Raw genomic sequence first — 230,686 nt, forward strand, 5'->3', positions numbered from 1 at the left:
CTTCGCTTCGGTGTCAAGCACCAGCTAAACAAGCTCCTCCTCTGGCCGTCAAACTAGCTTAACTTCGTGGTACGCAAGGATACAAGCTAATCAAATATCGAGAGCACGAAGTACTGCGAAGCAAATCGCCAATCGCCAATCAAAAACGTAGCAAACGAAGTTTGATGCGTTTGCCCTGGAGCTGCTCCACGGGTCAACCTCCAACCCCTCCTGAGTTGTTACCTTTGCCGGAAGAGCAAAGAAGGGCAGAACATTGCCCCTGAGCTTCCCTTTGCACCTGCGCGCTGTCGGCCCCTCTGCCTGAAAATACGGAGGCCGGTTTAAGTTTATCCCGAAACGGCGTAGTGGGGTGCCAACACCTTTTCAACGTAAATCAGATACAGCCAGCGATATGAGTTTTTTCAAGAAGTTTTTCAATAAAGAGAAAAAAGAAGACCTCGATAAGGGGATGGAAAAAACGAAAACCGGTTTTTTCAATAAATTGAACCGGGCAGTTGCCGGCAAAGACAAGGTAGACGAGGAGGTGCTCGATGAACTGGAGAGCGTACTGATATCCAGTGATGTTGGTCTTGACACCACCATTAAAATCATTGATAGAATTGAGGCCCGGGTCGCTGAGCAGAAGTACGTCAATACGAGTGAGTTGCACGAAATCCTGCGTGACGAAATCGTGCAGCTATTGGCTGAACAGAATGATCAGGACTTTGAAGACTACCAGCTGCCGCCGGTTGAAGGAGATGGCCCCGCCGTTATCCTCGTCGTGGGCGTCAACGGAGTGGGTAAGACGACCACTATCGGTAAAATCGCCAACCAGTACAAGAGACAAGGCCACAAAGTAGTACTTGGTGCAGCCGATACATTCCGTGCTGCAGCCGTTGATCAGCTTAAAATCTGGAGCGAACGGGTAGGTTGTGAGTTTTACTCGAAAGGGATGTATACCGATCCCGCCGCAGTAGCCTACGAAACGACGAAATTTGCCATTGACAACGACTGTGACGTAGCGATAATTGACACCGCAGGCCGTTTGCACACGAAATTTAACCTGATGAAGGAACTTTCTAAAATAAAAAGATCCATCACGAAGGCTTTGCCCTCCGCTCCTCATCAGGTCCTGCTGGTGCTGGACGCCACGACTGGGCAGAATGCTATTGAGCAAGCCAAGGCTTTTACCGAAGCAACTGACGTAAGTGCACTGGCACTCACTAAGTTAGATGGAACGGCGAAGGGTGGTGTGGCCATTGGAATTACCGATTCTTTCCAGGTTCCAATCCGATATATCGGCGTTGGAGAAGGCATTGAACACCTGCAAATCTTTAATAAAAGAGCCTTTGTGGATAGCCTGTTTGGGGACGAAATGAAAATTTCTTAGAAAAAATTTCGATTTCTCGTGCACATTTTGTAGTTAAAAGAGTTTAAGCCACCGAATCACGCAAACGAAAGGTGCCGAACACCTCCTTCAGGGAAAGTAAGGCATCAATTCGTAGCAGCGATTTCAGCTTCCAATGTCGACCGTAGTTGCGGTTGTTCTCGGGGAAGTTTGCCGTTTTATTCTCTCTAATTCAGCCAGCCGATTCAGTGAACGGAATGGGCTTGCTGTGACCATTTTAATTACACTTTTATGTACAAAGTAACACAGTTACTGGGGCTAGCGGTATGCCTGCTCGCCTTCGGAACAACCTCACTCTCAGCACAAAGTACAACCTACGAAGTAAATTTTGCCAGTATTAGATTTGTCAATCTTAACCTGGGCGATGACTGCAGCCGGGAAGTCATTTATAACAATATACTGAGCGGAGAACCTGATATTGACGGCGACGGAATGGTACCGCCTGAATCTGCTTTTACGATCTCTATTGACGATGATGACCCTTCAAATGGTAATATCCTGGATGGCTGTGGTTCTTTTCGCTACGAAATAATTCCCGCTGACGGCAGCGGTGTTCTTGGCTTCACTTTTGGCAGCGGTACGATCAACGCTTTTGACGTTACTCCCCCCACTCAATTTATGAATGCCGAAGCCTACGGCCCGTTTTACACTACTGAATTGGACGAGCTGACCATTAATACGCTCACGGCCAATATCTCCCGCTCTTTTATGGTAGACGGGCAGACAACGATGCCCATCATGGGAACCCTCTCTTCTGACCTCATGCTACGCCTGATCGCTGGCGGAGAAATCCCCCGCTTTTCGGATGGTTGTTCAGACGTTGACGTTACCGTATCTGATGTGATCAACCGCGACGGTGATTGCGGAGACATCGTAATTACCCGCTCCTTCACGGCTACGGACGCGAGCGCTGATTGTGTTGGAGACGGCCGCCTGAACGGGCAAACGGTTGTGTCCTACGATATTTTACTGGAGCGCCCCTCCGGAGAAGATGTACTGGCTCCTGCTTCCGTAGCCAACTTCGAATGTAATGACCCAACTATCATTGCGGGTGTCTTTCCTAAGCCTTCCGTTGAAGATTTTCCTTTCCTGAATGGCCCTGACGGTCCCATTTACCTCAACGAATCTTTTGGCAACCTGGGCTCTACCTATTCCGACAGCGAAGCCATCGTTACCTGTAACAGTACCTATAAGTTCATCCGCACTTTCACCATCATTGACTGGTGTGATACTGAAAACGTGCGCACTTTCACTCAGGTCGTGAAGGTAGGAGATACCGCTCCGCCAACCGTTATGATTCCCGCACAGGACCTGGATTTCGACGGAGTTGCAGATGACGGGCCATTGGTCTTTACAACCAACGCTCCTAACTGTGGCGCTTTCGTCCCAACCAACATGGGTGGACTGCAAATCACGGATGGCTGTAGTTCCATTTCCACAGTACAGGCCTTTGTACTGCTTGATCGGCAGGAAGACGATCTCCTCGGCCCCATCGATGTTAATGCTCCTAACCCCGTTAATCGTTTGACGCCTTTCCTGCCCGCCGGACCTCACACCCTGCGTTACATTGCCATTGACGACTGTGGCAACGAAGCCATTCAGGATGTCGACATCCTGATCGAAGATCGTTCCGGCCCCGTCATCATCGCTGAAGACGCCCTGAATATTTCCCTGAGCAACAGTGGTTTTGCCGAAGTAACGGCCCTGGACGTCGACCGTGGCTCTTACGACGATTGTTCCGACCTCATTCTGGAGATCGCATTTGCCAACCCTAACTCTTTGCTTCCAATCGGTGACTTTGGCACTTCCATTACCCTTACCTGTATCGACGTAGGCGTCGTCCCCGTCATCCTGCGCGGTACGGATGCCAATGGTAACCAGAACCAGCGAATGTCAATACTGAACGTAGTGGATAACTCCGCCCCACTCTGTATCGCTCCCGGAGCCATGAATATCACCTGCGACCAGGCAGACGATATGCTGCCCGAAGATCTCAATGCTTTTTATGATGCTGACCCCGTTGGAACCATCAGTATGCTCGACGAAATGTTCGGTGCACCCACCAGCCTCGATAACTGTGGAAATGAAGTGACCACCCAAACGGTGAACGCCAACATTAATGACTGTGGCACGGGCATTATCACCCGTAGCTTCAGTGTGACGGACGCCCGCGGATTTGTATCCGCTCCCGGCTGTCAACAGATTGTAACGGTCGGTGGTATGCGCGACTATACCCTTGAATTCCCCGGAGATGCGGAAACTACCTGTGGTAATATCCCCACTTTCGACGACCTGATGTACACCCCCTTTGGTTGTGACAATGTGGTGAGTAACACCCGTCTTGACACTTTCTTCGCCAGCGGCGAAGCCTGCTATAAACTCCGGCGCACCATCGAAGTCATCAACTGGTGTGAGTACGACGGTATCGGCGCCTATTACAACGTACCCCGCGATGCGGATCAGGACGGTAACTTCGAAGAATCCACCTTCCTGCACATCATCCCGAACGGGAACACGAACCCGCTGGATGATTCTGCTATCCTTGATCGGGACGGCAACCGCAATAACAACAACGATATCCGCAACCTGGATGGAGACGACAACTTCAGCGGCTCAACGCCGGTGGATGGAGACAATGACGGAGACACCGGTTACGCCAACTCCCGTAGCCGTGGTGCATTCCGCTACATCCAGTTTATCAAAGTATACGATGAAACAGCACCAACAATTACTAACGTCATTGCCGACGTTACGCCCGGTGCTGGCTGTGAAGGTGGAGACTTCGTGATGAGCTACACACTACAGGACGACTGTTCCCCCGAAGACCTGACGAGCATTGCTGAGATTGATTTTGACTACGTATCGGTCAACGGATTCACCACGAGCCGCATGGTAACGGCAGCGGAAATCAACGAAAGCTCTCCCGGTCGCTTTACGATCAACCTGACGGATGTTCGCCCGGGGGAACACGCTATCCGGGTCCGCGGACTGGATGGCTGTGGTAATACCGACGGCCGCATCGTACCCTTTACGGTCACGACTGGCGGAGATTTGTCTCCGATCTGTGTTGGCCGCCTGACCTTCGAACTTTTCAACGACGGTGACGGCGGTGGTATCGCCATCGTGGAAGCTGACGACTTTATTGTCGATGTAACCGGTAACTGTGGCAGCGAGGAGATTCGCTACTCTATCTACCGCGAAGAAGAGGAGGCCAGTTTGCCAGGTTTCGTACCGCAGCCGGGACGTCAAAGCTTCACGGTTACCTGTGATGACGAAGGTGATGTGATGGTCCGGGTCTACATCTTTGACGCCAACGGCAACGCTGCTCCCTGTAATGCTGTGGCATCGATTGAAGCCTTCGGCGAGAACGTTTGTGATGATGGCGGGTTAGGCTCCCTGGCGGGCTTCATTACATCGCCGGACAACGAGCTGCTCAGCGGTATCGAAGTCTACATCAGTGATCCGAACTCGATGGATGATATGATGTATACGGATAACAATGGTAGCTTCCTCTTCAACGGACTGGAGGTAGGCCACCAGTACATGATCCGTCCCAACATGCCCGATGAGGTAAACCTGACCCGCGTGAAAACCAGCGATATCTTTAAGATTACTAACCATATCCTTGGAGTTCAGGAAATAAACAACCCTTTCCGCCTGGTGGCCGCTGACGTAAACGCTGATGGCCGGGTAGACATCGGTGACATGGTTGCCATCCGCCGCGTAATTCTCGGCATGGATGATACTTTCCAGAACAGCCCGACCTGGAGATTTATTCGCCGGAACTTCAGCCTTGATGGCCTGGAAGAAGGCTGGAACCCCTCCATCTTCCCTTCTACCTTCACCGTTAGCCAGCTGGGTGGCCACAACCGGGAGGCAGATTTTGTCGCCATCGAAATTGGTGACGTTTTCACCGAGCCCACCCCCCGTTCCACGCTTGCACTATCCACGGCTGATCAGCAGCTGACGACCGGCGAAAGTACCGAGATCTTCTTCTCCGCTGAAGAACTGGCGGGCTTCCAGGGCACCATCGAAGCCACCGAAGGACTGACGATCGAAAGCTGGAATTCAGCCGTGCTGGGCGCAGGAAATATCAATGATGCCTTTATCGGTCAGGGCCTGCTTGCCCTTAGCTACAACGGTAGCGAGCCCCTGGCTGGCCAGGAAGTACTATCACTTACCGTCCGCGCTAACCGCGATCTCATGATTAGTGATTACCTTAGCATCACGGATCGCCTAAGCTACCCGGAAGCTATTCTGGTTGACGGTAGTACGGCTGCTTTGAGTTTACAATTCAGCGAGAATGCCGGGGGTGGAACTTTACTCCACCAAAACTTCCCCAACCCAGTAGCCGCTCAGACAACTATTGTGTTTGACCTCCCCGAGTCTGGTCCGGTAACCCTTACCGTGCACGATATCCAGGGACGACTGCTAACGGAGCGTGCCGTGGCTGGCCTGGCCGGTCGCAATACCATCACGCTGTCTCTTTCCGACGACCTTAAAAACACGACCGGTATTCTTACCTACACCCTCGAGGTGGGAGAGGAACGCCTGAGCAAACGTATGACGGTAGTGGCTCGATAGCCACCACCAATGGCATAAACATGCCGCCAAGAATTAGAGAGTAGCGCGACCCTGCCTTTCCTTCGGGATTGGTGGGGTTATGCTCTTTTAAAGGAGATTCTCGATTGCTTCGCAGTACTTTGTGCTCTTGAATCTTGATTGGCGATTTTTGATTTGTGAGAGAGCCTGATGCTTTTTAGCGCGGACGCAGGTGCAAGGTTTTTTCTGCTCGGCGCTCCGCGCCGGTAGGATAGCAGAAGGGACGATAATCAGCCGGTGGAAAGCTCGTCAGGTAAAGCGTTGCTGGTCGTCCGACCAATTCTTTCAGCCTGACGAAGTCGGATGAAAGTTGGTCTGACGACTAAGGTGCATCCTTGTTTCTGGCACACCGCCAAATTTTGACTGTATACTTGTGTGATCGGGATGACGTTTCACCAGTCAACACAATTTCCAATGCCCACCTCCGTCAAGCAGATAAAATTTGAGAACAAGACCAACCAGAAGTCATACTTTGAGCTTATCCGGATAGAGGAATTGTTGAGTAGAAGCCTGGATCACGATATCTGCCAGAACCACATCGTCAATTTCTACATCATATTTTTTGTGCTGGAAGGAAAGGGGAAGCATACTATTGACCTGGTGGATTACAACTATGCTAAAGGCGATGTATTACTGATTCGAAAGGATCAAATTCATAAGTTTTCCAGAAGTACAAAGGTTAAGGGCTATCTCTTAGCCTTTACGGAAGAGTTTATTCAAAGCCACTTGAGTAATCTGGAGGCCTTAAAAACACTAAAGATATTTAATGAGTTTTTGGGTAACCCTAAAGTTGAACTACGGGAGGTAAAATCCGAATTGTCAAGCTTTACGGAGCTGGTAAGTCAATTAGACCGGGAGACTATGTTTCAGGACGAATATTCTGAAGGGATTGCCCGGAGTTTGCTCCACGTTATCATTACCAAACTATTCCGGATCAAGGCCCGGGAGGGTAAGCTTTCCCAAAAAACGAAGTACCTGGAAGAATTCATCGCTTTCCAGTCGATGGTAGAACAGGACTGTTTCAAAAGCAAGAAGGTGGCTGACTATGCTTCAAGAATGGCCGTTTCGACCAAGACCCTCAACAAGATCGTGCAATCGATCGTCAATAAGTCGGCGAAGTTATTCATTGACGAAATAACCATTACGCAGATCAAGAGACTACTATTCGTTACCAATCTATCCATAAAGGAGATTGCTTTTGAAGCGGGATTTGAAGATCCGGCCAATTTTTCAAACTACTTCAAGAAGTTCGTTGGAGAGTCGCCCGAACTGTTTCGGCAGGCACATCAGTAAGATATTCCCATTTTGACAGGCCTTAGGAGGTTTTTTACAGGATGAAGCCTTTCATCCGGCTATAGTTTTGCTTCATCATCAAAAGATCTGAATATGAAGTACTTAACCTCGTTTTTTCTCGTACTGCTTGCCTTGTTTTTTAGCAATTGCACCGCCAGTACGGGCATCAATCAACCATCTGATAACGAAAAAACTATGCCAACAACAACGATAATGGAAGTGACTACTTTCAAGACCGGCGCGGACGTCAAAATGGATGCCTTTAGTCAGGCAGATAAGACAGTAGAAGATGCTTTCACCAGCAAGCAAGCTGGTTTCATTAAACGCCAGAGCGGCGTAAATGAAAAGGGGGAAGTGGTCGTGAACGTGTACTGGGAAAGCCTGGCTGAAGCAGAGGCGTCCATGAATAAGTTTATGACTGATCCTTCGGTGGCTTCCTATGCTGCCATGATCGACGGTCCAAGCATGAAAATGACAAGATTCACCGCCGGCGAAGCATTTGATGCTCCGGAAAGTGGGTTCGTAGAAACGATGACGTTCGACCTGAAACCCGGTACTGACCTCTCCGCTTTCAATACCCTTAACCAACAAGTCAAAACTGATTATACGGGTAAGCAGGCAGGCTTCTTACAGCGGTTGACGGGGGTAAACGAAGAAGGTAAGCAGGTCGTGGCTGTTTACTGGGCCAGCAAGGCAGACTCAGATGCGGCCATGAGTGGCTTCATGGCTCACCCAACAGCTAAGGCTTTCATGAGTAATATGGAGGAATCGTCCATATCCATGGGTCGTTACCTCTTTATGAATAAGGAATTATCCAAAAAAGATAAAGTTGTTGCTTTGCTGAACAGCTTCAATACAGGAGACCAGGCGCCCATTGCTTATATCAATCCTGAAAAATACGTTCAACACAACCTGGACGTCGGAGATGGGCTGGCTGGGTTTGGAGCCGTTATGCAGCACGCTCCCCCTCAGGGCTTCAAGGCTGATGTAGTCCGGGCATTTGAAGATGGCGAATATGTATTTACCCACACGGTCTATGATTTCTTTGGCCCTAAAGTTGGCTTTGACATCTTCCGTTTTGAAGATGGCCTGATCGTTGAGCACTGGGACAATCTGTTGCCCATTCAGCCCGCTAACCCGAGTGGAAGATCGCAGACGGATGGTCCCACCAGCATCGTGGACTCAGATAAGACCGAAGCCAATAAAAAAGTGATTGAAGGGTTCATTACGGACGTCATCATCAATCATGAGAACGATAAAATGACAACTTACATCAACCCCGCTAAATACCTGCAACACAATCCTTCCGTCGCTGATGGTCTGGATGGTTTTGGTGCGGCCATGAAGTATTTCGCTGAAAACGGGATGGTGATGGAATACGACAAGCTACACATGGTGCTGGGGGAAGGAAACTTTGTCCTTTCCGTTAGTGAGGGAAAGTTCGGCAAAGGAGAACACACTGCTTTTTATGATTTATTTCGCCTGGAAAATGGCCGGATCGTTGAGCATTGGGATGTGATTGCGCCTATCCCCGCTAAGTCTGAATGGAAAAATAAAAATGGCAAGTTTTAAGCCTGATCCATTAACTGGTCCTGTTTCCTAATTGGAAACATCGATAATAAAATTTATTTACCTTATCAGGAAGACCTCAGCCTTGGTCTGGGGGTCTTCCTGTTTAATCATAAATCAGGATGACTAACTTACCGCAAGTGCAAATTGCATCAACCTTAGAGCAACTATTAAAAGACGCTAAATACGATCTTTTGAAAATAATGAAAGTGGCAGCGAAGAGTATCGTCAGACCGATGCAGCCATCGGACTTTAAGGAGGCTTATCTTTCCATCTCCAGTAAACAGGGAGAAGATTTAAAGCAGCTTATTCAGGAAAAGAATCTGAAAAATATAGTTGAGTTTGGTACTTCATTTGGTATTTCCACGCTTTACTTAGCTTCCGGAGCAATTGAAACGGGAGGTCACATCATCACCACCGAGTTAATTGAATCCAAAGCCCGGAAAGCCATTGAAAATTTCGAAAAGGCAGGGGTTGCTGACCGTATCGAGGTGAGGGTAGGAGATGCTGTGGAGACCCTGCAGGGCTACTCGGATCCCATTGATTTACTACTTTTAGATGGCTGGAAAGATCTGTACCTGGCCGTGTTTCAACTTCTGGAACCAAATTTTCATTCAAATACAATTGTTTACGTTGACAACGCTGATATGAAGGAGTCTGAGGTATTTTTAAATACCCTGGCAAATGACCCGCAATATCAGTTTCAACCCCGACATCACGGGAAGGTGATTTTGATTACCAGCCAAGACTGGCCGCAACCTTAATGGAATTAAAAATAGTGATAATCTGACATCTTAAAATTTAGAGAAAATGAAGAACAAAGAAGTTATTCGGGAGGGAGAGGGCGAAAATTACAATTACTCACAGGACCACTGTTTTATTAAGCTGTCTTCCCACAGGACCAATGGAGAGTTGTCTTTTGTGGAAGACACACTAAAGCCTGGCTTTTATTTGGGTCGGCACCATCATAAAATCATGACGGAAGTCTTCTATATTCTCGAAGGAGAAGTGAAGTTGATTTTTGATGATGAGACCATCGTGGCGAAACCCGGTGATACGGTTACGGTGCCCCCGAATGTCTGGCATGCGGCCAGTTGTGAAAAAGGTGGGAAGATGCTTTCCATTTTCAAGGACGGTCAGTTTGACCTGTATCTGGAACGCTTGTCCGGAATGACCGACAGCGATTTTGCAGACGAGGCATTAATGCGCGCCGTTTCGGCCAAGTTTGATATTTACGGAGAATAGGAAAAGAAGGAGGCGCCTGGCTTCACCTTGCTTCTTACCGGAGAATCCTCTGCACCTGCGGCCGCGCCTGATGAGAACTGAGGCGCGGCCGCAGGTGCAGTGGGAAGAACCAGGGAGCAATGGAGGAGGGTAGGGGATGGTTCCCTTCCCTGCACCTGCGTACTGCGCCCAATCCACCGTCAGGATGAAGCGGGCATCCGAAACTTATGGCTCTGGAAGAGACCTTATATATAGGTCTTCCCGAAACAAGCCGTTGGTAGCGCTAATTGGCTGATTTGTAGCTGAAAATGCCTATTTCCTGGTTCTCGATTGGTCCTGGTGACATTATCTGAAAGGAAAATCTTCGTAAAGACATTTTGTGCTAGGAATTATCCGGATAAGTGCTTACCTTTGCGCTCGCTTTTCAAGGAGGTAGGCCTCTGGTAAACAAAAAAAAGCGCTACTAAAGTTAATAAACGTATGCCTACAATTAACCAACTTGTGCGTAAAGGGCGCAAGCAAATCAAGGAGACGAGTAACTCACGTGCACTGGACGCCTGTCCACAAAAGCGCGGTGTTTGTACACGTGTATACACCACTACTCCCAAGAAGCCGAACTCGGCGCTGCGTAAAGTAGCTAAGGTTCGTCTTACGAACGGAATTGAGGTAATCGCTTATATCCCGGGAGAGGGTCACAACCTGCAGGAACACAGTATCGTACTGATTCGCGGAGGTCGTGTAAAGGATCTTCCTGGTGTACGTTACACCATCGTTCGTGGTGCACTCGATACGGCCGGCGTTGCTGACCGTCGTCAGGCTCGCTCTAAGTACGGCGCCAAGCGTCCTAAGAAATAATTCAATTAGTAAGATGAGTACCCTTTAGTAGGGGCTTATTGGTGTTCGCTCTGCGGCCACCATCTGAAGCAAAAAGCTATGCGTAAAAGAAAACCAAAAGTCCGGGTCATTGCACCCGACCCCCGTTACGGTGATCCAATGGTGACCCAGTTCGTTAACATGCTGATGTTCTCCGGTAAGAAGAGCACGTCTTTCCGTATCTTCTATGATGCGATGGATATCATCAAGGAGCGTGTTGCCAGCGAAGAAATTGACGAGTATGAAGTGTGGAAACGCGCTTTGAACAACGCCATGCCACAAGTTGAGGTACGCTCTAAGCGTATTGGTGGTGCTACTTTCCAGATTCCTACGGAAATCCGCGCTAAGCGTAAGATGTCCATCGGAATGAAGTGGGTTATCAAATTCGCCCGTCAGCGTTCCGGTAAGGGCATGGCGGAGAAGCTGTCCTCTGAGTTGCTGGCCGCCAGCCGCAATGAAGGCCTTGCCGTTAAGCGGAAGGAAGACACCCACAAGATGGCGGAATCTAACCGTGCATTTGCCCATTACGGGAGATAGTCCTGATAGTATGGTAGTAACGGCAGCATAGTTCTGTTGCTACTACCATACGATCATTACTGTCAAACTATCATTTCTATTATACTTCAATACTAAATCCTCCTGCCATGGCAACGGATCTTAAATTCACCAGAAACATCGGTATTGCCGCGCACATTGACGCCGGTAAGACGACGACAACTGAGCGTATCCTTTACTACACCGGTATCAGCCACAAGATCGGCGAAGTACACGACGGTGCCGCTACCATGGACTGGATGGAGCAGGAGCAGGAACGTGGTATCACCATTACTTCTGCCGCTACCCACACGAACTGGAAGTGGAAGAATAAAGACTACGTTTTCAACATCATTGACACCCCCGGTCACGTGGACTTTACCGTAGAGGTAAACCGTTCCCTCCGTGTACTCGATGGTCTGGTATTCCTTTTCTGTGCCGTATCTGGTGTAGAGCCTCAGTCGGAGACCAACTGGCGTCTGGCTGACAACTATAAGGTACCCCGTATCGGATTTGTAAACAAGATGGACCGTTCCGGTGCAGACTTCCTCGCTGTTGTAAAAGACGTGGAGGAGAAGCTGGGCTCTAAGTCTATTCCACTGCAGATTCCAATCGGTGCCGAAGAGACTTTCAAAGGCGTGGTTGACCTTATCACGATGCAGGCCATCGTGTGGAACGAGCACGATCAGGGTATGACCTTTGAGGTTATCGACATGCCTGCCGACCTGGAAGACACCGTTAACGAATGGCGCGAGAAACTTCTCGAAGCCGTCGCTGAATACGATGAGTCTCTGTTGGAGAAGTACTTCGAAGATCCAGACTCTATCACCGTTGAGGAAGTACGCAAAGCCGTACGCGACGCCGTAACGGACGCCGCCTTCGTTCCTATGATGTGTGGTTCTGCCTTTAAGAACAAAGGTGTACAGGCAGTACTTGATGCTGTTTGTGCTTACCTCCCCAGCCCGCTGGACATTCCACCGGTTAAGGGTACCGATCCTGACGATGAGGAAAAGATCCTCGAACGTGCACCTTCTGTAGACGAGCCGTTTGCAGCCCTTGCCTTCAAGATTGCCACGGACCCATTCGTTGGCCGTCTGGCCTTCATGCGCGTTTACTCTGGTGTACTGGAAGCAGGTTCTTACGTAAAGAACACTCGCTCCGGCAACAAAGAGCGTATCTCTCGTCTCTACCAGATGCACGCTAACGAACAGCAGGCAATTGACAAGGTAGAAGCCGGTGACATTGCTGCAGCCGTTGGTTTCAAGGACATCCGTACGGGTGATACCCTTTGTGATGAAAAGCACCCAATCGTGCTGGAGTCTATGGTATTCCCTGATCCTGTAATCGCGGTAGCCGTTGAGCCTAAGACGCAAAAAGACCTCGACAAACTGGGTATGGCTCTGGCCAAGCTCTCTGAAGAGGATCCGACCTTTACGGTTCGCTACGACGAAGACACCAACCAGACCATTATTGCTGGTATGGGTGAGCTTCACCTGGAGATCATCGTTGACCGCCTCAAGCGTGAGTTTAAGGTTGAAGCCAACGTTGGTGCGCCGATGGTAAGCTACAAGGAAGCATTGTTCACAACCGTTGAGCACCGTGAGCGTCTCAAGAAGCAGTCCGGTGGTTCTGGTCTCTTCGCAGACATGAGCTTCACCCTCGGCCCAGCCGATGAGGAGTTCCTCGAAAGCGAAGACTTCAAGAACGGTAAGGAAAACCTGCAGTTCGAGTGGGCCATCGTTGGTGGTGCTATCGACAAGAACTACCAGAAGCCAGTGAAAGACGGCTTCAAGTCAATGATGAAGAACGGTATTCTTGCCGGCTACAACATTGACAGCATGAAGGTGAAAGTATTCGACGGTGGTATGCACTCCGTTGACTCGAAGCCACTGGCCTTTGAACTTTGTGCAAAGGAAGGTTTCAAAGCTGCCGCTAAGCAGTGTAACCCGAAGTTGCTCGAGCCAATCATGGAAGTAGTTATCGTAACTCCTGAAGAGTACACGGGTAACGTGATCGGTGACCTTAACCGTCGTCGTGGTCTGCCGAAAGGACAGGAAACCATGAACGGTGGCGCTATTCGCATTACCGCTGATGTACCCCTGGCAGAAATGTTCGGCTACGTAACTGACCTTCGTACCATCACCTCTGGCCGTGCGAACTCCAGCATGACCTTTGATCGCTTTGCCGAAGCCCCTAAGGGAATCGCTGAAGCAGTAATCAAGGAAGCCAAAGGCGAAGCATAATTGATCAATCGTTCTCCCACTCTTCCGGCTGCCCGCCGGAGAGTGGGAGTTCTTAACTCTAAACGACTCCCGGAAAGCCGGTACAGTCCATTTTTATTTGAAAATTCTAATCTGGCATGAATCAGAAAATTCGCATCAAACTGCGTTCTTACGATCATAACCTCGTAGACAAGTCTACCGAGAAGATCGTCAAGACCGTCAAGAACAGTGGGGCCATCGTAACCGGCCCGATTCCGCTGCCCACCGAAAAGGATATCTATACTGTCCTGCGCTCGCCGCACGTCAATAAGAAATCCCGGGAGCAGTTCCAATTGCGCACTCACAAGCGCCTGATCGAGATCTACACCCCCAACCAAAAAACGGTGGACGCGCTTTCAAAGCTCGAACTCCCCTCTGGTGTAGACATTCAGGTGAAGCTGACCTAATCAGTTTTATCTACCTCCGTCACGCTACCATTTGACACTTCAAATAGGTAGACTTTTTAATAACTGTTCCCATCTCACGGCCAGGCCGTGAAATCGGAATGTTTTGTTGCCCGCTACCGGAAAATCCCGGAATGGCGACGAATAAATCCAAGACCAATGAACGGAATTATTGGTAAGAAGATCGGAATGACTTCCATCTTCGACGAAGCAGGCCGCAACGTCGCCTGTACCGTTATCGAGGCCGGTCCCTGTGTAGTAACTCAGGTGAAGACCGACGATACGGACAATTATAATGCTATCCAGCTTGCCTATGGTGAGCGTCGTGAGAAAACGATGAGCCGCCAATTGAACGGCCACTTCAAAGCTGCCGGCACCACGCCGAAGGCCGAAGTCGTTGAGTTTCGCGATATGGTAGCTGACAAAGCTCTCGGTGATACCATCACCGTGGATGAAGTCTTCGCTGAAGGTGACATCTGTGTAGCCGTTGGAACTTCCAAGGGTAAGGGCTTTCAGGGTGTAGTTAAGCGTCACAACTTTAAGGGTGTGAACGATGCTACTCACGGTCAGCACAACCGCCAGCGTGCACCGGGTTCTATCGGTGCTGCCTCTTACCCCGCCAAAGTATTCAAAGGAATGCGTATGGGTGGTCGTGATGGCGGCGGACGGGTAAGCATCAAGAACCTGAAGGTTCTCAAGATGTTCCCAGAGCGTAACCTTATTCTGGTCAAAGGAGCCGTTCCCGGCCCCAAAGGCGGAACCGTAATCCTCCACAAATAAGCCCGTATTCGCCATCACAATACTTCTCCGCCGGAGTATTGACGCCTGCGAATAGCAAAATAAAATAAAATGAAACTTCAAGTTCATAGCGCACAAGGTTCTGGTACGGGTCGCGAAGTGGAACTGCCCGAAAACATTTTCGGTGTAGAGCCCAACGAGCACGCTGTTTACCTGGCCGTTAAGGCTTACCTGGCCGCTCAGCGTCAGGGTACGCACAAAGCCAAAGAACGCGGCGAAATTGCCGGTTCTACCAAGAAACTGCATAAGCAAAAAGGTACTGGTGGTAGCCGTAAGGGTGACATCAAGAACCCTCTCTTCCGTAGTGGTGGCCGGGTCTTCGGTCCTCGCCCCCGCACCTACGGTCTTAAGCTCAACAAGAAAGTTCGTCAGCTCGCCCGCGCTTCTGCTTTCTCCGCCAAGGCTACTGCTGGTAGCATCAAGGTGGTGGAAGACCTGAAGTTCGACGCTCCTAAGACGAAAGACTACGTTTCTTTCCTCAACGCCCTTGGTGCTAACGAAGGTAAAGTACTCCTCATCACTGCTGAGCACGACCAGTTCGTCTACCGCTCCGGCCGTAACCTGCCGAACAACGCTATTGTATCTGCCGGTGAGGTAAACACCTACGACGTAATGAAGGCCGGTACGGTCATCGTTGCCGAAGGTGCCATCGCAAAGCTTAAAGAGCAATTTGCTTAACAGTCAGCCGCCCCCAGGGGCATAAACTCTAATCATCATGGCTAAGACCATTCTCATCAAGCCCGTTGTGTCCGAGAAAGCTGAACTGCTCTCTGAGGTACGCGCCCAGTACACTTTCGTAGTGGAAAAGACGGCTAACAAAATTGAAATCCGTAATGCCGTCGAGGCACAGTACGGTGTATCCGTTGACCGCGTTAATACCGCGATCATGCCGGGTAAAACCAAAAATAGATCGACCAAGTCCGGACTTATCCGTGGCCGGGTACCTGCCTTCAAGAAGGCAATCGTTACTCTGGCGGACGGTGAGACCATCGACCTGTATAACGAACTATAGTCCTGGCAGTCTGGTAGTCCTGTAGACGGTCACGCAAGTGTAGCGGTCTGCAAAATTACCAGATTGCAAGACTATCATATTAATCAACGATGGGTGGGGAGCCACCGTTTACGGTCGATCGTAAACAAGTGCTTTTGCTCCGAGATTCATCGTACTAATTTGTGCAATAATGCCAATTAAGAAGTTTAAGCCGGTATCTCCCGGTTCCCGCTTTCACGTAGGGAACAAGTTCGAGGAGCTGACTGGTGACAAGCCAACCAAGAGCCTGCTGGCCCCCCTCAAAAAGAGTGGTGGTCGTAACGGTACTGGTAAAATGACCGTTCGCCAGAAAGGTGGGGGTCACAAGCGTCGTTACCGTATCATCGACTTCCGTCGTAATATGGATAACCTGACGGCAGAAGTGAAGACGATCGAGTATGATCCGAACCGCACTGCTTACATCGCACTCGTCAACTACTCTGACGGTACGAAAGCCTACATTCTGGCTCCACAGGGTCTGAAAGTAGGAGATGTATTGTCTTCTGGTGCAAATGCTGCGCCTACTGTAGGTAATACGCTCTTCCTGGGAGACGTACCACTGGGTTCTTCCATTCACGCCATTGAGCTGCAGCCCGGTAAGGGAGCCGCTCTTGCCCGCTCTGCCGGTACGAACGGTACGCTGATGGGTAAGGAAGGTCGTTTTGTATCCGTTAAGCTTCCCTCTGGTGAAGTTCGCCGGATCCTGAAAACCTGCCGTGCTACCATCGGTGCCACGTCCAACCCTGACCACGCCCTCCAGGTTGCTGGTAAGGCCGGTCGTAACCGCTGGCTCGGTAAGCGCCCACGCGTTCGTGGTGTAGCGATGAACCCGGTCGATCACCCCATGGGTGGTGGCGAAGGTCGCGCATCCGGAGGTCACCCGCGCTCACGTACGGGTATTATGGCCAAGGGACAGAAGACCCGCAACGTCAACAAGGCTAGCAACAAATTGATCATCACGCGTCGTAAGACGAAGAATAAGAAATAACCCATGGCACGTTCGCTAAAGAAAGGCCCCTACGTTTTCCACCGTCTCTACGACAAAATTGTAAAGGCACAAGAAGGTGGTGGCCGTAAGGGTATGATCAAAACCTGGTCACGCTCTTCCATGATCATTCCTGATATGGTAGGTCTGACCATCGCCGTTCACAATGGTAAAACCCACGTCCCCGTCTACGTTACGGAGAACATGGTAGGTCACAAACTCGGTGAGTTTGCTCCTACGCGTTCCTTCCGCGGCCACGGTGGCAAGAAGGGTAAGTAAGGTTACAAGTTGCAGGTTGCAGGTTCCGTTAGGGCTTGCAACCTGCAACCTGAAACCTGCAACCTGAAAAATCATTTGGCGCAGCCGCAGGTGCAGTGCATGAGTTGAAAAGCAAAGAAGGCTTGTCCGCATTGCTATTTAACCGTACCTTTGCACCCGCGTTCGCGCCCCCTTTAATTGAGTGAAGGTAGAGTACGTCCTCGCCGGAGTAAAGGGAAAAGGTCAAAGGAGGAAGGGGAGACCCTTATTCCTTTCCCTCTTCAACCCTTATTCGCGCCCGATTTACTAACCCGTTCCCTCGAAATAATCCAATAATGGTAGCAGTATCAAGTTTAAATAGCATTCCGATGTCGGTCCGCAAGATGCGGCTCGTCGTCGATCTGATCCGCGGTAAGCAGGTCGGAGAAGCGCTAAGCATCCTGGAATTCAGTAAGCAGGAAGCAGCGATCTGGCTGAAGAAGAATCTTCTCTCCGCCATCGCCAACTGGGAGTTCAAAACCGGTGGCACCGAAAGTGCTGACGAGTATGATCTCATCGTTTCTGAAGTATTCGCCGATGCAGGTGCTCAGATCAAGCGTTTCCGCCCCGCTCCTCACGGCCGTGCTCACCGTATCCGTAAGCACAGCTGTCACATCACCATCAAAGTATCTAACACCAAGCAACTCCCATCGGAGGCTGGTGTAGAAGCTGAAACCGAAACCGCAGAATAACATGGGACAGAAGACTAATCCAATTGGTAACCGTCTGGGTTACATTCGCGGCTGGGACAGTAACTGGTACGCTGACAAAGATTACGCCGCTAACGTCATCGAAGACGAGAAGCTGCGCGCTTACCTCGGTAAGCGTATTGAAAAGGGCGGTATCGCCCGCGTGATCATTGAGCGTACCCTCAAGCGGGTTACCCTCACGATTCATACCAGCCGTCCCGGTATCATTATCGGTAAAGGTGGTAAGGAGATCGATCAGCTGCGCGAAGAACTTCGCCGTCTGACCAAGAAAGATATCCAAATCAACATCATTGAGATCCGCAAGCCTGAGCTGGACGCCAACATCGTTGCCGAAAGCGTTGCTAAGCAGATCGAAGCCCGTATCAACTACCGCCGGGCGATCAAGACGAGCATCCAGGCCACCATGCGTGCCAGCGCTGAGGGCATCAAGATCCGCATCTCTGGTCGTTTGAACGGTTCTGATATGAGCCGTACGGAAGAGTTCAAGGAAGGGCGTACGCCACTCCACACTTTCCGTGCTGATATTGACTACGCACATAAGGAAGCACACACGGTCTACGGCCGTATTGGTATCAAAGTATGGCTCTGTAAGGGTGAAGTACTTGGTAAACGCGACCTGAACCCGAACGCTGGTCTGTCGACCAAAGGCAATGACCGCGGTGGACGTGGTGGCCGTGGCGGACGCGGTGGCCGTGGTGGCAATGACCGCCGTGGCGGTGGTGGCCGTCGGTAAAACCTGATTACAGGTTGCAGGTTACAGGATGCACTCCTTTTGTGCCGATGGTAAGTTGCTCTTTGAATCAGAATACTAGAATACAACTCTTTAGCGTAAGCTAAACTACTCAGCGGCAAGCCCGTAATTTGCAACCTGCAAACCTGCAACTTTCAACCTGCAATCTGCAACCTGCAACTTGTTCCTTGCCCACGACTCGACCGCCTCTGGCGAGAGAATAACCGAACAGAAATCATCAAACCCTGGTTTGCGCTGATTTCTACCCCTGGAAGCAGGGCCGTGCGCAACGAGAACTCGTTGACGCGGCCTTGCTTTCTACTTTTGACAACTAAATGGAAAGTTTGCCATGGCAAACTTCCCTATGTCGGAAGAAAATCTTACCTTTGCCCCGCTCTAACGAGGACCTCGGGGAAATTCGGGGCGTAAACGACCGGTTTTTGGGCGTTTATCCACTAAACTTTAAGCAATGTTACAGCCGAAAAGAACTAAATACCGGAAGCAGCAGAAGGGTCGTAATCGCGGCCTTGCGCAGCGTGGTAATAAGGTTGACTTCGGTTCCTTTGGCCTTAAAAGCCTTGGAACGGGACGTATCACCAACCGCCAGATCGAAGCAGCACGTATCGCTATGACTCGTCATATGAAACGTGAAGGTAAAGTCTGGATTCGCATTTTCCCTGATAAGCCTATCACCAGCAAGCCGTTGGAAGTACGTATGGGTAAGGGTAAGGGTGCCCTTGATCACTGGGTCGCTAATGTTCAGCCCGGACGAATTATGTTCGAGCTCGATGGTGTTACCCGGGAAGTAGCTGAAGAAGCTCTTCGCCTGGCAGCCCAGAAGTTACCCGTACTGACCAAGGTGGTTACCCGCCTGGATTACGTAGGCTAACAAGTATATAAACGCTTTTAATAGATGAGTCCGCCGGCTTGCTGCGCGGCATAACAATAAAATCTGATGGCGAGTAATAAATCAGTCGAGTTGGGTAACGCCTCTGACGCAGATCTGCAGGATCAGCTGAATGAGACGACCGTCAGCCTCGAAAAAATGAAATTCGATCATACCGTAAATGGTATCGAAAACCCGCTGCGACTGCGGGAGGTACGTCGAGACATCGCACGTATCAAAACCGAAATTCGTCGCCGTGAGCTGGCTGCTCTCTCTCCGGAGGCTGCCGCAAAGCGGGACCGTATCCTAATCCGTCGTCGTAAAAAGTAAGCGAACATGACCAACGAGGAAAATAAAGAGCAGGAAGGCGGCGTCGTCGAGAACGTGACCGCTGCTGCAGAAACCGTAGCTGAGGCTGCTGGTGAAGTTGTAGGTGCTGCCGTTGAGGCCACCGAAGCTGTTGTTGAAACAGTAACGAACTACTTCGCACCAGAACCGGAAGCTGAGGATACTGGCCGTAATGATCGCAAGACGCGTATCGGTATTGTTGCCAGCAATAAGATGGACAAGACAATCTCCGTTGAGATTCAGCGTCGTCTTCAGCACCCCATTTACGGTAAGTACGTAAAAAAATCAAAGAAGCTCATCGCCCATGATGAGAACAACGAATGCCAGATTGGTGATCTAGTTCGCATCATGGAAACTCGTCCACTGAGCCGCCGCAAGCGCTGGCGTCTGGTAGACGTGATCGAGAAAGCCAAGTAATCTTAATCGTTTAAATAGCTAGACATGATCCAGCAGGAATCACGGTTGCGCGTAGCCGACAACAGCGGTGCTAAAGAAGTACTCTGTATTCGCGTACTGGGCGGCTCGAAGCGCCGCTACGCCAGCATTGGCGACCAGATCGTCGTAACGGTTAAGGAAGCTTCCCCAGGCGGTAACGTCAAAAAAGGCTCTGTATCTCGCGCTGTTGTAGTGCGGACTCGTAAGGAAATCCGTCGTAAGGACGGTTCTTACATCCGTTTTGACGACAACGCCGTAGTTCTCCTCAACGCTAACGAGGAGCCCCGCGGTACGCGCATCTTCGGCCCCGTGGCCCGCGAACTTCGCGACCGCGACTACATGAAGATCGTTTCACTGGCCCCGGAAGTACTCTAGGGCACCAATAATAACTCCAATGGCTAACAAAACCTACAAGGATAAGCAGAAGCGCTTCGCGCCGAAGCTGAAAATCAAGAAGGGAGACATGGTCGTGGTCATCGCCGGTGCCGACAAAGACCGCTCCACGCCCCGTGAAGTCCTTCAGATCCTTCCCTCTGAAAACCGCGCTATCGTAGATGGCGTGAATATTCGCAAGAAGCACCAGAAACCAACGGAAACCGAAGCCGGTGGCATCGTTGAGAAAGCCGCTTCTATTCACATTAGCAACCTGATGCTGGTGGATTCTGATAACCAGCCGACCCGCGTTGGTCGTAAGGCCGGTGACAACGGAAAACTCCAGCGTTTCAGTAAGCGTAACGGAAATATCATCAACTAATGAGCTACACGCCAAGACTTAAGAAAAAGTACGACGAGGAAGTTCGCGACCAACTGAACGAACAGTTTGGCTACGCCAGCACCATGCAGGTACCTCGTTTGCTGAAGATCTGTATCAACCAGGGAGTGGGTAAAGCTACCCAGGACCGTAAGTTGGTAGAGAACGCTGCTAAAGAAATGACCCTCGTGGCTGGCCAGCAGGCTGTCATCACGAAGTCTAAGAAATCTGTCTCTAACTTCCGTCTTCGTGACGATATGGGGATCGGTGCTAAAGTTACCCTTCGCCGTGAGCGGATGTATGACTTCCTGGACCGTCTGATTTCTGCCGCTCTGCCACGTGTACGTGACTTCCGCGGTATCAACGACAAGAGCTTCGATGGCCGTGGTAACTACACCATGGGTATCACGGAGCAGATCATCTTTCCGGAGATCAGCCTCGATGATGTGGCTAACATCACCGGCTACGATGTCACTTTCGTAACCAGTGCTAAGACTGACGCAGAAGCGTTGGCATTGCTGAAGGCCCTCGGTCTTCCATTCAAGAACCAAAATAACACGAACGCGTAATGGCTCGTAAATCACTCATTGCCCGCGAACGCAAGCGGGAGCGCATGGTCGCTAAGTATGCTGAAAAGCGTGCACAGCTGAAGGCCGAAGGAAACTGGGACGAGCTGGATAAGCTTCCCCGTAACTCTAACCCAATCCGTCTCCACAACCGTTGTGGAATTACCGGTCGCCCAAAAGGCTACATGCGTAAGTTCGGTCTTTGCCGGGTAAAGTTCCGGGAAATGGCCCTTGATGGAAAGATTCCAGGAGTCCGTAAGGCAAGCTGGTAAAGAATTCAGGTTGCAGGTTTCATGTGGCAGGTTTCACTACCTCAATGTCTCTCTGCTTCCCAATAACCTGCAATTTGCAACCCGCAACTTGCAAACTGCAACTTGCAACTTGCAACTTGCAACCTTTTATAACAGCTCCGGTAGTTCCCGAAGGGAAAACCACGGAGCGCAATTAATAGCAAAATGGCCGTAACGGACCCAATCGCTGATTATCTGACCCGTATCCGCAATGCGCAGATCGCAGGTCACCGTGTCGTAATCATTCCAGCTTCCAAGACTAAGAAGCGGATGACAGAAATTCTGTACGATCAGGGATACATCCTGAAGTACAAGTTTGACGATGAAGCCGGTAAGGGCAAGCAGGGAGAAATCTCTATCGCTCTTAAGTATGAAAAGGACAGTAAGCGTCCCGTAATTCGTAAGCTCATTCGTGTTTCTAAGCCAGGGCTACGCCAGTACGTTGGAGCTGATGCACTTCCCCGCGTAATTAATGGCCTGGGTATTGCTATCGTTTCTACCTCTCACGGGTTGATGACGGACAAGCAGGCACGCAAAGACAATGTTGGAGGCGAAGTACTTTGCTACGTCTACTAATCAAATTATAACTAACAAAGAATCACGCCTGCAGAAAAGGTTAGACTATCTGGTCGTTTTTCGTAAGGCAATTAAATCAACAGGATATGTCCAGAATTGGCAAGAATCCCATCAGCGTTCCCTCCGGTGTCACTATTGACATCAGCAAGGGGAATCTGGTTACCGTGAAGGGCCCTAAGGGGGAGCTTTCGCAGCAGGTAAACCCCGATCTGGGTGTTAACCTTGAAGATGGAACCCTTACGGTTACCCGTCCTTCTAACAGCAAGCGTCACCGGTCTTTCCATGGCCTGTACCGCAGCCTGATCGCGAACATGATTGTAGGCGTAACCGACGGTTACGAGCTGCAGCTTGAAATCGTAGGTGTAGGTTACCGTGCGGAAAACAAGGGCAACCTGTTGATCCTTACGCTTGGTTTCTCTCACCCTATTTACTTCATGGTTCCCCAGGAAGTGCAGGTAGAAGCCATCAGTGCGAAAGGTAAAGCACCGATCGTTAAACTGACGAGCAACGATAAGCAGCTCATCGGTCAGATCGCCGCTAAGATTCGCGCTTTCCGTAAGCCTGAGCCTTACAAAGGAAAAGGTATCAAATTTGTTGGTGAAGAACTTCGTCGTAAAGCTGGTAAGACAGCTGCTAAGGGCTAGGATCTCTAATTCCCTGACGGGGTAAAAAAAAAGTAGCAATGCAACTCACAAAACTCAAGCGGAGGAAGCGGATTCACAGCCGTGTTCGTAAGAAGATCTCTGGCACGCCGGAGCAGCCACGACTGAACGTCTTCCGTTCTAATAAATATATCTACGCTCAATTGATCGATGACGTCAACGGCGTAACCCTTGCACAGGCCAGTAGCTTTGAAGCTGCCGTTGCTAATGAAGGCAATAAAGCGGAACAGGCGGTTGCGGTAGGCAAGCTCATCGCTGAGCGTGCTACTGCCAAGGGCATCGAAAACGTTCTCTTCGACCGGGGAGGATATTTGTTTCACGGACGTGTTAAGTCCCTCGCTGATGGCGCCCGGGAAGGCGGCCTCAAATTCTAAATAGCACAATAATGGCTGATAACAGAAATTCAGGCGGCGGTCGCAACCGACGCGATAACAATCGCCGAGGTGGTAAAAATGACCAAGGCAACAGTTCTGAACCGGAACTACGCGAAAAGATGGTTGCCCTTAACCGGGTCTCCAAAGTAACTAAAGGTGGACGGACGTTCACTTTCGCTGCCATCGTTGTTGTAGGTGACGGTAAAGGCAAAGTAGGACATGGCATGGGTAAGGCCCGTGACATTTCTGAAGCTATCCAGAAGGCAACGGACACGGCTCGTAAAAGCATGATTAAAGTTCCACTGCACAAGGGTACTATCCCACACGAGCAGCTCGGTAAGTATGGTGCAGGCAAAGTATTGCTCAAGCCCGCTTCTGAGGGTACCGGTGTAATTGCTGGTGGTGCTATGCGTGCTGTACTGGACATCGCAGGTGTTCACAACGTACTGGCCAAGTCACAGGGTTCTTCTAACCCACACAACGTGATCAAAGCCACCATCGATGCACTGAAAAAACTCCGTAGCCCGATGGACATCGCTAAGCAACGGGGTATTTCCATGGAAAAACTGTTTGAAGGGTAAAAGGCACTTCGCTCAGTTTAACTACTGACGTAGCCGATTTCTTCTAATCAGTGTAACAACAAATCAACATGGCTAAGATAAAAATTACCCAGATCAAAAGTGTGATCGACCGCCCGAAGAAACAGAAGGCAACGATCCTGGCCCTTGGTCTTAAGCGAATGCACCAAACCGTTGAACGGGAAAATACCCCCGTTATCATGGGTATGGTGAAGGCAGTAAGCCACCTTGTAAAAGTCGAGGAAGCATAATCCTGTCCGTTAATTATCAATCCCTTTTGGCATCGCGCCTGACAGGGTGACATTAATATGACAGAAAGGCTTGCCTGGTACGTAATTTGCATGGCGCTCCCTGAGCACCTCTTTGCATCCTGCGTCCGCGCCCTGAAAATGCTTCGTCTTTAAAAATAAATTCCATCATGGAACTTAATAATCTCAAACCAGCCGCCGGCGCTACTAAGTCCGGCAAGCGAATCGCTCGCGGACAAGGCTCCGGCCGTGGTGGTACTTCCACCCGTGGACACAAAGGTGCCAAATCCCGTAGTGGTTACAAGCGTAAGCGCGGTTTTGAAGGTGGTCAGATGCCCCTTCAGATGCGTCTTCCTAAGCGAGGTTTCAACAGCCCGAACCGGGTTGCCTACGTTGCTTTCAACCTTGATCGCCTTCAGGCCATCAGTGAGAAGCACGGCCTGACGGAAATCTCTCCGGAAGCACTCTATACTGCCGGCATCATCAAGAAGAACGACCTGGTAAAGGTCCTCGCTACTGGTGAATTGACCGCTAAGCTCACGCTGACCGCTCACGCTGCCTCTGCTTCTGCTAAGGAAGCTATTGAAAAAGCTGGTGGTACTCTTACCATCGCCTAAACTCACTATCCCATGATGAGGTTTTTTGAAACTTTAAAGAACATCTGGACGATCGACGAACTGCGTAAGCGGATTCTGTTCACGCTGCTTCTGATCGCCATTTACCGTTTGGGCTCGTACATCGTACTTCCCGGAGCGGATGTGGTTGCCCTTAAGGCATCCATGGAATCTTCCGGTAGCGCCAATGACCTCCTGGGACTGATCAACCTCTTTACCGGAGGGGCATTCAACAATGCTTCGATTATGGCCCTGGGTATCATGCCCTACATTACGGCCAGTATCATTGTACAGCTGTTGGGCTTTGCCGTTCCTTACTTCCAGAAGCTGCAGAGCAAAGAAGGGGAGTCCGGTCGTAAGCAACTCAGCCAGATCACCCGCGCGCTCACGGTCGCTATTACCCTGGTTCAGGGTGCTGGTTACCTGACTTACATCAAGAGTAACGGCGGTATGTCCTCTATGGTCGATCCTTCCGTTTTCTGGTTGTCTGGTATTGTGATCCTTTCTACGGGTACCATCTTCGCGATGTGGCTTGGTGAGCGGATCACGGACCGTGGTATTGGTAACGGTGTATCTCTCCTGATTACGGTAGGTATTATTGTCGGACTTCCCGCTGCACTCGGTTTCGAACTGCAGTCTAAGTTTGAAAGCGGTGCCCTGCTGGTATTCGTTATTGAAATGCTGGCCTTCTTCTTCGTTACCCTGGTAACGGTGATGGTCGTAACTGGTGTACGGAAAATTCCCCTGCAGTTCGCTAAGCGTTCCGTAGGCCGTGGAGCTTCCGCCGCACCAACAACAACTAACCGCGATTACATTCCACTGAAGGTTAACGCTTCTGGTGTAATGCCGATCATCTTCGCTCAGGCGCTGATGCTGCTGCCCGTAAGCCTTGCCGGCTTCGGTGGCCAGGAAGCACAGACGAGCTGGTTCGTTCAGCAGTTTAACGACTTTACTTCCCCGCTCTACAACATCGTTTACTTCGTAATGGTAGTGGTTTTCACTTATGTCTACACGGCATTGGTAGTGAACCCCGGCCAGTACACGGAGTACCTGCGCCGTCAGAATGCGTTTATCCCCGGTATCCGTGGTGGCGTTGAAACGGAAGAGTACATTGATGCGATCACCAGCCGGATAACCCTTCCGGGTTCTATCATCCTCGGTTTGATTGCCATTCTGCCCGCTATCGCTGCGCGCTTCGGTATCAACCAGGCTTTTGCCATCTTCTTTGGTGGTACTTCCCTGATCATTATGGTTGGTGTTGTATTGGACACCCTGCAGCAGATTGAAAGCTACCTGCTCATGCGTAAGTATGATGGTCTGGTAAAAGACGGTAAGATTGAAGGTCGCAGCGGCGGAAGCCGGATGCAAAGCCTTGGTGCTGACTTCTAATCAGTCTCTACTGACGGGTTTTACTTAAACCCAGATAAACGCCCTTTCCGATGTTTCGGGGAGGGCGTTTGTTATTCTGGGGCTGCTCGCAGCTAAGAGGTTTTCCCGCAGATGAGGAAGGAGGGAGGGGGAAGAGAAGGGCTCTGTTGCGCAGTTTTTTACCACAGATTACTACATATTTTCACAGATTTAGGCACGGATTCAGGTCGCTACGTGATGGTGCTGTTACCGGGAAGAGAAGCGGAAATAGCGAAGACCAAACTTATGAATCCTAAAAATTCTACAAAAATCCTATTAATCCTAATCTATTAGCCTTGGGCCGCTGCGCAGCTATTTAACTACAGATTACCACTGATTGATGCACAGATTACAATCGCTTCGCGACACGGCTGTTTTCGGAAGGAACGGAGGAGATGGATAAGTGTGAAGGGGTATTCTAATTCTATTAATTCTAATCACTATTTTGGAAGACGTAATTTCCTGACCTAATCCACTTATAACCCTTTCCTCATGCCCACCCGAAACCGAGGCCCACATCCCAACGACGCACGCCTCTTCGGCGAAAAGTACCACCCGGCGCTCCGCGCCGCCACGGATGATTTGTGCTGGCTGCTGGGAAGGGGGTACGGAGCGGACTCTGCTCTCCAGCTGGTGGGGAATCGTTACCGCTTGAATAAACGGCAACGAATGGCGGTTGGTCGGTCGTCAGCGTCAGCGGAAGCGGTGGCCAGGAGGAAGGGACGGCAGGTGTTGCTGTCGGAGCTCGCAGGCCGGAGGGTAGCCATCGACGGCTTTAACCTGCTCATCCTGCTGGAGAGTGCTTTCGGTGGCGGACTTGTTTTGCAGGGGCGGGATGGGACTTACCGGGATCTGGCGGGTGTCCACGGAACGTACAAGAACGTGCAGCATACTGTGCCTGCCCTAAAGTTGGTCGGCGAAGCGCTGCGCGAAGCCAGCGAAGTTGTCTGGTATTTCGACGCACCGGTGTCTAACTCCGGCCGGCTTAAAACGATGCTGCGGGAATTATCAGAAGCGGAGGGCTATGGCTGGGAGATATTGTTGGTCAACAATCCGGACAAAGAACTTATCGCCTTACCTGATGAGGTGGTCGTGGTTTCTTCCGACAGCTGGATTCTTGATGATGGGGGAAGCTGGTGTAACCTGGGACGGGAGTTGCTGGGGGAAGGGAAGGGGCTGGAGCTGTAGTTCCCGGTAGTTGTTTTCCGAAGGAGTGGAAGGAGAGGAGGAGTTGGAGGAGAGCATTGCCCCGGCGTTAAGTCTCGACGTATTGATGAAAAGTAACTTTGTAAGCACAAGAAAACAGGACTACAGAGGAATATTCCCATGCTTCCGCTTCGGTCCCTCCACGACCTTATCCTCTAGGATGGCGAAGCCACGGATGAGCTTACGACGCGTCTCCTTCGGCAGGATGACTTCATCGATGAAGCCGCGCTGCGCGGCCCGGTAGGGGTTGGCGAATTTGTCGGCGTATTCGGCTTCTTTCTCGGCGAGTTTGGCGGCGGGGTCGTCGGCGGATTTAATCTCGCGGCGGAAGATGATCTCACTGGCGCCTTTGGCGCCCATGACGGCGATCTCAGCGCCGGGCCAGGCGTAGTTAAGGTCAGCGCCGATGTGCTTGGAGTTCATCACGTCGTAGGCGCCACCGTAGGCCTTGCGAGTGATGACGGTGATGCGGGGCACGGTGGCTTCGCTCAATGCGTAGAGTAGCTTAGCGCCGTTGGTGATGATGCCGCTCCATTCCTGATCTGTGCCGGGCAGGAAGCCGGGAACATCGACGAGGACGAGCAGGGGAACGTTGAAGCAATCACAGGTACGGGTAAAGCGGGCGGCTTTTTTGCTGGATTCTACGTCCAGCACCCCGGCCAGACTCATCGGCTGATTAGCGACGATACCGATGCTCTTGCCCGCCAGGCTGGCGAAGCCGACGACGATGTTGTCGGCGTAGTTTTCGTGGATCTCGAAGAAGGTCTCGTCGTCGATGATACCCCGGATGACATCCCGCATGTCGTAGGGCTGGTTCGGACTTTCGGGCACGATGCCTTCGAGTTGCTCCCGGACCTCTTCGCCCAGCTCATAGGGCAGGGCAGGGGCTTTTTCGCGGTTATTCTGTGGCAGGTAGCTCAGCAGGGTTTTGATTTTGTTGAGGCAGATGACATCGTTAGCTGCCGTGAGGTGGGTGACGCCAGACTTCGTGGAGTGAGCGCTGGCGCCACCGAGTTCTTCGCTGGAGACTTCCTCGTTGGTCACGGTTTTGACTACGTTCGGGCCGGTGACAAACATATAGCTGCTGCCTTCGACCATGACGGTAAAATCGGTCATCGCCGGGCTGTAGACCGCGCCACCGGCGCAGGGCCCCATGATGGCCGAGAGCTGGGGGATGACGCCGCTGGCCTGCACGTTGCGGTAGAAAATGTCGGCGTAGCCGCCGAGCGAACGAACGCCCTCCTGAATGCGGGCCCCGCCGCTGTCGTTGAGGCCAATGAAGGGAGCACCGGTCTTGACGGCCATGTCCATCACCTTGCAGATCTTTTCGGCGTGGGTCTCCGAGAGGGCTCCGCCGAAGACGGTGAAGTCCTGGGCAAAGACGTACACCAGACGGCCACCGATGGTGCCGTAGCCGGTCACTACGCCATCTCCGTAGAAGAGTTGGTCCTGCATGCCGAAGTCGGTGGTTCGGTGGGTAACCAGCGCGCCAATTTCTTCAAAGCTACCGGGGTCAAGCAGTAGGTGGAGGCGCTCACGGGCCGTTAACTTGCCTTTAGCGTGTTGTTTATCAATGCGTTCCTGACCGCCGCCGAGGCGGGCGAGGGACAGCTTTTCTGCGAGATCTTTTTGGTTTTGCATGGTGGTCTTGGCTAGGAGGGTGAAGGTAGTAAAATTGTTGATCGGAATGGGGCTTTAAGGGTAGAGGAAAGTGTCCCTTGTCCATTGCTTTTCAGGAGACTTTCCTCTGCACCCGCGTTTGCGCCCGGAAAATAATCAGGCGCAAACGCAGGTGCGAGGAAGGGGTAAAAAGCAGTGCGGTAAGCCCCCTTACGACACTTCTTCTCAATTAAACGACCAGACACTCAACCTAAGGTGCCCACTTTACGTATCGCCAACAGCAATATCACTACTATGAAAGTTTTAACTACACTTCTTCCGTTTCTTCTCTTAATCCTGACGGCTTGCGGAGACACACCACCCGCTGCGGAGACCACGCCTGAAGCAGAAGCCCCTCCTGCGGCCAGCGAATACCCCGCCGCAATCAGCAAGGTCTTCGCCGCCCACGGCGGAATCGACGCCTGGAAAGAGTTCCGGTCTCTGTCTTACACCATGGGGAGCGGAGATAAAAAGGAAAGCCAGATGCTGGATTTGCACAACCGGCGTGAACTGATTAAGCAAAGCGGAACGACCATCGGCTACGACGGCGAAAAGAGTTGGGTCGTTGCCGAAGGCGAGTATAAAGGGGACCCCATCTTTTACCGTAATCTCATGTTCTACTTCTACGCGATGCCCTGGGTACTGGCGGATCCCGGAATCATTTATGAAGACACGGAGGCCCTGGTTTTTGATGGAGAAACCTTCCCCGGCATCAAGATCAGTTACAACGATGGTATCGGTATCAGCCCCAAAGACAATTACTTCCTGCATTATGAGGAGGCCACCGGTAAAATGCGCTGGCTGGGCTATACCGTTACAGGCCGTACGGGTAAAGCCTCGGATAAGGTGAAGTGGATTGAGTATCCAACCTGGAGTGATCACGGTGGCGTAGAATTACCTGATTCGCTGGTGTGGTATACGCTGGAGGACAATCTGCCGGTCGCTCCGCGTAGTACACGGGTATTTAGTGATGTGCAGATGGGGAAAGAGGCGCCTTCGGATGAGATGTTTTTGATGCCGGAGGGGGCGACGGTGTATGAAGCTGATATGCGATAAGCGATACTTGATAGGCGATATTTGATTGGGCTGCCGCTGTTGGAGGGCTGCTTTGCAGCTGGAGGTTTTCTCACGCAGAGGGACGCAGTGTAGCAGAGGACGCAGAAGGCTGCTTCGCAGCTCTTGGGGTTAACCACAGAGGTGCGCAGAGGTTGACACAGAGGTGCACGGAGAGGCTGCTTTGCAGCTGGAGGTTTTCTCACGCAGAGGGACGCAGAGGGCGCAGAAGGCTGCTTCGCAGCTTTAGGTCAACCACAGATCATCACAGATTTACACCGATTTTGTGCACAGATTATCTTCGCTGCGCGACCGATGTGTTGGGCCTGTCCCGGGAATCCTGTTGCAAGATTTTAAAGATCCAACTCTCCGGTAGGATTCTAAAATTTTCCCATTCTATAATTCTAATCTCTTTTTGGGAGGAGGGCTCAGTCTCTGAAAAAATTACCGCATAATCACCACCCGGCTACTACGTGGTGAAATGCCCGGGCTGTTGGCAATGAGGTAGTATATGCCTGGAGGAAGGTGGGGAGGTAAGTCCAGGGTTGCTTCAGCTGGTTGTCGGTTTGTTTGGAATACTACCCGCCCATTGCCATCCACCAGGCTGAGCTGACTGTTGGCGGCTAAACCGTAAAGCTGGAATTGACGTCCTCCACGGTTCACAACGCGCAGGCTGGTGGTGCCGCTGATCTCCGCCGTGACGACGGAGCTGAAGGTGGTGCTGCCGTCCTGATCGACGATGCGAAGACGATACATATTCGTGCCTTCGAGCGGATCGTCGTCAGTGAACTGGTAATCTGAGGGGTTACCTGCTGCAGGGACGCTGCCAATTTCGCTAAAGGCTGCACTTTCCACTTGCCGTTCAATGACAAAGCGGTCCGTGCCGTTTTCGGAGGCGGTGGCCCAGCTCAGGACGACCTTGTCCTGATCCGTCATCGCAGTGAAAGAGGACAGGCTGACGGGCATGGCGGCGTCCGAGAAGACGCGGCTTTCTCCTGCCGGAGTGTTGAAGGCCTGCAGCTCGGCCCAGATGAAGGCGGAAATGGCGACGTAGTTGTTACGGATGTCTTCGTGGACAATGTTGGGCACTACGAAAGTAGCCGGTGGTTCCTCCTGATAAAGCGCAGCGTAAGTAACCATTGCGGCCAGAAAATAAAGGGTGGCCCGGCCGTGCGGGTCGAGGTCTTCGTAGAGTTCGGTGTACGGTACCTGATTGGCCAGGTTGGTGCCGAAAAGTTTGGCCAGGGTAGGCCCGACGGGGATCATGCGGATATTGAGATCCGGCCGGGAAGCGAGAAGTTGATCGTGATAGTCGATCCACCAATCGTGAAAACCTGCTTGGGTGTAAGTGTTATAAATAGCGAAGTCTGCCGCACTAATGGGATAAGTGGGGGCGGTCATCGGCGGCGGAAATGCCAGGTTGGTCTCCGGCCAGTTTTCGTAAATGAACAACCGCGTGCCGGGTTCTTGTTGTTCTACCCAGTCGACTATGTCATGGGTTGCGCTGATGGGGCTTACTACTTCTGCTCCTTCACCGTAGAAGTAATCGTCTGTCGGGCTTAATTCGTTCTGGATGAAGTTGCCGGCGGTGATCATCACCGAAGTCATATCGGCTTCGGCGAAAGTCTCGTTGTCGATGTCCCAAACGCCGGGAACTATGTCATAGCCCCATTGCGGTTGTACCAGTCCGTTAATGATATTATTGCGGTGGGAGTGTAGAAAACCGTACTGCCCGCCAGCGGCGATGGTGTGGCCGGCTTCCTGAGCGAAGAGTTGGAGCCAGTGAGGGACGGTCGTTTCGTCACTCGGGGTAGCGATTGCAGGCGGACGATGATCAATCAGGCTGTGGCCAAATACGAAGAGACGCTCGTTTTGGCTTTGGGCGAAGAGTAGATGACTGACCAAAATAAGGGGTAGCAGTAAGAGGTGTTTCATGGCAGCACGATTCAATTGAAAGTTGCTGTACAAATATAGGAAATTGCCTCAGTGTCTGTTATTGTGGCCAATTGTCGTGGAACGACTGCACGACTTATTGTGGGGAACAGCAGCTGCGGTAATGCGTTTGAAGGGACATTAACTAACCTGATAAACGATTAACCATGTCATTGACAGATCAATTATTAACTACAAACCAAGCTAACCGGACAAAGATCGATAATGCTCGCTTGTCCATTATGGATAATGCCGTGCAGCAACTCACGGACTCTGGAATTGAGGCGAATACACCTGTAAAGGGAGACACGTTGCCTGCTTTTTCACTCCCGGGGGTTGACGGAAAAACGGTGAGTCTTCAAGAAGTTCTTAACGGCAGAGATTTTGCCGTTGTGTCTTTTTACCGCGGTGGCTGGTGTCCGTATTGCAACCTTGAGCTTCGGGCTTTGCAGCAGACCTTGCCCGAATTGAAAGAACTTAATGCTGCCCTGGTTGCGATCACTCCGGAAACACCTGACAACAGCCTTACGACTTCAGAGAAAAACGAGCTGGCATTCCCGGTACTTAGCGACCTTGGAAACGTCTATGCCAGAGAGTTGGGCCTGGTTTTCTCCTTACCGGCAGATTTGCGGGAGGTATACGACGGCTTCGGTATTGATCTGAAGAAGAATAACGGAGATGACCTTTATGAGCTCCCTTTACCGGCGACTTTCGTCATTGACGCGGACGCAAATATTCTGCTCGCGTTTGCGCCGGCGGATTATACGAAGCGGCTTGACCCCGCGGACATCCTTCAGGTGTTACGGGAGCATTCTGTTCCTGCATAGGTTGCAGATCAATCTCCGTTGAGAAAACTGATCGCCATAAACTCATTCCGGGTTTATGGCGATTTTTATTTGCCATTCCGTTGGAGTAAGTTCTATTCCGGTGGTAGCATAATCTCTAAAATGGCTACTGCTGCTTTAGCGATCACGGTTCCCGGGCCGAAGATGGCGGCTACGCCAGCCTCATAGAGGAAAGGATAGTCCTGTTCGGGAATGACACCTCCGGTGACGACCATGATGTCTTCTGCGCCGAATTCTTTCAGGGCAGCGATAGCTTTTGGGACGAGTGTTTTGTGCCCCGCAGCAAGGGAGGAGATACCCAGAATGTGAACGTCATTTTCCACGGCGGAGCGGGCAGCTTCTTCCGGGGTCTGGAAAAGCGGGCCAACGTCTACGTCGAAGCCAATGTCAGCAAAGCTGGAGGCAATAACCTTCGCGCCACGGTCGTGCCCATCCTGGCCGAGTTTGGCGACCATGATGCGGGGCTGGCGGCCGTATACTTCGGCGAAGCGGGCGGTGAGGTCACGGGCCGTCTGGAAGTCGTCGTTGCGTTTCATTTCGTTGGCGTAGGTTCCACTGATGAGTCGGTTGGTGGCCCGGTAGCGGCCGAAGGCACTCTCCAAAGCTTCAGAAATTTCCCCGAGGGTGGCCCGGGCGCGGGCAGCGTGGACGGCGGCCTGAAGGAGGTTTTTGCCGGGGGAGAGGTTTTTCGCACACTGCCGTAAAGCTTCCAATGCACCTGCGGCCGCGCCCTCATCCCGCTCCGCCTTCACTTGTTGAATGCGCGCAATCTGGGACTCCCGGACGGCTTTGTTATCAACTTCCAGCACTTCAATTTTCTCCTCTTCTTCCAGATTGGGAAACAGGTTGACGCCGATGATTTTGTCCGTGCCGCCATCAATACGGGCCTGTTTTCTGGCCGCAGCTTCCTCAATCTTCAGCTTCGGGAAACCCTGCTCAATGGCTTTGGCCATGCCTCCCATTTCTTCGATTTCCTCAATCAGGGTCCAGGCACGGTCGGCCAGGTCAGCAGTGAGTTTTTCGACGTAATAGCTGCCCGCCCAGGGGTCGACTACCCGGGTAATGCCGGTGTCTTGCTGTAAATATTTCTGGGTATCGCGTGCAATCTTCGCCGAAAAATCGGTGGGTAGGGCGATAGCCTCGTCCAGAGAATTGGTGTGCAGCGACTGCGTTCCACCAAAAACAGCCGCGATTGCTTCCACCGTTGTGCGGGCGATATTGTTGAAGGGGTCCTGAGCGGTGAGCGACCAGCCGGAGGTCTGGCAATGCGTCCGCAAAGCCATTGATTTGGGGTTCTGGGGCTCGAATTTTTTTACAATCCGGGCCCACAGCAGGCGCGCCGCCCGCAGTTTGGCGATCTCCATGAAGTGGTTCATCCCGATGCCCCAAAAGAAGCTCAGGCGGGGGGCAAAGTCATCAATTTTAAGCCCGGCTGCGATTCCGGTTCGGATGTATTCCAGGCCATCGGCCAGGGTGTAGGCCAGCTCGATGTCCGCACTCGCCCCAGCCTCATGCATGTGGTAACCGCTGATGCTGATGCTGTTGAATTTGGGCATGTGTTGAGAAGTATACTCGAAAATATCCCCAATAATACGCATCGACGCAGCTGGCGGATAGATGTAGGTATTCCGCACCATGAATTCTTTCAGGATGTCGTTTTGGATGGTGCCGGAGAGCAGCTTTTGGTCAACGCCCTGCTCCTCTGCCGCCACGATGAAGAAGGCCATGATGGGCAGCACCGCGCCGTTCATGGTCATGGAGACGGACATCTTATCCAGCGGAATCTGATCGAAGAGCATCTTCATATCCTCCACGGTGTCAATGGCTACGCCGGCCATGCCGACATCCCCCGGTACCCGGGGATGATCAGAGTCGTAGCCCCGGTGGGTAGCCAGGTCGAAAGCGACGGAAAGTCCCTTTTGCCCCTGGGCCAGGTTCCTCCGGTAAAAAGCATTGGATTCCTCCGCCGTGCTAAAGCCGGCGTATTGGCGGATCGTCCAGGGCCGTACGGCATACATACTCGAATAGGGACCGCGCAGATAGGGCGGGATGCCCGCTACGTAGCCGAGGTGATCAACGTCGGCCAGGTCGTCTGCCGTGTAAACGGGACGGATGGGGATGCCTTCGGGGGTGTCGATTCTCGATTCTTGATTCTCGATTTTCGATTCTCGATTTGCCTCGCTCACGCGCCGAAAAGGAATTTTGCCGAAATCAATCTCTTTCATGCTAATCAATTAAAAAATCTGTGCCCTAATCTGTGTGAATCCGTGATAATCTGTGGTTAAATTAAAGCTGCGCAGCAGCCTCTCCGTGCACCTCTGTGTCAACCTCTGCGCACCTCGGTGGTTAACCCCCAAGAGCTGCGCAGCAGCCTCCCTTTTAAACCGGCACACTCAAGGTCTTCAACGCCTCGGTAAACAGTCGCGCGCCCACCGCTGCCGCAATGGCTTCTTCCCGATGCTGATCCGCCAGAATAGCTTCCGGAGAATAGTGCTCCTTCACAAAGCCCGTATCAAAATGGCCGCTAATGAAGGCTTCATGATTAACCACAAAGCGACCAAAAGACAAGGTCGTTTCAATGCCCTTAATGTGGTAATCATCAATGGCCTGCCGCATGCGTTGCAGCGCCTCATCCCGGGTAGCACCGTAGGTGATGAGTTTGGCGATCATGGGATCATAATAGATGGGGACGTCCATCCCTTCTTCGAAGCCATCATCAACGCGGATGCCGTCGCCCGTGGGAATTTTGTAAGTCTCCAGATTACCAATACTCGGCAGGAAATTATTGAGCGGATCCTCGGCGTATACCCGCAGCTCAATGGCGTGGCCCTTGATCGTCAGGTCTTCCTGCCGGATGCTCAGGACTTCGTTTCTGGCCACACGAATCTGTTGTTCCACCAGGTCGACGCCTGTAATCAGTTCCGAGACAGGGTGCTCCACCTGCAGGCGGGTGTTCATTTCGAGGAAATAGAAATTCCCTTGTCCGTCGAGTAGAAATTCAACGGTGCCAGCGCCAGAGTAATCGCAGGCTTTAGCGACTTTCACGGCAGCTTCTCCCATGCGGTCCCGCAAATCCTGCGGGAAGGTGCCCCCACTTAGGGGGACGGCAGGGGCTTCCTCAACGACCTTCTGGTGTCTTCGCTGCACACTACATTCCCGCTCGAAGAGGTGAATGACGTTGCCGTGGTTGTCCGCCAGTACCTGAATTTCGATGTGGCGCGGCTGGGTGACGTACTTCTCAATGAAGACGGACCCATCGCCGAAGGCGGAGGTTGCTTCGCTGATGGCGCGTTCCATGCCTTCGCGCAGACCTTCGCGGTTTTCGACGATCCGCATGCCCTTACCGCCGCCGCCGGCGGCGGCTTTGATCAAAATCGGATAGCCGACTTCATCGCCGATCTTAGCGGCTAGCTCTACGTCGGTGATCGCTTCTTCGATACCCGGTACCATCGGAATGTCGTAGTCCGCTACCGCTTCTTTAGCCGCCAGTTTGTTCCCCATCACCTCGATGGCGTGCGGCTTTGGGCCGATGAAGGTGATGCCGACAGCTTCTACTTTTTGGGCAAATTCAGCGTTCTCGCTCAGGAAGCCGTAGCCGGGGTGGATGCCATCGGCGCCCGTGTCTTTGGCGGCCTGGATGACTTTGTCCATCACGAGGTAAGACTGGTTGGAAGGGGCGGGGCCGAGCAGTACGGCCTCGTCCGCAAAGCGTACGTGGGGTGCGCCCCGGTCTACTTCCGAAAATACGGCTACCGTCTTAATGCCCATCCGCTTAGCGGTACGCATTACTCTCAGGGCGATTTCGCCGCGGTTGGCGATGAGGATCTTTTTCATTTGGATACTAATTGCTGAAACTCGGCCCAGATCTTGCGGGCGAAAGTGTCGGTCAGGGCTTCGATGTAGTAGCTGCCGGCGGCGGGGTCGGCAACGCGGTGGAGGTAGGCTTCTTCGCGAAGAACGTTCTGGACGTTGCGGGCGACGCGGCGTTCAAAGCTACTGTCATCTTCTCCGATGCTGGGTTCAATGATCAGGATGTCGGCTCCGCCGATAATGGCGGCCATGGCCTGGCTGGTGTTCTTTATCTTTTGGTAGTCTGCGTTTTCGTCGGTGGCTTTGATCATCACGCCGATTTCGCAATCCGTTGGCAGACCGTGCTCGTGGTTAATCTGCTGCAGGCAGAGCCGGACGGCGCGGAGGAAGGCGATGGAGTTGAAATAGTCGTCAGTGATGGTGAGCCAGATGCGGGGATTGGGCCGAGGGGTTTCCGCCTGCACCTTCAGGTATTCCCGGACGTCCTCTCTGGAGTAGGCTCTATTTCCTTCTGCGTTCAAATCGAAGAAGGCATAGTCGATGATGTCAACCAGAATTCCCGTAAGAAGATCTTCTTGCTCTTTTGGTTCAATACTCCCAGGGTAATCAAACCGAAGGAAATTTGCTCCGCCCATCAGGGCTTCCAGTGCAAGGGAGTTGCTCTCTTTGATGGAAGAAAAGGGAATTCGGACGCCGATTTTCCAGTCGCGGGAAGAAGCAACTTCATTCCCGTTCGACGGGCGATCTTCATGGTGCCAAAAGGGCGTAAACGTTTCCCCTTCCACATCCCAGTTGAGGCTATCCAATGGTTTGCCCTTCAGGTCTTTTTCGACCTTGGCGAGCCATTCCGTTTTGGTGATGTTGGAAAATTCTTGCATGATGTTTTGATAGCGCGCCTGGAAGGCGCTTTGGCCGGTCGTTTACGGAGCAAGCGTGCGGCGGTTACTCAATCTCGATGAGGAGTTGCCGTTTTTCGACAGCTTCACCCTTCGTTACTTTGATGGATTTGACCGTCCCGTCTCCTTCGGATTTGAGGACATTTTCCATCTTCATCGCTTCGAGGATGAGTAGGGGTTTGCCGGCTTCGACGGTATCGCCTTCGGCGATCATGACGTCAAGTACAAGGCCGGGCATGGGGGCGATGGCGTCCTTGCTTTTGGTATTCTCGACGGTGGAGAAGCCAAGTTTTTGAACGAGGAGATCGACTTCGTCGCTGAGGGCAAGATCGTGCTCGCGGCCGTTGATCGTCAGGGCGACGGTTTTTGCGGCCAGATCGATGTCCCGAAGGGTGATGGCAAAGTTCTTGCCTTCGTGAAGCAGGTTCCACTGCCGGTGGCCGGTGGGCACGAGATCCAGTGCAGCGAGTTGATCGCTGGTCAGAGGGTAGTCGCGGCCGTTGGTGGTAATTTGGTAGTTGATCATGGTGGTGGTGGGCGAGGTTGGCAAAGTAAGGAAAATTTGGGGAGATGTTGGGCGATAAACGCAGGTGCGGAGAAGGTTAAGGGAGCAGTGTGCTGCTTGCGCGGGCTTTAGTCCGCAGAAGCAGGCTTATTTTTGCGGCCTAAACAAGCAATGACTTTTGAGCAAACGTAAAACATCGACGACCCTCGTCATCGGCGGCGGCGCCGCCGGTTTCTTCTCCGCTATCCGCCGGGCGGCGGTGCACCCGGAGGAGGACATCACCATTCTGGAGCGGGGGAAGAGCGTGCTGGAGAAAGTCCGGATCAGCGGCGGCGGCCGCTGCAACGTCACGCATGGCTGCTGGGAGCCACGCGAGCTGTCAAAGTTTTACCCCCGGGGGGAACGGGAATTGCTCGGGCCCTTTAACCAATTTGCCTGCGGAGACACCATGGGCTGGTTCGGTGACCGGGGTGTGGAGCTGAAGATTGAAGAGGACGGACGGGTATTCCCGGTTACGGATTCTTCCCAGACGATCATTGACTGTCTTTGGAACACAGCGAAGAGGAGTGGCGTGAAGGTGATGACGAAGTGTCGGGTGTCGGAAATCCTGGCTCCTTCAACGTCCCTTGCACCTGCGGCATCGCCCCAATGGACCGTCAAAGCTGGTGAGCATACCTTCCGCGCCGATCGCCTCATTGTTACTTCCGGCAGCAACCCCGCTGTCTGGAAAATACTGGAAGGGCTGGGCCATACCGTAGTGCCTCCCGTTCCGTCGCTGTTTGCATTTGATACCAAAGACACCCGCCTTCGGGGCCTTTCCGGAGTGAGTCTTCCCTGGGCGCAGTTGGCCATTAATGATGATAAACTGAAGGCGGAAGGTCCGCTGCTCATTACCCACCGGGGCCTCAGCGGACCGGCGGTTCTGCGCCTTTCCGCCTGGGGTGCCCGCCGGCTGGCACCGCGTAAGTACAACTTTACGCTAACCGTGAACTGGCTCGCTATGCGCCCCGTCGACGTGGAAAAACAGCTCGACGAGCTTAAGATGTCTGACGCAAAGCGCCAGATCACTACCCGGGCCAGCTTCGATTTGCCCATCCGACTCTGGAAATCACTGGTCTCCGCCGCCGGCATCCCTGACGATCAGCAATGGTCTCAACTCAGCAAAAAACAACGGGCTGCCCTTACGGAGCAGCTCACCAGCGCACGCTTCCACATTACGGGCAAGTCTACCAATAAAGATGAGTTTACTACCGCTGGTGGTGTTGACTTGCGCGAGGTTGACTTCAAATCTTTCCGGAGTAAAATACACCCGACGCTTTTCCTGGCCGGCGAAGTACTGGACATTGACGCCATCACCGGTGGCTTCAATTTTCAGGCTGCCTGGACGGGGGGCTGGCTGATTGGGGAAGGGGAGTGAGTAAGTTTGATAGTAATGGTAGTATGATAGTAGGTTATTTCCCCCGAATCACCTTGCCCATTTCTGTTACCAGTGCCTCGGGCCGGAAATTAGTGATGCCTCCGTTGGTCAATACACAGATGATGAGCGGATCCTGCGCGTCCCGATACAGGCGTACGTGCGTGCGGGAGCCCCGGGCAGAACCACTGTGTTCTGCAACCGGAACACCATCCATTTCTCCCAGCCGCCAGGAGATGCCGTAGGGTGATTCTGAATCGGGCGCGAGTCGTTTCCAAAGGCGATTCTCCCGGGTGTCCGCATCGACAATGCGACCGACGTTGATCAGGTGCGTAAAGCGGGCAATGTCAATGGCGTTGGCTTCAATACCTCCGCCGAATACCTTCCAGCTGTTCTCTTCGTAGTTGATCTCGTTTCCGGCATTACCGTAGATGGAGACGCGATGGGGGTTCGGGCGTAGTTCTTTTTCCCGATACATGACCCTCACGCTGGGGAGTTGGTAGGCGTCCGCAATTTCTTCTTCTACCAGCCGGGCAACAGGTCGTCGGGTTACCTTTTCCAAAACGGCCCCGAGGTAGGTGAAGGCGTGGGTGGAGTAGTTGTAGTTATGCCCAATGGTGCATCCTGAAAGCGTAGGGTCATTGTTGAGTTGCTTTGCGGCAGCGGCAGCCGTAGCGAAATGACCATCGGGTGTGGAGCTGCCGCCGTAGTGAGGTACGCAGCCCAGGTGAGCGGTTAATTGGGCAACCGTATGGGTATGGCCATTGGCGGGTAGATCGATGTAATCCCGGGTAGGCTTAGAAAGGTCGAGATTAACGATAGTCTCGTCTCTGAGCTGGCCTTCGGCTTCGAGCTTTGCCGCCAGGGTGCCACCGAAGAGTTTACTGATGGAGGCTAGCAGATATACAGATTCTCCGGTAGCGGGTTTTGCGGTCGCTACGTCCGCCATACCAAACCCACCACTATACACAAGCTTGCCTTTTCGCATGATGGCTACGGAGAGCGCGGGGATGCCGTTATTGGTGCGGTACTCTGCGGCAAGGGCCTCAATTTGTTCCTTTTGGGGGAACAAGGCGGTAGCGACCGGTACCTGATCAGCAGGCGCCTGGCTGAGCGCTGCCGGCCGGTTGCAGCCCGGCACAAAAATCAGAAGGAAAGCAAGTAGTAGGAGGTGGCGCATGGTAGTGTATTGTACCGCCGACTTCAGTCGGCGGATCTAATGCATCCGCCGGCTGAAGTCGGCGGTACAAACGGGACTAAATACCCAAAAGGCTACGGGCATTATCCGAAAGATAGTCTCTGGCGACGTCATAGGGCAACACAATTTCTATTTCTCCGTCTGCGTAGGACCCAATTTCATAAGGTGGATAGTTGAACACGAGACCTTCGGCGGTGAAGCCTACATTTTCCGTGGGGTAGATGTCTTCGGATTTGAATTCAGACCATTGACTGAGCACCTCGGTCAGTTGATCTTTAGCGTCGGGGCGGAAAAGATCGGTGAAGTGAATTTCTTTGCCCTCTTTCAGGTCGAAGCTCTGCAGAACGGTATAGTAGTTGCCATGGGCGCCGCCCGTAAAATAGTAGTGATTGGTGGCCAGGGTGAGAATTCGGTCGTTTTGGTGGGTAACGGCGGTAGTGAAGCGGTGGTCTTGCTCGTAGGCGGAGGGCATGTCTTTTACCAAATCTGGCTCTACTTCCTGCTGGCCATAAGCTTTGATGCGCGACTTTACAAAGGCCTGGATCGTCCGCCGTAGGTCCGTCACCCGCATAGGAGCGTCCTCACCCACGATGGCACGGCCCAGGGCAGTATTGATGATGGCATTGAGTTGGTCATTTTCAAAATTGGCTTCAAAACTGGAAACTTCATAAAAGGCCATGGGAGACTCTTCCTGGCCGGGCATCAAAGCAAGCGAATCAGCCATGAAAATGGCCGTGAGAAATTCATGCTGGGGAGGGGCTTGTTCATTCTCAGCGCGCATCTTTTCTTCCGGAAGGAGCGTAGGAATGGCCTTACTGTCTGTACTTTCGGATGATTGGCAGGCGAAGCAGCAGACAACAAGAAGCGTCAAATATTTCATGGGCGGGCTTTTGCCGAAGATCGACAAAATTTTGCACCTGCGCTTTGTCGCCCTAAACTTCCCCTCTGCCCGTCGACACCCGACTCACCAGGAGAATACTCCCCAGCCCACACAACATGGCTAGCGTGCGAAACGGGAAATCCACTGGGTAGGGGAGAAAAGCGGGTAGGCCTAGCGTAGCTTCTCCGCCACCAAACCGAAGGAAAGCGGCTACCAGAAATCCGGTAATGGCACCATATTTATTCGCTTTAGGATCGAATAGTGCACAAACCAGCGCAGGGAAAAGGAGGCAGTACACGAAATCGGAACACAGCACCCAAAGATCATAGACGCTTTCTACCTGCAGGGCGATGAGGGTAGCCGCCACACCCGTAATCCAGATGCAACGTTGGATGAGTTTTGCCAGCTTACTGTCGGGCAAACCCGGGTCTACCAGTGGTCGATAGACGTTCCAGATGCCCATGCTGGAGGCGGAGAGCACGCTGCTGTCCACGCTTGACATTACGGCCGCCGCTACGGCGCCCAACCCGATGAGGGAAACCCAGGGATTAGTCAGATAGCGTACCACCCAGGGTAGGGTAGCGCTGGCGTCTGGCGGAGCACCCGCTTCGATCATCGTCCAGTCTGCCGTTGCCGAAACCATGCCGATAATCACTGGTGCGATGGCGGCCATGAGGCAAATTCCTCCGGCAATGATACTGAGCCAGATGGCTGTCTTTTCGTCTCTTGCCGCCAGCACGCGCTGAAAGTACACCTGCCAGGGGATGCCGCCAAAAATCAACAGGAGGGCATAGTCCCACCACAGCCAATAGTCATTACCCAATGCTTCGCGGCTGGGGAGAAAACTGGCGGCAGCGCCGAATTTTTCGCCATAAGCGGTGTAGGTAGCAGACCAACCTCCGCCGTAGTCCAGCGCAAAAGGTACGATGATGGCCAGCCCGATGAGTAGGATAATCATCTGTAATACATCGGTCAGCGCAACGGCCCAAAGCCCGCCGAGAGCCGTGTAGGCTACGGCGATGGCGGCTGAGAGGATGATGGCTGTTTGCAGGTCAATGCCGAGTACCGTAGCGAAGGTGGCACCAAGAGCGGTGAGGATGGTGGCGGTCCAGAATAGCTCTCCGGTCAATGCGGGAAGAAAAAGTACAGCGGTTACTTTTTTACCGTACTTTTCTTCCAGCGGGTCGAGCATCGTGCGGTAACGCCGCCGGCGCATTGTCCGGGCAAAAAACAAACCGCCAATGACGAGCGATAGCGCATAACCCCAGGGAGCTTGTACCCAAACGAGTCCACTCTCCGCAGCGGCCTGAGCCGTTCCATTGATGAAGCCGCCTCCCACCCAGGTAGCGCTCATCGTGAAAATGGCGACCCAGATGGGAAGGTTTCTACCGGCCAACATCAGCCCGTCAGCGTCGTTTTCTTCTCCTTTTTTCTTTCTGGCGGCCCGGGCGCCAACGTAATATATCGCTGCATAAAAGACAGATACGGAGGCAAAAGCCGGCCAGTCGACGTCCTGTTCCGTAAAGAAAAAGAGGTAGCTGGCCGCCAGACCGAGCATCGTCAATAAAAGGAGGAGTGGACGCATGAGGTAGAGGGTTGAACGGCCGCTAGCACTTTTACGTGCTATTTTTAGGCCGAAAGCACAACCTACAACTACTGATCGGAATTATCCGAACTGACTAACACACCCACATGAAAATTTTTGCCTGGCTTGTCCATATTTTTACCGCTTCCGGCCTGCTGGCGGGGTTCATGGGGTTACTCTCCGCTATTGAGGGAGACTACCGAACGGCCATGTTCTGGATGTTAGCCACGCTGATTATCGACGGAATTGATGGCACTTTTGCCCGGATGGCCAAGGTGACGGAGGTACTTCCGCAGGTGAGTGGTAAGACGATTGACTACGTCATTGACTTTTTTACCTATGCCATCTTACCAGCTTATCTTTTTTACGTAGCCATTGATATGGATTACTGGCCTAGGCTTTTCTGCTGTTTCGCGATGCTGCTTTCAGCGGCTATTTATTACGGCCTGGAAGGAATGGTGAGTGAAGATGGAAAGCATTTCATCGGCTTTCCTGTCATGTGGAATATGGTGATGTATGTACTGATTTTCGTAACACCAGATTTGCCGGACTGGGCGCTCATAAGCACTATTGTACTGCTAGCTATCCTGCACTTTATTCCGGTACACTTCGCTTATCCCAGCCGGGGCGGACGCTGGTGGGGCGCGACGCTGACGGCAACGGTTCTGTTCATTGTGTCAGCAGCGATGAATGTCTGGTACTTCCCGGAGCCAAAACCTCTCTGGCGCTGTATTTGCCTGGGCACAACCGTTTATTATGGAATACTCGCGGTAGTAGATACACAGGAAGCCTGGCAACAATAGGGCGCGGCCGCAGGTGCGGTGAGACGGGCTTTTGAAAGCATTGTTCTGTTGGAAACAAAAAAGGGAGAGCACCAAATTGATGCTCTCCCCAGAATGCGAAGAAATAAATGAATCAGCTTATCTTCATCGTTTGATGAAGCGATGCGTCCAGGTTGTTCCGGCATTCTCTCCGCGGATCAGGTACGCCCCCGGCTTCAGGTCACTAACATTGAGCCTTAAGGCTTCGAGACTTCCCGTTTGCAGGGCCTTCGTCTGGAAGGTTTGCAGCGGTCTGCCATCAATGGTGAAAATTTGAAGGTTAGTGACCGTCGCTCCCTCTAACTGTCCGCTAATCTCAAGGAAAAGCTCGTCATCAGTAGGGTTAGGGTACGAGAATACTTCAAAAGTGGGGCGTGAAGAGACAGCTTCTCGTAAGTCGAGGCTACGATACCGGAAACTTTGGCATACCTCACCATTATCCGCTGTGCGGGTAACAATCATCTGGATTCGGTAGTCGAAGTTACCCGGGAAAGTATAAAGCTGGTTTTCTTGCGTGCCAACAACCTGCCATCCGGTAGACGGGTTAACCCGGCGTACTCTCCATCGGAATACGTCACACTCCCTAAAGTCAGCTTTGGGTAACAACTCGTAGTCGAAAGCGGAAGGCCCAACGAGGTTTACACTGAAGCCTTGGGCTACTAGGGCTTCAAAATCGTCATCATCGCAACTACAAGGCTGACTGATCTCACAGTCCGGCATCGTAATACAAACCTCGAAATGACAGCAGTTGAGGTGGTCATCTTCATCATTTAGCTCGTGTAGTGTGACGGTAAAGCATATCTCTTCACCAGGTGAAGCAGGAGCTCCAATGTTGATGTTGATGGACTCACTGTCTCCGGTATTGAGTACGGAACCAAATACAATGGTCGTATTGTAGGCTGCCAGTGCGGGATCGTCAAAGGAGATATAGGCCTGAGACATGGGGTGGTCGGAGGTATTGGTGATCAGACCACTCCAGACGTATTGATCTCCTTCACAGACTATGGTGTCTTCCGTAAGGTAGCCACAGGGAGGATCACATTCGGCCATTACGGTGTCGCGGCAGATCACCTCTCCGTCCTTCATCCACTTTATTTCAATAGTATGGTCTCTTACCGTATTGTCGTCAATACAGATTCGGGGTAGCTGGAAGAAACCGTCAGGAAGTAATCCGCCGCCAGCGGGAACGAAGGTAGCCGTAGTCCCCCCTGTATTTACGGAGCCAACAATCGGGTCGCCAAGATTGCCGAATACAGAGAGCGTACCATCTCCATCAATGATGCAGAGGTCAATGGCGTCAAAATCAGCGAAAGTAGCGTTGTCAACCAGGAAGATGTCAAAGCAGCAACCTTCATCGTCGGCCGTAGCAATGTCAACTGCAAGATCTTCACAGGGGTCACAGAATGGAATGTCCAGGCAGCGGGGCTCCTGATCAGAACAGCAAAGCGCTGAGGGGTCAATAGCGGGGTCTCCGGAATGACCAACCAGCTTGTAACAGAATTCTTCTCCCGGAACCAGTTCAGAAAGATTGATACTCAGGCTACGACATTCCCCCGGAATCATGGCCGGGGACAGCGGAATTCCAATGGGCAGGTCTACACCCGCTTCGGCGGAAGCATCCTGTAGCTGGATGTAACCAATGTTAAAGGTCAGGTCACTGGGTACACAGACGGTGAAGTCAAGAATCAAACCTCCGTCCGGGCTACAGTACAGCGTATCCGTGGTTACATAAATGCAGTCGGGCTCAGCCGGGCATTCTGTTATAATCTCCTCTTCACAAATAACCTGCAGGTCAGCATCCAGATACTGAATGAGGATCGTCTGAGGATTGTTAGTGGCGTTCGAAGGACAGAAAGCTAATGCACTTTGAACGTTCATATCCGTAGGCAATGGAGTCGATAGCCCTCCGTCGGATGCCAGCTGAATCGTTGATGCATCAGGCATACCCACGTAACCAAAGAATGGATTCTCTGAGCCAGGGATAGCCGTTAGATTCGCATCTGTACTGGTAATCTCAATGGCGTATACACCGTTAGGTAGCCCGGTATAAGAGAGCTCATAGCAACAGTCTCTCGTAGGGTTGTCCTGGGTGTATTCCTTGACGATTGTGACGAGGTCATCACAATCCGTGGAATCACAGTCAATAACTTCTAGGTAAAGGCTGTCGCTTACGCTGAAACAACCGGTTACATTGTCCGTGACCACTACACTGTAGGAAGCCGACATATTGACGATCAAATCCATATCGGTTCCCACCAGGCTGCCGTTCTTATACCAGGCATAGGTATAGTCTCCGGCAGGCCCGTGCAGGGTGTCCGGAGCACAGGTTTCGTAACAACCCGTGGGCACTATGCAAATGTCCGGAAGCGGGTAAATGGTTACGGCATCACTTCCCGTACAACCCGTGATGGTGTTCGTAGCCAAAACAGTGTATACACCCGCCTGGTAAGTGAAGATGGAAAGCCCGGTTTCCCCCGTGTTCCAGGTGTAGACTACATCCGTTTGAGGGTTAGTTACCTGAATCAGGCTGCCGTCTCCCTCACAAAGTCCACCAGTAACGGTAAGTACGGGCGTTGGGCTTATTACTTGCTCCACCTGTATTGTCGTTTCCGAAGTACAGAGATAAGCGTTAGTTACCTTCAGGATAATGTCGTGTACAGGGGCGGATGGATGATAATCAACCTGGAAAGTCATCCCTGATCCAGTCATTCCGGTGCTGGCATCTAACCAGGAGTAGGTGTGGCCACCGCCCGCGAGTGCTTTCAGCGTAGTACTGCCATTGTCACAGATGAAGGGGTTTCCGCTCCAGGAAATGTCCGGAAGAGGAACTACCTGTACTTCTACGGCATCAATTACTCGTTCACAGCCGTCACTGGTAGTGATGGTTACATCGTAGGTGCCAGCGGTGCTTACTGTGATAACGTTCGTTGTTGCACCAGTAGACCACTCGTAGGTAGCTCCTGCCTGGGGCAAGACGGACAAATCCGTATCATCTCCATCACAGATGATCAAACCATTAGAGGCCGCAATGACATCGTCGTTGGGGGAGGGGTTGACGGTGATCGTCTTAGTGATGGTTTGTGTACATCCGGCGCTGTTTTCAGTCGTTAAAGTAACCGTGTAATTAGCGGGCGCGGACGCGGGGAGCCAGGTATGTTGCGGGCCATTGCCGCTGAAGGTCGCGCCGTCGCCGAAGTCCCAGAACCAGCTGATGACGTTTGTGCCCGTACCCGTAAAGGTGGCCGGCTCTCCGTAACACACCATGGTTGGGTTGAAGGTGAAATCACTATCCGGCAGGTTGCTTACGGTAACCGTTTGCACGCTAACCGACTGGCAAGTACCGTCGGATACCGTCAGCGTTACGGTATAACTGCCGTTTGCAGCATAGGTATGCATCGGGTTTGGTCCTGAGCCAGCTGGGCTGCCGTCGCCAAAGTCCCAGGTATAGGTAACCGGGCCGGACGTGAGAGAGAAGTCTACCTGTCCCTCATCCGCGAAGTTTACTTTACCACAGTCTTCGGTGTAATCGAAGTCGGCCAGCAGTGGGTTGCAGATTTTAATCCGAAGCTCCCGGCCACACTTAATGGTGTCAATTGTAGTAACCTGTTGTGGGTTACCATTGGCATCAATAACAGTAGTTGTTTCCGTTTTGTAGCTGTAAACGAATATCTCACTGTCTACGTCATAACAGCCGACACCCGGTAAGCGGATCGTAAGTGAATCCCGGTCAGGGTCGTTATCACCGCCACTGCCTAGTATTTGAGTCTGGTAGGGTAAGTCCCATCCATGACAAACAACACTGTCGCCGGAGTAAACAGCTACCAGGTCATAAATGTCACAATCAGGCATGCGTTGTGTTGCGGTATACTCATGAATCTGAGAAATCGGATCACTCACATAGGGGTCTCCACAGCAGCGCTCGTGAATAATGAAAATAGGATCGGAGGTCTCCGTACAGCCTGCAGGGTCGGTGGCGACCGCTACGTAGGTGTATCCTGAAATGGTAGCATTAAAGGTGTGGCTGAAGGTCGTATTTCCCGTAGCTGCAGGCCCCTGAGATATGCCGTTGCAGAACCACTCGATCGTATTGGCGGGGTCAGTGCTTGCGGTCAGTACGGATGGTGGAGGCACGGGGGTGTCATCAACACAGTGTTGACGACGGTCAAAAGTGTTGATGCTGATGGGAGGCCCATCTACTTCGTTGACCCGGTAAGAAGCAACACCGGGGCAGCCATTCAGGTCAACGGTGTTCACCACATAGATGCCTTCCGTTGTTACGGTTATCGATGGGGTTGCCGCTCCGGTATTCCAGCTTTGGCTGCTGAATAAAGCGCCGTTAATGGACAGTGTCACGGAACCACCCGGACAAAGCGTGCCTGTTTGTGTAATCACCGGAACGGTGGGGGCCGTCAGGGTAATATTCTGGGTCAGGGTTCTGGTTTGCCCGCAGAGGGTCATCACCAGCGTAATGGTGGCTGAGCCAGGGTCGTTATTCCATTGAATAGTAGGGGTGGCAGTATCTCCGTCACTAACAACACTTCCCAACGTGGCCGGGCTAATACTCCACTCATAAGTCGTAGCCGGGTCTTGTGCTTCTGTGATTCCGTAGACAGCCAGGCTGTTCGTACAGGAAGGAATATTGTTGATCTGCGGGTTGGCAGTAAACTCCTTACTACTCAGGGTTACACTGGCTACTTCTGACTGACAGAAAGGAGCTACGTTCATCTGTCCGTAGGCCGTTACGGTTCCGCCAGTGGTAGAGGTGAACGCTGCCGTAATGGTAGGGCCACCGTTGCCGATCAGAACGTTGCCCGGTGAGACCGTCCAGAAATAGCTGTACCCCGGTGTCGGGCTGGCTATCGTAAAGACAACAGGTTCGTTTACACAGTAATCAGATGGCCCACTGATAGCAGGCGTTACCGCCTCGGATACAATGACAACGATGCTTTGTTTACTAACACAGTAATCTGCCGGACCAGGAGTGTCCGCCTCCGCTGTAATGACGTAAGCCCCGGGGCCAGGTAATAAAGACCAGTCAACGATATAGCTGGAACTGCCCGTCTGGTCAAAAGCCGGGAATCCGTCAATGTACCAGTTGAAAGTGGCACCGGCAAAGTCTCCGAAGGCCGAATAAGTAACCATGTTGTTGACGCAGATTTGCGTCGGTCCGGTTATATCAAAATCTCCTAAAACAGTAACGGTCAATTCTGCTCTGCCGTAGCAGTCGTCCCCCTCATGATTCGGAAGACCCGCCAGGAAGCTGCTACCATATTCCCCTACGAGGGTGTAGGTGCCGGGTACCGTAGGCCAGGTGACATTCACGATATGCCCGGTTGCCGGGCCGTTAAAGAAGCCACCATCCGGTAGTGCCCATTCATACTCCGTGGTCATCCATTTGGGAAGCTCGTAGCTGGCTGATGCGCCCTTACATACTTCCGTGGGGCCGCTAATGGTGCCAACCGAGGAAATGATCGGGACGGTCACTTCTGTAGGATAAGGACAGTAGGGAATATCACAACCCGTAACGGCCAGGGACAGAGTGCCGGCAGGACCAGCCCCCCACTGTACCATGATGGTGTCCGTTCCTTGCCCACTGGTAATGGTGCCGTTAGGAGAAATGCCCCAAACGAGTGAGCCACAATTGGTCGCATCGGTCCAGTACTTACTGACGTCGCCTTCACAAAGGGTGGAAATCCAGAAGATTCCCGGGCCGGGAAGTGGGTCAATGGTTATGTCGTAGGAAACAGAGTCCGTACAGCAGCAAGCCTGGCTACCGTCCGGGTTAGTGCCTTCAGAGGTCGCATAAAGGGTCACGGTATAGGTGCCTGGGTTGTCGTAGCTATGGGTAGGGTTAGTAACGTTCTGTACGGTGTTGCCGTCTCCGAAGTCCCAGTCAAAAGTAGCGGGAGCACCGGTGGAGGTATTGTTAAAACTCACGTCCTGCCCGAGGCAGGCGTCCGTAACGGCCGTAAAATCTGCAATGGGGGAGGGCGTAAGCTCTACGCACCAGGTGCGCGTCTGAATAATGTTCCCCGCACCGTCAAGGATGTCAACGGAAAGAGATGCGGGGGAAATGTCTTCCCACGCAACCTGCAATTGCCCCGGCAGGCCGGGGTTGTAGTTGACCGTGCCGGCGGCCGCCGGGCTAACGGACCATACGTAGGTCAGACCCATAGACTGATCAAACAGATAGGTCGCCGTACTGAACTCACAGGCACTGATACAGGTCGGTGGGTTCTGACCAGGCTCGCCGGTGGAGTTGTCTCCGGAGAATTCCTCAAGGTCAATCAGGCCACAGTCTGGCTTTGGACATTTTATGGTAAGGTCCACTAATTGAAAGCCCAGTAGTTCACCCCGGCCTCCGTCTTCGTTTCGAAAGTAGACCCCCACCTCAAAAGGCTCCTGCGGCCCACAACATCGCTCTTCACTACCGTCGGGATTAAGGATGAAGACGCCTTGTTCCGTCACTCGGTAACAAGGCGTTTCTATCCGGTCAGTAATGTAGCTGATCCCTGCGGGAACATCGTCTTTTACGAGGTCTATAACCAGGTCTGAACCTAAGTCGGCACAAATGGTATCAACGGGGAAATCAAATTGCTGTGCCTGCAGGCCCCAAAGGCCGCCGCAAAGCAGAAAAACCACGAGTAATAAACGGTAAGTGTGTTTCATGATCGGGATGATTTAGTGGTGAAGTTCTACGGGAAGATCGTGTCTGAACGTGAATCTTACCCTTCAGGCAAAAAAAATGCTGTTTCTTACCGGTAAAAGCCACTGGCAAAGCGGCAACGACTTGTTCTTGGCCATCCTGATATACTGGGCGCGGGACCGCAGGTGCAAAGGGATGTTTAAAAAAAAGCACAGTTGGCTGACATTCGGTCATTGCTCCTCAAAAACGTCTCTTTGCACCTGCGGCAGCGCCCGGTTCTTACTGTGCAGTGGCCAGCTGAATTCCGCTCTTTAACTATCCTCGCGAAATTCTTACCTTCCCGATATGATCGATCGACTTTACATTGCCGCTACTTCCCAGCACGTTGGAAAAACGACCTCTACTTTAGGCTTAATGGCCGCGATTCGGGCCCGGGGGCATAAGGTTAGTTACTGTAAACCGGTAGGGCAGGAGTTCGTGGAACTGGGAGATTTGCGGGTAGATAAGGATGCCCTGCTCTTCGCCAGAGGTATGGATTTTGAACTGAAAGCTGACCTTCACAGCCCCATAATTATCGGCAGGGGAGTTACTTCAAAATATCTGGATGACCCGACTAAATTTGACCTGGCCGGTCCCATAACTAAAGCCAGTCGCCGGCTTCAGGCCGAGAACGATATCGTAATTTATGAAGGTACCGGCCACCCAGGTGTTGGTTCCGTTTGCGACATGAGCAATGCGCAGGTGGCACAGTTGCTGGATTCTCCCGTTATTATGATCGTTGAAGGAGGTATCGGTAGTACCATCGATAAATTGAACATGAACCTGGCTTTGTTTCGCGAAAAGCGGGTGCCTGTTCGGGGGGTTATCGTTAATAAAACCCGGCCTGACAAGCTAGAGAAGGTGCGCAAATACCTGGATATCTACCTCAAAAAATTAGGGATTCCTCTTCTGGGCGTAGTCCCTTATGAGAAGACGTTGTCTAACCCGATTATGGCAACCGTCCGTCGGGCTTTGGAAGGGAAAACCTTGTTACACCGTAGTCAACTCAATAATCGGGTGGAAAATATTGCCAGTGGCAGCTTGCTGGCACAGGCAGAAATTGATCACCTCAAAAATCTGCTCATTCTGGTAAGTCGTCGCCGGTTGGAAGAAGCGCTGGCTGCTCTGCAGGTCATTCTGGAAGAGCGTAAGCTTCCGGGATCCACGATCTCAGGCATTATCGTGACCGGTGAAGACCATAAGGTGGCTGACCTGCCTCACCTCGATTTTCTGATCGAACACAAGATTCCGGTCATTTCCTGTGCGCTGGATACTTATGGTGCCGCAGTGAGGATTAATCAGATGGAGGTGAAAATCAACCTCAAAACACCCTGGAAAATCAGGCGTGCCGTAGAGCTGATCGAAGAACACGTAGATATGGACCTGTTGCTTTAAGCTCGGGCCGTCCCTTTGCCCTGTGGTCATTTAATTTTTGAAGAGGTCTCTTACCGTCAACAGATAATTGGGGCATATAAAAAGCGGTCAGCTGTCAGCAGTGAAGGCTATTTGCCTGACTACCGACCGCTGACCGCTCGTGCAAAACTTAGTCATCCCTGATGTAAGGTCAGAGACGATTCTCAGTTGCCATTTAAGAGAGGAGAGGGCTTAGGAATCTGCGCTGCGACCTTCGGGGAAAGGGATAACGAGCTCCTGGCCTGGGAAAATTTTGTTGGGGTCTTCCAGGGTGTCGGAGTTAGCGGCGAAGATGGCTTTGTAAGCCATCACGTCACCCAGGTAATCCTTGGCGATGAGCGAGAGGCTCTCTCCCTTGTCTACCGTATGGCGGGCGTAGATGGAGGTGTTACGAACTTTGATGTCTGCTTCAATGTCGAAAGGGTTTTCTCCGCCGATGCGCTTGATTTCATCCCACATCTGGTCTTTCTCGTGCAGGTATTCTACGGTTCCTCCAACGCGAAGCCGGCCGTCAGATTCTTCTACGTAACCGTCCTGGGCGTTGAATTTTTCACCGAGGGTGAGTACGCTGCGATATTTGTCCTGTAAGCTCATTGATGAGTTTTTTGATTGAGTAGTAAAAGGGTGTAGGTTACACCCATGAGGTCTAACAAGCCGTAAGGTAAATATGTTGGACGGCAAAACGGGAGTTTTGACATATTAAATAGAACGTCAACTACCGTAAGTCGATCGTTTCTTCTACTTCCCAGTTGGGCCTTAATGCTTCAATATCGAAGCGTTGGATGACCTCGGGCTGTCGGCCGAGCAAGAAGTCCCCCGGATCATACCGCCCGTTTCGGTTGGTATCGGAAATGATTTCCACCCGGTAAGTTGCGGGTTTCAGCGCTGGGTAGACGACGTCGAAAACAGCGGTGCCCGTGATACTGCGCTGGGTCCCGGCAACGGCGTCTTCCTTATCAAGGAGCTGTAGGAGGTAAGCAGCGCTGGAGTCCAGGCCCGTTACTTTGAGCGTCAGGCGTCCATACTTTTCCAGGGAGTTTCTGGTATACATATGGCGGAGGGTGTCAGCGTTCGGTACCTGGCCTGTATTCCGTATCGCTCCGGGCAAAAAGGTGATCGCAAAGCGTTCATTGGCCAGCCCGGAATGGTTAATGATCAGCTTGCCGGGGTAAACAGAATCCAGCGAATAGCTTATTGGTAAGCGATCAGGAAAGGTGTCTTTTAGCAGGGAAATCCGGCTGGTGTCTACCGTCAGGATGGGTTGGTTAAAGGTAAAGGTAAGCCCCTCGGCGGGGTTCATGTTTCCGGTAGGGCCTCTCTCCAGTTCGGGGGCTGGCGGCGGTGGGCTGGCGTTGGCGGTAAAGATAATGGTGTCTTCCATAATGGTGTTGCGGCCAGCGAGAATAGTATCTGTCTGCGGGTTGGTATAGAAAAGTTTGATGCTGTCATTATGGTCGCGGCGTAGGTAATCTCCGGCATACTCCAAGTCAATGCCGTCGGCTGCCTGGTTCATCGTCAGCTTGATCAGGCCGTAGGCGGAAGTGTCCGTATTGTTGATCCGGACGGGCTTCTGTAAAGTCGATAGCCGGATGGTGCCCACCTGGGTTGTTCCGTCAGCGACCGTGATGATGGTGTCAATGAAGCCAACGGCTTGTGGCTGTGAGTAGCCCTCCAGGTCATAGTAATAATTGGTGGCCGAAGGGTTCCGTAGCAGGGCTACGGCCCGATACCGCCCCGGGCGAATGTTGAAGACCGTGAACTTCCCTTCTTCGTCCGTCTGCGCAAAGTAGGTAGGGTTCTCCGTGGTTGTGGCGGTATCCGCCAGATTACTGAAAAGAGTGAAGGTGGCGCTCTCGATGGGCTCTCCGCTATAGTCTTCCACCAGGGTGCCGCTCACCATAGCAGAGTCAAGAATGGGGCCGGTAGCGAAGACGAAACGCAGGTTTTCCGTCGGGTTGCCTTCATTGAGGTCCTTGATGGCAGCGCCAACGTTAACAACGTAGGTGACGCTGTCGCGTAGCGTCAGCCCGGTAAGCGGGATGATGAGACTGCGGCGGCGAAGCTTTGGCACATTGTCTTCGCCCAGCTCCAGAGGTGGAGAAATAAGGATTTGCTGCTTGGGGTCCAGTTCGACCCATTCATCGAAGGTGAGGACGATTTCCTCCGGGCGGAAGTTGGTCTGGAAGTTCGCCGTTGTTTCCTCCGGGACGAGCACCGGCCCCAGCGTATCCCGCGGCCCACCCGTAGGGGAGGTGGGCGTGGCACAGTGCTGCAGGCTCAGCCACTGAGCCATAAAGAGCAGGAAAAAAAGCAGCAGGGAAGAAAGAGAAAGTTTCATTCGATGATTTTAGCAGCGGAGGGCAGAATAGTGATACGACAAGCGGAGCTGCCGTGGTACTCTGCGGAAGGGCAAAGGTTATGAATTTATGCGGAATGAACCCTCATGAGCGCCAGCGTCACAGTAGCCCAAACTGGAATTAATTTTGCTAAGCCATTATTCAATCGTAATATTGCAATGAATAAGTAAGCCTCCATATGGGTCTGACAAAAACTGAGCTCTTCTCGGACGAACAGAACGAGATTTCTCTCTTCGCCAAAGCCTTTGGCCATCCCGCCAGAGTGGCTATTCTTCAGTACCTCTTCAAGGCAGAGCAATGTATCTGCGGAGAATTGGTGGACGAAATCGGCCTTGCTCAACCAACGATATCACAGCATCTGAAAGAGTTGAAGAAACTGGGGCTGATCAAAGGAAACGTTGAGGGAACCAGCGTCTGCTATTGTATTGACAGCGATAAGTGGGCGGAAATGAAGGAAACAATGCTACAGTTCCTTGATCAGGATGCCCGGCATAAGGGCGCTTGTTGCTGATTTTTTTACCGTTATTAATCGTTTTATTGCAATAAACCAATATAGTGGGGCCAGGTGCTCTGGCTGATTTTCGCCTAACCGGGCTTTGGCTTTCTGAATTAGCCCCATAATTATAAAAAATGAAGATTATACTGTTCAGCGACGTTCATGCCAACCTGCCGGCACTTGAGGCATTTTTTACCGATGTAGATAACAGATCATACGACGCTATCTACTGTCTGGGAGACCTGGTGGGCTATAACATCTGGCCCAATGAGGTAATTGAAGAGATTCGTCGGCGCAAGATTCCCACCATCGCGGGTAACTATGATTTTGGCATCGGCCAAAGTAGCAATGACTGCGGATGTGCCTACAAAACGGATGAAGAGCGGGCCAACGGGGCAGTCTCTATTGCTCTGACCAATGAACTGATTAAGGAAGATAACCGGGCGTACCTGAGAACGCTCCCGGCCCACTTGCGACTTGAGTTTAAACTCAACGGAGAGCAACTGAACCTGCTGTTGGTTCACGGCAGTCCGCGAAAAATAAATGAATACCTATTTGAAGATCGGGCGGAGAAAAGCATGCTGCGAATCATGAAGCAGGCAGAAGCTGATATTCTTTGCTTCGGGCATACGCACAAACCTTATCACCGGATACTGAACGAGGGAGACGATTCTAACCCGCAGTACCGACACGCCATCAACCTGGGCTCCGTCGGAAAGCCAAAAGACAAGGATACGCGTGGAACCTACGTGATACTGGACATTAATCAGGATGCCTCTGTGTCACACAAGGACAGCATCTCGGTCGAATTTGTGAAGTTCACCTATGATATTGAAAGGGCCGCTAAAGCAGTGGAAAGCAGTACGCTGCCCAATGCCTATGCGGAGAACCTTCGGAGAGGCTACTGAAAACCATAGCAAAAAGGCCCTGTGGCCCACTTACTAAATAGAATCGTTCGGTAATATGAGTAATAAAAAACTAAGCTTTCTCGATAGCTACCTGACGCTGTGGATCTTTGTCGCCATGGCCATTGGGGTAGGGCTGGGATATTTTTTTCCGGGTATTCCTACTTTCATTAATTCCTTCAGCAGCGGTAGTACCAATGTGCCGATTGCAATTGGCCTGATTCTGATGATGTATCCTCCACTGGCTAAAGTGAACTATGCCCTGCTACCCAAAGTCTTCAGAAACACCAGGGTTTTGTCCGTTTCCCTATTGCTCAACTGGGTGGTTGGGCCGGTACTGATGTTTTTGCTGGCCATCACTTTCTTACGAGACTATCCTGAATATATGGTGGGGCTGATCCTTATCGGTCTGGCCCGTTGCATTGCCATGGTGCTGGTTTGGAATGACCTGGCTGACGGCAGCAGCGAGTACGGCGCCGGACTGGTTGCCCTGAACAGCATTTTTCAGGTGTTCGCTTACAGCTTTTACGCCTGGATTTTTATCACGGTACTGCCTCCTTACTTTGGTTTTGAGGGGGCGATTGTGGACATTTCCATTGCCACCATCGCCGAAAGTGTAGCCATCTATCTTGGCATTCCCTTCCTGGCGGGTATTCTGAGCCGGATCCTGCTGGTTAAGCTCAAAGGAGAGCAGTGGTATACTGAGCAGTTCATTCCCGCTATTTCTCCGATGACGCTGATCGCCCTCTTGTTCACCATCGTAGTTATGTTTTCGCTGAAGGGGGAGTTGATCGTAAAAATCCCGCTGGATGTGCTCATCATTGCCGTGCCACTACTGATCTACTTCACCCTGATGTTCATTATTGGCTTCTTTGTTACCCGGGCTGCCGGGGCAACTTATGACAAGACGGCTGCGGTAGCCTTCACCGCCGCGGGCAATAATTTTGAGCTGGCCATTGCGGTAGCCATCGCGGTCTTCGGGCTGAATTCCGGGCAGGCATTTGCCGGCGTTATCGGCCCCCTGGTGGAAGTGCCGGCACTGATCTTGTTAGTACGGGTTTCCTTCTGGCTGCGGGAGCGATATTACGGTAAGGCAAGCGCTTAGAACCGGAAAAGGATTTTGTGCCAAAGGGCTTGCCTTGCACCTGCGTACGCGGCTAAACCTGCAGAAGTCTCCGCGCCCAACACTTCCCTTTGAGCTGGTGACCGTCTTTTCTGTAGGGAAAACTTTTTCATCGCTTTAAACCGTTGTCCTCCTTGCGTACCTTCGCGGCTTATGAGTCAAATAGTCAGAGAGTCAAGCAGTCAGGCAGTAGCTACCGCGTTTGACTTTCTGACTGCTTGACTTTCTGACTGCTTGACTAATAGACTATGAAATCTCTCCTCACCTCCGCTCTCCCTTACGCCAATGGTCCGCTCCACCTGGGGCACCTGGCTGGCGCGTACTTACCCGCTGATATATACGCCCGTTACCTGCGGCTGATGGGCCGGGAAGTGCTGTGGGTTTGCGGGTCGGATGAGCACGGTGCGGCGATTACCCTTCGTGCCAAGAAAGAGGGCATCGACCCCCGGGATATTATCGATAAATACCATGCCCTGAATAAAGGCAGCTTCGAGGCCCTGGGGATCAGCTTCGATTATTACCACCGGACGAGCGCGCCACTGCATCACGAAACGAGTCAGGAGTTTTTCACGAAACTACTGAAGCGGGGCGATCAGTTTGAGATCAAAACCACCGAGCAGTACTACGATCCGGAGGCGAATCAGTTTCTGGCCGATCGCTACATCAAGGGAACCTGCCCGAATTGCGGTTCCGAAAATGCTTTTGGCGATCAGTGCGAAAACTGTGGCAAAGACCTTTCCCCCACGGAACTCATCAACCCGGTGTCCACCATCAGTGGCGCTAAGCCTGAACTGCGGGAGACCAAGCACTGGTTCTTCCGGCTGGATGAGCACGAAACCTGGCTGAAGGAATGGATACAGACAGGAAAGGTCGATGGCGTGCAACTGCACGACCCTAAAGACTGGAAAAAACACGTGGTGGGGCAATGTATGAGCTGGCTGGATGGAGGCCTGATGCCCCGGTCCATTACCCGCGATCTTGACTGGGGTATCCAGGTGCCTGACGCGCCAGGTAAGGTGTTATACGTTTGGTTCGATGCCCCGATCGGCTACATCTCCAGCACTAAGCAGTGGGCCATAGAAAACGGTGGTAACTGGGAAGACTGGTGGAAAGGCGACGACAGTGAACTGGTACACTTTATTGGTAAAGACAACATCGTTTTTCACTGCATCGTCTTCCCGGCCATGCTGAAGGCCCACGGCGAGTATAATCTGCCGGTTAATGTACCGGCCAACCAGTTCCTTAATTTTGAAGGAGACAAATTCTCCAAGTCGAGAGGGTGGGGCATTGAACTGCAGGAATACGTGGAAGAGTTTAAAGACTTCCCGAACAGCGAAGACGCCATCCGCTGGGCGCTGATCCGAAACCTGCCCGAACAGCAGGATGCAGACTTTACCTGGGACGGGTTTACTGAATACCACGATAAAGACCTGGCGGATAAGCTGGGCAACTTCATTAACCGCGTGACGGTGCTGACGCACAAGTATTTCGGTGGCCGGGTGCCGGAGGGGGCGCATACGCAGGTGCAAAGTGAGGTGACGGAAGCCGTGTACAAGATCGGACAGGACATCGAAGCCTTCCGCTTTAAGGATGCGGCTACCTCTTTCGTGGAGCTGGCTTCTTTCGGTAATACTTACCTGCAGGATGCCGCGCCCTGGAGCCTCTTCAAGGCTAACCCCGATGACCCCGCCATCGCCGAAACGATGTACCACTGCGCCCAGATCGCTGCCGCACTGGCGCTGACCTGTACGCCCTTTATTCCCTTCTCGGCTGACCGCCTGCGGGCGGTCCTTAACCAGATCCCGGCAACGAACGGAGACTGGCAGCTGGCGATGGATACCCTGGCCGCAGGCCGCCCACTCTTGCCCTCAGGGCACGAACTGGGCGAAGCCGGCGTCCTCTTCCCCAAGATCATCGACCGTAAAGACGACAGTCGCAACGCTATCATCCAGAAGCAACGGGATAAGATGGCTGCAGTGCTGGCCGCTAAAACCGAAACCGATGCAGCTCCTGAGCAGGAAGCCCGAGAAGCATTCAAGCCGGAAATGACCTTCGACGATTTCCTGAAGATGGACCTTCGCACCGCTACTATCCTTACCGCTGAAAAGGTAAAGAAGTCCAGCAAGCTGCTCCACCTGACCATTGATCTGGGCAGCGAGCAACGCTCGGTCGTCTCTGGTATCGCGAAGCACTTTACACCGGAGGAAGTGGTGGGCCGGCAGGTCGTATGCGTCACTAACCTCGCGCCCCGCAAAATGGCGGGAGTCTTAAGTGAAGCCATGATCCTGATGGCAGAAGACGGAGAGGGCAAATTGGTATTCGTGAGCCCGCCGACAGGGTTTGGGAACGGATGGACGGTTCGATAGGGTCGACCGGCTGACCACCCAAAGCAAGCATATTTGGTGCAGGACGTGGAAGCCTTCCGGGGTGACTGTTCCGGATAGGTAGGTGATTCCTTTTCAAAAGTCGGGGATTGGCTAAACAATCAGAAGAGACTTTCCGCTAGAGGAGTATGCCCTATCAACTTCGTCCGGTTCGGGAAGTAAGCCTGCTGCTGGCTGGCCTTAGTCTGATCGCTATTGCTGTATATGTGGATGGCAAAGACACCCGGCCGATTCGGGTGGGGAATCTCCGCAACCCCCATGCGGGGTCCCGCAACCCACTCGATGCGCTGGCCTTTAGGACGCCCGACCCGGCCGCAGCGGCACTGGCGGATATTGGCCTCTACGGTGGCCCAACCTTGCCCCTTCTACTTTCCCTGCACCCGCGTACGCGCCGCCAGTACCCCACAATTCTGCTGATCTGGCTGGAAACGATACTGCTCAATTTTGCGATTACGAGCCTGCTCAAAAACACCGTTAGTAGACCCCGCCCTTACGTGCTTAACCCTGATTTTGACGCCCGGCACGAGCTAAGCCGCAATGACCGGGCTGCGTTTCTGTCCGGCCATACTTCCCATGCGGCGGCGGGATCCCTGCTCTTCGCAGAACTGGTGACGAGCTATGCGGAAAAAGAACTGGTGTCAATTACTACTTACTCACTGAGTGGATTTCTGTCTGGCTTGACGGCCTACCTGCGCGTAAAGGCAGCCAAGCATTGGCCGACAGATGCACTGGCCGGATTAATATTGGGCGCAGTGGTAGGTTGGTTGGTGCCCCGCCTGCACCGAACCCCCTGATTTTTTTAGATCAGCCGCAACTAATCATTGCTGACAGACCATTTATCTCCCGCAGCCAATGGGCTGCAGATCTTCACGATAGTGAGAGTACGGGTTACTTCTCCTGGTTGATTGTCCCTCATGGGGGCATAGGTTCGATTCCTGAAGCGCTTCGGCGCATCCCGTCTCGTTTTCTTCGTGATTTTGCTCCTGTCGTCTAAACGGTTCAGGATCTCCGGCTTTCTACCGGAGGATACGGGTTCGAATCCCGTCGGGAGTACTTTGTGGTAGTGAGTGTTGGCGTTACTTCGAAATTTAATCCGGAAGTAGAAGGTTCGATTCCTTCCTGTGGCCTTGCGCTGTGGTAGCTCAATGGTGAGAGCGCCGGACTCCAAAAGCACGCCGCTCGTTTTTCTCCACAATACTATGGCCCTCATCCGATGTTATCGGGTGGGGGCTTTGTACTGTTTGGCGCGCCCGCAGGTGCAGGGTTTATCTCAGGGCAATGAATGGCCATGCCCAACCAAGTGGATGCGAGAGGGAGAAAATCGCTTGTTTCCAGATCCTTTTTTGTCCTAATCCCCACGGAGACCTGCCGGAGCAAGTCAAAATGCAATAAACAGAAGACAAAATGTCACTTGTTTTGGAAAAAGCAAGACAAAATGTCGTGCATTATTGTGTGGAACACCCTTTGCCTATTCCCCACCGTGCAGCATTGCACCCCAAACCATAAAAACCAATAAACGATGAAACTCATCAATTATAACCGCCCTTTCCCAACCAACTTCGCTCGTTTCTTTGATGATCACCGGACGATGGCTACTGACGCGTACCGCCCTGCAGTGAATATCACGGAGACTGATGAAGTCTTCGAACTGGAACTGTTAGCTCCAGGTCGTGAGAAAGATAATTTTAATATTGCCTTCAACGAAGGTGTACTAGAAATCACTTACACCACGCCAACTACTGACGAGGATAGTAAGCCACGTTTCCGCCTGAAGGAATTCCGCCTGGCGGATTTCACCCGCCGCTTTAAGCTCGACGCCAAAATGATTAAAGATGAGGCCATTGACGCCTCTTATATCAATGGTGTTTTGCGTCTGACCCTGCCTAAGCGGGAAGAGGCTTTACCCAAGCCACCCCGTCAGATTGCGGTTGGCTAAGAGCCATGACTTATATTGAATTGAATAGACAAATTTTCCGGCCCGAAGCACCCCTTCGGGCCTTTTTTAGGTCAAATCTCATCCGCCAGCGTACACCGGTTACTGATCTTCAATAACGAGCACGATGGTGTCAACTTCCAGCTCGACTTTCAGGAACTCCATCAGGCGTTCGCGGGTGGATCTTAGCTGGGAGGTGGTGGGGCGTCGTCCGGGCCAGCTTCGTTTGAGCGCGATGAGTGGAATGGCGGACACAGATGAAGAGTCCAGCGTTGGAAGCCGAGCCATATGGACAGCGTCTACCTCGGTGAAAGAGAGCCGGAGCTTTTTGGTCAGGTTTTTAGCAATAGCCGTGTCGGAGCGGGAGGCTATCATCTGATTGGTGAGTTGCTGTTGCTGCAAAACGAGCTGGCCAAGCCGTTGCTCAAGGTTGTTGATGCGGCCATCATGATTACTCATCGTTGATAGCTTGCCCTGAATGCCGGCCATTTCGGAAGCCGTGAAGCTGGTGTCCGTAACAATGCGGGCACCGGTCAATTCGTATGGCTTCTCCTGCAGAATGCGGGTGTAATACTGGATGCTGTCCCGGTCAAGCAGCCGGTCTTTAACCGGGTAAATCAATAGTGGCTGCTCATCGTTTTCCCGGTTCAGAAGGTAGGTCGAGCTGCTGCTGGGGAAATACTTTTCCGTAAACTGGCGGGCGGCTTTTTCCTGGCTCTGGTCCTCCAGTACGTCGGTCAGCACGTAGATGCCGGGTAAGATCATCAGTATACTGATGGCACCGATGATGAGTTGACTCTTTCGGGATTCCTGTTTGTTCACATATTTCCGATAGGGGAAGCGTAGCAGGCGGATGATCACGTAAGCCGTTACGGCGATGAAGAAGGAGTTAAGGAAGAAGAGGTAGAATGCTCTCCAGAAGACGGAAAAGCCCAGGTCTGGATCACTGAAGGCCAGGGTGATGCCGTAGCCAGCGACACATAGTGGTGGCATCAAGGCTGTGGCGATGGCTACGCCAGGTATGGCGTTTGTCTTATCCGCCCGGGTAACGGAGATGATCCCCGCCAGACCACCGAATACGGCGACCAGCGCGTCAAGGATGGTGGGTTCAGTACGGGCCTGCATTTCGTCCGTGAAAATATCGATGGGCGTAACGGCAAAGTAGAGCACGCTGGTCACCAGAGCAATGATGATGGCGATACCGAAGTTTTTGAGTGCTTGCCAGAGCAGGTCCCGGTCGTTAGTTCCTACCCCCAGCCCGACGCCCAAAATGGGGTTCATGAGCGGAGAGATCAACATGGCCCCGATAATGACGGCTCCGGAGTTGAGGTTGAGCCCAAGGCTGGCAATCATGATGGAACAGACCAACATCCAGGCGTTGGAACCCCTCATTAACTTACCGCTGATGATGGACTGCACGGCACCTTCCCGGTCGCTGCCTTCCCGCAGGTTCATGAAGTCTTTAAACCATTCCCGGATACTGTCTCCCGGGGTGACCTCAGTGCTCTCTGGTTTTGGAGTAGTTTCTTCTGCTAACATAAGTGGGCAAGATAGGTAAGGATTCTATTTTCCCCTTAACCTTTACTCCTTAATCCTTTTCTCCCTTACCCCTTAAGCACCCCGTCCACCATTTCCAGGCGGCGGTCACTCATACGGGCGAGCTCTTCGTTGTGGGTGACGATGATGAAAGACTGGCCAAAATCGTCCCGCAGTTTAAACAACAGGCTGTGCAACTCTTCGGAGCTGGCTGAGTCAAGGTTGCCGCTCGGCTCATCCGCAAAAACGATGGCCGGGTCATTGATCAGGGCCCGGGCAACAGCGATACGTTGTTGCTCTCCGCCACTCATCTGGTTGGGCTTATGCTCCGCCCGGTCTTCAAGGCCGAGGTAACGGAGCAGGCCAAGGGCCTTTTTTTCCGTAGCCTCAACGGGGGCTTTATTGATGTAGGCCGGAATACAAACATTCTCCAGAGCCGTAAACTCAGGAAGCAAATGGTGAAACTGGAAAACGAAGCCTACTTCTTTATTACGAAAAGCGGCCAGCTGCCGCTCTCCCAGACCAAATACATCCTGCCCGCCGATGGCGAGGGTCCCTCCGTCGGGCCGGTCGAGGGTGCCGAGAATGTGCAAGAGTGTACTTTTTCCCGCTCCTGATTTGCCAACGATGCTTACCACCTCTCCCTTTCCAATCTGCAGGTCTACACCTTTAAGAACCTGAAGGGTGCCGTAGCTTTTAGTAATGTTGTTTGCCTGGAGCATGAAAATTAAGTTAGGGTAGGGAAGTATTGAAGCCGCCAAGATAGCTGACGGCTAACTAATGCTCTCCCGGGGCAGCTTATTGCCGGTTAATTAAAAATCACCGTCCGGTTGCCAAAGGGTAATACCCGGTGCTGGAGCTGGAGATAGATGGCGCGGCTAAGGACCCGCTTCTCAACGTCTTTACCAATACGTTTTAGATCATTGATGCCGTGGCGATGGCTCACCCGTTCCACGTCCTGAGCAATGATGGGCCCCTCATCCAGGTCCGCCGTCACGTAATGGCTGGTCGCACCGATCAGCTTGACGCCGCGCTCAAAGGCGCTATGATAAGGCCGCGCACCTTTGAAGGCCGGAAGGAAGGAGTGGTGAATGTTGATAATGCGTGTCGCATAGTGGTCGCAGAAGTCGTCGGACAAAATCTGCATATAGCGGGCCAGAACGATAAAATCGGTCTGCAGTTCATCCAGTAAGACTTTTGTCTTTTGCTCTTGCTCCGGCTTGGTCTCCCTGGTGATCGGGATGTGGTGGAAAGGAATGTCAAACCGTTCGGCGATGTAAGCGAGCTTGGTGTGATTACTAACAATGGCCGTGATCTCACAGTCATATTCCCCCGTGCCGTAGCGCTGAAGAATATCGTAGAGGCAATGGCTTGCCTTGCTGACGAACAGAGCCATGCGCGGCTTCTGGTCCGTAAATTTCAGCTGCCACTCCATATTATAGGTACTGCCAATCAGGGTGGAAAAGTAGTCGCCGATCTTTTCTTTCGGAATCACGAAGTCCGTAAGATCCCACTCAATTCTCATAAAGAAATGGTTTAGATCCCGGTCTACGTGTTGGTCGAGGTTGGTGATATTTCCCCGGTTCTTATGGACAAACTCGGTCACTTGAGCAACGAGGCCCGGCTGATCGGGGCAATGAATAAGCAGGATGGCACTATTAGACAAGACTAAATAATTTGGGGCGAAGATAAGGTCATCTTTCGGAGCACCAGCCTAAAAAGAACAAGCCCCCGCCAGGATTAGTGACGGGGGCTTACAATTTCATTTCAGAAGAATACGCTTAGGCGGTCTCATAGGAGTTGGCCAGTTTGCGCATATCATTCAGTGAGCTGGTGATAGCGTCAAGTTGCTCCCGGAGCACGGCGCGGGCGGCTGCGGGAATCTTTTCATCGATGATCACGTCCTGATAGGTATTCAGGGCGCTTTCTTCACCGCGGATACACTCATTCAGAACGGCGACTTCGTCGTTGCCGGTAAAATTCGTTTTAAAGTCTATCCAACCACGGTGGACGGCGGCCGTTGGGCTGCCTCCTTCATTGACTTCGCCTCCGAGCTGCTTGATAAATGGCTTAATGGCATGGCCAAAGTCATAACGCTGCTGGCTGAGGGAGCGGAATTTTGTGGCCAGTGCTGCATTATCTACCGTATCGGCAGCTTGCTTAAAGCCGTTTTCACCGTCGTACAGGGTGGTAATAATGGTGTTCAGGGCGGAAATTTGATTACTAAAGCTACTCATAATTTAAATTGGTTTTTAGGGGCGTTTTACAGCCCTTTACATGTTGATAGTTAAAAGTCAGGGAGTTAGATGTGCGTTTGCTAATAATACGTGAAGGGCGGAGCCCATGTTCGGTGGTGGGAACTATTTTCTTGAGGAATAAGCTTGTGTCGGTACGGATACCTCAGCTGCTTTGGCGGCGCGCGCAGGTGCAAAGCGTGTGGATGGGGGCAAAGAGGGGACGCAGTTGCACGGGAGCTCCTTGCTCCTTGACGCTGCTTTGCACCTGCGTTTGCGCCCGAAAATTTTGCGTGGCTTAGTGCGCTTTTGACACAAAGCTTGAAATTCCAATGAATAAGCCGGCCAAAATCCTTTGTCACTTCCTTTAAAGGCCTTACTTTTGCGGCTCAATTAAGCAACCCCCCTCTACCACTAAGTACCCCTTCATGGCAAACATCGGTAAAGTAAAGCAGGTTATTGGTCCAGTAGTCGACGTAAGTTTCGCCGGCGAGAATACGGATCTCCCCGCTATCCTCAACGCCCTTGAGATCACCCGCCCAAATGGCGAGATCCTCGTTCTCGAAGTGCAGCAGCACCTCGGAGAAGATTCCGTTCGGACGATTGCCATGGAGGCCACCGACGGTCTTACCCGTGGCACAGTTGTAACGGATACAGGCCGCGCCATCGCGATGCCCGTTGGAGAAGCGATCAAAGGTCGTCTTTTCAACGTAGTTGGTGACCCGATTGACGGTATGCCTGCTGTACCTAAAGGAGCAGATGCCCGCCCCATTCACAACCAACCCCCTTCTTTCGAAGACCTGTCTACGGAAAAAGAACCTCTTTTCACCGGTATTAAGGTTATCGATCTGATCGAGCCTTACACTAAAGGTGGTAAGATTGGTCTTTTCGGTGGTGCTGGTGTAGGTAAGACGGTACTCATCCAGGAATTGATCAACAACATTGCTGTAGGTTACGAAGGTATCTCCGTATTTGCCGGTGTTGGTGAGCGTACCCGCGAGGGTAATGACCTCCTCCGTGAGATGTTGGAATCCAACATTATTAAGTACGGTGAGAAGTTCATGCACGACATGGAAGAAGGCGGCTGGGATCTTTCACTGGTTGACATGAAAGAACTCGAAGAATCGAAGGCTACCTTCGTATTCGGACAGATGAACGAGCCTCCCGGAGCCCGTGCACGGGTTGCACTCTCTGGTCTGACCATCGCAGAGTACTACCGCGACGGCGATCTGAGCGATCCTACCGGAGGCCGTGATATCCTTTTCTTCGTTGATAACATCTTCCGTTTCACTCAGGCCGGTTCTGAGGTATCTGCCCTTCTGGGTCGTATGCCTTCGGCGGTAGGTTACCAGCCAACGCTGGCTACTGAGATGGGTGTGATGCAGGAACGGATTACCTCCACCAAGCGTGGGTCCATTACTTCCGTACAGGCTGTTTACGTACCTGCGGATGACCTTACCGACCCCGCCCCCGCAACAACTTTTGCTCACCTGGACGCAACGACGGTACTGAACCGTAAGATTGCTTCCAAGGGTATCTACCCGGCCGTTGATCCGCTGGACTCTACGTCACGGATTCTCGACCCTGCCATCATTGGTGATGAGCACTACAACACTGCCCAGCGCGTGATTAACATCCTGGCCCGCTACAACGAGCTTCAGGACATCATCGCCATTCTTGGTCTGGACGAACTCAGCGAAGAAGACAAGCTGGTCGTTTCCCGCGCCCGCCGTGTGGAGCGTTTCCTTTCTCAGCCATTCCACGTGGCCGAGCAGTTCACTGGCCTGAAGGGCGTTTTCGTTGACATCAAGGATACGATCAAAGGCTTCAACATGATCATGGACGGAGAAGTGGATCAGTACTCTGAAAACGCTTTCAACCTGGTTGGTACCATTGAGGATGCCATCGCTAAGGGAGAAGCAGAAATGGCGAAAGCCTAGTAATGTTGTAGTCGTGTAGTTTTGTAGTAATGTAGTGCTGCCGCATTTTATAGTTATGGCAGATGTTATGATTACTACAGTCGCTACACTTCCAACGCCCGTCACACCTCCAATGACGGCACTACAAAACTACATTACTACAATACCACAATACTAATTATGAACATTTCTGTTCTAACTCCCGATCGCACCATTTTCACCGGCTCCATCAGTCAGGTGTCACTTCCCGGAGTGGAAGGCTCTTTCCAGCTGCTGGAAGGTCACGCTCCATTGGTATCTGCCCTTTCCGGGGGTAAGGTGACGCTTTCCACCGCGGGCGGTGAATATAAGTTCTACGACGAAGAAGCCAACACAATGGCTACGGGCAATGACGGTAATCGTACGATGACTTTTACCATTGAGCGCGGATTCGTTGAAGTTTTGAATAACGAAGTAAACCTGCTCGTGCAGGGCGCAAGAAACATGCGCTAATGTAAATGTTTAACGCTATAGAATACTCACGGAAACATTTTACTCCCCGGTTAGCTAAAGCTAATCGGGGATTTTTTTTGCGCAAAGAGCCGGGATGATTCCCTTCTGCAAAGCATCAGAACTCATAACTCCCAATTATACCTACGCGATAAAGGTTCAGCACAAACGTGTCATATACCCGCCGCGTAGCGGAGGCGCGGAGGGTGATGCGCCCCGGACCAATGATAACGCCCGCCCCGAAGGATAAAGAAAAGGCGTTGGTGTTGGCAAAATCGTAGGCCAGTCCGGTAGAGGTAATCATACCATTTTCAATTCGCTGGTTGAAGCGGCTTTCCCGGTAATCCAGAATCCGGTGGTAATGAGCGGCAGTTTCCAAAACGACGGGAAAACGACTACGGACCAGAATCGCTTCCGGGCCGAGTTGGAAGTGGATCGATCGTTCGTTGAAGAAGTACTCTTGTGAGCTTCTGATATTGGGGCTGCTGTCTTCGGTGAGTGGTACGCTTTTCGTTACCTCAAAGCTTTCATACCAGACGCCTAAGCGGACAGCGACGTCTCCGGACAGGCCACTAAAGCGATACGTCAGGTGGGCGCCAGCTGCGGGATCAGTAGAGGACAAACCGCTGAAGAAAATGGCGCCGGGTGCAATCTCTCCGTAATCGGGTGTACTGCGCACTACGCCAGCGTCTATGCCAAAGGACCAGCCTCCTTCGGTTCGGGGAAGCTCATAGGTAGCTCGTTCATTACTGCAGGCATAGTAGCGTTCAAAAAGCTTGATCAATGGTTCTTGCCGATATTTTACGCGGGATATTTCCAGTTCCAGCTTGGGGCAGTCGCGCAGGAGGTCAATTAGCTGATCCCGGAAAACATCCGGCTCGGTGTAGTAGGTTTTGCTGTATTCCTGATCCAGGAGGTAGCGGCCAAATTCGAGGTAAGTAATTTCTCCACCCCGTTTTTGGGCGAAAAAGTGAGTATTGCTTTGCTCGTCAACGTAGGAATAGAGAGAAACCGGCCCTTCCAAAAGCAGCATTATCGCTTTGGGGGATTGCTCAACGGATTTACGCTCGGGTTTCACGAGCTCCCTGGTGGCACGGGGGCTGGAGTTAACGGTGAGATCCTGCACGACGTACTGCCGGTTAGCTACGGTGAAGCTTTTCAGATCCGGGATGAAGAGCCGCTGAACTTCCTGGCTTCCGGCGGGTCTGAAGCGTAGCTGACGAATGCGAAAGCCCCAGCGGCGGTCATCGATTTTGCCCACCAGTTGCTCTCCGTCGGAGGTGGTAATTACGGCGGATTGCCAGTTGGATTGTGCCGCAAGACCAACCGTTAACAGTAGGAAAATGAGCGTGAAATAGTAACGGGGTAGCATGGTGAAAGATTAGCGGTGTAAGGCTAATCTAATGATAATCAGTGGAAGAGGAGTTGTAATGTGTCAAAATGCCTCCGTGAAGACAGACCCCGGGCGCGGGGCCGCAGGTGCAGGCAAAGGGTAAAAGCAGGGTGGGGTGTTGCCTCTTAACTCTCTTTTGCACCTGCGCTGCGGCGCCCTGAATATTCCTACCAGCCCCCCGTGCCGCCACCGCCGCCTACGGAACCACCACCACCGGAGAAGGAGCTGCCTCCGCCACCGCCGGCACTCGCTGCGTGATGGGCTGTGCCCGAGTACGCTGTCCCCATGCTCGTCCCGAAACCTGCAAATAGCCAGGGCATGTTCCGATTGGTCTCCCGTTGGGAAGAGTCGGCCCAATCGGCACTCAGGTCAGCGGCCCAGTTGTTCTCCCTGCCCAGGGCAATAGCGTAAGGGAGTAAGGCCTCAAAGTGTTCCTGATTCATCTCCGGAGCATTATACAGCTGCTTTCGCTTTTTCTCCGAAAGCCTGAGGTAATCATTGAGCCCCTTAATTTTAGCCCGAAGGGTAACCTTCTCCAGCGTAGGCAGGCGAATCAGCCAGGCAAAAAGGCCCGTACCGATGGTAAGCAGAAACATGGTTATGACGAATACGAGGACCCCCAACTTAGGGCTGTATGGCAGGAACAGGCCGCCCAAGACCGCCGTAGCGATGAATATGCCAAGTAAGGGTAGAATCTTCTTACCGTTGCTTTTCTCCTTCAGAAAGGCTCCGTGCTGGTCACTCAGACTTTCGTTATGGCTGGTCGTGGCAGCATTAAGCTCCTCGTTGTATTCACCGTTTAATTCAATATCTCCCCCAATGTCCAGCAACTGATCATAGAGTACCTGTTGCTCAGGAGGCAGGCTGCCCGGCCGGGGGACAAGGTCGGTAGGTCGGAGAATGAAAATCTCTTTACTGCTGAAAAATCCACTTCTTTCTTCTTCCACAATATCCAGATAGCCAGCAATGGCCAGTGCCGTGATGGAAGCCGTCAGCTGCGCCTGACCCGGGTAGCCGGAGTGCAAATAGGCCACACTGGCGGGCGAAAGCCCCTCCGGCGGAGCAAACTGCAGGCCGGGATCCTCCGCCACCGGATCAACGCCATATTTTTTCCAGGTAGTGTACCCGTAATACAGCGAGAGGAAAAGCCCGAAAATACTGGCCCAGAGGCTTCCCTTTTGCTGTAAGGGGCTTGGCGGGGGCGGGGGGACGGGACGCATGATGGTGCCTTTGGGGGCACCGGTGGAAACTAACATCCCCTCGCCGACAGCTAGTGATCGATCAGACTTAAATTCAACGGAGGACAGGCCCCGGCTAACCGTACAGTCAGATTCTCTGGAGCCGTCTCCGCCGGTGTAGCAGCTACTGTTGATGAGTTCCGTCCCGGAGGGGAAGTTAATCGTCATGGATGCTTCTTCCACGGGGAGCCGACCGTCAGTACCAATTAGCGGCCAGCGTATTTCATCAATGCCTTCGAGGAAATAGACCTGATGGTCACTGCGGTACCTCACGGTATAGGTATAGGTCCCCGGATCGAGAATGACATCTTTCTTGCCGACATAAATGACCCGGTATCCATTCTCTGATTTAGTATGGTAGCTTTCATCTGAACCATCGCGAGTAACAGAAAGGACCTCGTAATCGAAGCGGTTGGTCGCTGCATCCTCACCAATCGGTCTGCGATGCAAGGCACGGGTGATGCCGCGTTTGATCTCCTTGCCATCGGCGTAAACGGTGATGGTTTCGTCTACGAGTACGGACCCGTCAGTCTGCACGGTTAGTTCAGCAGAGAAACTTTTAATGGCCTCCTGTTGGGCATTGAGCTGAAAAAAAAGCAGACCTATGAGTAAGGAAAAATAATAGCGCATATTGACGGCTTGGTGGATAGCGAAGGTAGGGGCTAATGGCTATGGGGAAAACCCGTTCGACGGAAGTGGACTTTCCAACGACCAATTTTAGTTTAAACAAAAAGAACATTTTGTTTGCAAAAACAAACAATGTGTTTTACTTTTGTTTTGTCACCACATTTGGTGGCAGGTTGCAAGAAAAGTAAAACGGTTATGTCATCTTCAAATAACAGCCCTGCGCGTCGGCGGGGTAATGATAGAATTCTGACCATCGACTGGTCACTTCTTTGGCGTCGTGCCCGTAACCGGGCCGGTCAATTATTTACTTCCTTACGCCATCGGATGGGCCGCACGGAGTACATTCCCCCGGTCTGGATGCAACGATTCCGGCTTACCTGGTTCAGGGTGGGGCTGATGTGTCTTGCCGCTTTTGTCTTCACGCAAAAGCAGGTAGACTTTACCGTTAGCGTTGGCAAGGAAGGCTTTGCTGCCGGCCAGCCAATGGGCAGGCACATGGCTGCCAGGCAGGAGGGGAGTAGTCCTCGGGCTACCAATACCATGAGCCTGATGCCAGGGCTGGGCGGCTCAACATCTTCTCCTTCGGAAAGCTGGAGTGTTAATAAACTGGACGAGCGCGCGGTTCGTGGCTACATCAGCCGCTTTGAGCGGGTTGCTCAGGGCGAAGAGAAGAAATTCAGTATTCCTGCACCCGCTAAGATGGCCCTGGGGATATTACTGAGTAACGCCGGGCAGAGCCCGGCTGCGAAGAAAGACAATAACCATTTCGGGCTTTCCGCTGGTGCCCGCTATTTCGATAATGCCTGGATGAACTGGCGTGCGCATAGCGAATATGTCCAACAAAACTTTCCTGAACTGGCCAATGAAAGTGTCAACTATCAACAATGGCTGGCAGCTTTGGCAAAAACAAACTATAGCACCGACCGAGAACTGGTCAGTAAGCTGACCGATATCATTGAGCGCTACCAGTTAGACAGACTCTGATTCCCAATCCCATTGAACTTTCCCTAAGATTTCTCTAAGTGGTTTTTTTGATCCACCTTTTCCCCTTCGGGAAAGGGTGGATTTTTCTTTCGGGAGGGTAACACACAGATGAGCAGGGAATGGCACTACGAATGCACCTGTGAAAACCGGTAGAGTATATTAACGTGAGGTCTGTCCAGTCAACATCAGGCATTGGCGAATTAAGCAGGTTTTACTATGATTCTTGGCGTTAGTCTGTTGGTCTTTTGGTCTGTTACGACAAACTAAATGACTAACAGACTAACAGACTGCACCCAAAGTGTTACTTAAAGAACTGGAGAACAAAGGGTTGTAACAAGACAAATGCCAAACTTCACGTTATATTAGACCGCTTGAGGAAGGAAGTGGAAATCGTCACGGCGGCAGCCTAAAAGGTTTAACGGCCTATACTTAGAAGCAGCGAAGAGGTAGCCATATGGCTGCCCCTTCGAGGTCTTTGATGAAACACTATGCAATCAGTGTGTTTCAAGGTTGTTTTGTACTACATCTAAGTTTATCCTTATGTATTTATATTTTAGCCTAAGTCCAAAAATGGGGCACTAGAATTCGTGGTTTATACCTAGCGAAAATTGTACCATCTTTTTACGATAAAAAAAGTAATAGTTGGTGTCTTCAGTTGTTACATCATCAACTATGCTCCTGATCACTGGATGTAGATAGGATGCACGTAAAAATATAAATCTGAAGGTAAAATATGCTGATGGTTGTACGAAAAAAGCATTCTTAAACGGTACTGAAAGTATAGTGTTACTGACCTTTTCGATTCTAATTGCTTCGGGGCCAAGGTTTGTAAATGGTTCGCTATTATCAGGAGAATGTATCAACGTCCCTAGAGTTAGAGCGAAGCTACACCCTAGTTGTCTTTTACCAATTGATAAGTTGCTTTTGTAAGTAGTGTTTATGCCAAAGTCATATAACCTACCTCCAATACCAATTACCTTTTGTGCTGGTCCGAAAACGCTGGTCGAGTTGAAATCAGTAAGTTCATACGACAAAGAGTAACGTGAATGTAATGTCCCTACAATTCCGAGAGAGAGGTTATTCCAATTAAGGTCACGACTTACCCCTAATCTTAGGAAGTCACTAGTTGAGTTGCTAACATTATTTGACTCAATCGAAAAACTTTCAAGATTAGTCAATGCAAAGTTATCACTGATGATTTGCTCTAGTCCATATTCAAGGCTAATATTGAATTGAGCTGATAAATAACATGGAGCGAGCATAAGGAATATAGAGACCAATATTTTTTTAAAGTAGAAAAAAACCATGGTAACTATATATTGTAGAAGGTGCTTAAACTAAGACGTGTATCTTATCTAATAATTAGTTGTCCTGTAAGTTAACAGTAAACTTTACTGTACCTGTGTTGTACTCAGTTCCATCCCCATTAGCAGGGTCACAGTACTCTACTAATGAGCTACCCAGATTTGTGTCTTCAGAACTGAACGTATTCTCTACTGTTACTGTAGTTGATATAGTAGTATCTGGATTGGAAGGGTCTGGCAAAGTTACGGGTATTGGTGTTGTTACCATCTGTTCATTTCCATCCGCATCATCTTCAATCCACTGGTAGAGCATTGTTGGTTGATACAGATCAGGCTGCCATGTAATAATTTCTAAATCTACAGTGGCAGTTTCTAAATCAAAAGAGCCAAATAACACATTACTTCTCATATCGTTTCTATGAAATGTCATCGCTTTTTCGATTTGGATTGGTGTCCCATCAGTCGTGATCACATTTATCGTAGCGATAATTTCTATGTCAGTCCTGCGAAAAATGCCACGCTCTCCGAAAAAGGCTAAATCAAACGCATTTCTATCACTCAACATAAATGTTGCCAAATGATCTTTAAGTTCATTTGCGTCTCTATCGCTATCTTCGCAAGGGAAATCATCCCGAAAATCGACTACAACACCAGCGTTGTAGAAGTTCACACAAGTAACAGCTTTCGCATGTTCTTGATTCGTAAGGTAAATGAAATCAGAATGTTCATGATGTAAAACTAGATCATTAAGACAACCACTGTCTTGTAAATCACTATAAAAATCACTTGACTTCTCAATCACTTTAATTCTTTCCGACGGACCAACATAAATTGTACCGGTAGATGGTTTTGATTCTGAATCCATTAAAGATGATGATCCGTCTGCTTTTATAATGTTATACGTAGAGTTACTGTTGGGCTTACCACTAACTGAATATGCAATTGGAATTCTTGGAGTTATGTTAGCAACATCTTGTTTTGTCCATTCGTCAATAAGCTTAAGCTCAAACGACGGATAGTGCTCTATAAATGCATCAAAATCTACAACGCCAGATTTAGCGTATGGAGATTTGAACAGATCAGAAACATGACCTACTCCAGGATAGGTTGGAGTAGAAAGATCTAAATCAGCTAATTCTGCAAGTAGAATGTAGTGATCATTAAATTGACCTGTATGAAGCGAATTGAGGATAGATTTTCTTATGCTATTGTCTTTCGTAAGATTAGAAATCATTTCTACGAATTTTTCGACATCTGGTACTTTTGATCTAAGTTCAACCTGATCTAAAGTGACCTGATTAAGGCTAGAATCAGGAGTACAGCCAAAAAATAGAAATAAAACTAGAAAACTAGAAAACTAGTTACTGAAGCTCCGAAGAGTGACTTGAAAGAACGCATGGGTGATGGGTTGTAGGTAATGAATTAGATACGTAAGTTACGATATAAAACCAATAGTACCAAAATATATTGTATGACTTGGAATATTATTTTTATAGACTGGTGGTGTCATTATTATCATCCATAATCTGATGCCGTGTGAAAAGCTATATTTTCTCTCCCTCGAATTGACACTAGTGGTCTGTCAAACCTAAATATGGTAGTAGCCTGCGGCATCTTTTCGCGCCTGACAGCGTTACTCAAATCCTCATTTAGCTTGGGCTAAATTCCGGTTTGAGCGCTTTGCCAGGCCCAAAAATCTACCAGCACTCTACTACCAATTTAAGTGTTGACAGACCACAAGGACCAAAAGGAAATCTCTTTCTTTTAGACGGCTGGTCTCATTAAGTGTATTGCAGACTTTTTTAGGAGTTTTTCTTCAAAAACGATTCCGCTTTCTCCACCATGGCAACGCAGCCACCAAAGAAGGGCATCCGCTGGTGGATGTCGGTGGGTTTGATGTCCATAATCCGCTGAGCCCCGTTAGTGGCCCGTCCGCCGGCCTGTTCCAGAAGAAAGGCAAAGGGGTTACATTCATAAAGCAGCCGGAGCTTTCCTTCGGGCTTACCCGTACTCTGCGGGTAGATGTAGATGCCTCCCAGAAGTAAGGTTCGGTGAATATCGGCGACCATACTTCCGACGTAACGACCGGTGTAGGGGCGATCATCCTCTTCTGCCTGGCAATACTTGATGTATTTTTTAACCCCTTCAGGGAAATGTACATAGCCTCCCTGGTTGACGCTGTAAATGTTTCCCATGTCTGGAATGGTAATATTTGGATGGGAGAGGTAATAGGTGCCAATGGCAGGGTTGAGCGTAAAACCATGTACTCCGTTTCCGGTAGTGTAGACCATCATCGTGGAAGTTCCGTAAGCGATGTAGCCTGCGGCAACCTGCAGGTTGCCTGGCTGCAGAAAATCTTCGACGGTTACCGGAGTTCCCACCGGAGAGATTCTCCGGTAGATACCAAAAATGGTGCCTACCGTAATATTCACGTCGATATTTGAGCTGCCATCCAATGGGTCCATCACGACGACGTACTTGTTGCGGTTACGATTATTCGCGCCCGAGATGGTAATCATTTCCTCGTTTTCTTCGGAGACGATGCCGCAAACGATGTCACGATTGGTCAATGTATTGATGAAGGCCTCGTTAGCGAAAACATCGAGTTTTTTCTGTTCTTCGCCCTGGACGTTGGTTGAGCCTATTGTTCCGGTAATATCAACGAGTCCGGCTTTACGAATTTCGTGGCTTACTACCTTTCCGGCTAGACGGATGGCATTAATTAGTTGGCCAAGTTCCGCATTGTCGTATTCGAATTCTTCGGGTCTGCCGATCAGGAATTCGCCTAAGGTGGTATGGCGTTTGCTCATGGTATAGTGGTGTGATAAATGTTAAAAGTAGTTCCCCGGAATGAGGTAGTTTGTGACGTAGTCTTCGATGCCGTCCTCCAGAGACGTGAAGGGCGCATCGTAACCGACGCTGCGGAGCTTGCGCATGTCAGCTTCGGTAAAGTATTGATATTTATCCCGAATATCAGCCGGAGTGTCGATGAAACTGATGTTGGGTTCCTGGCCCATGGCCCTAAAGGTGTTGGCCGCCAGGTCCTGGAATGTCCGCCCCTTGCCCGTTCCCAGGTTGTACAGGCCGTTAGGGCTGGGCCGTTGGTGCATTAGCCAGTGATTGACCCGGCAAAGATCCTTCACGTAGATGAAGTCTCGGGTCTGCTGGCCATCGGCATAATCTTCCCGATGACTGCGGAACAGCTTCATGCCGCCCGTTGCTTTGACCTGCCGAAAGGTATGCCAGATTACGCTGGCCATCCGGCCTTTATGATATTCATTAGGGCCGTAGACATTAAAAAATTTAAGCCCGTACCAATTGGGTGGAGAGCTTTTCTGTGCCAGGGCCCAAACGTCAAAATCGTTCTTACTCCGGCCGTATTCATTGAGGGGCTCCAGGACGGAGGCCAACTCATCCCGGTCTTCATAACCGTGCTCGCCCAGTCCGTAGGTCGCTCCACTGCTGGCGTAGATCAATGGAATGGATAAATCCGTACATCGCTTCCAGACCTCTTTAGAAAAATGACGATTTAAACGGTCGAAAATTTCTTTGTCGGTCTCGGTCGTATCCGTTCGAGCACCCAAATGGTAAACGCCACGAAGGGGCCATTTTTCCTCATCCCAACGATCAAAGAGAATGTCTCTTTCCACTTTCCGGAGGTATTTTTTGCCCTCCAGATTGGGTGTCTTATTTTGGTAATGGAGAAAGTCGTCCGCCAAAATCAGGTCCGTAATTCCCTGTTGGTTAAGATAAGCGACGAGCGCACTCCCGATAAAGCCAGCCGCGCCGGTAACTAAATACATACAGGTTCTTTTGTTGAGTCGCCAAGAGTACGACTATCGCATTGGATAAGTTCAAAGGTAAGATTTGTTTTGAGGGCACTTCTGAAGCAGTTGGGGTTTATACCCTTGTAAGAGCAATGCCGCTTCATAAATGGACAAAAACGAGCAGCTATTCCCGCTTTCTAAATGGGGTCAACGGACGGGAGCCGGCCGCAACTCAATGCGCCGGCTCCCGAAAGAATAGGTCTGGTGATTTAAGGAGTGTCTCAGCAGGTTTTCGGCCTGATGGTACAAACGGGCTTCCCTTTTTCCCAGGCTTTGGGAGAATTAGGGCAGATGCTCACAGAAGTACCGTAATAGCGGTAGCTATTCTTATCGGTATTAATGCCGTCAGCCGGAAGCCGTCCTTTTTGAAAGAGCAGAATAATATCCGAGCCTCCGAATTCGAAATGGCCGAATTCTGTGCCTTTTTCTACGTGCTGACCTAAAATGGGTTGGTTCAGGAGGACGGAAGAAACCTGGCACATCCCTACCGGAATCGCTGCCACCAGCCCAACGTCTCCTGCGGGCGAGTTGCTGGTGTCGATAATGAGGTAGCCCCGAGCCTGGCTAAATTCATATCCGACTGGAGGCTTTCCTTTGATGGACTTATCCGGTGCGGAGAACTGACCGGGCGTATCCTCAAGGTTGACGTCCAGAAAAGTCTTGCCGTGTACCTTTGTCAGTTCCGCCACGAGGCCGCTGACCGGCGTATGAAAGCGGTGGTAGGAATAGGGGCCGAGGAAGTAATGGACGAAGGTGCCGCCGGCAAAAGCATCTGCGTAAGCACTTCCTTCCAGCAGATCTTTGATGTTCCCAAACCGGTGGGTTTGCTTCAGCACTACCTCAGATACCGAGGAATCTTCCGCAATCGGGTATTGATCCTTGTAGGTGCAGTCAGCAGGCAGAGCAACGGTCTTATTGGAAGCCGGATCGGCAATGGGCCGCAGGCCTGGATTGAGGCTGCGGGCGAAGAATTCGTTGAAAGTGTCCCAGCTTTGCTTCTCATTATTTGGCCTTCCGTCAATGATGGAATCACAGACACGAAACTCAGGGGAGTATTTCCAGTAGGACTCCATCATCTCCTCGGTGAAAGAGTCGGGCGTATTGAGGAAGTCCCCCCAGGCATCGGCGTAAGCAATGAGGAAGTCGGAGAAGTACTCATCATTCTGGATCAGAACATTGTCAGGGCCAACGGGCTGGTCGATCAGAAAGTAAAAGTGGCAAAGGCGGTCATAAACTTCCTGGCTGCCGTTACCGCCGTTCCAGGCGGGCAGGGGGCTTTGCTGCGGAATCCAGCGGAGGAAGGTTTTGAGGAACTCGTAGTAGCCAAGGATGTCCGTAGGCCAGTCGAGTGCCTCAAAAAGGTCATCGTTCAGGGTGCCATCGGCGGCATTCCGGGCCTTGTTCAAAGAGCTTTCCAGCAGTTGAACGAAGTCAGGATTGCCGTCGGCATAAGCCCGTAAATCCTGTATGGCTTCCTCCGTCGAGGGAGCAGTTGTTGTTGTACGCATAATGAATGGGTTTGTTTGCTGGCAACTTCAGGTCAATGGGAACAGGAAAGCAATTAAAGCTTGCGTGATCAAGTAGATATACCTGCGAAAACGAGTGTTTGTGGGAAGGCGGCCAATGAGCAGGCGCAGCCGCAGGTGCAAAGTCTGGCTTTTGGGAAGCAAGGGGAGTAGGTATGCTGCTGTCCACGGCTCCTCCTGACTTTTCCCTGCACCCGCGGTAGCGCCCTGAACGTTATTTTTACGCGAGACGTTCTCCTTTTACTAACGCAACAACCTATGATCCATCTTGGCATTATTGAAGACGAACCCATTATGCTCGCCAGTGTCGAGGAATGCTTTGAAGCTTCCCGCGACGTAAGCGTCGAATTGGCCACCACTAGTGTCGAAGATTTCCTGGCCGGCATTCCTAAAGACAGTCCGTTGAACACCCTGCTGCTAGACATTATGCTGCCCGGTATGAATGGCATCGTTGGCATTCCCCGGCTTCTGGAGCAATTTCCGGACCTGGACATTATCATGCTGACCAACTCAGACGACTCGGACAATATTTTCCGGGCGCTGCAGGCCGGTGCTTTCGGGTATATCAGTAAGAAGCGAATGAACCCTAATATCATTCGCGACGCCGTTTATACCGTGCACCGTGGCGGTTCGTACATGAGCCCGAGTATTGCCCGCCAGGTAGTGGCTTTTCACAATCAGCAACGACGAAAAAGTACGGGAGACCCCGCTTCCCAGCTTACCGCCCGGCAGCTGGACATCGTTCAGGGCCTTGTCGATAATCTGAGTTACCGGGAGATTGGGGAGCGCCTGGATATCAGTATTGAAACCGTTCGGGACCACATCAAGAACATTTACCGCAAACTGCGGGTCAACTCTAAGATGGAGGTGGTACATAAGAAGCTCAAGGGGGAGATTTAGTAACGCACTACCTTTGTATACGTGATACGAGCCTGGAATCTTGCCTTGCAGTTTTTGTTGTTGTGGTCTTTTACGGCCATAGCCCAGCCCCTCCGTATTGAGTATTTTACGGTCAATGACGGGCTGACGGCCAGAGAGATCAATGATCTCTACATCGGTAAAGATGGCTTTTTGTGGGTGTCTACGATGGACGGGCTTAACCGCTTCGACGGGCAGAGCTTTCGCCAGTTTGGCGGTTTGTCCGGAGAGGAGGCAAGTCTTAGCCGGGGTAGCATTGCCTCCGTTACGGTGGATAATGAGGAGAAATTCATCGTAACCTTCCGCGATTTTTTCGGCTACTTTGATCGCTTTGACCCCCGCGACTTCTCGGTGGAACAAATAAGGTTAGCGCCCAGTACGGGCGTTCTGGGGCACCCCCGTTCCATCACAACGGATCAATTTGGCAGAACCTTCATCGTGACGATTGGAACGGAAGGAACCTATATCTATGAATTTACCCCTGGTAAGGAGAATGACCGTACGGGCTTCACCTCCATTTACCACGAGCCTAATGATGCATGGACGACGGTTGCTCCGCGGGTGGAGCTTATGGTCTTAACCAACGGCCAGTTTCTACTTTATGATGAAGAGCATGGCTTCCGGCATTTAAGTGCCCGGGGGGAACTGATCAGCCGGCCCTTTGCAGAAACCAGCGGGCAACGACGATTCTACACCTTTAGCGAAGCGAAAAACGGGCAGGTTTACCTGAGCTTCCGGGACGGATATCCACTCTTTCGCTGGCGGCCGGAAACTGAGCCGGTGCCGGTAAGCGGCCTCGACGATGGGCTGCGTTACCCCCGGATTTTCCAGGATGAGCGTGGCCAGTTGATGCTACTGGCCACGGAGGATATCCTCGGCGAGCAGCTTCCTGATGAATATTATCTGGTGGACAGCACCGGGCGCTTGTCCCTATTTGAAGAAGCACTGCCAACCCAGCGGGCCGTCACCGCCATGGCAGCCATTGATTTTCAGGAGACCGTCTATCTGGGCCTTCGGGAGGGGCTGGGGGTAGTGGAACGCTACGTCAATCCCGTAAAAACCTATTTGGAAGTACCCGCGGGTAATGATCTCTTCCGGAATACCATGCGGGGGATGTGCGAGGATGATAATGGCAGGGTTTACATCATGGAGGAGGACGGAGTCATCTACACTATGGATGCTAACGCTGACCAGCTCGATACGCTACTCCTCAGAAATGCGGAGGATACTACGCAACTTATTGATTTTAGAAAAGGCGGAGACCTGTTGTTCGATCGGGAGAGAAACGGCATCTGGGGCTACGCTTTACAGCTGGGTTTAGCTAAGGGAGGGCTTCTGTTTTTCTACGATACCCATGCACAAAAGACCTACGTCCGGAAAACAAAATACCCCATCACGGCCATGAATTTTGGCCCGGATGGCCAGCTTTATTTTGGGGTGTCTGACCCGCGAAGGACGGGACTGTTACTGAAACTCGATGAAGACGGGCGATCCTTTACGGAAGTAATGGGTGGCGAAGGGGCTCCGCTTTTGGGGTTGAAAATTAATTACCTGTTGCCGGTAAAGAACGATAAACTCCTGATCGGTACGCAAAACCGGGGGGTGGTGGCCTATTCTCCTGAACAGGACAGTGTTTACTATCTTGATAATCCTACCCCCGATGGCAACATCCGGGAAGCCAGCGGAATGCCGGTGTATGCCATCCACGAAGCAGCAGATGGTCATTATTGGGTAGGAACGGATGGGGGACTGGTAGAGTACGACGACTCCGGAAATAAGCTGCGGCATTTCGGTCGTCAGGATGGCTTGAGTAGTAACATTGTTTACGGTATCCTGCCGGACACCAGCGGTGGATTCTGGCTGTCTACGCAAAATGGTCTGGTGCGCATGCCCGAAGACCCCGCCCCGGGCTCCATCCGGCGGTATTACCGGGAAGACGGCCTGAGTAACGATGAGTTTTCACCGACCTCTTTCCTGAGGGACGCCAGCGGGCGGTACTTCTTTGGTGGTACGAATGGGCTGACGGTCTTCCGCGAAGAGGATCTTTCTGCTAATGCTGCCGGTGCTGATGTGATGCTGACGGAGGTCAAAATCTCTGGCAGAGAGAGCGAGCGGGTGCTGTCTCGAAACCTCGATGAATTGCGGCAGGTGACGATCTTCCCTTCGGAGAAGAGTGTGGCGGTCTCCTTTGCCTTGCCGGCCGGCCAGCGGCCGAGTAGTAGTCAGTTCCGTTACCGCCTGGAAGGCTTCAACGATGATTGGGTATCCCTTACGAACGAACGAACGATCCGGTTTAACAACCTGGGGGCTGGTAGCTACAAGCTGCGCGTGCAGGGAGCCGGAGCTAACGGGAACTATGGCAACCAGGAACTCACCCTCTCCCTTAACGTACGGCAATATGTAGTGGAGCAGCTATGGTTTCAGGTGGCGCTGGTGGCGACTTTTGCTTTCTTGCTCCTCATCATTTTGCAGGCCAGACTACGCGAAAAGCTGCGCAACGAACAGCTGAGAACCCAACTAAGTAGTGATATTCATGATGAGGTCTCGGGCCTGCTGGCGGGTATTACCCTGCAGGCGGAACTACTGAAAAACAAAACCGACGACGAAAAGCTGAAGTCCCGTCTGCACACGGTGGGAGAGGCGGGCCGAAGTGCGATGTCTAAGATGAGTGATGTGATCTGGAGCATTGATTCCCGTCGGGATACCATCGGTAACCTTCTGCAGCGAATGCAGGAACACGCTGATGAAGTATTGCTGCCGCTGGACATTCGATACGATTTCAGAGTTTCGGGCTTTGATGAAAAGAGAGAGATTGCCGGGACGACCCGCCAGGATCTGTATTTTATCTACAAAGAGGCCATCAACAACATCGCCCGCCACAGTAATGCCACTAAAGTTGAGATAGAATTGGAGCAATTTGTGCAGCAGTTTGAACTCTTCATTCGCGACAATGGCACGCCGGCCGGGAACGAAAAGCCCGGCACCTCAACTTCCCCTGGCACCAGCGTCCGCGCCTCCAAAACCGGTCAGGGAAAGGATAATATGCACATGCGGGCCAAACGAATGAAAGCTGACCTGAGTATTGATGACCGGGCAGGCTATACACTGACGCTTCGGATGCGGCGGCTGGGGTAGGAGGGTGGTTAGTGTTGCAGACCGTAGGTGACGGAGCAGAAGGCGCGGGCGCAGGTGCAGAAAAAAGATTGGATGAGCAATAAAATTAGCTCGTATAATCATTCCGGTTAATCCCCAGCTTATTCATTTTGCTCATTAGCGTACGACCGTTGACGTCGAGTTTTTCGGCGGCTCCGCCGGGGCCGGTCACTTTGCCCTTTGTACGTTTAAGTGCTTCGATGATGTACTGGCGTTGCATTTCTTCGAAGGTGAGCAGCTTGTCCCCACTGAGGTTAAGGCTGCCGCCCTCGCTCCGCTCCGGGCGGCGCAGCACACGAAGGCTCCCCGCCAGGTTGAGCGTCGTCGTGCTGGAAGTAATCACGGCCCGTTCCACCAGGTTGATGAGTTCTCGTACGTTACCGGGAAAATCATAGTCCTGCAACTGCGCCAGATCCCGCTGATTAATATCACTGATGAGGCGCCCCATCTTATCGGCGTAGAGCCGGGCGAAGTGCTTCACCAGCACCGGGATGTCTTCCCGGCGTTCCCGCAAAGGGAGGTTGTGAATGGGAAAAACGTTGAGGCGATAGTAGAGGTCTTCCCGGAAGGTCCCCTCGGTAATCATCTGCTCCAGTTTTCGATTGGTCGCCGCTATTACCCGGACGTCCACCCGGATGATATCCGCAGAGCCGATCCGCTGAATTTCTCCTTCCTGCAATGCCCGGAGTAACTTGGCCTGCATGTCGAGCGGGAGTTCTCCGATCTCGTCCAGGAAAATAGTGCTTCCGTTGGCAAGCTCGAATTTGCCTTTCTTCTGAGCAAAAGCTCCCGTAAAGGCACCTCGTTCGTGGCCGAAGAGCTCGCTTTCAATCAGGTTTTCCGGTAATGCCGCGCAGTTGACGCTGATCATTTGCCGGGAACTGCGGTTGCTGAAATTATGGATGGAATGAGCCAGAAGCTCTTTACCCGTTCCCGTTTCACCCGTGACCAGAACGGTAGCGTCCGTGTCTGCCACCTGAGCAATTTGCCCCAGGACCTTTTGGTATTTTTTGGAGACGGTAATGATGGGACCCGCCGCATGTACCGTTTCGATCTGCTCCTTTAATACCTCATTCTCACTTTCCAGCTGCTGTCGTAGCTCATCTACCCGACGTTTTGCCTGTCGGAGGCGCTGCTTATTGTTGTATTCGGCCGTTACGTCCCGGCAAATGATACTCAGAAATAAACGGGTATCCGCTGCCACCTGAGCAAAACGAATCTGAAGAATCCGCTCCGCTCCACCGGGGTCCGAAAAGTGGTATTCTGTATCGGGCCGGACCCTGCCGTCCAGTTGCTCCTGTCGAATTTCCGACAGGGGGGGGATAACCAGGTCGGGCATCAGCTCTAAAATAGGAACCTGGCTGATGTCGCGGCTGGTCTTTCGGCCCAGTTTTCGGCGGGCGGCGGCGTTCATCAGAACGATCTTGTTTTCTGCGTCGAGCCAGATGACCCATTCCCGCAATGCATTGAGTGTCGTAATGTGAAGTTGTAAATGCTCATTGTCCTGTTGTTCCCGGCTGATATCGTGTGCCAGGATGATCAGGGAGGCATTGTCGTCACCGCTATTATGCAGATGACAGGCGAGCCGGGCCGGGTAGGGGGCACCGCTTTTTCTCAGGATATTGATGGTAAGCTCTTGATATTGTTTAGCCCTTACTTCCCGAAGAAGTTGGTCTAGCGTGCCGGGGCTTTCTTCAGCGAATAGATCCGTTAGTGTTTGACCAATGAGCTCCTGGCGACTAAAGCCACTGCGCTCACCGGCCCGGGCGTTGACAAAACTTATCTGTCCTTTCTGCAGGTCATACCAATATATGGCCTGCGGGCTATTGTCGAGGGTAAACCGATAGGTAGATTCGCTGCCCATCGGGGTGGATGGGGAAGATTGTTGTACTTCAGGAGAGAGGGTGCCGTAAATCTTATAAACTTCCAGCTCGTTTTCTACTGATTGTCCACGGAGAGAAAACGTCTCCTGCTTACCACCAGCGGTGGTCATGGAGAGGTCGGTTTCGAAAAGTTGCCCGGAGTGGAGCACTCGTTGAAGTAACTCCTTTAGCCGTCCGGCATCTCCTTCCGGTAAAGCGTCTCCGATTTTTTCCTGAAATTCCTGAATGGGGTAAAACTCTCTTTCGGGAGACCAGCCCAGCCACTTTCGCGCCGGAGCGCCGAGGAATACCTGGCCATTGGCGAGGTTATACTCCCAGCTGGCAATTTGCCCGTGTTGTTGTAAGGCTTCCAGCAAGTCGGCATCTCGCTTCCCGGCCTCCGTGCTGTTGAAGATAATCAGGCAAAGGTCTTCGCCCGCCGGGAATTGGTCAAGCGTGCACTTACCCCGAACGCTGAAAAGGCTTCCGCTGGCGTTAACGAACTCCGTATCCAGCCGGTCATTATCTACTTCTTTTAACCGGCTCCGGAACTTTCTCCACGCCATCAGGCTAAAGTGTGGGTTGATCTCGAAGTAGGAAAGATGGCCAAGCTCCCGACGGGGGTAGCCCAGTAGGCGTGCAGCAGCTTCGTTGCCATGAGTAACCCTGCCTGCTTTATCAATCCAGAGCACCCCCTCACTGATCAGGTCAAAGGAGACCTGATGGAGTTGAAGTTGCGGGTTTGAACGGGTGTTGGCCATGATGTGGGGAAGGGGACTTCGCGAAGATATGTCTATTGAGGAGAACGGAGGTGCAGTCGGTGCTTACTCTTTTCTTCCTGTTCTGCCGGCCTGTCTGCGGGAAAGTATCTCTCCTACCTGTGTATACAGGCTATCTACCCAGGCAGGCTCCTGGCGGACAATCCACAACAAACTATCGAATTCCGCACGGGAGATATCATTTTCCGCCAGTGTGCGATCATAATAAACCTCCCGCATGGAGTCCCGGACCAGAACGGGAATTTCGGCGGTAATGGCTTCGGCTAACTGAAGGTCAGCGACCACTGGAGCAAGCTCACGGATGTTTACCGGAGGTTCTCCGGCTCCGGGTTCCGCACAGGATGCCAGGATAATCAGGAAAAGGAGGAGAGTTGTCAATTTATTCATGGAATGGTAGGACAGGGCGGGCGATTAAAAAGTGGCTTGCAGGAGAGGAGCCGAAGCCTACTTTATCTGTTTGGGGTAGAGGTAGGCGCTCCGCCTTGCTGCGGAGAGTTGGAAATCTCCCCAGCTGTCAACGTCCATTGTTGCAACCGTTATTCCGCAGGTAGGAACGTTGCCGATGTAGCTGTCGTGTTGAAGTTGGTTAGCCACCTCCGTGAAGCCCGGATTGTGCCCAAAGACGAGTACGGTGCTCCAACTATTGGGCAGTAAGCGAACCTGCTGCTCAATCATGTTTGGCCAGGCATGGTATAATTCCTTGCGGACGATAAAGACTTCTTTGCTCAGGCCAAAGGCTTCCCGGAAGGCCTTAGCGGTTTGTTTTGCGCGTTTTGCGCTGGATGTAATGATCCCGTCAGCTTTGTTGTCCAGCTCCAGCAGGCGCAGAGCCATGCGCGGAGCGTCCCGTTTACCACGGGCATTGAGTGGACGATCATGGTCAGACAGTGTGGCGTCGTCCCAGCTGGATTTGGCGTGGCGGATGAAGTAAACGGTTTTCAACGATTTGGTTTTACAATGGTTTATTATAGAGTTAACGAAAGCCCACGTTTTATCACCTAAGTTTGCGCTTTCCTTATCTTAAAGTACTACCTGTCATGAACCCTTCTAAAATACTGCTGGTTGACGACGAGCCCGATATTCTCGAGATTCTCGAATATAACCTTCGTAAAGAGGGGTACGATGTCACTACGGCCAATAATGGCGAGGACGGGCTCCGGAAGGCTAAAGAGTTTGGCCCTGACCTCATCATCCTGGATATTATGATGCCGGTTATGGATGGAGTCGAAGTCTGTCGCCAGCTACGGTCAAATACCGATTTTGATGAAACGGTGATCACTTTTCTCACCGCCCGGGAAGAAGATTACAGCCAGATCGCTGCGTTGGACACAGGTGGGGATGACTACATCACCAAGCCCATTCGCCCGCGGGTTTTACTCAGCCGGGTTAAAGCCCTGCTGCGTCGTAAGGTCAGAAAGGAGAAAGAAGAGTCCGTTCACCTTATCTCCATTGGTGATTTGGTAATCGACCTGGAGCAGATCGTCGTTCTTCGGGGAGAAGAAAGGATTGAACTGGCCAAAAAAGAATTTGACCTGCTCACGCTGCTGGCCTCTAAACCGGGGAAGGTCTTTAGCCGGGATGAAATTTTCAACCGCGTCTGGGGTACCGACGTTATTGTAGGTAACCGTACCATCGACGTACACATCCGAAAACTCCGGGAAAAATTGGGTGATCATTACATCAAAACCATTAAGGGCATTGGTTATAAATTCGTTTTTTAGTGCTTAAGAATAGTACCCCAAGGCAGATTGCGGTTCGGGCAGCTGGTGTAATCAGCTTCGCTATGGTCGTGGCAATTTTCGTGCTGTGGTTGCTTTTTCCTCTTGCCTTCGAGTGGTGGGTAGCTCCCATCATCGTTCTCATTTCTTTCGGGGTCAGCTACGCTGTTGTACTGGCCTATCTTGATTTTTACATCTACCGGAAAATTAAGCTGATCTACAAAACGATCCACAACCAAAAGGTCAATTCAGATATCAAAAGAGATGGAGTCGACATTGATCAGCCCATTATCGAAGAGGTTGAGCAGGAAGTAGAAGAGTGGGCCGAGCAGCAGCAGCGTCAACTGCGGGATTACGAACGATTTGCCGAGTACCGGAGACGGTACGTAGGGGACATCAGCCATGAGTTGAAAACGCCGATTTTCAATATTCAGGGCTATCTGCATACGATTTTGGACGACGACAGTGTACTGGAGGATAAGAAGTTTACGCTCAAATTTTTGCGAAAGGCAGCCAAGAACGTAGAACGACTGCAAACAATCGTAGAAGACCTGGGGGCCATCAGCCGTTTGGAAAGTGGGGAGCTTATTCTTGACCTGGAGACATTCGACATCAAAGAACTCGCCACCGAGGTCATTGAAGAACTTGACCTAAAAAGCCGTGAAGCGGGCGTTACCCTAAGCTTTAAACCTGGTGCGGATACCGGGTTTCTGGTAAGGGCAGATCGCGAAAGTATTCGCCAGGTGTTGATTAACCTGGTAACCAACTCCGTGAAATACGGAAACTCCGGAGGAGAAACCCGGATTGGTTTTTACGATATGGACTCGTTCATCTTATGCGAAGTTGCCGATAATGGAATCGGGATTCCGGAAAAGCACCTCCCTCACGTTTTTGATCGCTTCTACCGGGTGGACAAAAGCCGGAGCCGGGAAAAAGGGGGCTCGGGCCTTGGCCTTTCGATCGTTAAGCACATCATGGAGGCGCACCAGCAAACCATTAACGTCCGCTCTTCTCCGGGCCTGGGCAGTACTTTCGGCATTACGCTGGGCAAGGCCTAGGTAAGTCGGCGCTCATCAAAGAACCATCATTAAGGGAAGTGTTTTGAAGGCCGGATGCAGGGCCGTGCGCCGGAGCGCAGGTGCAATAGAATGTTAATGGAGCAAAAAATGGCTCGTTAGCTTTCAAATAGCGCGGAAAACCCTATCTTTGCACTCCATTTTAAAATAGCTCCATTTAATGCTAATCATCAACGTCCGAGAAGGAGAAAACATTGACCGCGCACTCAAGCGGTACAAACGTAAGTCTATCAACACCCGCGTCATCCGTGAACTGCGTAACCGCCGGGAATTCACCAAGCCGAGCGTAAAGCGCCGGAAGGAGAAGCTGAAAGCGGCTTACCGTTTGGATAAGTACGGCGAACGCTAGTACGAATCATTAAAAAATCATAGCGGGCTTCAGGAGGAGTTCGCGCACCGCAGAAGCGGCTACGGGGATGGTTTATCCACTCGTAGCCGCTTTTGTATTTTGGGTAAGGGAAGCAAACAGGCTGCTTCGCAGCAGGGTGTTAACCATGGAAGTTCACGGAGGAAGAGACACTGCCGCTTGGCTTGTACCGTCGACTTCAGTCGACGCATTTTATGCAGAGCAGCCTCCGGGCTCCTCCTCTCTGCGTTCTCTATGCGAATAGTATCGAAGCGTTCAGTCAGCTCGTTCCCGTACCACCTCCGGCATCCCCTCCACACTAAGGCGAAAAATATCCGGCCGTGCATAATGCCCCGTCACGTCGAAGTCGAGTTGTGCCCGGGTGATGTCTTCCAGGTCCAGCTCCGCCACCAGGGCGCCTGCCTTACCGAAGAGTGGGCCGGCCAAAATTTCTCCCAGCGGAGAGATGATCACACTGCCACCCGGGCACATCTCCTCCGGCTCGTCCTCCACCAGCGGGCGGTATTTATCCGGTAGCATTGACTTTTTAAAATACTGGTTACAACCCAATACAAAGCAGCGTCCTTCCAACGAGATGTGCCGAAGCGTCGAGGTCCAGACTTCCCGGCTATCTGCCGTAGGCGCCAGGTAAATCTGTACCCCGGACTGGTACATGGCCATCCGGGCCATTGGCATGTAATTCTCCCAGCAGATGAGCCCGCCCAGGCGACCGATTTTTGTCTCGCAGCTCACGAGGGACTCTCCGCCGGCCTCCGCCCAGATCAATCGTTCCGTACCCGTAGGCTTGATTTTCCGATGAACGGCCAGCAGGCCGTCGGTAGGTGACAGGTAGAGCATGGAGCAATACAGACTGCCGCCGCGACGCTCCGTTGCGCCCATCACGATATACAGTCCGTTGTCGTGCGCTATGGCCTCCAGGCGGTCTTTGTCCGCTGTATCCAGGTCTATACTATTAGCGTGGTAGGTAGCGTACAGTTGCCGGCCCGCATCACTTCGGCTACCGATGACGGCCCCAAAGTCAAAACCTCTCGGATAGCCCGGAAGGAAAGACTCCGGGAATAATAAGAGCTTACAGCCCTCCGCAGCGTATTGTCTCGCCAGCTTCTCTGCCTTGCGTAAGCAGGCTTCCTTATCGAAAAAGACAGCACTTTGCTGGAGTACGGCGACCTTGACTTTCATGGGAGGAGAAGAAGAGTTTAGCCTGTGAGGTGCTCAGCGAATCTCAAAAAAACAACTGTTTTGACCAGGATAAAGCTATGGTTTTTCAGGATTAATTGTTTGTCGCCTACCGTCTACTTTACCAGTTCCCCCTCCGGTTCCTCTTCCCGATATTTAGAAAACATTTTCTCCAGCACCCGCATCTTGATCGGGCGGGGGAACAGCTTACCGAGGAAGGCCATCAGTTTAACCAGGAATCCGGGCCGGATGACCGATTTGCCCTTCAGCATCCCGCGGATGGCTTCCGGAGCCAGGTCTTCGGGCATGGTAACCGCAATTTTAGCGAGTGTGCCCATGGCTTTTACCCGTTTCAGGCCATCCTCATTAGTGATGGTTGGGCCGGGGCAAAGCACCGACACGGAGATGTCGTAGTACTTGAACTCCTCCCGCAAGGCCAGGGAATAATTGTAGACAAAGGCTTTCGTGCCAGTATAGACAGATTTGTAGGGTAGGGGAAGGGTTGCCTCCACGCTGCTCATGTTCAATACGCCTCCTTTCGTTCTTTTCAGGGCGGGGAGCAGGGCATAGGTGAGATCTACCATTACCTGATTGTTGATTTGCATCATGGTGCGGTATTCCGGCCATGGCGTGTGTTCGAACAGTCCGCCACGACCAAATCCCGCGTTATTGATCAGGTACTTAGGGCGAATGTTGCTGCGTTCGAGCCAGTCCACTACCCTGGCCACGGCCCTTTCCTCAACAAGGTTCATCCCCAGGGTGGCGAATACGGCACCCGGCAGGGCCCCGAGTTCTGTCTCCAGGTGCTTAAGGTCTGCGTTGGGAAGGGCAACAATGGCGACTGCTAGATTATTTTGCAGGCACTCCAGGGCAAGCGCTCGGCCAATACCGTGGCTGCCGCCAGTTACCAGTACCCATTCAGTTTGGGCACGGTCTGCTATTTTAGTCATTTGCTGGCTTGTTAAGAAGGCAAAGGTAGTGAGTACCCGATAATCTAAGCGTTCCCTGAGGTTTATCTTTTCTTTTGCTTGCTGTCCGGATGATGATCAACATGCTTGCCATCAAGGCATAAATGCAGCAGGATGCCGGGTCTTAATACCGTTGATCTACTGCCCCGAAGGATTGAAAACTGCTGGTGGAAAGCCTTCCAATCTGCGTAGGATTAAACGGATTTTCATCCTTCCCCTTTAGCAACAAAACTTTTAACTATTTTTGAGTGGTAATCTGTACTGTTTTTTTACCCCCTGTTTTTTGCCTTCGAAGCCTTTAATTGGGCAGGTCAGCAGGAGTTTTGTTCTGTGCTCTTCGTGCCCGCCAGGGCCGGAGCCCTTTTCTGCCGGATGCGTCCATGGAGCAGAACGAAGCTCTTCTCTTGCTCCTTTAGCGCCTACTCTGCACCTGCGGACCCGCGCCCCTGAATTATCCCCAAGAACCACCTGTTATGAAACCCATCATCCTTTTGCGAACCTTCGCTTTGCTCTTTTTCATTGTCCCGGCAGCATCAACCAGTCTCTGCGGGCAGGAGGACGTCACGTTCACATATCTGGATCAGGACGACTTCTTTTTCTGCCTCGAGGACACCACGCAGACAATCCAGATCACGCCCGATCCGGCCCGTACACTCACTGAGCTTACCATCATTTGGATACTGGGAGAGACGGAGCCTTTCGTTGTGTCGGATGTTTCTCAACTTACCCATACTTTTACTTATCCGGCCCGGGACATACTGGAAATGTGTAACTATGATGACCGTTTTGGCTGTACCGGCCTCTGCTTCACGACTCAGGTGCTGGCGACCTATGCCGATTCTGAAAACCCCGAAAACGTATCCCGTACGGTAACCTACCGGAAGCCACCAGAGCTTAGTATTACGGGAGGTGGGACCTATTGCCTTGGACAGACGGCCCGACTGACGGGGGGGATCTGCCCCAACAACGACCCCACGGCGGAAGATCTGATCTGGACATTACCCGACGGAACGGAGATACGTAATGAAGGGACAATCGAATTTCCCATCACCGTTCCCGGAACTTTCACCTTTCAGCTGGCAAACGCCAACGAATGCGGCAGCGGCAGCACTTCCACTACGATTACAGTCATCGAAGCCCCGGAAGTGGCGGCCGTTGCGGATTCTAACGTAACAGTTGTGGACTCTGTCAACTATCAGCTTTGCTTTGAGGAGTCTGCGGTGGTACGGATTAACAGCTCCGCTTCCGTTGGGCTAACGGGCCGCACCTGGTCCGTTAACCGAAGTGGTGCTACGATCTTTGACCGAAATGATGTCATTACCCGGGTAGAATTTGATCGTCCCGGCGACTATGTCTTTACCCTTCGCGGCAGCAACGAAAACTGCGACCTTACCGATGAGGCCAGCTTTACCATCCGGGTAATCCCTGCGGATGTTCTTGAAGAATTGCGCCCCCAGGCCGACGAGTGTATCAGCCTCTCCTACACCCCGGACCCCTTCAATCCTGCGGCGATTTACGAGGTTGACAATGTAGTGGTTGATAACGCTGATTTTCCAATTGATCTTGGAATAGGCCTTCACACGGTTTTTATTCAGCTACCAACGAGTGATTGTCCTGCTCCGCCCCAGCGGGATACTTTTTCTATTGTGGCAGAAGCTACGGCAACGATCTCCACGCCGGATACAACCCTCTGTGATCAGGCGATGCCCCTCACTTTCAGTGCTACCCCGGCAGAGGGAGGCATCTGGACCATTGACGGGATGCCCTTTGACGGCACTATTGATCCCTCCAGTCTGGATGGGGGGACTTACACCATTGCATACGGGAATGATCCTTGCTTAGTCAGTGACCAAAGTACTCTGACCATTTTAGAAACGAGCATCAGCGTTCCCGGGCTCAGGGAGCTTTGTATCGATCAGGCACCCGTTGATTTTTCCGGAGAGGTAACGCCCGCCGGAGGGGTGTTCTCAGGGACAGCCATTACGGCAGCCGGTGTGTTTGACCCGGATTTGTCTGGTTTGGGGACCTTTACAATAACCTATTCTTTCCGAAACCCCGCGGATACCACCTGCCAGAACAGTGAAACCTTCTCGGTCGAAGTGTCCGAGTTAACGGCCAGCTTTACGACCGGTGACTGTGACGGTAACGAGGTCTGTTTCAACCTGCCCGCCGGAGTGAATTATGATCGTGTTAGCTGGGACTTTGGTGGCCTGGGAACAAGTGATCGTCAGTCTCCTTGTTTTCGTTTCCCGGGTCAGGGGACTTACTCCGTTAGCCTGACCGCTTTTCGCGGCCCCTGCGAGGAGACGAGTGTGCGGGAAATAACCATTGCTGAGGCTCCGGATCCGGCGTTCAGACTGGATGCTGACCCAACGGGCTGTTCCGAGCTACTCGTCACGATTATGAACAACTCAAACGGTGGCGGAGACCTGAACTATGACTGGCAGCTAAACGGAGAAACATTTTCCACGGAGGTTAATCCCGGGGTTCTTACACTTGCCTCGGTCCTCCAGGATTCCGTCTTTTCAATTGGCCTTACCCTCAGTAATGCCTGTGAAGAAAACAGCACCCCGATTCAAACGATCACGACACGCCCGCAACCCGCAGCGCGTTTCGGAACTAACCGATCGATCTACTGCTCGGGCGATACCGTGCTGATTTCCAACAACAGCATTGGTCAGGCAGACACATACCGCTGGACGTTGGATGGTGTAATGATTGGTAATGATTCCGTTCCCCCTTTTCTGATGCCCGAATCTGATGAAGGGACGCAAATAGAGCTATGTCTTTTCACCACCAATGTTTGTGGAAACGATACCCTCTGTCAGGACATTCGAATTGTTCCATCCGACGTTAATGCGCTCTTTAATGTCAGCCCCAGTACCGTCTGCGCCGGAGACACGGTCAGATTCAGGAATCTGGCCACAAACGGAGTAGATGTGCTGTATGATTTTGGCAACGGACAAAGAAGTACCGCCACTGACCCAACAACGGTGTATGAAACTCCTGGTGTTTACCGGATCAGTCAGCGGGCTTTTGGCTGTGGATCTGATGAGTTTATTCAGGAAATTACGGTGCTTGAAGTTCCCGAGGCTAATTTCAATGCGGAAGTTGGTTGCCCCGGAATTCCCGTTCGGTTCAGCAATAACAGCGATCCGGACTTACGGTCAAGCTGGGACTTTGGTGATGGTAGCCCTGGCGTAGAGGCGTTTAGCCCCGACCATACTTTTCCTGCTCCCGGCAGTTATACGGTTTGTCTTACGGTCTCCCCGATATTACCGGAGGCCTGTGAGGCGCTCTTCTGCCAGGTAGTGCGAATTGCCGAGCGGCCGGTGGCCGGCTTTATGGCTACCGATAGTGTTTGCCTCGGAGAAGTAGTCACCGTCAGCACCCTGGCGACAGGAGACGGGCTAAGTTGTCGCTACGTTTTTGATGATGGAAATTTGTCCGATGATTGTAGCGCCGAAAACCGCTACCTTGAAGCAGGCAGTTATTCCGTTACCCAGATTGTACGCGATAGCCGTGGTTGTGAGGATTCCCTGACCCTGCCGGTATTCGTCCGCCCTCTACCAGAGCCAGACTTCTCCCCTCTGGTAATGAATGCCTGTGCTCCTGATACGCTCCGCTTTCAGAATAATACCCCGGCTGCCAGCAGTTATTTGTGGGACTTCGGTGATGGCAGCAGCTCAATGGCTACCAGCCCGATGCACACCTTTACTGATCCGGGTACTTATCAAACGGTGCTTACGGCTACCGGACCTGACGGACTTTGTACGGCATCAGTAGAACAGGAGATTGTCATCAACGAAATGCCCCGGGCAATCATCCAAACCGCCGCAACGGAACTTTGCCTTGGGGAAGGGATTAACCTGGCTAATATCTCCACGGGGACAGTCTCGGATGTACGCTGGGATTTGGGGGACGGAACGACCTCTTTCGAGAATAACCCGCAGGGGCATCAATTCCTTGCGGCCGGTGAATACACCGTCAGCCTTTTCATCAATAACAATGATCTATGTACGGACTCCACGAGTGTTCCCGTCACCGTCCATCCGCCGGTCGTGCTTGCTACCGCTGAGCGCAGGAATATCTTATGCCACGGAGATAATACGGGCTTACTTCGTGTGGACGTCTCTTCAGGGCTTACTCCCTACAGTTTCAGCTGGAGCAATCAGGCGAATGCAGCAACAAATACTGACTTGGTTGCCGGTGCTTATCGGGTCACGGTGACAGATGCTAACCAGTGCGAGGCAGTCCTCGTCGATAGTATTCTGCAGCCACCTCCGATTGTTGCCAGTCCGGAGATATCCACGGTTACTTGTGCTGGTGGCAACGACGGGGCGATCACCCTGGCGGCAGCCGGGGGCGTGGGGCCATACCGGATTGATTGGCCGGGGGGGACAGCTTCAGGTACGATCTTTAATCTCGCTGCCGGAGAGTACCCCGTGACCATTACGGACAATAATGATTGCACCGTAGAGCGGACCATTACCCTGCCCGAGAATCCGCCAATAGTGATTCTGGACAGCATCGTCAATGTCAGTTGTTTTGGAGAGCAGGACGGTGTCTTCGCGCTACGCGATCTCTCCGGGGGAGTAGGCGCTTACCAACTTTCCCTGACGGGCACGGATTATCAACAGAGTGGAACGACCATCACCCGCTTCGATGGCCTGGGGCCGGACGTATATACTTTCAAGCTCACCGATGCCCTTGGTTGCTTTGAGCAGTATGAAGTTATGATCACAGAGCCCGATGAGGTTCTGTTCAACATCTTTGCGGATACGGTTTTCCTGAGTTTAGGAGAATCTGTTCTGCTGGACAACCGATTCAACGCCAACGATCCGACTTTTTTGTGGACTCCGGGTTCGGGGCTGAGTTGTACGGACTGTGAGCGGCCAAGGGCGCAACCAACTGATCCGCTTACGACCTACGCTGCTTTACTGACGGATAGAAACGGCTGCACCGCAAGAGATAGTGTGACTGCCGTTGTCAGCATCGATCGGGAAGTCTACATCCCCAACACCTTTACGCCTAACCAGGATGGGCGTAACGATCTTTTTCGGATCAGAAGTGAGTTCCCCTTAGGTATCGATACCATTGAAAGTTTTCAGATTTTCGACCGCTGGGGGCAGGTTGTATTCGAGCAACGGGAATTCCCGCCGAATGACCCCGCTTATGGATGGGATGGCCGTAAAAACGGAGAAATGGTTCAGTTAGGTATTTACGTCTATCAGGTCGTGGTCCGGTATTTCGATCAGGAAAAAATAGTTTTGAGTGGTAAGGTAGAATTACTCCGGTGATCTCATTGTCCACGTTTCAGTAGCCCGTCATTATCCTCCATCCTGCCATTATTTTGATATGAAAAACACCAGAATAAGCATTTTTCTAGCCTTGTTTGCGAGCCTGTTGTCCCTGACGCTGGCCGCTCAGGATTATCATTTTTCTGACCCTACGCGGACGATCACGCTGTTTAACCCCGCCTTCACGGGGCTTATACCGGAGGGGAGTAAATACCGGTTTCAAACGTCTGCCCGCAGCCAATGGTCCAGTGTTTTGGATAGCGATCACTACCGGACTTTTGCCACTGCCTTTGAGTTCAAAATCTGTGGTGATAATGCAGGGGATTATTTTGCCCTGGGGGCAAACGCAGCGGTTGACTTTCAGGGAGACCCGGCGCTACAGCGTACGGACCTGTTCCTGACGGCAGCCTTCGTTCGGCGGATTGGAGGATCGCAGAACAAGCCCGTCCTGCTCGGAGGCGGTGCTGAGGTCGGGCGGGTGCAGTACAGCCAGGGCGGGCTGGCGGGCCGAACCTTTGATGATCAGTTTGACAACCCCTCACTCCCCGGTGAGCTGCTGGACCAGTATGCCGTCGATGCCTACGATCTGGGCGTTGGTGTCTTCCTCACGGCATCCGGCAATGAAAGAGGGCTTCATGATCTCAGCGCAGGGTTAGCCATCAAGCACCTGACCCAGCCTTCGCTCGGATTTTATGGTAATGATGGCAGTGGTCAGACTTCGTCCGACTCCACTGCCCGACTCAACCGGAGGCTTAACCTCAACCTTGGCTTCTCTGTCTTCAAGAAAAGAAAGGGCAATTTAAGTTTGTTTGCGGCCTACTCAAACCAGCGCCCCCACAATCAGTTCCTGTTCCGGGCCATGTACAACCTGCTGGGGCAAAGGGAGACCGTTAATCTGGGGGCAGGGAAAAGCAGCGTAAAGAGCCGACTCCTTTCCGGCGGGCTGGCCCTGCGCGTCAATGATGGAGCAGGCGGTTTTGGGGGAGATGCACTGATCGGTATTCTCCAACTACACCAAAAGGGCTATATTCTATCTGCTTCCTATGATATGAATATTTCCGGTCTGGCCCAGTCTACCGGCACGAACGGAGCCATTGAGCTGGGGGCTTCCTTTTTCTTTGGGAAAGCGAACTGTATTAATTGCCCGCAGTTTTAGTCCGCAAGATTAATTTCACAATCCGCTCCGCATCCCGGCCAACGCCCCCCACTAAGCTGGAGTTGGGCCGTAGCAGATTGGGAAGGCCCAGAAAGAATAAATCGTTGTAAACCGTTGATTGGCCGGATTGCTGCAAAGGGGTTCCTTGTTCATCCAAAGCATCCGCTGGCAGGAAAGGGTAGGTGTTTCGGAAACCGGTGCACCAGACGACGATTCCTTTTTTGCGTCCGGGCCAGGCTAATGGGGCGGGCATCGTCTTTTGGCAGTCGAACTGGAGATGACCATCATCATGGAGTGTAACCTTCGTTTTAATGCGGCGAACGCCATCGGGCAGGGGAGGTTCCGCCACGGTAAGGTCTCCCTTACCGGCATTCCCCATCCAGCTGCCGGGCGGGCGGTCGTTGCGCAGGGTCATCATCCCTGATTTATAGAGCCACCAGTAAATGTCTTTACCCAGGAAGTTACGGGGTAGATTAGGCAGCACAGGCCCGGTTAAAGTAACGTCGGCCCCCGTACCGTAAAAAAGGTGACTCAGTTGTTGGCCACTGGCCCCTGCTCCAATGATCAGTACACTGGTGTCCGCATCTGCATGATCGGCAACGGACTGAATTTCTGAGGAGTGCCATTGCCGGATAACTGAAGGGAAAGAGTTGGCCAGCGTTTCCGGAATGAAGGGGGTACGATAGGCTCCCGTGGCGAGGATGAGCTGGCGGGTAATCAGTGTATCCTGTTCAGTTTCAATCTTCCAGAGACCGTCTGTTTTTTTGGCGCTGACGCAGGTGCAGGCATTTTTTACGGGGAGCGCAAAGTGAGTGGCATAAGCCTCCAGGTAATCCGCCATTTCCCGGCGATCCGGCAGGGAGAGTGGATCGCCGGCAGGGGGCATGCCCGGCAGGGCATTGTATTGGTTGGGGCTGAAGAGCCTGAGCCCTTTCCAGCGTTGCCGCCAGTTGTCCCCGATACGCTCGTGGCCATCGAGCAGGAGAAAATGCTTTCCGGCTTGTTGCAGGTAATAACCGGCTGCAAGGCCGGCCTGGCCGGCACCGATGACGATGCAGTCGTAGGTAGAGTTGGTGTTCACGCCAGCGAAGGTAAGCCTGGTAACACTGCTTTTACAAGCTCCCCTTGCACCAGCGTCCGCGCCCGACAAACCCTTTCTAAAGCGAAAATTCGCCGTTTATTCGCCGGAATCATGGACGGACATCCATAAAAGCATACCTTAGCCCGCCGAAAAGCAGATCAACGCAAGAATATGCCTTACAGTACGATTACCGGAATCGGCCATTACGTGCCGAAAAATGTAGTGACTAACCAGGACCTCACCACCGTGATGGAGACCAGCGATGAGTGGATTCGCGAGAGGACTGGCATCGAAGAACGCCGCTACATTACCGCAGGAGAGGAGACCACCACTACGCTGGCGCTCGAAGCCAGCCGAAAAGCCATTGCCGATGCCGGCATTGAGGCTAATGATATTGACTTTATCGTCTTTGCTACCCTTAGCCCCGATTACTACTTCCCCGGAGCTGGTGTACTGCTGCAGCGTGAACTGGGTATTGCAAAAACAGAAATTGCTGCCCTCGACATTCGCGCCCAGTGTTCTGGCTTCGTGTATGGCCTGACGACGGCTGACCAGTACATTAAGTCGGGCATGTACAAAAAAATCCTCGTCGTTGGTGCCGAAGTACACTCCGTGGGGCTGGACTTCTCCACCCGTGGCCGCAACGTATCCGTCATCTTCGGTGACGGGGCCGGTGCCGTCATCCTGGAAGCAACCGAGGACAAAGACAAGGCCATCCTGGCCACCAGCATGCACTCCGACGGAACCTACGCCGAAAAGCTGAGTTACATGTACCCAGGTTCTCACGGTGGCTACTTCCTGGAAAAATATGCTATTGAAGGCTTTGACGTTGACTACTCGGTGAAGACCAATGACTTGGGTTACGGTCATTATTTCTTCAATCAGGATATGATCGATAATCACCGTATTTTTCCTCACATGGAAGGTCAGGCGGTATTTAAAATGGCGGTGCGGAAGTTCCCCGAAGTCATTATGGAATCATTGGCTAAAGCAGGTTTGGGCGTCGAAGACCTCGATATGCTTATTCCTCACCAGGCCAACCTGCGCATTAACCAGTTCGTGGCTAAAACCATGCGTTTGGGCCCGGATCAGGTGTACAACAACATCATGCGCTACGGTAACACCACGGCTGCTTCCATCCCGATCGCACTCTCTGAGGCGCGCGATGAAGGAAAGGTGAAAAAAGGAGACACTGTTGTCCTCGCCGCCTTTGGCGCCGGATTCACCTGGGGGTCGGTGGTGCTGAAGTGGGGGCGGGACTAAGGCTCCCTGTTTTTTAAAATTAATTAGAGAATTACGCTGAACTGCCTGCTCCATCCGGAAGGATGGAGCAGGCAGTTCAGTTTTTGGTAGTAGCGCTCCGGTTTTTAATTGCCGCTTTGAAGCCGATTCCCGGAATGTTAAACCTGACCTAAGTCTTCTTGGATAAGGAATTGGCGGTAAGTAGGCGGATAGCCGTTTAACCGGCGTCAACTTTACCATTCAGCACATCATGGCCTGAAAAAAAGCTTGTCAAGTGATTAATTTGTTTATTGAGCCTATGTTGCTCCCACAAAGTGCCAGATACCGTTGCTGCCAGAAGGTGATGGTCCCTTTCAACGACCTGACGTGGCGCCCACAATTGATTCATACATGAAGTACGCTCTAATCTTATGTTCTTTTTTTTGGTGTAGCTGGTCTTTTGCACAGCCTCCCGAGTTGGCAGTAGTAGGACTGGACAGCTCGCTTAGGTGGGTTAATGAGCACATAGGAGATGAAGGAGATGAAGCGCTTCTTTTCGCGCATACCGTTTTACGCCGGGCCCGGGCAGAGAATAAACCGGAAGTAGCCGGTAATGTCAGCCGGGATATTGCTTACTGGCATTATGCTCACGTTGAATCGGAGAATGCAGATACCATTCTGTACTACGACCATCTGGCTTATGAACTGTTCAGGCAGGCGGGAAATCCACTGGAAACAGCCCGTTCCGCAGGACATGTCGCTACTTCTTATTCCGAACAACGGCGATACAGCGAAGCTGAGACCCTTCTCTTTGAGGCTGCCGGAATACTGGACTCGCTGGAAAATCCCACAGAACTCGCAAACCTTTATGCCGAGCTCTGCTTTGTATACCGAAACGCCAAGGATTATGAATCGGCCATCAATTACGGTGAACGATCCCTGGCCATTTATTCATCGCTGCCTGGAGAAGATTCGCTGCAGGCGATAGTGCCGCTTTTTTACCTGGCGGGTGTTTATATCAAGGCTGATGAACCGGAAAAGGCCCTGGCCCAGGCGGAACGCTCGATGAAGATGGTCCAGATTGGTGGGGGAGATGAACTGGTGGGTGAAAGCCTGCGCGCCTACGGCTTCCGGGGGATGGCGCTGGCAAAACTGGGCCGCCTGGACGAAGCCATGGCCAATTACCAATATGCCTGGGAACTGGCCAAAAAGAACGTCCCGGAAGTCGCAATGGCCGATGGTTATAAGGAGGGCATCGGGACGGTCCTCTACCTTCAGGGGAAATACCGGGAAGCCATCCCGTATTTGAAAGATTATCTGGAGCATACCACGGGGCGTGGTGGTAGCGATCCCTCTCTGCCGCCGGCCTATAACAATCTTTCGGATGCCTACGCCAGGACCGGTCAGCTCGCTCAGGCGCTGACCTACAAAGATGCTGCCTATCTCCTTGAAACGGAAGAACTAACCAAGGAACTGGAGGCTACCCGCACGGAATTGCGGGTGCGCTACGCCACGGCAGAAAAAGATGAACTGATCGGAGAGCAGAAGGATACGATTAACCGGCAGGGGCGGATACAGCAGCTTACTTACGTCATCGTTGGCCTTTTGCTACTTGGTGCCCTGGGGCTCATTCTTGGTCTTCGCAACAATCGTCACAAAAACCAATTACTGGAAGAGCGAAATCAACAGAATGAATTGTTACTCAAGGAAATTCACCACCGGGTAAAGAATAATCTGGAGGTAATTTCCAGTCTGCTCGAGTTACAGTCTGATGGCCTCGAAGATGAAGGGGCTAAAGATGCCATGCTCACCAGCCAGAGCCGCGTCAGTAGCATGGGCATTCTGCACCAAACACTATATCAGGGCAGTAGCCTGAAAAGTATTGAGATGCGCACTTATTTTGAACAACTTGCGCAAAACCTGTTGGCCACTTACGAGACCGGAGATCGGATTCAAATAAAGGTTGCTGCACCAGAAATCGACATGGACGTGGACACCGCCATCCCGCTCGGTCTGATCGTAAATGAGCTACTTACCAATTCCATCAAGTACGCTTATCCGCCCGAAGGCGCAGATGCTGCGGCAGGCTTAGCGGGGTCCGCAGGTGCCATAAATGTTGTAATGAGCAGGGTAGGGAACAACTTTAAGCTCCGTGTCAGTGATGAAGGCGTCGGTATGCAATCTTCCGTAAAGGGCACCGGCTTTGGTAGCCGCCTGGTCAATCTGCTAACCCGACAGCTCAACGGAACGTTCCGACAGGAAACTTCGGATGGCTTTCTGACTGAGATTGACTTTCCTTATCCCGCCTAGCATATAGCACCCCATCCTTTCACACCCCATACATCAAGTTGTCAAATGAAAATCGCCTTCCTCGACAAAGCCGCTCATCCCTACCTGAAATCCGCCCTCACACTGGCGGGGCATGAGGTAGATGAACTGGACCATCTTACACGACCGGACGTGCTCAAATCCCTGCCGCTGTACGATGGACTGATGATTCGCTCACGGCTCAACATTGACCAAGAGTTATTGGAAGCAGTTGGGCCGGATTTCAAGTTCGTCGCCCGCTGGGGAGTGGGAACGGACCACATCGACCTCGACTTCGCCAAAGAGAAGGGCATCACCGTTTTTAACAGCCCGGAGGGCAGTAAGCACACCGTTGCCGAGCACACGGTGGGGATGATGCTCATGCTGCTTAACCACCTCGGCCGCGCCGACCGGCAGATCCGCGACGGCGGATGGATCCGCCGGGGAAACGTAGGAACAGAGCTGGGTAGCCTCACCGTCGGCCTCATCGGCTACGGAAACATGGGCCAAATGACGGCCCGCCGCCTGAGCGGCTTCGGCTGCCGGGTGATCACCCACGACAAATTCCGCAAGAACTACGGCGATGAATACGCCGAGGCCGTTTCTTTGGAAGAGTTGCAACGGGAGGCCGACGTCGTCTCCCTCCACATCTTCCTCGAAGGCAACCACTACTACGTCAACAACGACTGGATTGATGCCTTCGCCAAGCCTTTCTATCTGATTAATACGGCGCGCGGCCTGGCCGTTAACACGGAACATCTGGTGGCAGGGATGGAGTCAGGTAAGGTGCTTGGCGCAGCCCTGGACGTACATGAATACGAGGAAATGAGCTTCGTTCATCTCGATCCGACCCAACTGCCCGCTCCTTTTCAGTACCTCCGCGACAGCGAAAACACGGTCCTTACCCCTCACATCGCCGGCTGGAGCGCGGAGGCGGAGGAAGGCCACGCCAAAACGCTGTTTGGGAAGATTATGGGGGCGTTCGGGAGCGTGACGTAAGGATGGTGGATTAAGCGCATGGGAATTATTGTCCGGTAAAAACCGGTGCTGCGTTCCAAAGCTCTGCGAGCTATATCAAGAGGCTAATCCGGCTGTCCTGTAAATTCTATCGAAATCCTACTCAATCCTAATCTACTTTTGCCCCCTCTTTTAATCGCATGACCCCTGGCCACACTACCGGCTGCCATACCATCACTCTTGGAACTCTTCATCCTAACCATCGACTACTCAGGCACCTTCGTATTCGCCATCTCCGGCGCACTGGCGGGGATGAAACGAAGTTTTGACGTCTTTGGGGTTTTTATTCTTGGGCTGGTTACGGCCATTGGGGGTGGTACCCTTCGGGACCTTCTGATTGGCAGCACCCCCGTAGGATGGATGCAGAATACGGTGTACCTGTACATCGTCGTGGCAGCGGTGGCTTTTGCCTACCTGTTCCGACCCCACTTCAGAAAGCTGCGGCGAAGTATGTTCCTGTTTGATACCATCGGGATTGCGCTGTACACCATTCTGGGTTTACAAAAGGCGCTGAGCTTTGGTTTGTCGCCGGTGATCTGCGTATTGCTGGGGGTGGTGTCTGCCACCTTCGGTGGCGTGATTCGGGACGTGCTCTCGGGCGAAGTGCCGCTTATCTTCCGCAAGGAGATTTATGCGTCCGCCTGTCTGGCGGGCGGGGTACTGTTTCTGGTGACGGATCAGCTGATTGGCGAGCGGGCCGCCATGGGGGTGGCAATTGTCGTCGTCTTCGTCATCCGTACACTGGCGGTGCGCAACCACTGGACGCTGGCCTTTGGGACAGCTGACCAATCATAAGCCAGGCTACTTGATCCGGGCCAGCAGCGCTTTGCTCTCCGTTACTCCGTAGTCGCTGTTAATCTTCTCCGCCAGTTCCAGGGCGAAGCTGGCAGCCTTTGCCGCGTCCTGGAATCGGCCGAGTTTCTCCAGCGCCTGCGCGCGGAATAGATGCTCCCAGTAGCTGGGCTTATCGTCCAGCTCGATGGCCTTGTCGAACCAGGCAACGGACTGTTCGTAGTCCTTGCTGTCGCGCAGCGCATACAGTGCGGCATTGCTGTAATCATTTGAGTTGGGGCCGCTCAGGGTCTTGGAAATTTTTTGGCTCATGAGCTCTTTCGTCGTGAGCCGGAAGGGGATAAGCACGCGGCTGGTTTCCCATTCCAGCGCCAGGGTAAAGTGGTCGTTCGAGATTTCTTCAAAGGAATAGCGCAGGGTTTCCAGCGGGCGGGACAGGGTTTCTGGCTTTACTTTGACGGAGGCGAGAATTTTGTCCTCCTCCCAATTGGGCGGAACGCCGTATTGGTCGGTTTCGTCGTAGAGATAGACCGTCCATACTTCCGGATTGGGGCGGCTGAACAGGGTGTAGGAACCCGCTTTTACGCGGGTGTCTCCCAGGTAAAAGTCTTCACTCATCACCAGTCTGGGATTTCGGTTTGCGCCTCCGCGCCAAACGACATCCCAGGGTTCAAGTCCGCCAAATATCTTCCGCCCACGCATGCTCGGCCGCCCGTAAGACAGCTCAATTTTGGTGGTGGCAATGGTGATCTCCGTAGTAGTAAAGGGGCTGAGCGGCAGAAAGGGAATCTGGGCGCTGACGCAGGTGCAGAGGAAGCTCATAATGAGAGCAGTGAAGAGTAGACGCATGAGAGGGGCTTGTATTTGGGTAATCTTACGGATGGCCGCATTTTAGAGAGTAGTAGGCAGTTCAGGGCCAGGTCGTCCGACGAATTCTTTTTACGGACAAAGCCCGTAAAGCAATCGCAAGCTCGGAGAGCGCGGACGCTTGCAGGTCCCGCAGTATTGCGGGACCTGCAAGCCTCCCTGCGGAGTGGAATACTCAAGCTTTAAAACTACCGTTTCAGCGTAATCACCACCACACCGTCATGGTTAGGGTAGCCCATCTCAGCAGCTTTGTCAGCGCCTTTAAGCACGTCGATGTTTTCGACGTCCTCCATCGCGATTTTCTTCACCTTGCGGTAGCTCATCCGCTTACCGTTGACGAGGTAGACGGCGTTGAGCTGTTCATCCTCGAAGTCGAGGCGGGTAATGGTGGCGGGAGCTGGCTTGGGAGCCGCCATGGGTAAACCGTCCTTGGTGGTAATGTATACAGCACCCTCGTAGTTGGCAATGCCAGCCTGGGCTAACTGGTCTTCGTTTTTCACGACATTGATGGACTCAATATCATTGGGGTTTAGGTCATTGACGGGGCCGGGAGATACCTGAATACCATTAACGAAGTAGGCGATATTCTGATCAGTCAGGCTACTTGTCTTTGGGGAAGCAGGAGCCGTCAGTTTTGCGGCGGGCTTATTGGGCGTTTCCGGTTTGCTAATAACGTAGACAGCCGCATCAACGTCTGCATCACCATTAACTTTTAGTTCATCCGGGAACTCAGTGACCTTTATCTCCTGTACGGTTTTGGAGTCAATCTGGGGCATGCCGTGGACAATGCCAGGGACGCGCTCTCCGTTGATGAAAACAACAAAGGTGCGCAGCGGCTGCCCCTTTCCGGCATAACCATTCACCTTACGGTCTTCCTCCATTCTGGCGTAGTTCGGGCCACCGGTGGCAGGTACATTCCAGCTGTCGGGGTCGTCTGCTTTGATGGGGGAGGGGGCCGCTTCTTCGGCTGGGACACCATTGAGTTGGCCAAAGCCAATGGCGGTTTCAACGGTTTCCATAAAGTCCTTAGCTTCTACCGTCCCTTCCAGGTTTACCTCTCCGGGTTTAAGGAACTCGATCCGAACGTCGCTGCCGCTTGGGTTGATGGGGGTGTTAGTGGCCTTGTCCGCATTAGCTTTGGTTACGATGTAGACCACGCCGTTTTTACCAGCATCTCCGTGCTTAGCCATGGCGGCTTCGCCCTTCAGTACGTTGACACTTTTGATGTCGTCCGGGTCAAGGGTTTCCATGACGCCGGGCATCACCTGCTTGCCATCGAGGAAGATCAGGGGTTCGGGCTTATTGGAAGAGGGGCCTATCTTGATTTTATCGGCAGAGATTGTTGTATGGTCATCAAGAATGACTGCTCCGTCGTCCTTAATGGTGACTTTCGAGGCGGTGAATGGCGGCGGAGTATCGATGAGCATAGGAGCGAGATCCAGGCTGGCCTCCACCGGCGGGGCCGGTGTGGTGTCGGCCGTTCCTTGCTCTTCTAAGCAATCCACGGCACCTGCGTCCGCGCCCGTAAAACCGAAATGGAGACTCGTGAGCAGGGCTAAAAGGAGGACGGAGAAAGTTACTTGTCCGTCTTTATTACGCTTTTCACCCAGGAAAAGGCGCTGGATACGGTTGGAAAAGGGGGTTTTGGTGGCACTCATGGCGAGGGGGATTTGAGGGTTGTGGGAGGTACGGGCAACGGCTACTAAAGCGGTCGCATAGGTCCGGCGGTCATCGCAACGGCCAGCCACCCAGTCGTCACAGCGGTGCTCCCGCTCCTGATCGATGATGCGGCAAAGTGCGTAAACGGCCGGATGGTAAAAAAAGAAGGTTTTGATTATCTGCTGAGGGTAGTTCAGCCAGTGATCGTAGTGCCGCAGGTGCGCAATTTCGTGCAGCAGGATGGTGCGGGCCATATCTGGCGTTAGCTCGTTAACGAGTGCGACCGGAAACACGATGACGGGAGACCAGAAGCCCAGCGTCATTACTTCACCGGCGTGTTGGCTCAGAAAACAGCGAACCCGGCGGGTAGCGGGGTGGCGGGAGAGCTCATCGCCCAGCTGCTCCGCCCAGCCTGCGGGCAAGTCACTCAGCCCACGGCTGCTCAGCTGGTGAACGGTGTACTGCCCGGCAACCAGGCGAATCAACGCCGGCAAGAAGCCAAGTACGTAGAGTACCGACAACCAGGGCGCGAAGGCAGGAAGCTGCCCCGAAAACCAGTCAATCCAGCCAACTTCGGGTGTAGCTGCCGGCAGACTGATAATCGGTAAGGAGGTGCCCGTTACGAGCAGGTTCTCACAGACGGGCCTGGGGTCATACACCAGCGCGTAGGTAGCGACAAAGGAGCCACCCAGTAGTAATAAGGCACCGTAAGCCAGTTTGTAGCGAGCCGTCGGGCCTGACAAAAACGGAAGCAATGCCCGTACGGTGGTAAAGAGCAGGGCTCCAATCCAGAGACTATGCACAAGGGCCAGTCCAAAAGCCGTAGCGAAGGCCAGCAGGGTGGGGGAGTTCATCAATTCCATGGCCTACTTTTTTTGGCGATTGATCCAATCCTGCAGCTCGTCGAGTTCTTCAGGGGTGGGTTTATCCGTACCGAGAGCACGTAAAGCCAGATTAATGGTGCTGCCACCAAAGGCCGTGTCCGCCAGGCGGTTAAACAGGCGCTTCTCTACCTGCTCGCGCCGAACGGCAGCCACATAGGTATGCGTGCGTTGGTCCGTATTTCGATTAACGAAGCCAGATTTAGCCATCCGCTGTAGCTGGGTCAGCACGGTGTTGTAGCTGACTTGCCGGCGGGAAGCCAGCCGGTCATGAATGTCCTGAACGGTAGAAGGTTGCTGCTGCCAGAGGAGATCCAGTATTTCCAACTGGGCTTCGGAGGGCATGGGGTGATCTGCCATGTGGTAATGATTTGAAGCAAAGATAAACTACAATTGTAATACTACGCAAGTAGTAGTACTACATTTGTCATATTTATTTTTTGATCTACTGGTTCTATCGTAGATAAATCCTCCTGACCGGTACATGAATTAGCCGGTGGTTTTTTCCACCATCTTCCGTAGCTTTACGACCGTGACCCAAGCTGCTATCCTTTCGGCCGATTTTGATGTAATGTTTTCGCGCTTGTCGGTGCCCATTATGTTAGTGGATGACAAGAGTTCTCTGCTCAACATTAATTCCAGTGGTGCTGACTTGTTCCGGATGCAACCAGAGGAGCTTCGTGGTCAGTTCTGGGCCGGGTTGGACGCACAGCTTACGCTTATACAATGGAGGCAACGGCTACAGCAGCTAAGGTCTCAACCCTTTCTGCATTACGAGACGGACATTCTGACCGAAAACGAGTTTCTCCGTCCGGTTCACGTGGAGCTTTGCCGGATTGGAGAGAATCAAGTGCTGATTCGCCTGACGGATAAACTGCCGGACAGGCTCCGGGAGGGGCAAATTGAATTACTGAGTGAATCTACTCAAACGGGCTTTTGGTTCTACAACAGGGTAGACCGCCACTGGTATGTTTCGCCCGTTGCTGGGAAGTTGCTTGGTTTATCCGAAGGGTTTGTCAATGAGGAGATCATTGAAAGCTTCCAGCGCAACCTGAATCCTACGGACTGGAAGAAAGTTCAGGAGGTGGCCACCAAGACTTTGGAGAAGAACGAGACTTTTGATCACCTGTTGCGGATTGAGGGGGAGGAGGGCTCAGCAATGGTGAAAATCAGCGGTCGCTCCGTGAGGAATGCATTGCACGTTACGCTGGTCTACGGAATCGTTGAACTGGATAATAAGTATAAGGAACAGCCCGGTGAGCAGCAGCATATTTCCGGAGAGTTAGCCATGTTCAGCATTGATCAGGCCCGCGATATGATTTTCTGGACGGGCCCCGACGGATCTGTGTCCTACGTCAACCAGACGGTTTGTAACAAACTAAAGTACAGCCAGGAAGAGATGAAGGACATCCAGGTCTTTGACTTTGTTAGAGACTTTGGACCCGATGATATTGAGGCGCTGTACACCAACCTACGGGAGATTAAGTCTCTGGAATCAGAGTTTACCCTGATTTCCCGGGAAGGGAAGGAGATTGAAATTTCGGCAGTTGTCAATTATCTGCGGTTTGGAGACAAAGAGTATGCCTGTAGTTTTTGCCGGGATATCTCCAAGCGAAAGGCCAAAGACCAGCGCCGGAAACTTTCAGAATTTACCATCGACCGCTCAGTGGAAATGGTGGTCTGGTCCAATCCGGACGGCAGCGTACATTTCGTCAATAACACTTTTCTGGAGGTGACCGGCTATACCGCCAAAGAAGCAAAGGAGCTCAACCTCGAAGACGTCTTTACGCACATTACGGCAGAGAACATGCCCGAGATGTGGAAGACCCTTCGGGGAAGTGGCAGCCTTACAAAAGAGGTGGTCATGCGCCGTAAAGATGGCTCCTTGCTACCCGTCGGTGCGACCTTGAATCATCTGGTTTTTGAGGACAGAGAATTCAGCTGTTCTCTTTTTCGGGACTTGAGCATGAAAAAGCGACGGGACACCACCATTGAGTTGTCCCACATGGCGCTGGATTCTGCCGGCGACTGTATTTTATGGTTGGATGCGGAGTACCGGGTCAACTACCTCAATCAGACCTTACTCAACCTGTTGAACAACCCGAAGGAGGAGATGATAGGCCAGGAACTGTACCGTATTTTTCCATCGCTTAGCCCAAGTGACATTGTTCCGAATTCGGTACTGGATATTGCCTTTGACGCCGGTGCCGCCGGCACCCGCCACCTGAACCTGAACTGTACGGGCCTGGAGCATGACGGAGAACAGTACTACATGCTGGTTGGTCGGGACATAACGCGGATGAGCGAACGACAGGAGCAACTGGAGGAAGCGTATACCGAAATTCGGGGTCTTCAGGACCGCCTTCAGGAAGAAAATATCTCTTTGCGCGAAGAGGTCAATACGAAGTACAACATTAATAAGATCATTACCGTAAGCCCGAAATACCAGAAGGTACTGCGGCAAATAGGCAGGGTGGCTGATACCGACGCAACGGTCCTCATCACCGGAGAAACGGGAACGGGAAAAGAATTGCTGGCCCGTGCCGTCCATCAACTCAGTGACCGGGTGGATTACCCCATGATTAAGGTCAACTGTGCCGCGCTGCCGGAAAACCTGATTGAAAGCGAGTTGTTCGGCCACGAAAAGGGAGCCTTTACGGGGGCGCTGGCCCGTAAAAAAGGCCGCTTCGAAGTAGCGGATACCGGGACCTTGTTCCTCGATGAAGTAGGGGAGTGCCCGCTCGATTTACAGACCAAGCTCCTGCGCGTCCTGCAGGAAGGAGAGTTTGAACGGGTTGGAGGATCAGAAACCATTAAGGTTGACGTCCGGCTCGTGGCGGCTACTAACCGGGACCTGGAGGAAATGGTTGCTGACGGGCGGTTCCGGGCGGATTTGTACTACCGCCTGAACGTATTCCCCATTAGTAACCTGCCGCTTCGGGAACGGACGGAAGACATTCCGGTTTTAGTGGAGCATTTCGTGCAAAAGTTTAGCCTGAAACAGGGCAAAACGATTTCTAAAATCAGCAAAGGAGACATGGAGAAGCTCCGTAATTATCCCTTTCCGGGCAACGTGCGGGAGCTGGAAAACATGATTGAGCGTGCGGTGATTCTCACCGATTCGGAGACGCTCAATATCCGGATTGACCCCATCCGGCCGCAGGCAGCCGGAGGCAGCCAGCGATTACTAACCTTTGAAGAGATGCAGCGCAAGCACATTATTGATGCGCTCAAATTTACCGGAGGCCGGGTAACGGGGCCGGAAGGCGCCGGCGTATTGCTGGATATGAATGACCGCACTTTAGTCTCTAAAATGAGGAAGCTGGGCATTAAAAAACGGGAATACCTGGTGTAGTTTTTGGCTAATCTTCAGGGGGTAGGCTATTCTTTCTTTATTGAGCGTTTTTTGGGCGGGGACCGCAGGTGCAGTGGAAGGTTCAGAGAGCGGTGAAAGCTCGGCCGTATTGCTGCAAACCACCAAAATGAGTGGGGGATGCATCTATCGGGCAGAGCGTCCCCGGCCGGAGCGTCCTCATTACTTCACCAATACATTTTCGTATGTTACTCTATACTTTCAGTGGCACCGCCGTGCTGCTGGGGCTGGCGGGGCTATGTCTTGCCGTTGGCGGATCGATCCTGCTGCTGCGCGGCGTGCTCCGCCACCGCCCCCTCGACTCCTCCGGCAAACGCCTCAAAAATGCGGCCTTCAGCTTCACCGGCCCCGTTCATCGATTGTCTCTCTGTGTGGCCATTGCCGCCAGCTTCATCGCCATTAACTGGACGCAGTTCGAGCCCGAACAAATGGTCTATGGCGACGTCGAGGTCATCGAAGACCTCATTGATATTGATATCCCGCCAACGGGGACACCGCCCCCGCCACCGCCTCCTCCGCCGCCGCCCGTAATTGAGTCTGTCCCGGACGACGTGGAGGTAGAGCCTGAGCCCTTCATCGATCAATCCATTGACGATAGCGAGGCCGTCCTTCCCCCTGCTCCTCCAGCGATCGTTGCACCTGCGGCAGCGCCTCCTCCGCCACCGCCCCCTCCGCCGCCACCGGCTGACGAATACACCGAATTCGTCACCTTCGCTGAGCAAATGCCACTCTTCGGAGAAGATTGTTTTGACCTGCCATCGGCCGACCGTAAGTCATGTTCTGATCGTCAGCTACTGGGCTTCGTCCAGTCCCGGGTTCAATACCCCTCAATGGCGCGGGAAAACGGAGTGGAAGGCACCGTCGTCATCCAGTTCACCGTAGAGAAAGACGGTACCATCAGCGACGTCGTGCCCGCCCGCAAAGTTGGAGCAGGTTGCACCGAAGCGGCGCTGAAAGCCGTCAATGCCATCACAAAGGAAGGACGCCTCTTCCAGCCGGGAATGCAGGCCGGGCGGAAAGTCCGGGTGCGCTTTAACCTGCCGGTTAAGTTTCAGTTGCAGAAGTAAAAACAGGCGTCATCCCGAGCACGAAGTACAGCACAGCTAATTTTGACCCGTTCCGAGCGTTCGGACCGACATTTTTGGTCCGGACGCTCGTAGCGAACATGCTAGTCTCTGGTTTTAGAGGTGCCTATGCTTCACTGCAGGTCTTGCAACTGCCCGATAGAATAATATTGCTGTTGTCTACCCGGTAACCGTCGGGTAAACGATAATCCACTTCTCCGGGAACGCACTCCACCTGATCACAAACGACGCAGCGGAAGTGCAGGTGGCCGTGGGCGGTGTGGTCGTGGCTGCAATCGGCTTTACAGCTGGCAAAATATTGCCGTCCGTCGTCGGCTACGATGCGATGGGCCAGGCCATCTTCAACAAAACGGTTGAGGATGCGGTAGATGGTCACCCGGTCCATTCCCTCTTCCAGTTTGGCCGTAATACCGTCGTGACTTAAGGCATTAGGTTCTTTTTGTAAGAGGTCTAAAATAGCAGTTTGGGATTTTGTCTTCCGTCTGGCCATGGTATCGATTTGCGTATTTATAAAAAGCACCTAAACCGAAATAGTTTAGGTGCTCAGGTTGTACGCTGGACAGATTATGGAATCCTAAACAAGTTCACATTCCAATCGGTAAACTACGGGATGGATTCATTTAGAGGAAATTACTGACACTTAATGCCATTATCATTCTGGCAATTCCGGTAATTCACCAAATGGCCAATCACCAGGGCAATCGATCCGCTGTACATCAGCCAATGACCGTAAGGAAGGTGGAAGGCCTCGAATAGTATACCCACGGCAAATACGCCCCAGCTTGTCCACAGTGCCCATTTGAGGCCGCGATGATTGGTGTGGCGGGCGGAATAATAGACGGCTACGAAACTCAGCAGGAGGAAGATATAGTCGAAAGCAGACCATAAGGGACTGCCGTGGACGTGGCCATGCTCATCGGCAGCATGTTGCAGCATCGGCTTAGCGGCAAATAGTAATGGGGTTATGGCGCAATGAACGGCGCAAAGGCCGCTGGCAGCGGCTCCCAGGAAATCGGAATAGGTCAAATGAGGGTTAGCCTCCGTGAGGGGGATATTGTCCATGTTTTATGGCTTTTTCTTTTGCCCGCTTTGAATCAGTATAAGCATTGATTGTACTTAGTTGAGTGCATACGAGTACGCTTCGGCAGATTCAGCGGGGTCCGCAGGTGCAAAGTGAAGGACCAAAAGAGCAAAGGAAAGAGGCGCACCCGCTGAAAAGGGTGGCCTCCTTCATTTATCAATGTACTAAAAAAACTAAAATTTATAATTCGGTTTGAGGCATTCTATTTGACATAGAAAGTAGCGTAAGGCTGGTGCAAATATACGTGTATTTTTTATTATTGCAACATTGTTGCATGTCGTGGATAAAAAATACCACGGATAAGTAGCCTGTTCTGTCTCTGCCCGCTGAGTCAGGTTCAGTACTCGGTCAGGATAAGACTGAAGAACCAGCAGATCGCCGCTCATCAAAGCTGCTTTTGACCTGCTCTAACACCTATTCGGACTTCCCAAAAACCCTTTTCAACGTATCTTACCCATCCTAATCAATAAACCCATTCACGTGCTACGTACCACCACATTATTACTGTTGTTTGTACTGTCCTTCTCCCTTGTGGCCCAGGAGAAAGACAAAAAGGAAGACAAAGACGCTCGCTACGAAGCGGCCTGGAACAGCTTGTCGTTCCGCTCCATCGGGCCGGCCTTCACCTCGGGCCGTATTGCTGATTTTGCCGTCAATCCGGATAATCCCAGCGAGTTCTACGTCGCAACCGCCGCCGGCGGCGTCTGGAAAACGACCAACAAAGGCCTCAATTTCAAGCCTGTTTTTGACCGCCAGGGCTCTTATTCCATTGGCGTGGTGGAGATGGACCCGAACAACCACAACGTCGTCTGGGTCGGTACCGGAGAGAACAACAACCAGCGAAGCGTAGCCTACGGCGACGGCGTCTATAAATCCGTTGACGGCGGAAAGAGCTGGAAGCACATGGGGCTGAAAAACTCCGAGCACATCGGTATGATTGCCGTTGACCCACGGGACAGTGACGTGGTCTACGTTGCCGCCACCGGCCCGGTCTGGAGCGCCGGCGGCGACCGCGGCCTCTACAAAACCACCGACGGCGGAGAAAACTGGGAGAAGATCCTCGACATCAGCATCCATACGGGCATCCACGAGGTACACCTTGACCCGCGCGATCCGGATTTGATCTACGCCGTGGCTCACCAGCGTCGTCGGCACGTATTCACTTACATCAGTGGCGGACCGGAGTCGGCCGTCTATAAATCCACTGACGGTGGTGCCAACTTCCGTAAGGTCATGAAAGGTATGCCGGGAGGAGACATCGGCCGCATCGGACTGGATATTTCACCGGTAGACCCTGACGTCGTCTACGCCGTCGTTGAAGCTCAGACCGGTAAGGGCGGTTTTTACCGCTCCACTGACCGGGGAGAAAGCTGGGAGAAAAGGAGTAAGTACAGCTCCAGTGGTAACTACTACCAGGAGGTAATTGCCGATCCGGCAGACGTGGACCGCGTCTACGTGATGAACACCTTCGCGGCCGTCAGTACTGACGGTGGCGCGACCTTCGGTAACGTGGGGGAGAAGAACAAACACATTGATAACCACGCACTCTGGATCAACCCCCGTAACCCGAACTACCTGCTGAACGGTAATGACGGTGGGGTCTATGAATCCTGGGATCGGGGTAAGACCTGGCGCTTTTTCCCCAACTTGCCGGTGACACAGTTTTATAAAGTTGCCGTGGATAACGACTATCCTTTCTACAATGTCTACGGCGGTACGCAGGACAACTTCAGCTTCGGCGGGCCAAGCCGGACCACCGAAACGACCGGTATCTCCAATCGGAACTGGTTCGTCACCACCCTGGGCGATGGCTTCGAGCCCCACGTGGACCCCACGAACCCGAACATCGTTTACAGCCAGTCGCAGTACGGTAACCTGAATCGCTTCGACAAGGCTACGGGCGAAACGACCAACATCGTTCCCCAGCCACCGAAGGGGGACTATTCCTACAACTGGAACTGGGACTCTCCGCTGTTGGTGAGCAGCCATGATCCCAAGCGGGTCTACTATGCTTCCGACCGGGTCCACCGATCCAACGACCAGGGGCAAAGCTGGGAAGAGGCCAGCGGTGACCTCACCCGGGGTATCGACCGGAACAAGCTCAAGGTGATGGGCAAAGTCTGGCCCATGGACGCCGTAGCCAAGAACGTATCCACCACGCCATACGGCAACATTGTAGCCCTCGCCGAATCCCCCCTAAACGAAAACCTCCTCTACGCCGGAACGGACGACGGGCTGGTTCACGTATCCACCGACGGCGGCCAGAACTGGACGCGCTACGCCGAATTCCCCGGTGTGCCCGATACGACCTACGTCAACGAAATTATCGCTTCGGCCCACGACGAAAACGTTGTGTACGTCGCCTTTAACAACCATAAGCGGGGCGACTTCAAGCCTTACCTGCTCAAGAGTACTAACCAGGGCAAGAAATGGAAATCCATCGCCGCCAACCTGCCCGAACGTGGTAGTCTCTACGCAATCGCCGAAGACCCCAGGGTGGCTGATCTACTGTTCGTTGGCACGGAATTCAGCTGCTTTGCTACCGTCGACGGCGGTAAATACTGGCGCAAACTCAGTAGTGGCCTGCCAACCGTAGCGGTGCGGGATATCAACATTCAGGAACGGGAAAACGATCTGGTGCTGGCCACCTTTGGTCGTGGCTTTTACATTATGGATGACTACTCCGCCCTGCGGGAACTGAGCCCGGAAGTGCTGGAAGAAGAGGCCCACCTGTTCAGCGTCCGTGATGCGTTTCAGTACCTGCCTTACAGCCCGATTGCGGCCAGTAAGACAATCTCCTGGTTAGGCCCCAAGGGGTTTCAGGGGGAAACCTACTATCTGGGAGACAACCCTGAATTTGGCGCGGCATTCACTTATTTCCTGAAAGAAGGCTATAAGTCGCTCGAAGACATCCGGGAAGAAGAGGAAGGCGATCGCCGTAAGGATGGCGAAGACGTTTTCTATCCTACTTACGAAGAGCTCTCCGCCGAGGAAGAACAGAAAGCGGCCTTCCTGATTTTCACCGTGCGCGATGCGAACGGGGAGGTAGTGGATGAGGTCCGCTCCAGCCCGCGCAAAGGTATTAACCGTGTTTACTGGGACCTCAAGTACCCGGACATCGACAATGTCAATACCCGTAAAGGCGACCCGACGAGTAATCTGTCTTCCGGCATCATGGTGTTGCCCGGAGACTATACCGTGGAGCTGGCGAAGAGCGTCGATGGTACGATCACTAAATTAGCCGATCCGGTATCCTTCAAGGTCAAAGACCTAAATAACCGAACACTGCCGGCCACCGATCCGGCCGCCATGCTGGCTTACCACCGTGAGCTCAGTGAACTTTCGAAAAGCGCCAACGCCATGCGGGGCACTTTCAGCGAGTTGAGCGAGCGGCTGGAGTATTATCAGGCGGCTCTGCGGCTGGTGGACAAGCCTGACCTGAGCAAACAGGTCGATGCGCTGGCCGATAAGCTTAAGTCGCTCCGGCATCAGCTTTATGGCGACCCGATTAAGCGGAAGCTGGAGATCGACCAGGCTCCCGCACTTACCAGACGCATTAACACGGCCATCTACACGGGCATGTCTTCGCTCTCCGACCCAACGAAGACTTCGTCGATGGTAAAAGCGATTGCCGAAGAGCAGCTGGGGCCGGTGATGGCCACCCTGCGGGGCATCATGGAAAACGAAGTGCCCGCCATCGATAAGATGCTGGACGGCGCACGGGCACCGTGGACGCCGGGCCGGGTGATTGGGCCGGGGGGAAAGTAGGCCCTTGCTCTTTAATTCAACACATTGCACCTGCGGCCGCGCCTTCTTCTCTTGATTTGGGCGCGGACGCAGGATGCAGAGTGAAGGTGAAAAGCAGTGGATGACAGATCACCTTACCCCTTGACAAGCACCATGTAATGTTGCCAGGGAAGGTTTTCGATGTTCTCCCGCAAGCGAAGCCTGACGGGCTTCATCTCCAGTACCGCCTGCTTTTCTGACATTTTGTGCAGCAGTTTGATCGGCACCGCCGGATCTTCCATGCGGTATTCCTGTAAAATGAAGCGGCCGTCCGGTTTAAGGGCTTCGACGATTTTCTGCATCATCTCCCTTCGATGAGACAGTTAGTGATATACATCGACCATAATGTCCAGATCGAGGGCATTTTCTGGTAACGCTTTACCGATCCACCTCCCGGTAGCCTTCCTGCCTGAACCTCGGCGTACAAACACAAAGGAAAATCAGGTCCTCCGTTCCAGTATTTGCAATGCGTTGCGGGACGCCCTCGGGGATGGACACCGCCTGGCCGGGACTTACGTCTATCACTTCACCGTCAACTTCCGCTCTTCCCTTACCCGAGAGTATATAGTAGATTTCCCGGGCCTCCACCGTATGCCAGCGGGTGGTTACACCGGGAGCCACCCGCGCGGTGGCGAGGGAGACGTCGGGATGATCCTCTTGGTTGATTACCTCGGAGATATGGCATCCTTCGGTAGTGTAAAATTCTGGTTGAGGCTGAAAATGGACGGTAAGTTCTGGCATGGTATTCTGGTAATTTGTTTGGTCTGTAAGATACAATGTTCCGCCACGGTTGTACCTTTTGCCCCATGACCTACGAACTCACCGCTGGCTCTCTTTCTAAGCTCAAAATTGTCGACAAACCGCTACCGCCGCCCGCTCCGGGCGAGGTGTCGGTTGCCGTACGGGCCATCGGCCTCAACTTTGCGGATGTATTTGCCATCTGGGGCTTGTACAGTGCTACCCCGAAAGGCGTTTTTACCCCGGGGCTGGAATACGCTGGCCACATTACGGCGGTAGGGGAGGGGGTTACGGGTGTTTCGGTCGGTGATGCCGTGATGGGCGTCACCCGCTTCGGTGCCTACACCAGCGCGTTGAACATTGATCAACGCTACGTCTTACCCTTGCCGAAGGATTGGACGATGGCCGAAGGAGCCGCCTATCTCGTGCAGGCCCTGACCGCTTACTACGGTTTGGTAAACTTGGGGCAACTACGGGCCGGGCAGACGGTCCTCATTCATTCTGCAGCCGGTGGCGTCGGGACTTTTGCCGGTCGCATCGCCCGGCAACTGGGCGCGTACACCATCGGTACCATTGGCCATGCGGACAAAATTCCCTACCTGGAACGAGAGGGATACGACGGCTGGATAGTGCGTAACAAACGCACCTTCCGCTCAGATTTACTTCGCGCCCTCGGAGAGCGGGAGCTCCACCTGATCATGGAATGTATCGGGGGGGAGATTTTCTCCGTCGGCTTCGAGACGCTGGCCCCAATGGGCCGAAGCATCGTTTACGGGGCGGCTCGTTACGGCTCCGTTGGCAACCGCCCAAACTATCCCCGGCTGCTGTGGCAATACCTTCGCCGACCGAAGATCGACCCGCAGAACCTGCCGGAAATTAATAAGTCGGTTATGGGTTTTAACCTGATCTGGCTCTATGAACGGGCGGAATTGATGCACGAAATTCTTGGCGAGCTGGCCACTCTCGATGTCGGTAAACCCGTTGTCGGGCATCGCTTCGCTTTTGAGGATTTACCGGCGGCGGTTCGGACTTTTCAGGGTGGACGTACGGTGGGGAAGGTGGTGGTGGAGGTTAAAGGCAGGTGATGCAATCGGAGTAAAAAGCATCAAAACTATTCCGCCAGCCGTAACAAACAGGAGCCCGTTGCCATAAAGGAGCAATCATCAACTCCTTCTGCTCCATGCGCCTGCTGATTCAACTCCTGCTATTTTTCGTCACCCTCAGCACCATCAACGCTCAGATAACCTTCGGCGTAAAGGGTGGTGGTAGCATCGCTACGGTTAACGATACGCCCACGCTGGCCAACATTACGCAAACCGGTAACGTCAGTGCCCTGACGGGAGGCGTGTTCTTCGAGTTCGGAGAGGGCTTTGCTGCTTTACGCCCGGAAGTACTGCTCCAGCAGCGGGGTTATGATTACACCCTGGCGGACATCGACTCCTCCTTCCTGGAACAATTCAACTACCTCGATATTCCGTTGACCCTCCGGCTCCGGCTTGGCAAGCCAAAGTTTCGGTTATACCTGGAAGGCGGGGCCAGCCTCGGCATCGTGCTCGAGGGCGTCCGGCGTGCCAGCGCCGACGGCAACACCGTAGAAACCGACCTGCTGTCCAGCGGACTCTCGGGCCAAACGACAGGCGAAAGCCGTGGCTACGACCTGATGGGTGTCGTAGGTGGTGGCCTCGAACTCAAGCTCGGCCCCGGTCGCCTGAGCATCGGCGGTCGCTACAACGTAGACCTCAATGATCTGTACGATTTTAAAGACCAAAGCGCTCCGCCCAACTGGCAAGAGGTCAAGTGGCGCAGCTTTGACTTTACGGTGGGGTATGGGATTACGTTGAATTTTTTATAAAACCAGGACGATTTCAGGTTTTTTCAGAACGCTAAGAGGTCCGATAGAGAGTTTTTTAACGGTACTGGAGTGGAAGTTCCCTGATACATGAATAAAGACTCGAGCCTTTGTGCTGTAGCGCCGACTGAAGTCGGCGCTACAACTTCCCCCAACGCAAAAAGCCACCCCCGAAGGAGTGGCTCTAAGTCCCGCTATGCAGCGGGAGGACTCGAACCCGTCCCGCAGTATTGCGGGATGACAGGGCGGCATTCTAACTGACTTTGGTGCCGGTGCCGTTTTCTATTAGCCATTCAAGGTATGACCTCCGTTTTTTCTTTTTGATCTCTATTTCTCGTTTCCGCGCGTCCCTTTCATTTTTGAAAGTTTCGAAATAGGATAGCTGCCATGGCCCTTTTCCTCGAGTCCATCTTGCACCGGTAGGCGAGTTGTGCTCTTGAACTCGTTGCTCAAGATCAGAGGTGTAGCCAACATAATAGCGATCTGCTACCGAACTGTAAAGTAGATAAATGTAATACATAAGCATAAACGCAAAAAGCCACCCCCGAAGGAGTGGCTCTAAGCGGTCTGGACGGGACTCGAACCCGCGACCTCCGCCGTGACAGGGCGGCATTCTAACCAACTGAACTACCAGACCAGTAGTCTTAAACCTTTGAAAAGTCGCTGCATTTCAGTGACCGTGTTTCCAAATGCTGTGCAAATATAGAGGGTTCTGTAGCACCCTTGCAAGCCTTTGGGCTAAGAAAGAGTTTCTTTTTTTTGCTCGCCTGGCTTACTGTGCTGAAAATCAGTAAAAAAGGACGAGGAGAAATTTTTAAAAAAAATGGAGAGAAGAGTAGAAAGTATCCTTTCTAAGAGCCAATTGGCAGTAGAGACTTAAGCAAAATATTCTCTGGCTTTTCCCGGTCAGGGAATAGCTTGCTGGCGGTCTGATATTGTGCCAATCTCGAATTCATTAGTGGAAGGTCATACTTTTCGGTGTCGGGGTACTTGTACGCTCCGCGTGCAAGCGTTCGTTGCACATGGAATGTGCAACTACCCCTGCGATTCCTCCTTTTGTCCCGGACCTTTCTCCTCAATCGGGAACTACCAGAGTGGGCTACTAATTCCGGTAATCCAGCGGCGGCTTCCGATTTCCGAGCAGAGCCTCGTATTTAAAGCCGGGTCCGCGCCGGCGCTCCAGTTCTGCTTTTGCTTTAGCGAGCAATTCCGGGTTTTGGAAAAACTCTATACCGGAGAGCGTCATCGTCTTCGCGGCGACCATCATGCCCTTGACGCCGATGCTCATGCCGCCGGCCGCCACGGCCTGCCAGGAGTGGGGGGAAGTACCCGGCACCCAGGTTGCGGTACGCAGGGCGGTGGTGGGCACGGCCCAGCTTACGTCGCCGACATCGGTAGAGGCGGAATAGGGTTTCTCCGGCGCACGGAAGGGTTGAATCTCGTTCGCAGAGGCCAGTTTTTTCTGCCGGGCTTCCGGCAGGGTAGAGGAGACCTTCTCGGCGAAGGCCAGCTCTTCGGCATTGTAGGTGACGCCGCCGACCTGCTCCAGTTTGTCGTGGACGACCCGGGTGAGCGTCTCGTTCGGCAAGAGGTTAAAAGAACCGTGGATGACTTCGAAATCCATCGTCGTACCCGTGCCCAGTGCTGCTCCTTCTGCCGCCTGCACTACCCGGTTAAAGATGCTCTTGACTTCCTTCATTTCCGGATGACGGACGTAATAAAACACCTCCGCAAAGGCGGGCACGACGTTTGGCGCTTCGCCGCCGCTGGTGATGACGTAGTGAATCCGGGTGGTCTCCGGTACATGCTCGCGCATCAGGTTGACCATATGGTTCATCGCCTCCACGCCGTCGAGGGCGGAGCGGCCAAACTGCGGCGCAGCCGCAGCGTGGGAGGACACTCCGTGAAAGCGAAACTTTGCTGACTTATTGGATAGGGTAGAGCCGGCGTCGGCGGAGTTGCCATCACTCGGGTGCCAGTTCAATACCGCGTCTACGTCGTCAAACAAGCCTGCGCGGACCATGTAGACTTTCCCGGCACCACCTTCCTCTGCCGGCGTGCCGTAAACCCGAACGGTGCCGGAATTGCCCGTGGAGATCAACCACTCCTTCAGTGCAATCGCCGCCGCCGTGGAGGCCGTGCCGAAGAGGTGGTGACCGCAGGCGTGACCGGCTATCTGGCCATCGATTTCTTTCTTCTCCGGTACGGCCTCCTGAGCAACTCCGGGCAAGGCATCAAACTCAGCCAACAAACCGATAACGGGCTTCCCGCTTCCGAAGCTGGCTACAAATGCGGTAGGGATGTCGGCTACGCCTGCTTCTATGGTGAAGCCTGCTTGCTTCAGCTCCTGCTGCAACAGCATCGAGGATTTTTCTTCCTGATAGCCTACTTCGGCCAGGTCCCAGATCTGTTTAGCAAGGTCGCCGTAGTGGGCAGTTTTGGCGTCAAGGCTTTTCAGGGCGGTGGGGGACTGAGCGGAAACGGTAGCGAAGGCTAGCAGACAAATGAAGGTGGTGAGTAGTCTCATGGATTGATAATTAATCTGGGGACTAAGGTAGTAAGCGGACCTCGAAGCGTCGCGGTAGCGACCTTCGAGCGTCCGCTGGTTGCCCCCCCCGGACGCTCGAAGGTCCTTGCAGGACGCTTCGAGGTCTGGTCCTTGCAGGACGCTTCGAGGTCCGGTCCTTGCAGGACGCTTCGAGACCAAGTCCTTTCTGGACGCTTCAGCTGGTAAAAGGCTCCCAAACGTTTACCTTAGCCTCTATGCCTGCCAAAAAATCCATTCCTCTACACTACCAAATCGTCCTCGGCATTATCCTCGGTGCTGCCCTCGGCTTAGTCGCCGGAAAAATTGACGGTGGACCGGCCTTTATTGTCGACTGGGTGAAACCCATCGGGACGATCTTCATCCGGCTGCTGAAGCTGCTGGCCGTACCGCTCGTATTTGTCTCTCTGACCAAAGGCATCAGTGACCTGAAAGACTTTTCGACGCTCTCCCGCATGAGCTTCCGGACGATCGGTTTGTATATGCTCACGACTGTCTTTGCCGTTTTACTGGGCTTGTTTCTGGTCAATTTCTTTCAACCAGGGTCTTTTGTAAGCGAGGAAACGGTAACGGCATTGGGGGCATCAATCACGGAAACCACCAACGCAAAGGTGGGCGCTGGCGCGGCGGGAGCCGCGGCCGGGCCGTTGGATTTCTTTGTCAACATGGTCCCAGATAACCTCTTCGCCGCGCTCAGCGCCAACGGGCGGATGCTGCAGGTCATCTTTTTTACCATTCTTTTCAGCGTCTGTGTGTTGCTCGTTCCGGAGAAAAGCCGGACGCCGATTAAGGAATTGGTGGACGCCCTCAACGTCGTGATGCTCAAGATGGTGGACCTCATCATCCTGCTGTCACCCTACGCCGTGGTCGCCCTGATGGCCGCCTTATTTGCGGAAACCACCGACGTTGGCATCATCAAAGCACTATTGAGTTACGCTCTGGTAATGCTCTTCGGAATGGCGATCATGCTGACGATTTATCCCTCGCTGGCACGCGTATTTGGTGGTGTTCCGTTGATGACATTCGTACGGGGCATCCTACCCGCCCAGCTGGTGGCATTTTCCACCAGTTCGAGCATGGCTACCCTGCCCGTGACGATGGATTGCCTGGAAGAAAACCTTGGGGTAAAAAATGAGGTCGTCAGCTTCGTTTGCCCGGTTGGGGCTACGATCAATATGGATGCGACGAGCCTGATGCAGGCCATCGCGACAGTATTCGTATGCCAGGTGCTGGGCCATGATCTGGCGTGGAACGACCAGCTGGTTATCGTGCTTACGGCAACGCTGGCGAGCATTGGTGCGGCGGGTACGCCGAGTGCGGGCATTGTGATGTTGGTGATCGTGTTGGAGTCGGTTGGCTTTCCTTCGGAGAAACTGCCGCTGGCGCTAACGATGATATTGGCGGTGGACCGGCCGCTGGATATGGTCCGGACGGTGGTCAACATCACCGGAGACTGCTGTGTGGCGGTGTTGGTGGGGCGGAGATTGTAGCGTCGGCTTCCAGCCGACGGTCGCCGACTGAAGTCGGCGGTACAAGCCAAGCCTGCACCTGCGTCCGCGCCCAAAAACCAAACTGTCACCTGCGGACAATTATCCCCGGTAGTCTCAACTCCGCTGCCCCGCTGCTGGTTACGCTTATTATGAACCGCCCGTTTTTCACCGTCCTAATTCTATTCTTCATGACACCCCTCTCTGCCCAAAACCTCACCGCCCCCGAAGGCGCTTTCTGCGACCCCGAAACCGGTCTCTGTACTCCCGCGCCGCTGGCGCAGTCTGACGAGAAAGTCCCTTTCCGCGATGACGTTGAGATCATCTACATCGGTGATCCCATGTGCTCCTGGTGCTGGGGTATCTCTCCGGCGCTGAACCGCCTGGAACGTGCGGCGACCACCAACGGTATTCCATACCGGACGGTGCTCGGCGGCCTGCGCCCGGATAATTCTCAGGTGTGGGATGAGGCATTCCGGAATTTTCTTCGCCACCACTGGAAGGAGGTCAACGAACGGAGCGGTCAGCCCTTCGGCTATGATCTGTTCGATCAGGAAGCTTTTAGCTACAATACGGAGCCCAGCAGCCGCGCCGTTGTCACCGCCCGAACCATGAACCCGGAAGTAGAAAGCCGCTTTTTCGAGCTCACCCAGTACCACTTCTACGTGCTCAATAAGGATCCTAAACTGGCTACTTTCTACGAGCCGATTTGTAAAGAACTGGGTCTTGATTTTGTCCGTTTCAGCGAACTGTTCGCCAGCGAAGAAATGGTTACTGCGACCATGAAAGACTTCCAGCTTAACCGGCAATGGGGCGTGCGTGGCTACCCGACGGTTATCTTCCGCAAGGGCGATCAACTCTACGCCATTGCGCGGGGATTCTCGGAATTTGAACGGATGTGGGGCGCAGTGGAGGAATTGGTCAAATAGTCAGGGAGCCAAGTAGTCAAATAGTCAAGCAGTCAAATAGTCAAGCAGTGCTTAGTCAAGTTTTTTATTAACACTAAAGAGGCCTCTTTCCCTCGCGGCAGCTACTATTTGACTCCCTGACTGCTTGACTCCCTGACTAAATCTCTGTCATAGTTCCTACCTTGGTTCGCCATAACCAACCTGTGCCATGATGCGTCCGTTTTACTCGCTTTCTCTATTATTGCTATCCTTTATTTTCTTTAGCTGTAATACCTTGGTCATCGCTCAGGGGGCATCTTCCGCTGTGGTAAGTACTGAGTACGAGGACTTGCTTTCCCTTTTTAAGGAGTGGCGTACATTCGAGGAGCCACCACTACGTGATGGAGCGCCGGACTATACGGCCGAAACCTTCGCCCAGCGCCGCCCATCTTTCCGGAAACTGCAGGCGCGCTTACTGGCCTTTGATACCAGCGGATGGAGCATCCCGCAACGGGTAGACTGGCACCTCATCAGGGCAGAAATGAATGGCTACGATTTCAACGAGCGCATCCTGCAGCCCTGGGCCCGCGACCCGGCCTTCTACAAGTCGCTCTGGATGTCGCGTAGTGATGTACCTGCCCACGAAGGCCCCACTCACCACGGAGTTACGGAGTTATGGACCTATTCCTTCCCACTGAGCCCGGCAGAGAAGGAACGCCTGCTCGGAGACCTTGGAAAGATACCAGCCTTAAACGCTCAGGCAAAAATTAACCTGACGGGCAACGCCCGGGAACTGTGGGTGGCCGGTATCCGGGATATTGAGGCCCAGGGCAAGAACCTTCAGTCTGTCCTTGCTCGAAAAGGGGTAGCTGAAGACGCGGACCTCGTCCGGGCGATAACGCAGGCGGTGCAGTCGACGGAGGAGTTGGTCGCCTGGCTACAATCGGAGGCCGCATCTAAAACGGGACCTTCGGGCATTGGTAAGGAGAATTATACCTGGTACCTGCAAAACGTCCACCTGGTCCCTCTGAGCTGGGAGGATGAGGTGATGATCCTGAAACGGGAACTGGCGCGGGCGTGGTCCTCCCTTAAGCTGGAAGAGCACCGCAACCGCTCTCTTCCTCCACTCGTAGCTGCTGATACACCGGAAGCTTATGCACAAATGGCGGATGAATCGGCCAAAAGCCTGATGAGTTTTCTGGAAGATCAGGACATCGTGACCGTGAAAGACTATTTCGACCCGGCATTGCGGGAGCACCTCGGTGGCTTCGTTCCTGCCGACACCCGGAACTTCTTCTGGATCACGGCGCATTATGACCAGCGTCCGCTCTACTCTCATTTTTACCACTGGTTTGAGCTGGCCCGGATGGATACCGAGCCGCATGCGAGCCCGGTCCGGAGAACGCCCTTACTGTATAATATCTTCGACTCCCGCAACGAAGGCGTGGCCACGGCCGTCGAGGAAATGTTTATGCAGGCAGGGCTTTACGACGATAACCCACGGGTCCGTGAGATCGTATACATCATGATCGCCCAGCGTGCTGCCCGGGGGCTGGGCTCTCTGTACGCCCACGCCAACGAGATGAGCATGGAAGAAGCCGGCGGCATTCACTCCACCTTTACCCCGCGCGGGTGGATGAAGACCGAAAAGGAATTACTCCTTTTTGAGCAGCACTTATACCTCCGGCAACCGGGTTACGGGACCAGCTACATCACCGGTAAATACCTGGTGGAAAACGCGATGGCTGACTTAGCCGTCCTGCGGGAAGCTCAGGGAAAACCCTTTTCGCTTAAAGACTTCTTTGATCAGCTCAACACCATGGGCAACATTCCCATCTCACTCGGCCACTGGGAAATGACGGGTGTAGATAGAGATTTGCGCAAGATTAGTAAGAATCAGTAGGTGCCATTGGTTCAGGAAAGCGATTCTATCTTAAGTAATGCATCCCTCGCGGCAGCTAATTTCTCACTGCTTGACTCCTTGACTACTTGGCTGAAAAAGGCATCCGCCGTACCCGTTCTCCGGTAAGCCGGTACACAGCATTGGCGATGGCGGCACCGATTGGGCCCATTGGTGGTTCGCCTACGCCTCCGGGGACATCGTCATTTTCCAGCAAAATAACATCGATCTCCTTTGGGGCATCTTTCATTAATGCTATTTGGTAGGCGCCGTATAGTACCGGATACAGAGCTCCGTCTTCCACCTCCATTTTTTCGTAGAGGACGGCGCTGAGGCCCATAATGATACTACCCTCACATTGAGCGCGAACCTGATCCGGATTCACAACCAGGCCAGGGTCCATCACACAGGTAACCTTATGGACTTTAATCTTTCCGTCCGTGATGGATACTTCTGCGACATGTGCACAGGGGGTGTTAACGTCGGTGCTGCAGGCGAAGCCCATTGCCCGCCCGTCGGCAGGAGTATTGCGGTAGCTGGCAGCTTCTGCCGCTCGTTGAATCACCTTCGCCAAACGGACGTCAGCCTTGGTCTCCGTTAAATGATCCAGCCGGAAAGAAATCGGGTCTTTGCCTGCTTTTTCAGCCAGCTCATCCATAAAGCTTTCGATCGCAAAGGTGTTGGCTAACAGACCTAAACTTCGCCACCAGCTGGTAGCAAAGGGAAGCTTCACCCGCCAACTGACTGCCCGGTAATTCGGGATGCCGTGGTACTGGATCATTCCACCCCGCCAGGCCCCCAGGTCGGCACCAATGAGCTTTTGTAAAATACCCGGTAAGAGTGGGGAGCCGAACATAACGTCTCCGCTGCTGATATCATGCGATATTGCTTCGATCCTGCCGTCAGTGGTCAGCCGGGCTTTCAGAACATTGTGGGTGGGAGGGCGGAAAGTATCATTCTGGAACTCTTCCTTCCGGTTGAAGAAAGACTTGACGGGTTTGCCGACGGCTCTGGACATAAGGGCTGCCTGCATGGCGTTGGGCGTGTGCAGGCGGCGGCCAAAGCCGCCGCCGAGGAAGGTAGGCTGAATAATCACCTGCTCATTCTTGAAGCCCAATCGGTTCGCCACCTCCTTGCGGGTGATGGCTACTACTTGAGTGGACATAATGATGGTGGCTTTGTCTTCTTCCACATACGCCACGGCTCCGTTAGGCTCCATTTGAGCGTGTGCACCGATGGGGCTAAAGTATTCGGAGACGATCAGGCCTTCCTCCCCTTCGGCCAGAAGCTTCTTAGCGTTTCCTTCTTTTTGAATTTCGGTAGAATTACCCTTGCCCACCAGAATTGCTTCTTCAATATTAAAAGTGTCCCACTTCTTAGCGGCTTCCCAGACAACTTTGATCTTCTGCTTCGCAGCCTCGGCTTCCACGTAGGAGTTGGCGACTACGCCAACGAAATCATCTTCTTGCACAATCTTTACTACACCGGGCATCCCTTCCGCTTCACTTACGTCGACACTGACCATTTTCGTGTCAATGCCCGACGGGCGAACGACCGAGCCGTACAGCATATCCGGCAGGCTGGCGTCCATTCCGAAAATGGGGGCTCCGAGAACTTTATCCCGAAGGTCCACCCTGGGGGTGGGCTTACCGACGTATTTATACTCTTTCACGTCTTTCAACGGAGGTGTGTCGGGGACTTCCCACTCGCTGACTGCCTGAACGATTTCGCCGAAGGTGATGGATTTTCCTCCACCGGAAACGACTCCGTTTAGTGCAGAAAGGCTACTGGCTTCGAGGCCTAATTGCGCTGCGGCTGCGTTTATCAGCATCACGCGCATGGTGGCGGCCAGTTCCCGAAGCGGCATCCAGAGGCTGTTGATACTGGTGCTGCCACCAGTAGAGAACTGATCAATATTGCCCGTGCTGGTAGCTGCGTGAACCACCTGAATCTGCTCAATACCAACCTCTAACTCATCCGCCGCAATCTGTGCCAGGCCCGTGAAGGTGCCCTGGCCCATTTCCACTTTAGGGCAGTGGAAAAGGATGGAGTTGTCAGGTTTGACCTCAAACCATATCTGCGGTTCATCAGTACTACCCAAATAGGGGGATTCGGCCGTGTTTATGGTCTCTGCGATTTTCCGCCGGATGGGAAGGCAGTAAGTGGTGCCTACTAACAAGCCGACACCGATACCCGCCCGGACAAGGAACTTGCGCCGGGAAAAGCCCTGCTTTTCTTTTTTTGCTTCAGACATGATGGGGCGATTTAGGTAGTTTGACTTTTGATTTCGGCGGCACGGTGAATGGCTTTGCGCATCCGGTAGTAGGTGGCGCAACGGCAGACATTGACGATGTTGTTATCGATGTCTTCATCGGTTGGATTAGGGATAGTTTCCAACATCGCCGCAGTAGCCATGATGAACCCGGGTTGGCAGTAGCCGCACTGCGGTACGATTTCTTCCATCCAGGCCTGCTGGACGGGGTGGAGCTCATCTCCGGAACTGAGACCTTCAATGGTGGTAATCTCTTTGCCGGCAGCAAATTTGAGGGCGTAGGAACAGGACCGGACGGCTTTGCCGTTAACGTGAAGCGTGCAGGCTCCGCAGGCGGCTTTGCCGCAGCCGAACTTGGTACCCTTCAGGTTTAACTCATCCCGGATGGCCCAGAGTAGGGGGCTGTTTTCGTCAGCTTGAACGGTGACGGATTTCCCGTTGAGGGTGAAAGTAGTTGGCATGATCTGGAGGCTGGCTTTTGTTTGGTTAAATTGGCGGTCGGAGTATTCGGTAGATATACGCTGAAACGCCCCGGGTACATCTACAGTTATACCCGAAAATTAAGATTCACTCCTCCGGAATCTCTGCCCCGGCTGCCGCCCAGGCTTTAACCGCGGAGATGAATGCTTCTTTACTTACCGGAGGGAGCTCACGGGGAATACCTTCGTTGTCAACTCCCGGCTCAAAGGCCCAGAGGACGAGCTCGTCCTCGGTCATATGCTTTACGGTCTCTTCGAGTGTCTTCCCGCCGTTATTTTCCGGATTCAGCATGGAGCGGGCAATCTCCGTCCGGCTAAGCCCTTCCCAGGCCATACTTATTGGCGCCAGGTGCCAGTGAGGGGCACCGGGCACTCCGGCAAAGTCATTGTTTTCCGACTGGTGGCAGGTGGAACACTGCAGGGCGCCAATGCCATGGCCGTCCGCTCCGCGTTGAACGTTGAAGTTGTGGAGGTGACTGTCAGCTCCCTGCCGTGGCCGGTCTCCGGCCGGGTGGCAGTTCATGCATCGCTTATGGGTGACAACTTTCATCATGATCGAAAAGGGAGTCTCCGCCAGCTCCTCGTTCTGCGGGCTGCGGACTTCGGATTTCTGGTCATCTGCAAGGGAAACTCCTACTCCCGTAAGGGTTAAAAGCAGTAAGACGGTAAAGGCAAATCGTTTTCCCATAATGATCAGTGGTAAGAACTAAATGTAGCTAACATATGCGAAAAGCATAGTGTGAAACGGCAGGTACTCCTCCTCAGCTAATTGATCAAACCCGCTCATCAAGAAAGATATCCCTACTTTAGGAAGCCTAAAATGATGCTGAATGTTCATAAACAAGAATTTTACGGTCGGTCAGGTCTGGCGATTTTCCGGCCATCACCTATTCTGGATCGTTCCCTGGATGATTATCGTTGCGGTGCTGTATGATGCAGTTGGCCTCCACTGGTTGTCTATTCCCTGGCTTCCGCTTTCGGTCATTGGCACTGCCGTTGCCTTTTACGTTGGGTTTAAAAATAACAGTGCTTATGATCGGATGTGGGAGGCCCGCAAAATATGGGGTGCCATCATTAACAGCAGCCGGTCGTGGGGAGCGAGTACCAGAGGATTTATTGCGAATCCCCCGGCGGAATCCGGTCCTGTTCCGGAGGAACTCAATGCTATTATTAAGATTCTCCTCTACCGCCATATTGGTTGGCTTTACGCCTTGCGCAGCCAGCTTTTGATCCCCACTCCATGGGAGCACCTGAGCCAGGGAGGGTTGGTCGGTCAAAACGCCATGCGGTATCAGGAGCTTATTGGTGTTGGCTTATCCAACGATGGGGCTACACAGCGGGAACTAAAACGGTTCTTACCCGCTGATGAATATGAGCGATTAATAAACTACAAGAATACGGCGACTCAGATCATTGATCAACAAGCTCAACACCTGAAAGAACTTTACGAAAAGGGGTTTATTGACACCTTCAGGCACGTGGAATTGCAAAAACTGCTCAATACTTTCTACGATCATCAGGGGAAGTGTGAGCGGATCAAAAAATTCCCCCTGCCCCGGCAGTACGCTAATATGAGCTTCATCTTTATTGCCATTTTCGTCTTTTTGTTGCCCTTCGGTATGGTAGGAGAGTTCGCTAAAATCGGTGAGTTCGGTGTTTGGCTTTCTATCCCTTTTTCGGTCATCGTTGCCTGGGTGTATGTGGTGATGGAACTGGTAGGCGATTATTCTGAGAACCCCTTCGAGGGCCTGGGCAATGATATCCCGATGCTCTCTCTCTGCCGGGTAATTGAAATAGACTTGCGTGAAATGTTGGGGGAAACGGAGCTGCCACCACCAATAGAAGCAGTTAATGGCATATTGATGTAGCATCAGGGCGCGGCCGCAGGTGCAGGGGAGGTTGTAGAGTTCAAGTTGCAAGTTGCAGGTAACAGGTTGCAGGTTACAGGTTGCAAGGGGGCAATCCCCAACTTGCAACTTGCAACTTGCAACCTGTAACCCCTAACCCCCGCAAATTTGTCGTCAAAGGACAATTACCCTGCTTCTCTACCGCCCCTGCACCTGCGGCCGCGCCTCTTTACGCTTCGTTAACATACGCTCTTACGATTGTAGTATTTTTGCGGTCCTTACATAACTAAAATCACCCACGTGAAAACCAATCTCCTTCTTTTACTCTGTTTTGTCCTGCTGGGAACCTTGAACCTGGATGCCCAGGAAGTCAAGTTCGGCGGCATGGACAAAAGCCCCATGGACGCTGCGCACTACCCACGCCGCGCTGCTTTCAAAAACTACCTTGAAGCGGACGACCCCGACCGTACCCAAAAGATCAAGGTCCTCTACAGTCGCCCGATGAAGAAAGATCGCAACATCTTCGGCGAACTTATTCCCTTCGGCGAAGACTACCGCCTCGGCGCCAACGAAGCCACTGAGGTAACCTTCTACCAAACGGTAGAGATCGGTACCACCATCGTTCCCGCCGGCACCTATACCATTTTCGGCGAGCCGGGTAAGGCTTTCTGGACGATCAAGCTCTCCGAAGAGCGTTTCATCGGCGGTTCTCAAAACCGGGATGTTTCTAAAGACATCGTCTCCATCAAAGCCGCAGTTATTCCCGTAGACAATGTCCGGGAATCCTTCACCGTCGGCTTCCAGAAAGAAACGGAAGACCGCGTTTGGATGCTCTTCGAATGGGACCAAACCCGCGTTGGTTTCCCCATCAACCTCGCTCCGCCAACCTTTGCCGGTTCTGATGCCAGCCCGATGGACCTCGTGCAGTTTCCCGACATGTCCCGTCTGCGTAACTTCGTAGAAGAAAAAGATCTCGCCGCCAACGAACCACAGGTTCGCGTAGTCTACAGCCGCCCTCAAATGAAAGGGCGTAAGATCTTCGGCGAAATGCTCAAGTACGGTGAAATGTGGCGCGTTGGTGCTAACGAAACTACCGAAGTAACTTTCTTCAAAGACGTTATGGTGGGCGGAAAAGAGCTCAAAGCCGGTCGCTATGGTCTCTTCGCCGAAGTGAATGAAGGTAATTGGGAGTTCGTTCTGCACAAATCCGTCCAAAGCTGGGGCAACGCTAACTTCGACGAAAAAGACGTCGTCGTCAAAGTAAAGGCACCCACCGAAAAGACGCCGGAAACCCTCGAAGCGCTGTCCATGACTTTCGTCGATAAGGGCAACGGCCAGCTCCACCTCGTCGTGGGTTGGGAGAACACGATGGCTCGCTTGCCGATCTTAGTCAAATAGTCAGGCTGCCAAATAATCAAATAGTGCTGCCGCACGAGAATGCTTATGGCGTTCGTGCGGCAGCCTTGTTTTATGCTTTAGGGTTGAAGGATGACTAACTATCTTTTCTTACAGCTGCTCGTCAGCTACTATTTGACTACCTGACTGTCTGACTGTTTGACTATTTTTGACCACTCTCAATAAGTAAGGCCTTCAACTCATCCTCAATGTTACTTTTTGTCCGCGGTATCACGCTTCTGAATACAATGCTTAGCGTAGGTGTTTTTTTGGGGATATCGTTGACTGTTTTCTTGCTCGCCAAACAATCCCAAAAGAGTTACGCTAACATTTTTTTGGCGCTTGTGGTATTGTGTTATACTATCTTCATCCTTCCGGGCTATTTGTACGGCGCCCGTATTCTTCAGTATGTACCCCATATATCCAATACGGGAGCACTCATTTACCCGCTGCTGGGGCCATTAATTTATTTATATGCAAAGGCCAGTACCCAGCGTTCTTTTCGCTTGCAGCTGCGCGACTTTTTGCACGTAACTCCTTTTTTGTTTTTTCTGATCATTGATTGGGATTTCCTGGTTATCTCAGGCCCGGAAAAATATGCTCACTACGAAAACCTGATTATACGAGGTGTTTATCCAATGCCGGTATGGGAACGACTGGCGAAAGTATTAGTATCCTCCGTCTACTTTCTGTTGTCCATCAGGTTTATATTCCGCTACCAGAAGCATCTTTCGGCTACTTCTACTTCGATCGACCGTACTTACTCTCAGTGGCTGCTGCTTTTTAGCTCGGTTCTACTGGTGCCATTGGTTATTATTGCCCTAGTGGCCTTCACTCAATATGAGGTTGTTTCTGTCACCATTTTTGCCTTTTGCTTCGTTTTTTTCATCATCGTTGTTTACGCTGCGGCTTTACTTAAGCCGAGACTTTTTCATCGCTTCCCGAATCAAATGGAATCGGAAAGCGCGCAGGAAATTGCCCAGAAAAAGTACGAGAGTTCTAATTTACGAGAAAGCCAGAAGGAGCAAATGGTCAATAAACTGTTGACCTACGTAACCACCGAAAAGCCCTATCTGGAGCCAGAGCTAACCCTTGGTCAGCTGGCAGAGCAGGTTGATATTCCTTCCCATTATTTGTCGCAGATCATCAACGAAAAAATCCAGCAGTCCTTTGGTGATTTTATCAACAGCTACCGGGTGGAAAAGGCAAAAGCTATGCTCACGGACGATAACTACAGCCACTTCACCATCATTGCCACGGCCTACGAAGCCGGATTTAATTCTAAAACAGCTTTTTATGAAGCGTTTAAGAAGTTTACGGGGTCTACACCAAGTAAGTATCGTAAAAGCTTGATTAGTAGTTAGATAGATCAATTTTATTGACTGTCCAGATATCCTGATTTATAAATCCGGACAGTGGAAATTCCGCATTTATAAGGCCGGAAGTACGCTTTTACCTATCCGAACGCATCGGGGTGGGGGCTACTCTACATTTGTAACCATATCGAGGTCACCAACACTGAGGATATCACATATACCTGTATCCAATCACCCATTCAAAAGAATTAAATCATGAATACCTTAAAGCAAACGTCTTCCACTTTTTTCCTTGCCATCGCCCTTACCTTCTCCTTCCTGTTATCCATAGACACTCAGGCACAATCGACGCTTTCAACCGCCTCCATTGCTCCAGCCATCTTGCCATTGCAGGCCGCATCTGCAGAGGCAACTCCACTGCTGCATATTCCGGAAGACCGGGATAGTTACGAGGCCAACTACCCTGGCGGAGCAATTGAGGTGGAAAGCTTCCTGAAGGCCAACGTTAAGTACCCTGAGCTGGCGCAGGAGAATAACTTCGAAGGCACCACCATCGTCCGTTTTAAGGTGCAGCCTGACGGCAGCCTAAACGATTATATCGTAGAGCAATCCACCCACGCTATCTGTGATCGGGTAGTCATCGATGCCTTAAAGCAGATGGGGCAGTGGACTCCCGCTAAAATCGAAGGTAAAACCGTTGCCTCCTGGCGTGCAGTAGCCGTAGACTTCAAACTGGGACTCTAAGCCCCGAACCAAAAACGTGAATCAGTTGGCCGGATCGGGCACCCTTTTCTTTATTCCATTTAGCACACTCTATGAACAATAGCTTTGAGACTAACGCCCGTGAAGGCCAGCTGATTTTTCGCGCCTCTTCCCACTTGGGGAGGGGCGTTTTGGGCTCAAAAATCTAATAACCACTACCCAACTACCTACTCCCTTCCCTCCAGCTACGCAGCAGCGTGCCTTTCCCCTTGCGGTAGCTTCTACCACACTACCGACTACCGACTACCATACTCCCTTCCCTACAGCTGCGCAGCAGCGTGCCCTTTCCCTTGCGGTAGCTTCTACCACACTACCGACTACCGACTACCATACTCCCTTTCCTCCAGCTGCGCAGCAGCGTGCCCTTTCCCTTGCGGCAGCTACTACCACACTACCGACTACCGACTACCATACTACCTTCCCTCCAGCTGCGCAGCAGCGTGCCCTTTCCCTTGCGGTAGCTTCTACCACACTACCGACTACCATACTACCTTCTCTCCAGCTGCGCAGCAGCGTGCCCTTTCCCTTGCGGTAGCTACTACCACACTACCGACTACCGACTACCATACTCCCTACCCTCCAGCTGCGCAGCAGCGTGCCCTTTCCCTTGCGGTAGCTACTACCCGACTACCGACTACCAGACTACTTCTCCAACGTCAGCCCCACCGCCGTCCGCGGCTTAAAGCCTTCCCAGCCTTTCTCGGCGGCTACTTCCGGCAGGTTCAGGTATTTGCTGTATTCAGTCTTGCCCATCAGCTTGAGCCCCAGGAAGGCAGTGATGAAGTGTTGATTGACGTTGTTCATCCGGCGGGTATCCCAAACGGAATCCGCGTAGCGCAGAAATTCATCGATGTGCAGGCCGGGGGCGAGTGCTTCGGGTGGGGCGGGGTTAGGCGCAACGTTGTGGCGGGCCCCTTCGTAAGTGAGCAGGTAGCGCTCCGTGTTGACGGCTCCCTCGTAAATGGCCTTGATACCATTTTCGTAGCCGGAGATGTCATCCTGGCTACCGGCAATGAAGAAGGTCGGCTTTTTAAGGTTGGCCAGTCCTTCATCATTCCATACCTGAAAGGTCTTTCCCCAGGGCGCCAGCGCAACGACGGCTTTGATCCGGTCGTCCGTTCCGCCCTTATAGGCGGGGTCGCCCATGATGTGGCGGCTGATGGCGGTGTTGCCGCCGTTCTGAGCGGCGAAGAAGGCGGCGAACTGGGGGTTGTAGCCCGCTCCGCCAACGTTAAGTACGCCGTAGCCCCCCATGGAATAGCCAACGATGGCGGTATTGGAAGCGTCCGCCAGACCGGACAGAAAGCTGTCGGAACCCGCTTTACTCCGGGCGTCGATTTGATCAAGGGTGAAGACGATGTCAATGGGCCGGAAGTAGAGCGTTGCGGGGAAGGGACCGGCATCCGTAAAGGTGGACTCCTTATGCTCAATGGCGGCCACTACGTAACCTTTGGAGGCCAGGTTCTCCGTCAGGTAAGTCATCAGGTAGCGCGAGCCGGTATAGCCGTGGGAGATGATGACGAGCGGGTAGGGAGATGTCCCTTTTTTGGGTTTTGCATCCCGGGTGGCACGGCCCAAAAAGGTGAAAGGTATGATGGGGCGGGTGGTGTCTGGGCTCTGGCCCATTACCTCAGGGTATTCGATGGTGGCATTAAGGTCAGCATCGGCGGGGTACCAGATTTCCACTTTCAGATCACGATCGTAAGAAGTGAATGTTCCTTCTTTCGCACCAGCGGCTACGTTGGGCTGATCGGGATTGGTGATGGTAATGGTACGAACACCAACGGCGTGCTCTCCGCGTGCTGACAAGGCAGGAGCGTCAGGCAGCGGGTCACCATAAATGAATTGAGCGGAGAGGGTGGTGGATAGTCCGATCAAAAGGAAGAGGGTAATTTTTTTAAGCATGATTCGACTTTTATACACCAGCTAAGGGCAGCCTTTGGGGCGCCGGAGCGCAGGTGCTAGTTTGGTTTAGGAGGAGCAAGGAACAAAAAAAGACGGCTCCTCCGCAATGGAGAAGCCGTCTTCGGTACTTTTTGTTGCGGCTTTAGGCCACAGCAGGCAGTTTATTTTTTGAACATACCGCCGAGCTTACCGAGCAGTCCGCCACCGGCGTCCTTACCTGCATCGGTTGCGTCGCCGAGCATATCGGCAGCTTTGCCGAGTAGTCCTTCACCAGCGCCTTTACCAGCGTCAGCAGCACCACCGAGCATGCCGGCGGCTTTGCCAAGCAGGTCACCGGCAGCTCCGCCACCAGCCAGACCACTGAGGAGGCTGCCGGCATCAAGGCCAAGAGCACTCATAACGGAATCCTGATCGATGCCGTCCGTGTCACCAGCCGCTTGCGTAGCGCCACCGATTTTTTCCATAATCATGGGCAGTGCAACGCCGGAGAGCGTGCTGGCCATACCTTCGCCAACGCCGAGGGTAGAAGTGATTTTGCTGATGAAGTTGCCAGCAATGCCTTTATATACCATGTTCTCCACGAGACCACCGCCGCCACCGCCAACAGCGCTGGTGAGCATACCCAGAATACCGTCTACGTTACCACCGCTGATGGCACCCGTGATGCCTTCGGTGATGGATTCCTGAGCCAGCGGAAGCGCCTGCTCCGCCTGACCCATGTCGAGGCCGGTCTTTTCGGTGATGGTGGAAAGGAGTTGGCCCTTGGCCATGTCCATGATAGAATCTAACATAAGAGTTGCTTTTTTGAAAGTTTAAATTGGGTGGCTAACGGACCATAATGAGAGTTTAGAAGTCTTAATGGTAGGACTGGCTAAAACTCCACTCGGACGTTGCATCCATTCTTCTGACGTTAGAACAGTAAAATTGTCACGAATTATTCTCTAACTATTCGCTGCTTTTTTATTCGGTCCCTTTTGGGGCAGGAGCGGCGGCAGCTTTAGCCGCCCGAAGGTCATAGATGCCAACGATGAGATCTCCGGCCGGCCGGACTTCCACCACCGGAAAGGCAAAGTGTTCCTTCCGGTCCCGAACGTCGTAGCGGGTGTTGGGCCAGATGAAGTTCGTCGCCAGGTAATCCGCCTTATGCCAGGCGGTGGCAATGGTCAGTTTGGCCTTCGCTTCCGGAGGAAGGGATTTGTAGTTGTCTTTACAGGGCCAAACCTCACACTTGATGGCACGGGTTTCTCCTTCAGGAATCTGGTCAGCCAACTGAAGGAAAGCATCCCGGAAGCCAACACCCCAGTAATCCATGTCAAAGCGGACGTTAAGTGGCTCACCCTGAATGGCGGCATTGAAGTAAACGTACTGATGCGGGTGGTAACGCGCCATCTGTACGGCGGTTAAGACCAGCCCTGCTCCTAAAATCCAGCTTTGCACCTGCGGCCGCGCCCAATTCCGCTGACCGTAATCATACCCCACCATCAACAGAAAGACGAAGGAAGGGAAAACAAAATGCAGATGCCTCCAACCATTGTAGAGCGTTGAACCCAGCAGAATGACCACTAATATCGGTCCCACGGCCAGCCCCAGCTGTGAGAAGTCGAGCAATTCCTCTTTGCTGCTCCACCAGCGGAAGTCGCGGAGGCTGGACAGCATATGCTTCCCCGTCGCAAAGACCCCCGAAAAAATGAAGAGCAGAAAAATGATGGGTGTCGTGATGATAATCCAGGCGGGGATGTAATACCAGGGCACATCCAGCGCGCTGATGCGGTTTCCGAATAACCATACGGTACTGTCCCAGTCAAAAGCAGACATTTCGCTGAAGGCGCCGATCAAACGGCTAAAAGTATCCTCCCATAAATAAGGGAAGAAGGGCACCATAAAGGCAACGGAAAGGGGCAGGTAAACCGCGATCCATTTCAGGTTTGCACGGATTTCCGAACGATCCCGCAACATCTCCCAACCCAGAATCAGACAAGTCGTCAGTGGCACGATTAAGGCCGGAAGCCGGGTGTTGAGCGCCAGCCCCGTGGCAAAGGCGTGAAAGATCAGGTTGCGCCAGCTGCGTTCTTTCAGGAACCGTAGCATGGTGAAAGTGCTGATGACGTAAAACACCAGCAGAATATGATCTTTAGGGTTATAAAAGCCATTGGCGAATATGCGTGGACTGAGTACCAGGGCCAGCGTACCGATCAGGGGGTACCAGGCCTTATCCGGAAATCGTAGCCGCAGCGTTCGGTAAAAATAGAGGCAGGCCAGCCAGAAAAGACCAAAGGCGAGGTAGTGCCTTAGCTTGTAATAATGGTAAGGGTCGTCTTCATAGCCGAGTTTTTGCTCCAGTAAGTTGGCCGTGATCTGGTAAATCATGCCGTAGTTAGACCACTGGTAGTCTTCCAGATCCCACTCGGGCTCCAGCTTCTCATAGTCATCAATGCCGAGCTTTTCCGCCGCGTAATCAATCGACACACGGCCGTGTCTGCGCTGGATGGACTCATCCCAACTGATGCCGTAATCGTCAAGAACCCCTAACCCTAAGGCCATAAGCGCCAGGAAAAAAACGATGGGGTAGAGGGGGGAGAATTGAAGCTTGATAAGTGGAGTAAAGTTGAAAGGAAGAAAGGAGTAAGGGGTTGGCGTTCCTAACGAACCACGAAGGTATTCATCACGGAGCGTAGCGGAGAAATGAAGTCCATTGGGTGATCGGGTTGTTAAGGCAACAAGCCCAACGCCTCTACCAGCATTTCCCGGCTATCCCCCGCTGCAATATCGCCATTCTCCGTGAAGGATACGTCGTTTTGGTAAAGCGCTGCCTCGGCCACTACTCTTGTGTTCAGGGCTTCCAATGACCAGAGAAGGGATTGCCGCGCCCGCTCGCCTCTTGGTGAAGATGGTGTGAAGGTGAACACCAGCGCAGGTTTCTGGTCCAGCTCGCCAGAGGAAGCCAACCAGTCCAGCGCGTTTTTCAAAACGCCGGGCAGGTTGTGGAGGTAGGCGGGGGTGCTGAAGATGACGGCCTCGGCCGCCGCCAGTTCCTTCCGCCAGCGAAGGACGGTTGGCGGCCAGGGAGCTTTATCTCTGCCCGGCTGGAAGACGGGAAGGTCGGCCAGGTAGTCCGCTGCGCAAATAGTCCGCCCGGACATCTGGCCGATGGCACGCAGAAAGCGGGAGTTAGCGCTTTCGGCAGACGGGGAGCCGGAGATGAGTAGAAGCATTAGTCGTCGTCATCGTCCGCCAGCTCGTCAGGGTCAATGTCGGCAGCTTCAATATCGTCGTCGTCATCGTCGTACTTGTCCGCATATTCATCCCGGACGTCGTCCAGCAAGTTACCATCATCATCGTAGTCGTCGTCTTCATCGATGATTTGTATGGCTTCGGTCTTGGTCATCCGGATGAGGTAATATTTTTCCTCGGTCTCGAAGGGCAGGGCACTGGTTAGCCGCCCGTCAACATCGGTAAATCGAATGAGGTTGCCAGAGAAACCTTCGGGGTAGCTGAGTTTGATCTGCTCCAGAACTGCTTCATCGAGCTTCTCGTAGTTCTTAATAACGCGTGGCTTGGACATGGGAAAGGGAGAGGGTGCCTGCTGGCACGGTTGGTGGAAAAAATTATAGGGGGTAATGGTGAGTATGTCATCCAATACTACCGTACAATATTAGGGTAGTTTTGGGGAAATGGGAAGTTTTTTTTTCATCCGTTTCCACTTACGGTTATTCTCTTCCTCAGAACCCGTTTAAACTTTTTGCTGCGCAGTACTTCGTGCTCTGAACTGGCCGCTCTGAAGTCCTGATTTTTCCTGGCAAGGCGCGGAAATTGGAGAATAAGAAAAGCTACAGGACAATTTTTGGTTCTTAAATGAAAAAGCGATCAGCAGATAACACCTGCTGCCATATGGCGCAGATATTGTCCGCTGATCGCTGTTGAACCACTGGGTCGTGGTATTAAATAGCTTTTATAAGTAGGGTGTTATGTTTGTAAGGCTGGAGGCGCAACGCTTTTTAGCGGGCCAGCTCCCAGAGCTTTGTAGCACAGGCCTGGATTTCGCTTCGTGGCTACCTGCGGCGGTTAACCCAGATTAAGACCATCAAAAATGAGCGCGGCCTAAGCCCTTAAATACGGGACACACTACTTTTAAACACTTACTTATCCTTGTGCTGCCTTAGCGTGATCGGCCAGGAATTTAGCCAGTCCGTTGTCCGTCAGCGGGTGATTAAACAAGCTGTCGAAAGCTTTGAGGCCACAGGTAACTACATCTGCACCTGCTTTAGCTGCCTGGATGATGTGCTTACCTGAACGGATGGAGGCGGCGAGAATTTCAGTGTCGAAATCCTGAATCGCGTAGATCTCAGCAATGTCCTCAATGAGGGTCATGCCTTCCCAGCCAATATCATCAATGCGACCAATGAAGGGGCTAACGTAGGTAGCACCGGCTTTGGCGGCCAGGATGGCCTGTCCGGCACTGAATACGAGCGTACAGTTGGTCTTGATTCCCTGCGAACGGGCCCAGGCGAGTGCTTTTACACCATCACGGATCATTGGGATCTTAACGACGATATTGTCTGCAATCTTGACCAACTCACTGGCTTCCCGCTTCATTCCCTCAAAGTCGGTGCTGATTACTTCGGCGCTTACGTCACCATCCGTGATGTCACAGATTTTCTTGTAGTGGGCTAGTACAGCTTTATCTCCGCTGATTTTTTCCTTAGCCATCAGGCTAGGGTTCGTGGTTACGCCGTCAAGAATGCCAAGAGCTTCCGCTTCGGCGATGTCGTTTAGGTTGGCGGTATCGATGAAAAACTTCATGCTGGGTGGTTTTTTGTGATTGGAGGAAGTCGGTACTGACTTTCCTTACTTTGCAAACATACTAATTTACGGCTTGTTCGATGAAGACAATTCTTCTGCTAATTCCACTCCCGCACCAACTACTTAGACCCTTTTCAGTCGCACCGGATAGGTCCGTCCACTATACCACTGTGGCACGAAGAGGTTTCCATCCTCATCGGGGCACACGTCGTGTGGGTTAAGGAAGGTCTGGTTATCGTACACTACATCCTTAAAATTGCTTTGGTCCGTCGGGGCGGAGCCCCCGGGAAGAGAGACAACGTTAAAGTCTTTGTCCAACACGGCTACCATGCCATCATAATTCCACCAGCTTTTGGTAACGATGACCGCAAAATAGGTATAGAACCCGGAAATGACGGGACGGCAGATTTCCAGACCGGGCAGTTTTCGGGTAGACAAATGCTTGCCGTTCATTGACCAGCGTTGGAATTCTGCTGCGGAGCGGTTAGTGATCAACAACTCCGGCGTTCCCCGCCGGTCATCCACCACAATACCGTGGCAACAACCAAAGTGATCTTTACCGCCGAAGACATTCTTTAGCTGACCCTTGACGTCAAAATGGAAAATTTTATTGGTGCCATATCCGTCTGCTACATAAATGTCTCCATTAGACGCAACGGTCGTTTCCGTTGGCTTAAAGACCGAACCTTTCGGAATTTGATCAGCCGGAACACTGAGTTCCCGGATGAGCCTGCCGTCCAGATCAATGTTGACAACGCGACCGTCGGCGCTGTCCGTCAGCCAAAAGGTCTGGTCTTCTCCCTGGCCAGCTTTCGTGAATCCGTGCGGCTCGGTCAGGCCAAGCTTGAACGAGTCCAGCATTTTGCCGTCTTTGCTGTACACAATGACGTCGAATTTGTCACTTACCGTTGAGCAAACCAGCCGGCCTCTACTGTCCATAACCATCTCGTGACAATGCTGTACGGGCTGAGTGCGAGGGTCTAAATTGCCCCAGTTTTTGTCCACTTTATAACGAAAGTCTCCGTGCCCAACTATGTTTCTATCGTCAATGAGCTGTGTCTTTTTTGCACAGGCTGACAGAGCCGTTAGCGGGACTGAAGCAGTGGCCAGGCCCGCAAGACCGGCTTTTTTTAAAAATTGACGACGGTTGTCCGGCATGGTTATTTAGTATTTGTTTCGTTATCTCCTTTGGTAAAGGTGAAGCCAGTATCGATGGAAACGTCAGGGTGAGCCTCAGAAAATGCCCTGACGGCATCCGGGCTGACTTTTGTTTGCCACAGATAAAGGCGCTTGAGTGCCGGATAGCTGGCCAGGTGCTCGAAAATACGATCATCTACCTCCGTACCGTACAAATTGAGCGATTCCAGATGCCGAAGTCCCTTAAGGCGCTCTACCGTCTTAGGGCTTACAGCGGTGCCGTTGAGGCGAAGGCGGTTCAGGTTGGGGAAGCGGGCCAGTGGCTCCAGCTGAGCGTCGTCAAAGGGTAAGCGGTCCAGACTGAGATAGCTGATCTGTTCGGGGGCTATCTCCGCTAATTTCATCAGGGCTGAAGGTTCGAGTTGCTTGCCGGGCGTTGGCTTTGCCTCGAGGGCAGGGCCAGCAGGGTTAAGCGGGCTAACGGACCAGTGAAGTTCTCGCAGTTTGTCCAGGTTTTGGGCGCTCACCGCAGGTGCATGGAGGGTCTCTACGAAGAGCCGTGGACGCAAGTCGAGGCCGTAATCACGCAGTAATAGCTCTTTAATTTCTTCCGGTGTGTCTCTTGGGTCCAGTACAGCAAGTGTATCTGCTCCCTGCTCAATCCAGTATCGTAGTAGTGCTATCGTTGCATAATCAAAGCCATCTCCCTGCGGAGGCATGCTCTTCACGTTCTCTTTGGGCAGGGTTATTCGTTTCATCCAGCTACTGGCCATCGGACTTCCCGCTTTCACCGCCGGGCCACCGTCTCCGCCCCGAAAAATGAAGTGGGGCTCGTCCATCCGAAGATCACCGTTTTGCTTGCCAGCGTTGTGGCAGCGAACACAGGATTTATTGAGCGCTGGCTGAAGGAAACTGGCGTAAAGGTTTATGCTGTCAGTGTTAACCCGAGTCCAGTCTTTTACGGCAGAACTGTCCGGCGCATGACCGGCAATTTTTTGAATGGCCACCGGAGCATGCTCAAACAGGTAGGTCTCCCCGTGCGTAAGGTTCCCGCCCTGATGGCCGGCTAAGCCCAGAAGCCCTGCCACCAAAACGCCAAAATATTTGGCGGTCTTCCCTCCTTTCCGGGTCAGGAAAACACCACTCACCGCTAAGATGGCTACGCTGATACCCAGCCAACGGTGCCACCAGAGCGTGTCTCCGCCACCACTCTCATTAGCTAACAACCAGCCGCATCCGGCAGCCGCTACGGCTGCTGCTGCGCCTGCCACCCAGCTGATCCGGATGGCGGGCCGCAACTTATCTCCCGGCCAGAATTCCATTAAAACCGCTAACAGCAGAAAGCCAATGGGTAAGTGAACCAGAATGGGGTGGAAGCGACCAACAAAAAGGCCGAAATCAGATAGTAGAATGGTTGGCATGTCTAGGATATGGAAGGCAAAATAGTAAAAAAGAAGAAGAGTATCTGTCTTTTGATCTGAATGAAAGTAGCCAATCAAAACCGTCTTCGAGCAAAGAAACCGGCAAGGATATACTGATTTGACCAATAGTGGTATAAACTAGGTTATTCCCGTAGCCCGACCAATCAATAAGCCGCAAAACTGACCCCGTAGTGCCTGAAAGTGAGTTGTTGTTGCTGATGCTTTGGCCTGGATTAATTTTAAACAAATAGTAATTAGTTTGTCCTTTTTAACCATATTTGCGGCAACAGCAGTTGATACAAACTTTTATGACCCAGGAACTGGCAAAGTCTGCCCTGAAGAAATATTTTGGCTACGACGACTTCCGTCCGTTGCAGCTCAAGATCATCGAGGGAGTGTTTCGCGGGGAAGACGGCATCGTTCTGATGCCTACCGGTGGCGGCAAATCGATGTGCTTCCAGATTCCTGCCGTAACGATGACCGGAACGGTAGTGGTTGTCAGCCCCCTCATCTCTCTGATGAAAGATCAGGTAGACGGACTCCGGGCCGTTGGTATCCGGGCGGCCTACCTCAACTCCAGTCAGACAGGTACCGAAAGTCTTGCCGTGGAAACGGCCTATGAAAGCGGAGAGCTGCACCTGCTCTACGTTTCTCCCGAAAAACTGCTTTCTCAAGGCTTTTTTACCTTCCTGAAACGCCGGAAGATCTGCCTCTTCGCCATCGACGAAGCTCACTGTATCTCTGCCTGGGGCCATGACTTCCGTCCGGAATATACCCGCCTGAAGGGCCTGAAGACGGCCTTCCCCGAAACGCCCGTGCTGGCGCTTACGGCTACTGCTGACCGCCTCACGCGCAAGGATATGGCCGAACAATTAGGCATCCCTTCTGCTGAGCAGCACATCTCTTCCTTCAACCGGCCAAACCTCAGCCTCGCCGTCCGTCCCGGCCTGAAGCGCCGCGAGCAGATCATCAACTTCCTCCGTGAGCGCCCCAATGAAGCAGGCATCGTTTACTGCCTGAGCCGCAAACAGACCGAAAAAATGGCCGATAACCTGCGGGCAGCTGGTTACAATGCCGAAGCCTATCACGCTGGGCTGCCAGCAGCTCGCCGGGCGGAAGTGCAGTCAGATTTTATCAACGACAAGACCCTCATCGTCTGCGCTACCATCGCCTTTGGCATGGGTATCGATAAAAGCAACGTCCGCTGGGTCATCCACTACACTTTGCCTAAAAACCTGGAAAACTACTACCAGGAAATTGGTCGGGCCGGTCGCGATGGCGCCAAAGCCGATACGCTGCTCTTCTACTCCTACAATGATTACCTGACGCTGAAGGACATGATCAGTGGTAACCCCAACTCCGAGTTGCAGGTCGCCAAGCTCGACCGCATGAAGGAATACGCCGAAAGCATGGCCTGCCGCCGGCGGATTTTACTTAACTACTTCAGCGAAGACCACGCCGAAGACTGCGGGAACTGCGATGTATGTGCTAACCCTCCTGAACGATTTGACGGAACCATCCTGGCGCAAAAGGCGCTCAGCGCCGTTGCCCGCCTGAAGGAAAGTGTTGGTGCCGGTATGGCCATTGATGTGCTGCGCGGCTCCGCCCGCGCCGACCTCCGCAGTCGTGGCTACGATCAGGTGAAAACCTACGGCGCCGGACGAGACATCTCCGCCTTCGACTGGAACCAATACTTCAACCAACTCATCAGCCTGGGCTATCTCTACGTCGCTCACGAAGACTATAATAAGGTGAAGCTGACCCCCGCCGCCCGCCGGGTCCTCTTCGAGAAAGAAACCGTGGAGTTGGTGAAGATGACCACCATTAAAAAACGCCGCGAAGCGGCGGGCGCGAAGACCCGAAAGTTTGCCGAAACCAAACGGGAGAATATGAGCCTCTTCGATAAACTACGACAGGTCCGCAAAGATCTTGCCCGGGAGTTCGGCATCCCACCTTACCTCGTTTTCAATGATGCCACCCTCCACGAAATGGTGGATCAACGCCCGGTCACCGACGCTGAAATGGGCCGCATCAGCGGAGTAGGGGAGCGGAAGCTCCACCGCTTTGGGGATCGGTTTATAGCGGTGATTAAAGCAGAAGGTGCATGACCGGATAGGAGAGGAAAAACGTTGAGCAGGTTGGGCATTATCAAATATTGTCAGAGGCTGCACTCCCCAATTAGTGGACTTATTTCAGTGTTTTTCAGCTCTGATTATTTACTCCATTAGGTGATGTCAAAGAGTGAGACCGATACTTCTACCATGTTTTGGTTAAGTTTGCAACCCTGTTAACTTAAAGATATGAAATTGTTTAGATCCCTGATTTTCGTTACCTGCTTGTGTTTTGGGGCAATTGTTTGCGCTCAATCCTCTACTGGAGAGGTTCGATATGTTTCAAGTCCGGAAAAAGGAATTATCGTTCTTGAAGCTAATGGATACGGTAAAAAAAAGGCTGTCGCCTTTGAGGACGCTACCGTCAAATCTTTCAAAGTATTACTGAAGTCCGGAATTCCGGGATCAAGTCAATATTTGCCACTACTTGGTGCAAACGCTCATCAGGTTTACGCGGGAAAAACGGATTTTTTCGAGCAGTTTTTTGCTGACAAAACCTACCTCGAATTTTTAGTGGATCAACGTAGAGGAAATTTTAGCCGCCGGGCGAGAAAAACCGACCCTAACGTAAAGGTAAGGCTGGCCATCAACGTTCCCTCACTGCGGCGGTACCTGGAAGGTGCAGGAGCACTAAGAAAATTTGGCCTTTAAAATATTGATTATGAGATTGTTTTCTATCTTCCTGATAATGCTGTGGGGAGTAAGCCTTGCAGCACAGGAAAATACTCAAACGGTTCAGCCGACCATTATGGTAATACCGTTTGCTAAAGAAGATGAGCAGTTACGCACTGCTTTAGAAAAGAATGAAGCACTACGCATTGCTGTGTCTAAAGTAAAAGAGGGCTTTGACGACCGGGGGTATAGCACTATTGACTTTCGGTCAAAACTCAATCAATTGGGCAACGATCAGGTTATGGAATCTGACAACGTCACTTCTCTTAAGCAAATGGTGATCGAGCTTTCAGGTGCCGACATTTTCGTGGAAGTGGAAGTACAGAAAAACCGGAGCAGCTCCGGTAACTCTGTCGCAGTGGTCTTATCCGCTTATGACGCGTATTCCAGCGAATCACTGGCTAACAAAGTTGGTACATCTCCCAAGTTCTATTCGGAAGACTATGCAAAACTAACTACCCGAGCTCTCGGGGATAACGTCGAGGAACTGCTGAATACGATCCAACTCAAGTTTGACGATATTGTCGCTAATGGCCGTACGATAACGATGAATATCGGCTTCTCTCAAGCCTCCGAATACGATATGGATTCCGAGGTTGGGGTTGACGAAGACTTGCTTTCCGACGTCATCGAAGACTGGCTTTATGATAATTCTTTCGGCAACTACTATCACCTTCAGGGTATTACCGCTACCAAAATGATTGTAGATGCTTTTAAAGTCCCGCTCCGGGACGACAAAGGCCGCAATTTTCGGGTGTCACGGCTAGCCAGCCAGTTTCGTAAGGATTTCAGCGAATTAGGACTGGAGATAACCCGGGATGTTCAGGGTAATCGCATTTTTCTCACCATTAATTAAGACTCATGCGTTTTTTTTTACTATTGGGTTGCTTTATGCTGGGAGGCATTAGCCTGTTGGCACAATCTACCTCGGTAGTCGTGCTTAGCGCTACTAAGGATGCAACCGGCCTGGTCAACGATCTAAGGTTACGTAGCGAGTTGCAAGCGCAGATAGACCAGGTGCTTGCGGCAAATACGTATGGCTCTCTCGGTTGTCGGTTACAATTGTTTCCCGCGTCCAGCCAACGGATTAGCGGCATGGCTAAAGTGTCCATTACTAAGTATGAATTTTCATTGTCCTTTACAGATTATGTGCTCGACTTACCGGTTGGGGAATTAATTACGGGTACAGTGAGTGGCAATGGGGGAAATGATCAGGAAGCGACCACCAATGCACTGAAAAAAATCTGCAAGACCTATCTCTCCCGGGAAAAACTTCAGAGCGTAATCCGTAAGCATCAAGCGCTATTACCTGCGTGTGATGACTTAGTGTCTCGTCTAAAGAAACTCAATGATACAGGGCATCAAACGGAGGTACTGGCGGTGTATACCCAGCTTTCTGACGGTGATAAATGCTCCGTTGAAATGGAGAGCCTGGTGAGCAGCATATATACCCAGCAGCAGGCGGCTGATTGTCGCCAGATGATCATCCGCGCGAAAGCGGAGGTGGTGGCTGGGAACATGCGGCGCGCTGCACAACTGCTGGCAAGGGTAGATCCTACTTTAGAATGTGCTGATCAGGCCGAGGCTCTTTTGGACGAACTCATGACGAAGGAGGGCCCCCGCAGTAGCTTGGAATGGTATAATACTGCCCATCGAAGTCGTAACATTTCCCCGGCCGTACGCCGCAGGATCATTTCCAATTTAGTGCTTGAATATGCTTACAACAATTATTAGACTGGGGGGCGCACTATTGTGCCTGTTCTTCACTCAAACGCTCCATGCCCAACGTGTAAATGTTTCGGTGGAGCCCATTGAACATTTTGATCCTTATTTCGAAGATTTAGCCGAAGAGATTGAAGACTTTGTCTCTCGTCAGCTAACGAAAAACAAAGCGCTTCGCCTCGTGGAGCGGGCGAATTTTGCGGGTATTATAGATGAACAGGAGCGGCAAAAAAACGAAGGCTTTATTGATGGTGAGGTCGTTGAACAAGGCAAGATGGCAGGCGCAAGCCTGTTGGTACGTTTTAAGTATAATGAGTTAGACGCTGATCTTCGGTTACAGGTTGTTGATATCACTAATGGTGAAATTCTGTGTACGAGTAATTACCCGACGAAAACCAACTCCGATAACGATCTGCCTTTAGTAGTATGGGGAGAGCTTACCGCTAACCTGGAAAGCTGCTTTAAACAATACAAGGCACCTGCGTCCGCGCCGCTTCAAGTGATTGAGTTGCTACCATCAGATGGAAGAAAGGCTCACTTGCTGGTGTATTCAAAAGACACCCGTAGCGTTAAGCCAGGAACCCGGCTTTCCATTTATACCATTACGAAAAAACGGGTTGGGGATCAGGAGGTCGACTACCCAACGGTAATTGGAGAACTGGTGGTAAAAGAAATCGAGAATAAAAATTTTCTCAATGGCGAAGTGTTGAAAGGCAGCGATGCCATTCGATTGCAGTTAAAGGAAGAAAGTGAAATATATGCAAAGCTCTTTGAATAGATTTGGGGTGATTATATTCCTGGTAACGGGAGTTGCCTTTTCCTGCTTAGCTCAAAACCTGAATCTTGAGTTGGACATTCGGGGGCGACCATTTCAGGCTAATGTTGCCGTGATGCCATCAACGGGGGCTGAATCGGTGCCGTGGGAATTCGAAGAACAATTTAATGCTTTTATCAGTAACACAGTACGCGAAACACCTGGAGTAGGTAAAGTATTTACTCCAATGGAGATTGCCCGGTACAAATTTGGAGCAAGATCAACTCCGTGGATGCGCCGCTACCTTGAAAGCCGGCATTATATGATACGGAGTTACGTTGAAGGTGGCGTAATTGTCAAAAATTCACGTGGTAATGAAGTCCTGCGCTTCCTGAGTTTTCAAGTCTCCATTATAAATATTGCTACTTCGCAGGTGGAAAAAGTTATACGAATCCAGTGTGATTCTAAACGCTTTTTTGAGCATTCTAAAAAGCTTAAAGCGAGCAAATACCCGGGAATGGACCTCTACAAGTTTTCGATGGTGGAACACGGAAGGGAACTCCTGAAAAAGCAACTTGCGCGGTTTTTTTATAATATCGAACCGGTAGAAGAGTGGAGCCTGGAAGGAAAAGATAAAGGCTTCATTACGAAGTGGCGGGGAGCGGCAAACAAGGATTTGCAAAAACTTGTCGATGTAGTTGCCTTGCGCGGTACTATCAATACTCCAATTGGTCCGGTTTACGATTTCATCAATCTTGGAAGCGCGAGGTATTTCCCAGAGAAGGCAGCTTTGGGCAAACCCTACTATCGATTTATTTCCGGGCGTGCCCGAGCTGAAAAAGCCTTGGGTTTGGGGATGAAAATTTATATTTTTCCCGACCACACCTTATTGTGATTGCTATCTCACCATTTTTCCTCCAACGGATGAAATTCCCCCTCTGTATGTCAATTATGAGACCAGCCAATCTGCTGTTTATTGCTTTTCTGACATTATTCAACAGTTGTTTAGCTGCTCAGACTCTCGCACCAGTTAACGTCGTACTTGTACCGGATACCCGCGAGACCTACGGAGAGCGGGTCATTTTTGCTTCCATCCTTGCTACTATCAGTAATAGTAGTGCGCTTTATCATCAGGTAGAACGGGAAGAATATGATGCGATTCAGAAGGAAAGACAAGAAGCCTCCAGGCTAAAGGATGACCCATACATAGCTACGGTACTGAAAGGAGCTGCCGTAGCGGTGGAGTTTACCTTGATCGAGTACACAGAAATATGGGACTCTATTGCCGTTCCCGAAGTCGTATACAGCAGACCGTGGGATTATTCCCTGACCATTCAGACCGCCTTCGAACTAAAGGTGGTTGACATTGCTTCCTCAGAAATACTGGATAGTAAGCGCTTTATCGTAAAGGGAACCCCCTCCAAGATAAAAAAGCCATTTGTCGAGATGCAGAAACACTTCATGCGGATAAACTGCCTGGGGTATGTGCGGAGAGGCGTGAATAATGCAACAAAGCGATTTTTATTAAAAACGATTTCTCCCGCGATTCCTATGCTCCGGTTTTATAACAGTAAGGGAGCTAATCATGTCTGGATTGCCGGGGGCAAAGGAGCTGCTTACCCTGGGGGAACCAAATTGCGCCTTATCCGTGAATCGAACATTATGGTTAACGGAGAAGCTGTATTACGGCAGGAAACCGTAGGTGAAGCGGTGGTAAAGAAAAACAATTCTCAATATTCGTATTGCTTGGTGACAAAACTGAAAGCTGGTATAGATGAATCAGTACTCGCACCTTATGTAATCCCTTCTCCTCAAAATGAGGTTCCACTCGTTTGGCTTGAAAAGCCTGCCGTTCCTAAATAACGTTTATGCGTATTCTATTTTTATTTGTGCTCACGGCTATTTGCGTGCCTACCTCCGGTCAGGATGCTAGAACAACATCACTAATGGCGGATTACCTGGCACCAGACCTGAGAGCAGCACAATCTGTTGCTCACGATTCGATTGTACATTACCGACGCCTGGAAGAGGAAAGCATGGCAGCAGGACAGCAATTACTTGGTGGGGACGGGTTTTCCCGGTTTGCCTTAGGGTATAGTGTACCGGCAGTCTATGAGGCACAGTATGGTAGTGAGATGACGGCAAAGCTCGTGAGGCTTATGAAAAAATGGGAGTTATCCCGAAAGCGACATATGCGCTGGGAGAATCTATACGCTCGGATCAGGGAACTGTCGATTAAAATCGGGCAAAAAGAAATCTATTCGACCTACGGAAGCAAAACATTGAGCCTTCTCGAAAATGAAAAAAAACGGTCAGAATTAATTCACCGGGAACTTATACGAGGGGCTCTTTTCTTTCATATGTGGCAGGAAGGGGTTAGTGAGTACAGCCTGTCGCGCAGTGGTGGTGGCAGAATTTATAAATCCATAAACAAAGTTGAAGAAGCTATCCGGGATTTTAGTTTTCGGGGCCCAATGCCTGTTTATCAGGAATCCGTAACGGCGGGAGGGGCAATTCCGGCAAAGAACTTACTCTTCTCTTATCCCCAGAACCAACAAGCAAACTTTTATCCCGACGAAAATATCCGGGTCATGGGCGCTGTGGTGCTGCGCAACTACTATAACTCCGGACTTAGTGAGGCCTCCCGTACCGGTATGCTCTGGGCTCGATGGAAGAGCGCAGCGGGCAAGGTTCTGTATACCCGCGCCGTGTTCAGTGGCAAACAAATCAATTATCGTATTCCCCGCGACTTTCTCAACGCCCGTGAAGTTTACCAATTGGCCATCGTGAAGTCAAAGAACGATATTTATGATGAAGTACTGGATTTCTATGCGAAAAAAGAGATCAGCCAGTTAATTAACCAGGGGATATATCATCGGGAGAAAAAGGAGGTGGTTCCCGAAGAGACTTATTTCAAGGCTTACTTCAGAGTAAGTAGTTATGGTAGGTTTTTAGGCAAAACGATGCGGCAGAAGTTTACACCACTTGAAGGCCCGGGGATGGCCTACCGGTTCCGGGCAGAAGAACCTTTTGGCCCTGAGGAAGTAGCGGGCCTCCACGGAATGCCCACTCAGGCATATTTTTCTTATTACGGATGCCCAGAGCCAGAAAGTATTCTGGATAAAATTTATGGAGCAGCAGCCCGTACTTTTTATGCTCACCCGACTCAGGAATACGTAGACTACCTGAAGCGAAATAAAGAACAGTTAAATCTCGACAGCCTTATCGCCATCGAGTTTTTACCCTATAAGGAGCGGGTAAGTAAATATCGCCGGCTCACTTATACCGACGTAGATGGTAAAAGGCTCCGCGTAACCTCTAAAAAACTACCTCTGCCCGCAAAACCAAATCACAGGAGCCACATTTACGCCTCGGCGGAGGTCCAACCCATTACGGAGACCATCTTTAAAAACCCGACGCTGTACAAAATGACTGCCGGAGAATTGATTCTCAGAGATACTTTTCCGGAAGCCGTTCAGCGAATCGCACTGGATATTGCTCCGGTCTTTGAAGAACGCGCCGAAGAATACGCTGATCTGTTACGCGAGCTTAATGCTCTCTCGCCGCAAGTACCGGCAGGAACGGATTTCTCAACTCTTGTAAAGGAAATAAACGCTTCATACGTTACAGATCCTTACAACGAAAACATGGTGGGGCTGAAAACGTGCTTCCCTGAAAAAATCAACATTGGTTATAGTTTGCCCATGCGTGCCATGGCGACAACTTCAGGAACTATGGAACTTGAAAAGAAGAAGGAATAAAAAGAGAAAGGTCAAATAATGGTATAGTTCTTAGCTTGGGCGATTGAGGTCGCTTCTGGCCGCTCGCTGCTTCCGGATAAGGGTTGGTTGAAGTAAAGTAAGCCCAAACACTTCTGCGGCGAAGTCAATTCTTTTCCTGAAAAATTTCTCTTCCCATGCCCCCCTCCCGAATCATCCATCTCCCACCCAAAAAACTCCTAGGTCATTCCCGCCGGATGTCCTTGTCTGCCAACGAAACGATAGCTATGTTTCGGGGTTTTATGTCGAAGGTGAAAACAATCGAAAACCGAACCAACGAAAGCGTAATCGATCTCAGGATTTATGATGCCGGAACGGACCTGGCAACTTTCAGCCCCATGACTCCCTTCACGAAATGGGTCGCCGTTGAGGTAAACGAGTTCCCGGCTGACGGAAGAGACCTTGCCCGCTACAACTTTTCTGGCGGACTTTACGCCATGTTTCTCCATCGGGGTCCCGCATCCGCCTTCGGGAAGGTAATCGGTCAAATCTTCGGTCAGTGGCTTCCAGGCTCGGGCTATTTGCTCGATGATCGGCCTCACTTTGAAGTCTTACCCAAAGGCTACCGGATGGATGATCCTGACGCTGAAGAAGAAATCTGGATTCCCATAAAGCCAACCGAAAGGCCAGCGGAGTAGTTTCATTCATTCCCACCATTCCCTCATTCTCCCATTCCCTCATTCTCCCATTCCTTCATTCTCCCATTCCTTCATTCATTATGTATCTATTCGTCTACGGCACTTTGATGAGCAATATTCCCTCTTCTATGAGCAAGTTTTTGCGGCGAAGGGGCACCTTAATTGGAAAAGGAACGGTAGTCGGAACATTGTATGATCTGGGACAATACCCTGGCTTTGTCGCTGGTGGCGAAGGCAAAGTGAAAGGAGAATTGTATCGCCTGGAAGAAGCCCGGGCTGAACAAACGATGGAAATGCTGGACGCCTACGAATCCGTCACTGGTGCTCCGGAGGATGAATACCGCAAAATTGAGCTGAAGGTCACCGTCGGAGACGGAGGGACCTTTACGGCTGTTACCTACGAGTTCACGAAGTCAGTAGTGGATAAAAAGACTATTCCGCTAGGGAACTACTCCGCTTTTTACCCGACAAACACCGAGCACCAGCGCTTCGTGAATGGCGGCTGAGTGCATTTGCTAACAACAAGCGTACCTTTCCGCCTCCAAAATGCAGTAGCCCAAAGAACTAAAATACCAAAGAACCAAAATACCCCCCTTGCGCATCCTCCATACAGCAGACTGGCACCTTGGCCACCGCCTCTACGAGCGGGACCGCACCGAAGAACACCGGGCGGCGCTGGCGTGGTTACTCCAGACCATTGAGGAGGAAAGAGTAGACTTGCTGGTCATTGCCGGTGATATTTTTGACGTCACTAATCCGGCAAATCAGGCGAGGGAGCTATACTACGATTTTCTGGGTAAGCTGATCAAAACGCGCTGCGAAGCGGCGGTCATTATTGGAGGGAACCACGACTCTGCGACGATGCTGGATGCGCCCCGGGGACTGCTGCAATCGCTTCAGTTGCATGTGGTGGGGGCGGCGCGGGCGCAGGTGCAAAGCGAAGTTCTCCGAATAGCCATGCCCGGCAAAGACAGCCCCTCCGTGCTGGTGGCTGCGGTTCCTTACCTGCGGGAACGGGACTTGCGCAAGGGACAGTTCGGTGAAAAATCCGAAGACCGCCTGACGGCCATGCGCGCCGGCATTCGCCAGCACTACGAGGAAGTAGCTGCCGCCGCCGAGGCTATGCGCCAGGCCGGCGAACCCATCATAGCCACCGGCCACCTCTTCGCCAGCGGAGCAACGGACGCCGAGGATAAGAAGTCCCACATCTATCAGGCAGACGAGCATAACATCGACGCCGGTCACTTCCCGGACTGCTTCGACTACGTGGCCCTGGGCCACGTGCACCGGGCGCAGAGCGTGGGAGAGAAAGATCACGTTCGTTATTCCGGTAGCCTCATCCCCCTCACTTTCGTGGAAGGGCAGCGGCCCCGCTCGGTCCGAATCGTAGACCTGGGTAAGGCCGGAGAGAAAGTCAGCAGCCATAAGCTCGAGGTTCCCTACGCCCGCAACCTTCACCGGGTAAACGGCCCGCTGGAAAGCATCCTGCTGGAGCTGCAAACCCTGGCCACCCGCTACCTCGCCGAAAAGCCAGCGCTGCAACCCTGGGTCGAGGTGAAAATCCAAACCGATACGCGTATCCCGAATCTTCGCCGGACCCTGCTGGACGCCGTCCGCGCCGTGAGCGATGCTGAAGGGGACCGACTCCCACTAGAGATCGTCCGGATCTCTACGGAAAGGCAAAGCCCCGTCCCGCAGGATTGCGGGACGCCCCAAGACACCCGCCAGCTCAACGAGCTTGACCCCGAAGACGTCTTCACCCGCCTCCTCGCCACCGAAGGCGGCGATGCTGAAACCACCACCGCCCTGCTATCCGATTTCCGCACCCTGCGTAACTGGATGAACGATGAAATGACTGCCGAATGAGGATACTGCGCATCGGCATCACCAACCTCAATTCGCTGCGGGGAACGCAGACGATCGACTTCACCACGGACCCACTGGCGAGTAACCAACTCTATGCCATCGTGGGGCCCACCGGCGCTGGTAAGACGACCATCCTGGATGCCATCACCCTGGCGCTCTACGGCCAAACCGAGCGGAACAAAGATGAAAAAGACCGCAAAGACGGTAGCGGTAGCATCATGAGTTATGGCGAAGGTGAATGCCGTGCGGAGCTGGAATACGAAACCTCCGCTGGCCGCTTCCGCAACGTCTGGCACCGGCAGCGCGCCCACAAGAAACCCGAAAAAGACCTGACCGCCAGCCGCCGGGAAATCAATAAATGGAACCCTAAAACGGAAGAGTGGGACCTGCTGGCCACCAAGAAAAAAGAGGTTGATGAGCAGACGGTGAAAACTGTGGGCCTTGATTACGAACGCTTCGTCCGGAGCGTAATGCTTACGCAGGGTGACTTTGCCCGATTCCTGAAAAGTAAGCCGGGGGACAAGGCCGCCATCCTGGAAAAAATCACCGGAACGGAGATTTACAAGGACCTCAGCATCGCTGCCTTTGCCCGCGCCAAACTGGCCCGCGAAGCCCACGACCGGGCGACCCAGGAACTGGAATCCTCTCCGCCCCTGAATACGGAAGACCGGCAGCGGCTCAATGAACAGGCGATCCGGCAAAAAGCCGAGCTGGACAATTTGAAAAAAACAGTCGCTAAAGTAGTTGGTCAGCTGGCTTTGTACGAGCAGTTGGGAACGCTGCAAGCAAAAGAGACAACGGCCAAAACTGAGGTCGAGCGACTGGAAAAAGCCTGGTCCTCGGCCTCCGTGGATCGTGACCGGCTGGCTAAAAGCGATGCCCTGCAAGCCCTGCGCTCCGATCTGGAAGCCGAACTGCGTTTGGCTCAATCGTTGGCTAAACTAACGGAAGATCTGAGCGCCATTGCACTGGAGCATACCACACTGGACGGCGGGCTTAAGGTAGCAACGGAGGCCATTGCCTCCGCCCAGGAAAAACTCAATGACTACTATGAGAAGCTGCCCGCCCGGGAAAAAAAGTTTGCCAAAGTAGCCGAACTGGAGCGAGAAATTACCTCTCTGCAGAAGGACATGGAACTGGACCAGAAACGGCAAAAAAGCCTGGAGCAAAGTCTTGGCGAGCAGCGGGCCAAGGGAGCCGAACTGGAGCAATCCATCGTTGCCATCCGCAGGGAGTTGGCCGGGCTGGAACCAGAAAAAATCCGGGAGCGCCTGGAAGCTTTAGAGGGCTCCATTCCTCTTGCAGGTAAGGAGCGGGAGGCTTTGGAACTACGCCTGAATCGCCGCCGGACGGCGGATCGCCTGGCGGCAGAGGAGGCGCTGGCCATTAAGGCCAACGCTTCGTTAAAGGCGTCCATGTCGGCTTTGACCACTGCCGAGAAGGCCGTGGCGGAGGCGGAGCTTGCCCTCAAAGATCGCCAGCTGGTTGTTAATAACCTGCGCCTGAGTGCTTCCCTCAGCGAACACAAACACAACCTGAAGCCGGGCGAAGAATGTCCGGTTTGTGGTGCCATTGAACACCCGGGCCTTAAAAACTTTGAGCCGGTCACCGACTCCGCCCTTGAGCGGACGCAGGCCGACGAAAAACGTGCGCAGGCAGAATTGGCATCCCGCCGGGAGGCGCTGGACAAGGCTCGCCGGTCGGAGACGGACCTACGCCGGCAGGTGGATGGCCACCAGGCATTGATCAGTGAACTGAGCACCCAGCTTGGCACGGTAGAGACGGAAGCCGCATCGGTAGCCTCCTTAGCGGAGCAGCTCAAAACCCTGAACGAGCGAATACAGGCCGAGAGCGAAGAGCAAAGTAAGCTGCGGAGTCTGCAGGTAAAACTGCCTAAACTGCTTACACTGGAAACGGAATCAGCCTCAGTAAAAGCCAGGGTAGGGGAGCTGGAGACAGAGCTTAAGGCGGTAACCGGTACCCTGGAAGCAGCCCGAAAAGCGGCTGCCGGAAAACGGGAGAAAATCAGGGCGGAAGTAGGCGACCGCACCGCCGAAGAATGCCGGGAACTTACCCGGAAGAAAAAGGAGGAGTTGATGGCTGCACTGGCTTCCGCAGAAAAGCAGGCCAGTGAGCGGAAAACGGAATTGGCGGCTCTGGTATCCCGTCAGGCGGTCATCCGGGAACAGAGCGATAAGCAAACGGCCGAGCTGAAAGTGGTGCGCGAGCGGCTTGCAGCCGGACTCGCCGAAAAGGGCCTGTCCTCCGATCAGGCCCGTCAAACCCTGCTTCCCGAAAACGAAACCCTGCACCTGCGTGCGCGCCTGAACGAATTGACGACCGAACGGGCGACGGCCAAAAGTGCCTATGCTCTTCTCATTGCTGAACTGGCCGAGGCTGCCAAGCTAACCCATGATCTCCCTGACCGGGAGACACTGGATAAAGAAAAAGCGCAGCAGGAATTCGCCGTTAGTGAAGCCGACCGAATGATCGGTGCCATTGAGCTGCAAATCAAGCAGGATGATGCTCGTATTGCGGCGGTAGCCGAACAGCAGGCTCGTCTGGAGGGCATTCGTAAAGAGGCCGATCGGTGGGCGCGCCTGAACGACCTCATCGGCTCCGCCGACGGGAAAAAGTTTCGCAGCTACGCCCAGGCCATTACCCTGCAGCAACTCATTGAAGTAGGCAACGACCACCTGAGGCGCATCAACCCGCGCTATCGCATGGCTTACGAGCCGCCGGAAGCCGGCGGCCCCGAAAAGCTCGAAATGGTCATCATCGATCAGTACCAAAACGATAACCGGCGGACGATCTACACCCTCTCCGGCGGAGAATCTTTCCTTATCAGTCTGGCCCTCGCTCTGGGACTGTCTGATTTGGCCGGCGGCAGCTCCATGATGCAATCCCTGTTCATTGATGAAGGCTTCGGTACTCTCGACGGCAAAACCCTCGATCAGGCCATGACCACCCTGGAACAACTCCAGGCTCAGGGCAAAACCATCGGGCTCATCTCCCACGTTCCCCAACTCCGCGAACGCATCCACTGCCAGATTCGTCTGGAGCCGGTGGGCGACGGCTTTAGCCGCTTAGAGGTGGTGGATGGTTGAGCCGTCAGCTATGGGATAATCTTTTCTACCGGGGATTAGAATGATAGGGTGTAAGAATTATAGAATTACCTCCCTTTTCTGTGTACCTCTGTGAAAACCTCCGTGTCCCTCGGTGGTTAAAAACGGCCACACGAGCCTACTTTGATCTGAACTCCCCGTCGCGCAGTGACCAAAATCTGTGCAAATCCGTGCTAATCTGTGGTTAAAACTACGAAGCAGCCCCCTCCTTTGTGTACCTCTGTGAAAACCTCCGTGCCCCTCTGTGGTTAAAAACGGCCACACGAGCCTACTTTGATCTAATCTCCCCGTCGCGCAGCGATTAAAATCTGTGCTTCAAACCTGTGTAAATCCGTGCTAATCTGTGGTTAAAACTACGAAGCACCTCCCTCCTCTGTGTACCTCTGTGAAAACCTCCGTGTCCCTCGGTGGTTAAAAACGGCCACACGAGCCTACTTTGATCTAATCTCCCCGTCGCGCAGCGACCAAAATCTGTGCTTCAAATCTGTGTAAATCCGTGCTAATCTGTGGTCAAACCTGCGAAGCAGCCCTCTCCTCTGTGTACCTCTGTGAAAACCTCCGTGCCCCTCTGTGGTTAAAAATGGCCACACGAGCCTACTTTGATCTAAACACTCCGTCGCGCAGCGACCAAAATCTGTGCTTCAAATCTGTGTAAATCCGTGCTAATCTGTGGTCAAACCTGCGAAGCAGCCCTCTCCTCTGTGTACCTCTGTGAAAACCTCCGTGTCCCTCGGTGGTTAAAAACGGCCACACGAGCCTACTTTGATCTAATCTCCCCGTCGCGCAGCGATTAAAATCTGTGCTTCAAACCTGTGTAAATCCGTGCTAATCTGTGGTTAAAACTACGAAGCAGCCCCCTCCTCTGTGTACCTCTGTGAAAACCTCCGTGTACCTCCGTGGTTAGAAAACAGCCACACGAGACTCCCCCAATCAATTGGTTATCAGCCCCTCCGGAAATCCCGAACTTCAACGTTTGCATTTCCAATCCATAAACCCTAGCTTACCAGTACTCCCGGAGATTTCTTATCCATTGGTCGATGGTTTCCGGACTGCCGACGATGATATTTATCAACGGGCGAACGAATAGCCCCTCCACGGGGTTTTCATTTAAAATAAACCTGGAGCGCCATCAGTTATCTGAGCTCTGATTTCTTAACCAAAACCTGACATTATATGCAGATTACCATTCACAAGTCCGGAGAACTCCTGGACAGTACTAAGCAGGTCATCAATGATAAAGTAACCAAGCTGGAGACCTTCTACGACCGGATCGAGCGTGCCGACGTCTACATCAAAGACGACGACGGCACGGCCGCCAACGGTCATAAAGTGGAAGTTCGCCTGGCCATCCCGGGTAACGATCTCTTCGCCGAGTATACTGACCCCAGTATCAAGCGCGCCATTGCTGACGTTACGGAAGCACTGCGCCGCCAAATCAAAAAACATAAGGAAAAGGAACAAGCCCGGAATTCTGCCGGACCTTCCGTTATGCCCGTCCAGGATGAATTGGATGAGGATATTGCTGTCTCTGAGGAGCAGCTCTAAGAGATTCTCGATTAGCTTCGCTGAGCCCTTTGGGGTTCTCGATTTACGGCCTCTATTGCTAAGCAGTAGGGGCCGTATTCTTTGGAGGTAAATCAAAAATCATGAATCGGGAATCGGGAATAGAGAATCGTCTGCATATCTTTGGCCCAAACTTTTCCCCATGTCTCAGGCACTCCGCGAAACCAACCTCAAATTTGATCCTCCCGCTGAATTTTATCGCGGTAAAGTGCGGGACGTTTACCGCCGGGGAGACCAACTGTTGATGGTGGCCAGCGACCGGATTTCCAGCTTTGATCACGTGTTGCCCAAGGCCATCCCGCATAAGGGGCAAATACTGAACCAGACAGCGATTCATTTCCTGGAAGCCACGCGGGATATCTGCCCGAACTGGCTGGAGCTGTCGCCCGATCCTAACGTAGCCATTGGCAAAGCCTGTGAGGCGATTCCGATCGAGATGGTCATCCGGGGCTACGCCGTGGGGCATGCCTGGCGGACCTACAAAAAAGCAAAGGACGAGGCGCGGACGCCGGTGCTGTGTGGGGTTGAAATGCCGGGTGGGATGCGCGAAGCGGATGCCTTTCCAGAACCCATCATTACCCCGGCGACGAAAGCTGAGGAAGGCCACGATGAAGACATCAGCCGGGAGGATATCCTGGCCCGCGGCATCGTCTCCGAAGCCATCTACACCAAGCTCGAAGACTATACCCGTCGCCTCTTCAGCCGGGGCACCGCCATGGCCGCCGAGCGCGGCCTCATCCTGGTGGACACGAAGTATGAGTTCGGTCTCCTTGATGGAGAGATCTACCTCATCGACGAGATCCACACCCCCGACTCCAGCCGCTACTTCTACGCCGAGGGCTACGCCGAGCGGCAGGCGAAGGGTGAGCGCCAGAGACAACTCTCCAAGGAGTTCGTCCGCGAATGGCTCATGGACAATGGCTTCCAGGGCCTCGACGGACAGACCATGCCCGATATGCCGGACTCTTTCGTCGAGCTCGTCACTAAGCGCTACACCGAACTCTACGAAACCATCACCGGTAAAACCTTCGTTCCCGCGGAGACTTCGGATATTGAGGGGCGTATCGGGACGAACCTTGCCGCGACGGATTGGCGGGTAGCTTTGTAGCGCCGACTTCAGTCGGCGTAAGCCAGAACCTCCGCCGACTAAAGTCGGCGGTACAAAAAATAACGAATGAAAATCTTCTGCATCGGCCGCAACTACGCCGCCCACGCCGCCGAACTCGGCAACAAAGCTCCCGGAAAACCGATGGTTTTCATGAAGCCGCCCACGGCTATTCTACCGAACAATAAGCCGTTCTACTACCCGGATTACTCCGAGAACATTCACTTCGAGACGGAGCTGGTGATCAAGATCGCCAAGAACGGCCGCCACGTGCAGCCGCAGTTTGCGATGGACTATGTCGGTGCCATCGGGCTGGGCCTCGACCTTACCGCCCGGGATCTGCAAAACGAGCTCAAGGCTAAGGGCCACCCCTGGGAAATCGCCAAGGGCTTCGACAACTCAGCGCCGCTGGGCAAGGAATTCTTCGCCCCGGAGCAGTTCGCCGACCTCAACGACATTGAATTCCGGATGGAGAAAAACGGCGAAGAAGTTCAGCACGGCCACAGCCGGAACATGATCTTTGACCTGACGGCGCTGATCTGCTACGTAAGCCAGTACTTCCGCCTGCAGAAGGGGGACCTGCTCTTTACCGGTACGCCCGAAGGGGTTGGACCAATTGCTAAAGGGGATGAGCTGGTCGGTTTCCTCAGCCTCAAGGACGGAGAGCGGGAGATGTTCCGGACGCGGGTGAAGTAGTCAAGGAATCAGAGAGTCAAGCAGTCAAACAGTGCTCCCTGATTGTTGGACTATTTGACTGCTTGACTCTCTGACCCTCCCCTTGCACCTGCGTCCGCGCCCCAAAAGCCGACGGCCCGATCCTTTTCAGGAGCAGACCGCCGGACACCTTTCCGATTCGTACTATAATTTAATAGGAGCATTCCATCGTAGCGTATTCTGTGTCGAGAAAGGAACCCCAGATTTTGTAGCAGGCCTGGATGGAGTTGGAGTTAAAGGTCTTGTCGAAATTCAGTGGGTCGGTTACCAGAATGCCATCTACCTTCAAGCGCACGTTTCTAGCCTGCTTTGGTAACTGGTGCTCAAAGCTGAAGAAAGCACTGATTTTCTTTTCAAACTTCTTTGCTTGTCCGTTAAGCGTATAGGTCAGCGTGACATTGGCTACATACAATGCTTCGCTATAAACGGTGACGTAATTGGGCTCGGTGATCTCGAAGCCGTCCAGTCGGTCAGCATAAACAACGTAAGCTTCGAAGACTGCATTCTTGACGTGGTCGTAGCCGATCCATCCGTAGCCATCATCACCCCAGTTGGTGCCCCAGGAGTTTTGCAGTTTGAAGGCACGCTTACTGTCGTCGTAGCCCATAATGACCATGGCGTGGGCGGCGTGCGTGCCATTGACTCCTCCTACTCCTGTATCCCAAACGTATCCGCGACGTCCCTGCTTGAAAGCAGTTGTCAGGTTGGCTCCCACCAGAATGGGATAGCCGTCGTTGAGCAATGATTTGAGATTGCGCTCCGTAAGCTGGTCGTTTTCAATGAGCGCATACTGGTCGATCTTGTTCATGGCTGCCAGTGGGTTCTCAGGTTCTTTGTAGTTGTCGACCGTTCCACAACCATTCCGGTCAGAATAGGGGGCTGCGGCCAGGGGGGCGATGCCAGCGTATTTCAGATGGTCCAGTGCGCCACGGCGTTCAGGGGTGCCGACGAAATAACTACCGTTGCTACAATCCTTATTGTTGAGGTTAACCCGGTTGAAGAGGTACTCCGGGCTGCCGATTTGCATGGTGTTGAGGTTTTTAGTGCCGAGGTAGTAGTAGTCAAGACCACTTCTCTTTCTCATCTCATAGCTCATAATGCCATAGCCCAGGGCCCAGGCTACGCAACTGCCTTCACTCCCCTGGTTGCCGATGGGAGGCATATCGAGGTTGAAAACCCCTGTCTTAGGCGCGGTGTTGCTACCCCCAACGGCTACTTTTTTCACGTAGGCTTTAATGGCCGGTGGGGTAGGTGTAGCGCCGTAGGAAAGGTTCGAAATATCATGGGCAGGGCCCAGTTTGGGCTGGGGCTGGGGTTTGGGGTCTGGGTTCGGACCTGGCTGCGGAGCAACGGCTCCCTTATATCCTTTCAATACCCACTGTGCGCCCCACTGTCCGGGCTCCATCGGACCACATTCCAGGCCTGCATTGTGGATGTGCAGGTAGGTGCCTCTCCAGCGGTTTTTAATGCGGACAAAGTTGCCGCCGGCAGGTTCAATCGTCCACTGCGCAGACCACCAGCCGGGCTTAATGGCGCCAGCTTCCGTTGGCCCTACGTCTACATTTTGCAGCAGATAGGTACCCCGCCAGCGGTTTTTGAAGCGGACGTACCCGCCACCGGCGTCTTCGACGATCCAGTCTTTAGACCACCAGCCGGCTTCCGTCAGCCCAAAAGCAGGGCTGGGCTCCTGAAGGTGAACCTGAGGGTTAGCCCCGAAATTTTTCTGCCAGCGACTCTCAATTTGTACGAAGTTCTGTGCGGCCAGGAAGCCGGAAGCAAGCAGTAGGAATAGAAAAAGTGTAGCTCTCATAATTACTTGATTTTTACTTGTTTTGAAGTTAAAGGGATGCTATTCGTTCCTTTTGTCTGACACAAAGATTGGAGCGAAAAGAGAGCTACATCAGGCTTTGGTCATGAACGGGAGCCTTATGGGTATGAGCGGGCGGAATTTGCGCTTTGGCAGTTGGGCCCGGAACGCTTGTAGGTCGTTTCAATGTTCCTGCAGGAAGTCTGAGCTGACCTTCACGCGTCCCTGAAAGGACCTTGAAACGTCAGCGATCCCCGCCCTCAATTATTTGCAAACCGTACCTTTACGCTAAGAACCCGTTTAAACTTTTCGTTCGCGACCTTATCCGGGCCCTGATTTCCCCTGGCTTCGGAGCGGCCAGCTCAGAGTACGAAGTACTGCGCAGCAAAAAGTTTATACGGGTTCTAACCTGCTTTACCATATGACCATACTTATCGTTGAAGATGAGCCCCTTTACGCCACTCATTTAGAAATGCTGGCAGAGGACCTGGGACATGAAGTCCTGGGATGCGCAGTGGATGCTGACAGTGCGCTGGAAATGGTAAAAGACAGTTTTCCCGATTTACTCCTGATGGATATCAATATCCCCGGAGCCTATGATGGCGTAGAGACTGCTGAGCGTATACAGCAATTAGGGCCCTGTTCTGTCATTTTTATTACCGCAGAGAAAGACGACCGGACTTTTCAACGGGCCAGTAGAACTGGCCCCGTTAACTTCCTGCTCAAGCCTTTTGATGACTTGCAGGTTAGCCGGGCCATTCAACTGGCCTCCGGCTCCCCGACGACAGCCGCGAACGCGTCTGTTCCGAAAAAAACAACGGAAGAGGAAGAGAACCTTTACGTGAAAACGGGAAAAAACCTCCGCAAAATCCCCCTGTCGGAAATCACTTCCGTCAATGCTGACGGACGATACTGTGAAATTCACACAACCACTAACCGATACCTGATCCGGATGCCGCTCCAGGAACTGGAAGGGCGCCTGCCCGCTGACCGCTTTATGCGCACCCACCGAAGTCATCTGGTGAATGAACAGTTTGTTGAGTCTGTAGACTTGCAGGACAGCGAGATAGTGCTCATTGGCGGCCGGCGGGTGCCCCTGGCTAAACGAGAGCGGGAAGAATTCCTGCGCAGAATCGGAAAGCTGTAATCGGCTGATTTAGCCACGAGGCAACAAAACAGAAACCCGTGCCCCTTCGCCGGCTTTGCTGTCCAGTTCAATACGGCCCCCGTGTAGCTCAGCCAGATCCCGGCAAAGGATTAGCCCCAGCCCGGTTCCCGATTTTCTTCTTCCACTACCACTTCTGCCGCGGTGAAGACTAAACAGCTGCTGCTGATCTTCTTCAGAAACTCCTTTGCCCTGGTCACTCACCGTAATGATGTCCATTTTCCCTTCCTGGCGATGGCTTAGGGTGACAACACTTTGTTGCCCGGCCGGCGTAAACTTGACTGCATTGCCGAGCAGGTTTCGAAGTATGGTTTGCAGGGCATTATGATCGGCGTTGACGTAGGTGCCTTCGGGAACCTCATTGCGAAGATCAATGTCTTTTTCCCTGGCGGCCGGAGCGTATAAAGCCAGGTTGTTCTCCATTATTTTGGTTAAAGAAAGGCGTTCCTTTTTCAGGGTGATGGCGCCAGATTGGCTCAGGGCCCATTGCAGCAAATTGTCTAATAGCCCGTTTAACCGATCGGCCGTTCCGCTAATGTTGCCAACCACCCGCTTCACTGCATCGGTTTTGCCCCGGTCGAAGAGCCTGTTGACCTGATTTCCCGCAGTACTCAGTGCTACAATAGGGTTGCGCAGGTCATGGGCAATGATGCCGAAAAAGCGGTCTTTAGTGGCATTCAGCTCGTTGAGCTCATCATTTTGAGCCGCCAGCTTCTGGCGGGCTTTCCGGAGCCTGAGGAAGAAGAACAAACCCATAAGTAATAACAGGCCCAGAAGCCCGGCGGCGGTTTGAAACAAACGCCGGCTTGCGGTGGCTTGCTGCCGTTCAGCATCTAACCGAAGAATTTCGTTCTCTTTCTCTTTAGTCTCAAACTGATTGTAGTAAAGCAGCAAGGCGTTGTTTCGGTTAGCTCCCTGGATGCTATCCTTCAGCGTCATTAACGCTCGGGTATATTGCTCAGCGGCGCGGTAGTTACCTTGCTTTTTATATAAATCGGACAAGAACTCAGTATACATCAACTGCTCCGCCGGATCGTTCTTTTCGATGGCTTCCTGATAGAGTGCTTCCCCGGTGGCCTGCGCTTCGTTTAAGCGGTTGTTGGTAAGTTGGTACAGAAAAGTAGACTGACGGTAAAGAAAGCCGTTAGCTTCCCGGAGCTCAGGGTTTTCTTCTAACAAGCTCGTGTATTGCTGGTAATAGAGATTGAGAGAATCCTGATTCTTCATCCGGTAAAAGGCTTCTACCAGGCCATTGTAGGCATAGGTCAGGCTTATTCCTTGCGCACTCGGAGGAAGGTCGTAGGTGAGTACCTTCAGGTAGCGATCTCTTGCGGCAGGGTAGTTATTCGTCAGAAGCAGATTACGTCCGATATTGGTTTGTGTCCCTGCAATACCAATAACGGATTTTGAAGTGGCCGTCGTTTTATCAAGGTATTCCACAGCCTGATCATACAAACCTATCTGGCTGTAGACAATGCCCAGTTCCGTATACATCTCGTTCAAGACGTTCGGCGGGGTGGTTCTTGCCCGAATCAGATCGATCCCCTTAGTCAGCACCAGGGCTGCAGGCACAAACTGTCCACTCGCATTATAGGATTTGCCCAGAAAGTTATAGAGCTCCGCAGCCATCGAATCCCGAAAAGCCGGCGGACGGAGGCCTGAGACCAACTCTAAGGCAAGCGTATCGTAATGAATACCCTGATCGTAGATCTGGTTAAAGAAAGCAGACTTGGCTGCTTCATGATAGAGGTAAATCTTGTTGCGTAAACTTTCTACATCTTCTACGCGGGTAACGTAATGCAGCGAAAGAGAATCTGCAAGCGCAAATTGAGCGACGAAATTGGCTGATGTGATTAAATCAAGAGCATAAATTACTTCATCCTGAAAGGAGTTTAACTTCTTAGCCAAAGCAAGTTGTTCTTTGACCAACATAACCGGATCATCAAAATCCCTGAAGTTATTCGGAGCGACAACGTCGTCAAGAAAGTCCCTGCGATCCCCGTCCTCCTCAATAGTTTCAGCAATTGCTAAAACCGAGTCTACGTTTATCTGTCCGTAAGCGAGGGAGGACAGACCCGCAAAAATGAAGGAAAAGCAGAAGAGTCGAGCAATTGAAACAGTCATAGCAGGTACAATATCAGCAAAAGGTAGTGGAAAAAGTACAAGTAAGGCAACCTTGCGCTCCATTGGTATGTTTTACTCTACGAAGGTCCGCAATACCCACCGCGGAGCCCTAACGGGGGCGTACCGGAATCGACAGGGAAGTAAGCTTTGTAGTAAGCACGCCGGAGCATGATTGGTTACTCCGTAAAAAATAACGATTATACTTCTAGTTGGCACTCCCAGCTACGCTATGGCAGCCTAATCTCTGATTAGAACCATAGTATATAGGCCGCATGGTTGAGGTACCATACACATCACGCCGCCTTCACCCTCTTGGTACTAGTCGCCCATCCTGATCTGAGTGGGAGGCGAAATTAAAGGATCTACGGTTTGGGATTAGAGGGCAACCAATCTTCCCCCGGACCCGACAATCTAACTGGTTCGCTAAGCGTGTAGAAAGCTGCCTTGCGCTTTCGCTGGACGGGAGTTCAAATCTCCCCGCCTCCACTTCACATCCGCCGCGGCTCCTCTCGAGGGGCTGCGGCGGTCCTGTTTGTGGTCTGGTCATCGGTGAACGATCTCGGGCTCCCTACGTTCAACGAAAAAAACAAGTATGAAAAACCTCCTCTTTTTTACGGCGCTTTTCCTATTCGTCGGCTGTGGTCCAAAGAATAATACGAAAAACGATGTCTACGATATTCCCGCGCCTCCTGAAGAGAATAAGGTGATGGAAGTGACCATTCATCCGGTCTTTCACGGATCCCTTGCCCTGACGCACGAAGATAAAACGGTGTTGATTGACCCCTACAACGGAGCAGAACGATACACCAGATTTGGCGCTCCGGACCTACTGATGATTACCCACACGCACGGTGACCATATGGACATGGAAACCCTGAAAGGACTTGACCTGAGCAAAGCGACCCTGCTGGCTCCACAAGCCGTTGCCGATGCGCTGGCCGATCTGACCTTTGCCGGCGTACAAGTGCTCAGGAACGGAGAAACCGCCAGCGAGCATGGTATCAAGGTGGAGGCAGTACCTGCCTACAACCTGCCTTCGGCACCGAAAATGTTCCACCCCAAAGGTGATTTTAATGGCTATGTGCTCACCATCGGCAACGAGACCTACTACTTTTCCGGTGACACCCAGGACGTGCCGGAAATTCGTGCGCTGAAAGGCATCGACTACGCCTTCGTTTGCATGAACCAACCCTATACCATGACCGTGGAGGCTGCAGCGGATATGGTTGCGGAGATGCAGCCTACCGTCGTTTACCCTTACCACTACCGTAATGGAGATGGTACTTTTAGTGATCTGGACCAATTCGAATTACTGGTGAAAGAGTCCGCTCCAGAGGTGGAAGTACGGAAAATGGATTGGTACAAAGAGGCGAAATAGGGGGCGCTCCCCGCAGGTGCAGAGGGCGTTTTAATAAAGCAAAGTACCTTCACGCCATGGCACATCCTGGTACGGTTAAGGTTTCTTTTGGCGGTAGGGATTTTCTCCTGAATCCGCTCGCCACCGGCGGCTCCGCCGCCGAACCCAAACTCAAACCCCTCGACGAGCTCCTCCTCAACTGGGCCTACGGAGAAGAAGGCCCCCGACAGCTACCCACCGCTACGCTCCTGCACGATGAGTTTGGTGTTCTTACCACTTGTCTGAAAGCCCAAAACCACTGCTTCGTCTCCGATAACATCCTGCATCACGATCGAATGCACGAGTGCTTTCGGCTCAATCATGGAGCAGCGGCCACTCTGCCCGAACGGGAAGCCCCCACTGACCCTGGCACGGCTCACCTCATTAACCTGATGCGACTGCCCAAATCGCTTGACCTCTTCGAAGTGTACTTGCAGCGGGTGGCGACTTCCGCTACCCCTGAGACCCGCCTGGCCGTAGGCTTCATGACCCGCCACTTCAGCCCAAGACTTCTGGAAATTGCCGAAAAATATGCCGCTACGGTAAGCCAAAGCCGTGCCTTCAAAAAAGCGCGCCTGCTTGTGCTGGAAGACTTTCTCCCACAACAAACGTCAAAACTGCCACTACGGGAAATGTCGTATCGGGAGAAGATCTACCGCCAATACTATGGCGTCTTTTCCGCCAGCCACATCGACTACGCTACGCAGTTTCTGCTGGAGGAATGGAAGACAAACCCCTTTCTGCAAAAGATAACTGCTCCGGCTAATCTCCTGGACGTTGGCTGCGGCAACGGCGTCATTGGCGACCAGTTGAAAAGGCAACATTACCCCGGTACCCGGCTGGCAGGAACGGACGTCTCCTCCCTGGCTATCGCCTCGGCCGGGATCAACCTCGATGCAGAAGCGGATCTTCAGTGGCGTGCCGACCTTCACCACTGGCCACCCGCGTATTTTGATCTGATCGTCACTAATCCACCCTTTCACGACGGGCATCGGAATACCATCGACACCAGCCTGGAACTATTTGCCCAGGCGAAAGAAAAGCTCAAGCCACAAGGGAATTTCGTGGTGGTGGCCAACCGCCACCTGAACTATGCTACCCATCTTCGGAAACTGTTCGGGGAGGTGCTCTCGGTGGCGGAAAACAAGAAATTTGTGATTTACCGCTGCCGATAGGGGGAGTCTGTTCGCTGCTGGTCGAAACGCTATGCGTTGAGCGCGAGCGGGGCTGAAGGCTCCCGGAGCGTGTATGCGTGGCAGCCATCTGTTAAGGTGTTACACGGCCAAAGTCGCTTCGCTCCCTTGCCCGGCCCGACGCATAGCGTCTCGACCAACCCCTGCTTCTAAAGACTTTCCCCTGCACCTGCGGCTGCGCCCACTATCCTTTCGTTCGTCACGTCGTTCAGCAATTTATGCAGGTAGCGCTTCAGTAGCTTTGGCGTCCGGAAGATCAGGTCATGCTGTCCTTTATCGACCATATGGTGGACGAGTTCTTCCGCATTAATGAGCTGGTCGCAAGCGAAGTAGGCGTTGGGTGGGTAGATGAGCCAGTCGTCCGTGCCGTGTAAAATGACGGTACTGGCGTCGATATTGTCCCATTCGTCTACCATCTCTTCCAGTTGTTCTTCATGACTGAGTTTTTCATTGTTAGCCGTTGACAAAGAAGAGGGAATCAACTTACTCAAAGGCCAGTAACTCGTCGGGTGGGTAATCCAGTAAGTGTATTCTTCGCGGGGAGCCATACTGGCGGACTGCAGCAATAATCCATCGACTATTTCCGGGTAGTCCATTGCAATGCGTGCACTCACGGTTCCGCCATAGCTGCTGCCATGGACCACAACGGGCTGCTCGTCAGACATCCGTCGGGCGGCAATAACGGCCGCCACGTTTTCTGCTTGCTCCCGAACGGAGATCATCGGGATGCCCAGCCCACTACCGCCATAACCCGGCCGGTCGATGGCCAGTAAGTTAGCACGGGACCGCAGGCTACTGTCACGCATCATCGTCACCCAGAAGGAACTGCTGGAAGGCGAGCCATGGATGAAAACCAGTAAGGGTTTGCTGGAATCCTGACCAAGCTGTAAAAACCGAAGTTTACGACTACTGCCCCGTAAATAGCCAAGTTCGACCTGGCCGTATGCGCCGCTGGAAAAGGCGGCAGTCAGCTGTTGATCACTCCATTGGTTATCACTAAAGGGTTTTACGCGGTACACCACGTAAGCGATGAACAGCAGTAGCGGGATTAGCAGCAGAAAAAGGTAGTTTCGTTTTTTGGAGAACATATTGTTAATGTAACCCCGATGGAAGGCGAATCGTTCAGGGGACCTTGAAGCGTCCGGCAGGACCTTCAAGCGTCCCGGCAAGAGCCTTCCAGGCCGCCCGAAGGCCCTGTCGGACGCTTCGAGGACCTTGTCCCGAAGGAGAGCAACCAAAATTCCTCGTAGCTTTAGCCGCCAGGTTCCTTGACGCCCCAAAGACCAACGAACCAAAAGATCATCATGCCAGACCTCCTCATTGTCCTTACCTATTTCGCCGTCATCATGTTTGTGGCTCTTAGTGGGCGAAACCGGGAAGAAGAGACCAGTGCAGAGAGTTACTTTCTCAGTAACCGAAACCTCCGCTGGCCGTCGGTGGCGATGTCGACGATTGCGACAAACATTCAGGGCTACCAGTTTTTGGGGATGATGGGCTCGGCCTACCTGTACGGACTGGCACAGGCGAACCTGGAAATCAACGCCGTGCAGGGTATCCTGCTTGCGGCCTTCCTCTTCGTGCCGATGTACCTGAGCGAGAAGATCATTACCATTACGCAGTTCATCGAGCGGAAAGTAGGACCTAAAGTAGCCCTGGCTTACAGTCTGGCCAACCTGGCCTTATTTGCCACCATCACCCTGGGCGGCGCGTTGTTTTGGGGGGCGTATGCCGCTGAGTTGGTGTTCGGGGAGTACTTTGCTTTTATCAGTGAAAATCGCCTTGTCAGATTGAGTGTGCTAATCATCGCACTGGGTGTTTTTTCCGCGATCTATACTTACCTGGGGGGCTTGGCAGCAGTGGTGAAAACGGACATTATACAGTTTGTCATCCTGCTCACTGGTGGCATAGTAGTGACTTTAGTCGCCGTTCATCACTTGGGGGGCTGGGGCCAGCTCTACGAAAAGACACCTCAGCTGATGCATCTCCACCTGCCGGCGGATCACCCCAAGTTACCCTGGACGCTGCTGTTCGGCCTCTTCTTCCTCAACATCAATTATTGGTGTGCCAACCAGGCCGTCGTGCAAAGAAGCCTTGCCGCCAGGAGTCTGCGCGAGGCGCAGATCGGCCTCATGGTTGGTGGTGTCACCAAATATCTCATGGCGGTCATCATCATTGTTCCGGGCATCGCGCTGTTCGGCATCCTCGGAGAGCAGGGACTCGGAGACCCGGATGCAGCCTTCCCTTACCTCGTGGATACTTACATTCCTACCGGACTGAAGGGTATCATTCTTTGTGCTCTCTTCGCAAGCCTGATGTCTACCGTAGATTCCACCTTCAACAGCCTGGCTACGCTCTGGAGCGTAGATGTCTATAAACGCTACCTCAAACCGGAGGCGACGGAAACTCAAATGGTTACTGCAGGTCGACAAACCATCCTTGTCACTTTGCTTACGGGCATTGCCATGGGACTCACCCTGATGTACCTCAAGTTCAATAACCCTGAGGCTGCCTTCACCCACACCCTGAATGAACTCCGCTACTATGTAAACTGTGGCATCGTAGTGGTTATCTTATCTGCTGCTCTTTTGATCGCTCCAGCACCACGGATCACGCTCTGGGCCTTCCTGGCTTCTGCTCCGCTCAATCTGGCGATTCAATATTTCTTCCCCGACATGAATTATTTCGTTCGGGCAGGGGTGGTCATTGTCAGTTTGTTCCTGGTGTTTCAGCTAGTCGCCGGGCGTGGCAAACTCCGCCCCTGGCGGGAGCTCTTCGTCGCGGATTCCCGGGATACGGCCTGGGTGGGGGCGGGGCTGGCCTTGTCGTTGGTAGCCCTGCATTTTGTGTTTCACTGATTTCCCCGGATTACGTCGTTGACTGCGTCAACGTCTTCATCCGGGGCTAAGGAGGTTCGACTCCTACGGAGTCTTGAATTGCTAGAGACCATGTAGTAGTGACTATCCTTAGCGTAGAGTGATATTATTTCTTCTCCCCGGATTACGTCGTTGACTGCGTCAACGTCTTCATCCGGGGCTAAGGAGGTTCGACTCCTACGGAGTCTTGAATTGCTAGAGACCATGTAGTAGTGACTATCCTTAGCGTAGAGTGACATTATTTCTTCTCCCCGGATTACGTCGTTGACTGCGTCAACGTCTTCATCCGGGGCTAAGGAGGTTCGACTCCTACGGAGTCTTGAATTGCTAGAGACCATGTAGTGGTGACTATCCTTAGCGTAGAGTGACATTATTTCTTCTCCCCGGATTACGTCGTTGACTGCGTCAACGTCTTCATCCGGGGCTAAGTATGTTTGACTCCTGCGGAGTCTTGAATTCTAGAGACCATGTAGTGGTGACTATCCTTAGCGTAGAGTGATATTATTTCTTCTCCCCGGATTACGTCGTTGACTGCGTCAACGTCTTCATCCGGGGCTAAGGAGGTTCGACTCCTACGGAGTCTGCTCTGAAATAGTGTGTTCTGCTAAAGACCACGCAGTGGTCGAACGTCCTTAGCGTGGGGTTAAAGTTCGCGAAGCGAGCTTTAAGCCCACGCAAGGATGTGTACCTAAAGGTAGCGGCGCGGAGCGCCACCTACCAGGACCTTCTTAGCACCTGCGTACGCGCCCAAGACTAATCCGTCGTCCCCGATCCAATGGTATCTCCGAAAAAGATTGCGTTCAGGAACAGTCGGTTAGTACCGTACCAGAAAGCCCGGAAGTTCATGTTGTCGGCAAAGCTGATGGTGCGTCCGCCCCGGGAGCCAGATACAATTACCCCGGCAGATTCTGCTGCCGCCTGCTCGAACCCTCGTGGACTGTAGCCGCTCAACAGCGGCTTACTTGAGTAGCGTAAGGGCGTTGCGTAAACGTTATTGGCGGGTTCAAAGAGCAGGGTGCCCCGGCGGAATACCGGGATTTCGCTCCGCTTCAGGCCGAACATCAGCGGGTGCGTCAGGTCGCCCTCCATCTGATAAATGGCCCCGCCAAGGACCCGACCACTACGGTCTCGGTAAGCCTTAGCGTAGGGGCGTTGTTTTACGCCTTTGTCGGGGTTGTCCATCCGACGGGTTTTGACGCTGGCCAGTCCGTTAGCCGCCGCCCAGGTGCCCGCTCGCTTGGAGGTAATCAGTACATTACCCGGCCCCATCCATTCCTGCAGGGCTTTCGTTCCTCTTTCTCCCAGGTCACCGTAGTACCCATCAGACATAATGATCGTGTTGTAGCGGCTCAGGTCTGCGCGGCCGACGCGGTCCAACGGAAGCTTAGTCACGGGAATTCCGAAGCGCTGATCGAGCAGGTGCCAGGTCTCTCCGGCATCGAGGCTGCTGACGCCGCCTTCCACCAGCAGGGCGATTTCGGGCTTACGCAGCGTCTGGTAGGCGGAGCGGCTACCAAACATGAGCCCATCGAGGGGCGTACCGGTCTCCGTTGGAATGAAGTCGAGCAGCAGCTCTTCTTCCAGTTCTGTAATCAGGGCATAAAGCTCGTCGTCGCTCATTTCCTGCATGTTGCCGACGGGGATCATCAACGTTCCGGCTGAGAGTTGCTCACCTCCGGGTGCCGTAAATGGCTGGTCGGACACCTTCACCCGTACACCGGCGTCCTGCAGGCGGTACAATGCCTTGGCGGCGTAGTAGTCATCCCAGGGCAGGAGGTAGGCGTAGCTTGCCCGGCCGGCCTTTGGGCTGGGAAAAGCATTACCCGCGGGCTGCCAGCTGCCACCTTTCGGAAGACCGGTGGTCGACTTGGTATACTTCAGGTTGAAGGCCATGGGCAAAGAGAAGGTGGAAACGTCGTAGAAGAGGCTGTCTTCAAATTCCAGGATGGGCTCAAAGGCGGCTTTGCTGAAGGGGGTTTCGTAAATGAAGACCTGAGTAGCAACGCCATTTACCTCGTTTTCCTTCATGGGGACGCCGTGCCGCTGCATCATTTCCATGAACTCACGACCACGACCAAAGTCGCCCTCAAAATCAACGACGTAGCCATTGCTGCCGGCATAGGCCTTGTGCCAGTGAGCCCGCTGGTAACGAAGCAATTCATCCCGCAACTCGCCAAAGGCTTTGAAGGTGGAAAGGGCCGTCGCTACCTGATTTCTGATCGTGAAGGGGAAAGTCAGCAGGCCATTATCCGTGTCCTGCAGGTGCCCGCGCGAGCTGGCTTGTTCAAAGAGAATACCCACGCAGCCGTTAATGTCCGGGTAGGTGGAGCCTTTGCCATAGTAGAAGTCGTCATAACCCTCGCCGGAGTAGTAAAGGGAGCCAATTTCGTCCAGGGCTTCGGCGTGGAATTTGCCGATCTTGGCGGTCAGTTCCTGGTTAACTTTTGGCGTCATGGGGTGGATGCGCGTTGGGGCACCGGGCATGAAGAAGAAAGTAGCGTCTTTGCCCATTTCGTGATGATCGGTCAGCACGTTCGGTTTCCATTTGTGGAAGCTGGCGATACGGGCACGGCTTTCGGGGTGTTGCACGGGCAGCCAGTCTCGGTTCAGGTCAAACCAGTAGTGGTTGGACCGGCCACGGGGATAAGCCTCATTGTATTCACGGTCCTGGCCATCAGAGGTCCTGGCCTTGTTCTTGTGAGTGTTGGCCCAGCTGGCGAAGCGGTTGAAGCCGTCGGGGTTGTAGCAGGGGTCAAAGACGATGATGTTGTCGTCCAGCGTAGCTTCCAGTGCTGACCAGGGCGCTGCTGCGTAGTAGTAAGCCACCATGGGGGCGGCATTACCGCCACTGGGCTCATTGCCGTGGATGCTGAAACCCTGGTAAAGGACCGCTGGCACCTCGTTGAGCATATTTTCCTTCACGTCGCTGTTGCGTACGTTCCAGTATTCGTGCAGCCGCTGTAGTTCGGCCATATTCTTATGGTTGTCCGGGCTGGTGATGATCAGGTTCAGCAGCGGACGATCTTCGTAGGTGCGACCAATCTGTTCCAGCGTGATCCGGTCACTGGCGCCGGCCAGGTAGCGCATGTAGGCCTGCTGAAGATCGTGACTGATGTGCCAGTCACCGATCTGCCAGCCGAGGAATTGCTCGGGCGTCATAATGTCCTCGTTGTAGTCGAGGTCAGGCAGATAGTAGGTTACGCTGCGGTCTTGTTCTGAATTGGCTGTCTGGGCCAGCAGTTGGGCGCTGACGCAGGTGCATAAAAGTGTAAAAAGAGCAATGATGGAATATGGGCGCACGGGTAGCTTTTTGGTTAGGGGTGGTAAGATAGTTGATCTCATTGAAACGATGATCTAACGGGAAGATGTAGTGTGAGTCGAAAGTTCCCTAAATAGTTTAGGAATAGCCTCCCGACTTCGCCCTACACACCCATTCGACTACGCTCAGGGACCGATCCTCAAAGTTATATCGTCCCTGAGCGGACATCGAGCGACCGCAGGGAGTCGAAGGGCAATTTCTTATCCATAGACAGAAGAAATCCAAACGATAACAGGGCCGGGAGACTCTTTAATGTCCGCCCAAATCCACCATCTTAATCCCGGCCTCCACGCGCGTCTCCAGGTAATTTTCTGCTGGTGGAACCGGGCAGGAGTAGCCCAGGGTGTAAGCACAGTAGGGGTGGTAGGTTTTGTTAAAGTCGATCACGATTTTATCGCCTTCGGGGATCTCGATGTCCAGGTAGCGTCCGCCGCCGTAGGTCTCGTCGCCCGAGGTTTGATCCCGCATGGGCAGGAAGAGAGAATTCCGATATTCCAGCGGGAGGTTGGCGGCCGTACTGCGGTAGAGCGTCAGGGAATGTGTGGCGCCGTTGAGCTCAAAAGTAGCCAGGCCGAAGGCTGCGTAGTCCACCAGTCGGGTGGTACTGGTTTTGAATTCGATAATTTCGGGCTGGGAGTAGCGCTTGAAGTCAGCCGTTACCCGGTAAGCATCATTTATCGGGTAGAAGGGTAGGCCTCCTTTTTCTTTCAGCGTTGCCAGGTCTTCGGCGGAGAGAATGGTCCTGGCCGGGTCCAGGTATTTCGCGTTGAGATCCGCCTGGTAAGCCGCAGCACTCTGAGCTGTTTTTTTAGTAGCGGATTTAGTAACAGCACAGGAAACGAAAAACAGGCTGATGGCCAGGAATAAGAGAGGACGCATGGAACAGGATGTTTGTAGGGGTGAAGATAAAGCCTCACCGCTGATTGTCTCTCCAGGATGAGGGTAAGGTAGCTGGCTGAGTTATCCACTGCTCTGTTAACTTTTCTCTGGACCTGCGTACGCGCCCCAAAATCTTATGGCAAACGTAATGCACTCCCTCACTCATTCTCTCATTCACTCCCTCACTCATTCCCTCCCTCCACCATCCGCCGAAAAAAGCCAAATAAGGCTTCCTGATAAGGTTCCTTGCCGACGGCCCAGAGATCTGCATGATCACCTCCTTCCACGATATAAAAGTCTTTATCCTCTGAGGCCAGTGACTCAAACAAGGCGTGAGCGTTGCTGATGTTTATGTTGCGGTCCGCATTGCCATGAATCAATTGGATGGGTTGCGTAATCTCCTTCGCGGCATCAATCGGGCGAACGGTGAAGGGCTCGAAGTCTGCGATTTCGCCGGCCCGCCGGACGACGTAGTTCGTCAGCCACCACGGCAGCGGGATGCCACCAATGCGTTGGCCGTAGGCGTTGGAGACGGAGGCCAGATCCGTAAACGTACTTTCGATCAGGCCAAATTCTAGCCGGTCATCATGGGCCAAACTCTGCAGGGCTACCGCCCCGCCCATCGAGTTGCCGTAAATGCCCGTGGGAAGCCCAGGATTTCTGGCTTCCAGCCAGTCGATGGCCTTACTCACGTCGTGTTTTTCAAAGTAGCCATAGGTGAGGAATTTTCCACCCGATTTTCCGTGCGCCCGCTGGTCCCAGAGCATCACGTTGTAGCCCATTTTGACGAGCACCGCCACGGAACCAAGATAGACTTCTTTGCAGCTCCCGACACCATGAAGCATTATCAGGTTAGCCCTGGGTACTTCTGTGGTCGCCGGAACGTATAAGGCGTCCAGCTCAATACTGTCCGTTACCTGAAACTGAAAATGCTCGTAGGGAAGGCCAAAAGCTGCCGGTGTCTGATCACTCGTCTTGTGTCCTGGCTGCAGAATGGCGTAGGGCAGCACGTGGGTGGCGATCAGGTAGGTTGCAATAGCAATAACCACAAGAATGACCAAGGCGGAGATCAGCAGGGTCTTTAGCATGGGGTAAAGGTAGTGAGTAGTTTTAAGGTTGAGCCAGGACGCTCGAAGGTCGCTGCCGCGACGCTTCGAGGTCCAATAAGCGGGCAAAGCAGATCTCGAAGCGTCCTGGAAGGACCTTCGAGCGTCTGCGCTTATTTAATATGAAACGCCAACGAGTTCAACAACCGGTTAGCCTGATCACCGGGGCAACGAACCCTCACTTCCGTAAAGGTGTAGATGTCTCCAGGGGAGGCTTGCAGAATGAGTGCACTTCCAGAGGTCCCAAAGCGGGCACCATGGTTTATGTTCGATTGCCGCTCCCCATTTTTTCCGATTCGGGTAATCATGTAGCCCGCCACCATGCATTTAGCGTCAAAGTCAAAGTCGTTGAGGAATGCGGAAAGCCCCCTTTGCGCTTTAAATTCTCCTGAGCCCATCCTCCCCCCGGCCGAATTACCCAGTTTTACCACGGGGTCAGGAATCCGTTTAGCCCGGAAGCTACGTGCCGCCACCAGCTCATCCTTTATAAAAGCTTCCATTCTCACCTCCCCAATCGCGTAGGGCTTAAGGATGTATTTACCACGGCTTCCCCGGATGTCCGCCCCGGTAGCCGTGGCCCGTAAATCAGCCTCATTGGCGTGCCGCAGGTCGATACTGATCGGATTGTCAACGCCGAGGTAGAGAACATTCATTTTATCGGCCAGAATAATGGCCTCCGGCGGGCAGGGGCGGATTTGTGCCGGCAGTTCCGGTGGCTCGGGCAGCTCACGTGTGTCCCTGAATGTATTGTCACAGGCCAACAGGCTAAAGGCAAGCGTAAGAAGTAGAAAAAACCTCATGGGGCTAACTGTTTATTTTATGGTAAATACCATCGGGTTCAATAACCTTACCCTCACATCCCCCTTACACCGGGCGCGGATGCCATCAAAGAGGAGTAAGTCGTTGGCCTCCAGACTCTTGATTTTTTCGACCAGTCTGTTTTTTGGGGTGCTACTGTTAAACCCTGATATCTCTCGCAGGCCAATCCGGGAAATTCTCTCCATGGAAAAACTCAGGATTTCGCAGTGGTCTTTTTCCAGGCCAGGGACCGGTTGTAGGCTTACCCAAAGGGGGAGCGTTATGTTTTCCCGCTTCAAGATACCCTGGTTTCCCCATTCGCCCAGCACGGCAATCGGAGCGGGAACCGGATGAACCATCACGGGGTAGTTAATGGTGTTGATGCTGTCGTAGTCCAGCTGAATGTACCCCAGGCCTACTATCTGGCTGCTTACTTCATATATCCCCGGAGAAGATTGAACGACGGAAATACCATCGCCTCCGGAAACTTGAAGCCCCAATGGTTTTTTGATGCCACTGGAAACGGAAAATTCTTTAGTTACGCCAACGTAAATGCTAAAGCCCTTATGAGGTTTTAAGCTCACCCATTCTTCATCTACCGTCGCTTTAATCATCACCGGCACCTCCAGCGTTGGTGGCTCCGGTAGCTCACGTATTTCAGCCATGGGCATTTCGCAGCCCAGCAAGAGAAGCACTGACAAAAGGGTAAGAAGTCTCAAGGGTGTCGGGTTTTCCTCAAAATAAGGTAGGGCGTAAGAAGGATCGTATCCGGTAGACAAAACAAGGCCAGAACCCGACAAAAAAAAGCGGGACCCGCCAAATAAGACGGGTCCCGAAAATTGAGTAGGTTGAATCTACTCATTTGGACGGTAATCGCCGAAAAAAGTAACGGCAACGAATAATTTTAGGGGAAGATTTATTTTTCGGCAGGGCTTTTCTTGAGCAGGATGCGGATGGGAGAGCCATCGCTGCCAGCCAGTTTGAGGGGCAGGCAGATCATTTCGTAGTCTCCTTCATCGATCCGTCGCAGGTCAACGCCTTCGATAATCCAGACACCGGCGCTCATCAGGGCCCGGTGAGTCTGAGGATTACCCTGGTGGAAGGGGCCGACGGATAGATAGTCTACACCGATGAGGGCGAGTTTCCGGCGGCCGATCCACTTGGCGGCATCGGGGCCGATGCCTCGGTATTCGGTGTCGAAGGGGTCTTGCAGCCAGAAAGCCTTATCGCTGTTTGGGGTGCGGAGGATGAGTCGTTCGCCGGCCTCGAGTGGCCGGGTGCGGGCTTCGTAAGCGTCGAGGTGCTCGGGTTTTACTTGGGCGGGGCAGTCGATGGCCGCAATCCGAACCGGGCCAAGCCCGACGTGAATGGGGGCACGACTGATGTCGATGCCTTCGGCCATAAAGTGGTTCGGGGCATCCATGTGGGTGCCGGAGTGGGCGCTGAAATGCAGCATCGTGACCTTGGCCTGGTCACCGCAATGAATGCAGCTGAGGGTGTCAAAAGCTGTTTCGGGCTGGCCGGGCCAGCCGGTCATGCCGGGGAAAATGGGGTAGGTGACGTCGGTCCAGTCTTCGTACCAATTGCTCATGGAGTAGGGGATTTTGTGGCGCGCACGCAGGTGCAAAGAAAAGTTTTTTGAACAGCAATGTGCTGGCGTACCTGAGGACAAAGGTTCTCCCGAAACAATTGTTCACCACCACACCATAGAAAGACTCCGTAGGAGTCAAACCTCCTTAGCCCCGGATGAAGCCGTTGACGGAGTCAGCGGCGTAATCCGGGGAGCCCGAGCGCAAAGCGCGAGCCCCTCCCCCCATTGCCCCCCCATTTCGTACCTTTGCCTCAGAGCTTTTCAGATTACTACCTACCGATGTATCCCAAGAACAAACTTTATCTAACGCTACTTTCGTGGCTGGCTGTTGCTGTCTTGTGCGGCCAGCCCCAGGGGCTTAGCCTGCCGGCTCCGGACCTTGACCTACTTGCCCGTCAGGACGAGAATTTCAACAATCCACGTTTCTCTGCTCCAATACCCCTGGACATTGCACCCGTCCCGACAGGTGTCGGGACGCCCGGAAATTTCACCAACACGGAAGGCAATATCTACCAGTGGTCACAGACTTTTACGGTGCCTAAAGCCCACGGCCTGGGTCTTTTTATTGATGAGCTTGACCTTCCCGAAGGCGGCAGCCTCAGCCTGAGCAACCGCCTGGAGGCCAAGACGTTCACCCAGTCGGATGCCAGCAGCAAAAATCGCCTCTTTACCGGTTTTTTGTCTGGCAACGAAGTCACCCTGACTTACCGGGGGCCACTACCTGAAAGCACCCCTTTCCATGTTTGGCGTATCGATCACGTCTACCGCCCTGATCTCTGGGCCGATGACAGCACCAAGGAATTCGGTGAGTCCAATGCCTGCCAGGTCAATGCAAACTGCTCTGCCGGCGATGGCTGGGAAAACGAAAAGTCCGGCGCAGCCCGCATCAACGTCATCGTCGCCGAAGGTGTAGGTACGTGCTCCGGGAATCTGATCAATAATACAGCCCAGGACGGACGGCCCTACCTGCTAACCGGCTTCCATTGTATGGACGGCTTCACACCTCTTTATGACTTATGGAGTGCAGACTTTGAATATATCTCCACCGACTGTGATAACCCAGCAACGGAACCTGAACCCGTCAGCTATCTCGGGATGGAATTCCGGGCGGGACTGCAAGCCACTGACTTCATGCTGCTCGAAATTGTAGACGTGGATTTTGCTACTGAAGACCACTACTTTGCGGGCTGGGACCGCGCCGAGGGCCGCGTTGATGGAACCATTCGTCATTTTCATCACCCCCGGGGAGACATTCAGAAAATCGGGGTCTCCGGCCCCGGCGGCATGGATATTCTCACCACCCGAATTAACTGGAACAGCGGGGTGGTCACCCCGCCAAGTCATCACTTTCGGATGGACTACGAGATCGGAAGCTTTCAGGTGGGTTCCTCCGGAAGTGCTTTCTTTGACGATAATCGTCGGATCAGAGGCCACCTCAACGGCGGCAATGCTTCCTGTACATCCGGTACCGAAGCTTTTGTTGGTCGCTTTAACCTCAGCTGGGACACCGGCCTGGGCGATACCGCCCAGCTGGCACCCTGGCTCGATCCCTTAGGGACCAACCCAATGACTATGGACGGTGCAAGCCTGGTGAGCAAACGATTCGTTAGCGGCCAGGTGGTTAATGGCCTTAACGGACAACCGGTCAGCGGCGCAAGGATCACCTACGCCTGGCCGGGTGGCTCCGAAACGTATACAACGGGTGCTGACGGGCGCTACCGGGGGGAACGGCCTGCAACTGAACCTGCCTTTGCTATTTCCGGCGTTTTTCGCGAAGATGGTCCGCTGGACGAAGCAGTCGATGTCGGTGATCTGATCACCATCCGGCGCGCTATCCTCGGCCTTGGCGACCTGAGCATTGAAGGAAGTGTTGCCGCTGATGCCAATAACTCTGGTACCATTCGGGTCTCGGACATTACCCTGATCACCCGCGTCATTCTGGGAGTCTCCGATTGGAACGACCGCCCCAACTGGCTGGTCATACCGGTAGGCTTCCCGCTCGATCCCATTCCGCGAGACATTGGCTCCGCCGTAGGGATCGCGCTTGAAAACGCCGGCGTATATGATCTGCCGGTTGATTTTTATGTCCTCAAAACGGGGGATGCTAACGGAAGTGGGGGAGGGTAGTCTTGTAGACTCGTGGTCTTGTAGGCTACCGCATTTTAAAGGCGGCAATGTGCGACATTGTGGGAAAGGCCCTACAACACGCGGTAGCCTACCAGACTACCGAACTACCAGACTATATCTTCATCTCTTCTCTGCCTGCATCCAGAATTTTACGGACTTCAGCCGGGTCTGCTCCCTGAGCATAAACACGGAGTACGGGCTCGGTACCGGAAGGGCGGACCATCAGCCAGCGATCTTCGCCGTCGAGGTAGAACTTACTTCCGTCTACATGAGCTACGCGGGTGACGGTATAAGGTCCGATCTTGCTGAAGGGGGCTTCTTTGGCCTGCTTCACGATTTCCCACTTACGGTCATTCTCTACGTGCACGTCATCGCGGTCGCAGTTAAAAGAGCCCACCTTGGCGTAGAGGTCAGCGACTAATTCCTTGAGGGACTTACCGGATTTGGCCATGTATTCGGCGATCATCAGGCCGATCCAAATACCATCTCTTTCGGGGATATGGCCCGATACGGCCAGTCCGCCGGATTCTTCGCCACCAACGATGACTTCCCGCTCGGCCATAATTTCTGCGATGTACTTGAAGCCAATCTTGGTGACTTCATATTCCAGGCCATACATCTCGGCCAATTGCTTTAGCTTATCCGTAACGGAGAAGGTAAGGATTACTTCGCCCGTCTTGATGCCTTTATACTCGTATTGGTACATCAGCAGCAGGAGCAGGATGTGATGACTGTCAACAAATTCACCGTCGCCATCGAACAGGCCGATGCGGTCGGCATCTCCGTCATTGGCAATGCCGAGGGCAAGGTTGGGGTCATTTTTTATGGTGGCGGCCATTTCCTTCAGGTTCCGCCCGATGGGTTCCGGAGCCTGCCCGTCAAAGCCGGGGTTTACTTCGCAGTGCAGGTGAGTGGCATTGGGGAGCAGCTTCTTCATCGCACTCTGGCCGGCGCCATACATAGCGTCGTAGGCAATACCGATGCCACTGTTACGGATGAGGTCTATGTCGAAGCCCTGGTGTACGTGGTCGAGGTAGATTTGCTCGAAGTCGTGCTCCTCGACCAGCCCCTTTTCCTTTAGTTCAGCGTAAGAGGGAAGATCCGTTGGAACAGCATCGGGAATAAGATCCTCGACGGCCGATACATCAGCGGGTACGGAAGGACCACCTAGTTTCGACTTCAGTTTATAGCCGTTGTAACTCGGTGGGTTGTGGCTGGCAGTGATGACGACGCCCAGGTCAGCACCGGTTTTTACCACACCAAGGCTTACCATAGGGGTGGAGATGAAGCCCGGAGCGACCAGACTCGTAATACCATGTTTACCCAAGACCCTGGCCGTAGTTTCGGAGAAGAGCTTTCCGGCAAAGCGGCAGTCATAGCCAATGACAACCCGGGTACCTCCTTGTTGTTTAAGCCACAACGCAGTGCCTTCGGCGACGCGTTTTACGTTGTCAACAGTATATTCCTGGGCGATGATGGCACGCCATCCGTCGGTGCCGAATTTGATTTTTACCGGGCTCATGTTCTCAGTTGTTTTATAGTTGGGGATAGGTTCTGAAAGATACCTTTAATTCGCTAAAGGTTCGCAATGTAATGCGACGGATTGAGTTCTGACGGCAAATTTCGGGTCTTTAGTCGAATCTATCGCTTGGCTGCGTCGGAAACAAGGCATTATTTCGCGATGGCCTTTTACCTTTGTGTCGTGGAAATACTTAATGGATTTCTTGCTGGCCTGGCAACGGGTGTTTTCATCACCTGGTTTCCCGGTATGCTGAATATGCAGGCTGTGGCTACCTCAGTACGCGTAGGTACCCGTAAAGCTTATCAGTTTTCTGCTGGCTTAGCTATTGTAATTGCTGCACAGACAGCACTGGCCGTTTTATTTGCCAACTTGTTGACGGATAATCCATCGATCCTCCCGAATATCAGGGAAACGGCTATTCCACTATTCTTACTACTCGCAGCCGGCTTCACCTGGAAAGGCTTTCGGGCCCGGGCCGCCCGTAAAGCTGAAAAAGAGGTTCCTTATAAGGGAGGCCCCTTCTGGCGGGGAATGATGATGAGTATGATGAACATATTGAATGTTCCCTTCGTCTTCGCGCTTGCAGGATGGCTAATGGCTGATGGTTACCTATCGAGAGCATTCCTTCCCAGACTGTTTTACGTGCCGGGGACGTCCCTTGGTGCTTTTCTTGTTTTTCTGATGTACTCCCGGCTGGGAGACTGGATCAACCGGAATGCGGCTCTCTTTACCCGTAATATCAATTTCTTTATCGGGGGACTCTTCGGCTTACTGGCCCTGCTGCAGGGTATAAGGCTCTACTCCTGAAAAAAGGAAAATATCTCCGCCCCGATTTCCAGGGCCGTTCTTACATAAGTGGCGGATTCGTCTGGCGTGCCATCAGTGTATTTTGGGTCTTTATACCGCAGGGGAATTCTCTTTCGGGCTGAGGGAATAAACGGGCACCCCACATCTGCCTCTGCACACACCATAACGGCAATGAAACTGTCAGTTAGGTTGGCAGGATCATCATATACTTTAGACCAGCAAATAAGCGGTGGATACTGCTCACTGAAGTAAATGGAGTATTTGGGGTTGTGATCTCCATCCTGCTCTACGCGAAAGCCAATTTCTTGCAGTGCGTGAACTACGTTAGGGTGAAGGGCCGTCGCTTCGGTACCGCCGGAATAGGCGGTCAATTCGTCTTTGCCATAGCAGGCGGCCGCTACGGTCGCCCAAATCTGAGCAATCTGGCTACGGCGGGAGTTATGTGTACAGATGAAGTTCAGCTTCAGCGGTTTGTCCTTTTCAGCAGGATGCAAAATGGCTGACCGGAGCGTCTTTACGGACTGCTCCCTCATTATGTTTGGTTGGTAAATAGTTGGCGATAGCTCAGGGAACTTCTGAATCGCTTGCTGAAGCTCAGGAAATAAAAGGGATAGATTCAAGGGTGGATGGATTATTGGGGGAAGTAGCAGGTTGCAGGTTTCAGGTTGCAGGTTGCAAGGTGCAGGTTACCCGTCGCTTATGAGGAACTTGTCAACCTGCAACTTGCAACCTAGAACCTGCAACTTGTTAAAACACAAAGATCTCTCCGGAATGTTAAGTACAGATTACCCCTTCCACCCAATAAGCTGAACTTCCCGTTCCAGCTCGACGTCAAACTTTTGACGGACGGTTTGCTGTACCTTTTTACTGAAGTTGATAATGTCTTGCCCGCTTGCGCCTCCGTGATTGACCATCACGAGGGCCTGCAGAGCATAGGTGCCTGCCTGGCCATCGCGTGCTCCCTTCATGCCAGCGCGGTCGATTAACCATCCGGCGGGGAGCTTAACGTGATTCTCATCGATGGGGTAGGAGGGGAGGTCCTCGTACCTGGCTTTAAGGCGATTGTAGGTTTCTTTGGGGACAACGGGGTTTTTGAAAAAACTTCCGCTGTTGCCAAGGAAAAACCAGTCAGGAAGCTTGCTGCGACGGATATTGGTTACGGCCAGGGCTACGTCCGCAGGTGAGGGCTCGCTGATGGCCAGGCGTGCTAACTCTGCCTGAATGGCGCCATAGCTTGTCTTTAGTTCGTGGTCTCCGTTCAGGCGAAGGTCGACGGCCGTAATCAGGAACCGGCCGGGTTCATGCTTGAAGCGACTGTCACGGTAGCCAAAGGCGCATTCTTCCGGAGAGAGTACTCTGGCCCCAACGCCATATTCCCAGACGTGGACGGCGGTGATGCGCTCGGCCACCTCGGCGCCGTAGGCGCCGATATTCTGTACTGGTGCTGCGCCAACGGTGCCGGGTATAAGAATCAGATTCTCCAGCCCGTACCACCCCCGATCGAGGGTGTAGCGGACCAGCTGGTTCCAATCCACCCCCGCGCCCACCCGTAAGTGTACAGAGGGGAGATGATAGCCGGTGGAGCCATTGCGTTTTTCAACTTCCTTTGCACCCTGCGCTCCGTCGCCCAGAATTTCAACTCCGCCCAACAAAACGTGTACCGTCAGCCCCTTGATCTGCTCCAGCAAAACCATGTTGCTGCCACCACCCAGGACGAGTTGCGGAGCGACGTTGAATACGGGATCTGACAGCTGCTCCACCTTGGTTAATGGCAGGTATTGCTCCGCTACGGAAGGCAGGTTGAAGGTGTTAAAGCGAGTTAAGGAGACGTTGTGCTGGATCATTCCGGAATGGGCTCAAATTGTAGCCGCGCCAGGGCCGAATACGCACCGCCCACCCGGTCGCTGAGTTCATCGTGTGTGCCGGACTCGACAATCTGGCCATTCTCAATGACGTAAATACGATCCACTTCCCGGATAGTGGCCAGGCGGTGTGCAATGATGATACTCGTCCGGCCTTCCATCAGGCGATTAAGTGCGTCCTGTACTACCCGTTCACTTTCGGCGTCCAGGCTACTGGTAGCTTCGTCGAGCAAAAGAATAGCCGGGTTTTTAAGTATAGCCCGGGCGATAGCAACGCGCTGGCGCTGGCCTCCGCTAAGCTGAATGCCCCGATCGCCCACGATGGTGTCCATCCCTTCGGGGAAGTTTTCAATAAAATCCAGCGCATTAGCCTTCTTAGCTGCCGCCCGGATGGACTCCTCGCTGGCGTTCAGCGCGCCGTAAGCGATGTTCTCCCGGATGGTGCCACCAAAGAGTAAGACCTCCTGGGGTACCAAGGCAAGATCCTGGCGGAATTCGTGGAGGTCGTAGTCTTTGATGTCGCGCCCGTCCACCGTAACCCTGCCGGAGTTGATGGGGTAAAAGCGCAGCAGCAATTTCATAATGGTGGACTTCCCGCTGCCACTGGCCCCTACGAGGGCAACTTTTTGCCCCGGTTCGATATCCAGACTGATGTTCTTTAGTACCTGGACGTCGGGTCGGGTCGGGTAATTAAAGCGCACGTTCTCGTAGCTGATTTTTCCGCGAAGCTTTTGAGCATTTTGCGGCGCGATCGCAGGTTCAGCGATGGTTGAAGAAGCAGAGGAGATAACTCCTTCGATCTCTTCGCTTTCGAGAATGTCGACAATCCGGTCAGAAGCCCCCAGTGCGGCGACGATCTGGGTGTAAAAATTACCCAGGCTGGCAATGGACCCGCCGATGAGTGCGGTGAAGATGACAAAGTTGAACAGGGTGCCGTTTTCCATGGTGCCATCCTGAACGGCCAGTACCGCTTTATAGATGATGAAGAACAGCGAGCCAAACATCACCGTAACGATAAAGGAGGAGAACAGCCCCCGGGCGGAAGCTGTTTTGAGGGAGATGCGGATGGTCTCATCAATACTGCGGGCGTAGCGGTTGAGTTCAAACTTCTCGTTGGTGTAAGCTTTAACCGTATTGATGCTCTGTAAGCTTTCTTCTACGATGATGTTGGACTGGGCCAGCTGCTCCTGCCTGGCCTTAGTCATTTTTCGGACGTACCGGCCAAAAAACATAGCCGCCAGAACAACCACCGGGAAAATCAGGAAGCTAACGAGGGCCAACTGGGGCGAGGTCCATAAAATGATCGTTATGGCACCAACGAGAATGATCATCTGCCGGAGAAACTCCGCCAGGGTAAGGGAGAAAACACCTTGGATTTGGGTAATGTCATTAGTAATCCGACTGGTCAGTTCACCCACCCGGGTACGCTCGAAGAAGGGAATCTTGAGGTGTAAGATCTTATCATAGAGGTCTTTTCTCAGTGCGCCCATCGCTCTTTCACTCACTTCCGCCTGCAGGCGAACCCGCAGAAAGCTGAGTGGTGCCTGGACAACCAGCAGAATGGCCAGCAGTGCAAAAATCTCGGTGACGGTAAGACCGTATTTACCCTTACCATCGATTACGTTAAGCGCTTCGCCCGGTAGCTGCAGCAGCACCAGAAAAACGAGACTGCTCACCCCCAGGATGATGAAGCTTACCGCAAATTTCCAGCGGTATAACCAGACGTAATCGAAGATGCGTAAAGAGCGGTTAAACTTCTCCCTTTGCGATCTTCCGGAATCCGGACGATCCTCTTTTGTAATAGATTTTGCCATAATGAAGTGCAAAGGAAACGTATGAGACAGGAAATTGTGGGTTTTAGGGCAATTTTTGGTGTAACTTTGATATTTCTAAGACAGTGAACCCTAAAGCAGGCATATTAACTGGTTATAATGGGGTTTAAGACTAGTACTTCTAAATCCCAATCATTAAAACAGAAACCTCGTTATGCGCACGCGCTTATATTGTTTTCTTGCTCTGGCTCTGTCCATTTCGCTGAGCGCTCCCCAATTGTCCGCCCAAAATCTGGAGATCGGTATCAAAGCAGGGGGAGCCTTGTACAGTGGTGACCTTAGCCCCGGAGAATTTGGTCTCTATTTCGAAGACCTCAACTTTGCCGGAGGAGCTTACCTCCGTTACCGCCCCACCACCCGTTTTGGTATCCGGGTAAATGGAAACTTTGGTCGCCTGAGCGCTGAAGACAATGCTGTTGTCCCCGATGAGACAGGCGAGCGAGTAACCGTCAGTCGGAATTTCCGGACTAAACTTTCGGAGTTCAACGCCGTACTAGAATACGATCTCTTCTATCTGGGAGACCGGGACCGAAATTTTTTCGCTCCTTATGCCTATGCAGGCATCGGCGTACTCAGCTTTAACCCGGAAAGCGAAATTGACGGTGTCTATACCGAACTGCAACCATTACGCACCGAAGCGCAGGGGCAAGACCCTACCCGTTACGATGTAACCCCTTATGAGCTGACGAAGGCCGTCTTCGTATTCGGCGGAGGCGTCCGGGTTCGTTTTGCGGACCGAATCGTTGTGGGCCTGGAAATCGGTGGGCGAAACACTTTCACGGACTATATTGATGACATCACCAACCGGCAGGTAAACTACCTGGACGTGATCTCCGGCCCTGGTGGTACACTCGCCGGTCAGTTCTCTAATCCCGCAGTAACTAACCCTGCAGAAGTGACTGATCTGGAATATCGTCGCGGCGGAGAGTACAATGACTTCTACTTCGTTGGTGGCCTTACCCTTGGCATTACCATTGGGCAGGGAGGCAGCAATAAGTCTGGTTGCTATAAGTTCTGATGCGAATCGCAACACCCATCTGACCGAAGACCGAGGTCATTTGGAATAAGAAATCCCCCAGAAGCAACCTGCTTCTGGGGGATTTCTTTTATAAGCATCGCCAATCAGCCGCTAAAAATCAGGATCATTGTCAATACTTCCGCCACCGAAAGGATCAACTTCCAGCAGCAGGCTATCTACACCATTTCCTTCCAGAATGTCATCATTACCGCTGGAGTAGGCTTCACAATCAAGCTCAATACCCAGGCTTCCACGAGGGCGGAAGAAATCCCGCTGGGTGTTCCAGGCGATTTTATCGTCTTTCTGTGCATTTCGGACGAAATGACGGAAGAAAGGCTTGGCCATGTGGGCACCCCCTCCAAGACCAAGCGTCCGGAAGCGAATCCAACGATCATCTCCACCTACCCAGGTGCCGACCACCAGCTCCGGAGTGAGACCCATGTACCAGCCGTCGGTCTGGTCATTAGTTGTGCCTGTTTTACCGCCAACGGGGCCTTGCACTCCACCCAGTGCGCCTACGGAGGCTTTACGCAGCATATCCACCATGACGTAATTAGCAGCCGGGCTGATTGCCCGGGCTTCATCCGGTACGAATTTATATACTACCCGCCCGGCCCGATCGGTGATCTTAGTCAGGAATACTGGCTTATTGAACGTTCCGTTATTACCGAAGGTGGTGTAAGCACCGGTCATCTGTTGAACGGTCAGATCAACCGAACCCAGGGCGATGGAGGGTGCATCCGGGATTTCTTCTTTAGGGATGCCCATCCGGGAAACCATCGTCCGCACGGGCTCCGTGCTGCCCAGTTCCTGCATCAGGTAGGCGGAGACGGTGTTTACGGAGTTCTTGAGGCCATGGTAGAGGTTCATGAAATCCCCGCTGTAATTATCATTTGAGTTGCGTGGCGTCCAGGGCTTTTGCAGGTAGAAGCTACCGTCTCCCGGGGCAATGGTAATCGGCTGGTCGAGTACTTCAAAGCAGGGGCTGATGCCTCGCATATCCACCGATGCTGCATAAATGAAGGGCTTGAACGTGGAGCCAACCTGCCGTTTTGTGGTGGCGTGGTCAAACTGAAACCACTTGAAGTTAACGCCACCAATCCAGGTGCGTACAAAACCGGTGGTGGGCTCTACGGAAATGCTGCCGATCTGTAGAATCATCTTGTGGTAGCGTACACTGTCCAGCGGAGTCATCGTAGTGTCTGTCTCCATATTGGCCCGGTCGTAGGTGAAGACCCGCATTTTCACGGGCTTGTTGAAGACAATGTTTACTTCCTTTTGGAGCTTTTCCCAGGCTTCTTTCAATTGACCGAAAGACTCCAGTTTCATCACCTGCCGGTATTTAGCGGCCAGTTTGTTCCCGATCAGGTCACGGCGGACCAGGTCCGTAATGACGCCCGGTGTCTCCAGTTCCCGCATCATGCGGTTGATCTCCCGATCATCCGTATGGAAGGTGAGGTCGTGCTTTTTGTTAACCTCTTTGATGGCAGGGACCAAATACTTAGTCCTGAGGTTCTGGTAGCGGCTGGAAGCCCGGACAGCCCGGTTGAGGCTCTCCTCCCGAATGTCCACCGAAATTTCCGTTTCACTGGTTGGGCTCTCGTACGTCCAGGGGTCTTCATTGCGCCAGTGGCGGAAGAATTCTTTCTGGAGCCCCTTCATATGTTTTACCGATTGCTCCTCGGCATGCCGCTGCATGTTGGGGTCAATGGTGGTGTAGAAGGTCAGCCCGTCCCGGTCAATATTGTACCGTTCTCCGCTGGATTTATAGTACTGTTTCTGGTTCAGGATCTTCTTGGCTTCCTCTTTCAGTACCATGCGGAAGTATGGGGCAGCACCATCGTCGTGCCGCTGTACGCTATAACTAATACCTAGCGGTAGTACTTTCAGGCTATCCACTTCTGCCTGGGTCAGCAGCCCGTTTCGCTTCATTTGAGCAAATACCTGATTACGCTGATTAAGTACTCCTTCGGGGTTCCTGAGTGGGTTATAAAGGGAAGAGTTTTTCAGCATCCCAACCAGCACTGCTGCTTCGTGAAGTTCCAGTTCATGAGGGCGCTTGCCCCCAAAGTAGTTCTCGCTGGCTGCCCGAATGCCCTGGGCGCCATTGATAAAGTCATAGCGGTTGAGGTACATCGCCATGATTTCCTGCTTCGTGTACTTGCGCTCCAGACGAACGGCAATAATCCATTCCCGTAATTTCTGAAAGAGTCTGGTCACAATGTTGGAGCTGCCTTCCCCGCCTTCAGTAAAGAGCAGTTTAGCCAGCTGTTGAGTAATGGTTGACCCACCTCCGGAGGCAGTTTGGCCCATGATGCCGGTCTTGACCACAGCCCGCCCCAGCGCCCGCCAGTCAATGCCACTGTGGTCATAATAGCGTTCGTCTTCCTTAGCGACCAGGGCCGTAACCAGGTGATCACCCAGTTCGTCATAGTCTACCATCACCCGGTTTTCGAGGAAGTAACGACCCAGCACGGAGCCATCAGCGGCCAAAATTCGGCTGGCTTCATTGTTTTTGGGATTCTCCAGCTCTTCCACTGAAGGAAGGTTCGTGAAACTAAGGCCAACGAAGAGAAGAAGGACAGCAAGAGGTGCCAAAAAAACGAGCCGCCAAAACCAGGTCATGGTGCTGCGGTGGCCGTCATCTTTGATGCTGCCGAAGAAAAAGTCTTTGATCCTATGCATGTAAACAGGTTATCTACCAGAAAGCGTAAAAACGTTGATGGGGCGAAGATCGGTATAAAATCGCGCTTTATCACAGCAGATTAGAATTCGCAGATGCCGAATGAGAATTTGGGCGACGGGGCGCGGGTGCAAGGGGAGTTGCAAGGTGCAGGTTGCAAGGTGTACCCCGCAACCTGTAACCTGTAACCTGCAACCTACTCACATCTCCCGCACCACCTCCGCAATAATACTGCAGGCTTCCAGCAATTGCTCTTTGTTGATCACGAGCGGTGGCGCGAAGCGAATGATGTTGCCGTGAGTGGGTTTGGCCAGGAGGCCTTTGCTGGCCAGGTTGAGGCAGAAGTTCCAGGCCGTTTTACTTTCCGGGCTGTCATTGATGACCAGGGCGTTGAGCAGGCCTTTACCCCGGACGAGGGTCAGTAGATTAGGGTTCTCGTCCACCAGCTTTTGCATCTCTGCCCGGAAAATATGACCGAGCGCACGGGCATTTTGGGTCAGCTTTTCGTCGCGGATCACCTCCAGGGCTTCCTGAGCGACGGCACAAGCGACGGGGTTGCCACCGAAGGTGGAGCCGTGCTGGCCGGGTTGGATAACCTCCATGATCGCATCATCCGCTAGTACGGCGGAGACCGGGTAAGCACCGCCACTGAGGGCTTTGCCGAGGATGAGGATGTCCGGGCGGACGTAAGTCTCCTGCTGCTCACAGTGGCCGCCACAAGAGCAGTCTCCACAAACGCGGAGCAGGGCTCCGGTCCGGCCGATACCCGTCTGAATTTCATCGGCGATGAAAAGCACATTGTTCTCCCGGCAGGCTTCGGCGACGGCTTTGAGGTAACCGTGTTCCGGCACGAAGACTCCCGCTTCGCCCTGGATGGGTTCTACGAGGACCCCGGCAATGGTCGCCGGGTCATTATCCAGTGCGGCCCGCATGGCTGCCACATCCCCGTAGGGCACACTCTCAAAGCCCGGGGTGTAAGGGCCGAATTGCCCCTTTGCGTCCGGGTCGGAGCTGAAGGAGATGATGGTCGTTGTTCGGCCATGGAAGTTTTGCCCGCAAACAATGATCCGGGCCTGGTCAGTAGGAATACCTTTCTTTTCGTAGCCCCACTTACGGCAGATTTTAATGGCGGTCTCTACGCCTTCGGCGCCGGTGTTCATCGGCAGCACCTTATCGAATTTGAAGTATTCCGTCAGGTACTTTTCATACTCGCCAAGCTGATCGTTGTGAAACGCCCGGCTGGTAAGGGTGAGCTTTTGGCTTTGCTTCACCATCACATCGATGATACGCGGATGGCAGTGCCCCTGATTGACGGCGGAGTAGGCGCTGAGGAAGTCAAAATACTGCTTGCCATCTACGTCCCAAACGTAACAGCCTTTCCCTTCGCTCAAGACGACGGGAAGGGGGTGATAGTTGTGTGCGCCGTGGCGGTCTTCGAGGGAGATGTGGTGATTGGCCTTGGTGGTGGGCGTGTTAGTAGACATGATCTTATTGGTTAGACCGTAAAGGTAATTGTTTCCGCTGGCCTCCGTGCGCTCCGGTCACTACGCGCAGGAGCGCGTGGGTTGCGAGCCCCGGCTTTCTAAGGTTCCCTTGCACCCGCGTCCGCGCCCTAATCCCCGAGAGTAGTCGTAATTCTCCCCTAAAAAACTATCTTGCGACTATGAAAGCAATCATCCCCGTTGCGGGTAAAGGCGTGCGCCTGCGTCCGCTTACGTATACACAGCCTAAACCACTGATTCCGGTGGCGGGTAAGCCCATTATCAGCTTTATCGTGGAGCAGCTGATTGAGCTGGGAGTTGATGATTATGTTTTCATCATCGGCTACCTCGGCGAAAAAATCCGGGAATATATTGAACGGACTTACCCTGAGTTGAATACCACCTTCGTTACTCAGGAAGACCGGATGGGCAGCGCCCACGCCATTTGGCTGGCCCGGGACCATTACGCTAATGCCGAGGAGCTGATTATTTTCTTCGGAGATGCCATTATTGATGCTGATCTGGAAGCTTTTCGGGACAGTGAAACGAGCTGCCTTGGCGTCAAAATTGTTGATGACCCCCGAAAATTCGGTGTCGTGGAAATGGATGATGAAGGACGCATTCGTGGCCTCATTGAAAAGCCGAAAATTCCTAAATCCAATCTGGCCATGGTGGGCTGCTACAAAATTCGGGAGGTCAGCCAGTTTATTGACGCCTGCGCTTATAATCTGGACAACAACATCAAGAGTATCGGAGAGTTCCCGTTAACCGACGCTCTTGCCCGTATGCTGGAGTGGGGAACCCAGTTCACTACGCTTTCTGTAGACAACTGGTTCGACTGTGGCCGCCGGGAGATCTTACTTGAAACGAACGCTATTTTCCTCGACCGTGAAGGATTCGCCACCGAAGACCCGCCTCCCTTCGATAACAGCATCATCATTCACCCGGTCAACATCGGCCCGAACTGCGACATCTCTAATTCTATCGTTGGCCCGTACGTCACCCTGGGTGCCAACACCAAGCTGGAACACGCCATCGTCTCGGATTCCATCATTGGCGATTATGCCCGCATTCATGATATCGTGCTGCGGAATTCCGTCGTTGGCTCCGACGCCAGTATCGGTGGTCTGCGGCAAAGCCTGAATATTGGAGACAATACGGAGATTGACTTCGGAGGGTGATTGGTATTTTGGTTCGTTGGTCTTTTGGTCTTTTGGTCTTTTGGGCTACCGCTGTTTTCTTGCACGCTGCTGCGCAGCTGGAAGGGGCTGTTTTTTGTGCAATTTGTTATTCACTCGACAGCAGTGCAATCGCATACTATCGACGCCAGAGAACCTATCTTTATAAAGTTCAAGCCACTGCCTCGCAGGTGCGGCAGCCCAAAAGACTAACGAACCAAAATACCAAAGAACCAACATGTCCTTCCTAGATCGCTTAAATTCCTGGGCCCGCCGTTCCGTAACGCTCAAACTCGCCATCATTGGTTTCCTGATCCTGTTTCTGCTCATCCCGACGAGCATGCTGGACAGTCTGATCTACGAGCGGCAAAATCTGCGGGATAGTGCCCAGACGGAAGTGGCCAGCAAATGGGGGCTGCAGCAGGTGGTTGGCGGGCCGGTCATCTCCGTGCCCTACAGCTATGAAGTGCCCGCTGCTGAAGATAAAACCGTCACCCGTTCAGGTTACGCCCACTTCCTGCCAGACGAAATAAACATCGACGGTGACCTTAACCCACAGGAGCGCTACCGGGGCATTTTCGTCGTTGTGCTCTACAATACCAAGCTGAAGGTCAGTGGCTCCTTCGGCAATTTTGACGCAGCGGCGCTCAACATTCCCGAATCTGCCCTACGCTGGGAAGATGCCCTGTTTACCATTGGCATCAGTGATATGACGGGTATTCAATCGGCCATCGACCTGCAACTGGGAGACTCGACGTTGAGCCTCGGCCCGGGGACCGTCACTAAGGATATCTTCGATAGCGGTGGCAGCGTACTGGCCGGTCTCGATGGCGACAGCAAAAACGTAACCTACAGCTACGAACTCGACCTCAACGGCAGCTCCGCCCTCTACTTCCGCCCCTTCGGAAAACGGACAACGGTGAACCTGAACGGTGGCTGGGGCAACCCCAGCTTCGACGGCGGCTTCCTGCCGAAGGAGCGGGAGGTAAGCGACAGCGGCTTCTCCGCCAGCTGGGAAGTACTGCAACTCAACCGGAATTACCCGCAGCAGGGGACGGGGAGTTTTGCGCCGAAGGGTAATACCTACATCAGTAAAAGTCTCGGGAACAATTATGTAGATCCTTCAAGTAATTATGACCAGTTCGGTCTCCGCCTCCTCCTCCCCGTCGATGAATACAAGAAGACCTACCGGAGTACCAACTTTGCCATCATCTTCATCTTCATCACCTTCCTGACTTTCTTCTTCATGGAGGTGCTCAACAAGCGGCGGGTGCACCCGATCCAGTACCTGCTAATCGGGGCGGCCATCATCCTCTTCTACGTTCTGCTGCTTTCCATCAGCGAGCATCTGCTCTTCGATGCGGCCTACTGGATTAGCTGCGTGGTTATTGTGACTTTGATTACGGGCTACAGTTGGTTCGTACTGCGCAATGCGAAGCTGACGGGGCTGGTGGCCGGTATTCTGCTGGTGCTCTATGTCTTCTTCTACAGCCTGCTACAATTGCAGGATTACGCCCTGCTCTTTGGGGCTGTCGGCCTGCTGCTCATCCTGGCCGTGATTATGTGGCTTACGCGGAATATTGATTGGTATAATCTGGAGAGGGAATCGTAAGGCGCTGCGCTTCCGATTTTAGACGACCTTCGGCCTTTTAGACACTGCGCTTTCAGACGAAAACGCGCTTCGCTTGTTTTTCTTTTAGATGCGCTACGTGCTTTTAAGTGCAATCTGCCTTGTGTCCAATTACTCTTCCCGGAACCAGTCAAAGGCCGTCCCGTCGTAGCGGCCCACTCCCCGAAGGCTACCGACCCAGATGCCGCCCTCGCTGTCTTCCGTGATGCCGAAAAACATATTCTGTTGTTGCAGGATGATGGCAGGGCTTGCGGTGTCGCCTTCCAGATCGTCCGCTGCATAGCGGGATATTCGCCACTCCTGATTTTCACCCGCTTCGGCGCTGGTCCAGATATTTCCCGCCCGATCTTCCAGGATGTAACCGGTAAACTGCTTATCGAATTGGACGAACCTCCCGTCGGTACCGTATCGCCACAGTCCATCGTTTCCACCGAACCAGATATTCCCCTTACGGTCTTCAATTACCTGTCGGACGTTATAGAAGGATTTGGCCTCTTTATTCGCCAAAGAAGGGATCAGTTGATGGTTGTCCTTTTGTATTTGGGTGAAGGTTTCTCCGTCGTAGGTAAACAGAGTACCGGAGGCAATCCAGATTTTTCCCGATCGATCTTCAAGAATAGAGTTGATGTCGTTGCTCAGCAGACCATTATCAGTGTTAAGGTTGCGGTAAGACGTACCATCGTAAATGCTAATACCGCCGCCCAAAGTACCGATCCAGATTTTCCCGCTTCGATCCTGAAAAAAGCAACCTAGCTTATCGCCGGCGAGACCGTCCTCTTTCGTGATGTTGGTAAATTTTTTTCCGTCATAACGGTAAATACCCGCCCCGATGGTGCCGAACCAAAGGTTACCGTCCCGGTCTTCCAGAGCGGAGAATACATGGAATTTTCTGAGGGCATTTTGATCGGTGAAATTGGTGAAAGACCCTCCGTCGTAGCGAATAATGCCCTCCCAGGTTGCCAGCCAGATATCACCGCTGCGGGTCTGGATGATGTTACGGGTGATGCTCTTGGGCCCCTGCTTCGGAGAAGTGGTAGTGGAAGGGGAGAAGTAAGGATCAAAATCCTGCCGCGCTGTCTGCTTCGCTACCGTAACCTTCCGGCTGACGGGCTTTTTCTCCTGCCCCTGGCAGGTAGTAAGGCTGATGAGCAGGAGCAGGAGCAAAGTGCTGCGGAAGAAAGTCGTTGCGTTCATGTCGGTTGGTTTTATGAGAAGGGCGCTGTGTCCATGCACAAGAAACCAATAAGGCGGCAAGGGAGATGTAAAAGCTTGTAAAAGCCGACTTTCCCTTCCACGATCAGCGCCCGATAACCAACGCGCAGACCTCAGGAGGCGCGCGCCGCACGGTAGGCCCGCGCTGCCCGGTAGATCATGAAGCTGAAAACAGCGACTCCGATGGTCAGGTAGAGATAGTTCAATTGACCGACCTTACCAAAAATGGCGATGAAGGGAACGCTGACCAGAAAGAAGGTGGGCACCTCATTCCAAAGTCGCAACTGCCAGCCGGTAAAGGGGCGCTCACCGGCCTGCATAGGCTGCATGAGCTTCTTTTTTGTCCAGACCTGATAAACCACTAAGAGGACGACCAGCAGCAATTTAAGGTGAAGCCAGCCGGGGGTGCCGGACTGCAGGTAGCCTGGGTTCCAGGCGATCATCACCAGGCCGGCGACCCAGGTGATCATCATGGCCGGATTGACGATGATTTTGTAGACGCGGTCTTCGGTAGCGGAATATTCTTCGTGCAGAATCTCCCGTTTCAGGCGGTTGCGTACGGCATCCGGGGCATCGCCTTCCAGCGGGCTGAGGTTATCGGACTCGGCGTGATTCACCAGGCAGCGGCCCAGATAAAAAAGCCCGGCAAACCAGGAGACGAAGCCCACAACGTGCAGGGCTTTGGCGATGAGAATGATTTCCATAACTGCAAAGTAAGGGCAAGTGAGCAGAATAGTCAGGCGCGGCCGCAGGTGCAGGGGAAAGCTTGACGGAGCAATGACGCTTGGCCTAAGGTGCTATCCGTCAAAATTGTCTGACGCACGGCTTCATTCCCACTACCGAAGGATTCTACCCCCATAACCGTCAAATCCACATCTATTCTCTCTGGCGCTGAACACCTTCGGTTAAGCAGGGGTTATAGCATCGCTACTCCACTCCATAAGATCAAGTTTCCTTCATTGGCTAAAAGTTTACCCGCTAAAATTTTCAAGGTTTTCCTTTGGGTCATCGGCATTCTGCTGGGGATTCTGCTATTGGTATTTCTGCTGTTGCAGGTACCCGCCGTACAGCAACGGCTGGCCCGGGAAATTGAAAAGGTAGCCAGGGAAAGCCTGGGCACGGACCTGGGTATTGGTGCTTTGGACATCGACTTCCCCAGCCGGCTGGAGATCGACAACTTTTACCTCAATAACCCGGCCGGCGACAGCATCGCCCGCGTTGGTCACCTTGGCGTAGGGATTAACATGTTGGGCTTGCTGAAGTCTCGGGTGGAAGTAACGGACCTTGTGCTGCAAGATCTCTTCGCCAATATCCGCACAACGGATTCTACCTCTAACATTGATTTCTTGCTTCAGCTGGGGGCGGTAGATTCATCGGCAGTTGATTCCAGCCAACTTGTGGTTCAGGATACAACAGCCACGTCTGCGCCCTGGGTCATCGACGCTGCAGGAGCGGAGTTGTTGCTGGAACGAGCAGACATCTACTATCAGGACGATCCCACCGGCATCCTGGCCGACCTCAGCGCCCGCCGCCTGGCGGGGCAGATCAATGGGTTAGACCTGGAAGGTCAAGTCTACAATATCGATTACCTGGAGCTGGAAGGTGCAGATGCCCTCGTTGGCATCGGTAGCAGTTCTGCCCCTGTGGATACCTCGGCAACTGCCGCTGCGATGCAGCTTCTGGCCGGCAGGGTAACGATTCAGGAGACGGACTTCGCCCTGAAGATGGAGGGGATGGACATTGCCACACGGCTCCCCTACGTTAATCTGGAAGGAGCGGACTTACGGTTAGGAGAAGAGATGGCCTTCAACGGTGAAGTATTTCAACTAAGGGACCTGGCCCTTAAACTGGACACCCCCGCCCCAAAGTTGACCGGGCCGGGGATGGACTACAACCATCTTGACCTAAGCGATATTCAGGCGGAGGCTACTGACATTGCTTACATAATCGATTCCCTGCACCTGCGTTTGCGCCAACTGGCCGTGAAGGAAAAAAGCGGGCTCACACTCGAACGTAGCGAAGGCACAGTGATTTATAATCCGACCTTTCTTGGCCTCGAAAACTTCCTCCTGCGGACGCCCAATACCGAAATCAAGAGCGACAATACGGCCCTCAACTACGACTTCGCCGCCGGAAACATGGCTGACCTGCTGGCCCGCCTCCAACTTGATGGCTATCTGGGGCTGAAGGACGTTGCCCTGCTGGCCCCTGACCTGAGCGCGATCCCCGTTATTGGTAATAATCTTAGTCAGCAGCTAAGCTTTTCTATTCGCGCCAGCGGCACGATGGCCGCCATGCAGCTCAGTCGCGTTCAACTCGATGGTCCCGGCGTAAAGGTCCGCGCCTTCGGCCGGGTAGAAAATGCGCTTGACGTTGACAAAATCGCCGGCCGGCTAACCCTGCGGGAGTTTAGCCTTATTCCCGGCCCGTTGCTGCCCCTTGTCCCCGATGGGATGCTGCCGCCAGACATCGATTGGCCCGAAAAAGTAGTCGCCGAAGGCAGCGCTGAGTATCGGGGTGACCGCTTGCAAATGAACTTCTACGCCGTCGAAAACCGACAGTTTGGCAACGGGCTGCTGAGTCGGGTGAAAACGAACGGCGTGATCGAGGGCGTGACGACTTTCCCCCAAACCCGCCTCAACGTAGAACTCGATACGCTGCTGGCCACCAGGGCCACCATTCTGGCTTACGTCCCCCCCGGAAGCCTGCCCGAAGACTACCGTATTCCCGATTTTCTGCGGGGCAGCGGGACCGTCAGCGGCCCCATGGAAAGCCTGGACGTAAACCTCCGGCTTAATCTGCCCGGCGAGCAAACCTTCGCCAGCATCCGGGGAAACATCCGGAATGCACTCGATCCGGACAAGCTGAACCTCGATGTAGAGGTCTCGGATCTGGCCGTCAATATCGCCGACGTGCGGGAAATTCTACCGGATAGCACGCTCCCGGCGGATCTCAATATCCCCGACCTGAAAATCAGAAATGCCCGGATCTCCGGAAACCTTACCAACCTTGATTTTGATGTTCCGCTGGAAACCGACAACGGTATCTGGAACCTGAAGGGGAAATACAATCCGGAAGACCTGAACATTAACCTGGACCTGAAAGACATTCGCATCGCGGAGCTTTTTACCGGCCCGATGCGGGATACGCTGGAGACACTCGGCCTCGGCGCGCTCAACATTACCGCTCAGGTAAAAGGCCGGCTGGAGCCCGCCATGAACCTCCTCGTGGATGCCGCCATCAGTAACGAAGCCGTTGGCGAAATCGTCGATTTCAATGCATTGGTGGAGGATGGCCAATACGCCGCTGATTTCAATATTACGCATCCGGAAGCTCTGGCCTCGGGGCAGGGGAGTTACGTTCTTGGTCCGGACAGTGTCGCCTCCGTTGAAGCCCTCGTAGACATCAACCGCCTCAACCTGCAGCATTGGGATATCACGGAGGTGCCCATGCTGGTGGACGGCCGCCTGGCGGCCAACAGTGAAGGCCTGGACCCTTATCGTATGATCGCTTACGCCCGCCTGGATTCTATCCGCTTGCGCGGGGCGGAGGGGAGCAGCTACGTGGACAGCCTGGTGATGAGGGCTAGTCTGCAAGATTTTAAAAACGAAGTCTATGTTCGCTCCGATGTGTTGGATGCGGAGCTGCTGGGCACTTTTGACCCCGTAAAGACGCCGCAGAAAATGCTTCAGTTCATCATGGCTTATTGGGACGAATCGCTCCGCCAGCCAACACCGGTGGAAAACGGAGAAGAGATGGACTTTGTCTTTGAGCTCAAGCGGCCGCAGCCACTTACGGGAGGGCTTATTAATGGCTTGACCGAGCTGTCACCCTTCAAGATGAGCCTGCTCTACCGGGACGCTTCGCCGGAGCTGTTGATCAATTTTGACCTGGCGGAAATCGGTTACGCCGGGCTTTCCGCCAAAGATTTAGCCTTCCGAACGGTTGGCGATACGGTGAGCGTTGGCTTTGAGGCCAATTGGTCTAACATCAGTTACAACGACCAGATAGAATTAGGAAAGACGGTCCTCAGTGGAGAATCAGTGAATGACGAACTGTTGGTAGAGCTTAAGTTATATACTGATACAGACAGTCTCCGGCATTACCTCGGCTTCGTAACGGACCCTGAATCAGACACGATCTCCATCCGTATGGAGGAGGAGCAGATCCTCAATTTTGAGACCTGGACGGTGCCGGCCAGCAACCTGATTACGATGGCGGGGCCAAGTTTGCTGATTCAGAATTTTGCGCTTCGTAACGGAGAGCAATCTTTGTCCGCCGAAACAACGGAGCCGGGAGATGTAGTGATCACCTTCGGGGATTTTAACCTGCGCACTCCCAGTCGCTTACTCTTTTCCGAAGAAGAGGTGGCGGCGGGCATCGTGAACGGAACGGTGGGGCTGGATAATGCACTGACTAACCTGGGAATTCAGTCGAATCTGTCGGTTGATCAGCTGAAGTGGTCGGGAACTTTGCTGGGCGACATAGTGGCCGAAGTCAGTAGCGACAATGAGCAAACCTATAGCGTAGACATTGCCATAGAAGAAGCCGGAAATAATGCGGCTCTGACGGGAGCCGTGGAACTCAACGGGCCCATTGACCTGTTGCTGGACGTGAAAAAGTTGCAGTTGGCTTCCGCCGAACCCTTTAGCCTTGGCTATCTGACGGGCGGAGAGGGCTACCTGACGGGACGAGTGGATATCGGGGGGACCATAGAGGCGCCCACGCTAAACGGTGACCTGAGTTTCAGGGACGCCAGCCTGGTGATCAGTCTGCTGGGTGAGCGTTTTCGGTTAGACGAAAAGCCGCTCACCTTCCGGGGGCAAACCATCTCTTTCGGCAATGACTGGAGAGTGTATGACTCGGAGGGCGGCGCCGCGCAGGTGCAGGGGGAAGTGGTGATGCAAAGTCTTAATGATGTACTCCTGGACCTGGAGGTTAATGCCGAAGACTTTCTGGCCATCAATTCCACCCTGAAGGATAACAAGGACTGGTACGGTAAGATGTTTGTGGATGCCGAGGTGAAAATTGGTGGCAGGGCTGTTCTGCCCGTCGTTGAAGTAAACGCAACCACCAGTAAAGAATCTGAGCTTACCTACATCTATCGTATTGCTCAGCAAGGACTGGTAGAGAGCGAAGGAGTGATCGATTACGTTGAGCAGTACCGCTGGCGTGACGTCATCCGGCGGGACACCCTGCAGAGCGATACTACCCTGACCGAGGTGGTGGGTATGGACCTGACACTGGACCTGAAGGTAGACCCGAATCTGGAAGTTACCGTTGTGGTGGACCCGATCTCCGGACAGACCTTCGTTGGCAAAGCCAACGGCGACCTGACCATGCGCATCTACCCCGATGGCCGCCAGGAGGCCGTTGGGCGTGTGGAACTTACCGAAGGGGAGTACGATTTCATCTATCAGAATATCATCAATAAAAAGTTTGAAGTCCTGGCGGGGAGCAACGTGACCTTCACCGGAGACCTGCTTAACCCCCAGCTGGACCTGCAGATCAGACACCTGGCGAAGACTTCTCCGCTGGCGCTGGTGCAGGGAGTACAGGGAGAGAGTGCGGACCTGACCAGTCTGCGACGATCGCAGACCTTTTATGTAGACATTACCCTCAAAGGAAACCTGGAGGCGAGCAATATCACCACGGATGTCTTGTACCCCGAGGATGCCTACGGTAATCTGGGCCTGAGTACCGTCGAAAGCTCGCTGGCCACTCTCCGCCAGGATCAAAGCCGGATGACCACAACGGCCTTTCAGCTGCTGGCCTTCGGCAGCTTCAACATACCATTGCTGGATAGCGGCAGTGGCAGCAGCAGCCTGGCGGCTACGACGCTGACCAACGTAATGAGCAATTACCTTAACAACTTCGCCGACCAGTTAGTCGGCTTCGTTGACCTGGACTTCGGGCTCAACAGTTATGAGGACGAGGGCGGAACTACACAGACCAATTTGAGAATCAGCCTGCGAAAAGCCCTTTTCGATGAACGGGTGATCATTAGTGTTGACGGCGTTGCCGGCACCTCTGCGGATGAGGTGGCCGGAACTCAGCAAACCTACCTGGATAACATTACGGCAGAATACCTGATCAACGAAGACGGAACCTTCCGGCTCAAGTTTTTCAATGACCGGGATCGGAGCTCGCTGGTGGGGGACAACGTAATCCGCTTCGGTGGTAGGCTGACTTTTGGAAAAGACTTCGGTAAGCTCCGCTGGTTTGGCAGAGACAGTAAAGGGAAAGATTAAAAAGAATGAAGGGATTCAATTCTAATGCCAAAAGAGGATTTAACCAAACCGGAAGCTTCCGGGAATTGGCCGAACTCCTGTGGTCGCCCTGCGGCATTTCAACCTCCCCTTGCACCTGCGTTTGCGCCCTGCTTTTGCTGTTCTTTTTCACCTCCTGCAGCGTTACCCAATATCTCCCTGAAGGAGAGTATCTATACAATGGCTCCTCGGTAAGAGTGACCGCCCCGAAAGGGCAGTCGGTGGGCGAACTGGAAACTGCCGTTACCGGTGTGCTGAATAATAACACCAACGCCCGTCTGCCGATTCTTGGTTATTATGAGATCTATCGCTGGTATAAATTTGAGGAAAAGTTAGCCGCCAGGCCGGAGAAGTTTGGCGAAAAAGATCATTGGGGCCGAGAACCGATTTTTTTTGATGAAACATTGGTGGAAAGCGTAAATGCCCTGATTGAGAACCGGGCCAGTAATGAAGGCTATTTTAATAACGAAGCAGACTGGAAGCTTGATACGAATCAGGCTGCACAGACGATCTCCGCGAGTTTTGATCTTTCCGTGGGGCGGCCGTATCTGATGGATTCTGTTCGCTATTTCTGGCGGGACAGTGCCGTGGCGCGGGTTATTAATCCTCTCCGGGAAAACAGCCCGCTGGCGAAAGAGAAGCGATACAAGCTGGACAACGTAAAGGCAGAGCGGGAGCGCTGGCAAAACGCACTTCGGGAAGCCGGGTTCTATTATGCGCGTAGTGAAGACTATCTCTTTTTGGCGGATACGGTGGCCGGAGACCACAAAGTCAATATGCTGGCTAAGCTTAAGGATGAAGTACCGTCAAATCATCTGCTGCCCCAGCGTATTGTTGCCATTAACGTTCATCAGAATGCGGAGACACAAGATTCCGCCGGAAGGTATTCGGCATCCGACACCGTGAAAACCGGGGGGCTCAACGTCATTTGCCGGGACTGTCCCCTACGGGCTAAAATAATTGATGAGGCTTTTGAACCCATGGCCGGAGATCTTTACAGCCCTCTGGCGCACAAGAAGACCCTCCAGCGTTTAGCTGATTATAATACCTTCCGCTACATTGCCATGAGCTATGATCCGGTGCCGGGAAGTGACTCTTCCCTGGTGCTCAATGCCTACATGCAGCCACGGCTCCCGCGCCGTTTTGAAGGGGAGCTAGGTCTTTCTTACAATAGTGCTGATTACTTTGGCCCTAACGTTACGCTTGCCTACGTAAATCGTAACCTGCTGCGTGGGGCGGAGTTGTTACGGGTAGAAGGGGACTTTACTTACGCCCAGTTTTTGGGGGATGCAAGGACCGCCCGTGTGCCACAGTCAGGTATCTACGGACTCTCCGCCAAGCTCAACGTTCCCCGTCTCTGGCTGCCCAAAAGGCGGAAGCTGATTCCGCGGGTCTATACCAGCGGGACGGTAATGGAATTGAGCGGTAAAGTGGAAAGCCTGAGTATGAACCTGGCCCAGTTCACGGATGAGATTGAGGCGTCAGACCTCAGCGGTCTGGCTTCAGAACTGGAGGCTGACCCGGACGCTAAAGAATCCCTTAGCCTGATGCAGCTGAGTGCACAGTTCGGATATACCTGGAAACGGCGGGTGGTAAATAACCACCAGCTCAACCCACTGAGCATCCGCTTCCAGAATCCGTCAGTGGCGACCGAGGAAGTATTGGAGCTGGCCCGGCAGGTGAATCTGGCTCCCGGAACAGATGACGCCCTGACGAACCGCTTCGATCGGATGCTGGTCTTTTCCCCTAATTACACCTTAACCAATGATACCCGGCTGGCGGGGCTGAAGACCCACTCCTTCTTCTGGAAACAGTTCGTGTCGATGAATATGAACAATGTTTTTCCCGTTGGTACGGGAGCTGACGTGCGGGATAGGGAAGTAAGCTACTATCCCTTGCTGGAGACGGACTTTCGTTACTATCTGACCTTCAATAAAAAACAGCAGATTGCCACCCGTTTTCATGGAGGTATAGCTTTTCCCTTGTTTAGTGACCGGGCCATCGTGCCGTATTTCGACCTTTTCTCCATCGGAGGGCCGAACAGTCTGCGGGGCTTCGCCCCGCGGCAGGTCGGCCCCGGCCGAACCGTACCCTTTGCGAACAACCTGCTCACTTTTGGTGGTTTCGGCAATCTCATCCTCGAGGGGAGTATTGAGTACCGCCACCGGGTCAATGAGATCGTTGAGCTGGCGCTTTTTGCCGATGCGGGCAATATCTGGACCTATAAAACGGAGCTCGAAGAATTAGATACGGACTTCAAAACGGACGCCTTCGCCGGTGATGTTGCCGTCAATGCCGGTCTTGGCGTACGCTTCGATCTGCAGTTTCTCATCTTGCGGATCGATCTGGCCCAGCCGCTCGTAACGCCCTATGAGGAGGCTGCTGCCCAACTGGTTATCCCGCTGGAGGATGCCCGCGATGTGCCGGCGGATAATTTGCGGCTGGTGGTGGCTTTTGGGTATCCTTTTTAGATCATGGATTACGCTTATAAATGTGGACTTTGCTGCTTCGCAGGTTTTGAGGTGGTCGTTTATCTCTTGGCCATTTTTTCCTGAGGAGCGGGAGGAGAGGAGGAGTTGGGCGAGAGAAAGTCATTAATGAACTCACTTGGGCAGGCTGATTTTATTTAAAGCGTAATGGTTTTTAATTTTTAATTAAATAATTTTTGTGTTTATATTTGTGGTGATGAGCTTGAAAACGAAAGAAATAGCCTCAATAAATGCTTTGACTGAGATAATTGTCGACGAAATATTTCAGACCTACTTTATGTACGGACCTGGATTATATGAGCGAATCTATGAAGCAACCCTCGCTGGTAGATTGAGAAGTCGAGGACTTAAAGTAGAGAGGCAAAAACAAATCTTTATCTCTAATGAGTTTATTGAAAACGAGCCTGCATTTTTTGCAGATTTAATCGTTGAAGAACTTGTAATAATCGAACTAAAATCTGTTGCAAAACTTGAGAAGGTGATGTTTAAACAGGTAAGGTCTTACCTCAAGTTACTTGATTTAAGAGTTGGTTTCTTGGTTAATTTCAATTCAAGTTTCCTGAAAAGAGATATCCACCGTGTTACTAATCAATACGATGAAGAATTGCATGGGTTCTAAATAAAACATTTATAAACCTTTGGACCTAGCTATCCACATCTCAGCGGAAAAAGCTGCGAAGCAGCCAAGCGGGATCGGTTTTCCTCTTTGAGAAAGGAGCTTTAGGCTGGAGAGAGAACTCTCTTCCAGCTCCTCTTCTCCTTCAGCTCCTCCGGAAAAACTGAGAAGCAGGTAAGCCAGATCGGCTTCCTCTCTGAGAAAGTAATTTTAGGTTGGGAGTTAACTCTCTTCCATCTCCTCTGGAAAAGCCCCGGAGGAGTCAAGTCTTATTCAGCAGATTATTCCAACTAAACCGCCAAAGAGTTTCGCAAAATCCGTACCGCCTCCTCTAATTCTTCTTCATTACTCGAAGCAAAACCCAACCGCGTAGCATTCCATTCCCTGCCGTACCCCGCCCCGTCTGAGAAGCTGAGCCCGAGCCGATGTGCCCGCTGACGGGCGTCGGTGAGATTGATTTCCGGAGCGAACTTTGTCCAGATGGCCATGCCGCCATCCGGTACTTTAAAGCTGACCCGATCGCCCAGTTGCTCGGCTAGCAAACTGGCTAATACATCACGCCGCTTTTGGTAAAGCCCCCGCGCCCGCCGCAGGGAGCGTGGCAATACATCGAGCCGGAAGAGCTCCAGCAGCGCGTGCTCCAGGGTAGGGTCTCCCTGCCGGTCCACGATCCGCCGGATTTTAGTCAATTCATTGATCAAAGCCGGATCACCCACGAGATAACCGACCCGAAAGGCCGGAGAGATCGCTTTCGTAAAGGAGCCAGCATAGAGCAATAAACCATCGTGCCGGGCACTGGCCAGCGGCATAATGGGCACATTGCCGTAGTGAAAGTCGAAGTCGTAATCGTCCTCGAAAACGTAGACGCCGTGTTTGCGGGCCAACTCCAGCAGTTGGATACGCCGGGCGGCGGGCATGATGAGTGTCGTCGGGTACTGATGATGGGGCGTCAGGTAGATCATCCGTACGTCGTTGCGGACCATCAGTTCTTCTACGTGATCGGTGTTCAGTCCCTTTTCGTCAATACGGGCTTTTAGTAAGCTTCCGCCGTGGAAGCGAATCGCGTTATTGCCGTTAGCCCAGTTGAGCTCGGGGACGATGACTTTGTCGCCCGGTTTTACCATCGCCGTGAGGGCGAGGTGAAAGGCGTGGGTAACCCCACGCGTCAGCAGTATGTGATCCGCCGTTACCATCAGTCCGCGTGTCCGGCTGAGGTAATCAGCAATGGCCTCCCGGAGGGGAGGCAGGCCCTGGGGCGAGGCGTAGCCGAGCCGGTGGTATTGGTTGCCGCGGCGAAGAGCGCTCTTCCAGGCACGTTCTAATTCAACGAAGGGAATGAGCCTTGGGTCCGGCAGACCATCATCCAGGTGGTAGGGCAGGTGAGTGACGGACTCCGCCATGGTCATGTAGTCGGGCAGGCTGATATCAACGGTTGGTGAGCTTGTTCCCGTCTCCGGTAAGGAGGTGAGCTTTTTGGGGCCAATATCCGGGAGATCATCGGACACAAAAGTTCCCCGGCCGGTAGCGGTGTAAATCCAGTCCATTAGCTGCAGCTCCTCGTAGGCGTGGACGATGCTCTTTCGGTGAATCCCCAGTTGCTGACTCAGTAACCGACTGCTGGGCAGCCGGGCTCCACTCTGCAGGTATCCCTGTTGGATCTGGTCGATGATCTGCTCACTGATCTGGCGGTAGTGGGGGAGGGGAGAGTCCCGGTCAATGCGGATAGGACGAAGCATATTGGACTACTTGAATTGGAAGTATTGGGGCATAAAGGTAGTCCGGTTTTCCAATAGTTTTGGGGCGCTCACCGCAGGTGCAAAGTTTTAATAGAGGGGCCAGGTGAATCCTGCCTGCCAACCCAAGCCTGCACCTGCGGGGAGCGCCCCCGCTGCGCTTACCCAAGTACCCAAATGCTCTTCCGTCAGCTAAATCTAAAAAAAGGACTCATGAATCGAGACTCAAGAATCGTACCTTCCCGCTACCCCAAGCGTGCTCATCACGACCCGGAAACCATTTATCCCATTCTGGATGAGGCACTCTTCTGCACCATGAGTTTCGTCCATGAAGGGCGGGTTCGAAGCATTCCTCAATCCATCGTGCGAGTAGGTGATGCGGTCTACTTTCACGCCTCAGTCGGGAGCCACTTTTTCCGCAGCCTGGCGGAGCTGGAGGAGGTCTGCATCACCGTAACCCTGGCCGATGACATCGTCGTTGCCAAGACGGCCTTTAACCATTCCGTCAACTATCGTTCTGTGGTCATGTGGGGCAAGCCGGAAGTGATCGATGAACATGATGAAAAATACGCCGCCTTCAAAACCCTCACCGAAAAGATGGTGCCCGGCAGCTGGGATTACCTGCTGCCGATGACCGATAAGCAAATGGCTAAAACCATGGCCATCAAGGTGCCCATTACCGAAGCATCCGCCAAGGTGCGCCAGGGCCCACCCTCCGACGTGGAGAGTGAGGAGCCAATCTGGACGGGCCTGATTCCGATTAAAACCGTACGCGGTGCCCCGGTTCCCGGACCGGATGCTGCGGGGATTTCGCTGCCAGCGCACCTTGTTTCGCCAACTTCCGTCAAGGAGTGATCCCTGTGAAGTGAGCATTATCACTTCACCTCAAAGCGAGCCTCTGCTTTAGTGCCTTCTACATTCAGCACCGCCGTATACTTTCCGGCAGGAAGGTAGTAGACTCCATTCTTGCCTGCCTTCAGTCTGATGGGGCGTTTGTCTTCTTTGCGGCCTTTGTTCAGCTCAACCTCCAGCATTTCCTTAAAGCGACCTTCATAGCTCATGTCGTAGGGGATGGTGTTGACACCACCGGTGAGCTTTACGTCTTTAGTGAAAATCGTAATTCCTTCACTGCTCTTTATACTCAGGCTTGCACCTGCGGCCGCGCCCGGAAGGTAGACCTGGAAAGCTGTTTCCGGCTCGATGGTCGTAAAGTTGAAGTTCTGGCTGCCGTAACGACTGGAAGAACGCAGGCGACCTGGCGCTACCAGCGTGATGCCCGGCTCTTCCACTGCGGCGGTGCGCAGCAAGCTAATGTTGGCTTTGTACAGACTGCGGCCGTGGGTGCCAACGATCAGGTCCTGAGCTGTTTCCTGAATCACCAGGTCGTGGACCGCAACAGCGGGTAGGCCATTGTCCATAGCCACGAACTTCTTACCGCCGTCCATACTTACGTAAAGCCCATGGTCAGTGCCCACAAAAAGCAAACGCTCATTCTTAGCGTCCTCATAAATGACGTTGACGGCCTCTGCTGGCAGGTTGGCACCAATGGGAGCCCAGGTGCTGCCCATATCCATACTCTTGTACACGTAACTCTTGAAGTCATCGAAGCGGTAACCATTCAAGGTGGCGTAGACGACGTTCTTATCGTGCTTACCCGCTGCGATTCGACTCACCCACAGATCTTTGGGCAGACTTTCCCCAATGCGGTCCCAGCTTACCCCACCGTCTTTACTACGGTGCATTATCCCGTCGTCACTGCCGGTGTAAAGCAGGCCAAATTGCAGCGGACTCTCATCAATGGTCGTCAGCGTACCGTAAGCCACGTCGCCCTTCTTACCTCCGTTGGTCAGGTCCGGGCTGATGGTCTCGAACTTGTCCCCCCGGTTAAAGCTCCGGTGCAGATGGTTGCTGCCCATGTAGAAGATGTCGGGCTGGTGTGGGCTGATCAGGATGGGGCTCTGCCAGTTCCAGCGGTAGGGGCGCTGGCCGAGCTCATGCTTGGGCGTGATGGGCTTAGTGCTTCCTTTCTTCGGGTTGAGCCGGTAATAATTGCCAAACTGAAAGCCGACGTAGACGGTCTCATGATCGCGTGGGTCCACCTGCACCTGCATCCCGTCGCCACCAAAGAGTGCTTTGTAGGGGTACTCACCTCTTTGCGTCCAGCCACGGCTGGCTTCGTAATTGCCCGGTCCCCGCCAGGTTCCGTTGTCTTGCAAACCACCGTACACCCGGTAGCCATCAGGGTGGTCGTCTACCGCAACGGCGTAAAACTGCCCCAATGGCGGGTTGTTACACTTGATCCAGTTCTTACCTCCATCGTAGCTGATGTTTATGCCTCCGTCATTACCGTTTATGAGGTGGTCGGGGCGTTTGGGGTTGATCCACATATAGTGGTGGTCAGCATGAACATTAGCGGCATTGATGCCGGTCCATGTCTTGCCGCTGTCCTCGGATTTGACTACCGGAACGCCCATGGCGTAGATGGTGGTAGGATCTTCCGGGTGCACCGTGATGTTCCCGAAGTAATAGCCGTAGGAGGAGTAAATACGGTCGAGGTAATCCTCGTGCGTGCGCGTCCATTTTTCCCCGTTGGTCGTCGTATGATAGAGCTCGAAGCCTTTCACCGGCGTATCGAACAGCAGGCTGTTGGCATCATCGAGGTATTCAACAAGTTGAGCAGTCGTGATCTTATCGCTTTTGATCTGACTGATGACCGATGCAGCCTTCAGGCTGCGCGGGAAACCGTTGCCACGTAGAAATTCCTCTACCTGGTAACTCTTCAGACCAAGAAACTGATCCTTGCTCATGCTGCGGAGCTGGTTCTTGGTAAGGCGATCATCGCTGTCATCCTTAGCCAGTTCGGCAGCCGTTTTGCGGAAGTAATTATCGATGCTGGCGTAGACATGCCGCTTGCCGCCGCTGTCGTAGCTCAGGGCCAGGCCGATGCGGCCACCGCCTTCTCCGGTCGGGAAACCACTGGCTGCGGAAGTGATCCGCTTCCAGTTGGACCCGCCATCCGTGCTGTGCCACACGCCACTGCCCGGGCCGGATTCTTTGAAATCCCAGGCCCAGCGGCGGCGTTCCCACATGGCGGCGAAGAGTTCGTTCGGCTTGCGGGGGTCACGGACGATATCTACGGCACCGGTTTTATCATCGACGAAGAGCGTCTTCGTCCACATTTGTCCACCGTTAGTGGTTTTGTAGACGCCCCGTTCGGGATTATCTCCATACAGATGGCCTAGTGCGGCAACCCAGACGGTGCTGGCGTCCTTGTCGTCAACAATGATCCGGCCAATGTGGTGGGTTTCGTCCAGCCCCATATGCGTCCAGCTGCTACCGCCATCGGTGCTGCGATAAACGCCGTTACCGGCATAACTGCTGCGGCTGGAGTTGACTTCTCCGGTACCTACGTAGATGGTTTTCGATATCCAGTGAACGGCAACGGCGCCGATGGTCATGACGGGCAGGTCATCAAAAAGCGGGCTGAAAGTGATGCCATTGTCCTTCGTTTCCCACAGTCCTCCGCTGGCATAACCGACGTAAAAGTGTGTCGGGTCTTCGGGGTCAACAGCTACGTCAGACACCCGTCCACTCATGATCGAAGGACCAATATTGGTGAACTCCAGACCGGCAGCCGGGCTGTTTTGCTGCAGCAGCATACGCTGTTGGAAGGCCTGATCCCGTTCCTGGGCGGTCGTCGCTTTTTGGGCGCTGACGCAGGTGCAGACGAAGGTTATCAAAAGCAAAGTAGGGAGTAGAAAGCGTCTCATGAATGTGATTTAGTGTGGTTGGGGTGGGGAAGATAAGCTGCAAGTGTAGATTATCTTAGCCTGAAAGTGGAATTGGATTACTTTTGCAGCTCTGGTCATTATTGGCCGCCCTTTTAACTTGAAACAATAAAATGAATCACCTGAAATTTCTCCTCCTCCTCGTGGGGGTAATAATTTTTCCTTCAAGCAGCTCTGCTCAGGAACTTGTCACCTTCAATATTTTACCCAAAACAGCTTTTGTTAGAGTTGACGGGCAATTACTTGATCTTAGCCAAAAGACAAGTATAAAGCTGTTGCCCGGCCAATATGTGGTTGAGGTATGGGCGCCAGAATTTGAAGTGCTTAAAGAATCCATTCAGGTAGAAGCCGGGAAGCCACTAAGTGTAAACCTTGGGCTTAAAACCCAGTCGTCAGCTTACAAAGAATTCAGTAACGCCCGGACACGCTACAACACAGCAGTTTTGAAGCGAACACTCAAAGACGGGACCTTTCTCTTCGTAACCGGAGGACTCACCTACGCAGCCCTCACCGGAAGAAAGGGAAAGCTGAATGAGTTGGAGGATCTGATAAATAATCGAAGTAATGCTTACGACCTTGCCATAAGCCCGGATCGTATAGAATCCATTGCCAGTCAGTACAACCAGGCGGTTGCGGATTATGAGGATACCCAGAAGACACACAATACAATTGTAACCGTTACTTCCGTCTTAGCGGTCGCCAGTGGCGTTGCGACTTACTTCTATTTTAAAGGTGATGGTCGGAAGAAATTAGTTAAACCTGTTTTCTCTGCTGAGAACCCGCTTGCCGGAAGCTCCTTTCGCAAGCGGAGTTACCTAAGTCCGGGAACCACGGAGTCTCTATTCGGCCTCACCCTAAACTTTTAATGATGAAATTAAATATCCTATTATCCTTATCGCTATTGTTTTGCTGTGGCTGCCTGGACAATACTTTCCCGACACTAGAAGAACAAGGCGATAATATTTTTGCGCCCGATGGACCAGCTTTATTCACCATTACCTCTGTAGTGCAGCAGAGAATTGACTTCAGTACTCGTAGGCTCGAGATCGATTTCACCAACGTTTTAGATCAGGTGCCCAGCTTGCAGAGAGAGAATATTAACGGAATTTTGTATACCTCACCGGGCAGGTCGACGGACCTTGAGTTAGATCGGACCCGCATTGTAGATGGGCCATATGAGGTAGGTACTACGCCTTGTTTTAGCCTCGTCTTCACAGCGGTAGATGGAGGAAGTAGTCGGGAAACAGCGTTTTGTATTACAATAGAATAAAGTACTGGTAGACTAATTTGCCTCTTGGTTTCTATCCGGCCTTTCTGCTTTTATTCAGGAAGCCATAAACCATGTGTCTAAATAACCTCCGCCACCGTGAAAATACTCCCCCCCACAAACACGATCCCGTCCGTAGTTTCCCAGGCGCGTGCATCGGCTTTGGCCCGTTCAAACCCTTCCATGACGCTGGGGTAAGCCTGCCCCTTAAGGCCATGTTCCGCGGCGGTTTTCTGCAGTTCCTCTGCAGGCAAACCCCGGGGAATGTCCGCTTTCACGAAGTAGTAGGTAGCGTCCTTCGGGAACAATGGGAGAGCTTTGCTGAGGTCTTTGTCATTGACCACCCCGAGCACAATGTGCAGCGGCTGCTGGTAAGCTTCCAGCCGTTGAATGACGGGAATGAGCCCCTCCGCATTATGCGCACTGTCGGCAATGCAGAATGGCTTCCGCTCGCGTAATACCTGCCAGCGACCCAGGTAATAGGTCTCTTTGGCTACCTGTTTCCAGGCCAGTTGCAGGGCTTTGCCGCTGAGGGTAAACTGCTGGTCAGCCAGCATCAACAGGGCAACGTAGGCCGTCAGTAGGTTTTTGGATAAATGAGGCCCGCCCAGATCGGTTCCAATGATCAGGCCGGCTTCCTGATTTGGTAAACGGAGGGAAAAGTAATTCAGGTTGTCCCCTCCCCGCATGCCAATGGACTCAATGGCGTAGGCTTTATCCGCAAAGATGATCTGGCTGCGGCCGGAGCGTGCCAGATCCAGAAAGACGGGCTGGGTGGCTGACTGCGTTTCCCCGATGATTACCGGTATGCCCGGTTTTATAATTCCGCCTTTTTCAAAGGCAATTTCGGGCAAAGTCTCTCCGAGAAATTGTGTGTGATCCAGCCCGATATTCGTGATCACAGAGAGTAGGGGAGTGATGACGTTGGTGCTGTCGAGCCGACCACCCAGACCAACTTCGATTACGCAATAGTCGGGTTGTTGACGGGCAAAGTAGTCGAAAGCCATCGCCACCGTAATCTCAAAAAAGCTGGGACTAATGTCCAGCTTAGCTTCCGCCAGCCGTTCGGTGAAATCAATCACTTCTGCTTCGGAGATGAATTCAGCGTTGATCTTGATTCGCTCCCGAAAGTCCTTATAGTGAGGGCTGGTGTACATCCCAACACGATGACCGTGCCCCTGCAGGGCGGCGGCGATCAGGTGGCAGGTGGTTCCTTTACCGTTGGTGCCCGCTACGTGGATGCATTTCAGCTTTTCGTGCGGGTTGCCCAGCCAGTTGAGGAGCACACGGATATTCGTCAGGTCCTTCTTCATCGCCGGAGCGCCCTGCCGCTGATACATGGGCAGCTGGGTGAAAAGAAAATCGAGCGTTTCGGCGTAGGTCATGGTCGGTTGCAGGTTGCGAGGTTGCGGGTTGCGAGGTACGGGTTGCGGGTTGAGTGTTACTGGGGCGGGTTTGCCTGGCACCCGGCACCCCGGCACCCTGCAACCTGCACCCTGCAATAATTGTTAACCGGCAAACAAGCTAAAAGGATGACCCGAAAAGAACGAATTGAAGCCATGCTGCTGGAAAACCCAAAAGATGCCTTTCTGCGGTTCGCGTTGGCGAAGGAACACGAAAAGGAGGGCGCAGACGCAGGTGCAAGGGAAATCTATGAGCAATTAGTGCAGGATGAGCCTGAATACGTGGGGACTTACTACCACCTCGGTAAAACGCTCGAGCGATTAAATGAGCAAAGCGAAGCCTGGAGAATCTACTCCGAAGGTATCAGGGTCACCCGCCGCCTGGGCGAAAAACACGCCATGAGCGAGCTCGCCGGCGCCCGCCTCGAATTGGGCGACGAAGACGACTTCGAATGACCCTGATCACGGAAGTACTGTGTTCAAACATCCTTAACCCCGGATGAAGGAGAGGGCGAAGCCCTCCCCGCAATCCGGGGACACATGAGCGCGAAGCGCGAGCTCCCCTTTAAAACATCAACCCTGAGCCAGTCGTTCTCATCACCATTCACGCCAAATAATTCTTCCGCCATTTCTCCGCATAAATATACCAACGCCCTCATCCACGAATCGAGCCCTTACCTGCTCCAGCACGCCCACAACCCGGTGAACTGGGAGCCATGGAGCGAAAAAGCGCTGGCCCGGGCCAAAGCCGAAAACAAGCCTATCATCGTCAGTATCGGCTATAGCACCTGCCACTGGTGTCACGTAATGGAGCGGGAAAGCTTTGAAGACGAAGCCACCGCGGCCGTGATGAACGAGCATTTCGTCTGTATCAAGGTGGATCGCGAGGAGCGCCCCGACGTAGACCGTATATATATGGAAGCCTGTCAGGCCATCAGCGGTGGTGGTGGCTGGCCGCTCAACGCCTTTTTATTACCCGACGGACGGCCCTACTACGCCGGCACCTATTACCCGCCCGTTGCCAAATACAACCGCCCCAGCTGGACGGGAGTGCTGGCACAGATGAGCAAGGTCTTTCACGAAGACCGCAACACCGTCGAAGAACAAGCCAACCGCCTGATCGAGAATATCCGCGGCGGCGGTACCCGCCTCCTCAAAATCGAACCCACTGCCGAAAACCACACCGCCTGGCGGGAGACCCTGACGGAAAAACTAAGGGCTAACTATGACCTTCGTCGCGGCGGCTTCGGTGGCGCACCAAAGTTTCCCATGAGTCAGTCGCTGGAAGTGCTGCTCGCTAATGGTGTTCTCTACCAGGAGTTCAACGATCAGCACCTGGCCGCCCATGGCGTGTTAGCCATGCTCGATGGCGGAATTTATGACCATCTGGGTGGCGGCTTCAGCCGCTATACGGTGGATGCGGAGTGGCGGGTGCCTCACTTTGAGAAAATGCTCTACGATAATGCCCTGTTACTTCGCCTCATGGCCAAGTTGCAGATGGTATTGCCTAACCAGCGCTTTCTGGAGGGCATCGCGGAAACAACAGCCTGGTTACAGCGGGAAATGTTATTACCCGGGGGCGGATACCGTGCCGCCCTCGACGCTGACAGTGAAGGCGTGGAAGGGAAATACTATATCTGGGACTACGAAGAACTGGCCGGCCTCCTGCCAGCGGATCAGCTTGAACTTGTCGTTGCTTTCTTCGGTGTCACCGAAGCCGGGAACTGGGAGGAAGAGAACAGCAATATTCTTTACCGGCCGGATACCCTGGCGGCTGTTGCTGCCAGCCTGGACCTGAGCACCGAAATAGCGACCGTCAAACTGGCGGAAGCAAAGAAAACGCTGCACGAATACCAGTTTAAAAATCGCGTCCATCCCGGAGCAGACGACAAGCTGATCCTGCAGTGGAATGCACTACTTATCTCCGGCTGGAGCTGGTGCTACCGGGCAACGGGGGATGAGAAATACCGGGAACTGACCACGGGCCTTTGGCAGACCCTTACGGAGCAACTTTACGTGAAGGGGCAATGGCACCGTAACCTGACCAATGGCGACCTGGGAGCGCCTGCTTTCCTGGATGACTACGCTGCACTCGCCGAAGCTGCTATCGACCTGCACGATATCACCTTCGAGCTGGATTATGCCATTCCTGCCTCCGCCGGGGATGCCTCTTTGACGAACGCCGCTGCTATCGTAGACTATATTTTGGCCACCTTTTCCATGCCGGAAGGCCCCATGTGTTATCTGCGGGGCACTGAAGACAGTGAGTTGCCCGTTGCTTCCCTTGACCTTTTTGATAATGCGCTGCCCAGCGGCAACAGTCAATTGGCGCATAGCCTGCTTCGCCTGTCTCATCTGACCGGAAAGGATCACTATCTGACCAGGGGAGAAGAGATGCTGGCGGCGATGTCCGGCAGTTTGGAACGATACCCTTCCAGCTTTGGAGGCTGGGCGCACGCAGCCCTCCTGCATGCTGCTCCGGTCAGAGAACTGGTCGTTGCCGGGCCCGGAGCCCGGGCCGCTGCGGGGCAATTCCTGTCGCGTTACCGACCTGAACTATTAATCGTGGCTTCTCCGGAAGCCCGTGAAGACCTATCCCTTCTCCAAAACCGTTACCTTCCCGGAGAGCTGCGGTTTTATGTTTGTGAGAACCAAAGCTGTCAGCTTCCCGTTGGTACGGTGACGGAAGCTGAGGACCAACTTGACCGATAACCCCCGACTTATGCGCCTACGATTATTACTCCTGCTACCAATTCTTAGCCTGGGCTTTATGGTCTCCGGGCAGCAATTGTCTCGCTACAGTATGCCGTGGCTGGATCCCGTGCAGTTTAATCCGGCCTACGCAGGCCTGGATAACAGCCTGAGCGTCACCGGTACCTATCGCTCGCAGTGGAACGGCCTGGAGGGAGCTCCGGTTGGCCAGCGGCTGAGCGCTCACCTTCCGGTTTATTACCTCAGCGGAGGCTTTGGTGTAGAAGTTGAATTGGACGGACTGGGGGCCAGAAACCTCAACAGCTTTGGCGCTTCGTACAACTACCAGTTGGTCCGGGGACAGTCGGTTTGGTCCGTAGGCATCTCCGCCCGGATGCTCCAACTCAGCCTTGACGGGGCCGCGCTAAGAACACCAACGGGCAATTATGAGGATCCGAACACCATCATCCACAACGACGATTTACTGCCCACTAATCAGGTAAATAATTCTTCCGTAGCGCTCGGACTGGGTCTTTTTTACCAATCCCCATCCCTTGAAGGCGGTCTTTCGGCCCGTAACCTGAATGCACCCGTAATCGCTTTTCCGGGCTTAGACTATGGTCTTGGCCGACAGTACCACGCCTACCTCCAACTAAAGCTGGACCTGTTGAGCAAATGGGAGGTACTCCCGGTAGCTTACGCTGTGAGCGATGGCACCCAAACGCAAATTAGTGGCGGTGCCAGATTTCGGTATCAGGAAAATATTTACGCCGGTTTGGTGTATCGTGGCCACAGCGGGCCTACCAGCGATGCACTGGTCATCACCGGTGGCTTTAATCTCAATGATAAATTGACCGTGGCTTACGCCTACGACCTGACGCTCTCTCAGCTTAGAAGTGTAGAGGACGGAAGCCATGAAATCACCCTGAAGTACAACCTGCATAAGCGGATTGGTGCCGGGGTGCCTCCTCCAATTATTTACTATCCCAGGACAAAAGAATAGACGGACGGACACCAAAATTCTGTTAAAAGTTGGTTTATGTTCACAAATTAATAATAAGCCCTGCCAAACGTGCGTTTCGGTCGGGTAACAGATGAAAGCGATGTTAAAAACTTTTCTACTCCTCTTGGAAAGTTGGTAGCCAACCGGAATCTGCTATCTTTGTCCTGCTTTTTGAACTTTCAGAGGTAAACTCGGGTCTTTTAATGAAGAAATTTTTCAACCCCATCCTGGCCGCATCCCTAATGGCCCTTTTCCTTTTCAGCTGTGGTAGCCGCGAGAGCGGTGAACTCGTCGGTGTACTTGATCGTCCCGATTGGAAAGGCATTCTCCCTTACGGTATGGTCTATGTACCACCTGGAACGGCTCACGTCGGTAACAGTGATCAAGACATTACCGGAACTTTCATCCAACGTCCGAAGTCCATTACTATTAATGGTTTCTTCATGGATGACACGGAGATCACGAATAACGAATACCGCCAGTTCATCCACTGGGTACGGGATTCTATCGCTCACGACATGATGGGCGATTTTGACGAAGACGGAAACATCGACTGGGAGATGGACCTTGATTTCTCCGATGAAGCCCTCGCTGACCTTTGGTTAGAAGAAAGCTTCGCCGGTAAACGTCAGGTAAACACCAACCTGTACGAGTACACCTACAAGCAGGTAGACTGGGGTGCTGCCGCCCGCGCTCGCCCGAATGGCAACAGCGGTCAGGGTATGTCTCCTTATATCTCAGAGACGCCTGTGAACATTTACCCGGACACTTTGGTGTGGGTACGTGACTTCGCTTACAGCTTCAACGAGCCAATGGCGCGTAGCTACTTCTCTCACCCTGCTTACGATAACTACCCGATTGTAGGTATCGACTGGCACATGGCAAACGCCTTTAGCTACTGGCGTACCAGCCTGTGGAATCAGTACAACGATGTACTGGTGGAAGAATTCCGCCTGCCAACCGAATACGAATTTGAGTACGCTGCCCGCGGCGGTAAAGAGCACGCTCCATACCCATGGGGTGGCCCTTACGTTCGGAACTCTAAAGGTTGTCTGCTGGCTAACTTCAAGCCTGGCCGTGGTAACTACCCCGATGATGGTGGCGCTTACACCGTTGCTGCGGATGCTTACTACCCCAATGATTACGGCCTCTACAACATGGCTGGTAACGTTGCAGAATGGACCATTACGGCCTTCAATGAGAATGCCAACAGCTTTGTACACGATTTCAACCCGGACGTACGCTACAACGCTAAAGATGATGATCCCATTACAGCTAAGCGTAAGGTTATTCGCGGCGGTAGCTGGAAAGATATCAGCTTCTACCTCCAGTGCGGTACCCGCACTTTTGAATACCAGGATACTACCAAGTCTTACGTAGGCTTCCGGAACATTATGTCTTACACAGGACGTTCTATCAACGATTTCTAGGCAAACGCTTCGCGTTTACCAGTAGTAACAGCTGCTCTCCATCAGGATGGAGAGCAGCTGTTTTTTTGGTAGGCCCCTGCTGGCAAAGAATTATTTTAGACACGCTCTAAAGCGGTCAGGAATAAGCTATCGTATCTTGCCCTTCTACTAACTTCCTTTTCAATTTGTCTCCTGCCCAACTTTCAACGCTCGTTAAGCAAACTGCTCTGGATGCAGGCTTCTCCTTCGTGGGCGTTGCTAAGGCGGGACCTATGGAGGAAGAGGCTCGTCATCTGGAAGAATGGCTCCGGCAGGGACGCCACGGGAGTATGCACTGGATGGAGAATCACTTTGATAAACGGGTAGACCCTACCAAATTGGTGCCTGGTGCAAAGTCAGTGGTGTCCTTGCTGTACAACTACTTTCCGGAGGATGACCGGCCCAGCCAGGAAGCACCTAAAATAAGCCGCTACGCCTATGGTGAAGATTACCACAAGGTCGTTAGGGCCAAGCTGCGCGAAGTAGTACAACGTGTCGAGGAAAGCATTGGCAGCCCGATTGATGGGCGCGTCTTCGTTGATAGCGCTCCCGTTTTGGAGCGGGACTGGGCCCGCCGCGCCGGAGTAGGGTGGACGGGAAAGAACACCCTGCTCATCAATCCGAAAGCAGGGAGCTACTTTTTTCTGGCGGAGATTATCTCTGACCTGAACCTGGCGCCCGATCAGGAAATAAAGGACTACTGCGGTACCTGTACGGCTTGCATCGATGCCTGCCCAACGGAAGCCATTAGCCCGGAAGGGTACTTACTGGATGGCTCCAAATGTATCAGTTACCTGACCATTGAGCTGCGTGAGGCCATCCCGGAAGAGTTTGCCGGTCGTATGGAGGGCTGGGCTTTCGGCTGCGATATATGCCAGGAGGTTTGCCCCTGGAACCGTTTCAGCAGCCCGCATAAGGAACCGGCTTTCAACGCTCATCCGGACCTCCCCGAAATGTCCTCCAGGGAAGTAAGGGAAATGACCGAGGAGGTTTTTCGCCGGGTCTTCCAGAAGTCGGCCGTTAAGCGGACAAAATTCACCGGCCTGCGCCGCAACATAGATTTTCTGGATGTATAGACCCTGGTTTTCTCTGCTCTTTATCCCTTTGCTTGCACCTGCGTGCGCGCCCGCTGAAAACACGGTCGAAGAAGTTTTGCCCGTTCGCCACGTGGTGATATTGACCGATACCCTGCAAAACGGGCACCTGATTGCCGGTTTCCGTGATAGTCTGACTGAGGCAGGAAATCGCGTTCTCATCAGTGGTTACCCGGGGGAGACGGCGGAGGCCATCACGGCCAGGCTGCCCTGGCTGCTGCAGCCGGGGGTGGATCTGTTTATTTATGATCAAAAGCTGGCGGGGAAACCCGGAGAAGATAGTTTGCGGAATTATCTGGACCGAATGGCCCATCCGGCTGAAGTAATATCGCTTTAGCGGCTATCCCCTCAATAAGAGCGTTTTAGCCTGGTTATTTTGACGGATTAGGGAAAAGCACGTATCCCGTTCTGGCCAGTCGGCCAAAGTCGTCATAACTGATGCTAACGTATCCGGCATTAGCCCAAAGCCGGCCATAAACACCCCTTAATTCGAAGGTTTCTGTTTCGCTGTCGTAGCCCACTACGGTCAGGTAATGTGCTTCTCCTCCCGGTTGAGCAGTGGTGTAGCTGCCAGAGCGCAGGTTGATGAAACTCGCATCGGTTTCCAGCTCAACAATAACGGGGTTGCCCCGGCTGAGGGCTTTTCGCGTTTCAAAAACGCGATTTCGTGCCCGGGTTTCGGGCTGGAAGAGGAAGCCGAAATTGGCAATGGAATACTTGGGGACGGAATAAACAGCATTAGGAATTACCGGGCTGCCGTAGGGGACAATGGCGGCCGAAACCGTCCCTTGTTTAACGAGCAGTTTAAGCCCGTCATTTATGGTTGGCGCATTCCCCTGGTAGGCAAGGCTTAGCGTGATGTAGTCAGGGCTCAGGTTGTCCTTGAAGTTGTTGTTCAGATTCTGGTAGTATTCCACCGCTCCGGCCAGCGCGTAGGCCCATTCCATCCCCGGACTGGGGGACTGCCGGATGGGCATCATGTAACTCTTAATATTTTGTCGCAGCAGTTCTTCCCGCGAAGGACTGCCCACGCCCGGGATATAGAACATCTGCTGATCAATAGCGATCGCATCCGAAATTCCTAAGACTGCCGTTTCGCTGCGGGCTGCCCCGTAGCCGTAGGTATTGGCGGGCTGCGTTTGGGCGCTGACGCAGGTGCAGAGGAGGGTGAAAAAGAGCAAGGAAAAATAGCCGCGAAGCATAGGATAGTTTTGGAGGATGAACCGGGTTCCTCTATAACGTTAAAGGGGACTGCTTTCGTTCCCTGAATGCGAAATGACTTACGGAACGGTCGGGAGGCAGTTCCTGCGGGGCCTGTAAGCGGATAAAAGGTTGAATGCGACCGAAAGTCTTATGTTTGCTAGCCCACCACGCTGAACTCACTATCTATGCAAGATGCTCCGGTCATCAGTCGTCTGGCGCCTACACCATCAGGATTCCTGCACCAGGGTAATGCTGCTAACTTTGCGCTCAACGCCCGGCTGGCCGGCTCCGCCGGCCGGCTCTACCTGCGTATCGATGACCTCGACCGGGGCCGCTTCCGGGAGGAGTACCTCGTTGATATTTTTCGCGTCATTGATTGGTTGGGCATTACCGTAACGGATGGCCCGGGCTCTCCGGAAGATTTTCACGCCCGCTGGAGCCAGCAATTCCGCCTGAAGGATTATGAAGAGGCTCTTCTTAGCCTGCGGGGGCACCCCTTGCTGTTCGCCTGTCCTTGTTCCCGTAAAGAACTGGCACAGGGAGACCATGCCTACGGTTGTCTTTCCGGAAAGATATCCCTGGACGCCGAAGGCGTCGCCTGGCGAATCAATACCCGGGAGTTGGCAAGTGTCTTCGTCCCGGACCTGGTACAACCCAAGTCATTCACCGTTGATCTGCACCAGGAGATGCCGGACTTCGCCGTCAGGAAAAAAGACGGTAAGCCCAGCTACCAGACGGCCTGTGTGGCAGACGATGTCTTATTTAACGTTAATCGGGTAGGGAGAGGAGAGGACCTGCTGGCGAGCACGGCCGCACAGGCGGTACTGTCGGATCTTTTGGGGTATGGGAGTCTATTTGACCGTATTGCATTTCTTCACCACCCTCTGGTGAGTAAGCCGGGGGGAGAGAAACTCAGTAAGTCAGCTGGGGCACGGGGCGTGTCAACCCTTGAGAGTTTACGGCCGGAAGACATTTTTGTTCTGGCAGAATCCTGGATGAAGCAGCCCTACTAAAGTCGGGACCATAGCCTGCGTTATCGCCTAAGTCTCTTCCATGTTTTTTCCCGATCTTCGCGCTCCCGATGTCAACAACAATTTCTGCATATTTTCATTCACTTTCTTCCCCGAACGTCGGCGATATGCCCGCTCGTTTCACTTTTCCCTTTCACTATCAACCTCATCCGCTGGCCCGGGAGGCCGTGGCAGATTTGCAGCAACATCTCCGTAATCAGACCGATTGGACACATGACTTCGGCCACGATGAAGCTGCGGGGGTAGGGGCAAAAGGAAAAATGTTTGGCGTTTTAGTGGTGGAAAACGAGAACGGCGAACTGGGCTATCTGGCCGCTTTTTCGGGGAAATTAGCCGACTCTAATCATCTTCCGGGCTTTGTTCCGCCCGTTTATGACGTATTGAAAACGGATGGTTTCTATAAGCGCGGCGAACGGGAGGTAAACGCCATTAACGACCGGATTGAGAAACTTGAAAAGTCTGATGAGTTGGCAGCAGCGTTTGCTAATCTGGCCAGGCTGGAGCAGCAGTCGGCAGAAGAAATCATAGCTGAAAAAGCGGCCCTGAAAGCGGCCAAAACTGACCGGAAACGGCAGCGTCAGGAAGGGAAAGAATCGATGTCTGCGGAAGCATTCGCTCAGCTGGAAAAAGAGTTGGCTCATCAGAGCGTTGGCCGGCACTATGACCTCAAAGATTTGTCGCGTTCCTGGGAAAAGCGTTTGCGCATGGCTCGGGAAGAACTCGCCGTGTTTACGGATGAAATTGATCAACTCAGAGAGGCGCGCAAGGCCATGTCTAACGACTTGCAGCATCGCATTTTTGCGGAATACCGTTTTCTGGATGCCAGGGGTGAGACCCGTGACCTGACGGATATTTTCGCAGAGACCATTTTCAAAACCCCGCCCGCCGGGGCGGGGGAGTGTGCTGCGCCCAAACTTATGCAGTTTGCTTACCTGCACCGGCTCCGACCCGTCTGTATGGCAGAGTTTTGGTGGGGACAGTCTCCTCGCTCCGAGATCAGGAAGCATGGCCATTTTTACCCTGCCTGCCGTGGTAAGTGCGAACCCATCCTGGGGCATATGCTGGGCGGCTTGAAGGTTGATCCTAATCCATTGCTGACGAACCCGGCCGCCGGCAAGGAACTGCCCATTGTTTTTGAAGACGATCACCTGATTATTGTCAACAAACCACACGAGTTCCTCTCGGTGCCCGGTCGCCAGATAGAAGACTCTGTTTGGCTGCGTATCAAGCAGCAATACCCGGAGGCTACTGGTCCGCTTATTGTCCACCGGTTAGATATGAGTACGAGCGGGCTTCTTTTGCTCACCAAAACAAAGGAGACCCACAAGGTTTTGCAGCACCAGTTTTTCAAGCGTTCGGTGAAAAAGCGCTATGTCGCTTTGCTGGAGGGAATCGTTGACGGCGAAGAAGGAATAATTGATCTTCCCTTACGCGGAGATATTGAGGACCGGCCCCGACAGATCGTTTGCTATGAACACGGAAAGACTTCGCGTACGATTTGGAAAGTGATTGGTCGGGAAGCCGGCCGTACGCGTATCCACTTCTGGCCGGTTACCGGCCGAACGCATCAACTACGGGTACACGCCGCTCATCCGCTTGGGCTTAATATTCCTATCGTCGGAGACGACCTGTACGGGCAGCCGGATGAGCGTCTCTGTCTCCATGCAGAACACATTGAGTTTATTCACCCGTATAGCCGCGAGGAGGTAGCTTTTACGGCCGAAAGCAGTTTCTGAATCAGTGCTTTACTCTATGGTTGAGGAAGCGGTGGCTGCAACTTCTACTATTTCAGTTTTTACTTTAACCGCGTGATCGTCCGGAATAATGGGGTTGCCTCTCCATTTGGCCCATACGGCCGTAAACTCTGCGCCAAGGAACAATATCTGGCTGTTATAATAGGTCCATACCAAGAGGGTGATCAGGGCGCCGGCGGACTCGTAGGTACTGCTGAAATCACTGTTTCCGATATAGAAACCAATCAGGAATCGACCGATGCCGAACAACAAGGCCGTGAAGATGGCCCCCGCCCAGATATCCCGCCAACTTGCTTTTGCATCCGGAAGGTAGCGGAAGAGTAATGCGAAGATGAGCGCCGTTACGAGAGTTGTTAGTATCCAGCTGGTTACCGCCAGCATTAGTGGGCCAATGGCCGGAAGGAAGGCTGCAATTTGATCCATAAAACCGATAACCAATGCGTTCAGTAACAGAGAGGTCATGAGAAGGAAGCCCAGCCCGACAACAAAGCCAAAACTGAGCAGGCGGGTGGAAATAAAGGAGAGGATGCCGCTGGCGGGTGTGGGCTTAATGGCCCAAATTTTGTTCAGGCTGATTTTTAAATTACTGAAAACCCCCGTTGCCGCAAAAATTAAGGTGCCGGTGCTGATCAGTGTTGCCCAAAAGGTTTCTCCTGAATTGTAAGCGTTACCGACAATTTGCTGAAGCGATGCCGCAGCATCTTCGCCTAATAATCCGGACAGCTCGTTGTCAAGCTGACCGGAGATGGCCTCCGGGCCAAGGAAATAGCTGGCGATGGTAGTTGCTACTACCAACATCGGAGCAAAACTGAAAACAGTATAATAGGCCAGCGCAGCCCCCAGGTTAAAGGCGTCGTCTTCCAGGTAATTATTAATCAGTTCTTTACTGAATGCGAAGATTTTTTGAAACACGTTTTTTCGGGCCACTACCTTGGATTTTTCCATTCTAACGGAGGGTAGCCAACAGAGGTTCGGGCCCGGAAGGATCGACTTTAGTGCTCTTCATTTAGTCGGCCACCACAATACTTACAGTAAGTAGCGTCATCGTCGTGGCCTTCTTTAGCACAGTAGCGGCAAACCTGGGTATTCGTTTTCCGCGCCATTGCTGCCTGCTCAAACATTTCACTACTGACAATTCCGGTAGGTACTGCGATAATGGCGTAGCCAAGAATCATGACAACAGCGGAAAGAAACTGGCCAACGTCCGTTTGTGGTGTGATGTCTCCATAACCTACTGTAGTCAGGGTCACGATCGCCCAGTAGACGGCTCTGGGGATGGAGCTGAATCCATCGTTTTGCCCCCCCTCAATAAGATACATTACCGAGCCAATCAAGACGACCAGCAAGGTTACCGCAAAGAGAAAAACGGTGATCTTATTTCTGCTGGCAATCATCGCCCGGCGGAGTTGGTCTCCCTCCGTTAAGAACTGACCCAACTTAAAGACTCGAAATACCCGCAACAATCGCAGGATGCGGATAATGACGAAATACTGTGTCCCTACCAGAAAGAAACTTAGGTAAGAGGGGAGAATGGCAATGAGGTCAATGATACCATAAAAACTCAAGGCATACTTCAATGGCCGAATGGTCACCGTCAGTCTTAGTATGTATTCAATCGTGAAAACGATCGTGAAGATCCATTCTAAAACGTAAAAGAGGCCACTATACCTGGATTCCCACTCTTCTGAACTCTCCAGCATAACTACAATGACGGAGAAGACGATGAGAATCATCAATCCAATGTCGAAACGCTTTCCCGTAGGGGTGTCTGCTTCGAAAATAATTTCGTGTATACGATCACGCGTCTGGCGGTTGGCCATAATCTTAACTGGAAATGAGGCTCAAATGTAAGTAAATATGCTTAGGGCATCAGTTCGATCCTGCTCAATGGTATTGCAGATAGGCGGTGATCATCTTGATATTGAAGATCCCCGCTGACTTTCATCAGTACATTTTCAGAATGTGTTCTGGCCTTACGCAAGCTCTTCAGGGCTGCTGCGCGTTGAGCGCCCGGGTTTTAGCTTACGATTTCCCGGGACGGACTAGGGGAATCCTACAGAGCAGTCATATAAAAATTGTACATTTGTTATTAATTCCAGTGCGCTAAACAGGTGTTATTGCTTTACCTTTTTTAGCCGGCAAATCGCTGCTAAGCACTCTGGTTGAGCTTGAGAAGGTTACATAAATAGTATAGTTGGCTGCATGACTCCCCAAAGATTGGTAAGTTGCCTGCTAAGAAAAAGAATAAAATATGTTATTGAATGCCGTAATCATTGAAGATGAACGCAATGGTCTGATTAACCTGAAACACCTGCTGGCTGAGCACTGTGAAGATGTCGAAGTTATTGGTGAGGCAGATGGCGTAGAGAGTGGGCTGAAACTATTTCAGCAAGAAGACATTAAGCCGGATATCGCCTTCCTGGATATCAATCTGCAAGACGGCAAAGTGTTTCAGTTGCTCAACCAATTGGAGAACATCGATTTTGATGTGATTTTTGTCACCGCTTACGATCAGTTCGCCATGAAGGCCTGCGAATATTCCAGTATCGGCTACATTCTGAAACCCATCGATCCGGATAAACTCGTAGAGGCCGTTTCCAGGGTTCGACCTAAAAGGCAAGGGCGTACGGAAGAGCGCTTGCAGATCATGCAGCAGTACACCAGCCATCCGAATTCTTTCGAGAAGATGTCCATCGCTGCTCTTGATGGCATTCATTTTGTGAAGATTCGCAACATTATGCGCTTCGAAGCAGAAGATAATTATACACATATTTTTCTGGAAGGCGGACATCGTATTACAGCCTCAAAAACGATAAAGGCTTATGAGGACATGTTGACGCCTTTTAACTTCTACAGAGTTCATAAACGCCACGTGATCAACATGAATTATATGAAAAAATTTGTAAAAGGTGACGGAGGGTACCTAATCATGGATGATGACGAAAAAATTGAGGTGAGCCGCAGAAGACGGCCCGCTTTCATGACGCAACTAAGAATGTTGCAAGACGTTTTATAGGTAGTTCCGAAAAAAAGTGTATTTTTGGATCGGTATTGAATACAGGCCAACCGGCGTTCCCCGTTCGGTTAGCGGTCATCTCTAAACGTGTACTTTAAGAATTTCTCTATGTCACAGAATGGGAAAAAAACTATTGAAGAGCTAAAGCGGGACCAAAAAGATAAGATTTTGGACCGTAAAAGCATGGATCAGGTTACTGGTGGTAAACGCCGTGGTAGCTGGCTTCGTCGTGTTTATAACGGTATTATGCCGCAGTAAACTCATTGTTCTTACGTACTTTCGTCCTTTCACCGCATCACGGAAAGGATCTATATCAACATGCCAACCCATCGAGGCTCGTTTACCGAGCTCCCTTACCTTGAAGAAAAACTTGCGGAGGCTACCAACCCGGCAGATCGGCAACATTATCTCGAATTACTTATCAGGCAGTACGTTTACGTAAAGCCGGTCAGGGCTCGTGAACTACTCCAAATCCTACTGGATACAGCGAACGAAGTGTCGCCTGGAAGACTTTCCTTCTCTTATTTTCTACACCTCGCTAATCTTGAAGCGCAGGAATACGAAAGCCAAAAGGCTCTACCGCTTTTGCAGGAAGCCGTTGCACGAGTAGATCATGGAGGAGACATTGCTGATAAAATTGAAGTTTACCTCGATTATGTAGGCGTTCTGGTTGATTCCGGTAAACTGGATATTGCCCGGGATTACTTCGACCGTGCCAGCAGATTATTAGAGTCCTATTCAAGTGAGCGTCTTCGTTCAAGGGCGCTGGTTCGTCAGGGCTACTTATATCTTAACTCGTTTAGCTACCCGGAAGCAACTCCCATCTTATTAGAGGCGGAAAGGCTGTTCTCTTCTCTGGAGGATGAACTCGATTTGAAGGACCACTATTTCTATACCCTCGTTCAGAGTGGTTTAGGCACATTGCAAATTCAGTCCGAAACTCTTGAAAGTGCAGCTGCAGCCTTCCAGCGGGCCATTGAACGCTGTGAACAGAAAGGCCTTAAAGCCAGATTGCCATGGCACCGACTCAACTTGTCGACGGCATTGGTTGGAATGGAAAAGTATGAAGAGGCCATCTCTAATGTTCAGTCCATTATCGATACCAAGGCTAACGGAAGTCGATTAGCTCTTGCCGCGGCTTACTTAAATCTGGGCATGTGCTTTTATTTTACGAATGAGCCCGCAGAGAAGGTTACCCCTTATCTGGACACTGCAGAGGAGCTGTATCTGGCAGAGCCGACCCCTGATCGCCAGAAGATCGTTTCAATCGAAATTGCCAGGGCCCAACTCTCCTTTGACAAAAAAGACTTTGAGGCTTCCATTGAAAAGCTTTTGCAAACGCTGGATGACATGGACCCCGAGGCCAATGTGTCTAACCTTGAGATGATGGGGCATACGGTGGAGATTTACCAAATGCTGGCCAGCAACCACGAGCAGATTGGTGATTTTGAAATGGCCTACAACCACCAGCTTAACTACGATCACTACCTGGACATCTACAATTTCCTTCAGCGAAATAAACGGACAGAAGAGTTTGCCACTAAGTTTGAGGCCGCTCGTTGGGAAAAGGAAAGAGAAAGCCTTCAACTCAGGGCAAGTCAGTTGCAGCTGCGGGCACTGCGGGCCCAAATGAACCCTCACTTTCTCTACAATGCCCTTAACAGCATCCAGTCATTTATCACTACCAATGAAGCAAGCACTGCCTCAAAGTATCTGGCTAAGTTTGCAATGCTGATGCGCAGAAGCCTGGAATACACCAATCGGGAGTACATCACCCTGGAGGATGAGGTCGAGTTTCTGACGGATTATCTGGAGATTAACTGTCACCTCAGGTTTGCCGGGCAGCTCTCTTATTCGGTGAAAATCGAGGATGATCTTGAAGAGGATATCATCGGAGTTCCAACCATGATTTTACAACCTTACGTAGAAAATGCGATCGAACATGGACTTCGGACCAGGCCCAAAGGACACATTAAAGTATCCTTTAAAGCAATTGAAGGGGATGACAACAGCATCATTGCCGTAGTTTCCGATGATGGTATTGGCCGGGAGCGAGTCGCTGAAATGCAGGCTAATGACCCGACGCGTCCGTTTCATCAATCACGGGGAACGAGCATAACGCAGTCTCGCCTCGAACTATTGACCAATGATCCGGAAAACAGAGTTGTAGTTGATGATCTGAAGCATCCGGATGGTACGGCCGCAGGAACAAGCGTTACCATCAAAATTCCCGTGGCAGATGTCCTGCCAAGAAGAGGAGGGTAGGGGCCACACCACTATGAGTAAAGGAGGGGCGCCGGAGCGCAGGTGCAAAGGGGGGGCAGTCTGTTAACCTGGTTACTAAGCTGGAAAAATGCAGTAGCTTTTTCATCATCAATCCCGTGCAAGAGAAGTGATGTTGCTGGGTTGGTTTCTTCTAGCGCTTAGTAGCAGCGTTAGGACGAAGAACGCCGCCACCATTTGTACGAGCTTCAGAAGCAATGCTGCGGGAAACACCCAGGTCAGAAACATCATTTCCTAGGATAGAAGCATTACCCTCGAAGAAGCAGTTTTCTACTACTGGAGAGCAATCACCGTTGTCGTTGGCCATGTTAAAGATGGCAGCACCGTTTAGCACAGATACATTGTTGACGAACTGGCAGTCGAGTACCAGCGGGCTGGAAGCGCCATTCATACCGTAATTTGTCATGCCGGCTCCGGAATTACTTGCGTTGTCTTCAAATAAACAGTCACGAAAGATCGGGCTTGCCTCAGATCCACTGCCCTGATTGAAGACTGCGCCACCGTTGAAGTCTGCAGTGTTACTAACGAAAAGGCATCCTACAAAGGATGGACGACCTGAGTCCAGGTAAACTGCTCCTCCGTTATGAGCACTGTTCTGCTTAAAGATACAATTAGAGATGCGGTGATTGCTAAGGCCATCTACTGCTGGCAGGATGAACAAACCACCACCCGCATTTTTCTTGCTGAACCCTTCAGTGTAGCTTCTGCCAAAACCGTTTTCAATAACGAAGCCATCCATCGTTGTTGATGTCGTCGCAGAAGAGCTCATACTTACTACCGTATATACGTTGTCACCTTGTAACCCTTTCTGTCCGATATCACCGGAAAGAACCGATTTCATTTCAGCCTGGCGCTGGTGTAGCTGAGTTTCTGTGCCCAGAAAGCCACCATAAAGCTGAATACCCGCTGGCAGAAGGAAGGTTGCTGTCCGGTCACCATTAATGGTTGGCATGTAGGTCCCTTGCTGAACCCAA

The 230,686-nt window shown here is 52.6% G+C and carries 181 protein-coding genes, 2 tRNA genes and 1 other RNA gene (1 of these 184 cut by a window edge); 110 read left to right on the forward strand and 74 right to left on the reverse strand.

Annotated features, from left to right (window positions below):
- Nucleotides 1-391: 391 nt before the first annotated feature.
- From ftsY to BM123_RS04755, 32 genes are all read left to right on the forward strand, one after another.
- The gene (gene ftsY / locus BM123_RS04600) at nt 392-1,369 is read left to right on the forward strand and encodes a signal recognition particle-docking protein FtsY (protein WP_090165788.1); all 978 of its coding nucleotides are present in this window, start codon (nt 392-394) and stop codon (nt 1,367-1,369) included.
- A 249-nt stretch (nt 1,370-1,618) separates the two neighbouring features.
- Nucleotides 1,619-5,971: a T9SS type A sorting domain-containing protein gene (locus BM123_RS04605; RefSeq protein ID WP_090165790.1), complete on the forward strand. Its 4,353-nt coding sequence runs from the start codon at nt 1,619-1,621 to the stop codon at nt 5,969-5,971.
- Between the two features lie 432 nt (nt 5,972-6,403).
- Entirely contained in the window at nt 6,404-7,282 is an 879-nt protein-coding gene (locus BM123_RS04610; protein WP_175489251.1) for an AraC family transcriptional regulator, read from the forward strand.
- Between the two features lie 759 nt (nt 7,283-8,041).
- Complete coding sequence (locus tag BM123_RS24880; protein WP_406603241.1) at nt 8,042-8,854, forward strand: nuclear transport factor 2 family protein; 813 nt, start codon at nt 8,042-8,044, stop codon at nt 8,852-8,854.
- A 119-nt stretch (nt 8,855-8,973) separates the two neighbouring features.
- Nucleotides 8,974-9,615, forward strand: coding sequence for an O-methyltransferase (locus BM123_RS04620; protein ID WP_090165794.1), 642 nt, complete (start codon nt 8,974-8,976; stop codon nt 9,613-9,615).
- Between the two features lie 46 nt (nt 9,616-9,661).
- Complete coding sequence (locus BM123_RS04625; protein ID WP_090165796.1) at nt 9,662-10,096, forward strand: cupin domain-containing protein; 435 nt, start codon at nt 9,662-9,664, stop codon at nt 10,094-10,096.
- 459 nt (nt 10,097-10,555) lie between these two features.
- On the forward strand, nt 10,556-10,930 hold the full coding sequence (gene rpsL / locus BM123_RS04630) for a 30S ribosomal protein S12 (RefSeq protein WP_090165798.1): 375 nt from the start codon (nt 10,556-10,558) through the stop codon (nt 10,928-10,930).
- A gap of 78 nt (nt 10,931-11,008) precedes the next feature.
- Entirely contained in the window at nt 11,009-11,485 is a 477-nt protein-coding gene (gene rpsG / locus BM123_RS04635; protein WP_090165800.1) for a 30S ribosomal protein S7, read from the forward strand.
- Between the two features lie 107 nt (nt 11,486-11,592).
- Nucleotides 11,593-13,725 (forward strand): elongation factor G, encoded by a 2,133-nt coding sequence (gene fusA, locus BM123_RS04640; protein WP_090165802.1) that lies wholly within the window; start codon nt 11,593-11,595, stop codon nt 13,723-13,725.
- 116 nt (nt 13,726-13,841) lie between these two features.
- Nucleotides 13,842-14,150 carry a 30S ribosomal protein S10 gene (gene rpsJ / locus BM123_RS04645; protein WP_068216020.1) on the forward strand — a complete coding sequence of 103 codons (309 nt, stop codon included), beginning with the start codon at nt 13,842-13,844 and terminating at the stop codon, nt 14,148-14,150.
- Nucleotides 14,151-14,306: 156 nt separating this feature from the next.
- The gene (gene rplC, locus BM123_RS04650) at nt 14,307-14,927 is read left to right on the forward strand and encodes a 50S ribosomal protein L3 (protein ID WP_090165803.1); all 621 of its coding nucleotides are present in this window, start codon (nt 14,307-14,309) and stop codon (nt 14,925-14,927) included.
- A gap of 69 nt (nt 14,928-14,996) precedes the next feature.
- On the forward strand, nt 14,997-15,623 hold the full coding sequence (gene rplD / locus BM123_RS04655; protein ID WP_090165805.1) for a 50S ribosomal protein L4: 627 nt from the start codon (nt 14,997-14,999) through the stop codon (nt 15,621-15,623).
- 37 nt (nt 15,624-15,660) lie between these two features.
- Nucleotides 15,661-15,957 (forward strand): 50S ribosomal protein L23, encoded by a 297-nt coding sequence (rplW, locus tag BM123_RS04660; protein WP_090165807.1) that lies wholly within the window; start codon nt 15,661-15,663, stop codon nt 15,955-15,957.
- A 169-nt stretch (nt 15,958-16,126) separates the two neighbouring features.
- On the forward strand, nt 16,127-16,963 hold the full coding sequence (rplB, locus tag BM123_RS04665) for a 50S ribosomal protein L2 (protein ID WP_090165809.1): 837 nt from the start codon (nt 16,127-16,129) through the stop codon (nt 16,961-16,963).
- Between the two features lie 3 nt (nt 16,964-16,966).
- Nucleotides 16,967-17,239, forward strand: a complete 273-nt coding sequence (gene rpsS, locus BM123_RS04670) for a 30S ribosomal protein S19 (protein ID WP_090165812.1) — start codon at nt 16,967-16,969, stop codon at nt 17,237-17,239.
- A 314-nt stretch (nt 17,240-17,553) separates the two neighbouring features.
- Nucleotides 17,554-17,949, forward strand: a complete 396-nt coding sequence (gene rplV, locus BM123_RS04675) for a 50S ribosomal protein L22 (protein ID WP_090165814.1) — start codon at nt 17,554-17,556, stop codon at nt 17,947-17,949.
- 1 nt (nt 17,950) lies between these two features.
- Nucleotides 17,951-18,700, forward strand: a complete 750-nt coding sequence (rpsC, locus tag BM123_RS04680) for a 30S ribosomal protein S3 (RefSeq protein WP_090165816.1) — start codon at nt 17,951-17,953, stop codon at nt 18,698-18,700.
- 466 nt (nt 18,701-19,166) lie between these two features.
- Nucleotides 19,167-19,586 (forward strand): 50S ribosomal protein L16, encoded by a 420-nt coding sequence (rplP, locus tag BM123_RS04685; RefSeq protein ID WP_090165818.1) that lies wholly within the window; start codon nt 19,167-19,169, stop codon nt 19,584-19,586.
- Between the two features lie 66 nt (nt 19,587-19,652).
- Entirely contained in the window at nt 19,653-19,913 is a 261-nt protein-coding gene (gene rpmC, locus BM123_RS04690) for a 50S ribosomal protein L29 (protein ID WP_090165820.1), read from the forward strand.
- Between the two features lie 54 nt (nt 19,914-19,967).
- Nucleotides 19,968-20,348 carry a 30S ribosomal protein S17 gene (rpsQ, locus tag BM123_RS24885; RefSeq protein ID WP_406603242.1) on the forward strand — a complete coding sequence of 127 codons (381 nt, stop codon included), beginning with the start codon at nt 19,968-19,970 and terminating at the stop codon, nt 20,346-20,348.
- Between the two features lie 24 nt (nt 20,349-20,372).
- Nucleotides 20,373-20,741: a 50S ribosomal protein L14 gene (gene rplN / locus BM123_RS04700; RefSeq protein WP_090165824.1), complete on the forward strand. Its 369-nt coding sequence runs from the start codon at nt 20,373-20,375 to the stop codon at nt 20,739-20,741.
- A 19-nt stretch (nt 20,742-20,760) separates the two neighbouring features.
- Nucleotides 20,761-21,120 carry a 50S ribosomal protein L24 gene (rplX, locus tag BM123_RS04705; RefSeq protein ID WP_090165826.1) on the forward strand — a complete coding sequence of 120 codons (360 nt, stop codon included), beginning with the start codon at nt 20,761-20,763 and terminating at the stop codon, nt 21,118-21,120.
- Nucleotides 21,120-21,686: a 50S ribosomal protein L5 gene (rplE, locus tag BM123_RS04710; RefSeq protein WP_090165828.1), complete on the forward strand. Its 567-nt coding sequence runs from the start codon at nt 21,120-21,122 to the stop codon at nt 21,684-21,686. Before rplX ends, rplE begins: the two co-directional genes overlap by 1 nt.
- Nucleotides 21,686-21,955, forward strand: coding sequence for a 30S ribosomal protein S14 (gene rpsN / locus BM123_RS04715; protein ID WP_090165830.1), 270 nt, complete (start codon nt 21,686-21,688; stop codon nt 21,953-21,955). Before rplE ends, rpsN begins: the two co-directional genes overlap by 1 nt.
- Before the next feature lie 183 nt (nt 21,956-22,138).
- Nucleotides 22,139-22,549 carry a 30S ribosomal protein S8 gene (rpsH, locus tag BM123_RS04720; protein ID WP_090165832.1) on the forward strand — a complete coding sequence of 137 codons (411 nt, stop codon included), beginning with the start codon at nt 22,139-22,141 and terminating at the stop codon, nt 22,547-22,549.
- A gap of 86 nt (nt 22,550-22,635) precedes the next feature.
- Entirely contained in the window at nt 22,636-23,193 is a 558-nt protein-coding gene (gene rplF / locus BM123_RS04725) for a 50S ribosomal protein L6 (protein ID WP_090165834.1), read from the forward strand.
- A 38-nt stretch (nt 23,194-23,231) separates the two neighbouring features.
- Entirely contained in the window at nt 23,232-23,585 is a 354-nt protein-coding gene (rplR, locus tag BM123_RS04730) for a 50S ribosomal protein L18 (RefSeq protein ID WP_090165836.1), read from the forward strand.
- An 11-nt stretch (nt 23,586-23,596) separates the two neighbouring features.
- Nucleotides 23,597-24,166: a 30S ribosomal protein S5 gene (rpsE, locus tag BM123_RS04735; protein ID WP_262490443.1), complete on the forward strand. Its 570-nt coding sequence runs from the start codon at nt 23,597-23,599 to the stop codon at nt 24,164-24,166.
- Nucleotides 24,167-24,234: 68 nt separating this feature from the next.
- Nucleotides 24,235-24,414 carry a 50S ribosomal protein L30 gene (rpmD, locus tag BM123_RS04740; RefSeq protein WP_090165838.1) on the forward strand — a complete coding sequence of 60 codons (180 nt, stop codon included), beginning with the start codon at nt 24,235-24,237 and terminating at the stop codon, nt 24,412-24,414.
- A 167-nt stretch (nt 24,415-24,581) separates the two neighbouring features.
- Nucleotides 24,582-25,028, forward strand: a complete 447-nt coding sequence (rplO, locus tag BM123_RS04745) for a 50S ribosomal protein L15 (RefSeq protein WP_090165840.1) — start codon at nt 24,582-24,584, stop codon at nt 25,026-25,028.
- A 12-nt stretch (nt 25,029-25,040) separates the two neighbouring features.
- Entirely contained in the window at nt 25,041-26,414 is a 1,374-nt protein-coding gene (gene secY / locus BM123_RS04750; RefSeq protein WP_090165842.1) for a preprotein translocase subunit SecY, read from the forward strand.
- A gap of 510 nt (nt 26,415-26,924) precedes the next feature.
- Nucleotides 26,925-27,620: a DUF434 domain-containing protein gene (locus BM123_RS04755; RefSeq protein WP_090165844.1), complete on the forward strand. Its 696-nt coding sequence runs from the start codon at nt 26,925-26,927 to the stop codon at nt 27,618-27,620.
- Nucleotides 27,621-27,740: 120 nt separating this feature from the next.
- On the opposite strand, the gene BM123_RS04760 is transcribed toward BM123_RS04755, so the two are convergent.
- Nucleotides 27,741-29,279: an acyl-CoA carboxylase subunit beta gene (locus BM123_RS04760; protein ID WP_090165846.1), complete on the reverse strand. Its 1,539-nt coding sequence runs from the start codon at nt 29,277-29,279 to the stop codon at nt 27,741-27,743.
- A 273-nt stretch (nt 29,280-29,552) separates the two neighbouring features.
- Here BM123_RS04760 and BM123_RS04765 point away from each other — a divergent pair, with 273 nt between their 5' ends.
- Nucleotides 29,553-30,353: a DUF6503 family protein gene (locus BM123_RS04765; protein WP_090165847.1), complete on the forward strand. Its 801-nt coding sequence runs from the start codon at nt 29,553-29,555 to the stop codon at nt 30,351-30,353.
- A gap of 441 nt (nt 30,354-30,794) precedes the next feature.
- On the opposite strand, the gene BM123_RS04770 is transcribed toward BM123_RS04765, so the two are convergent.
- Nucleotides 30,795-32,285, reverse strand: a complete 1,491-nt coding sequence (locus tag BM123_RS04770; protein ID WP_139211764.1) for a fibronectin type III domain-containing protein — start codon at nt 32,283-32,285, stop codon at nt 30,795-30,797.
- A 164-nt stretch (nt 32,286-32,449) separates the two neighbouring features.
- Between BM123_RS04770 and BM123_RS04775 the strand changes: the two genes are divergently transcribed.
- On the forward strand, nt 32,450-33,109 hold the full coding sequence (locus BM123_RS04775; protein WP_090165851.1) for a peroxiredoxin-like family protein: 660 nt from the start codon (nt 32,450-32,452) through the stop codon (nt 33,107-33,109).
- A 92-nt stretch (nt 33,110-33,201) separates the two neighbouring features.
- On the opposite strand, the gene scpA is transcribed toward BM123_RS04775, so the two are convergent.
- The 4 genes from scpA to BM123_RS04795 form a co-directional block, all read right to left on the reverse strand.
- Nucleotides 33,202-35,352, reverse strand: coding sequence for a methylmalonyl-CoA mutase (scpA, locus tag BM123_RS04780; RefSeq protein WP_090165853.1), 2,151 nt, complete (start codon nt 35,350-35,352; stop codon nt 33,202-33,204).
- Nucleotides 35,353-35,506: 154 nt separating this feature from the next.
- Nucleotides 35,507-36,961, reverse strand: coding sequence for an acetyl-CoA carboxylase biotin carboxylase subunit (locus BM123_RS04785; protein WP_090165855.1), 1,455 nt, complete (start codon nt 36,959-36,961; stop codon nt 35,507-35,509).
- A complete protein-coding gene (locus tag BM123_RS04790; protein ID WP_090165857.1) occupies nt 36,958-37,815 on the reverse strand; it encodes a methylmalonyl-CoA mutase family protein in 858 nt (285 codons plus the stop codon). Before BM123_RS04790 ends, BM123_RS04785 begins: the two co-directional genes overlap by 4 nt.
- A gap of 64 nt (nt 37,816-37,879) precedes the next feature.
- Nucleotides 37,880-38,383 (reverse strand): acetyl-CoA carboxylase biotin carboxyl carrier protein subunit, encoded by a 504-nt coding sequence (locus BM123_RS04795; protein ID WP_245748429.1) that lies wholly within the window; start codon nt 38,381-38,383, stop codon nt 37,880-37,882.
- A 133-nt stretch (nt 38,384-38,516) separates the two neighbouring features.
- Between BM123_RS04795 and BM123_RS04800 the strand changes: the two genes are divergently transcribed.
- Nucleotides 38,517-39,755, forward strand: coding sequence for a BaiN/RdsA family NAD(P)/FAD-dependent oxidoreductase (locus BM123_RS04800; protein ID WP_090165859.1), 1,239 nt, complete (start codon nt 38,517-38,519; stop codon nt 39,753-39,755).
- Nucleotides 39,756-39,789: 34 nt separating this feature from the next.
- Here BM123_RS04800 and BM123_RS04805 read toward each other — a convergent pair whose 3' ends face one another.
- The 3 genes from BM123_RS04805 to BM123_RS04815 form a co-directional block, all read right to left on the reverse strand.
- On the reverse strand, nt 39,790-40,932 hold the full coding sequence (locus BM123_RS04805) for a serine hydrolase domain-containing protein (RefSeq protein ID WP_090165861.1): 1,143 nt from the start codon (nt 40,930-40,932) through the stop codon (nt 39,790-39,792).
- A 76-nt stretch (nt 40,933-41,008) separates the two neighbouring features.
- Nucleotides 41,009-41,830: a DUF3298 and DUF4163 domain-containing protein gene (locus BM123_RS04810; RefSeq protein WP_090165863.1), complete on the reverse strand. Its 822-nt coding sequence runs from the start codon at nt 41,828-41,830 to the stop codon at nt 41,009-41,011.
- 52 nt (nt 41,831-41,882) lie between these two features.
- Nucleotides 41,883-43,415: a sodium:solute symporter family protein gene (locus BM123_RS04815; protein WP_090165865.1), complete on the reverse strand. Its 1,533-nt coding sequence runs from the start codon at nt 43,413-43,415 to the stop codon at nt 41,883-41,885.
- Between the two features lie 107 nt (nt 43,416-43,522).
- Here BM123_RS04815 and BM123_RS04820 point away from each other — a divergent pair, with 107 nt between their 5' ends.
- Nucleotides 43,523-44,218: a CDP-alcohol phosphatidyltransferase family protein gene (locus tag BM123_RS04820; RefSeq protein ID WP_090165866.1), complete on the forward strand. Its 696-nt coding sequence runs from the start codon at nt 43,523-43,525 to the stop codon at nt 44,216-44,218.
- Between the two features lie 123 nt (nt 44,219-44,341).
- On the opposite strand, the gene BM123_RS04825 is transcribed toward BM123_RS04820, so the two are convergent.
- Complete coding sequence (locus BM123_RS04825; protein ID WP_090165868.1) at nt 44,342-50,905, reverse strand: PKD domain-containing protein; 6,564 nt, start codon at nt 50,903-50,905, stop codon at nt 44,342-44,344.
- Nucleotides 50,906-51,227: 322 nt separating this feature from the next.
- Here BM123_RS04825 and BM123_RS04830 point away from each other — a divergent pair, with 322 nt between their 5' ends.
- Nucleotides 51,228-52,316 (forward strand): AAA family ATPase, encoded by a 1,089-nt coding sequence (locus BM123_RS04830; protein ID WP_090165871.1) that lies wholly within the window; start codon nt 51,228-51,230, stop codon nt 52,314-52,316.
- Between the two features lie 210 nt (nt 52,317-52,526).
- Here the strand turns inward: BM123_RS04830 and BM123_RS04835 are convergent, their stop codons facing one another.
- Both BM123_RS04835 and BM123_RS04840 read right to left on the reverse strand, forming a co-directional pair.
- On the reverse strand, nt 52,527-52,928 hold the full coding sequence (locus BM123_RS04835) for a LysM peptidoglycan-binding domain-containing protein (protein WP_090165873.1): 402 nt from the start codon (nt 52,926-52,928) through the stop codon (nt 52,527-52,529).
- Nucleotides 52,929-53,049: 121 nt separating this feature from the next.
- Nucleotides 53,050-54,672 (reverse strand): Ig-like domain-containing protein, encoded by a 1,623-nt coding sequence (locus tag BM123_RS04840; RefSeq protein ID WP_090165875.1) that lies wholly within the window; start codon nt 54,670-54,672, stop codon nt 53,050-53,052.
- A 197-nt stretch (nt 54,673-54,869) separates the two neighbouring features.
- Between BM123_RS04840 and BM123_RS04845 the strand changes: the two genes are divergently transcribed.
- The 7 genes from BM123_RS04845 (at nt 54,870) to BM123_RS04875 (ending at nt 61,535) form a co-directional block, all read left to right on the forward strand.
- On the forward strand, nt 54,870-55,202 hold the full coding sequence (locus BM123_RS04845) for an ArsR/SmtB family transcription factor (RefSeq protein ID WP_090165876.1): 333 nt from the start codon (nt 54,870-54,872) through the stop codon (nt 55,200-55,202).
- 119 nt (nt 55,203-55,321) lie between these two features.
- Nucleotides 55,322-56,095, forward strand: coding sequence for a metallophosphoesterase family protein (locus BM123_RS04850; RefSeq protein WP_090165878.1), 774 nt, complete (start codon nt 55,322-55,324; stop codon nt 56,093-56,095).
- Nucleotides 56,096-56,150: 55 nt separating this feature from the next.
- Complete coding sequence (gene arsB, locus BM123_RS04855) at nt 56,151-57,197, forward strand: ACR3 family arsenite efflux transporter (RefSeq protein WP_090165880.1); 1,047 nt, start codon at nt 56,151-56,153, stop codon at nt 57,195-57,197.
- 266 nt (nt 57,198-57,463) lie between these two features.
- Nucleotides 57,464-59,581 (forward strand): methionine--tRNA ligase, encoded by a 2,118-nt coding sequence (metG, locus tag BM123_RS04860; RefSeq protein WP_090165882.1) that lies wholly within the window; start codon nt 57,464-57,466, stop codon nt 59,579-59,581.
- 146 nt (nt 59,582-59,727) lie between these two features.
- Nucleotides 59,728-60,393: a phosphatase PAP2 family protein gene (locus tag BM123_RS04865; protein WP_090165884.1), complete on the forward strand. Its 666-nt coding sequence runs from the start codon at nt 59,728-59,730 to the stop codon at nt 60,391-60,393.
- Nucleotides 60,394-60,578: 185 nt separating this feature from the next.
- Nucleotides 60,579-60,652, forward strand: a tRNA-Glu gene (locus BM123_RS04870).
- A 466-nt stretch (nt 60,653-61,118) separates the two neighbouring features.
- On the forward strand, nt 61,119-61,535 hold the full coding sequence (locus BM123_RS04875; protein ID WP_090165886.1) for an Hsp20/alpha crystallin family protein: 417 nt from the start codon (nt 61,119-61,121) through the stop codon (nt 61,533-61,535).
- A gap of 99 nt (nt 61,536-61,634) precedes the next feature.
- Here the strand turns inward: BM123_RS04875 and BM123_RS04880 are convergent, their stop codons facing one another.
- The 4 genes from BM123_RS04880 to BM123_RS04895 form a co-directional block, all read right to left on the reverse strand.
- Nucleotides 61,635-63,071 (reverse strand): DUF389 domain-containing protein, encoded by a 1,437-nt coding sequence (locus BM123_RS04880; RefSeq protein WP_090165888.1) that lies wholly within the window; start codon nt 63,069-63,071, stop codon nt 61,635-61,637.
- Between the two features lie 65 nt (nt 63,072-63,136).
- The gene (locus BM123_RS04885; protein ID WP_090165890.1) at nt 63,137-63,790 is read right to left on the reverse strand and encodes an ABC transporter ATP-binding protein; all 654 of its coding nucleotides are present in this window, start codon (nt 63,788-63,790) and stop codon (nt 63,137-63,139) included.
- Between the two features lie 86 nt (nt 63,791-63,876).
- Nucleotides 63,877-64,734: a formyltetrahydrofolate deformylase gene (purU, locus tag BM123_RS04890; RefSeq protein ID WP_090165892.1), complete on the reverse strand. Its 858-nt coding sequence runs from the start codon at nt 64,732-64,734 to the stop codon at nt 63,877-63,879.
- Between the two features lie 115 nt (nt 64,735-64,849).
- A complete protein-coding gene (locus tag BM123_RS04895) occupies nt 64,850-65,305 on the reverse strand; it encodes a ferritin-like domain-containing protein (RefSeq protein WP_090165894.1) in 456 nt (151 codons plus the stop codon).
- Between the two features lie 425 nt (nt 65,306-65,730).
- Between BM123_RS04895 and atpD the strand changes: the two genes are divergently transcribed.
- Entirely contained in the window at nt 65,731-67,242 is a 1,512-nt protein-coding gene (gene atpD, locus BM123_RS04900) for a F0F1 ATP synthase subunit beta (RefSeq protein ID WP_090165896.1), read from the forward strand.
- A gap of 159 nt (nt 67,243-67,401) precedes the next feature.
- The gene (locus BM123_RS04905) at nt 67,402-67,713 is read left to right on the forward strand and encodes a FoF1 ATP synthase subunit delta/epsilon (RefSeq protein WP_090165897.1); all 312 of its coding nucleotides are present in this window, start codon (nt 67,402-67,404) and stop codon (nt 67,711-67,713) included.
- Between the two features lie 115 nt (nt 67,714-67,828).
- Here the strand turns inward: BM123_RS04905 and BM123_RS04910 are convergent, their stop codons facing one another.
- Nucleotides 67,829-69,082 (reverse strand): hypothetical protein, encoded by a 1,254-nt coding sequence (locus BM123_RS04910; RefSeq protein WP_090165899.1) that lies wholly within the window; start codon nt 69,080-69,082, stop codon nt 67,829-67,831.
- A 188-nt stretch (nt 69,083-69,270) separates the two neighbouring features.
- The gene (locus tag BM123_RS04915) at nt 69,271-70,971 is read right to left on the reverse strand and encodes a DUF2207 domain-containing protein (protein ID WP_090165901.1); all 1,701 of its coding nucleotides are present in this window, start codon (nt 70,969-70,971) and stop codon (nt 69,271-69,273) included.
- A 192-nt stretch (nt 70,972-71,163) separates the two neighbouring features.
- Here BM123_RS04915 and BM123_RS04920 point away from each other — a divergent pair, with 192 nt between their 5' ends.
- On the forward strand, nt 71,164-71,952 hold the full coding sequence (locus BM123_RS04920; protein WP_175489252.1) for a glucosaminidase domain-containing protein: 789 nt from the start codon (nt 71,164-71,166) through the stop codon (nt 71,950-71,952).
- 578 nt (nt 71,953-72,530) lie between these two features.
- On the opposite strand, the gene BM123_RS04925 is transcribed toward BM123_RS04920, so the two are convergent.
- From BM123_RS04925 to BM123_RS04945, 5 genes are all read right to left on the reverse strand, one after another.
- A complete protein-coding gene (locus tag BM123_RS04925) occupies nt 72,531-73,259 on the reverse strand; it encodes a fimbrial protein (RefSeq protein WP_090165903.1) in 729 nt (242 codons plus the stop codon).
- Between the two features lie 55 nt (nt 73,260-73,314).
- Nucleotides 73,315-74,490, reverse strand: a complete 1,176-nt coding sequence (locus BM123_RS04930) for a hypothetical protein (protein ID WP_090165905.1) — start codon at nt 74,488-74,490, stop codon at nt 73,315-73,317.
- 568 nt (nt 74,491-75,058) lie between these two features.
- Complete coding sequence (fbp, locus tag BM123_RS04935; RefSeq protein WP_090165907.1) at nt 75,059-76,066, reverse strand: class 1 fructose-bisphosphatase; 1,008 nt, start codon at nt 76,064-76,066, stop codon at nt 75,059-75,061.
- A 21-nt stretch (nt 76,067-76,087) separates the two neighbouring features.
- Nucleotides 76,088-77,059, reverse strand: a complete 972-nt coding sequence (rfaD, locus tag BM123_RS04940; RefSeq protein ID WP_090165909.1) for an ADP-glyceromanno-heptose 6-epimerase — start codon at nt 77,057-77,059, stop codon at nt 76,088-76,090.
- A gap of 245 nt (nt 77,060-77,304) precedes the next feature.
- A complete protein-coding gene (locus BM123_RS04945) occupies nt 77,305-78,591 on the reverse strand; it encodes a phosphatidylserine decarboxylase (RefSeq protein WP_090165911.1) in 1,287 nt (428 codons plus the stop codon).
- A gap of 276 nt (nt 78,592-78,867) precedes the next feature.
- On the opposite strand from BM123_RS04945, the gene BM123_RS04950 reads away from it, so the two are divergent.
- Together BM123_RS04950 and BM123_RS04955 are read left to right on the forward strand one after the other, a co-directional pair.
- Nucleotides 78,868-79,509 carry a response regulator transcription factor gene (locus BM123_RS04950; RefSeq protein WP_090165913.1) on the forward strand — a complete coding sequence of 214 codons (642 nt, stop codon included), beginning with the start codon at nt 78,868-78,870 and terminating at the stop codon, nt 79,507-79,509.
- Between the two features lie 21 nt (nt 79,510-79,530).
- Complete coding sequence (locus BM123_RS04955; protein ID WP_090165915.1) at nt 79,531-82,662, forward strand: sensor histidine kinase; 3,132 nt, start codon at nt 79,531-79,533, stop codon at nt 82,660-82,662.
- Between the two features lie 85 nt (nt 82,663-82,747).
- Here the strand turns inward: BM123_RS04955 and BM123_RS04960 are convergent, their stop codons facing one another.
- The 3 genes from BM123_RS04960 to BM123_RS04970 form a co-directional block, all read right to left on the reverse strand.
- On the reverse strand, nt 82,748-85,303 hold the full coding sequence (locus BM123_RS04960; RefSeq protein WP_090165917.1) for a sigma 54-interacting transcriptional regulator: 2,556 nt from the start codon (nt 85,301-85,303) through the stop codon (nt 82,748-82,750).
- A gap of 63 nt (nt 85,304-85,366) precedes the next feature.
- Nucleotides 85,367-85,708: a hypothetical protein gene (locus tag BM123_RS04965; RefSeq protein WP_139211765.1), complete on the reverse strand. Its 342-nt coding sequence runs from the start codon at nt 85,706-85,708 to the stop codon at nt 85,367-85,369.
- 57 nt (nt 85,709-85,765) lie between these two features.
- The gene (locus BM123_RS04970; protein WP_175489253.1) at nt 85,766-86,263 is read right to left on the reverse strand and encodes a SixA phosphatase family protein; all 498 of its coding nucleotides are present in this window, start codon (nt 86,261-86,263) and stop codon (nt 85,766-85,768) included.
- 95 nt (nt 86,264-86,358) lie between these two features.
- Between BM123_RS04970 and BM123_RS04975 the strand changes: the two genes are divergently transcribed.
- The 3 genes from BM123_RS04975 (at nt 86,359) to rpsU (ending at nt 88,464) form a co-directional block, all read left to right on the forward strand.
- The gene (locus BM123_RS04975; RefSeq protein WP_090165922.1) at nt 86,359-87,042 is read left to right on the forward strand and encodes a response regulator transcription factor; all 684 of its coding nucleotides are present in this window, start codon (nt 86,359-86,361) and stop codon (nt 87,040-87,042) included.
- The gene (locus BM123_RS04980) at nt 87,042-88,097 is read left to right on the forward strand and encodes a sensor histidine kinase (protein ID WP_090165924.1); all 1,056 of its coding nucleotides are present in this window, start codon (nt 87,042-87,044) and stop codon (nt 88,095-88,097) included. The genes BM123_RS04975 and BM123_RS04980 overlap by 1 nt, the downstream gene beginning before the upstream one ends.
- Before the next feature lie 178 nt (nt 88,098-88,275).
- Nucleotides 88,276-88,464: a 30S ribosomal protein S21 gene (gene rpsU / locus BM123_RS04985; protein WP_090165926.1), complete on the forward strand. Its 189-nt coding sequence runs from the start codon at nt 88,276-88,278 to the stop codon at nt 88,462-88,464.
- 273 nt (nt 88,465-88,737) lie between these two features.
- Here the strand turns inward: rpsU and BM123_RS04990 are convergent, their stop codons facing one another.
- Together BM123_RS04990 and BM123_RS04995 are read right to left on the reverse strand one after the other, a co-directional pair.
- On the reverse strand, nt 88,738-89,661 hold the full coding sequence (locus BM123_RS04990) for a carbon-nitrogen hydrolase family protein (protein WP_090165928.1): 924 nt from the start codon (nt 89,659-89,661) through the stop codon (nt 88,738-88,740).
- 113 nt (nt 89,662-89,774) lie between these two features.
- Nucleotides 89,775-90,608, reverse strand: a complete 834-nt coding sequence (locus BM123_RS04995; RefSeq protein ID WP_090165930.1) for an SDR family NAD(P)-dependent oxidoreductase — start codon at nt 90,606-90,608, stop codon at nt 89,775-89,777.
- A gap of 491 nt (nt 90,609-91,099) precedes the next feature.
- Between BM123_RS04995 and BM123_RS05000 the strand changes: the two genes are divergently transcribed.
- Both BM123_RS05000 and BM123_RS05005 read left to right on the forward strand, forming a co-directional pair.
- Nucleotides 91,100-95,926, forward strand: coding sequence for a PKD domain-containing protein (locus BM123_RS05000; protein ID WP_090165932.1), 4,827 nt, complete (start codon nt 91,100-91,102; stop codon nt 95,924-95,926).
- 58 nt (nt 95,927-95,984) lie between these two features.
- A complete protein-coding gene (locus tag BM123_RS05005; protein WP_090165934.1) occupies nt 95,985-97,082 on the forward strand; it encodes a type IX secretion system membrane protein PorP/SprF in 1,098 nt (365 codons plus the stop codon).
- Here BM123_RS05005 and BM123_RS05010 read toward each other — a convergent pair.
- Nucleotides 97,063-98,163: a flavin-containing monooxygenase gene (locus tag BM123_RS05010; protein WP_175489254.1), complete on the reverse strand. Its 1,101-nt coding sequence runs from the start codon at nt 98,161-98,163 to the stop codon at nt 97,063-97,065. The two genes, BM123_RS05005 and BM123_RS05010, sit on opposite strands and share 20 nt — an antisense overlap.
- Before the next feature lie 171 nt (nt 98,164-98,334).
- Between BM123_RS05010 and BM123_RS05015 the strand changes: the two genes are divergently transcribed.
- The 4 genes from BM123_RS05015 to BM123_RS05030 all read left to right on the forward strand — a co-directional run bounded on the left by BM123_RS05015 (nt 98,335) and on the right by BM123_RS05030 (nt 103,503).
- Nucleotides 98,335-99,426, forward strand: coding sequence for a beta-ketoacyl-ACP synthase III (locus BM123_RS05015; RefSeq protein WP_090165937.1), 1,092 nt, complete (start codon nt 98,335-98,337; stop codon nt 99,424-99,426).
- A 369-nt stretch (nt 99,427-99,795) separates the two neighbouring features.
- Nucleotides 99,796-101,694: a histidine kinase dimerization/phosphoacceptor domain -containing protein gene (locus BM123_RS05020; RefSeq protein WP_090165939.1), complete on the forward strand. Its 1,899-nt coding sequence runs from the start codon at nt 99,796-99,798 to the stop codon at nt 101,692-101,694.
- A 45-nt stretch (nt 101,695-101,739) separates the two neighbouring features.
- The gene (locus tag BM123_RS05025) at nt 101,740-102,690 is read left to right on the forward strand and encodes an NAD(P)-dependent oxidoreductase (RefSeq protein ID WP_090165941.1); all 951 of its coding nucleotides are present in this window, start codon (nt 101,740-101,742) and stop codon (nt 102,688-102,690) included.
- 198 nt (nt 102,691-102,888) lie between these two features.
- Nucleotides 102,889-103,503, forward strand: coding sequence for a trimeric intracellular cation channel family protein (locus BM123_RS05030; protein ID WP_090165943.1), 615 nt, complete (start codon nt 102,889-102,891; stop codon nt 103,501-103,503).
- A 6-nt stretch (nt 103,504-103,509) separates the two neighbouring features.
- Here the strand turns inward: BM123_RS05030 and BM123_RS05035 are convergent, their stop codons facing one another.
- From BM123_RS05035 to BM123_RS05045, 3 genes are all read right to left on the reverse strand, one after another.
- A complete protein-coding gene (locus BM123_RS05035) occupies nt 103,510-104,349 on the reverse strand; it encodes a DUF2911 domain-containing protein (protein ID WP_090165945.1) in 840 nt (279 codons plus the stop codon).
- Between the two features lie 206 nt (nt 104,350-104,555).
- Nucleotides 104,556-106,889, reverse strand: a complete 2,334-nt coding sequence (locus BM123_RS05040; RefSeq protein ID WP_090165947.1) for a M56 family metallopeptidase — start codon at nt 106,887-106,889, stop codon at nt 104,556-104,558.
- A gap of 3 nt (nt 106,890-106,892) precedes the next feature.
- Nucleotides 106,893-107,267, reverse strand: a complete 375-nt coding sequence (locus BM123_RS05045) for a BlaI/MecI/CopY family transcriptional regulator (RefSeq protein ID WP_090165949.1) — start codon at nt 107,265-107,267, stop codon at nt 106,893-106,895.
- 172 nt (nt 107,268-107,439) lie between these two features.
- On the opposite strand from BM123_RS05045, the gene BM123_RS24795 reads away from it, so the two are divergent.
- Nucleotides 107,440-110,262, forward strand: coding sequence for a sigma 54-interacting transcriptional regulator (locus tag BM123_RS24795; RefSeq protein ID WP_139211766.1), 2,823 nt, complete (start codon nt 107,440-107,442; stop codon nt 110,260-110,262).
- Nucleotides 110,263-110,465: 203 nt separating this feature from the next.
- Complete coding sequence (locus tag BM123_RS05055; protein ID WP_090165953.1) at nt 110,466-111,347, forward strand: energy transducer TonB; 882 nt, start codon at nt 110,466-110,468, stop codon at nt 111,345-111,347.
- 124 nt (nt 111,348-111,471) lie between these two features.
- Here the strand turns inward: BM123_RS05055 and BM123_RS05060 are convergent, their stop codons facing one another.
- Both BM123_RS05060 and BM123_RS05065 read right to left on the reverse strand, forming a co-directional pair.
- On the reverse strand, nt 111,472-111,855 hold the full coding sequence (locus BM123_RS05060) for a Fur family transcriptional regulator (protein WP_090166196.1): 384 nt from the start codon (nt 111,853-111,855) through the stop codon (nt 111,472-111,474).
- Nucleotides 111,856-111,995: 140 nt separating this feature from the next.
- Nucleotides 111,996-112,427 (reverse strand): MerC domain-containing protein, encoded by a 432-nt coding sequence (locus BM123_RS05065; protein WP_090165955.1) that lies wholly within the window; start codon nt 112,425-112,427, stop codon nt 111,996-111,998.
- Nucleotides 112,428-112,926: 499 nt separating this feature from the next.
- On the opposite strand from BM123_RS05065, the gene BM123_RS05070 reads away from it, so the two are divergent.
- Entirely contained in the window at nt 112,927-116,214 is a 3,288-nt protein-coding gene (locus BM123_RS05070; RefSeq protein WP_175489255.1) for a WD40/YVTN/BNR-like repeat-containing protein, read from the forward strand.
- Between the two features lie 113 nt (nt 116,215-116,327).
- On the opposite strand, the gene BM123_RS05075 is transcribed toward BM123_RS05070, so the two are convergent.
- Nucleotides 116,328-116,537 (reverse strand): hypothetical protein, encoded by a 210-nt coding sequence (locus BM123_RS05075; protein ID WP_175489256.1) that lies wholly within the window; start codon nt 116,535-116,537, stop codon nt 116,328-116,330.
- Nucleotides 116,538-116,610: 73 nt separating this feature from the next.
- Nucleotides 116,611-116,973, reverse strand: a complete 363-nt coding sequence (locus tag BM123_RS05080) for a cupin domain-containing protein (protein ID WP_090165959.1) — start codon at nt 116,971-116,973, stop codon at nt 116,611-116,613.
- A 65-nt stretch (nt 116,974-117,038) separates the two neighbouring features.
- Between BM123_RS05080 and BM123_RS05085 the strand changes: the two genes are divergently transcribed.
- Both BM123_RS05085 and BM123_RS05090 read left to right on the forward strand, forming a co-directional pair.
- Complete coding sequence (locus tag BM123_RS05085; RefSeq protein WP_090165961.1) at nt 117,039-118,055, forward strand: alcohol dehydrogenase catalytic domain-containing protein; 1,017 nt, start codon at nt 117,039-117,041, stop codon at nt 118,053-118,055.
- 95 nt (nt 118,056-118,150) lie between these two features.
- Nucleotides 118,151-118,822, forward strand: coding sequence for a porin family protein (locus tag BM123_RS05090; protein ID WP_090165962.1), 672 nt, complete (start codon nt 118,151-118,153; stop codon nt 118,820-118,822).
- A gap of 250 nt (nt 118,823-119,072) precedes the next feature.
- Here BM123_RS05090 and BM123_RS24890 read toward each other — a convergent pair whose 3' ends face one another.
- From BM123_RS24890 to BM123_RS05100, 3 genes are all read right to left on the reverse strand, one after another.
- On the reverse strand, nt 119,073-119,345 hold the full coding sequence (locus BM123_RS24890) for a GIY-YIG nuclease family protein (RefSeq protein WP_139211767.1): 273 nt from the start codon (nt 119,343-119,345) through the stop codon (nt 119,073-119,075).
- Between the two features lie 37 nt (nt 119,346-119,382).
- Nucleotides 119,383-119,456, reverse strand: a tRNA-Asp gene (locus BM123_RS05095).
- Nucleotides 119,457-119,921: 465 nt separating this feature from the next.
- Complete coding sequence (locus BM123_RS05100) at nt 119,922-121,346, reverse strand: amidohydrolase (protein ID WP_090165964.1); 1,425 nt, start codon at nt 121,344-121,346, stop codon at nt 119,922-119,924.
- A gap of 236 nt (nt 121,347-121,582) precedes the next feature.
- Between BM123_RS05100 and BM123_RS05105 the strand changes: the two genes are divergently transcribed.
- The 3 genes from BM123_RS05105 (at nt 121,583) to BM123_RS05115 (ending at nt 125,641) form a co-directional block, all read left to right on the forward strand.
- Entirely contained in the window at nt 121,583-122,854 is a 1,272-nt protein-coding gene (locus tag BM123_RS05105) for a dicarboxylate/amino acid:cation symporter (protein WP_090165966.1), read from the forward strand.
- Nucleotides 122,855-123,042: 188 nt separating this feature from the next.
- A complete protein-coding gene (locus BM123_RS05110; RefSeq protein ID WP_245748430.1) occupies nt 123,043-123,780 on the forward strand; it encodes a DsbA family protein in 738 nt (245 codons plus the stop codon).
- Nucleotides 123,781-123,967: 187 nt separating this feature from the next.
- Nucleotides 123,968-125,641 (forward strand): DUF885 domain-containing protein, encoded by a 1,674-nt coding sequence (locus BM123_RS05115; protein WP_090165970.1) that lies wholly within the window; start codon nt 123,968-123,970, stop codon nt 125,639-125,641.
- A gap of 82 nt (nt 125,642-125,723) precedes the next feature.
- Here BM123_RS05115 and BM123_RS05120 read toward each other — a convergent pair whose 3' ends face one another.
- The 3 genes from BM123_RS05120 to BM123_RS05130 all read right to left on the reverse strand — a co-directional run bounded on the left by BM123_RS05120 (nt 125,724) and on the right by BM123_RS05130 (nt 129,077).
- On the reverse strand, nt 125,724-127,892 hold the full coding sequence (locus tag BM123_RS05120) for a xanthine dehydrogenase family protein molybdopterin-binding subunit (protein ID WP_090165972.1): 2,169 nt from the start codon (nt 127,890-127,892) through the stop codon (nt 125,724-125,726).
- Between the two features lie 11 nt (nt 127,893-127,903).
- On the reverse strand, nt 127,904-128,371 hold the full coding sequence (locus BM123_RS05125; RefSeq protein ID WP_090165974.1) for a (2Fe-2S)-binding protein: 468 nt from the start codon (nt 128,369-128,371) through the stop codon (nt 127,904-127,906).
- Nucleotides 128,372-128,477: 106 nt separating this feature from the next.
- Nucleotides 128,478-129,077: a hypothetical protein gene (locus tag BM123_RS05130; protein WP_090165976.1), complete on the reverse strand. Its 600-nt coding sequence runs from the start codon at nt 129,075-129,077 to the stop codon at nt 128,478-128,480.
- 142 nt (nt 129,078-129,219) lie between these two features.
- Here BM123_RS05130 and BM123_RS05135 point away from each other — a divergent pair, with 142 nt between their 5' ends.
- From BM123_RS05135 to BM123_RS05150, 4 genes are all read left to right on the forward strand, one after another.
- Nucleotides 129,220-130,257, forward strand: coding sequence for a bestrophin family protein (locus tag BM123_RS05135; RefSeq protein ID WP_090165978.1), 1,038 nt, complete (start codon nt 129,220-129,222; stop codon nt 130,255-130,257).
- Between the two features lie 279 nt (nt 130,258-130,536).
- Nucleotides 130,537-131,634, forward strand: coding sequence for a DUF2911 domain-containing protein (locus tag BM123_RS05140; RefSeq protein WP_245748432.1), 1,098 nt, complete (start codon nt 130,537-130,539; stop codon nt 131,632-131,634).
- 206 nt (nt 131,635-131,840) lie between these two features.
- Nucleotides 131,841-132,995 carry a helix-turn-helix domain-containing protein gene (locus tag BM123_RS05145; RefSeq protein WP_090165979.1) on the forward strand — a complete coding sequence of 385 codons (1,155 nt, stop codon included), beginning with the start codon at nt 131,841-131,843 and terminating at the stop codon, nt 132,993-132,995.
- Nucleotides 132,996-133,202: 207 nt separating this feature from the next.
- Complete coding sequence (locus tag BM123_RS05150; protein WP_090165981.1) at nt 133,203-133,691, forward strand: energy transducer TonB; 489 nt, start codon at nt 133,203-133,205, stop codon at nt 133,689-133,691.
- 660 nt (nt 133,692-134,351) lie between these two features.
- Here BM123_RS05150 and BM123_RS05155 read toward each other — a convergent pair.
- From BM123_RS05155 to BM123_RS05190, 8 genes are all read right to left on the reverse strand, one after another.
- Nucleotides 134,352-135,614, reverse strand: coding sequence for an alpha/beta hydrolase family protein (locus tag BM123_RS05155; protein WP_090165983.1), 1,263 nt, complete (start codon nt 135,612-135,614; stop codon nt 134,352-134,354).
- A gap of 161 nt (nt 135,615-135,775) precedes the next feature.
- Nucleotides 135,776-136,405, reverse strand: a complete 630-nt coding sequence (locus tag BM123_RS05160) for a hypothetical protein (protein WP_090165985.1) — start codon at nt 136,403-136,405, stop codon at nt 135,776-135,778.
- A 169-nt stretch (nt 136,406-136,574) separates the two neighbouring features.
- Nucleotides 136,575-138,155, reverse strand: a complete 1,581-nt coding sequence (locus tag BM123_RS05165) for an ArnT family glycosyltransferase (protein ID WP_090165987.1) — start codon at nt 138,153-138,155, stop codon at nt 136,575-136,577.
- A 167-nt stretch (nt 138,156-138,322) separates the two neighbouring features.
- Nucleotides 138,323-138,826 carry an NADPH-dependent FMN reductase gene (locus BM123_RS05170; RefSeq protein WP_090165989.1) on the reverse strand — a complete coding sequence of 168 codons (504 nt, stop codon included), beginning with the start codon at nt 138,824-138,826 and terminating at the stop codon, nt 138,323-138,325.
- A complete protein-coding gene (locus BM123_RS05175) occupies nt 138,826-139,176 on the reverse strand; it encodes a hypothetical protein (protein ID WP_090165991.1) in 351 nt (116 codons plus the stop codon). The genes BM123_RS05170 and BM123_RS05175 overlap by 1 nt, the downstream gene beginning before the upstream one ends.
- Nucleotides 139,177-139,754: 578 nt before the next feature.
- A complete protein-coding gene (gene fsa, locus BM123_RS05180; RefSeq protein ID WP_090165993.1) occupies nt 139,755-140,414 on the reverse strand; it encodes a fructose-6-phosphate aldolase in 660 nt (219 codons plus the stop codon).
- Nucleotides 140,415-140,537: 123 nt separating this feature from the next.
- Complete coding sequence (locus tag BM123_RS05185; RefSeq protein WP_217642101.1) at nt 140,538-141,572, reverse strand: NHL repeat-containing protein; 1,035 nt, start codon at nt 141,570-141,572, stop codon at nt 140,538-140,540.
- A gap of 2 nt (nt 141,573-141,574) precedes the next feature.
- Nucleotides 141,575-142,972 carry a c-type cytochrome domain-containing protein gene (locus BM123_RS05190; protein WP_139211768.1) on the reverse strand — a complete coding sequence of 466 codons (1,398 nt, stop codon included), beginning with the start codon at nt 142,970-142,972 and terminating at the stop codon, nt 141,575-141,577.
- Nucleotides 142,973-143,280: 308 nt separating this feature from the next.
- Between BM123_RS05190 and recQ the strand changes: the two genes are divergently transcribed.
- The 15 genes from recQ (at nt 143,281) to BM123_RS05265 (ending at nt 161,003) form a co-directional block, all read left to right on the forward strand.
- Nucleotides 143,281-145,080 carry a DNA helicase RecQ gene (recQ, locus tag BM123_RS05195; protein ID WP_245748433.1) on the forward strand — a complete coding sequence of 600 codons (1,800 nt, stop codon included), beginning with the start codon at nt 143,281-143,283 and terminating at the stop codon, nt 145,078-145,080.
- Between the two features lie 192 nt (nt 145,081-145,272).
- A complete protein-coding gene (locus tag BM123_RS05200) occupies nt 145,273-145,734 on the forward strand; it encodes a hypothetical protein (protein WP_090165998.1) in 462 nt (153 codons plus the stop codon).
- 10 nt (nt 145,735-145,744) lie between these two features.
- The gene (locus BM123_RS05205; RefSeq protein WP_139211769.1) at nt 145,745-146,611 is read left to right on the forward strand and encodes a DUF6175 family protein; all 867 of its coding nucleotides are present in this window, start codon (nt 145,745-145,747) and stop codon (nt 146,609-146,611) included.
- Between the two features lie 5 nt (nt 146,612-146,616).
- Nucleotides 146,617-147,489, forward strand: a complete 873-nt coding sequence (locus tag BM123_RS05210; protein ID WP_090166002.1) for a hypothetical protein — start codon at nt 146,617-146,619, stop codon at nt 147,487-147,489.
- Complete coding sequence (locus tag BM123_RS05215) at nt 147,464-148,255, forward strand: hypothetical protein (RefSeq protein ID WP_139211770.1); 792 nt, start codon at nt 147,464-147,466, stop codon at nt 148,253-148,255. The genes BM123_RS05210 and BM123_RS05215 overlap by 26 nt, the downstream gene beginning before the upstream one ends.
- Nucleotides 148,236-149,126, forward strand: a complete 891-nt coding sequence (locus tag BM123_RS05220; protein ID WP_090166006.1) for a hypothetical protein — start codon at nt 148,236-148,238, stop codon at nt 149,124-149,126. Before BM123_RS05215 ends, BM123_RS05220 begins: the two co-directional genes overlap by 20 nt.
- Nucleotides 149,127-149,155: 29 nt before the next feature.
- Nucleotides 149,156-150,094, forward strand: coding sequence for a hypothetical protein (locus BM123_RS05225; RefSeq protein ID WP_139211771.1), 939 nt, complete (start codon nt 149,156-149,158; stop codon nt 150,092-150,094).
- Between the two features lie 5 nt (nt 150,095-150,099).
- Complete coding sequence (locus tag BM123_RS05230; protein ID WP_139211772.1) at nt 150,100-151,992, forward strand: MotA/TolQ/ExbB proton channel family protein; 1,893 nt, start codon at nt 150,100-150,102, stop codon at nt 151,990-151,992.
- Between the two features lie 155 nt (nt 151,993-152,147).
- Nucleotides 152,148-152,648, forward strand: coding sequence for a GyrI-like domain-containing protein (locus tag BM123_RS05235; protein WP_090166011.1), 501 nt, complete (start codon nt 152,148-152,150; stop codon nt 152,646-152,648).
- A gap of 80 nt (nt 152,649-152,728) precedes the next feature.
- Nucleotides 152,729-153,154 carry a gamma-glutamylcyclotransferase family protein gene (locus tag BM123_RS05240; protein ID WP_090166013.1) on the forward strand — a complete coding sequence of 142 codons (426 nt, stop codon included), beginning with the start codon at nt 152,729-152,731 and terminating at the stop codon, nt 153,152-153,154.
- Nucleotides 153,155-153,242: 88 nt separating this feature from the next.
- Complete coding sequence (locus BM123_RS05245) at nt 153,243-154,514, forward strand: exonuclease SbcCD subunit D C-terminal domain-containing protein (RefSeq protein WP_090166015.1); 1,272 nt, start codon at nt 153,243-153,245, stop codon at nt 154,512-154,514.
- A complete protein-coding gene (locus BM123_RS05250; RefSeq protein ID WP_090166017.1) occupies nt 154,511-157,621 on the forward strand; it encodes an AAA family ATPase in 3,111 nt (1,036 codons plus the stop codon). Before BM123_RS05245 ends, BM123_RS05250 begins: the two co-directional genes overlap by 4 nt.
- A 1,191-nt stretch (nt 157,622-158,812) precedes the next feature.
- Entirely contained in the window at nt 158,813-159,184 is a 372-nt protein-coding gene (gene hpf, locus BM123_RS05255; protein ID WP_090166019.1) for a ribosome hibernation-promoting factor, HPF/YfiA family, read from the forward strand.
- Between the two features lie 160 nt (nt 159,185-159,344).
- A complete protein-coding gene (locus BM123_RS05260; RefSeq protein WP_090166021.1) occupies nt 159,345-160,310 on the forward strand; it encodes a phosphoribosylaminoimidazolesuccinocarboxamide synthase in 966 nt (321 codons plus the stop codon).
- A gap of 66 nt (nt 160,311-160,376) precedes the next feature.
- Entirely contained in the window at nt 160,377-161,003 is a 627-nt protein-coding gene (locus BM123_RS05265) for a fumarylacetoacetate hydrolase family protein (protein WP_090166023.1), read from the forward strand.
- Between the two features lie 169 nt (nt 161,004-161,172).
- Here BM123_RS05265 and BM123_RS05270 read toward each other — a convergent pair whose 3' ends face one another.
- Nucleotides 161,173-162,831 (reverse strand): C1 family peptidase, encoded by a 1,659-nt coding sequence (locus tag BM123_RS05270; protein ID WP_090166025.1) that lies wholly within the window; start codon nt 162,829-162,831, stop codon nt 161,173-161,175.
- Between the two features lie 418 nt (nt 162,832-163,249).
- Here BM123_RS05270 and BM123_RS05275 point away from each other — a divergent pair, with 418 nt between their 5' ends.
- Nucleotides 163,250-163,975, forward strand: coding sequence for a LytR/AlgR family response regulator transcription factor (locus tag BM123_RS05275; protein WP_090166027.1), 726 nt, complete (start codon nt 163,250-163,252; stop codon nt 163,973-163,975).
- A 9-nt stretch (nt 163,976-163,984) separates the two neighbouring features.
- Here the strand turns inward: BM123_RS05275 and BM123_RS05280 are convergent, their stop codons facing one another.
- On the reverse strand, nt 163,985-166,117 hold the full coding sequence (locus BM123_RS05280; protein WP_175489258.1) for a tetratricopeptide repeat-containing sensor histidine kinase: 2,133 nt from the start codon (nt 166,115-166,117) through the stop codon (nt 163,985-163,987).
- A gap of 114 nt (nt 166,118-166,231) precedes the next feature.
- On the opposite strand from BM123_RS05280, the gene ssrA reads away from it, so the two are divergent.
- The 3 genes from ssrA to BM123_RS05295 all read left to right on the forward strand — a co-directional run bounded on the left by ssrA (nt 166,232) and on the right by BM123_RS05295 (nt 168,688).
- Nucleotides 166,232-166,606, forward strand: a transfer-messenger RNA (tmRNA) gene (ssrA, locus tag BM123_RS05285).
- A 103-nt stretch (nt 166,607-166,709) separates the two neighbouring features.
- A complete protein-coding gene (locus BM123_RS05290) occupies nt 166,710-167,495 on the forward strand; it encodes an MBL fold metallo-hydrolase (protein ID WP_090166031.1) in 786 nt (261 codons plus the stop codon).
- Nucleotides 167,496-167,551: 56 nt separating this feature from the next.
- Nucleotides 167,552-168,688, forward strand: a complete 1,137-nt coding sequence (locus tag BM123_RS05295; protein WP_090166032.1) for a class I SAM-dependent methyltransferase — start codon at nt 167,552-167,554, stop codon at nt 168,686-168,688.
- A 167-nt stretch (nt 168,689-168,855) separates the two neighbouring features.
- Here BM123_RS05295 and BM123_RS05300 read toward each other — a convergent pair whose 3' ends face one another.
- Nucleotides 168,856-169,794 (reverse strand): alpha/beta fold hydrolase, encoded by a 939-nt coding sequence (locus tag BM123_RS05300; protein ID WP_090166034.1) that lies wholly within the window; start codon nt 169,792-169,794, stop codon nt 168,856-168,858.
- 216 nt (nt 169,795-170,010) lie between these two features.
- Between BM123_RS05300 and BM123_RS05305 the strand changes: the two genes are divergently transcribed.
- On the forward strand, nt 170,011-171,561 hold the full coding sequence (locus BM123_RS05305; RefSeq protein WP_090166036.1) for an SLC5 family protein: 1,551 nt from the start codon (nt 170,011-170,013) through the stop codon (nt 171,559-171,561).
- A gap of 771 nt (nt 171,562-172,332) precedes the next feature.
- Here BM123_RS05305 and BM123_RS05315 read toward each other — a convergent pair.
- The 6 genes from BM123_RS05315 to BM123_RS05340 form a co-directional block, all read right to left on the reverse strand.
- Nucleotides 172,333-174,921, reverse strand: coding sequence for a M14 family zinc carboxypeptidase (locus tag BM123_RS05315; protein WP_090166040.1), 2,589 nt, complete (start codon nt 174,919-174,921; stop codon nt 172,333-172,335).
- A gap of 226 nt (nt 174,922-175,147) precedes the next feature.
- Nucleotides 175,148-175,777, reverse strand: coding sequence for a DUF1684 domain-containing protein (locus BM123_RS05320; protein WP_090166042.1), 630 nt, complete (start codon nt 175,775-175,777; stop codon nt 175,148-175,150).
- A gap of 182 nt (nt 175,778-175,959) precedes the next feature.
- Nucleotides 175,960-176,865, reverse strand: a complete 906-nt coding sequence (locus BM123_RS05325) for an alpha/beta hydrolase (RefSeq protein WP_090166045.1) — start codon at nt 176,863-176,865, stop codon at nt 175,960-175,962.
- A 131-nt stretch (nt 176,866-176,996) separates the two neighbouring features.
- The gene (locus BM123_RS05330) at nt 176,997-177,683 is read right to left on the reverse strand and encodes a GldM family protein (protein WP_090166047.1); all 687 of its coding nucleotides are present in this window, start codon (nt 177,681-177,683) and stop codon (nt 176,997-176,999) included.
- Nucleotides 177,684-177,695: 12 nt separating this feature from the next.
- Complete coding sequence (locus tag BM123_RS05335; RefSeq protein WP_139211773.1) at nt 177,696-178,400, reverse strand: hypothetical protein; 705 nt, start codon at nt 178,398-178,400, stop codon at nt 177,696-177,698.
- Between the two features lie 197 nt (nt 178,401-178,597).
- Nucleotides 178,598-179,272: a cyclase family protein gene (locus tag BM123_RS05340; RefSeq protein WP_090166052.1), complete on the reverse strand. Its 675-nt coding sequence runs from the start codon at nt 179,270-179,272 to the stop codon at nt 178,598-178,600.
- Nucleotides 179,273-179,551: 279 nt separating this feature from the next.
- Between BM123_RS05340 and BM123_RS05345 the strand changes: the two genes are divergently transcribed.
- Nucleotides 179,552-181,399, forward strand: coding sequence for a dockerin type I repeat-containing protein (locus BM123_RS05345; RefSeq protein WP_139211774.1), 1,848 nt, complete (start codon nt 179,552-179,554; stop codon nt 181,397-181,399).
- A 112-nt stretch (nt 181,400-181,511) separates the two neighbouring features.
- Here the strand turns inward: BM123_RS05345 and BM123_RS05350 are convergent, their stop codons facing one another.
- The gene (locus BM123_RS05350; protein ID WP_090166055.1) at nt 181,512-182,921 is read right to left on the reverse strand and encodes a phosphohexomutase domain-containing protein; all 1,410 of its coding nucleotides are present in this window, start codon (nt 182,919-182,921) and stop codon (nt 181,512-181,514) included.
- A gap of 159 nt (nt 182,922-183,080) precedes the next feature.
- Here BM123_RS05350 and BM123_RS05355 point away from each other — a divergent pair, with 159 nt between their 5' ends.
- Complete coding sequence (locus tag BM123_RS05355; protein WP_090166057.1) at nt 183,081-183,728, forward strand: LysE family transporter; 648 nt, start codon at nt 183,081-183,083, stop codon at nt 183,726-183,728.
- Here the strand turns inward: BM123_RS05355 and BM123_RS05360 are convergent.
- The 3 genes from BM123_RS05360 to BM123_RS05370 all read right to left on the reverse strand — a co-directional run bounded on the left by BM123_RS05360 (nt 183,719) and on the right by BM123_RS05370 (nt 187,404).
- Nucleotides 183,719-184,261 (reverse strand): low molecular weight phosphatase family protein, encoded by a 543-nt coding sequence (locus tag BM123_RS05360; RefSeq protein ID WP_090166059.1) that lies wholly within the window; start codon nt 184,259-184,261, stop codon nt 183,719-183,721. The two genes, BM123_RS05355 and BM123_RS05360, sit on opposite strands and share 10 nt — an antisense overlap.
- Nucleotides 184,262-184,513: 252 nt before the next feature.
- Nucleotides 184,514-185,572: a UDP-N-acetylmuramate dehydrogenase gene (gene murB, locus BM123_RS05365; RefSeq protein WP_090166061.1), complete on the reverse strand. Its 1,059-nt coding sequence runs from the start codon at nt 185,570-185,572 to the stop codon at nt 184,514-184,516.
- Nucleotides 185,569-187,404, reverse strand: a complete 1,836-nt coding sequence (locus BM123_RS05370; RefSeq protein ID WP_090166062.1) for an ABC transporter ATP-binding protein — start codon at nt 187,402-187,404, stop codon at nt 185,569-185,571. The genes murB and BM123_RS05370 overlap by 4 nt, the downstream gene beginning before the upstream one ends.
- Nucleotides 187,405-187,576: 172 nt before the next feature.
- Here BM123_RS05370 and BM123_RS05375 point away from each other — a divergent pair, with 172 nt between their 5' ends.
- Entirely contained in the window at nt 187,577-188,440 is an 864-nt protein-coding gene (locus BM123_RS05375) for a DUF6089 family protein (protein ID WP_090166064.1), read from the forward strand.
- 111 nt (nt 188,441-188,551) lie between these two features.
- Here the strand turns inward: BM123_RS05375 and BM123_RS05380 are convergent, their stop codons facing one another.
- Together BM123_RS05380 and rocD are read right to left on the reverse strand one after the other, a co-directional pair.
- Entirely contained in the window at nt 188,552-191,125 is a 2,574-nt protein-coding gene (locus BM123_RS05380; protein ID WP_090166066.1) for a transglycosylase domain-containing protein, read from the reverse strand.
- A 198-nt stretch (nt 191,126-191,323) separates the two neighbouring features.
- Nucleotides 191,324-192,607 carry an ornithine--oxo-acid transaminase gene (gene rocD, locus BM123_RS05385; protein ID WP_090166068.1) on the reverse strand — a complete coding sequence of 428 codons (1,284 nt, stop codon included), beginning with the start codon at nt 192,605-192,607 and terminating at the stop codon, nt 191,324-191,326.
- A gap of 179 nt (nt 192,608-192,786) precedes the next feature.
- Here rocD and BM123_RS05390 point away from each other — a divergent pair, with 179 nt between their 5' ends.
- Together BM123_RS05390 and creD are read left to right on the forward strand one after the other, a co-directional pair.
- Nucleotides 192,787-193,785 (forward strand): sugar phosphate nucleotidyltransferase, encoded by a 999-nt coding sequence (locus BM123_RS05390; RefSeq protein WP_090166070.1) that lies wholly within the window; start codon nt 192,787-192,789, stop codon nt 193,783-193,785.
- A gap of 235 nt (nt 193,786-194,020) precedes the next feature.
- Entirely contained in the window at nt 194,021-195,394 is a 1,374-nt protein-coding gene (gene creD / locus BM123_RS05395; RefSeq protein WP_090166072.1) for a cell envelope integrity protein CreD, read from the forward strand.
- Nucleotides 195,395-195,523: 129 nt separating this feature from the next.
- On the opposite strand, the gene BM123_RS05400 is transcribed toward creD, so the two are convergent.
- Both BM123_RS05400 and BM123_RS05405 read right to left on the reverse strand, forming a co-directional pair.
- Entirely contained in the window at nt 195,524-196,606 is a 1,083-nt protein-coding gene (locus BM123_RS05400) for a ligand-binding sensor domain-containing protein (RefSeq protein WP_090166074.1), read from the reverse strand.
- 131 nt (nt 196,607-196,737) lie between these two features.
- Nucleotides 196,738-197,328: a CopD family protein gene (locus BM123_RS05405; protein WP_090166076.1), complete on the reverse strand. Its 591-nt coding sequence runs from the start codon at nt 197,326-197,328 to the stop codon at nt 196,738-196,740.
- 255 nt (nt 197,329-197,583) lie between these two features.
- On the opposite strand from BM123_RS05405, the gene BM123_RS05410 reads away from it, so the two are divergent.
- From BM123_RS05410 to BM123_RS05420, 3 genes are all read left to right on the forward strand, one after another.
- Nucleotides 197,584-202,875, forward strand: coding sequence for a translocation/assembly module TamB domain-containing protein (locus tag BM123_RS05410; protein ID WP_090166078.1), 5,292 nt, complete (start codon nt 197,584-197,586; stop codon nt 202,873-202,875).
- A 5-nt stretch (nt 202,876-202,880) separates the two neighbouring features.
- Entirely contained in the window at nt 202,881-205,364 is a 2,484-nt protein-coding gene (locus BM123_RS05415) for a BamA/TamA family outer membrane protein (RefSeq protein ID WP_090166080.1), read from the forward strand.
- A gap of 214 nt (nt 205,365-205,578) precedes the next feature.
- Nucleotides 205,579-206,001: a GxxExxY protein gene (locus BM123_RS05420; protein WP_090166082.1), complete on the forward strand. Its 423-nt coding sequence runs from the start codon at nt 205,579-205,581 to the stop codon at nt 205,999-206,001.
- Nucleotides 206,002-206,288: 287 nt separating this feature from the next.
- On the opposite strand, the gene BM123_RS05425 is transcribed toward BM123_RS05420, so the two are convergent.
- Complete coding sequence (locus BM123_RS05425; RefSeq protein WP_090166084.1) at nt 206,289-207,734, reverse strand: aminotransferase-like domain-containing protein; 1,446 nt, start codon at nt 207,732-207,734, stop codon at nt 206,289-206,291.
- Nucleotides 207,735-207,944: 210 nt separating this feature from the next.
- Between BM123_RS05425 and BM123_RS05430 the strand changes: the two genes are divergently transcribed.
- A complete protein-coding gene (locus BM123_RS05430) occupies nt 207,945-208,586 on the forward strand; it encodes a pyridoxamine 5'-phosphate oxidase family protein (RefSeq protein ID WP_090166200.1) in 642 nt (213 codons plus the stop codon).
- 20 nt (nt 208,587-208,606) lie between these two features.
- Here BM123_RS05430 and BM123_RS05435 read toward each other — a convergent pair whose 3' ends face one another.
- The gene (locus BM123_RS05435; protein WP_090166086.1) at nt 208,607-211,501 is read right to left on the reverse strand and encodes a beta propeller repeat protein; all 2,895 of its coding nucleotides are present in this window, start codon (nt 211,499-211,501) and stop codon (nt 208,607-208,609) included.
- Between the two features lie 131 nt (nt 211,502-211,632).
- On the opposite strand from BM123_RS05435, the gene BM123_RS05440 reads away from it, so the two are divergent.
- The gene (locus BM123_RS05440; protein ID WP_090166088.1) at nt 211,633-212,385 is read left to right on the forward strand and encodes a hypothetical protein; all 753 of its coding nucleotides are present in this window, start codon (nt 211,633-211,635) and stop codon (nt 212,383-212,385) included.
- Between the two features lie 481 nt (nt 212,386-212,866).
- On the opposite strand, the gene BM123_RS05450 is transcribed toward BM123_RS05440, so the two are convergent.
- The gene (locus BM123_RS05450; RefSeq protein ID WP_090166092.1) at nt 212,867-214,171 is read right to left on the reverse strand and encodes a bifunctional folylpolyglutamate synthase/dihydrofolate synthase; all 1,305 of its coding nucleotides are present in this window, start codon (nt 214,169-214,171) and stop codon (nt 212,867-212,869) included.
- Nucleotides 214,172-214,318: 147 nt separating this feature from the next.
- On the opposite strand from BM123_RS05450, the gene BM123_RS05455 reads away from it, so the two are divergent.
- From BM123_RS05455 to BM123_RS05480, 6 genes are all read left to right on the forward strand, one after another.
- Nucleotides 214,319-214,645 (forward strand): hypothetical protein, encoded by a 327-nt coding sequence (locus BM123_RS05455; RefSeq protein WP_090166094.1) that lies wholly within the window; start codon nt 214,319-214,321, stop codon nt 214,643-214,645.
- Nucleotides 214,646-214,729: 84 nt separating this feature from the next.
- Complete coding sequence (locus tag BM123_RS05460; protein ID WP_090166096.1) at nt 214,730-216,901, forward strand: thioredoxin domain-containing protein; 2,172 nt, start codon at nt 214,730-214,732, stop codon at nt 216,899-216,901.
- Nucleotides 216,902-216,911: 10 nt separating this feature from the next.
- Nucleotides 216,912-217,883, forward strand: coding sequence for a PorP/SprF family type IX secretion system membrane protein (locus BM123_RS05465; protein ID WP_090166099.1), 972 nt, complete (start codon nt 216,912-216,914; stop codon nt 217,881-217,883).
- Between the two features lie 203 nt (nt 217,884-218,086).
- Nucleotides 218,087-219,313 (forward strand): T9SS ring complex lipoprotein PorK/GldK, encoded by a 1,227-nt coding sequence (gene porK, locus BM123_RS05470; RefSeq protein ID WP_090166101.1) that lies wholly within the window; start codon nt 218,087-218,089, stop codon nt 219,311-219,313.
- A 164-nt stretch (nt 219,314-219,477) separates the two neighbouring features.
- Entirely contained in the window at nt 219,478-220,407 is a 930-nt protein-coding gene (queG, locus tag BM123_RS05475) for a tRNA epoxyqueuosine(34) reductase QueG (RefSeq protein ID WP_090166103.1), read from the forward strand.
- On the forward strand, nt 220,400-220,762 hold the full coding sequence (locus tag BM123_RS05480) for a hypothetical protein (protein ID WP_090166105.1): 363 nt from the start codon (nt 220,400-220,402) through the stop codon (nt 220,760-220,762). The genes queG and BM123_RS05480 overlap by 8 nt, the downstream gene beginning before the upstream one ends.
- 34 nt (nt 220,763-220,796) lie before the next feature.
- Here BM123_RS05480 and BM123_RS05485 read toward each other — a convergent pair whose 3' ends face one another.
- Nucleotides 220,797-221,627 carry a C1 family peptidase gene (locus BM123_RS05485; protein ID WP_090166107.1) on the reverse strand — a complete coding sequence of 277 codons (831 nt, stop codon included), beginning with the start codon at nt 221,625-221,627 and terminating at the stop codon, nt 220,797-220,799.
- A 186-nt stretch (nt 221,628-221,813) separates the two neighbouring features.
- On the opposite strand from BM123_RS05485, the gene BM123_RS05490 reads away from it, so the two are divergent.
- Both BM123_RS05490 and BM123_RS05495 read left to right on the forward strand, forming a co-directional pair.
- Nucleotides 221,814-222,641 (forward strand): glutamate--tRNA ligase family protein, encoded by an 828-nt coding sequence (locus tag BM123_RS05490; RefSeq protein ID WP_090166109.1) that lies wholly within the window; start codon nt 221,814-221,816, stop codon nt 222,639-222,641.
- Nucleotides 222,642-222,766: 125 nt separating this feature from the next.
- On the forward strand, nt 222,767-224,395 hold the full coding sequence (locus tag BM123_RS05495) for an RluA family pseudouridine synthase (RefSeq protein ID WP_245748436.1): 1,629 nt from the start codon (nt 222,767-222,769) through the stop codon (nt 224,393-224,395).
- 9 nt (nt 224,396-224,404) lie between these two features.
- Here the strand turns inward: BM123_RS05495 and BM123_RS05500 are convergent, their stop codons facing one another.
- Together BM123_RS05500 and BM123_RS05505 are read right to left on the reverse strand one after the other, a co-directional pair.
- The gene (locus BM123_RS05500) at nt 224,405-225,358 is read right to left on the reverse strand and encodes a YihY/virulence factor BrkB family protein (protein WP_090166113.1); all 954 of its coding nucleotides are present in this window, start codon (nt 225,356-225,358) and stop codon (nt 224,405-224,407) included.
- Nucleotides 225,359-225,405: 47 nt separating this feature from the next.
- A complete protein-coding gene (locus BM123_RS05505; RefSeq protein WP_090166115.1) occupies nt 225,406-226,233 on the reverse strand; it encodes an ion transporter in 828 nt (275 codons plus the stop codon).
- A gap of 431 nt (nt 226,234-226,664) precedes the next feature.
- Between BM123_RS05505 and BM123_RS05510 the strand changes: the two genes are divergently transcribed.
- Nucleotides 226,665-227,429: a LytR/AlgR family response regulator transcription factor gene (locus BM123_RS05510; RefSeq protein ID WP_090166117.1), complete on the forward strand. Its 765-nt coding sequence runs from the start codon at nt 226,665-226,667 to the stop codon at nt 227,427-227,429.
- A 318-nt stretch (nt 227,430-227,747) separates the two neighbouring features.
- Nucleotides 227,748-229,694 (forward strand): tetratricopeptide repeat-containing sensor histidine kinase, encoded by a 1,947-nt coding sequence (locus tag BM123_RS05515; RefSeq protein ID WP_090166118.1) that lies wholly within the window; start codon nt 227,748-227,750, stop codon nt 229,692-229,694.
- Nucleotides 229,695-229,845: 151 nt separating this feature from the next.
- Here BM123_RS05515 and BM123_RS05520 read toward each other — a convergent pair whose 3' ends face one another.
- Nucleotides 229,846-230,686, reverse strand: partial view of a hypothetical protein gene (locus BM123_RS05520; RefSeq protein WP_090166120.1) — the 3' portion only. The gene runs 167 nt beyond the window's last position; 841 of the gene's 1,008 nt are visible here — the last part of the coding sequence; its start codon lies beyond the right edge, outside the window; its stop codon occupies nt 229,846-229,848.

It is taken from the genome of Neolewinella agarilytica (genome assembly GCF_900110645.1).
GTDB lineage: Bacteria > Bacteroidota > Bacteroidia > Chitinophagales > Saprospiraceae > Neolewinella > Neolewinella agarilytica.

What these genes read in the sequence shown, in the direction of transcription:
- BM123_RS04995 (WP_090165930.1), bottom strand. Translation starts at nt 90,608, where the DNA reads ATGACTAAAATAGCAGACCGTGCCCAAACTGAATGGGTACTGGTAACT.
- BM123_RS05325 (WP_090166045.1), bottom strand. Translation starts at nt 176,865, where the DNA reads ATGCTAAAGACCCTGCTGATCTCCGCCTTGGTCATTCTTGTGGTTATT.
- BM123_RS04925 (WP_090165903.1), bottom strand. Translation starts at nt 73,259, where the DNA reads ATGGTTTTTTTCTACTTTAAAAAAATATTGGTCTCTATATTCCTTATG.
- BM123_RS05105 (WP_090165966.1), top strand. Translation starts at nt 121,583, where the DNA reads ATGCCTGCCAAAAAATCCATTCCTCTACACTACCAAATCGTCCTCGGC.
- BM123_RS05300 (WP_090166034.1), bottom strand. Translation starts at nt 169,794, where the DNA reads ATGTTCTCCAAAAAACGAAACTACCTTTTTCTGCTGCTAATCCCGCTA.
- BM123_RS05360 (WP_090166059.1), bottom strand. Translation starts at nt 184,261, where the DNA reads ATGAGGGAGCAGTCCGTAAAGACGCTCCGGTCAGCCATTTTGCATCCT.
- BM123_RS05005 (WP_090165934.1), top strand. Translation starts at nt 95,985, where the DNA reads ATGAAAAACACCAGAATAAGCATTTTTCTAGCCTTGTTTGCGAGCCTG.
- rpsU (WP_090165926.1), top strand. Translation starts at nt 88,276, where the DNA reads ATGCTAATCATCAACGTCCGAGAAGGAGAAAACATTGACCGCGCACTC.
- BM123_RS05380 (WP_090166066.1), bottom strand. Translation starts at nt 191,125, where the DNA reads ATGCATAGGATCAAAGACTTTTTCTTCGGCAGCATCAAAGATGACGGC.
- BM123_RS05100 (WP_090165964.1), bottom strand. Translation starts at nt 121,346, where the DNA reads ATGAGACTACTCACCACCTTCATTTGTCTGCTAGCCTTCGCTACCGTT.
- fsa (WP_090165993.1), bottom strand. Translation starts at nt 140,414, where the DNA reads ATGAAGTTTTTCATCGATACCGCCAACCTAAACGACATCGCCGAAGCG.
- BM123_RS04625 (WP_090165796.1), top strand. Translation starts at nt 9,662, where the DNA reads ATGAAGAACAAAGAAGTTATTCGGGAGGGAGAGGGCGAAAATTACAAT.
- BM123_RS05250 (WP_090166017.1), top strand. Translation starts at nt 154,511, where the DNA reads ATGAGGATACTGCGCATCGGCATCACCAACCTCAATTCGCTGCGGGGA.
- creD (WP_090166072.1), top strand. Translation starts at nt 194,021, where the DNA reads ATGTCCTTCCTAGATCGCTTAAATTCCTGGGCCCGCCGTTCCGTAACG.
- BM123_RS05060 (WP_090166196.1), bottom strand. Translation starts at nt 111,855, where the DNA reads ATGGCCAGACGGAAGACAAAATCCCAAACTGCTATTTTAGACCTCTTA.
- secY (WP_090165842.1), top strand. Translation starts at nt 25,041, where the DNA reads ATGATGAGGTTTTTTGAAACTTTAAAGAACATCTGGACGATCGACGAA.
- rplE (WP_090165828.1), top strand. Translation starts at nt 21,120, where the DNA reads ATGAGCTACACGCCAAGACTTAAGAAAAAGTACGACGAGGAAGTTCGC.
- BM123_RS05330 (WP_090166047.1), bottom strand. Translation starts at nt 177,683, where the DNA reads ATGAGGTTTTTTCTACTTCTTACGCTTGCCTTTAGCCTGTTGGCCTGT.
- BM123_RS04840 (WP_090165875.1), bottom strand. Translation starts at nt 54,672, where the DNA reads ATGAAACTTTCTCTTTCTTCCCTGCTGCTTTTTTTCCTGCTCTTTATG.
- BM123_RS05200 (WP_090165998.1), top strand. Translation starts at nt 145,273, where the DNA reads ATGAAATTGTTTAGATCCCTGATTTTCGTTACCTGCTTGTGTTTTGGG.
- BM123_RS05115 (WP_090165970.1), top strand. Translation starts at nt 123,968, where the DNA reads ATGATGCGTCCGTTTTACTCGCTTTCTCTATTATTGCTATCCTTTATT.
- BM123_RS05085 (WP_090165961.1), top strand. Translation starts at nt 117,039, where the DNA reads ATGACCTACGAACTCACCGCTGGCTCTCTTTCTAAGCTCAAAATTGTC.
- BM123_RS05390 (WP_090166070.1), top strand. Translation starts at nt 192,787, where the DNA reads ATGAAAGCAATCATCCCCGTTGCGGGTAAAGGCGTGCGCCTGCGTCCG.
- BM123_RS04755 (WP_090165844.1), top strand. Translation starts at nt 26,925, where the DNA reads ATGCCCACCCGAAACCGAGGCCCACATCCCAACGACGCACGCCTCTTC.
- BM123_RS05190 (WP_139211768.1), bottom strand. Translation starts at nt 142,972, where the DNA reads ATGCCAACCATTCTACTATCTGATTTCGGCCTTTTTGTTGGTCGCTTC.
- BM123_RS05205 (WP_139211769.1), top strand. Translation starts at nt 145,745, where the DNA reads ATGAGATTGTTTTCTATCTTCCTGATAATGCTGTGGGGAGTAAGCCTT.
- murB (WP_090166061.1), bottom strand. Translation starts at nt 185,572, where the DNA reads ATGATCCAGCACAACGTCTCCTTAACTCGCTTTAACACCTTCAACCTG.
- BM123_RS05480 (WP_090166105.1), top strand. Translation starts at nt 220,400, where the DNA reads ATGTATAGACCCTGGTTTTCTCTGCTCTTTATCCCTTTGCTTGCACCT.
- BM123_RS04920 (WP_175489252.1), top strand. Translation starts at nt 71,164, where the DNA reads ATGTCATCTTCAAATAACAGCCCTGCGCGTCGGCGGGGTAATGATAGA.
- BM123_RS05490 (WP_090166109.1), top strand. Translation starts at nt 221,814, where the DNA reads ATGCAAGATGCTCCGGTCATCAGTCGTCTGGCGCCTACACCATCAGGA.
- BM123_RS05125 (WP_090165974.1), bottom strand. Translation starts at nt 128,371, where the DNA reads ATGCCAACTACTTTCACCCTCAACGGGAAATCCGTCACCGTTCAAGCT.
- BM123_RS04930 (WP_090165905.1), bottom strand. Translation starts at nt 74,490, where the DNA reads ATGATTTCTAATCTTACGAAAGACAATAGCATAAGAAAATCTATCCTC.
- BM123_RS05090 (WP_090165962.1), top strand. Translation starts at nt 118,151, where the DNA reads ATGCGCCTGCTGATTCAACTCCTGCTATTTTTCGTCACCCTCAGCACC.
- rplW (WP_090165807.1), top strand. Translation starts at nt 15,661, where the DNA reads ATGGCTAAGACCATTCTCATCAAGCCCGTTGTGTCCGAGAAAGCTGAA.
- BM123_RS05485 (WP_090166107.1), bottom strand. Translation starts at nt 221,627, where the DNA reads ATGCTTCGCGGCTATTTTTCCTTGCTCTTTTTCACCCTCCTCTGCACC.
- fbp (WP_090165907.1), bottom strand. Translation starts at nt 76,066, where the DNA reads ATGAGCAAACGCCATACCACCTTAGGCGAATTCCTGATCGGCAGACCC.
- rplF (WP_090165834.1), top strand. Translation starts at nt 22,636, where the DNA reads ATGTCCAGAATTGGCAAGAATCCCATCAGCGTTCCCTCCGGTGTCACT.
- rplV (WP_090165814.1), top strand. Translation starts at nt 17,554, where the DNA reads ATGGTAGCAGTATCAAGTTTAAATAGCATTCCGATGTCGGTCCGCAAG.
- BM123_RS05065 (WP_090165955.1), bottom strand. Translation starts at nt 112,427, where the DNA reads ATGGACAATATCCCCCTCACGGAGGCTAACCCTCATTTGACCTATTCC.
- BM123_RS04895 (WP_090165894.1), bottom strand. Translation starts at nt 65,305, where the DNA reads ATGAGTAGCTTTAGTAATCAAATTTCCGCCCTGAACACCATTATTACC.
- BM123_RS04975 (WP_090165922.1), top strand. Translation starts at nt 86,359, where the DNA reads ATGAACCCTTCTAAAATACTGCTGGTTGACGACGAGCCCGATATTCTC.
- BM123_RS04820 (WP_090165866.1), top strand. Translation starts at nt 43,523, where the DNA reads ATGAAAATTTTTGCCTGGCTTGTCCATATTTTTACCGCTTCCGGCCTG.
- BM123_RS05265 (WP_090166023.1), top strand. Translation starts at nt 160,377, where the DNA reads ATGAAAATCTTCTGCATCGGCCGCAACTACGCCGCCCACGCCGCCGAA.
- BM123_RS05370 (WP_090166062.1), bottom strand. Translation starts at nt 187,404, where the DNA reads ATGGCAAAATCTATTACAAAAGAGGATCGTCCGGATTCCGGAAGATCG.
- BM123_RS04905 (WP_090165897.1), top strand. Translation starts at nt 67,402, where the DNA reads ATGAACATTTCTGTTCTAACTCCCGATCGCACCATTTTCACCGGCTCC.
- rpsN (WP_090165830.1), top strand. Translation starts at nt 21,686, where the DNA reads ATGGCTCGTAAATCACTCATTGCCCGCGAACGCAAGCGGGAGCGCATG.
- rplN (WP_090165824.1), top strand. Translation starts at nt 20,373, where the DNA reads ATGATCCAGCAGGAATCACGGTTGCGCGTAGCCGACAACAGCGGTGCT.
- BM123_RS05165 (WP_090165987.1), bottom strand. Translation starts at nt 138,155, where the DNA reads ATGGCCTTAGGGTTAGGGGTTCTTGACGATTACGGCATCAGTTGGGAT.
- BM123_RS05045 (WP_090165949.1), bottom strand. Translation starts at nt 107,267, where the DNA reads ATGGCAGATCACCCCATGCCCTCCGAAGCCCAGTTGGAAATACTGGAT.
- BM123_RS05280 (WP_175489258.1), bottom strand. Translation starts at nt 166,117, where the DNA reads ATGACTGTTTCAATTGCTCGACTCTTCTGCTTTTCCTTCATTTTTGCG.
- scpA (WP_090165853.1), bottom strand. Translation starts at nt 35,352, where the DNA reads ATGAAAGAGATTGATTTCGGCAAAATTCCTTTTCGGCGCGTGAGCGAG.
- BM123_RS05155 (WP_090165983.1), bottom strand. Translation starts at nt 135,614, where the DNA reads ATGCTTAAAAAAATTACCCTCTTCCTTTTGATCGGACTATCCACCACC.
- BM123_RS04770 (WP_139211764.1), bottom strand. Translation starts at nt 32,285, where the DNA reads ATGAAACACCTCTTACTGCTACCCCTTATTTTGGTCAGTCATCTACTC.
- BM123_RS04775 (WP_090165851.1), top strand. Translation starts at nt 32,450, where the DNA reads ATGTCATTGACAGATCAATTATTAACTACAAACCAAGCTAACCGGACA.
- BM123_RS24880 (WP_406603241.1), top strand. Translation starts at nt 8,042, where the DNA reads ATGGAGGAATCGTCCATATCCATGGGTCGTTACCTCTTTATGAATAAG.
- BM123_RS05210 (WP_090166002.1), top strand. Translation starts at nt 146,617, where the DNA reads ATGCGTTTTTTTTTACTATTGGGTTGCTTTATGCTGGGAGGCATTAGC.
- BM123_RS04960 (WP_090165917.1), bottom strand. Translation starts at nt 85,303, where the DNA reads ATGGCCAACACCCGTTCAAACCCGCAACTTCAACTCCATCAGGTCTCC.
- BM123_RS04610 (WP_175489251.1), top strand. Translation starts at nt 6,404, where the DNA reads ATGCCCACCTCCGTCAAGCAGATAAAATTTGAGAACAAGACCAACCAG.
- rplP (WP_090165818.1), top strand. Translation starts at nt 19,167, where the DNA reads ATGTTACAGCCGAAAAGAACTAAATACCGGAAGCAGCAGAAGGGTCGT.
- BM123_RS05290 (WP_090166031.1), top strand. Translation starts at nt 166,710, where the DNA reads ATGAAAAACCTCCTCTTTTTTACGGCGCTTTTCCTATTCGTCGGCTGT.
- BM123_RS04790 (WP_090165857.1), bottom strand. Translation starts at nt 37,815, where the DNA reads ATGCAAGAATTTTCCAACATCACCAAAACGGAATGGCTCGCCAAGGTC.
- BM123_RS04850 (WP_090165878.1), top strand. Translation starts at nt 55,322, where the DNA reads ATGAAGATTATACTGTTCAGCGACGTTCATGCCAACCTGCCGGCACTT.
- BM123_RS05340 (WP_090166052.1), bottom strand. Translation starts at nt 179,272, where the DNA reads ATGAGCAATTGGTACGAAGACTGGACCGACGTCACCTACCCCATTTTC.
- BM123_RS05460 (WP_090166096.1), top strand. Translation starts at nt 214,730, where the DNA reads ATGAGCGCGAAGCGCGAGCTCCCCTTTAAAACATCAACCCTGAGCCAG.
- BM123_RS04875 (WP_090165886.1), top strand. Translation starts at nt 61,119, where the DNA reads ATGAAACTCATCAATTATAACCGCCCTTTCCCAACCAACTTCGCTCGT.
- BM123_RS05350 (WP_090166055.1), bottom strand. Translation starts at nt 182,921, where the DNA reads ATGAGCCCGGTAAAAATCAAATTCGGCACCGACGGATGGCGTGCCATC.
- BM123_RS05020 (WP_090165939.1), top strand. Translation starts at nt 99,796, where the DNA reads ATGAAGTACGCTCTAATCTTATGTTCTTTTTTTTGGTGTAGCTGGTCT.
- porK (WP_090166101.1), top strand. Translation starts at nt 218,087, where the DNA reads ATGAAGAAATTTTTCAACCCCATCCTGGCCGCATCCCTAATGGCCCTT.
- rpsE (WP_262490443.1), top strand. Translation starts at nt 23,597, where the DNA reads ATGGCTGATAACAGAAATTCAGGCGGCGGTCGCAACCGACGCGATAAC.
- rpsJ (WP_068216020.1), top strand. Translation starts at nt 13,842, where the DNA reads ATGAATCAGAAAATTCGCATCAAACTGCGTTCTTACGATCATAACCTC.
- BM123_RS05510 (WP_090166117.1), top strand. Translation starts at nt 226,665, where the DNA reads ATGTTATTGAATGCCGTAATCATTGAAGATGAACGCAATGGTCTGATT.
- BM123_RS05150 (WP_090165981.1), top strand. Translation starts at nt 133,203, where the DNA reads ATGAATACCTTAAAGCAAACGTCTTCCACTTTTTTCCTTGCCATCGCC.
- BM123_RS05130 (WP_090165976.1), bottom strand. Translation starts at nt 129,077, where the DNA reads ATGGGAAAACGATTTGCCTTTACCGTCTTACTGCTTTTAACCCTTACG.
- rpsL (WP_090165798.1), top strand. Translation starts at nt 10,556, where the DNA reads ATGCCTACAATTAACCAACTTGTGCGTAAAGGGCGCAAGCAAATCAAG.
- BM123_RS05055 (WP_090165953.1), top strand. Translation starts at nt 110,466, where the DNA reads ATGTTACTCTATACTTTCAGTGGCACCGCCGTGCTGCTGGGGCTGGCG.
- BM123_RS04620 (WP_090165794.1), top strand. Translation starts at nt 8,974, where the DNA reads ATGACTAACTTACCGCAAGTGCAAATTGCATCAACCTTAGAGCAACTA.
- BM123_RS05135 (WP_090165978.1), top strand. Translation starts at nt 129,220, where the DNA reads ATGTTCATAAACAAGAATTTTACGGTCGGTCAGGTCTGGCGATTTTCC.
- rplB (WP_090165809.1), top strand. Translation starts at nt 16,127, where the DNA reads ATGCCAATTAAGAAGTTTAAGCCGGTATCTCCCGGTTCCCGCTTTCAC.
- BM123_RS05120 (WP_090165972.1), bottom strand. Translation starts at nt 127,892, where the DNA reads ATGTCTGAAGCAAAAAAAGAAAAGCAGGGCTTTTCCCGGCGCAAGTTC.
- rplD (WP_090165805.1), top strand. Translation starts at nt 14,997, where the DNA reads ATGAAACTTCAAGTTCATAGCGCACAAGGTTCTGGTACGGGTCGCGAA.
- BM123_RS04915 (WP_090165901.1), bottom strand. Translation starts at nt 70,971, where the DNA reads ATGCGCTATTATTTTTCCTTACTCATAGGTCTGCTTTTTTTTCAGCTC.
- BM123_RS05160 (WP_090165985.1), bottom strand. Translation starts at nt 136,405, where the DNA reads ATGTTAGATTCTATCATGGACATGGCCAAGGGCCAACTCCTTTCCACC.
- BM123_RS05110 (WP_245748430.1), top strand. Translation starts at nt 123,043, where the DNA reads ATGACACCCCTCTCTGCCCAAAACCTCACCGCCCCCGAAGGCGCTTTC.
- BM123_RS04810 (WP_090165863.1), bottom strand. Translation starts at nt 41,830, where the DNA reads ATGAAATATTTGACGCTTCTTGTTGTCTGCTGCTTCGCCTGCCAATCA.
- BM123_RS05500 (WP_090166113.1), bottom strand. Translation starts at nt 225,358, where the DNA reads ATGGAAAAATCCAAGGTAGTGGCCCGAAAAAACGTGTTTCAAAAAATC.
- BM123_RS04830 (WP_090165871.1), top strand. Translation starts at nt 51,228, where the DNA reads ATGATCGATCGACTTTACATTGCCGCTACTTCCCAGCACGTTGGAAAA.
- recQ (WP_245748433.1), top strand. Translation starts at nt 143,281, where the DNA reads ATGACCCAGGAACTGGCAAAGTCTGCCCTGAAGAAATATTTTGGCTAC.
- BM123_RS04785 (WP_090165855.1), bottom strand. Translation starts at nt 36,961, where the DNA reads ATGAAAAAGATCCTCATCGCCAACCGCGGCGAAATCGCCCTGAGAGTA.
- BM123_RS05305 (WP_090166036.1), top strand. Translation starts at nt 170,011, where the DNA reads ATGCCAGACCTCCTCATTGTCCTTACCTATTTCGCCGTCATCATGTTT.
- BM123_RS05405 (WP_090166076.1), bottom strand. Translation starts at nt 197,328, where the DNA reads ATGGAAATCATTCTCATCGCCAAAGCCCTGCACGTTGTGGGCTTCGTC.
- BM123_RS05435 (WP_090166086.1), bottom strand. Translation starts at nt 211,501, where the DNA reads ATGAGACGCTTTCTACTCCCTACTTTGCTTTTGATAACCTTCGTCTGC.
- BM123_RS05345 (WP_139211774.1), top strand. Translation starts at nt 179,552, where the DNA reads ATGTATCCCAAGAACAAACTTTATCTAACGCTACTTTCGTGGCTGGCT.
- BM123_RS05170 (WP_090165989.1), bottom strand. Translation starts at nt 138,826, where the DNA reads ATGCTTCTACTCATCTCCGGCTCCCCGTCTGCCGAAAGCGCTAACTCC.
- rocD (WP_090166068.1), bottom strand. Translation starts at nt 192,607, where the DNA reads ATGTCTACTAACACGCCCACCACCAAGGCCAATCACCACATCTCCCTC.
- BM123_RS05025 (WP_090165941.1), top strand. Translation starts at nt 101,740, where the DNA reads ATGAAAATCGCCTTCCTCGACAAAGCCGCTCATCCCTACCTGAAATCC.
- BM123_RS05505 (WP_090166115.1), bottom strand. Translation starts at nt 226,233, where the DNA reads ATGGCCAACCGCCAGACGCGTGATCGTATACACGAAATTATTTTCGAA.
- BM123_RS04965 (WP_139211765.1), bottom strand. Translation starts at nt 85,708, where the DNA reads ATGAATAAATTGACAACTCTCCTCCTTTTCCTGATTATCCTGGCATCC.
- rpmC (WP_090165820.1), top strand. Translation starts at nt 19,653, where the DNA reads ATGGCGAGTAATAAATCAGTCGAGTTGGGTAACGCCTCTGACGCAGAT.
- BM123_RS05240 (WP_090166013.1), top strand. Translation starts at nt 152,729, where the DNA reads ATGTATCTATTCGTCTACGGCACTTTGATGAGCAATATTCCCTCTTCT.
- BM123_RS05220 (WP_090166006.1), top strand. Translation starts at nt 148,236, where the DNA reads ATGCAAAGCTCTTTGAATAGATTTGGGGTGATTATATTCCTGGTAACG.
- rplX (WP_090165826.1), top strand. Translation starts at nt 20,761, where the DNA reads ATGGCTAACAAAACCTACAAGGATAAGCAGAAGCGCTTCGCGCCGAAG.
- BM123_RS04990 (WP_090165928.1), bottom strand. Translation starts at nt 89,661, where the DNA reads ATGAAAGTCAAGGTCGCCGTACTCCAGCAAAGTGCTGTCTTTTTCGAT.
- BM123_RS05320 (WP_090166042.1), bottom strand. Translation starts at nt 175,777, where the DNA reads ATGCGTCCTCTCTTATTCCTGGCCATCAGCCTGTTTTTCGTTTCCTGT.
- BM123_RS05225 (WP_139211771.1), top strand. Translation starts at nt 149,156, where the DNA reads ATGAAATTCCCCCTCTGTATGTCAATTATGAGACCAGCCAATCTGCTG.
- BM123_RS04815 (WP_090165865.1), bottom strand. Translation starts at nt 43,415, where the DNA reads ATGCGTCCACTCCTCCTTTTATTGACGATGCTCGGTCTGGCGGCCAGC.
- BM123_RS05455 (WP_090166094.1), top strand. Translation starts at nt 214,319, where the DNA reads ATGACCCGAAAAGAACGAATTGAAGCCATGCTGCTGGAAAACCCAAAA.
- rpmD (WP_090165838.1), top strand. Translation starts at nt 24,235, where the DNA reads ATGGCTAAGATAAAAATTACCCAGATCAAAAGTGTGATCGACCGCCCG.
- BM123_RS05375 (WP_090166064.1), top strand. Translation starts at nt 187,577, where the DNA reads ATGCGCACGCGCTTATATTGTTTTCTTGCTCTGGCTCTGTCCATTTCG.
- rpsS (WP_090165812.1), top strand. Translation starts at nt 16,967, where the DNA reads ATGGCACGTTCGCTAAAGAAAGGCCCCTACGTTTTCCACCGTCTCTAC.
- BM123_RS05430 (WP_090166200.1), top strand. Translation starts at nt 207,945, where the DNA reads ATGAATCGAGACTCAAGAATCGTACCTTCCCGCTACCCCAAGCGTGCT.
- BM123_RS05260 (WP_090166021.1), top strand. Translation starts at nt 159,345, where the DNA reads ATGTCTCAGGCACTCCGCGAAACCAACCTCAAATTTGATCCTCCCGCT.
- BM123_RS04865 (WP_090165884.1), top strand. Translation starts at nt 59,728, where the DNA reads ATGCCCTATCAACTTCGTCCGGTTCGGGAAGTAAGCCTGCTGCTGGCT.
- BM123_RS05275 (WP_090166027.1), top strand. Translation starts at nt 163,250, where the DNA reads ATGACCATACTTATCGTTGAAGATGAGCCCCTTTACGCCACTCATTTA.
- BM123_RS05295 (WP_090166032.1), top strand. Translation starts at nt 167,552, where the DNA reads ATGGCACATCCTGGTACGGTTAAGGTTTCTTTTGGCGGTAGGGATTTT.
- ftsY (WP_090165788.1), top strand. Translation starts at nt 392, where the DNA reads ATGAGTTTTTTCAAGAAGTTTTTCAATAAAGAGAAAAAAGAAGACCTC.
- BM123_RS04950 (WP_090165913.1), top strand. Translation starts at nt 78,868, where the DNA reads ATGATCCATCTTGGCATTATTGAAGACGAACCCATTATGCTCGCCAGT.
- BM123_RS04835 (WP_090165873.1), bottom strand. Translation starts at nt 52,928, where the DNA reads ATGAGCTTACAGGACAAATATCGCAGCGTACTCACCCTCGGTGAAAAA.
- BM123_RS24890 (WP_139211767.1), bottom strand. Translation starts at nt 119,345, where the DNA reads ATGCTTATGTATTACATTTATCTACTTTACAGTTCGGTAGCAGATCGC.
- BM123_RS05425 (WP_090166084.1), bottom strand. Translation starts at nt 207,734, where the DNA reads ATGCTTCGTCCTATCCGCATTGACCGGGACTCTCCCCTCCCCCACTAC.
- BM123_RS05440 (WP_090166088.1), top strand. Translation starts at nt 211,633, where the DNA reads ATGAATCACCTGAAATTTCTCCTCCTCCTCGTGGGGGTAATAATTTTT.
- BM123_RS04605 (WP_090165790.1), top strand. Translation starts at nt 1,619, where the DNA reads ATGTACAAAGTAACACAGTTACTGGGGCTAGCGGTATGCCTGCTCGCC.
- BM123_RS05035 (WP_090165945.1), bottom strand. Translation starts at nt 104,349, where the DNA reads ATGCGTCTACTCTTCACTGCTCTCATTATGAGCTTCCTCTGCACCTGC.
- atpD (WP_090165896.1), top strand. Translation starts at nt 65,731, where the DNA reads ATGGCAAACATCGGTAAAGTAAAGCAGGTTATTGGTCCAGTAGTCGAC.
- BM123_RS05495 (WP_245748436.1), top strand. Translation starts at nt 222,767, where the DNA reads ATGCCCGCTCGTTTCACTTTTCCCTTTCACTATCAACCTCATCCGCTG.
- fusA (WP_090165802.1), top strand. Translation starts at nt 11,593, where the DNA reads ATGGCAACGGATCTTAAATTCACCAGAAACATCGGTATTGCCGCGCAC.
- BM123_RS04945 (WP_090165911.1), bottom strand. Translation starts at nt 78,591, where the DNA reads ATGCGTACAACAACAACTGCTCCCTCGACGGAGGAAGCCATACAGGAT.
- BM123_RS05015 (WP_090165937.1), top strand. Translation starts at nt 98,335, where the DNA reads ATGCCTTACAGTACGATTACCGGAATCGGCCATTACGTGCCGAAAAAT.
- BM123_RS04910 (WP_090165899.1), bottom strand. Translation starts at nt 69,082, where the DNA reads ATGCTACCCCGTTACTATTTCACGCTCATTTTCCTACTGTTAACGGTT.
- rpsC (WP_090165816.1), top strand. Translation starts at nt 17,951, where the DNA reads ATGGGACAGAAGACTAATCCAATTGGTAACCGTCTGGGTTACATTCGC.
- BM123_RS05080 (WP_090165959.1), bottom strand. Translation starts at nt 116,973, where the DNA reads ATGCCAGAACTTACCGTCCATTTTCAGCCTCAACCAGAATTTTACACT.
- BM123_RS05270 (WP_090166025.1), bottom strand. Translation starts at nt 162,831, where the DNA reads ATGAGAGCTACACTTTTTCTATTCCTACTGCTTGCTTCCGGCTTCCTG.
- BM123_RS05075 (WP_175489256.1), bottom strand. Translation starts at nt 116,537, where the DNA reads ATGATGCAGAAAATCGTCGAAGCCCTTAAACCGGACGGCCGCTTCATT.
- rplO (WP_090165840.1), top strand. Translation starts at nt 24,582, where the DNA reads ATGGAACTTAATAATCTCAAACCAGCCGCCGGCGCTACTAAGTCCGGC.
- BM123_RS05415 (WP_090166080.1), top strand. Translation starts at nt 202,881, where the DNA reads ATGAAGGGATTCAATTCTAATGCCAAAAGAGGATTTAACCAAACCGGA.
- BM123_RS05315 (WP_090166040.1), bottom strand. Translation starts at nt 174,921, where the DNA reads ATGAGATCAACTATCTTACCACCCCTAACCAAAAAGCTACCCGTGCGC.
- rpsG (WP_090165800.1), top strand. Translation starts at nt 11,009, where the DNA reads ATGCGTAAAAGAAAACCAAAAGTCCGGGTCATTGCACCCGACCCCCGT.
- BM123_RS04805 (WP_090165861.1), bottom strand. Translation starts at nt 40,932, where the DNA reads ATGCGCCACCTCCTACTACTTGCTTTCCTTCTGATTTTTGTGCCGGGC.
- BM123_RS05515 (WP_090166118.1), top strand. Translation starts at nt 227,748, where the DNA reads ATGCCAACCCATCGAGGCTCGTTTACCGAGCTCCCTTACCTTGAAGAA.
- BM123_RS04765 (WP_090165847.1), top strand. Translation starts at nt 29,553, where the DNA reads ATGAAAGTTTTAACTACACTTCTTCCGTTTCTTCTCTTAATCCTGACG.
- BM123_RS05465 (WP_090166099.1), top strand. Translation starts at nt 216,912, where the DNA reads ATGCGCCTACGATTATTACTCCTGCTACCAATTCTTAGCCTGGGCTTT.
- BM123_RS04825 (WP_090165868.1), bottom strand. Translation starts at nt 50,905, where the DNA reads ATGAAACACACTTACCGTTTATTACTCGTGGTTTTTCTGCTTTGCGGC.
- BM123_RS05230 (WP_139211772.1), top strand. Translation starts at nt 150,100, where the DNA reads ATGCGTATTCTATTTTTATTTGTGCTCACGGCTATTTGCGTGCCTACC.
- rplR (WP_090165836.1), top strand. Translation starts at nt 23,232, where the DNA reads ATGCAACTCACAAAACTCAAGCGGAGGAAGCGGATTCACAGCCGTGTT.
- BM123_RS05000 (WP_090165932.1), top strand. Translation starts at nt 91,100, where the DNA reads ATGAAACCCATCATCCTTTTGCGAACCTTCGCTTTGCTCTTTTTCATT.
- BM123_RS04885 (WP_090165890.1), bottom strand. Translation starts at nt 63,790, where the DNA reads ATGCTCCAGGCAAACAACATTACTAAAAGCTACGGCACCCTTCAGGTT.
- rfaD (WP_090165909.1), bottom strand. Translation starts at nt 77,059, where the DNA reads ATGTATTTAGTTACCGGCGCGGCTGGCTTTATCGGGAGTGCGCTCGTC.
- BM123_RS05450 (WP_090166092.1), bottom strand. Translation starts at nt 214,171, where the DNA reads ATGACCTACGCCGAAACGCTCGATTTTCTTTTCACCCAGCTGCCCATG.
- arsB (WP_090165880.1), top strand. Translation starts at nt 56,151, where the DNA reads ATGAGTAATAAAAAACTAAGCTTTCTCGATAGCTACCTGACGCTGTGG.
- BM123_RS05175 (WP_090165991.1), bottom strand. Translation starts at nt 139,176, where the DNA reads ATGTCCAAGCCACGCGTTATTAAGAACTACGAGAAGCTCGATGAAGCA.
- BM123_RS05185 (WP_217642101.1), bottom strand. Translation starts at nt 141,572, where the DNA reads ATGCCGGACAACCGTCGTCAATTTTTAAAAAAAGCCGGTCTTGCGGGC.
- BM123_RS05420 (WP_090166082.1), top strand. Translation starts at nt 205,579, where the DNA reads ATGAGCTTGAAAACGAAAGAAATAGCCTCAATAAATGCTTTGACTGAG.
- BM123_RS05400 (WP_090166074.1), bottom strand. Translation starts at nt 196,606, where the DNA reads ATGAACGCAACGACTTTCTTCCGCAGCACTTTGCTCCTGCTCCTGCTC.
- BM123_RS04880 (WP_090165888.1), bottom strand. Translation starts at nt 63,071, where the DNA reads ATGTTAGCAGAAGAAACTACTCCAAAACCAGAGAGCACTGAGGTCACC.
- BM123_RS04845 (WP_090165876.1), top strand. Translation starts at nt 54,870, where the DNA reads ATGGGTCTGACAAAAACTGAGCTCTTCTCGGACGAACAGAACGAGATT.
- rpsH (WP_090165832.1), top strand. Translation starts at nt 22,139, where the DNA reads ATGGCCGTAACGGACCCAATCGCTGATTATCTGACCCGTATCCGCAAT.
- BM123_RS05235 (WP_090166011.1), top strand. Translation starts at nt 152,148, where the DNA reads ATGCCCCCCTCCCGAATCATCCATCTCCCACCCAAAAAACTCCTAGGT.
- BM123_RS04760 (WP_090165846.1), bottom strand. Translation starts at nt 29,279, where the DNA reads ATGCAAAACCAAAAAGATCTCGCAGAAAAGCTGTCCCTCGCCCGCCTC.
- rplC (WP_090165803.1), top strand. Translation starts at nt 14,307, where the DNA reads ATGAACGGAATTATTGGTAAGAAGATCGGAATGACTTCCATCTTCGAC.
- BM123_RS05355 (WP_090166057.1), top strand. Translation starts at nt 183,081, where the DNA reads ATGGCCTTTTACCTTTGTGTCGTGGAAATACTTAATGGATTTCTTGCT.
- BM123_RS05040 (WP_090165947.1), bottom strand. Translation starts at nt 106,889, where the DNA reads ATGGAATTGATGAACTCCCCCACCCTGCTGGCCTTCGCTACGGCTTTT.
- metG (WP_090165882.1), top strand. Translation starts at nt 57,464, where the DNA reads ATGAAATCTCTCCTCACCTCCGCTCTCCCTTACGCCAATGGTCCGCTC.
- hpf (WP_090166019.1), top strand. Translation starts at nt 158,813, where the DNA reads ATGCAGATTACCATTCACAAGTCCGGAGAACTCCTGGACAGTACTAAG.
- BM123_RS05145 (WP_090165979.1), top strand. Translation starts at nt 131,841, where the DNA reads ATGTTACTTTTTGTCCGCGGTATCACGCTTCTGAATACAATGCTTAGC.